Source organism: Chryseobacterium limigenitum, from assembly GCF_900114875.1.
Lineage (GTDB): Bacteria > Bacteroidota > Bacteroidia > Flavobacteriales > Weeksellaceae > Chryseobacterium > Chryseobacterium limigenitum.
In genome coordinates this window covers 57,672-288,357 of sequence record NZ_FPKW01000003.1, presented here as the reverse complement: position 1 = coordinate 288,357, position 230,686 = coordinate 57,672, and the positions used below count along the sequence as shown (strand labels likewise).

The window sequence follows — 230,686 nt, the reverse complement described above, 5'->3', positions numbered from 1 at the left end:
TCGATTGCCGCCAAACCTGACCCGAAAGCCAATCCTCTCGCTCCGTTCTCAATGCTTGCCAAAGAGTCTTCCAACGCCTGTCTTGTAGGGTTTGCAGCTCTTGAATATTCATATCCTGAATGTACTCCAGGACTTTTTTGCGCGAATGTAGATGTCAAAAATACAGGAACATTCACAGAACCTGTAGCAGATTCGTGATGTTGTCCTCCGTGAATAACTTTTGTATTAAAATTCATACTTTTTATAATTTAGCAATGTATCAATTTAACAGTTTACCAATGATTGTTACACTGTTAAATTGATACATTATATTATTTTACATTTTTATTGCAGACTTTACAGCAAATTCTTCTGCGATCTGCTCGATCCATTGTGCTACATCGTCTTCTCCTGTTGCTCTTTGGTACGTACTTCCAAGAGAAACCAAAATCTGGTGCATAAACATTTTCATTTGATCAACAGGCATTTCTTTTGTCCAAAGATCAATTCTCAATGCTTCCATCTTTTTATCATCCCAAACGGAAATCATCGTTGCTTTAGTTTCTTCTTTTTCAATTCCTCCATCCTGTGCATTCCAAGTGATCAGTTCAGGAATGTGGTTTTCGTCTAATTCAACGTCTATCGTAATTTGAGTCTTTCTCATAACTTTCTATATATTTCTAATAATTTTATTTTGCTGTTGCCTTTTTACTCATAACTTTCCGCGCAACTTCTAACTTCCAGCCTTACTTCAATTTCGGCTTATATCCTGACTGATTAAAAATTGTTGTCGCATCCATTTTCAGGAAATCTACCAACTTTGTATCAGGTTTTTCTTTAAAATAGGCTTTACAAACCTGCCATCCTGCAAAAATTCCGACTTGTGGTGAAGATTCATTGTCTATTTCTGTATAAAATTTGGAGAACGGTCCCGGAGCAATAAAACGTTCTACCAGTCTGTGATCATCCCCAAAAATTAAATTATTTTCAACAAAATAATTCCAGATATTGGCTTCATTTGCCACCGTCCAATCATATTGTTTTTGAGTGTAATTCATTTTCAGATAATCCGGAAAATTCGGTAAAAATGCATCCTGAACAATCATTATTTTTCCGTTAAGGATAATCTGATCAATAAATTTTTGGTGATCAGGCGATTCTTTAACCACATTTTCAGCAAAAATCTGTGAAACTTTCGGTACAATATTCTGAGGATTCATTGATTTCTGGAAATACAGTTCCAACCCTTTGTAGTTTGGATTCCCGTCTCCCATAAAACCTGTAACATCTATGAACAGAAGATTCCCTTTCTCATCATAAAAAATAGGATCCTGAATCATCTGTAAAGCCGATGAAAATAAAAATACTTTCGGGCTTTTAAATTGAGGAAAGTAATATTTAATATGAGAAAACAGCTCCTGAAGCTCTTTCTGAAGCTTATTCTGGTCTATTTTACCGATGGCTTCTTTATACAATTTTACCTCTGCAGCATCAGTTCTTCTTTTTCCAAAGTCTGCATCAGATACCGTTCCCTGAAACCAGGGAAATTGAGTTTTAAACTGATCTAAACTTACATTCGAATCATAAAATTGTTTCGAAATATCAGTAATTTCAACTTTTTCGGCAGGGTTTTTGACTTCCACATTCCATTGGTTCTGAGCATCTTTCTTACAAGAATTCAGACTCAAAACTAAGAGTGAAGAAAGTGCAATAGTTCTAAAAATCTTCATTATTTTTACATGAAATTTAAGTTTACAAAAATACGGATTTAAACACAACCAAATGATGAAAAATAAAATATTTATAACAGCAGTTTTAAGCTTAACATCAACCGTTTTATTTAGTCAAAACCTCACTTTTAAAGATAAAAACCTTGAAAAAGCGGTCGTAGAAAATTTTGACATTAATAAAGATAAAGGCATCAGCAAATTTGAAGCTGAAGCAATCACCAACTTATTTTTAGTGAATAAAGGCATCACTTCAACCGATGATCTGGTCTATTTTAAAAATGCAACGATGGTCGTTTTGGATGATAATTCGATTGCAAATGCAGCGATAAAAAACCTCAGCAAATTAGAATTATTCTCATGTACAGGCTGTAAAATCTCTAAATTTGAGGCTGATAATGTGCAAAACTTAACTTCATTATATCTTGACAATAATTCTATTGAAAATATCATGTTCAGAGTAGCACCAAGGATTAATCAGCTAACATTATCTTTAAATAAATTAAAAACGATTGATCTAAGTTCGCTTAAAAATTTAAGAAAATTAAACCTTGAACATAATCAGCTTCAAAAACTGGATATTTCTTTAAATAAAGATTTGCAAGCCCTAAATCTGGGCGGAAATAAAATGAAAGAAACAGATGTAAAAAAAGGGTTGAAAACCGATGTTACTATTTTCCTGGATGAACAAAAAGAACAATAAATCAAACTTTAATTAATAAATACCATGCAACTCGAAACCGAAAGATTGATATTGAGAAAACTCGAAGAAAGCGATTATGAACGTTTATTTCTTTTGGATTCTGATCCGGAAGTCATGAAATATATTGGAATTCCCGTTCTAAAAGATATAAATCAATCGAAAGACGTTATCAGAATGATTCAAAAACAATACGAAGACAATGGTATCGGTAGATTGGCTGTGATTGAAAAAGAAAGTAATTTACTAATTGGCTGGAGCGGGTTAAAATTTTTAACTCAATCGATCAACGGTTACAACAATGTTTATGAGCTAGGTTATCGTTTTTTACCTGAATATTGGGGTAAAGGATTTGCTACGGAATCTGCGAAAGCATCCTTGGATTATGGTTTTAATGATTTAAACATTGATGTAATCTACGCCATGGCTCACTCTGAAAATGATGGTTCTAATCATATTTTACAAAAACTAGGCTTTGAACGAACAGACGAATTTATGGAACCTGACGGAATTTGTTTCTGGTATGAATTACATCGTGAAAAATACATTTCAAAATCATGATTTTAAGTTAAAAATCCTAAGTTTAGATTCAAAAAAACCACTAATTTTGGAGTTTCTTTTTCATTCGACATTTCGGAAGAAAATGGGATTATTTCTAAATTAATAAAGACAAATTAAAAAATATAAACAATGCAGACACAAAAAGTAATAGACCATATTGTAAGCTGGCTGAAAGATTATGCAACGAAAGCGAATGTAAAAGGTTATGTAATCGGAGTTTCGGGAGGTGTAGATTCTGGTGTGGTTTCTACGCTTTGCGCAATGACGGGACTTGAAGTTTTACTTTTGGAAATGCCGATCCGTCAGAAAGAAGATCAGGTAAACAGAGCACAGGATCATATTGCAGATTTAAAGAAAAAATTCCCAAATGTTGAGGGAAAAACGATCAATCTGACTCCTGTTTTCGAAAGTTTTGAAGACGTTGTTCACGATCATGTGGAGGGAAGATGGAGCAATAATCTGGCTTTAGCAAATACAAGATCTAGATTCAGAATGCTGAATTTATATTATTTTGGGCAGCTTCACGGGCTTTTGGTTTGCGGAACAGGCAATAAAGTGGAAGATTTCGGAATCGGATTCTATACAAAATACGGTGACGGCGGGGTTGATGTTTCTCCAATCGCGGATCTTTACAAAACTGAGATTTACAAATTGGCAAAAGCTTTAAACCTCATTGAAAGTATCCAAAACGCCATTCCGACAGACGGACTTTGGGATGCTGAAAGAACCGATGAAGATCAAATCGGGGCAACTTATCCTGAACTGGAAAAAATCCAAAAAGAATATGGAATAAAGGTCGCTGAAGATTATGAAGGCCGCGACAAAGAAGTGTTTTTGATTTTCGACAGAATGCATAAAGCAGCCAAACATAAAATTAATCCTATCCCGGTTTGCGATATTCCTGAGGAATGGAGAGAAGGGTAAAATGTGAATGGTGAATGGTGAATTTTAATAATTGACTGTTCACTTACGAAGTAAAATTGACAATTGACATTAAATCATGAATAGTAAAACAAGGTCATTATTTTTCATCTGTCTCGGACTTCTTTTTGGAATGTCTGCGATGTATATTTACAATAATTTTATTGCTGATAAAAAGGGCAGTTCAAATGTTATAAAAACAGAAACCGTTAATTATGGCAGTGCTGAGAGTCAAAATTCAGCGGGTAATTCTTCGAACCAACAGTCGATTGATCAATTAACCAAAGATAAAACGGTCATTAGCTATATAAAACAAAATCACCGGCTTCCTGATTGTTATATCACAAAAAGTGAAGCCAGAAAACAAGGCTGGGATCCGTCAAAAGGAAACCTTTGTGATGTTTTGCCCGGAAAAGCAATTGGCGGAGATAAATTCAACAACAGAGAAGGAACTCTGCCAAAAGATGAAAAATATTTTGAAGCTGATGTAAATTATAATTGCGGAAACAGAAATGCAGACCGAATTATTTTCACCAAAAACGGAGATGTCTATCTTACCAAAAACCATTATAAGAGTTTTGAAAAGCAGTAGTTTTTATCTACTCACGTTATGTTTAACCTTTATTATTTCATGTTCTGATAAGCAACAGAAAATAGTAAAGGGAAATCAGCCGATGGTAATATTAATTCAGCCTTTTAAAGATTTCAAACCTGAAAATGTAAAATTTGTAACAGAGGAGATAAAAAAGGTTTACCCGAATGTAAAAGTTCTGGACGCTATAGATTTTCCGTCAAATGCTTATTATAAAGAAAGAAACCGCTACAGGGCAGATTCTATTATTAAATTTTTAGATAAAAGAACAAAAGAAGGCTTTGTTACAATAGGTTTAACATCAAAAGATATAAGCGTAACAAAAGGAAAGATTAAAGATTTCGGGATAATGGGATTAGGTTACAGACCCGGAAAAGCCTGCGTTGCATCAAAATTCAGATTAAATAAAGAAAATCAGGACGAGCAGTTTTTCAAAATAGCAATTCATGAGCTTGGACACACACAAGGATTAAAGCACTGTCCTGAAAAAATGTGTTTTATGAGAGATGCGGAAGGTAAAAATCCTACCAACGAAGAAACCGATTTTTGTAATAAATGCAAAACCTTTTTAATCAATAAAAACTGGAAATTCAATTCAATATGAAGACAATATATATAGATTTCACCGACATTGGTGATTATGAAGATTTTTACACCCAATTAAAAGAAAAAATCACGCTTCCTGAGCATTTCGGGGATAATTTGGATGCACTTTCCGATGTTCTTACAGGAGAATTGGAAATGCCTCTTCACATCGAATTTGCGAATATGACCGTAGATCAGCTTGAAAGTTTCGAAGATCTGTTGACAACTTTAGAAGAGATTGAGGAAGAGTTAGAAGGTTTTACTTTTAGTTATTATCTTGAACAATACGAAAGTGACGATGATGACACCGAAGAAGAAGATAATGATGATGAAAGCGATGAACAAAAATAATTAAAATCTTATCATCAAATAAAAAAACAAAACTCGCAGGGATGAGGCTGCGAGTTTTTTGGTCAGTCAAGTTTTTTAAGTGTCTAATCTTACTTTACTCTTTTATGAATTTATAACTCTGCGAAACTTCCCCTTTCACAAATATTTGTAATACATAATTCCCTTTCGATAAGGATGCTACGTCAACCTTATCTTGTACGGAGTTTAATGATATTACTTTTTGACCGACCATATTGTATACTTCTGCTTTTTCAATTTTACCGGCTCCTTTTATGTAAAGAATATCTTTTACCGGATTAGGATAAACTGATGCATTTATTTTATTTTTAACGATCTCATTCGTTGCAAGAATTTCATCCGGAAGCTGAAGATAAAAAGCAACCGTCTGACTTGCAGAATTCATTCCTATTCCTGCAATCTTTTTTCCGTCCTCAGATATTGCCAGCGGAAGAGACATCGTTACCCCTTGTGTATTGACACCTACCGATGTAGCATAATCATTTAAATTAACACGTCCTCCTGCCTGAGTCCATATAAAGCCTTCTCCAGTCATGGGCGGTCCGGGGAAAGGCCTAAAAAGCCAATCACTATTTGTCCGTTAGCTGATATTCCGGTCGCACCACCTCTGAAGAAAGCGGAGGAATTAGGATGTGTTATGTATGTAAGTCCGGACACACTGTTCCAAACATAAGGTTCTGGATAACCTGTTCCGATAATCGTATTTCCGTCTGCCGAAACATCTCCGGCCTCCCCTACATTATCGCCATTATTATCTTTAATAAAACTTTCTACTCCGTTTACCCATTTTGCACCACTTCTGGTTCCGTCAAATTCGTCTTGCCAACCAACGATTACAGTTCCGTCTGTATTTACAGCATTTGCTCTTGAGCTACTTCCTGAGATCATGCTTCCAAGATCTACTACTCCATTCTGAGCATTCCATTTTACGGCATGCGCGCTTGCTGCAGAAATCCAGCCCAAGCCTACAATTGTATTACCGTCTGGTGTCATTCCCCAAGTTGAACTTACACTCCCATCCCACCCGGTAGGAACAAGCCCGCCCTGATTCGTCCAGGTAGAATTTGTTACATTATAGGTTGAGATTTCATTAAAACTTGTCGCTGCATTTGTAGCTGAAGAACCAACCTTTGTTCCGTCGCTGGAAATAAGCGTTCTTCCTGCTGCAGGATAGCCGTTGGCTAATGTCCCGATCTGAACTATCCCGTTTACAGCATCCCATTTAAAAATACCTCCACCGCTCGTGTGCATACTTACGATTCTGTTATCAGAAATACCGCCAACAGTATAATTACCTGTTGCCATCACTGTGAGCTGTGCATCAGCCACCGAAAAGCCAAACAAAGAACAAGCATACAATGCTTTCATTGAAATTTTATAAATATTTTTCATATTTCTTTGGATTTCTTTGGATTTAATATTTTGAATTGGTGGAAACAATATTAATATTATATTTACTCATTGAAAAGAAAATGACTTACATAATTCGTGAAATTTAAAAGAATTAAATATTTAAATCTCTAAAAAACAAACTTATATAAAAATTTTATTTTGAGGACAAATTACAATAAGATTGAAAAAAAGCCTATAAAAAACAAATCATTGATCAAAAAAATGCTAAAAAATAACGTCCTGCTATTGATCCTGCTACTCTTTTCAGTTTTTGTAAACGGACAGTCGAGCCCGGATTTTAATATTTTAGTGGATAAAGCTTTTCAGAAATTATATCAAAATCCTGATGACTGTATCAGTTATTCACAAAGTCTTCTCATCAGCGATCAGAGCATTGAACACAAGATTGTATTGCAAAATATAATCTCCCAAGCATACGCTATGAAAGGAGATTACGTACAGTCTGTGAACATCTTAAGCCAAAAAGAAAGTGGAGAAAATGAAAGCTTTTCTTTCTTTATGCAGATGTTTGGAGATTATAATCTTGCTGATCAGTATCAGAATTTAGATCTTTACAATCAGTCTCAGGAAATCATCTCTAACCTACTGTCTGACAATAAATTATTTAAGAAAAGCGAAAATCCTAAAATAAAAATTACGATTGCAAAATTATATCAGCTTCAGGCTATTAATTTCGGTATTAATAGAAATTACGTTTCAGCATTAGAGAAACTCGATAAAAGTGATCAGTTTATCAATGATAAAAATGAGGAAAACAAAATCATCGGAACTGAAAATAAAATCTTCCGCTCATCATATCTAATGAGGCAAAATAAATTGGAAGATTCAAAAAAACTACTTGAAAAAACGATTTATAACATTAATAATCAAGAAAATAGCACTTTTCGCTACGCACTTGCTTATGAAAATTTGTCACGTTATTTCTTCCTCAAAGAAGACTATAATTCATCAATTCAGAACCTAGAAAAAGGATTATTGAAGATTGAAAACATTCCTTACAACGGATTGAAAATTAAAATTTATGAGTCTTTAGCCAAAAGCTATCTGGCGCTTCACAACGACGAAAAATACCATTATTACAACAAACTTTATATTGATCTGAAAACAAAATTAGATTCTAATACAAAAGAAGGAATTCGATATATTGTAAAATTGGTTGAAAATCATCAAAGCCAAAATCTTGAATTCCAAGAAAAAAATGAATCAAAGAAATTCTGGACATTAACAACAGTTATCTCATTAATTATCATCAGTTTAATTTCCTATTTTTTAATTGCAACCAGAAGAAATAAAGACCTTAAAAAGCAGCTCGATTTCTTTGAAAAACAGAAAAAATGGGAACAAACCATTCATATAACTATTCCAAAACCAGAGAAGCCGGTCATTATTACTGATAAAGTTATTGAAAAAGATTCCAATAAAATTTCAAAAGAAAAAGAACACGAAATTCTGCAAAAACTGGAAGATTGGGAACACACAGATCGATATTTAAACAAAAACATGTCACTTTCGATGCTTTCTGCACAAATGGGAGTTAATACCAAATATCTTTCTGAGGTCATTAATACTACCAAAGGAAAAAACTTCAACGGATACATTAACGAATTAAGAATCAACCACATTGCTCACTTATTAAAAACAGATCCTACTTATCTTAATTATAAAGTAAGTTATCTTGCAGAGTTTTCGGGATTCTCTTCTCACAGTGCGTTTACGACCGTTTTTAAATCCGTGACAGGAATGTCTCCCAATGTTTATATTCAGGAAATCAGTAAAAACCGAGCATCATGAAATTAGTTTTAAAAATACTTGTATTCACTTTTTTGATTTGTCAGATTTCTGTTCACGGACAAAAAATTTCTGATGATTCCCTGATGAAAAAAGCACGTCTGGAAATTTTTGACAACCCTGAAAAAGCAATAACTATCGCAAAAAATCTCCTGAAAAAGGAAAAAGATATTAATAAATCTATTACCATTTATTTACTGCTTTCTACCGCAAATATTGCCAAAAGAAACTTTGACGAATCGCTTCAATATACCTTAAAAGCTAAAGAACTGGCTCAAAAAACAAATGATCCCAAGCTGCAGGTCAACGTTTTGGTTTCTGTAGCGATACAATATCAGCAGATGGAATTGTTCAGTAAAAGCCTTGAAACCCTCAATGAAGTTGATATTCTTCTCGAAAAACTACCCGACAGCGTTTCCGAAAAATTGTTTGAAACAGCCAGAAGTTATGCCATTCGGGGAATGATTTATAAAAGCCAGTCCAATTCTGAAATTGCACTTGAAAAATTCCTGATCTCAATTAAAAATTTCGAAAAAGTAAAGGTTAAAAAAAACTCGTTTGCCAATATGAGTGTGGTATACTACAACATTGGATATTGCTACATCAACCTTAATCAGATAGAAAAAGCCAAGTCTGCCTTCCTGGAATCTATTAATTATGCTCAAAAAAGCAATGCCAAAAGTTTAGAAGCATTTGCATTAAAAGGTCTGGCCGAAATGCATAAACAAAGGAATGAAAATGAAATCGCTTTAAATCTTTTACTAAAAGCAGAAAATCTCTGTGAAAATACAGGCGATCTTGTCCTAAACGAAGGAATTTATAAAGAAATGTCTGAAAACTATCTCGCCATTGGAAGACCAGATCTCTATCAGACTTACAATAAAAAGTATTTTGATATGCGCTTTAAAAGAGAGCAGAATGAGCTGACTTCCATCAATCATTCCATCAACAATCACAACAAGGAAACGGTAAAAAAAAGCACTGAGATCAAAAATCATTACAACTATCTTACCGTCGCAGTTGTTTCTAACAGCATGATTCTGATAGCATTATTTTTATATTTAAGCCTTAAAATAAGAAGACAAAACAAAAATTATCAGAGAGAAATTCAAAAGCTTATTAAATCATAAATACTAATTGAACAGTATTACCAAAGTAGAATATTTTCTGAAACAAGCTTCATACAAATATTCTAAACTCCACAAAAAAAACTCGCAGTAATTGCGAGTTTTTCTTTTATATTTAACCTAAAATTATCTTCCGATAACTTCAGTAATCGGATTTCCGACATTTCCGCTTGGGAACTGAATTTTCAATAAAGAAGAAACGGTAGGCGCAATATCCGTCATAAAATACGGCTTATTACTTTCTCCGTGCTGAATTCCCCAACCCATAAAAATCAATGGAATGTGTGCATCATAAGAATTCCAAACACTGTGTGTAGTTCCTGTTTTTGCATACGGAGGAAGCATAGAATCATGAGAAATTAATTGAATATCTCCACTTCTCTGTCTGTTGATTCCATTAATAATTCTTTGTTTGATAGGCTCCGGAATAGAAGACTGAGCCACCTTCGTCACGGAAACTGCGTATAAAACCGTAGGATCTTTTTCCAGTTCTTTAACGGTAAAATCTATTACGTTATCTAGTTCAAGTTTATTGTCATTCAATAATTTTCTATCGAAATAAACCTGGTAATTATCAACAGCATTAATCAGTTTATCAACTCCGAATTTTGCTTTCAGTTTATCATTAATATCTTTTTCCATTCCTTCACCGAAGAAACCTGTGGTAATCTTATGTTCTTGCAGGAAGCCCACAGAATGCGCTCCACCATGGTCGGCAGAAAGGAAAACGGTGTACTCCCCTTTTCCAACTTTCGAATCCAAATAACTGAAAAACTGAGCCAGATCCTGATCTAATCTTAAATAGACATCTTCAACTTCAATAGAATTTGGCCCGAATTTATGACCCGCATAATCTGTTGAAGCTAAATTGATTGCTAAAAAGTCTGTAATTGCATCACCTCCTAATTTTTCTCCTTCTACAGAAGCTTCTGCCAACTTTAAAGTAAGCGTATTCCCGAAAGGTGTGTAACGGATGTTATCTTTTTTCTCCTGATAATCTTTTGCTAAATTACTGTAAGGAAAAGTAGGTGTTTTTGAACTTCCCAAAAGCCCTTCCCAAGAAGAATTATCCGGTGAACTTTCTGTATATTGATTGATCGGAAGTAAGGTATTCCAACCATTTGCAACCAATTTTCCCGGTAAATCCTGAGCATTGAAAGATTTCACCCATTGCGGTAAATCATTCATATACCAGGTACTCGTGATGAAATCTCCTGTAGAATCGTCAAACCAGAAAGCACCGTTCGGAGTGTGTCCTGCAGGAAGAATTGAGGCACGGTCTTTTAAAGAAACTCCGATCACTTTTCCTTGAAAGTTGGTTGCTAATCTTAACTCGTCCGTCACGGTTGTTGACCAAAGATTTTTCGGAGAATGACTTCCTACTTTTACATTGGTAGTACCAACAGGCTGAACGCTTTCATCCGTTGTACAATATACATTTTTACCTGTCTCTTTATCATTCCAGTCATTTCCTGCAATCCCGTGAATCGCCGGAACAGAGCCTGTATAAATAGAAGTATGTCCCAAAGCCGTAACCGTAGGAACGTAAGGAATATGAACATTATTTAATGAGTAGCCAGTACCCAATAATCTTTTGAAACCGTCGTTGCCAAACTTGTTGTAAAAACGATACAAATAATCCCAACGCATTTGATCTACCACCAGACCAACAACTAATTTCGGTCTTTCTAATTGAGAATTTTTATTCTTCTGAGCATTGATTGTAACTACTGACAGAAAAGTTGCTGCCGCAATTGAAATTTTCCTAAGCATCTAGTAAATTTTTGTTGAGAGCAAATTTACGTGTTTTGAAAGTTTTGGGATGTGAAATTTTGATTAATTTTGAAGCTTAGATTTTATTTATATACATTAAAAAAAATTTGATTATCAACTAAAATCTTATCTGCTTTAATGATAAAGATCAAAAAACTAGAAAAACTCACCTCCAACCCAACATCCAATTGGGGCTTCAACGGATATGAAACCGATAAAATTTTCTCCATTTCAAGCATCGAAATCGGGAATACTTTTGAATTCAGTTTAAGAGAAAAAAATCAACATTATAACAAAACTTGGGAAACAAACGCTGAGGATATTAACGAACTCAATACAATTATTGAGCAAGGACATTCTTTCGGAGCCTTTGAAAATAATGAATTGGTTGGCTGGGTCATCTGCAATTTAAGAGAATGGAACAACAGTCTTTTTATCGAAAATATATTGATTAGTGAAAATTTTCGAGGACAAAATATCGGAAGATTATTGATTAAAAGTGTCAACCGAAAAGCAAGAGAATTGAAATGCCGAATTGTAGAACTGGAAACCCAAAGCACCAATTATCCCGCAATCAAATTTTATCAGAAAGCAGGTTTTCATTTCACAGGAATTAATACAAAACTCTATAATGACTCCTCAGAAACGGCTTTGTTTATGAGTTACGAAGTTCTTATTTAAACTTTATCGACAAAAACTATAAAAGGTATTTGAAATTTAATTTTGTACTAATTGGTACAGTTATATACCTTTGTCTCATCAAAATAAAGAAATGGCAGGCAGACCAAAAATATTCGACGAAAATCAGGCAATTGAAAAAGCGACTGAGGTTTTCAAAAACAAAGGCTACGATACAGCCTCTGCAGAAGAATTATTGAATGCCATGGGAATCGGAAAAGGAAGTTTTTATCTGGCTTTCAAAGGTGGAAAACAGGAATTATATCTTCGCTCCATTAAACAGTTTTCAGATAGTTTTCATCAAAAATTAACTGACGGAATTGCAAATTCTGACAACGAAATAGAATTTATCAAACATTTATTTTTAGGATTAGCCAACGGCTCCGACTGCGATAAAGAACGAGGATGTTATTTAGGAAATGCATTGGTTCAGCTTTCTGAAAAAGACGATGAAATAAAAAAAATATCAGCAGAAATTTTAAAAAATTTACAAAACCTTTTTGCTGAAGTTATCAATAAAGCTCAGAAAAGCGGACAAATGAAAAGCTCTGAAAATCCTGAAATTTTAGCCTGGCATCTTACCAATCTCTGGAACGGAATTCATGTTACAAAACGCATGGAAAATTCAGACAAAATTCTTACATCAATCATTGAACTTAACTTAAAATTACTCGATTAAATATTTTTTATCATATTTTGTACCAAATAGTACAAAATTAAAATTTAATATAAATTAAACAAAAACAAATTATTATGAACATTACAGGCAACACAATCTTAATTACTGGCGGAGGTTCAGGAATCGGTTTAGAAATTGCAAAAGCATTAAGTCCGGCAAATAAAATTATCATTGTCGGAAGAAATAAAGAAAAATTAGACACCGCAGCGAAAGATTTAGAAAATGTATTCACAATTCAGGCTGATATTACGAATGAAAATGATGTCAGCAGATTATTCGAAGAAGTAAAAACAACCTTCGGAGGGTTGAATATTTTGATCAATAATGCAGGAAATGCCTACGTTTACAATATTGCGAACGATGGAAATGCACATGATAAAGCATTGGCAGAATTTACAACCAATTATTTCGCGCCAATCAGACTCTCAGAAAAATTTCTTCCTCTGTTAAAAGAACAAAATGAAGCGGCAATCGTAAATGTTTCATCAATTGTTGGTCTTGTTCCCGGATCTCATCTACCAACGTATTCGGATTCGAAAGCAGCGCTTCACTCTCACACCAGATTGTTGAGATACGAATTGGCAAAAGATACCAATGTAAAAGTTTTTGAATTGATGCCGCCCTTAGTTGCCACAGATTTCTCCGCAGAAATTGGAGGTAAAGAAAACGGGATTCCGGCTTCTGATGTTGCCAGTGACCTTGTAAAAGCACTTCAGGAAAACATTTATGAAGTTCGTGTAGGAGATACAGATTTAGTCTACAACAATTTCTTCGCATCTACAGAAGGGGCTTTTGCTACTTTTAATAATTAACTCGAGTTTGGTTAAAAAAATAAATAAGCTCTATCAAAAATGATGGAGCTGTTTTTTTTGACTACACAAAAAGTAGATTCGGCTACATCTGCTCATCAGAAATTACGGAATTTTGTTTCAATAAAAAACAAGTTAAAATGAAAATTATCGTAACAGGCTCTTTGGGAAATATCAGCAAGCCACTGACTAAAGAATTAGTAAGCAAAGGACATTCGGTTACTGTTGTAAGTACCAATACAGAAAGACAGCCAGAAATTGAAGCTTTGGGTGCTAAAGCTGCAATTGGTTCTATGGAAAATGTAGATTTTTTAACCAAAACATTTACAGGTGCAGATATAGTTTATGCCATGGAAGCATTAAATGCGGGCGTTTTCTTTGATCATAACATCGATTTTATCGAAGCTAATACTCAGATCGGAAAAAATTACAAAGAAGCTTTTGAAAAATCGGGAGTGAAAAACATTGTTCACCTCAGCAGTATTGGAGCCCATCTTCCAAACGGAAACGGCATTCTTGCCTTTCATTACAATATAGAACAGGTTTTGAATGAGCTTCCACAAGATGTTTCCATTAAATTTATGCGTCCGGTTGGCTTTTATTACAATATGTATTCTTTTATTCCGACTATTAAATCACAGAATTTGATTATCCAAAACTATGGTGGAAATGAAAAAGAACCTTGGGTTTCGCCATTGGATATTGCCTCTGTCATTGCAGAAGAGATCGAGAAACCGTTTAACGGAAGAGAAGTTCGTTACATTGCAAGTGAAGAAATTTCACCCAATGAAATTGCAAAAACTCTAGGTGAAGCCATCGGAAATCCCGAACTGAAATGGTTAACAGTTGCTGATGAAGATTTATTAAACGGTATGATCAATGCCGGAATGAATCCCAAAACAGCTGAAGGTTTTGTAGAAATGAACACAGCCAGAGGAAACGGAGTTTTATATGAAGATTATTATAAAAACAGACCTGTTTTAGGAAATGTTAAAGTAAAGGATTTTGCTAAGGATTTTGCCAAATTATATCAAAGTAGCTAATTTTCTTTTGTCTTGAAACAAAAGAAACAAAAATTCAAGACTTGGAAACTTCCGCTAAAAATTAAAACTTAATCCTAAAATTCCCAAAACTTGTGCGAATTCATTATCAGGTCTTCGATTCTAAATTCGTCTTGCACTTCAAACAATGGGAATTTTTTAACCGATTAAATTCTAATTTTCTTAACGCTCCATTTTCCGATGTCGAAATCTCCGAAAATAATTAACTTAGTAGCAATGAAACAGCCTATCAGACTCAAAACCATCAGTGAATTCCACCAATTCCGTGGACTTCCGAAACCTGAGCATCCGCTTATCAGTGTTATAGATTACAGCACGATCAGTCATGATCCTGATATTAAAGAACTGAGCTGGATTTTAGATTTTTATTCAATCTCTATCAAAAGAACTTCGAATGCGAAAATAAAATACGGTCAGCAGGAATATGATTTTGATGAAGGCGTAATGTTTTTTATGGCTCCCGGGCAGGTTTTTGGGATTACTCTTGATCCGGATACAACTTTACAGGCAAAACATACGGGGTGGATCTTACTTATTCATCCCGATTTTTTCTGGAATACTTCTTTAACCAAAACCATTAAGCAATATGAATATTTTAATTATTCCGTGAAAGAAGCTTTATTTCTTTCCGAAAAGGAAGAAGATGTAGTTAAAAATGTTGTCCAGAATATTCAAAACGAATATCATTCGAATATTGATCAATTCAGTCAAAATATTATTATTTCTCAGATTGAAACGTTGTTGAATTACGCTGAACGCTTTTATCAAAGACAATTCATTACAAGAAAAATTTCCAATCATAAAATTCTTGATTCATTAGAAAAATTATTAGCCGATTATTTTAATAATGAAGATCTGATCACAAAAGGCCTTCCTTCGGTACAATTTGTTGCCAATCAATTGAATGTTTCGGCAAGCTATTTAACCGGATTGTTAAAAGTTTTAACCGGACAAAGCACTCAACAGCATATTCACGAAAAACTGATCGAAAAAGCAAAGGAAAAATTATCGACCACTCAATTGTCTGTGAGCGAAATTGCGTATGAATTAGGATTTGAGCATCCACAGTCTTTCAGCAAATTGTTTAAGAATAAGACTAATGTTTCGCCGTTGGAGTTTAGGCAGTCTTTTAATTAAGATTTATGCTATTATCTATTACTACCAATCGTTTGGGATCAAATGGCAGTATTTTGAAAACAGTATAGAGTATTATTAAAACCTTTCATTACATTTGCCATCTTAAAAGCAAAAAAACATGGAAAATAATTTATTTCTATCCAAATTTTGGTCAAGAATCTGGGCATTGTTAATCGACTCTCTAATTCTTGGAGTATTCGGATATATATTAGGTCTGATTTTCAACAACTTCTTTATTTCACTGGGAGAAAATGCAAAATTAATCGGATGGTTCATTTCACTAGCTTACTTTTCAATCCTAAATTCTAATCTTCATAATGGGCAAACTTTTGGTAAGAAAATGATGAGCATTCAGGTTAGTGATATCAGCGGAAACCCTGTCAGTTTAAAAACTTCTTTTATCAGAGCATTGGTTTATACAACACCCTTTTTTCTGAATGGATTTAAAATTCCGGGCTCACATACATTTTCAATTATTTCAATCATTCAGGGAATCATCATTTTTACTGTTGGTCTTGGGATCATAGTATTTTATATCTTTAATAAAGAAACACGACAGTCCTTACACGATATTGTTGTGAAAACATATGTTGTTCAGGAATATAGGAATAATGAAGTTTCTTTCATGCCTACCATAAAAAAACTTTCTTTTTATATTACAGGAGGAATATTTTTGATTGTTATGGCAACTTCAATCTATAGTTTAAATAGTAATACGCAACTTCAAAAATTGGTTCCTGTATATGAAGAGATTTCAAATCAGGATCATATTTCAAATGCAAGCATTACGATGAATTATAATCTATTAGACAATTCAGAAAATAAACGTTTAACTTACACCATATTCAGTAAAGTAAATAAAAATTTGAAATCTGAAGATAATCTAGAAAATAACACCAACAACCCTGAGCTCAGAAAAGCAGTGGAAACATTCATTAACAGCAATGTTTATGATAAAGAGGAGGATATTTTAAGTGTTGTTGTAAGTTCAGGATTCAATATTGGTATTGCCAGCCAAAATTATTCAGTTTCTTTCTCCCAACCTATTCATGAATGGAAAAGAATATATAAAATCACTTCAAAATAAACCTATATATGCTTCAAGTTTTTAAAACCGCTAAAAAACTAGAAGAGCAAAAACTAGAAATTAATTTTTCACTGAATAATACAAATAAAAACCGCGCCCTTCGGGCGCGGTTTCAATATATAAAGTTCGATAATTAAAACTTCAAATCACCATTCACTTCTCTTACTGCATTGGCAGCTTCAGCGAATTTCAATTGCTCGTCAGCAGTCAATGTGATGTTAACGATCTTTTCTACCCCGTTTTTCCCGATGATAGCAGGAACACCAAGACAGATATCGTTTTGACCGTATTCACCTTCAAGCATTAATGAACAAGGGATCATTTTCTTCTGGTCGCATGCAATTGCCTGAACCATTACAGAAACAGCCGCACCTGGCGCATACCAAGCAGAAGTTCCTAATAATTTAGTAAGAGTAGCACCTCCTACTTTAGTTTCTTCGATTACATATTTTTGTTGCTCTTCGTCAAGGAATTCAGTTACAGGAACTCCGTTTCTTGTAGCCTTGCTCAATAGAGGAAGCATTCCTGTATCACTGTGAGCAGCGATTACCATTCCGTTTACGTCAGAAATCGGAGCTTCTAAAGCTTCAGCCAATCTGTACTGGAATCTTGCAGAATCTAAAGCACCACCCATACCGATGATCTTGTGCTTAGGAAGTCCTGAAGTTTTGTGTACCAAATACGCCATAGTATCCATTGGGTTAGAAACCACGATGATGATTACTTCCGGAGAATGTTTTACCAGGTTTGCAGTAACGTCTTTTACGATTCCTACGTTGATACCTATTAATTCTTCTCTTGTCATTCCAGGTTTTCTAGGAATCCCTGAAGTGATAACCGCTACATGAGAACCTGCAGTTTTGCTGTAATCTCCTGTTGTTCCGGTAATTTTGGTATCGAATCCGTTAAGAGATGCTGTCTGCATCAAATCCATTGCTTTACCTTCCGCAAATCCTTCTTTAATGTCTACTAAAACTACTTCTGAACAGAAGTCTTTCATTGCGATGTATTCTGCACAACTCGCTCCTACAGCGCCTGCACCTACTACAGTTACTTTCATAATGTATACTTATTTAAATTTATTTGTTGTTTAGTTTCAATTTTTTGACTCCCAAATTTAACAATTCCTGAAAAATTGAGCAATTTTTCATGAGTTTATATTGTACTTGGTTAAAATTTTTTATTTTAACCGTAAAAAAACAAAAGCTATTATTAAACTGTTTCAAGTTTATCTATTTTGAAAACACAAATCTGCAAAAGAATAAAAATCAAATATTTTTTGAACTTATATGTTCTTATTTGCCTTTCATGATGCGCTTAAACAGGCTTATTATCTACAATGTAACATTTAGATTTTTTGGATGATCTTAATTTACGTTTAGTAAAAACGTATATAATTTTTTAGCACCTGATAACACTTCGTTATAATTTTCCTCCGTAACTTCCGTATCTAAAACTTCTTTGAAACTCTTCCACATCGACCCTGTATTTTCCTGATAACATCCGAAGAAATTAAAGGTTACCTTATCAAAACCTTCCGTTTTAGAAAGCTGTTTTGCAATCACATTTCCACCTAAAGTAGAACCTTCGATCACGTACATTGCTCCTAAAGCCTCATAATCGTTGCTGAATTCAAGATCATGAGACGCATTTTGATTTTCTAATGATAAATTTTGAAGATCTTTCTCGATAAGAGGAAGTTTTTTTCTTTGATCCAACTGAAGTTTCTCAGAAAATTTATCAGAAAGATTGCTGAATATCTTGTCTTCAGAATGAAGCAACATCAAATAATTGGTATTGATAATTTTTTTATAATCTTCTAAAGTGAAAACCTTGTTAAAAATTTTGTCAGAATTAAAAAGTTTCTCGGCAGCATCGTGATATTCTGCGGTGTTTTGTTTAAGATATTCAGAGACCATAATGAGGTTTTAAAAGTTTCCCAAATTTAAGGCTTTTTGAACGTTAAAATAAAACTTGTACCATCTTTATTGCTTTCATAATCAACATTTCCTCCAATTCTGTTCATAATCCTGTGAACAATGGAAAGTCCTACTCCATTTCCTTTAAATTTTTTCGCATTATCCATTCTGTTGAAAATTTTAAACATCTTGTGTTTATCCTCTTCAGGAATCCCGATCCCGTTATCTGAAATTTTGTAAATAATGTTTTCACCCCCTTCAAATCCTGCAATCTCAACCCTTGGAAGATCTTGTTGTGAGGAATATTTCACTGCGTTATTAATGATATTTAAAAATACCTGATGCATCATCGTTTTATCTGCCAATACCTCAGGACAATCTTTAATGATGATCTCAGTTCCCGGACTTTCAAAAGTGATTTTAGCATTATCAGAGATCTTTTTAATAGTATTTGCCGGCTGTACTATTTCAAGTTCGATTTCGCTGTGTTTTGCTCGGCTCAGTTGCAGAACATCGTGCATCATTTCTGCCATTCCGTCAATTTCTTCGATGATGGAAGTCAGTTTATTTTTATTCTTATCTGTTTTTTCAAAATTAGAAAGAAGCATTTGCGCATTAAGCTTCATCACGGTCAAAGGTGTTCCTAGATCATGAGAAATCGTGTACGAAAAACTATCAAGCTCTTCATTCACTTTTCTCAACTGATTATTCAATTCTTTGATCGCGTTGTATTGTTTATGGGAAGTTTCAAGAATCACATCACGAACGGCCTGTACCGCGCTGATGTTCCTTGAACTCCACCTTCTTGAATTTCCTTTAATATTTTCTGTGAAAGCCTGAAAAGAAGTTCTCGGAGAAATAATATGCCTTTCTTCGCCGTTTTGCGAGAAAACACCAATCTGTTTTTCGGGATTTCCGGCCCAGTTGATATGTTCATCAAACTCTTTTCGGAACCAGATCAGCATTTCGTTTTTACTTCTTTCAATAAAATAAATGATGATTCCTGCTGCATTTTCGTTCAAGCCTAATTCCTCACCGTATTCTTTAAGGAAACTACGATTTACGTACAGACTTTCCTGTGTATTTTCATGTGCCCAATGAATGATTTTTCCAATCACAGAACGTTCGGGCGTAATGCCATCCGTAACAATATCTTCATCCGAAACAATGATCAAACCATCAGCTTCAGGCAATTCTCTTATATCCTTTTTATTTTCAACTAAAGAATCAAATAACGTATTATGTCTCAGAAAATCCGATTTCAAATAAGACGATTTTCCTTCCAAACTTATACGGAACTCAAGCTCTTTTTTAGATTTAAATGATGAATAGGCATTGGAAGCCAAAGCCGTAAAAATACCTGCCTGTACCCTGTCTTCAAGATCAATGTGTTTCGCTTCCGAATTTTGACACGTTACCAGTCCCCAAAGTTTATCATCGATAATAATAGAAACGCTAAAACTTGAAGACGCTCCGGAATTCTTGATATACTGCCCATGAATAGGCGACATACCGCGAGATCCGGTAAATGTAAGATCTATATTTTGTTTTGTTTTGCTAAAAATCGGAATGGTTTCAGAATATACATCACTAAAAATCCTCTTCCTTTTTTTCATGTATAATTCCCTCGCCTGTCTCGGAATATCAGATTCGGGATAATGAAGCCCCAAATAGCTTTCTAAATTTTCATTTCTTCTTTCTGCAATTACCTTTCCTGAACCGTCTAGCATGAATTTATACACCATCATCCGGTCATAATTCACAATTTTTGAAAGTGTACTCAATAATTGCTCCCAAATTTCCTGCGCACTATCAATGATGTAAAAATTATCGTATTTATTCGAAATACGTTTGTTCGGGTTTTCTAAAACTTCTTCAAATTCAAGAAAAATATGGTTTTTACTTCTGAAAACAGAAAAATGATACTCCTTTTCGCCAACGAAAATTTTATCAAAATACGTTTCGTTCTCCCTTCTTGTAAACTTATGCAATGAATCATAAATATCAGAATCTATGATACTTTTAAAGCTTTCAGGAAAGTCATTTATTTTTTTACCATAAAGAAATTCAACATTCTCAATACTGAAAATGTTGGAAATATTCTGACTAAAAAAAGTAATGGAATGAGATTCTACATCAATGCCAATCAGATACCCAAAACTTTGTATATACCCAGGAATATGTATGGGCTCTTCATGACAATCTACAAAATTCATATAATTCTTTAATCTATCAAATATAACGAAATTTTTAAAGCGATATTACTATGTGGTATCAAATATTGAAAACGTTAAAACATCGTTAATGCAGAGGATAGCATCCATAAAACACCTTTAAATCAGCATAAAAACATTTTCATTATTCACTTTTTAAAACCCTTTTCACTAATGATATACTAAAAAAATATCTAATAATTATTCTAACTTCATCATAACTGATTATTCACATGAATTTCATATTATACTTTGAAAATTTTATGTTAATTAAACAAAAATCATTAAATTTATATCACCAAATCAAGAATACATTTAGAAATCATTGATTATAAAATTAGAATTCAAGATTAATTTTCACTTAAATCTAAAAAAATATTATATGAAAAACTTCCCCTTTACTTCCTCACAAAAAGAACTCTGATCAGTAAGCTTCAGATTCTTAGCTTAAAAAGATAATATTACTCACAAACACAAATTCTATGACTTTTTTTTCAACAAAAAAAATGAATATCCTGATTTGTCTTATGCTGTTTTATTTTTCAGCAAATGCCCAGACTCAGGACTCTCTTCACTCCAAACAAGAAACGGAAGACAATGTAAAATATCCTCAACTTCAGATCAAAGGTCTTTTTCAGGCAAGATATCTGGTTGGTATGAATAAAGATGTGGATGTAAACGGACTTCATCATAATGACGGCTCGGGAACCAATAATAATTTCATGGTGAAATACATGAGGGTTCAGGTTCGGGCGCAGATCAGCAAGCGTACGGAAGTTGTTGCTTTGGCCAATTTAGCTGATTTCAAAAATGATCCCAAAAGCAGAGTTCTCGAAAATGCTTATTTAAAATACACTTTTAACCCAAAATTAGCTTTTACAGTCGGACAATTCAGACCTTGGTTCGGTATTGAGGAAACCTATCCTATCGACATCATTAAATCGTTGGACTGGTCAAATCAATACACAGAATTCGGAAAACTAGGCTGGACGAGCTTCCAGATCGGAATTTCCGCAACAGGACAGCTTGAATTAGGTAAAATCCCTTTTCAATACGCAGTCTCAGTTGTTAATGGAAACGGGAAAAATCAGGTCAATGATAATGATGACGGAAAACAATACTCTACAAGACTGGTTTTTGGTTTAGCTAAAAAATACAATCTTAATTTAGGCATAAACGGAGGTATTGGTGAGGTTTTCGGCAAAAAAATATATGCTGTAGGAGTTGATTTCAATTCACTGGTCAATTTTGGTTCAAAATGGAGCCTTGACATGCAATTGGAAGGAAAACAGGGAACCAATCACCCTTTGTATTTTGCCGTTGCGCCAGAAATCAGACCCGACAACCCCGATGAATACTTAATTCGAGGAGCTTACTTTCTTCCCAATTTGCGGTATGAAATCAATCACAGAAATTTAAGTGCCTTCGAATTGTCTTGTCGATATGAGTATTTGGATACTAATTTCAGATTAAATTCAAATCCAAGACAGACGATCACTCCAATGTTTGGGCTTGAATTCCTGAAAAATTACGGAGCAAGAATTCAGTTGGGTGTACAATTCGACCGATACAAACACAGCATTGCCAACACCACACAATACAATAATAATCTATTCATTGTTCAGGTACAGAGTAGATTTTAATCATTAAAACTGACTATTATGAAAGAAATTAATATTAAAGCCATAGCAATCACCTTTGCTGTTGCCCTTATCATATGGTTTATTCCTGCACCGGAAGGCGTTGCGGAAAATGCTTGGCATTTATTTGCCATTTTCGCAGCCACCATTTTAGGAATTATCTTAAAAGCAGCTCCAATGGGAACAATGTGTATGATGGCTATTGGTTTTACAGCGCTTACTCAAGTCGTAGCTCCGGGAGATGCAGGAAAATCAATCACAAAAGCACTTTCAGGATTTGGAGACAAAGTAATCTGGCTGATCGGGATTTCATTCTTTATTGCAAGAGGATTTATCAAAACAGGTTTAGGAAACAGAATTGCCTTTTTATTTATCAGAATTTTTGGTAAAAGTTCTTTAGGGCTCGCTTACGGATTAGGTTTGGCAGACGTTTGTTTGGCTCCCGCAATCCCAAGTAACACAGCAAGGGGTGGCGGAATTATTTATCCCATCATGAAATCTATGGCCATCAGTTTTGATTCCGTGCCTGAAAAACCTGAAACCCATAGAAAACTCGGATCGTTTTTAACACTCAATAGTTATTACATGAATCTGATCTCATCTTCCATGTTCTTGACCGGAACAGCAAGTAACCCGATGTGTCAGAAATTCGCTGCCAATTTAGGAATCAACATCACTTGGATGTCTTGGGCTGCTGCCGGTTTTGTACCCGGATTAGTTGCATTTTTCGTTGTTCCTTTGGTTTTATATAAATTGTATCCACCTGAATTGAAAAAAACAGGTGATGCTCCAAAAATGGCTGCCCAAAAGTTAAAAGAAATGGGACCAATTTCTAAAAATGAATGGTTGATGCTCTTGGCTTTCTTCATTTTATTAGCCCTTTGGATCTTTGGTGGAGCCTTATCAATTGATGCTACAACCACTGCTTTTATTGGCTTAACTCTACTTTTATTAACCTCAGTATTGACTTGGGAAGACGTAAAAGCAGAAAAAGGAGCTTGGGATACGATCGTTTGGTTTGCAGTTCTGGTAATGATGGCCAGTTCACTCAACGAACTCGGGTTTATCGGATGGTTCAGTGATCTGATTAAAGCTAAAATCGGTGGATTAATTTGGTACGTGGCCTTTCCGGTGATTATTATTGTTTACTTCTTCAGTCATTATATTTTTGCGAGTGCCACCGCTCACGTTGCAGCAATGTATGCCGCTTTATTAGGAGTTGGAGTTGCCGTAGGAATTCCTCCGATGCTGTTGGCAATGATGCTCGGCTTCTTAGGTTCAATTTATGGCGTTTTGACGCATTATGGTCATGGTCCGGCTCCGGTTTTCTTCGGAAGTGGATATGTTGAATTGAAAGCTTGGTGGCTCCGAGGTTTGGAAATAGGAATTGTCTTACTCATTATTTATATGGGAGTGGGCGGTCTTTGGATGAAAGTGCTAGGATATTATTAAAACGCGGGAAGATGGAAGTAGGAAGCTAGAGGTTTTGTTAACGCATAGTAGTTTCACTTTTTATAAACTCCCAGCCTCCTACTTCCCACATCCAGCCATTAATTAAAATTAAAAATCAAAAAAATATGCTGTCTACCTTATCAAGAAAAATGCTGATGTGTCTTACAGGTTTATTCCTGGCCTTCTTTCTGTTGATCCATTTCTTGGGAAATCTTCAGCTGTTTTTACCGCAGGAGCAGGCACATTTACAATTTAATGCCTACTCACATTTTTTATCGGGAAACATTATCATTAAAATCGTTTCCTATGTTTTGTATGCAAGTATTATTCTTCATGCAGTTGATGGACTTATCATTACGTTAAAAAATAAAAAATCAGGCGGAAATTACCAATCCGACAGAAGAGGAAGAGCCAGCAAATGGGCTTCCCGAAATATGGGAATTCTGGGAACATTATTATTAATTTTTCTGGTGATTCATTTTCAGAATTTCTGGTATATCTACAAATTCGGAAATCCCCCTTTGGATGAAAATGGAAATAAAGATCTCTATATTCTTGTGGTAACTGTTTTTAAAGAATGGTGGTATGTCATCATTTATGTGTTATCAATGGTTGCGTTGTGCTATCACCTGATCCATGGGATTTACAGCGCCATCAGAACTTTGGGATTATTTCATCCGAAGTTTGTGAATTGGTTTAAAACCGTTGGAATAGCGTATTCAATCATCATCAGTGTTGGATTTGCTTTGATGCCAATTTATGTATTCTTCACCGCCAATTAAATTGAGAAACTATGATTTTAGATTCAAAAATACCGGAAGGACCATTAGAACAGAAATGGGATAACTATAAAAAGAAAGCCAAACTCGTAAACCCCGCAAACCGAAAAAAACTTGACGTTATTGTCGTAGGAACAGGGTTAGCCGGAAGTTCAATCGCTGCCTCATTGGGAGAAATGGGCTATAATGTGAAATCATTCTGTTTTCAGGATAGTCCAAGGAGAGCCCATTCTGTTGCGGCACAAGGCGGTGTAAATGCGGCCAAAAATTATAAAAATGATGGCGACAGCGTTTACAGAATGTTTGTTGATACGTTAAAAGGTGGCGACTTCAGAGCACGTGAGGCCAACGTTTACAGAATGGCAGAATGCTCTTTAAACCTCATCGATCAGGCCGTTGCACAAGGCGTTCCGTTTGGAAGAGAATATGGAGGATATCTGAATAACCGTTCTTTCGGAGGTGTTCAGGTAAGCCGGACTTTTTATGCACGAGGACAAACCGGACAACAATTGTTATTGGGATCTTACCAAACTTTGATGCGACAAGTCGGAAAAGGAAGCGTGCAATTATTTTCAAGACATGAAATGCTGGATTTGGTTATGATTGACGGAAAAGCCAGAGGAATTATCGTCAGGAATTTGGACACAGGAGACATTGAAAGTCATGCCGCCCACGCCGTAGTGTTGGCAACGGGCGGTTATGGCAAAATTTACTATTTATCGACATTGGCGATGGGTTGCAACGGTTCTGCGATTTGGCGGGCTCATAAAAAAGGTGCGTTGATGGCTTCTCCAAGCTGGATTCAGGTGCATCCTACTTCACTGCCGCAGTCTGGAGATTATCAGTCAAAATTAACCTTGATGTCTGAATCTTTACGAAATGACGGCAGAATCTGGGTTCCTTTAAAAGAAAATGAAACCAGAAAAGCGAATGATATTCCGGAAAACGAAAGAGATTATTATTTGGAACGAAGATATCCGGCTTTCGGAAATTTAGCTCCTAGAGATATTTCGTCAAGAGCTGCTAAAGAAAGAATTGATGCAGGTTTCGGAATCGGTCCGTTAAAAAATGCGGTCTATCTTGATTTTTCTAAAGCGATCAACGAACAGGGAAAAGAAAAAATTCAGGAGAAATATGGAAATTTGTTTGATATGTATCTTAAAATTACAGGATATGATGCCTATCAGGAACCCATGATGATATCTCCTTCCGCGCACTTTTCGATGGGTGGACTTTGGGTTGATTATGAATTAATGACAACAATTCCCGGATTATTTGCTTTGGGTGAAGCTAATTTTGCGGATCACGGAGCCAATCGATTAGGCGCAAATTCTTTGCTTCAAGCCTCCGTTGATGGTTATTTTATTGCCCCTTACACGATTGCAAATTATTTATCCAACGAAATTCACACCGGAAAAATATCAACTGAAAATACTGAATTTGAAAAAGCTGAAAATGAAGTTAAACAACAGATTAAGAGGTTTATCAATATTAATGGAACAAAAACCGTTGATCATTTTCATAAAACCTTAGGAAAACTGTTATACGACTATTGCGGTTTAGCCCGAAATAAAGAAGGTTTAGAATATGCCATCCAAGAGATCCGAAAACTGAAACAGGAATTTTATAAAGATGTCAAAGTTTCCGGACAAGGTGACACGATGAACACCGAACTGGAAAAAGCAGGTCGAGTTGCCGATTATTTTGAAATTGGTGAACTTATGTGCTATGATGCTTTAACCCGAAATGAGTCCTGCGGAGCGCATTTCCGTGAAGAATACCAAACTGCGGATGGAGAAGCTTTGAGGAATGATTCAGAATTTCAATTTATCTCAGCCTGGGCTTGGAAAGGTGAAAGCAACGAGCCTGAATTGATTAAAGAACCTTTGATTTTTGAAGAAATACAGCCAACCGTAAGAAGTTATAAATAAAATTTTGATAAAAAGTACCTTTTTTAACCACAAAAGATTCAAAAGATTTTAACACATTAGATATTTTAAGTTTAATATGAAACTTCTTAAATCTCATGTGACTTATGTGTTAAAAATCACAATAGTTTAATTACTACCCAAACACAGAAATTATGGATTTACACCTTAAAATATGGAGACAGAAAGATAATCAGAGTGAAGGAAAACTGGTGAATTATGATTTAACAGCATTAAATCCTCACATGTCTTTTCTGGAAATGCTCGACACCTTGAATGAAAAATTGATCATTGAAGGCGACGAACCCGTAGAATTCGATCACGATTGCCGTGAAGGAATCTGCGGACAATGCGGAATGATGATCAGCGGATTGGCTCACGGACCTTTAAAAAATACAACAACCTGTCAGCTTCATTTACGTTCTTTCAAAGACGGAGAAACTGTTTTGATTGAGCCTTTTCGTGCTGAAGCTTTTCCGGTGAAAAAAGATTTAAAAGTAGACCGTTCTGCGTTTGACAGAATTATTTCTTCCGGTGGTTTTGTATCGATTAATACCGGTCAGGCTCCTGATGCAACGGCCATTCCGATCACTCATCAAATTGCAGAAGAAGCTTTTGATTCTGCGGCGTGTATTGGTTGTGGAGCGTGTGTGGCGACCTGTAAAAATGCAAGTGCAGCGTTATTTACTTCTGCAAAGATCACACATATGGTTTTACTTCCACAGGGAAAAGAAGAAAGAGGCAGCCGTGTGTTAAATATGGTGAAACAAATGGATGCTGAACATTTCGGACACTGCTCTAACACCGAAGCCTGTGAAGTGGAATGTCCGCAAGGAATTTCTGTTTTGAATATCGCCAGAATGAATTATGAGTATAACAGAGCTTTGCTTTTTAGAAAAAAATAATCAGATAATCTGATTTAAAATATCATTTTATCAAACCTTATAGGTTTTTGAAACCTATAAGGTTTAGTGAATTTTTATATCGTTTTTTTAAACTTCTTTATCGAAATACAGCATATAATATTTCCCTTTTTCATCTTCTCCGGTAGCCAGTTTCTGACGGTCGCCGTGGATATAGATGTGGAAGTTTTTATCTAGTTTAATGATACTCTTGAAATGTCTCTGCGTCTTTTTAACAGCTGCTTCACTGATCGGAAATTCTTCCGCAATATTGATCTGCATATCCTGTTCGTAATCTGTTTTAAAATTATTAAAACTTTCGATCACGTGTTCGTCTCCTAAAACTTCAGCTGCAAATTCGTCCAACTTAAACTCTTCTTTTTCTTTGAAGAAATTAATTGATTTATTTAAGAAATCTGCCTGATCTGCTTTAGAAACCTCAAATTCCTGAGGAAGTTGTTTGGTGATATAATCTTTGTAAACCATTAAGGCTTCCTGCGTGTGAAAATATTCATCATCACGTTGTTTTACCTTTAAAAAATCCTCAAACCAGTAATACATATCTCCGTTTTTGTTATTATCAACCACAGAAAGTACATATCCGGTTTCTTTATGATTATTGTAGATTAAAGCAGCTTTATCAATTTTTGACAAGCCAATTCCCAAGTCTTTTTCAATATCAAAACTGTCGCCTTGAGGAGCTATTTTTAAGAATGGCTCTCTTTTTTCGGTTTTAAAAATCCCGATCTTATCTACTTTTTCATCACCTTCTCTATCGTCTTCAAAGTAAACGATAAATAATTCTCCTCCCATAACTCTTGGGTTTTCGGCAACTTCAAAAAGATGCTTCGCAATATTTTCGGCTTCCCAAAGAAACTTGGCTTTATCGTCAAAAATTTCAGATACAGAACTGAAAACATGATTATTTACCAAATAGGTATCACTGTAAAAATTAAATGTTTCCTCAGACTTAAAAGACCCTAAAAAGTAATCTTCAAGCGATTCTGCCATCCCTTCTTCCAACTGCAATTCTTCCTGAGAAAGTATTAAAGACTCTCCGTTGATTTTATTTCCGACTCTGTGTACTACTATTTTTGAAAACATCTTTTGATTTTTATGGACTGCAAAGATATTAATAAAATCAAACAATGACCATCATTTCATTCTGATAAAAACCTTATCATTTTGACAGGCTTTTTTGCTTTAAAATTTTAATTAAAAAACACACAAAACGTTGATTTTAAAACACTTAAATAAAATAAATATTAAAAGGAATATAATTTGGCATTTAATCTTCAAAACATACAAAATGGACTTAAAGACATTAAACAGATTGGATACACTAAGAAGATTAAAAAGCAAAGGACCAAAAACACCAAAATGGTTAAAGCCTTATCATCTTATATTGATCGCTTTTTTGGTCGTCTTTATTTTTGGTGTTTTCATTAAATTTTTAGATCAAAATCAATAGTAATATGAATTATTTACAAGCTGCTCAGGAAATTACAGATGTGGTTCCCGACATTCAAAATGAATTGGAAAACAATAAAAGTCAAAATTCTTACAGTGTTATCCAGACTTTTACGGATCGTATTAAAAACATGATCCGCCAAAACGACAGAAATCTTTTATTTAAAAGCTTACAAAAGATGGATGACATCTACAGAAACGGCGATTTAAAGCTAAAAAACGCCGTAGAAAGCACTTTTATTTATTCTCTTGACAATTTTACCACATTTTGTAATGAGGAATACAGAAAAGTTATTTTTAGTCATATTTCTATTGACTTGCAGAAAATTTATTCAAAACAGATTTATAAACATGGAATGTAAAATTTTCATTACATATTTCACCCATTTTATTACAAAAAAGTTAAAGTTATGAAGACAAAAATCAGAAAAGAATTCGACTGGAAACAATGGAAAAAGTCTAATTCCAGACACAATATGGAAATATTGGCAACTCATATTGCCATCATAATAGGTGTATTTGTTTTTGCCGCCTGCTTATAAGTTTGGTACGGTTTTCGCGGCAATAGAAGTATTCGAAAAATATTAATTATGATGAATGTGCAAATGCAAACTATTAACCAAAAAATGGCTGTAGAGTATTTAAAATTTTTCTATCCATCAATCAGAAGTGAGATCACTCAATTATCAAAACAAAATAATTTTGCCGGAGTAATACAGGCGACCATCAATTATCTGAAAGACCTTTTATTAGAATCTAAGATCAATATCATAGGACATCATATTAAACTGATGGAATTCATTTACAAAAAAGGAAATCCTTATGTAAAAGATATGATTGAAAACCTTTTTATAAGGTCTTTTGAAAGCTTTAAAAAGCACACTAAAGTCCAATATTGGAATGATCTTTACAATTATATGCCTGTAAAATTTCAGGAAATATATGTAGAACAACAAAAGAAAGACGAAATATTCTTTGGTAAATAAAAATTAGATTTAAAACTCCCTGAACGTTTTGTTTGGGGAGTTTTTTTATATTTATAGCATGAAAATAAAAATTGTTTTTCTTCTTGTCTTTCAGCTATGTTTCATAAATGCTCAAATCTCTCAAAAAGTAAAAGCATTAGCAAAACCTTTAGATACAATCGACTATGCAGAATCTTCACACATGGGAATTGATGGTGAGTCAAGTATTATTTATGGTTACTTCAAAGAAATATCTAAAACAGCCAAGAATGATGAGCTCTATTTCTTTGCTAAAAATGGAAGCAATTCTTTAAGATTATATTCAAGCCAAGAACTTCTTAAAAGAAATGATAAAAGGTTTTTGGAAATTTATAAATTCTATACTGATAATCCACTTATTATGAAATACCAAATGGGCTGTGTAGGTAATAAAGAAAATATTGCAACTTACTTGAAAAGGGAAATCTATATGGCAACCGAGATCATTTCGATGAGAGATTATTTATTAAAAACGAAAAAGGACAAATTTATTAAAGCTCAATTGGAAAGTATTGAAGAAGAGGGTTACGACAAACTCACTCAAAAAAACTTAAAATTTTATTTGAGAGAAACAGATAAAATTGATAAAAGTAGAAATTAAGATCATCATATTTATAACAAAAACTGCCTCTAAAAATTTACACTCTTAAAGGCATTTTTATTTTTAGAATTTATTATTGCGCTTTTTTCACAAATACATTTAGAATAGTCTCAAGCTCTTTTTTATTTAATTTAGAAGACTTTTCCAATTTAGTTATTTTTCCTTTAATTCCGGATACAAAAAATCCCATCGCTTCCGCTCGGAGATTTTATATTCAATCAGTCTGTGGCCATTGCTTATTTTCTTCTTTGAAAACAAAATAATATGACTATCAGAATATTACATTTCTTCAGATCACTTCGTTCCTCACCTAAAGATACGCTTGAATTTTAAACTAACTCCGTAGAATCCTCGATTTCTTAAACTGTAATCTTTTTCTGATCTTTTTCACACTTTTAAAAGAGAATAAGAATTGTGTCCTAATAAAGACAGTACTTCTCATTTTCACAGTTTTTTTTGTATTGGCTTTTATCAGAGAGATCAACGATTAATTAATTGATTTAATTATTTACATTTAAATTAATAATACATTACGCAATTATAAATTAATTCTATTCTATAATATTTATTTCGGATTTATAATTAATTATTTCTATATTTGAATAATTGATTGGTTAAAAACCAATATTGTCTAAAAATAAATGTAAGTTCTACTTAATCTTAATTTTTGGATTTAACTAAAAACTAATAGAAAACTCGAATGAAATATTTTTTTATAAAAATATTTTTTGGAAAGATTATATTTTTTTTCTATATAATTGTTTTCATTAAGCCAGGCTCCCAAATATACTTGGAAGAGAACATGGTAATTTTTGCCGATAATTCTATTTATAAGCAGAGTCAATTAGCATTTTTATTTTTCTGTATAAATCGTGACATCATTTACAAACCTTGCTATTCAACTTTTCTGATCGCTTCACGATCCTTTCGTGCACCACCTTACATTTCATTATTTGAATTCAATCTTAATAAAAACTCTATCGTAATATAACCTTCATCTTTTGTAAAACCTCAAATAACCTATTAAATTTAATACCATGAGAAAAAAAATCGTTCTTTTAGGCTCAATACTAATTTTTGGACTGGCCTACTCCCAAGTAGGGATTAATACTGAAAATCCTAAAACTACCCTCGATGTTAGTGCACAACGAGATGCAGCTGGAATTATTACCAACAACAATCAAACAATCGGACTTCAGGCTCCACGTCTTAGCAGGGCTGAACTTACATCAAACACGGCAACCTATGGTGTAGATCAGAAGGGAGCACTTATATACATTACAGATATAAGCGGTGGGGACACATCAGGCCAAAGAATCAATATAACCTCCATTGGATACTACTTTTTTGATGGTGCTCTCTGGAATAAAATAGGAGGATCTATTGGTACAGCAGGTGTTGATAATACAAATGATGAATGGATAAATACAACAGGCAGTGTTATTCTTGGGAAAAAATCAGACGGAATCACAGCCCGTGATACAGAAACTGATTTTGTAATTCAGGATAGCGGGAATACCGGAATAGGTACTGTATCACCTAACGGTTCCGCTTTGTTAGATGTACAAGCTACAAATAAAGGATTTTTACCTCCGCGTGTTGTATTGTCCAGCAGTACTTTTCAACTTAATCCCTCAACTGCCAATGCGACAGGACTTTGGGTATATAATACCGGAGGAGCCGGTAATTTGCCAGCAGGATATTATTACTGGGATGGGCTACTTTGGAAAATCGTACAGGCAACTACTTCCATTGCTCCAGTTATAACAAGTTTGCAATGTAACACGGCTTATCTTAATCCAACTTCTTATACCGCAGGGGTACCTTTTAATGGAAACTTAAGAGTAGTTTACACCGAGGGTAATGGAGGAAGATATGATTCAGGAGCTCCTTTTACAATAAACGGGCTTACTTTCCAATTACGCCCTGGTAATTTAGAATACGGAGATGGAGAATTAGTTTTTTCGGTAACAGGAACGCCAATTAATTCAAACGCCATGGTTATTCCAATGTCAAATTCTTTAATTCCATTTCTATCTGTCTCACAAAACTGTACCGTTACATTAGGTAATAACAGTCGTGCAGATATTGCATCAGTAGCTGTTATGGGATATCCAACCTTATATACGGATGCAGCCAATGGAAAACAGTCTCACTGTATCATCTTAGGTAGTCCTGATGGGAAATATGCAATACGTGTCATCATGGATACAACCAACCCCGCAACGACAGCTCGACCTAATGTTCAATTAATTAACCTTACAGGATCTTCAGTTGATTTATACTGGAATTACAATACAGAATATGGAGGTATTCTTATAGATGCCGGAGTAATGACTACCCCCCCTTCTGTATGGGGCGGAGCAATTAGCGGTGGCTCAGCTTGGGTTTCACAAAGTACGGGAGCATTAGGCAATGCATATTGGGGAAATGAAGGCATACTAGATGCCAATAGCAATGGTCCGGAACACAGAAGATATTCCTGGATAGACTCTAATCTAAGTTCTAAAACGGCTTATACTGCCACTATTATGGCCGGTGCTCCTACATCAGGTGCTGCAAGGCCTGATCGAACTAAAGTTTTTATAAAACTGGAACAAGTTAAAGCTCAATAGACAGCTAGCTTATTTAATTTCTAAAATTAGATTCGGATGCCAGGATGCTAACAGGAAAAATGCTTTTGCAATACATATAGATGATAGTATCGATTAGCAAATGTTAAGAAAATTCATATGCATATCCGGATTTGTTGGGAATTTGTTTAAAAATATAATTCGATGTATTCTCTAGACAATTGCCCAACTTTGAAACGTTCCTTATTTTATAATACATCAGCGATTCTAAATACACTATGATAGCAACTACCGTACTTATGCGGTAGTTGCTTAAATTATCATCCAGTTCTATCTTCAACACCCATTAACATTACATTTTTGAAGTACCTGACCTACTCTGCTACCATAACGATACACCGTTATCCCTTTAAGGCCGTATTTATACGCAGTTTGGTAAATATCTGCAATATCTCGTACGGTAGCCTTTTCAGGGAGGTTTATGGTTTTAGAAACCGCATTGTCAGTATATTTTTGAAATGCTTTTTGATGTAGCAAATGATATTGCCACGGAATATCTAAACCTGTCGTAAAAACAGCGCCTATTTTCTTAGGAATATTTTTCAACCCATTTAAACTTCCAGTTTCTATAACAACCCGCTCCATTTCTTTATTCCATAAATCCAAGTCTTTCATTTTTTGAATAAATACATCATTGATTTCAGTTTGGATTTTACCGCCTAAAATACCCATCCGTTTGTAAGCCAACGCAAATAAAGGTTCTATGGAATAAGAGGTATTGGCAATAACCGAAATGGTTCCGGTAGGAGCAATACTGTTGCAGGTTGCATTTCTCATCTTTCTATTGGAAATCCCAAATTTACTGATTTCCCAGCTTGGAAAAGTGCCATGTTCCAGTGCCAGTTTTTCTGAAGCATCATAACTTTCTTTCTGAAAGAACTTCATGAGTTTTTCTGCTAATAACAAGGCTTTTTTGGATGCGTATGGAATATTTAATAGAATGAGCAATTCTGCCCAGCCCATTAATCCTAATCCTATCCTTCTGGACTGTAAAGTTGTGATCTTAATTTCCGGAAGCGGATAGTGGTTGAGTGTAATGACATTATCCAGAAAACGGATTCCAATATGAATAATCCGGGATAATTCATCCCAATTTATTTCATATTTCCCATTATTAAATATTGCTATTTTTGAAAGATTAACTGAACCCAGATTACAGCTTTCGTTATTAAATAAAGGAACTTCTCCGCAAGGATTGGTTGCCTGTATTGTACCAAGATCAGGTGTAGTATTGGCATTGTTAATGGCATCAAGAAAAACCAATCCAGGATCACCCGTTTTCCATGCTTGCTGTACAATCAATTCCCAGAGTGATTTTGCAGATATGACTCGGGCTACCTTTTGAGTATGTGGATTCATAAGCTGCCAATCCGAATCCTCTTCTACTGCTTTCATAAAAGAATTACTGATCCCTACCGAAAGGTTAAAATTTTCTATAGATTTCTTATCCGATTTTGACATGATAAATTCTTCGATATCCGGATGATCAACATTTAAGATTCCCATATTAGCTCCTCTTCTTTTGCCTCCCTGTTTTACATATTCAGTTGCAGCATCGTAAATTTTCATAAAAGAAACCGGACCGCAAGATTCTCCCTTGCTAGAACTTATCAAATCTCCTTTGGGGCGAAGATTTGAAAAATTAAACCCAGTACCCCCTCCACTTTGGTGGATTAAAGCCGCATTTTTAAGGGTCGTAAAAATACTTTCCAAACTATCTTCTATGGGCAATACAAAACAAGCACTTAATTGTGCCTGGTCACAGCCTGCATTCATTAGTGTTGGTGAATTAGGCAGGAATTTTAATTCACTCATTACTTTATAAAAGGCTTTGTTCCATTTGGCTGTATCTTTTTTTTCGCAAGCGGAAACATATTCTGCAACCCGTTTGAAGAGCGCATCTGGAGTTTCTGTTAATACCCCTTTATCATTTTTCAGAAGATAACGGTCTTCTAGAATCTGTATGGCATTTTTGGCAAGAAGTTCCATAAAGTAAATTTTAAATCAATTAAACGACATCATCCCTTACCTCAACAAACTACCTCCTCATCTTTAATTAAAATTTTAACAGGTATCTTCAAATCTGTTTGAATTTTAACTCGCAATGCTTCTTGTGCAGAGGATTCGCCGTGAACCAGCATGATTTGCTGAGGAGGATTCTTATATTTTCTTATCCATTCCATCAGCTCAGATTGATCAGCATGGGCAGATAATCCTGTTAATTCTACTATATTTGCTTTCACCGGATAATATTTCCCGTGAATTTTCAACTCATGAGAATCATTAAGCAATGCTCTTCCGCGAGTACCTTCTGCCTGAAACCCAACAATCAACACTGTATTCCTGCTATTTCCTATATCATGTTTTAAATATTCAAGCACACGCCCTCCTGTCAACATGCCACTTCCTGCAATAATTATTTTACTTTGCTTATCATGAACGATTTCAGCAGTATTCATATATTCTCTATTAATATTGATATGATCAATAATTTCCAGCCATTTTTCTTTATCTACAGTAGTATATTCTGCATATTCAAGCATAATATCTGTTGCAGAAGCAGCCATAGGGCTATCCAATATTATGGGGAGATCATGTGGGATTTTGTTCTGTTCCTTTAGCTGAGAAAGAATATAAATAACTTCCTGTGCTCTGCCAACAGCAAAACTGGGAATAATTATATTTCCGTTGTTTTTGATTGTAAAATTGATCCAATGCTCTAAACTATCGTATAAATTTGTATTGTCATGAAGCCTGTCTCCGTAAGTGGATTCCATCACTAAAAGATCTGCTTTGGTGAAAAAATCAGGTGGAGGTAGAATTGCACTGTGGTTTCGACCTATATCCCCGGAAAAAACAATGGTCTTATCAAAGCATACAATTTCTACAGAACAAGCTCCAATGATGTGACCGCAGGTTTTGAATCTGCATTGTATATGTTCGCTTAATTTGATGCTGACATTTTCCTTAACAGTATAAAATTGTTTAAAAGATTTTTCAGCATTATTTACCGTATACAGAGGTTTTGCCGGATTATGCTTGGTATAATGATGATAATTGGCTTTTTCGGCATCTTCTTCCTGTAATTTTGCGCTATCTAATAAGATTAATTTCGCCAATTCCTTCGTAGGCTCTGTCATATAAATTTTACCTTTAAAACCATTTTTGACAAGAAGAGGAATATATCCACAGTGATCCAGATGGGCATGGGTAAGAATTACAATATCTATTTCTTCGATATCGATGTTTAACGATTTCCAGTTTTGTTCACGAAGAGATTTTAACCCTTGAAATAATCCACAATCTACTAATATGTTAAGCTCACTCGTTTTTAACAGATGTTTGGATCCGGTAACTGTTTCGGCTCCTCCAAGAGATTTTATAATGATTGTATCCATTTTTTTATTTTTATAAACCTGTTGCCCATCCAGCGAATCCTGATTACAGGACATTTAAATAAATCCGTAAAATACACAACAGGTTTTATGAATTAACACTAAAAAAATTAGCGTATTTTAATCTCCTTTACCTCTTTTTTATCCAGATTGGTTTTATTAATCGTAATATTTAATAATCCACCTTTATAATTGGCTTTTATATGCCCCAAAGTAATATTGTCGGGTAAACGGAAGCTGCGGGTAAATGAGGAAGCTGAAAATTCTTTTCTTACATAATTTTCTTTTTCTTCTTTTTTCTCGGCACTGGTTTCAGCACTGATGATGAGTGATCCGTCTTCAACTGCTACTTTGAAATCTTTTTTCTTAAATCCCGGCGCTGAAACTTTTAGCTTATAAATACCATTCTTATCAATGATATTAACGGTAGGTTCCATTTTGGCTGATTCACTTAGGAATCCTTCTTTGTTCCAAAAATCTTCTATTGTAGTTGCAAGTGGAGATTGGGCGATTTGATTGGGGGTTTCTAAAGTTTTCATAATAAAATTATTTTTAGATTTTAATACTTCAAAGGTATAATGGAAATAATTTTAAGATAATGACCTTAGTTTCTTTTGGGTATGATTCTAATCACTTTCTTCCCAGGCATCCAGAATTTCAATTATTTTGAAAACTGCTAATCTTGAGTCAGCAATTTCAATAACAATGCATTTCAATCCAAAATTTCTAATAAATGATAAGTCAGCGGAAAGGTGATCCTGAGATCTGAATATTAGATACTGTACTCCTAAGGAAAGAAGTTTCAGAATCAGGTTCTCTGAAAGTTGACTTCCGTGATCAATGATGATGACAGCACGTTTTGCTTCTGCAAAATCAGCTGTGGTTTCATTCAAGGGATATGTTATAATCGTAATTTTATGTTTTTTACGATTAGCAAGCGCAAGAAGTACCTTATTTTCCTGATCTATATTATAAACTATGACTTTCATACCGTCTTTTCAATAATCAAATGTATTGAACTCTACAGAACTGGCTCATGCATGATGTCATTATAAAAAGTGATAGATATTAGTTTTTTAGCTTTTGAAGTCTTGGAGCATCAAGTATCGTAATCTTACCCGCTCCTCTATCGATTAATTTTTCATCTTTGAAATCGCTGAGAATACGACTTACCGTTTCTATAGCCATCCCCGCCATAGAAGCAAGATTTTCCCTGGAAATTTCGAAACTTTCGGTATGGGGGTGTTTTGTATGTAGTCTAAGGAGTACCTCCGCCATTCTTTTTCGTACAGAAAAATAAGCAAGCTGCAGTAAATGCTCTTCATGATCAATCACATGATGGGCAAGAATCTTGATGAATTTCCCTGCTATATCAGGATATTTATAGAGTAACTGATCTATTACTTCTCCCGGAACTGAACATACTGTAGCATCTTCCAATACCTCAGCAGTCTCTTTGTATTCCTTTCCGGTAAATACTGAGGTAATCCCAAAATAATCTTCCGGGCTATGCACCCCTGTCATAAGCTCTTTCCCTTCTTCTGTCATTTTTGTGGTTTTTACAGCGCCCGAAATAATGAGATAAACCGCGTTTGCTGTATCACCTTCGTAATATATAATTTGCTTCTTTTTAAAAGACTTTATTTTTCGCTCGTCGAAAGCTTTTTTTAATTCATCAAGCCCATTTGAAGCCTGAAACAAATTGCTCATTTGAGTAAGATTCGAGCTATAAAGCCTTTTCTGGCGCTCTTTCTTTTTCAAGCGACTTTCAATCGCACTCAAAAGCTCAATATCGTCAAAAGGCTTAGTGAGATAATCATCAGCGCCCATTTCTATCCCCTTCCGTACCTCAATTCTATCTGCTTTTGCGGTAATAAAGATAAAAGGGATCAATGCGGTATCTTCTCTTTTGCTTAAAAGATACAGGACTCCGTATCCGTCAAGTTCCGGCATCATAATGTCGCAGAGTATGACATCCGGTGTATGTTTAATGGCCAGATCTACACCTTGTTTACCATTAGAAGCCTGAAACACTTCATAATCGGCAAGCTCAAGAATTTCCGAAGTGCTTTCACGGATATCGGCATTATCCTCAATAATCAGTATACTTATTTTTTCCATTTGGTTTGAAGATATTATTAAAGGGCATCATTTTTTTTAAATGATAATGTAAATTTAGTTCCAATTTCAGATGTACTCTCAAAATGAACCTGCCCGTTCATTAGGCTTACATATCGACGTACAATATTGAGTCCCAAGCCGGTTCCCGGAATATTACCTGTATTATGCGCTCTAAAAAAGGGCTGAAAAAGAGCAGAATGATCTTCCTGGGGTATTCCTATCCCATTATCTTTTATGGTGAAAATATATTCTTCTTTATTTATTTCTGAAGAAAATTCAATCAACGTATGCTCTCCCGAATATTTTATAGCATTACTCATCAGGTTTATTAAACAATTCCTTAATAAATTTTGATCCAGATGTATTTCACTTTCTGATCCCGTATGCTGATAAATAATTATTTGGTCTACTTTTGTTATAAGCTGCATCTCTTCCGTAAGCTCTTCAGAAAACTTAATGACATCAAATACATCATAATTGGGCGATATCACACCTGCTTCCAGCTTTTCTAAGGAAAGAAAATCATTGAGAATAGAATTCAGGCTGGCAATTGCATTTTTTATCTTATGAAGATGTTTTAATATTTGGATATTATCGGAAGCTTGAAGATATTTTTCAATAAGTACCGCAGAAAGCTGCATGGAACTTAAGGGGGTACGAAATTCATGTGACGCCATTGATACGAAACGGCTTTTCATCCGATTCAGTTGTTTTTCTTTTTCCAGGGCTATACTAGCTTCTTCTTTTGCTTTTTCCAATTCATGAAGCATTTTTTTTAGGGATTTCGTCCTGCTTTCGACCAATTCTTCCAGCTCACCGGCATAATTTTTAAGGGATTCTTCAGCTTCTTTTTCTTTGGAAAGATCATGGATAAAACCTGTGTAAATTACTCTGTCCTGATATTGTACTTCGCTTACAGCAAGCCTGAAAGGAAATTTTGATCCATCCTTCCTTAATCCCTGTACTTCTCTTCCTTTGCCTATTATTTTTTTTTCGCCGGTATTTTGATAATTAAGCAAATAACCATCATGCTGACTTTTATCGGGTTCCGGCATCAAAACTGAAATATTTTTTCCTATGAGCTCCACTTCTTTATACCCAAATATTTTTAGCGCAGAGGGATTCATACTTTCTATTCTCCCTCTGTTATCAATGGTAACAATACCATCAATTGCTGTTTCTATAATAGCATACAAAAGTTTAGCACTTTCCATAATCCGTATATTAAACCATCATATAAAGTTATGGATTGCAGCACGAATAATACTATATAAATATTAAAAAAATGTTAAAACATCAAATTGTAATTAATTATTCTCAATAAACAAGAATAAAAAAATTGAAATATAAAATAAAATTCCCCAAGACAGAGCCTGAGGAATTCTTTAACTTAAAAAAACAGCTGATCAATTTCCGGAATGATTAATAGTGGAATTTCTAACTCAGCAGCTTGTGTTGCAGCATGGCTGCTCTTGGTAAATTTTTCGAGAAAACTCCTGTGGTCATGCCCCATTACCAATATATCAATATCTTTATTTTTCAGTATATCTAAACCATAATCTATATTTTCGCTGTAAATACAGTTATAGCAGACTTTACCGTCCAGAGCCTTTAAAAACACTTTTTTTTTATGCTCGTATGCCGTATCTTCCATAACATCATTTGTACTCTGAATAATGTGGGTAATTAAAAGTTCAGCATCAAAGTATTTAGCAAATTTCACCAATGCCTGTGCTATTTTTATATCTTTTTTACTCAGATCTGTGGCAAAAGCAATTTTCTCTAATTTTTTATATTTATGATTTTGTGGTACTAAAAGAAGAGGGTGCTGCGTATTGTTAATCATTTTAAGGCTATTGCTTCCAAAGAAAAAACGGGAAAGTTTTCCGGCTCCGGTCATACCCATTACAACAAGCAGCGTTTTATTATTTATTGCTGTATTATTAATTACCTGTACAACATCCCCAGCCTCACACGTATAATATATTGACGGATGAAAAGGAAAAGCATTAACACCCCATATAGTATTTCCTTTTTCTTCTAATGTTTTTACCAGCTTTCTTAATTCTTTACTGTTTTCTTCCTGTAAGGCCGGATAATCATATAAAGCCCATGAAACCTGTCCTAACATCGGGCTTTCGGTGGGTAGGTTAAAAGCATAGCACAAATCAATATTGGCTTTCAGAGCTTGAGCCATATGCAAAGCATAATATGCTGCATTTTTAGATGGCTTTGAAAAATCAGTGGGTACTAGAATTGTTCTCATCGTTTAATTATTTATTTAGGTTAAATTTATTTTCGAGCGAATCATCAAAATGGTAGATATCTTTATATAATACCGGTTTTCCATCTTTTATTAAGCAAGTCAGATACGTAATGACGACAGGAACCGGTTGCTTTAAAACAAAATCTTTTCTCTTATATTCAGCCATTGCATTTTCAAAAACAGGGATATCACTTTCTGCTCCATCATATCTTAATAACAGTGACGCAAGTTCCTTAGGCTTTTCTACGCGGATGCAACCGTGACTTAAGGCTCTCTCGCTTTGATTAAACAATTGTTTTTGAGAGGTGTCATGAAGATATACTCCATAAGAATTTGGAAAACGAAAAACGACAGCTCCTAATGCATTGTCACAGCCCGAAGATTGTCGTACACTGTAATGATAGGGATTTTGACGGATCTCTTTAAGCTTCGACGAGCTTATTTCAACTTCATTGCCATGTCTGTCATAAACTGCATAATGATGGTCTTCCAAATACTGACTGCTTTTTAAGATCTTTGGAAGCATCTCTTTTACGAAAATACTTTGAGGAACTTTCCAGTCAGGAGCTGTTGTAAAATAATTGATCCTGCTTTCCAGAACCGGAGTTCTGGTAGTTGGTTTTCCCACAATCACTTTGAAATCAAATACGGCATCTTTCTGATATAATTCAAGTGTATAAGACGGTATATTGATCAAAATATAAGGTTTACTTTCATTATCAATCCATCTCAAACGTTCCATATTGATCATGATTTTTTCTATTTCAGGATGAGAATCCATACAATCATTTTCTGTATAAAAAACATTTAAATAATCCTGAAAGTCTGTATAAGCTTTAATCTTAGGCTGAACCTCAAGTGCTTTAAGAAAATCTGTCTGTTGTCTTGCATCCAGCAGTATGTCATCTGCACGAAATTCATGAATAGCATTAGTATCAATATTTAATGAATTATACAACGGATTATATTTTCCAAAATGAAGATTATTGATGAAGGTAATCAGGGCATCAGTCATTAAAACATCAAACAGAGCCTTTTCTTTTTGATCTGCTTCAGCAGAAATATTTCTTAATTTTCTTAATTTCTCTAACGAAAGAGTCTCCAAATGATAATCAGATAAAGGCAATCCAAATCGATAAGAATATTCCAGCAGAAGCATCGCTAGTTCTGGCTGATCCAGCTTCTGTACGCCATGTATCCAGGCATATTCAGAATTATTCTTGGCATAAAACCGCATGACCGATTTTGGATAATGCAGTTTCGAAAGAATAACAGTGTCTTTAAGCGAGGAAGCGATCTGATTGGTTATCTTCAAGTCCTGAGCCTGTGCAATAATAACACTGCAAAGAATAATTGTGAAGTTCAAAAGAGTTTTCATAATCTATAAATTATGTAGCAAATTTCTAAATTATAACCTGCTTAGATAATGACTGCCATCACGTAAAAAAATGATATGCAGCTAAATACAGCTTCTATTTCAAAAAGAACAACAGATTTCCAACACTTTAATCTGACTAACATCAATTTTAACCGTGACAGGCATCATTTAATTTCCACTATGGTTTCAAGACCTTTGGATAGCTTAATTTCTATCATGATTAAGCTAACAATCTAATAAAGAAATAATAACATGAAAAAATTACAATATCATAAGCTTATCCTTTTTACTGTATTTTCTTTAACAGTATTTGCAAATTCCTGCAGTTCAACCAGCATAGTCAGCAGCTGGAGAGATCCTGCGAAACAAATTCATGCTTCAGATTGGAAAAAAGTATTAGTAGTAGCCTTATTGAGAAACGAAACCAATCGCCGAAGCGCCGAAGATGAAATGGTAAAATACCTCCATGGAAAGGGTATTACCTCTTACAGTTATCTGGATGAAAATTTTAACAGGAAAGACGAACAGGCTCTCAGGAATAAAATAAAGAAAGACAGCTTTGATGCTGCCGTCACTATGCGTTTGATAGATGTGGATAAAGAAAAGGTGTATACTCCCCAGCAATATTACATGTATCCAATGTATTATGAGGACTTCATTACCTACTATTACAGAAACTGGATGTATTACAATATTCCCGGCAATTATACCATCACCAAAAAATTCATTATTGAAACTATTATCTATTCTATTCAGGATGATAAAATAATATGGTCAGGAATTACAGAAACATATGATCCGAAGGGAGTAAAAAGACTAACGAACGAAATTGCCCGCACTCTCCGTAATAAAATGCAACAGGAGGGATTTATTGAAAAATAATTAATACAAAATAAAGTAACACCCGCCATGATCAATGTAAAAAAAGAAGGTATCATCCCGGGAAAAACCAATCATGGATTTGAAAGCCCAGGAGTTTTGAATCCGGCCGGCCTACGTGAAAATCATGATACGAAAGTACGTAGCTGATTAGAATTTTTTAATTACAAAAAAAAAATAAGAAATGAAAACAAATGAAGAATTACAAAAAGATGTTCAGGACGCCATTCAATGGGAGCCTCTATTGCAATCAGCAGAAATTGGAGTTATTGTAAAAGACGGGATTGTTTCATTAACGGGTACTGTTGACAATTACGCAAAAAAAATACAGGCTGAACATACCGCAAAAAATGTTTTGGGAGTAAGAGTACTGATAGAGAATATCGAAGTAAAATTACCCGATCCACGGGTAAAAACTGATCTTGAAATAGGCAAAGAGATTATTGCCGCATTCAAATCAAACTCCTTTATTCCAGAAGAAAAAGTAACTGCAAAAGTAGAAAGAGGATGGGTGGATCTGGATGGTGAAGTAGCCTGGAACTATTTAAGTGAGATTACAGAAAATGCCGTAAGATATCTTCCGGGAGTTAAGGGTATTTATAATAATATCATCATCAATCCCGAAATCCAAAACACCGTTGAAAAAAGTGATATTAAAAAAGCACTTAAAAGAAGCGCAATTGATGATAGTGATATTAATGTATCAGTATCAGGAACAACAGTGACATTAACCGGGACAGTACACACCTGGCAACAAAGAGAAGAAGCAGAACGTATTGTCTGGAAAACACCGGGCATACAGCGAGTCAAAAATGAATTAAAAGTAGATTATGAGTACAATCTATAATTCTTCTCCAGTTACTAAAAGTTTCAGGCTATAAATTTTCACTTATCAGCTGAGAATATTGCTACAGAAAAAATGGACAATCTGAATATATAAACATCATATCGTGGAAAGCTATTTTAATAAAAAACTTACTCTGGCAGGTAGTATAACTTCATTCTCAATCCGTTTTTTTAAAGAAATTTTTAAACCGGGGTTCGAGTTTAAAGAGTTTATACGACAATGCTTTATTGTTGGCTACCAGTCATTACCGCTGGTAACGATAACAGGCTTTATTATGGGACTTGTACTCACCATTCAATCACGCCCTACGATGGCAAGATTTGGAGCCGAGTCCTTAATACCAAGCATGGTTTCTTTGTCTTTAATAAGAGAAATCGCCCCTGTAATTACAGCATTGATCTGTGCAGGAAGAGTCTCATCAGGTATTGGAGCAGAATTGGGTTCTATGAAAGTCACCGAACAAATTGATGCCATGGAAGTATCTGCTATCAATCCCTATCGCTATCTCGTGGTAAGCAGAACCCTGGCTACAACATTAATGATCCCTCTCTTGGTAATTTACACTGATCTGATCGGAATAATAGGCGGTTTCATTGGACTCAATATGCACAGCGAAAGTAATTTAGAGCATTATCTTTCTCATGTTTTTGAATCTCTGGAATATGTAGACATATTTCCGGCTATTATAAAAACCTTTTTCTTCGGTTTCTTTATCGGGATTATCGGATGCTATGAAGGATTTAATGCTTCAGGCGGGACAAAAAGTGTAGGAACAGCAGCAAATTCAGCCGTTGTTTTAGCCTCACTTATGATATTTATCATTGATTTGATAGCAGTACAGGTAACCGATCTATTTTTTGAACTATAATGAAAATTACTGAAAACTTTACAATCCGAAATGGCCATCCGGCAGCTGTTGCCCCATTAATAGAGTTTAAAAATGTTTATAAATCTTATGGAAGCAACAAGGTTTTGAACGGCATAAGCTTTACCATTGACAAAGGAGAAAATCTTATCATATTAGGAAGATCAGGTTCAGGTAAGTCTGTCGCTGTGAAATGCCTCGTCGGACTCACTAAGGTTGACAAAGGAGAAATAATCATCAAGGGAAAAGATATCACAAAACTTAGTGAAGATGAGCTTAACCGGATACGGATGAAGATTGGCTTTCTATTTCAAAACGGAGCTTTATATGACTCCATGACAGTCAGAGAAAATTTAATTTTTACATTACAGCATAATAAAAAGAATCTCACGGATCAGGAAATGGAATCTGCAGTTATAGAAGCATTGCAAAACGTAGGACTGGAAGAAGCCATTGATCAATTGCCGGCAGAACTTTCCGGCGGAATGAGAAAAAGAATAGGGCTGGCTAGAGCATTAATCATTAAACCGGAAATTATCATTTATGATGAGCCGACAGGAGGATTAGATCCTATTACAGCTCGTGAGATAATTGATCTTATCCGAAATATTAAAATTAAATACAATACAGCCTCTATTATCATAACCCACGATCTGATCTGTGCAAAGTACACCAGTGACAGGATCATAGTCCTGAAAGATGGCATCATTAAAGCTGAAGGCAGTTATAATGACATAGAAAACAACACCGATAATTGGGTAAAATCTTTTTTTAAAAAATAAACAAAACAGCCATGAGTAATGAATCATCAAACAACTGGAAATTGGGAGTTTTTGTCACAGCAGGCATTCTTCTTTTTATAACTGCCATCTATTTTATTGGTGTCAACAGAAACTTATTTGGTTCTAATTTCGTGTTGCGTTCAGAATTTAAAAATGTAAGCGGGCTGAAGCAAGGCAGTACCGTACGTCTATCCGGTATTAATATCGGAACAGTCAGTAAAATAGATTTTGTCTCAGATTCATTGGTTCTGGTCAAGTTATTAATTAAAGAGGATGTTCAGAAATATATAAAAACCGATGCTGTTGCCAGTATAGCCTCGGACGGATTAATGGGTGATAAAGTTCTTATTATCTCTCCGGGTATGGCTTCTACTACCACAGTGAAGGATAATGATATGATTGTCTCTTATAAAACAATCGAAATAGATGACATTTTTTCGAGTGTAAAAAAAAGTGCTGATAATACAAAAGCAATTACCGATCAGCTTGTTGAGTTCAGTGCAAAAATGAATAATAAGAATAGCCTGCTGACAAAAATAATGACCAATAAGGATTTTGCTGCCAGAATAGACAAGACAGTAGAAAATCTGCAAATGAGTTCCAAAGAACTGGCACAATTTACATCGAAAATGAATGATAAAAACGGAACTGCCGCAAAAATATTTACCGATACTAAATGGGCGGATAATATAGAAAAAAGTATTTCTAACCTACAGAAAAGCACCGGTGAGATAACTCTTTTCACTTCAAAACTCAATGATAAGAATAATATACTCTCCCAATTATCTTCCAACGATACGCTGGCAATGTCACTAGATAAAACAGTCCGCAATCTTGAAAAAAGCTCTGATGATTTTATAAAATTTACATCAAAAATAAATAATGACGAGAATGTTTTATCTAAGCTCATTAACAATCCTAAACTTGGAAGATCTGTGGATTCAACAATCATTAATATAGAAAAAGGAGCCGTAGACCTGAAAGAGATAGAAGCCGCCGCTAAGAATAATTTTCTGTTAAGAGGATATTTTAATAAAAAGAAAAAAGAAGCTAAAAAAGAGAAAAAATAATGGTTTGATATCAAATATTAATCATTCCTGAAAATTGAACTTTTTCTTTATTTTAGGTTTGATTTCATTGATACAGATCGATGAAGCTTCTCCATATCCTTATTTTATACTTTCACTCTCCATTTTCTTTTTACCAACTTATAAATTTCAAACCATAAAACAGAAACAGCTGCGATTAGAAGAGCAATTCCTAACTCATTTATAGTAAGAGCTGTTACTTTAAAGAATAAAGAAACAGGCTTTACATATAATATTAAAAACAGCAACCCCAATACCAGAGCAGACATCCCAATCAGTAAAGGATTACGGTTTCTGAAAGTTTCTATTATACTGTAAAAGAATGACCGATTGGTAAAGCTCAGCAATATGTTTGCAAAAATTAAAGTAGTAAACACCATTGTTCTTGTTTTTTCTTCATCACCTCCGTTTTGAACCGTAAATTGATACACAAAAAGAACTCCAAGCGTAATTAGCAATCCCTGAACAACACTGATTCCCAGCTCGTTCAAACTTAAAAAAGTATCTCCCATTGCTCTTGGAGGCCGTTTCATCGTGTTCTTTTCCATTGGCTCATTTTCATATACAATAGAACAGGTCGGCCCCATCACCAATTCAAGAAAAATAACATGAACCGGGGTAAATATCTGAGGAAATACCCAGCCCAGAAACAACGGTAAAGAAACTGTAAGTATAATGGGAATATGAATGGAAATAATATATTGAACTGCTTTCTTAATATTGGTATAAATTCTCCTTCCTGCAGCAATTCCGACAATTAGCTTTTCTAAGTCATCATTAGTAATAACCAATGCGGCAGCAGATTTGGCAATCTCTGTGCCTTTATTTCCCATTGCCACACCAATATGTGCGGCTTTTAGCGCAGGACCGTCGTTTACACCATCTCCAAGCATCGCCACCACCTCGCCTTTCTTTTTTAAAGCATTAACGACGGCAAGCTTTGCATCCGGAAACATCCGGGTGAATAAAGTAGTACGCTCCGAGATCTGCATTAATTCTCCTTCAGAAGTATTTATTATTTCACTGCCATTGATGGCCGGAGTGGTATTAATAATTCCTGCCTGCTTTGCGATGGCATTGGTTGTATCTTCATTATCTCCTGTTATTACCTTTACCTTAATACCTGCATCATAAATATTTTGAAACACTTCATGAATTCCTTTTTTAGGAGGATCATAAAAGACAGTCAGTCCTAAAAATTCAAATTCAAAATCCTGCTGTTTTTCGGGAAAGTTGTTTCCTTCAAAATGAGACTTCGCAACTGCCAAAACGCGGTAGCCTTGCTGTCCAAATGTTTTGATAACATTTCTAATCTTTTCTTTTTCAGCATCTGAAAGTCGCGAAACATTCAGAATAGCTTCCGGAGCTCCTTTGGCAGCAATAATCCTGTCTTTATTGAGATTTTCAAAAAGATGAGTCATCATGGGCGGTTTGCCCTCAAGCGGATATTCGTGAAACATCTTATATTCTTTTCTTACTTCATTTTTTTGAGTTTCCTCATATATTTTGTGCAGGGTGATTTCCATAGGATCAAAAGGTACCGGCTCACTACTCCACATGGCATAATCGATGAGTTCCGTTAGCTCATCCGCTTTAAATTCTTTTTCTTCATAAGTCCTGTTGGACTTGAAATTATACAAATGTTTCAGTTGCATTGAGTTTTCAGTAATGGTACCGGTTTTATCAGTACAGATAACCGTAGTACTTCCTAAAGTTTCTACAATGCTGCTGCGTTTTATGATAATTCCTTCCCGCATAAGTTTCCAGGCTCCTAATGCCATAAAAGTTGTAAATGCTACGGGAATTTCTTCGGGAAGCACCGACATTGCAAGTGTTAATCCGCTAAGCAGACTTGTTACAAGATCCCCGGTTTTGATATAACTGAAGATGCAGACCATAAGAAAAATAACGATCCCGATAACGGCCATCCATTTTACAAACTTCCGAATCTGAATCTGCAATGGCGAAATTTGTTCTTTTATAGTCAGTATTGATTCTCCAATTTTGCCAACCCGCGTTTCTTTGCCTATTTTCTGCACCTTGAAAACCGCTAGCCCCGAAACCGTTACCGTACCACTGTACACAAGATTATCCTCTGATCTGTTATCCTTAAAAACTGAAAAACTTTCCCCGGTAAGAGAAGATTCATTAACGGAAAAATCATTACTGTGAAGAATCTTTCCGTCTGCATTAATAATTCTTCCCTCTTCGGTAATGCATAAATCACCTACAACAATATCATGCGTAGGAATTTCTTCTATTTTAGAGTTTCTGATAACTGTACTTAATGGCTCATTCAACTTTTCAAGCTCCTCTAAAGCTTTTTTACTGCGGTTATCCTGATAAAAAGAAACAGCGGTAACAACTACAAGAGCCACAAACATAAAAGCTGCCTCCCCATAATCTCCTATAATCACATAAATAAATGCAATAATGATAAGCAGAATCAGCATCGGCTCTTTTAAAACATTAATAAGCAAATCAAACCATGTGTTCTTTTGGACAACCTCTAACCGATTATATCCGTACTGTTGTCTGGAAGCTATTACTTCATCGTTGGTAAGACCTGTAAGACCTTCGGGTATATTGTGAGACATATCAAATAAATAGGTTATTAAAAATAAGCATTATTTAGCCGAATGTAGGGCTTATGAAGATAAATTTACATGCCTGATCAGGATCAGGTTTCGCCGTGATGCATATCATAGTATATTCTACAAAGTTTCTGGAATTTTGGATAACAAATAAATGAGTATGAAAACAAATGCCGAACTACAAAAAAATGTTCAGGATGCCATTGCATGGGAACCTCTGTTACACGCTGCAGAAATTGGAGTTACTGCAAAGGATGGTATAGTTTCTCTTACAGGAATCGTTGACAGCTATGCAAAAAAAGTTGAGGCGGAAAACGCTGCAAAAAAAGTAATTGGGGTAAAAGTATTAGTAGAAAATATTAAAGTAAAATTTCCAAACTCCACATCAAAAACCGATATTGAAGTTGCCGATGAAATTGTAAAAGCTTTTAAATCAAATGCATTGATCCCTGAAAATATGATCAAAGTGATTGTTGAGGACGGACAGGTAACCTTAGAGGGAGAAATGCAGTGGGACTATCAGAGAGAAATGACAAAAAATGCCATACATTATCTTCCTGGAGTGAAAGCCATCATCAATAATATTAAAATCAAATCAGAAATCCATGATGCGATTAAGCAAAAAGATGTTGAAAATGCAATGAAAATGAACTGGGTGGTATACGACAGTGATATCCATATCAAAGTATCCGGCACCACAGTGACTTTAACAGGGACAGTAAATTCCTGGCATCAAAAAGAGGAAGCCTGCCGTATCGCTTGGAAAACTCCGGGAATACAACATGTGGAAAATAATTTATTTGTTGATTATGAATATTCTAAATAGCCTATTAACATAAGACTGTGTCATTGAATTCCATCACTCTCCTTCGGAAAAATTACAGTTAAGTATTTTTGAGACCGGAATGCCAAAAAAAAAAAAATAATGCTAAATTTTGAAGGATCAAAATAGTTATCAAAAAATGGAAACAAGCTATATCAGCAAAAAAGAGATCGGACCCGGTGAAGAAATACAAGGTCTGGACATCAGGGATGGTGTTTTTAATTTATTAAAAACAGATTTTCCCGGCTTTTCAAAGGATCATTATATTTCTTTAATTGAGCTTAATAAATACAGACGGCTATATTTAACTTCTTTAATAACCCAAGAAAGAGGTGAACTGGCAATTATAGACCTGGACGTTCTGGATGCTATTAAAAACAACTCCATTCTGTCAGAAAATATACAAAACGAAATTGAAGCAGAATTAACTCTGGGAGAGAAAATTGCAGATAAAGTTGCCTTATTTGGAGGTAGTTGGGCATTCATTATCGTATTCTTTTCATTTATCCTAATATGGATGATGATTAACATTTGGTTTTTAACAAAATCTTTTGATCCATTTCCCTTTATTTTACTCAATCTCATTCTTTCATGTCTGGCTGCTATTCAGGCTCCGATTATTATGATGAGCCAAAACAGACAGGAACAAAAGGATAGACTGAGGGGAGAACACGATTACAAAATCAATTTAAAAGCTGAATTAGAAATAAAATTACTGAGTGAAAAAATAGACCATCTATTGGTAAATCAGAACAAAAAACTGTTGGAAATACAAGACGTACAAACTGATTATCTTGAGGATCTCATGAAAGAAATTAAAAGAAAAAATTAGAGAAACCACAATTAAAATCTAACGAAAACCATGGACTTCCGCCTGATCAGCTAAAAAAAATAGGCAGAGGTTTGTAACATATTGATTAAAATTTCGTTCGCTATCTTGGGGATCTGTGTTTCAGCCAGAATTGGTGTTTGAAATTGCAAAACTAATTAAGCCAAAAAAATATAAAGCCCTGTTTAATTAAATATAATTAAACAAGGCTTTTTAATATAGCTACCCAAGATCAAATCATTATAATAGAGTCTGTATAATCCATATGATATAAATCTATACTCTGTAATGATATTTTAATTGACACTCACTCCAAAGAAATGTCCCACTAAAGCAGTTATTCCCATGGCGACCGTTCCCCAAAAACAAATTCTCAGCATAGCAATTCCAATATGAGAACCTCCTGTTTTTGCAGAAATTGCTCCCAAAATCATTAGAAAAATAATAGAGAATCCATATTGGAAGTATACCATTTCCTTAATAGGTGCTAAAAAAGAAACCATAAAAGGCAGTAAGGCACCCAATGCGAATGATCCAAATGATGCAACAGCTGCAAGTAACGGCTTTGCCTGGGTAATTTCATTAATACCCAGTTCATCATGTGCGTGAGCTGCTAATGCATCGTGTTCCGTAAGCTCGGTTGCGACCTGTAAGGCAGTCTCTTTACTTACGCCTCTCCTCTCATAGATTTTAGCTAATTCCATCAATTCTACTTCAGGCATTTCTTCAAGCTCTCGCTTCTCCCGCAGTAGATCTGCTTTTTCAGTATCTTCTTGTGAACTCACCGAAACATACTCACCGGCAGCCATAGACATTGCTCCGGCAATCATTCCTGCCAAGGCTGCCAGCACAATCGTATTGCGATCCGGCTGTGCTGCTGCAACGCCAATTACAATACTTGTAGTAGACAACAAACCGTCGTTTGCTCCTAAAACGGCTGCACGAAGCCAGCCTATTCTATTTACATAATGTTTTTCTAATTGATGATGCATATTAAAAGTTTAAAACAAGTCCTGCTCCCAAATTTTTAGGTTCAAGGACAGGATATATGAATGTGATATTTTTTGATTCCTTTTTATTAAACAGCTTATTGACAGTGGGAAATAACCAATAAGCCAATTCGGTACTTAAAATACCGAACCCCGCACCAGCCACTACATCTCCTACCCAGTGTTTATCGTTTAATGTTCTGTAAATCCCTGTAAAAACAGCAATCGGATAGCCTGTAAGTGCCAGCCAAAAATTTTCATCTTTATATTCCCTGAATAGAAACTGTGCAGAAGAAAAAGCCGCTGCAGTATGACCGGAAGGGAAAGAAAGATTGTTAGATCCATCAGGGCGTTCTTCTTTTACCAAATGTTTTAAAGGTAAAACGAAAGCAGCGGAAATAAGCTGAGAAGTACTATAAATAATGGTTCTCTCTTTTAGGTTATGCTTTCCTCTGATTCCTGCAAGATTATATCCATACACCATAACTACGGGTAAATATTGCGTGTAATTATCTAATTTAATATGTTTTGGCTGATGTTCTCCAATTTCATATTGGGTAGATCTGTTGAGATTTTTCAGTGCATCAGAACTCAAACTTAAAACCCCATATCCGATAAAAATGGTAGGTATAATGAGTTTCTTATAACTGGGTTGATATACTTTGTCATTATATCTTCCCAAATTTGAATCTTTTAGTGTAACTGAATCATAAGTAACCTGCCCAAAACAAATGTTTGAACAGGTTAAAGTGATTAGGATCATGGTTAACAATCTCATATTCTATCATTTAAATCTTAAATTTAGTGAAATAATATCAGATTTCATCCCGATAGATTTTGTGTAATGACCATATCGAATCTCCAGCATATTAAGACGTTCTATTCCAAATAATCCATTTTTAGGATTGAAACGTATCCCTGCCCCATAAAAGTTGCTGTTAAATGTTGAAAGATCATAGTTGCTTGTATAATAATCATCAAAAGCAGTATGTTCCTGATATGGTGCAAAATATTTAGTCCCCGTCTGCGAATAATATCTATAGAAAGGACTTACAGAAATAAAAGGTGAAATCTTCACCGGGGTTTCAATACTGAGTGTATTTGACTTTAATCCCCAGTCATCTGTATAAAATCTATAATAGGTTCTCAGAATAATTTTATCACCCAAGAAATAATTAGCTCTCACTCCCAATGGAATTTTAAATCTTTTATCCGGTAAAGCTTCCTGATGAACAGAATTATCCGTAAAATAAACTCTATGGAAAGGTAAACTTAAATATCCCGTCTGCTGAACTCCGTCTGCCAACAATTCAATTTGGAAATTCTTATTGATGATCTGAGAATACGATAACGAAAGGGCAAAAGTGTTTCTTCCGCTGGTTCCATAGTTATCATGTTCACCATTTCCTATACTTCCATTGGTTCGCAGTTCAATGGGGGCAATCAGTTTTACCTGATCCAGATAAGCCTGGAACTTTGCCGTAAATTCTCCCATTCTGTTGGCTGTTTTTTGGGAAAAGCCAATGTTTGCGCCATAAGACTGATAATCGAATTCTGTCGAGAATGAAACTCCTGCCATCAAAGTTGTTCCTTTGCTTTCGTTTTCACGGCTCCAGCTTAATGCAGGATAAATTCTATTGTCGGCGTGAGAGGCGGATGAATTGGCTTTCAGGTCGATCATATCGGAAGATGCCGATGTATAATGGTCAATCCCAACACTAAAATTGAATTTATTCTTTCTGTCTTTTTTATCATATTTTACCATCGTTACATCAATGGTATTGGAAATGTCTGTAAGTTTCTCTGTACCGATTCCTCCTGTGACTGCCGAATTGTTCCCATCCTGTTTGTAATAGCTGGAAACCAGATTGGCTTCATCAAAAGTCAGTTTTTTCGGCTCGCTGCTTGTATTTTCCTGCGCTTTTGCATTGAAAATTCCGAAAAGAGCAACGATACTTATTATCAATTTTTTCATTTTAAATCACAATTAAATTTTACAATTACTCTTCTTTTAATTACATCCGCAACCTCCGCCAACTTTTCCGGCATTGGCTCCAGACGATCCTTCACGATAAGATTGAAAACTGAGTTCGGTTTTTTCGACTGTTCTGTTTCCAAGAACCATTTCGGCATCGTTAAGTTTGTTTTTTTCGTATTCTTTTACGGTGGTACAGGATTGCATTGAAACAATTGTGATGAGCAGGCAAATTGCTGCTGTTATTTTTATGAAATTTTTCATTTTGATTTGTTTTTTAGGAAATTATTTTGTCTTTCTGAGGTAAGATCTTAGCTACGAATTGAAATCCTTTACGGCATTATATTTCGTTCAGAACGACATAAATATTTTCATTTTAAATTAATGTTTTGAGATGAATAAATTTTGTCCTGATCATCGATAATGATGCATTCCAGATGATTGATCTGATTCACCATATTGAGGGCAGAATCAATTCCCATAATGCTTACTGGAGTTGCCATTGCATCGGCAATTTCTGCGTTCGGACAAAAAATGGTAACACTTTTTACACCCGAAACCGGCATTCCGGTTTTCGGGTTAATGGTATGAGAATATTTTTTACCGTCTATGACGACAAATTTTTCATAATTTCCGGAAGTTGCGATGGCCATATCTGTGATATTCATATACGAAAATGGCTGTTTTGCATTATCAGGATCGGCAATTCCGACAGTCCAAGGTTTTCCGTCTGCCTGACTGCCCCAAGTCGCCAGATCACCGGACGCATTTACAATTCCCGAAACAACCCCTCTTTTTTGAAGAAGCATTTTTGCCATTTCCGCAGCATACCCTTTTCCTATTCCTCCGAAACCGATCCTCATTCCTTTTTCTTTCAGAAAGACAGTCTGGTTTTCGCGATTCAGCAGAATATTCTGATAATTGACCAGCTTCAAATGTTCTTTAATCAATTCAGGATCAGGAAGCTGTTTCATTTCACGATCAAAATTCCAGAAACTTTTATCAATTCCACCATAAGAAATATCAAAATATCCGTCTGTTATGCTGCTGATTCTAAGACTTCTTTCAATGAGATTAAAAACTTCCCAATCAACTTTCACAGGCTGTATTCCTGCATTTTGATTAATAAGACAGGTGTGGCTTTCTTCACTGAAGGTCGTTAGCAGTTTTTCAATTCTCCGGATTTCATCGATGGCAGCGTCAATATGTTGATGTGCCATCTTTTCATCATGATCAACAACCGTGATTTCAAAAGCATTCCCCATTAATTTCTGAGGTCTCTTGAATTCTCTTAGCATAACTCTCTACTGTTTTTGATTTTCTTTGATACTTCTGATCTCTTTGCTGAAAGCCAAAGCATTTTCAGAAGGAAGGCCTTCCCAGCTTTTCAGCACTTTTCCTTCGGAATTCAATAAAAGGGTGTAAGGAAACAGTCCTTTTGAATTGTAGTGATCCGCAAGTGAAGCATTTTCCTTTTTCAGTTCGGGAGAAAGCTGGTTCTTCTTGTTTCTTGGAAAATCTGCATTGATGTAGACGATCACATTTTCTGTTTCCAACTTTTTGAAATCTTCTGTTTCGATAATATTTTTATGAAGCTTAATGCACGGAATGCACCAGTCTGAACCGGAAAAATTGAGTAAAATAAGTTCTTTATTTTCTGTAGCTGTTTTTTTGGCAGTTTCCAACCTGTTTTGTGCGTGGAAACCTACAGCAAATACAACCATTAATAAGGCTGAAATTATTGTTTTCATTACTTAGAATTTATAATGATTTTGTTTGTAAGAATAGACGATAGGTTTGGCTTACGTTTAAGCCAAATAATTAAAATGAATTATGAAAATACATATCTTGGCGGCTCCCACACGGAGTTTAGAAATCCTTTACAATAAAAGTCTTCGTCGCAACACGGTATTTTATGCGATTTTACCTGTTGAAAGAAATTGCTTCTGTTTTCAAAACTGAATCCCTGATTGACCGTAAAAACCAATGCAAGAGGTGCAGAATGAATAATAAAAGGCAACCTTTGATCCTTGCCGTAATCACCGTCTTTAACAGGATGATCATAATGCGTTTTCAAAAATGCCGTAAGAGACATTTCCGGATTTAAAGCTTTGTGTTCACAATAATGTTCAATAAGTTGCGGGATTTTCAAAAGCTGATACAGTTCGGTTGTAGAAACCAAATACAATGACAACAACAATATGGAAATCAACTTTTTCACTAATCAAAATTATGAAATGTTTCGTTAAGAATGATTTTAAATTATGGACAATCAATTATTTAACGTCCCTCTTAGTTTCATTTACCCATTTTTCTATTTCAGATTGATCAGACATCGAAAGTTTTGCCTTCTGATGAATAGCTGTGTAAGAAGTAAGCGGCATTTCGCCCTCTTTTATCGTTTCAATAATCTCATCGAGTTTCTCAAGCTTTTTATCACGGCTATACGTATTGAATTCATCAAAGTTCAAATGTCTTTTTCCAGAATCCACATGATCAGCCAACCACCATTTTACTGGCTGCACATTACTGTACCAAGGATAAGAAGTATTGTTGGAATGGCAGTCGTAGCAGCTTGTTTTCAAAATGGTTTGAACTTTTACAGGTATTGTATAATAATTTTCGATAGCATTAGCAGATCTGCTCTGGCTGATATTTTTTTTAACATCAATAAACTGAATGCCGATAAACAGTAACAACAGTATAGTTAAAATATTTTTTAGATTAAAAATTGACTTATTCATTATTTTAGGTTTTGAATTTATTTTTTTTATTATTTAATTGGAATTATTCCTCTTCACTCGCTGTATTTTTAAGCTTCATCAAAAGTGTGTATGCATTTTTGACCACAATTTTTCTGTTCTCAAAAACCTCAACATTTTTAATTTGGACAAAACCATTTTCAGATTCTCCCAACGTTACAGGAATCAGTTTATAGGTTTGTTTTTTTTCCTGAACAAAAACATAATCGTTACCTTCAAAATTGACGATACTCTCTTCAGGAAGTGCATTGGAAAATGATGTCTCGGTCTCGATCTCAGCATTCATATACATTCCGGGAGTAAGGTTCTGGTCATATTGTTCAAAATGGCAATGCACATCTGCCGTTCCGTCCGCATTAATATCTTTGCTGATCAAAATAATTTCTCCAACGTATTTTTTCTCTGGATGCGCATTGGTATAGGCTGTAAATCTTTGTCCTATTTTCAGCATTTCGAGATCTTTTTCATATACTTTAAGGTTCAGATGAATATCATTAGGATTAATGAGTTCGAATAAAACATCAGACGGATTTACAAACTTTCCTATATTCACATTTACCTTGCTCACAAAACCATTGATCGAGCTGTAGACCGGAACACTTTTTCTGATATTTCCCGAACTCAGACTTCCCGGATTGATATTAACGAGCAGAAGCTGTTCCGCCAGACTATTCATCATAATTCTCTGGTTGTTCATCTCAGACTGCGCCAGCTGCATTGCTTTATCACTGCTTGCCTTACTCTGGTTCAGCTTTTTCTGTCTGTTATAGTCCAGTTCTGCAAAATGAAGCTTTGATTTTGCCATCAGATAATCCTGCTGAAGCTGGATAAACTGAGGATTTTCGATAACAGCAATCACCTGCCCTTTCTTCACCTGCATTCCCGGCAATAGGTTAGTACTTTTCAGATACCCTCCCAATGGAACACTTACTGAAACCAGATTCTGTGGCGGAACATCTATTTTTCCGTTGATTTTAAGAACCGTAGAAATATTTTTCACAGAAAGTGACATTGTTTGTATAGGTGTGTTTTTAAGCTGAGCATCGGTAAGCGTAACGATACTTTCATCTTTTGGAGGAGCCGGCTTTGTAACAGTTTCTCCTTTTTTATGGCACTGAACCGTAAAAAAGAGGATAAGCATGAATACAATCGAATATTTATTTTGAATTGATTTTAACATAATTTATTGATTTAAAGTAATATATTCCAGTTCAATGATGCTTTCATTAAGACTCCAAACCGCATCTGTATAATTATTTTTGATACTGATTGCCTGATTGGCAAGCATTACGAATTCCAGATAATTGATTTCTCCGTTGATGAACTGTTTTTGGGCAGTTTCAAGAATGGTATTGGCATTTTTCAGTTCATATTTCTCGTACTGAGAAACAATGTCCAGATTTTTCTGCTGAATCTCTGATAGTTTTTTATACTGATTATTTAATGTAAACTGCGCATTTTCCCAATCATTCTGACTGACCGATTCTGCAATTTTTGAAGCTTCAATTCTTGCTTTCTGGCTTCCCGAAAATATCGGAACAGAAACTCCCAGCTGAAAAGAATGAAACTGTGGTGAAGCATTGTACACTTTATCATCTGCACCCATCCCACGGAAACTGTTTAGATTATAGGCGAATTGCAAACCCGGCAGTAATTTGGATTTTTCCCAAGCCGTTTGCTGTGCTGCAATATTTTTTTGCTGTTCCAATATTTTTAACGAAGGATTGCCGGAAACATCAGTTTGTAAACGAGAAAGAGAAAAAATAGGTTCTCCCTCGGGAATTAATTCTGTTTCTGAATTAACAAGCCATTGCAATTGCAGCTGCAAAGTTCTGAGTTCCTGTTTTACCTGCTTAATCTGGATTTCAATAGCTGATTTTTGATTGGCAGCAGTTGCTTTTTCCAGAATATTGCTTTCACCGCTTTTTAATCTTAAAGTCGCCTTATCCAGAAATTGAGAATAAAAATCTAACGATTCATTCAGAATTTTTTCCTTTTCCTGCCAATACAGAATATTGTAGAATGTAAGGGTTACTCCTTTTTTCAGCTGATATTCTTTCAATGAAATATTGAGTTCGCTTTTTTTCCATTCCTCAGTGTACAGATTTTTCTGTCTTTTGTAAACCGTGGGAAATGCAATGTTTTGGGAAATCCCGAATTTCATATCACGATACGCGCTGTTAATCTGTCCGTAATCCGCAGAAACTCCTGTCTGAGGAATGTCTGAAGAAGATTTGATCAGTGCTTTTGCATATTCTGATTTTAATTTTTCACTTTTCAGGCCTCTATTATTTTTCAAAGCTATATCAACAGCTTCATTTAAAGTGACTTTGGTTTGAGATTTCATAACACTTCCTGTCAATACAAAAAAGATGATAAGAACAGGTGTTATTCTATTTTTGCGATTATTTTTCATTTTAAATCCTTTTTCAATAGTTACGTAAAGCAGCGGAAGTACAAAAAGCGTGAGTAATGTGGCAATCAAAAGTCCACCTATCACCACGGTTGCCAATGGTCTTTGGACTTCTGCTCCGGCTCCGTTGCTCACCGCCATCGGGATAAACCCCAATGAAGCAACAAATGCGGTCATCAGAACAGGTCTTAATCTTGCTTCTCCTCCATCGACAACAATTCTCACAATATTTTTAATTCCATTTTTATACAATCTGTTGAATTCTGAAATCAAGACAATTCCATTAAGGACAGCCACTCCAAATAGCGCAATAAATCCTACGCCGGCGCTGATACTGAAAGGCATTCCTCTGGCAGCCAGTAAGAACACTCCTCCAATAATAGAAAGCGGAATCGCCGTATAAATCAAAAGACTTTCTTTAACAGAATTAAAAGCAAGAAACAACAACACGAAAATTAAAACCAAAGCAATCGGCACTGCGATCATCAGCCTATTTTTGGCATTTTTAAGGTTTTCGAAAGAACCTCCATACGTGACGTAATATCCCGGAGGAAGCTTAAGCTGTTTGTCCACCTTAGCCTGAAGTTCTTCTACAATTCCCTGAACATCTCGGTTTTTGATATTGAAACCTACCACAATTCTTCGCTGTCCGTTCTCACGCTGGATTTGGTTAGGACCATCTTTGATGTCGATATTGGCAAGCTGCGAAAGCGGAATCTGATTACCTGAAGGTGTGGGAACCAGTAAATTCTTTACATCCTCCAGATTCTTACGGTCATTGCTATTTAATCTGACCACCAGATCAAAGCGCTTTTCACCTTCAAAAATAAGGCCTGTGCTTTGCCCTGCAAAAGCGGTATTAATAATTCTGTTAATATCTCCAATCGACAAATGATATTGTGCGATCACCGGTCTGTTGTACTGAATTATAACCTGCGGAAGACCTGAAACAGGTTCAATATAAAGATTTTGAGTTCCTTCTACAGTATTGATTATTTTCCCAAGCTGATTGGCATTTTTAACCAAAGTTTCCAGATCTTCTCCGAATATTTTCAAAACAACATCCTGTCTTGCGCCTGTCATCAATTCATTAAAACGCATCTGGACGGGATATTGAAAGCCAACTGTAATTCCCGGAACATCTTCCAGAGCCTTGCTCATTTTCCCGGAAAGCTCGGGAAAGGTTTTGGCGGAAGTCCATTCGCTTTTATCTTTCAGAATAACCATCATATCCGAAGCATCCATCGGCATCGGGTCGGTGGGAACTTCTCCGCTTCCTATTTTGGTGACTACTTTCTGAACTTCAGGAAAGCGGGTTTTCAGGATGTGTGCTGCTTTTTGTGTACTTTCAATCGTGGTTTTGAGGTTACTTCCGGGGAGAACTCTGGTATCAACAGCAAAATCACCCTCTTCCAATGAAGGGATAAATTCACCACCCATTCTGCTCAGAACTACAACGGCAAGAATAAAAAGAACAATAACAATACTGAAAATGGTTTTCGGTATTCTTAAAACTTTTAATAAGGTTTTGCGGTAAATGCTTTCAGCTTTTGCCATCAAACGGTCTGAGAAATTCATTTTATGGCTTATTTTTTTGCTTAAAATAATAGAACTCATCATCGGAATATAAGTAAGTGAAAGTAGAAATGCTCCCAATAAAGCAAAGGCAACGGTTTGTGCCATTGGTTTGAACATTTTTCCTTCGATCCCCTGCAATGTTAAAATAGGCAGATACACAATAAGGATAATAATTTGTCCGAAAACAGCACTGTTCATCATTTTTCCTGCGGAATCTATGACTATGGTATCCATTTCCTGTTTTGAAACTGACAGCGCTTTCCGAAATTTGGCATTATGGGTAAACTGATGCATGACCGATTCTACAATAATCACGGCGCCGTCTATAATCAGTCCGAAATCCAGCGCACCAAGGCTCATCAGATTACCACTGACTCCGAAGAGATTCATCATACAAATGGCAAAAAGCATTGCCAGAGGGATAACGGAAGCTACCAATAAACCTGCACGGAAATTTCCCAGAAACAAAACCAGTACGAAAACCACGATCAGGGCACCTTCCATTAAATTTTTTTCAACGGTACCAATGGCGTTGTTTACCATTTTAGTTCTGTCTAAAAATGGCTCTATCACAACTCCTTCAGGTAAAGTTTTCTGGATCTGCTCGATTTTAGTTTTTACATTTTTGATGACCTCACTACTATTCTCACCTTTCAGCATCATCACAATCGCACCTGAAACTTCGCCGTTATCATTATAAGTCATTGCCCCGAATCTTGTTGCATAACCATACCTCACATCTGCAATGTCTCTTATAAATAAAGGGACATCATTGTTCTTGGTGGAGATAGAAATATTCTTAATATCATCAAGACTTCCAACCAATCCTTCGCTTCGTATGTATAGAACCGTAGGTCCTTTTTCAATATAAGAACCGCCTGTATTCTGATTATTGGTCTTTAATGCATCGAAAACATCAGTAATGGTAATTCCGTACGCATTCAACTTATCAGGATTTACCGAAATTTCATATTGTTTCAGTTTTCCTCCAAAACTGCTGACTTCCGCAACACCTTTTACACCAAGCAGCTGTCTTCTGACAATCCAGTCCTGCAGGGTACGGAGTTCCGTAATATCATATCTACTTTCGTATCCTTTTTGGGGACGGACGACGTACTGATAAATTTCACCAAGCCCTGTCGAAATAGGTCCTAAAGCGGGTGTTCCAACATCCTGGGGGATCTGATTCTGCACCTGCTGCAGTCTTTCTGCGACCTGCTGTCTCGCCCAGTAAATATCAATATCGTCATCAAAAACGATGGTAACCAGTGAAAGGCCAAACCGCGAGAAACTACGGATCTCTTTTAGTCCTGAAATATTACTGTTGGCCTGTTCTATGGGAAAAGTAACGAGTCTTTCGATATCGGTAGCTCCGAATGAGGGAGCGGTTGTTATCACCTGAACCTGATTATTGGTAATATCAGGAACTGCATCTATGGGCAATTGGGTTACCTGATAGGTTCCTACACCGATCAGTCCAAAAACCAATAGTATTATAATGAGTTTATTCTTTACAGAAAACTCAATGATTTTTGTAAGCATAAATAATTCTGTTAATCTTATTTGAAATAAATAATATTTGCTCCTATTCCTGTCAGGAAAGAATGTAACCTTCTATTCTTATTAAAAGAACAGAAAACACAAGGTGATTGAGTCCGGCCAAATCACAGCAGGATAAGAGACCAACACAAAGTGTGTTGAACCGTAAAAATAAACGGAAATAATTAACAGTATTTAGGAGGCTGCCAGATAGAATGTAAAGCACCTTTATCATAAAAAGGTTCATCATAAGAATAAACTTTCTCGTGATGATCTGTTATTATCTGCTTTTTGACCTCAAATGTGATATTAGGACTTATAGTAAAAACAAGAGCAAGGGGAAAAGAATGAGCGATGAAAGGTAGTTTTTGATCGGTCTGATAATCCGCATCTTTTACAGGATGGTCATAATGCATTTTAAGAAAAGACATAAGAGTAATTTCTGCATTTTGTTCCTTGTGCTCTATAAAATGTTCTATAAGTACGGGAATCTTCAGCAACTGATACAACTCAGTTGTTGAAACCAAATAAAAGGAAAGTAATATTATGGAAATGAACTTTCTCACAGAACAAAATTAGTCCTTTTTCTTTTCAGAATGATTTTAAATAACATCTTTATTCATGTTATATGTCAGATTTTCATTAACATTAAAAGATATAATCAATCTCTGTTTTCTAAATTATTATTTTTGTCAATAAATAATTTTTTCCATTTTATAACCGTATTTCTGCTTAATTTGAAATACTTTGCTAATTCTGTATTATTACATCTGTTTTTACTCTGATAATTCAATATTTGTTTAATGGCTGCTTCATTATATGCGCGGTGTCTCTGATTGAACCTCTCCGCATCAAGTTCTGAATTACCAAAAATCTTTTGGTTGAGTTCTAAGATATCCAGCTCCGACAGATTTTCTTTTTGAAGTATCTTTTTACACTGATCCATCTTCTCCGGAAATTTTTTATGTATAATATCCGAGTAAATTTTTATGTAATCCGGTTTTATATTTTGTATTTGTTTATCCAATTTTCAAGTGTTGTTTTAGGAATTCTGTATTCAATGATAATTTGTGATTTGGTTTTTTCACCGGAAGTAATCATTTCAAGAATAAAATGAACCACTTCTTTCGTATAGATGTTCTTCCGAAACACAGGAAGTAATGATTTCTTCTTTTCTTCAACTATATTTTGATTCAAGCTATTGTTTGACGGAGCATAAAGCAATAAATGCTGAGAATAAATTCTAAAGAAATCGTATTCCAACAGTTTGCTCCATCGTAATAAAATTTCTGTACTCAAATCTTTTGACTTGTACATTTGTGTTATTTCACTTTCTGTACAATTAAGAAACTTACCGATTCGTATAGCTTCTATTTCTTTTTCTGAAACTCTTTTTTCGATCAATTCCCCAATATGGATTTCCTTGAAATTCATTTTTAGTATTTTATAAAATTATTTTAATTATAGTATTACCTCATAGAGTAAATTTGTTGTCATTTATCTAGCTAAGGAACTGATATTGATGCAAACTAAATTTTATAAAAACCTTTTCTTTATAAAATGATACATCGCTGAACAGCTAAATTTTTGTTTATAATACTATTCAATTTTGTACTAATTCAACTTAGGAAGAATTACAGAGTGTAGAAGAAATACTTTTTCACTCTGTAATTAAAAAAAGTAGAATAATAAAAATTTTCTCCTATGCTAAAAGACCAAAATTTGTCATTATACAGTTAATTAATGCTTGTCGCTTTCATAGGTCATCCTATCAGCGATATTCATTAATTATGGTAGTTCACTGTACAAAATGCTGAGAAAAGATGACCCCTGATACCATGTAGAGCTCCCAGATGTGGCGGATATATAAATAACATCACCAGGGTTAAGCACTACAGAAAGTATTGTATTCGTTGAAAAATTATTTCCACCGCCACTAGGATATATAATTCCGCTAGCCGTCTGATAAAAATTGGGTGTGGTAATAAAGAGCGCAAGATTACTATTATTTGTAAAGTTGCCGGGAGCATCCATTCCAGTTGTAATATGGTAAATTCCTTTTTTATTCACAGTAAAAACGTTTGTATTAGAATCCCAGGTACCAATATCAGCTGTGGGGCTGGTGTTAATAGTTGGAAAATCAAGAACCCTCCCCTGCATACTGTAAACAGGTGTCGTGGAGGTTGTATTTCTTTGTGCACTGAAAATTTGAATGGTAGGTGCATCTACAATACTTTTCTTCCATACAGGAGGGGTATTAGGCCCCTGTGAAACCAAAATATCGCCGACATTTCCTGCTAAGCTGTTTGGTTTTAATGCCTTACCAATATTTACATTTCCATTGTTCTTTACGTTTAATAATGAATATGAAACGGAGTTTCTTACCTCCAATACTTTATCATTCGCTGTGAATGTTGGTTTTGCCACCACTTCTAACATTGCCTGGGGATTAGCGGTATTAATTCCTATTTGCGAAAAAAAGATCTGGCTGGTAAAAACAAGGAATAGAAGTGTTTTCTTATATGCTTTCTTCATCATAATGTTCTTTCAGAATAATTAATATTAATGGTACTGTTATCAAAGCGCCAGTTGGTATTGGAACTTACTGTTACATATATTTTTTCACCTGCGGTGAGATATCGTGTTGCTTTTGTAGTAAGATGAGAACTTGTTAAACTACCTGCTACATTTTCCCCACGCGATCCTTGCTTGTAGGTGCCAATTTGCAGAAAAAGACTGCTTGTTCTATTGCTGTTATTACTTTGAGTTGATATTTTTGTGTTAACCACCACATCATAAACCCCGGATTTGCTTACTGTGTACTCTTTTGTCGTAGTATTCCATGTACCAACAGTGCTACTCACCAAATTGGTATTTGTAAAATTGATTCTTTCGGAGGTATTGGCATTAATGTAAGAAGAGGTTGTACTGTTGTAAGCATTATACGCCACTAAGACGTACTTACCCAATGCGGTATTGTTAATATCTACCCATTGCGGACTATTGCTATTTCCGTTGGAAGTTAATACCCATTCATCTGTTCCTGAAACATTATTGGCCGACAAAGATCCTTTGAAATAAAAATTGCCATTATCAGAAACCTTCATTATTGCTGATGATGTATTACTATTGATAATCATGGCTTGCGTAGCATTCGTATTATTTTTAGAAACAATATCCAATGTAGCGGATGGTGTTTTTGTATTAATGCCCACTTGTGAGCAAAATAAGGCGGGAGTAAATAAAATTAAAAATGTGTGTTTTTTCATTTGTGTTTATTTTATAATTCAACATATTTAATGTGCATAAAGGCTCTTTCCAAAACCCAGGGAACAGGATTTTGTGCTTCTATCCATATTTTATCTCCTGCATTCAAATTCACCATTATTTCCCCATTTGAATTATCTGTGTAAACGACAACAGAACAGGGAAAGCATTGTATTGTAAGGGCGCCATACTCAAAAAAAGAACTGCCGGAATAAATTCTCATTTTCCCGGAATCGTCTGAAGCTGTTGTGTTGGTAAACATGGCACTCCCCGCCGTAATCATGTACAGCCCATTTTTATTCACTGTAAATTCATTGGCAGTAGCATTCCAGGTACCGATATTTACGTTGCTGGCTAGATTAATCGTGTTTAAGGAAATTCTTCTCCACGTATTGGCAGGGACATTTGTACTATTGCCATTACTTACAATCTCGAAAACCTCCTGAATTTGTTTTGCGCCAACAGGAATGTCCAATGTCTTCCACTGTGGCGCTAATGTTGATCCTTTTGAAATCAGATACTGATTAGAAATTCCCGGGTTATTATCCGGCATCAACGCACCTTTAAATTCAACATCTCCGTTATTGAATACAGCAAAAACTTCTGTTCCGCCGGAATTATTGATTTCCAATGCTTTTGTTGTAGCAGTATTGGTTTTGGACTGGATGTCGAGCATCGCCGTTGGCATTGATTTGCCCACACCTATTTGGCAATAGGAAAATGTATAGGCAATTATTGCTATACTTAAAAAGTTTTTTTTCATTTGTTTATATGTTTTTTTTAGAAGTCAATAAGATATTTTATTTCTCTACCATCAGTTTTTATTTAATTTTTTTTATTGTAATGAACGGATCATATAACTATGTCTTTAAATGAAATAATGTCCTTGCATTTCTCTATTTTCTTTGTCTTTAGAATTTGAATATTAAACTCATCAATAATCGATAATCAATAATTAAATTCAATACACTCTTTATAAATCAATCTCTTTACAGTAGTGCTATTACATATTTCTTATCCAGACATTAAAATCTATATCAACAGAAAGGTTTAATTTTTTTCGCAGCCGGTATTTTTTTGATTCAACAGTCCTTAGTGAAACGTGATCATACTCTGCTATCTCTTTGTTAGAAAAATTTAACTTTATAAAAGCACATAGCTTTATATCATTTAAGGTAAGATTCTCGTATTTCGAAGTAAGGTTATTATAAAATTCAGGATACACTTCCTTAAAGAGGATGATAAATTCAGGACTGTAATTCTTTGCCAGTGTAATTACTTCATTAAATTTTTTATCATTAAGTTTCCCTGTAAGTTCCTCCGTAAGTACTTGTTTTTCTTCAATCGTCTGTTCTTTCTTTTCAAGTAGCCGCTTTTGTCTTTTACTTTTGAAATAAAAAAGTGAAATAATTAAAAAAGAAAATATCAGAATTAGAGTATTCAGATACTTAGAGTCAAGTAAACTGCTTGTGATTTCTTTATTTTTTTTTTCTACAATCTGAGCGAGTACAGCTTCCACTGCCTGCTTGTTGTGAAGATCAATAGAATCACTTATACTCTGATATTTATACAGATATTCGTTAGCTTTTGTTATATCAAATTTATTTTCGGTATAATAATTACCCAAGACTTTATAAAGATGTTTTTCGGCATCTCCATCTCCAATGGCAATAGCATTTTGTAACGCTTTTTCATAATATTCAATCGCTTTCTTTTTATCCCCTTTCTTATCTATAAGTTTCCCCAATACCTCCAAGGCATCATGCTGATATGAAACATGATACTTTTTTAGAAGTCCAAAAGCCTTTTGAAGATATAGTTCTGCTTCTGGCAAATCATTAGCAGTAATATATTCATCAGCTTTTTGGGTATAAGTAGTATACAACATGTGGTACACTTCTTTCTCATTCATTTTTTTTAAAATACTCTCCTGAATTTTTAAGTGCTTCCAAAGTGAGTCTCTTTTATTTTGCATTTCAAAAATCTGACTTAAGTTTTGATGCGCCCAGACAAGGGAAAAGTTTCTTTTAAGAGTGTCCTTTATCTTATAAGAATACTGTATCTGCTTATGAAATTCTTTACCAGCAAGCTTATACATTTTAAGATTTCCATATACTCTTCCCCGCAGGCGGCAGACTTCTGTTTTGAAATTAACTGCCGTATCAGCAAAAGGTTCCTGTTCTGCTTTTTCTAAATAATAAAGACCTTCATTGTAAGCTCCAACTTCAAGTAAAACTTTAGCGATATAAATACAGCTAGCCGCTTTTCCTTTTGAATAATTGCTTTTTTCGGAGATCTTAAGGGCGTGATTTGCTTTTTTCAGTGATTCATTAAACTTTATTTCATTAAAGTTTTTCAAGGAATTTTCAAGTATTAAATCTATTTGTTTCTCATTATTCGCCTGCGCATGGAAAAATGATGTAATCATAAAAACAATACATATATACAACTTCATATTTTCTAAGAATAAAAGTGTTATTGGCTATCTCTCTTCTCAATATTTTTCAATCTGAAAATCTAATCTCAGATTGAAAAAAGAGCCATTAAGGCACAGACAGCTGCTGCATTGAAAAATTCCTGTTTTCTATCAGTGAATTTGGAACTGCAATACGAACACTTGTGGTCGGTACATCTCCCGCGCCGTAGTTCATTGTTAAATAAACACGGTCTCCCGCATTCAAATGGACGATGCAGTTAACATTAATCGGTGTATTGCCTGACTGGGCGATAACATCCATAATGTTTCCTCTGTTTCCACCTATTATATTAGAGATGCCCGTACCATTTCTGGTGATATTGAGGTTAATTCCGGTCCACTGGGAAGTCCCGGATAAGGCTCCCCCGCTACCGAAATAAGCATAGCCTTCTATTTTGTAAACACCTGATTCCAATATCTGCCAGTAGTCCCCTGCGTCATTCCATGTTACTGATCCACCCTGATTGACAATCATATCACCTAATGCAAAAGGCACAATCTGGGGGATACTGTTATTAAAGTTTGTAAAGGCAGTTCCGGTGTAGGTTACCAGGTCAGTAGCTCCAAGTGCAGCAATAGTTGATGTCGTTTTATCAATAAAGGTGGATAATTCCCAGGTCGTTCCAGAAACAGTACCTCTGCTAATCAGCATAGCATACCCCGCTGGATTGAGTTTAAAATTGGCGACTCCAGCACCTGTCTGGTTATCAATAAGCTCTGTACCGTTGGCTGCGACAGTAAGCTGCGCACTGCCGGTATTTTTAATGTAATAGACCCTTCCCTGTATATTTCCGGCAGCCGGCGCAGCAACAGTGGCTGCAGGCAAGGTAAATGTAGCGGCAGTACTACCATTAAATGCCATATAAAAATCGCTGGCTCCTAATGTCGTGGATGCGGAAGACAATTTATACTGTCCGGCAAAAGATCCGTTGACGGTAAGTGTACTTCTGGGTACGGTAGTGTTTATGCCAACTTGCGCATTCAATAATGCAGTAAATACAAATGGACTTAAGTAAAGTAATAACTTTTTCATTTTGTTGAATTTTTGTGTGTTTAGAATATTAAATGCCTGAATTGAGAAATTAATCTTGTGTTGTTTTTTGAAACTCCTGTGTTATACTCTGCTTGGGGAAAAGAGTAACAGAAATTTTTAAATAATACATTTTTTCATTTTGTTTTTAGAATCTTCTTAAAGTACTTGCTTATTTTAAAGTTTGGTCACAATCAGGTAACCATAATTATCACTTCCATTGGGTTGGTTCATGAAGCATGACTGCGTACTGTAGCTGTCTCCTCCTGCATAGTTAACAAATAAAGCTACTTTTTCGTTCGCAGCAGTACTTTGATAAGCTACAACAAGCTTTTGTGGATTTGCATAAGCATAACTACTGGCATGAATTCCTCCCGATGCATTTCTTCGGGCTATTACATAATCCCTGAAAATTATATTAGTAGAATAAACAGAACTTCCACTGCCGGCTGTTGCAAATAATGTATTTATAGCAATCTGCCCGGTATTTGAAGATGTTGTTGATAACCCATTGCAGTATGCAGTTTGATACATCTCAAAAAGATAAACACCCGGTTCAGGGATTGTTAAATAGCTGATATTGCTTACAGACTGTGCATTGACAGTTCCTGAAGTATCTGTTCCGAATCCAAAACCCACAGTATTGCCCTGGACATCTGATCCGGCTGGAAAAGGTATATTGGTATAAACACTTGTATTGTTAAGCGAAAAATTACCGAAGGACGAACTCCGTTTAAAATAAAAATACTGGGTTGATGTAGGCTTAACTTTAGCCGCCCCGGCAGCATCAACGGCCAGCGGACTATAAGGAGATGACAAAACAGGTAAATTTTCGTGCTTTATATCTGTCTTTATATGCAATAAATCAGTAGGTGAAGAAGTTCCTATATTAATACCGGTATTTCCGTTATTGTGAATTTTGAATAATTCCGAATTATCTGAATTATTAACTTCTAAAGCTTTAGTAACCAACGTATTTCCATTTGAAACAATATCTAAAGCTGCTGAAGGATTACCTGTATTAATCCCCATCTGTCCCCACACCTCAGTACAAACCAAAATGAGAGTTATAAAAAAGATCTTTTTCATCATTAGTGAATCATAATTTAGAAATATTCATTGTTATCTTATTGGATAAGCCGGCAGGTGTGGCAAAAGAGCAGACATTTGAAGTAAAAGTATCTCCAAAGCCGTAGTTTACAAAAAGTGCTATTTTTTCGTTGGCAGCCGTTGTTTCAAATACCAAGAAAACAGTATGGGGAAGTGCAAAATTGTAAGGGCCAGCAATGACAGTACCCGTATCATTTCTTCTGGGTAAACCATTATAACGTACTACAGCCTGCCTGCTGTAACTGGTACTTGCAGAACTTGCCTTGAATAAAGCCGTTCCTATTCCCAACATATTATTTGAAGAGTCTGCAGGGCTTCCGGTACAGGATGTATAATAAGTTAGATTTATTTTGTACACACCAGGATCCGGAAATGAGATATACCTTACATTGGAAGATGAAATGGCAGTACTGTTTACATTTAAAGTAGCTGAAGCGTCAGTACCAAATCCGGCAGTAATGGTATTAGTCACAGATTGGGCAGAAGTAAGTGGAATACTGGTATAAACCCCCGTATCTGAAAGTGTAAAATTAGACGTTGTAACAGATGATGCCATCTCCATATAAAGATATTTGGTGGGCTCCGGAACATATGTTCCAACTGTTCCATCACTTTTTATAGCCAGAGGTGATACACTTCCGGAAACTATGGGAAGGTTCTCATACCTTATACTTCCGTTAGTATGCAGCTTTGCTGTGGGATTAGAAACATTGACTCCGACATTTCCGTTGTCAAGAACAGTGAAAATTTCTGTCCCACTGGAGTTGTTTACTTCAAGTGCTTTAGTTGCATTTGTGTTTCCTTTAGATTTAATATCTAAAGTGGCTGTGGGACTAATTTCATTAATACCTACTTGCGCGAATGCGAATATTGATATCAGTACATTTACAAAAAATAGTGTTTTTTTCATTCTATGCTGTTTTTAGGGCTAGTAAAATAAGGGTGGGGACATTGTAGAAAATGAACAGGTACGGTCTAAATTCTGTCGTATAAAATATCTTTCATATACTACAGATATCGAAGACAGGAATCATACCTTCATTTACATGATAAATGACCGGGATACAGTAATTTTTTTTTTCATCGCTTTAAATAATCAGTTAGTGTTTATTAATTTTATAACAAATAGCTGTTCTGAATGAATGTAGAATAGAATGCTGTTTGCTTAAAATTTTCATAACAAATCTATAATAAAGGTTTAAAAAAGTTTACACTGCATTTGCACTGCACTATTTAAGACACTGATAAACAATATTTTAAAATTAGCGTCTCTTTGTTTGTGTTTTTATTATTTTAGCTTAAACAAAAAAAATCATTAATGCTCCATAACCCATTTATTAAAATCTATATCACCAGAAAGATTCAGCTTTTTCCGTAATCGGTATTTTTTCGATTCAACAGTCCTTAATGAAATGTGATCATACTCTGCAATTTCTTTATTAGAAAAATTTAGTTTTATAAACGCACATAGCTTCATGTCATTTAAGGTAAGACTCTCGTATTTTGAAGTAAGATTATCATAAAATTCAGGATATAATTCTTTAAATCTGTTCATGAAAGAAGGATCAGAATGTACAGCAAGATGAATCAATTCTTCATATGTATTATCCAATTTCCGTTTAAGTTCTTCAGACTCCAATACCTTCTGATTTATCAAAGTATCTTTTAGTTTTTGTCGGGTTTTATACCTGTTATAAATAAGGTAAATTACAATACCGCTGATAGAAATAATTGTGAAAATAATATAATAAAGCTTGCGATGAGTTCTTCTTTCATTTTCTTCCTGCTCAGTAAGCATTTTTTCGATAACCGTGTTAACAACTGCTTTAGTTTCTCTTTGTAAACTATCATTCAAGTTGGAATATTTTGATAGATATTCATTTTCCATACCAAGGTTATCAAGTCCTTTATATGCCTTAGCAATTAGTTTATAGGATTCTAAGTCTCTATTTCTTAGCTTGGCTTTCTGAGTAATTTCTAAAGAGCTTAGCAGGTAGTCCAGAGCTTTAGCATAATTCCGCTTCTCTATATTTAACCTGCCAAAAGCCCGCAAAACATTAGCCTTTCCCTCAAGAGGAATCTGCTTGGTGAACAGTAAATTATTTGCCTTATTAACGTAATATTCCGCAGAATCAATATTATGGTCTTTATAATGCCTTTCTGCAATAGTAATATACAGCATAGGCATTGGAGACCTCATGCATTTATGTTCAGTACTGTATACAGAATCCATCATTCCCAGAAATTCAAAGCTCGATCTTTTCCAGTCATAAATAGAATAAATTCTTTTTTCCCGTTCTTTTTTGTTTTTGATTTTTTCCGCAAACTCCAAAGCTATATTAAAAGACTTGATGGAACGCTCATATAACTCCAATGAGTAATAGTTTTTACCATAGACATAATGTAAATAAGCCTGCAGTTCATTATCGTCATCGTCATTTTTAAGTTTTACTGTCGCAATTTCGAGAAATTTCAAGCTTTCCCGGTTTCTCTTCATCGCATTCAGAACATTGGCAATATTGATGCATCCTCTAATTTCACCTTTTTTATAATCTCTTTTTTTACTCTCTTCAATAAATTTTCTTTCCTGTACAATCACTCCATTAAAATCACCTTCTTTTACCAGCTTATTAAAGACCTTGGTTTGCATGGTGTCAATTTCAGTGACACTGGATTGAGCTTTAAATTCAAAACCCCAAAAAAGCAGAATAAAAAGAAGTCTTTTGTCTAAATTTGCTTTTTTAATGATTGAATAATTTATCTTTTTGAGTAGATATTGTTTCATAAACATTACATTTTAAAAAGGAGCAGACATATTATGAATTTTGTAAATTTACCTATTTTACAAGTAAAAATTACAACAATAGCAGTGCTTTAATTAATTATTTACAACAATACACGCTAAACTCGCAACTATTTTCACATTCTTAAAGATAAAAACTATAAAAACCTTGTCCTAAAAAAGGCAGGATCCTAATGAAAGATGTAAAAAAAATTAATCATTGATTGACATTAGAATAATAAAGAGACTCTGCTTTTACGAAAATGAAAAGGACTTCTTGGCTCTACCCTTTATCTACGCAGCGCAAAATAGCAATCCTCCATCAAGTAACTATTTACATGATAATAAAGTTATTCACAAATCAGATAGTCCGGATTTTGTTATCGTTGGATTCGTTGATTACGTACAAGGCTTTACATTCGAGCAAAAGCATTAAAGCTTATTAGTACTGGTGAAAAAAACAAGTATTTAAACAGTATTTTTCATTTTATTCATTTAATAACTGATTGATTTCTTCGTAAAACGAATCTTTACTGTAATCAGCCATTCCTGCGTGATGCATCCTTATTTTTCCTGCTTTATCCAAGACCACCGTTGTCGGAAGCGAACCTCTGAAATATTCATTCGGGATATTGCCATTAGGGACTAAAAACGGAACGCTGAACTGTTCTTTTTCTAGATAAATTTTTCCCGCATCCACTTCTTCATCGAGGTTCACAGTAATGAAAACAAGGCCTTCATTTTCTTTGTATTGTTCATAAAATTTCTGAATCGAAGGAAATTCTGCACGGCAGGGCGGACACCACGAAGCCCAGAAATTGATAAATACCACTTTTCCTTTTAGGTCAGAAGTATTGATGATTTTCCCTTTATCGTTTCTGACACTGAAATTTTGTACAGAAACTGCAGTACTTTTATTGGAAGGTTTTTCTGTCGTCTTTTTTTCAATCTTTGAATTGAGAAGACCTGTTGAAATAATCTGACGCATCAGCCACGCTTTAGCATCCGGACTTACAAGCAACACTATAAATATTATGCCCAAAAGTACCGTACTCCAGTTTCTTCTGAGCCATATTTTAAATATATTCATTTTATTGTAAAATCTGCTTCTTCACTTCCTGTTCGGATACAAAACCAAGGTTATTCCAAACTATTTTATTATTTTTATAAAGTTTCAGAACCGGAAGCGCGGAAACGTTCAGCTCTTTACAAAGTTCTGTGTTTTCATCCGCATTGATTCTTATAATCTTAACTTTATCCGGCATTTCCGATGCTATTTTTTTAAGATAAGGCTCCATTTTTTTGCACGGAGCGCACCATTCTGCATAGAAATCTACCAGAACAGGCGTATCGCTTTTCAGCATTTCGTTGTACTGGACAAGACTCATTCCTGCAGAAGTTGAAGCTTTGATTTCGGGCAAGTTGGCATTTCTCCATTTCATCATTCCGCCCTGCATTTCATAGACGCTTTTAAAACCCATCTCATGAAGTTTTACAGCCGCCGCCGTACTTCTCGGCCCGCTCATACAATACACGAAAACAGGTTTTGCTTTATCGAGAGTTTTTGCTTTTTCACCGAAATCATCTGCATTCCAGTCGATGTTCATTGCATTTTTCAGATGTCCGTTTCGAAATTCTCCGGGCGTTCTTACATCCACCAGCTGTGCATCCCTGGTCTGGTCTAATTTTTTAGAAAATTCTGTGGCAGGAAGGCTGCTTTCGCTTTTGGTATTCTGTGCTTTTCCGCATCCTGTCAGTACGATAAGAAAAAATATAGCGATTAGGTTTTTATACATTTTAGCTGTTTTGTTTAATTAATCTCTCCAGTTCATCCGCCTTAAAAACACCGGACTGTTTCCATTTTACTTCTCCGTTTTTAAAAATCATCAGAGTCGGAACACTTCGGATTCCGAACTGGGCTGCAACGGCCTTATTTTTATCAACATCAATTTTAACGATACTTGCTGCATCGCCTATATTCTTTTTCAAATCCTGAAGAATGGGAGCCTGCATTTTGCACGGGCCGCACCATTCTGCAAAGAAATCGACCAAAACAGGTTTATCCTGATTGATAAGTTCCTGAAATTTACTCATTTTGCATTACTTTTATTTAATTTCCTCATATTCTACCTCATCATTTATATTTTTTGAATGGCGAATCGGTACGGAACAGTTCCCCGCTGAACAACAGCCGATATTCAATAATGGCATAGCTACAAAAACCGCTCCAACAGCGACCAAAATCCACATCCCTGATTTTACCGCCTCCACGACAAGGAAAATCCCCATTGCCAAACGAAGCAGCCGTACAAAATTCCAATTTTTAAATATATTTTGAACCATTTTTTTAATTTTTATTACATTTTAATCTGATTGAGTACACACTGTACTTTCTTTTTTCACTCCCAATTTATTCAGTATCATATACATCAAACACCAGTCTGTGAGCGCGTGAATCCACATATTGACTCCCACAAAACCTGTTAACCAAAACCAGTTTTCACTTACATAAATCCCTAACAGTAAACTAATTAAAATTACTGTTCCTGCTATGGCGTGTACAATTCTTGTCTGCATAATTTTTAAATTAAATAGTTATATTTCAATATTTATTGTTCAGAATCTGCATTTTTCTCCCATTTCTTTTTTTCCGTGGCGTAATAAACCAGCGGCACGACAACCAGGGTAAGCAAGGTTGAAACAATCGCTCCGAACACCAGTGAAATGGCCAGTCCCTGAAAAATAGGATCAAAGAGGATAATGACGGCTCCTATTACTACTGCTCCTGTTGTCAGTAAAATAGGGGTTGTTCTTACCGCTCCCGCTTCAATGATGGCCTGCTTCATAGGAATCCCTTCTTTCAGACGGATTTCTATAAAGTCGATCAAAAGAACAGAATTCCTTACCATTACACCAGCCAGAGCAATCATCCCGATAAAAGATGTTGCCGTAAAGAATGCTCCTAACAACCAGTGTCCCAGAACGATCCCAATCAACGACAGCGGAATCGCAACCATCATCACAATAGGCGTTTTGAAATTCTGAAACCAACCGACAATCAGCATATAAATAATGATGATTACTACAGCGAAAGCAGTTCCCAGATCACGAAATACCTCTAAAGTAATCTGCCATTCCCCATCCCATTTTATGGTATAATTGCTTTCATCTTCCGGCTGATTCATATACAGCTCATTCATCGAATATCCGTTTGGAAGCTGGATTTTTTGAAGCTTTTTGTCCATTCCGAGAATCGCATACGCCGGACTTTCCAGTTTTCCTGCCATATCGGCAAGGACGTACACTACCCTTTTCTGATCTTTTCTGTAAATGGTTTTATCCAGTTCTTTTTCCTCTACTTTTACAAGGTCACTTATCGGCACCATTCCCATCTGTCCTTTGATTTTCAATCCTGTAATATCCTGAATATTGGCTTTATCAGCATTTTTCAGTTTCATCACAATGTCCACCGGATCGTTGGATTTTTCGTCGTACAAGTTTCCAATCGGATATTCTCCCATCAAATAGGTCATATTGCCTACAATCTGCTGTGGTGCAACTCCGTTCAGCATTGCTTTTTCTTTATCCGGAACGAGCTTGAATTCTTTCTGGGGCGCTTCCACCATCCAGTCAATATCAACTACATCATCAGTTTCCTTCAGAATATCTTCAACCTGTTTGGCTACTTTTACCTGCCCTTCATAATCAGGTCCGTAAATTTCCGCTACAATTGTTGAAAGAACAGGCGGTCCCGGCGGAACTTCCACTACTTTTACATTGGCTCCGTATCTGGCAGCTATTTTTTGAATCTCAGGACGCATTTTTTTAGCAATATCGTGACTCTGTACATCACGATCTTCCTTATGCAGAAGGTTTACCTGAATGTCTGCTGTATTACTGTTTCCACGCATATCATAATGACGAACCAATCCGTTGAACGTAATCGGAGCCGAAGAGCCCACATAATTCTGATAATTTACCACTTCCGGAACGGTTTTAAGGTACTGTGCAATATCCTGTGTAACGGCTGAAGTTCTTTCCAAGGTTGTTCCTTCCGGCATATCAATCACCACCTGAATTTCATTTTTGTTATCAAACGGAAGCATTTTTACCGCTACCCATTTGGTGAAAAATGCCGCTACGGAAATCAACAGTAAAACAACCGTAATCGCCATCATCGTCCATCTTTTTGATTTTGAATCCAAAAGAGGCTGTTCAATTTTCTTATAGATTTTATAAATCCTGCCTGTTTCCAGCCCCTGATCTTCGTTATGATGTTGCTCATCTTTTACCTTTAATAAATGATAGCCTAAATATGGTGTAACCGTTAATGCGACAAAAAGTGAAAGCAGCATCGCAATAGAAGCCCCGATCGGCATTGGAGACATATAAGGCCCCATCATACCTGACACGAAAGCCATTGGCAGAATCGCTGCAATTACCGTAAATGTCGCCAAAATAGTAGGATTCCCCACTTCATTAATGGCATAAATCGCCGCCTGTTTGAACGGCAGTTTCTTCATGTGGAAGTGCCGGTGCATATTTTCAGCGATGATGATGCTGTCATCCACCACAATTCCAACTACGAAAACCAGTGCAAAAAGAGTAATTCTGTTCAGCGTATATCCTAAAATATAGTAGCTGAATAAGGTCAAAGCAAACGTCAGCGGAACGGAAAAGAAAACAACCAGACCACCTCTCCAGCCCATTGCCAGCATTACCAGAACCGTTACTGCCAAAATTGCAACGCCAAGGTGCATCAATAATTCAGAAACTTTGTGGGAAGCTGTTTCCCCGTAATTTCTGGTCACTTCTACGTGTACATCATTCGGAACCAGATTCTTCTTAAGTTCTTCCACTTTCGTAAGAATCTGCTCAGAGATTTTCATCGCATCTGCCCCTTTTACTTTGGAAACTGAAACGGTAACCGCAGGATATTCTGATTTGAATTTTTTGCCGCTTTCTACTGCATTTCCATATCCGAAACTTACATAATTGGCAGGATCAGAAGCTCCGTCTTTTATCGTTGCTACCTGTTTCAGATACACAGGCATATTCTGTGAAGTTCCGATAACCAGATTTTCCACATCTTCGGCAGAGTTCAGAAATTGTCCTGTTGTCAGAAGGTATTCCGAATCACCTGAATCAAATTTTCCGGATTGTGAGCTTCCGTTATTGGCCTGAATCATCTGCATTACAGAAAGTGCATCTACATTCAGTTCAGCCATTTTATCTTTGTCTAAAATCACCTGCAGCTGGCGATTTCTGCCTCCGATTGTTCTGGTAAGAGAAACGTCTTTTATTTTTTTGATTTCGGAAGACAATTCCTCACCGATCTGACGAAGCTGAAAATCATTGTAATTGGCATTATCACTCCACAAAGTCAGTCCGAGCATCGGGACATCATCAATGGAACGGGTTTTCACCATTGGTTCCATCACGCCTTTCGGAAATATATTTTTGTTCTTCATCAGCTCATCGTAAAGCTTTACATAAGAACGTTCTGTATCTTCTCCCACATAAAACTGAACGATAATCATAGCCTGTCCGTTCATTGCCATCGAGTGAATGTGCTCTACCCCTTTGATATTGGAAATAATCTTTTCCAAGGGTTTTACGACACGGCTTTCCACCTCTTTTGGATTAGCTCCGGGATAACCCACCATTACATCCGCCATCGGAATGATGATCTGTGGCTCTTCTTCTCTTGGTATTAGTGTTGAACTGTACACCCCGATAATCATCAAAGCTATCATTAACAGAATGGTTAATTTTGAATTGATGAAAAATTCGGCGATACGTCCTGCGAATCCTTTTTCCATAAAAAATATTTTTAAATGTAACAGTTTAACAATTTATCAATGTGACAATCAACCCCATTAATAAATCATTGTTACACTGTTAGATTGATATATTATTACATTATTTAATTTGAACTTTCACTCCGTTATACAATTTTCCTTTTGAAGAAACGATGTAGGTTTCCTGCGGGTTTAAGCCTGACAGGATTTCAACCTGATCTCCGATTATTTTACCCGTTTTCAGCCATCTTAAGACTGCCGTATTTTGTGAACTGACCACATAAACGCCCGTAAGCTGACCGTTTTCTACCAAAGCTGTTTTAGGAATCATCATACTTTCCTGAAAATTCTGATTGATTTTTCCTGATGTCTTGAAAGGAAACTGAACGTTGACAAACATTCCCGGAAGTAAATTTGCAGAATCATGAATATTTATTTTAACCATAAATTGCCCACCCGTGTTTGCAGCAGATTTACTGATTTCTGACACCGTTCCTGAAACGGTTCTGTTCATCGATTTTAAAGTGACATCAACCGGCATTCCGTTGGAAATCATAGTGATATTCTGCTCGGAAACCAGAACCTGCGCCTGCAAAGATGATGGTGATTCTATGGTAAGCAAAGGCATTCCAGGACTTGCCATATCGCCCTGCTCTGCAAATTTTGCCGTAATGGTTCCGGAAATAGGTGCTGTAATGTTGGTATAACGATATTGTGCACTGACTTCGTTTTTCATCTGCTGTGCCGCCTGCAATCCTGCCTGTGCCATTTCGTAACGGGCTCTCATATCATCCAGCTCTTTCTGGGAAGCACTTTGAGATTTATACAAATTCTGGAATCTTTCGTAATCTTTTTTGGCAATATTATAATTAGCCTGAGCTTGGGAAATTTGGGCAGAAGCCTGACCTCCTTTTGCCTGAATATCTGTAGCATTGATGCTTACCAGAAGCTGCCCGGCTTGAACATTTTGTCCGACTTCGGCTTTCATTGAAGTGATATACCCCATCATTCGGGTAGAAACACTGACTGAATTTTTGGCCACCAATTTTCCGCTTGCTGTGGCTGATGATCCTTCTGAACCTACGGTCGTCCGGCTTACTGTAACTGCAATTGACGCATCGGAATTCTGTGCGGATTTTTTTTCGTCTGAGGAACAGCTTCCCATCAGAAGTGCGCTGAGAATCAGGGTTGAATAAAGGTATGTTTTCATTATTAAATTTTTTCTTTTTATTGGTTTCCAAAGATTTTGCCTGCGATTACTGCTTATAAACTCTTTGGATTATTTTTTTCAAATGGCGGAATATGATCATTAGCCCCGATGGGAACGGCATCCTTTTTTGTTATTGCGACTGACTGAAAGTTCAAGGGATTGCTTCACTTTGTTCGCAATGACAAAAAAGATACAGTGGACAGCGGGAAAAAGCTCCTGAAAATTATTTTTTCAAAAACTGCTGATATTCCCAGGCTACGCTGTATTCAAAAACTGCCTGCTGATATTCCAGTTCTTTTTGAGACATCAGCGTTTCTGCGGAAAGAAGGTCTGCAGATTTTTCAAGTCCCTGATCGTAACGGTTTTTCCGGATCCTGTAGGCTTCCTTACTTTGTTCCCAGGCTTGTTTGGTGAAATTTACTCTGGATAGGGCATCTTCAATCTGTCGGGTGGCTTTGTTGAGTTCCAGTTGGCTTTGTTTGGAATACTGCTCGATTTCGGCCTGTGCTTTGGAACGTTCTGCTTTGTATTTTTCCTGTTCGCTTTTTGATTTGAGTCCGTCAAAGACATTCCAGGAAAGCTGGATTCCTGCTAAATATCCATTGGCATTGAACTGTGCCACTTTATTGTCATACATTTCAAAACTACCGAATGCGTTGAGTCTGGGAAGAAATTTTGCTTTTGAAGATTTAATCATCCAGTCATAGGCTTCCAGAGATTTTTGATAAGCCTGTAAATCTTTTCGGCTGTCGTTCAGTTTTACATCAGAATCGATGATACTTTCTGTGTATTCCAGATTTTCTGATGGTTTCAGGATTTTGTTGTCTGAGTTTTCATCCAAAAGAAAATACAGATAATCGGAAGCGTTTCTGATGTTGGATTTTGCAGTCCGGATCTGGCTTTCTATCTCACTGATGCGGACATCCATATATAAAACTTCAGATTTCTGGATCATTCCGTTTTTGTAATAATTGTCAATAACTTTTTTGTTGGCAAGGGTTGTTTGCTTTGCATTTTCAAGGGTTTCGAGCATTTTATACGCCAGCTGAAGCATCATATACGATTTTTTAAGCTCAAACTGAACGTATTCTTTGGTTCTTTCCGTTTTGATATTCAGAACTTCTGCTTTTACCTCGCCTGCTTTTTTCTGATACACCGCATCCATATTGATGATAGGCTGCTGCACTTCTATTTTTGTGGCAAAATTGGAAATGCTTTTAGGGTTATTCAGATTATCGGGATTGAAGTCCATCATTGTTATTCTTTCCTGATTGAGCTTGGAGCCGAATGCATATAATGGATTATTGGTGTTGGAAAAAGTATATGACACATTCACATTCGGAAGATACATTGCTCTGGTTCCGAGAAGTTCGGCTTTGGCTAGCTCTGCTTCTTTTTTTGCCATTTTTACCTGAAGATTATTGTCTATAAGCTTATTTTCCAGATCTGTTTTTGAAATAGGAATAATCTCCTGTGAAAAAGCTTCTGAACAGGCTGTCAGAAATATAATAAGTATGGCTATTTTTCTCATTTCTCTAATTTTAAAGCAAAATTAGATGGATGAACTGTATTGCACAGTAACCTTTATCACACAAGTTTTTTTTTCTAAGATATTCATAAAAAAAACCGCCTGTAAAGACGGTAATAATATAAACTATGGAAATACTACATCACTTTCACTTGTGGAATCATCGTTATCTTTGATTTCACTGAATTGGAGATCAAACAGCTGGCTTCGGATTTCTGAAGAACTCTTTCTGCCTTTTCTCTTTCGGATTCGTTTTTAACGGTAACAACGGGTTCCAGAATCACTTCGGTCATCAGGAATTTGCCTTCCACCTGTTCTAGCTTTCCTTTGGATCTGCATTGAAAATCTGAAAATTCAAGTTTTGAGTTTTCTGCTATGGCCAGAAATGTGGTCATCAGGCAACTGTTTACGGCTGCTGTAAATAAATGTTCCGGAGACCAGATATTTTCCATTCCTTTGGGAAATTGCGGAGGTGTTGCCACTTCTATATTTTGTGAAAATTCGGGAGAAGACATTTCGCCTTTACGGTCATTTTTCCACTCAACATCTACGGTGTAATAATGTGCTTCCATCGTTTTAGATTTTGTTGTTTAAACTCATCCATCCTCCGCCATTGTGCACATTCTTATACCCATTATTCTGAAGAATATTTTTAGCCGAAGCACTTCTCATCCCGGAAGCACAACAGGTGATAATGCTTTTATCTTTACTTAGTTTTGAAAGGTTTTTCTCCAGCTGGTCCACAGGAATATTAAGGGAATCCTTAATGTGTCCGCCTGAATATTCACTTTTGCTTCTTACATCTACAATCACAGCACCTTGCTTTACAAGATCCGCATAATCGGTTTTATCCATCCCGAAAAGATTTTTTATTGCATCTAACATTTTTATTGTTTTTTAAGTTGATGATGCAAATGTATGCTTAGAAAATAAGCCTGTCAGTGATGAAGGTTACAATAGGGTAATTTTATTTCGGAAAAGTTGTATTTTGCCATCGGTTTCAATCTGTTTGAGAACACGGCTAACAGCTTCTCTTGTAATCCCAAGCTCATCTGCTAACTGCTGATGGGTTACATTGAGCTCTTTGGATTTGTACAATTGTGACTTCTGATTCAGCAAATGTAAAATTCTCGTATCAACTTTCTGAAAGGCAACGGCATTCACGACCTCCAGCAGATCTTCAAATCTTCTCTGATAAAGTCCGAATATAAAATCTGTCCATTCCGGATATTTTTTCAGCCAGTCTTTTGCCTGCTGAAGCGAAATCATCAGAATCTCAGCATCTTCCTCTACTACAACTTTTACTTTTGAGGTGTCTTGTGTAAGCCCGGAAAGTATTGATGAGATACAGCTTTCTCCCGGAGTAAGATAATACAGCAGGATTTCCCGCCCGTCTTCTTCTGTACGAATAACTTTTATGCTTCCTGATACAACAAGCGGAATATAATTGATATAGGAATTGATATCTAAAATTACAGTACCTGCAGAAAACAATTTTAAATCACGGCTTCCCTCAATTTCTTTCTTGAATTCAGGATCTAATATTTTGTAAATATTCATTCTCAAATATAAATATAATTCACCATATACTCTTTTTCTTCAACCATTAAGTATTCTCTTCTAAAATAGATTAGAGAAAATGCTTAGCTTTCAATATAAAGATCCCCCTCACTCTGATGTTCAGCTTTGCGAAGTCTTACTGTAGTCTTTGTTTTCGTTAGCTGTTTTATTTTTGTAAAATTTCATCTATTAAAAATTTTGGAACATACACGTAAAAAGCTACTAAAATTCAAACACTTATCAGAATCTAAAACAAAAAATACCGCCTTAAACTAACGTTTAAAGCGGTTTTTTAACTATTTTTTATTATTGCTAATCAATAATTATTTTACTTCTTCGAAGTCTGCATCCTGTACATCTTCTGCACCGTTTGCATTACCTCCAGGGTTTTGAGTCCCTGCTCCGTCTGCCTGCTGTCCTGCTGCATACATTTCTTCTGAAGCTGCCATCCACGCTGCATCTAAAGCTTCTGTTTTAGCTTTAACCTCATCTCCGTTTTTAGCTTCGAAAGCTGTTTTCAATTCTGCATGAGCAGTTTCGATTGCTGCTTTTTTGTCAGCTGATAATTTATCACCAAACTCTTTCAATTGCTTTTCAGTTTGGAAGATCAATCCGTCAGCCTTGTTGAAGATCTCAACTTCTTCTTTTCTCTTCGCATCAGATGCAGAGTTTTCCTGAGCTTCTTTTTTCATTCTTTCGATTTCTTCGTCAGAAAGACCAGAAGAAGCCTGAATTTTGATAGACTGCTCTTTACCAGTACCTTTATCTTTAGCAGAAACGCTCAAGATACCATTCGCATCAATATCGAAAGTTACTTCAATCTGAGGAACTCCTCTTTGTGCCGGTGGAATGTCAGTAAGGTCAAATCTACCGATCTCTTTATTGTCGTTGAACATTGGTCTTTCACCTTGTCCTACTCTGATGCTTACAGCCGGCTGATTGTCAGAAGCTGTAGAGAATACTTCAGATTTTTTAGTTGGGATCGTTGTGTTTGATTCAATTAATTTAGTGAATACAGAACCCATTGTTTCGATACCTAAAGAAAGCGGAGTAACGTCAAGAAGCAATACATCTGTTACGTCTCCTGTAAGAACTCCTCCCTGGATTGCAGCACCAATCGCTACTACTTCGTCAGGGTTTACTCCTTTAGATGGTTTTTTACCGAAGAATTTTTCAACTTCTTCCTGAATGATAGGGATTCTTGTAGAACCTCCAACCAAAATCACCTCATCGATATCAGAGATAGAAAGACCTGCATCAGAAAGCGCTTTTTTACAAGGCTCCATAGATCTTCTTACTAAGTCTGCAGATAATTGTTCGAATTTAGCTTTAGTTAAAGTCTTCACTAAGTGTTTAGGACCTGTAGCTGTAGCGGTGATATATGGTAAGTTGATTTCAGTTTGTGGAGAAGAAGACAATTCGATTTTAGCTTTTTCAGCTGCTTCTTTCAATCTCTGTAATGCAATTGCATCAGATTTTAAATCTACCCCTTCTTCAGCTTTAAACTCGTCTGCCATCCAGTTGATAATTACATCATCAAAGTCATCACCTCCTAAATGTGTATCACCATTTGTAGATAATACTTCGAAAACTCCGTCTCCTAGATCCAGTATAGAAACGTCGAAAGTACCCCCTCCAAGGTCATAAACAGCAATCTTCTGATCTTTGTGAGCCTTATCCATACCGTAAGCCAATGCAGCTGCAGTTGGTTCGTTGATAATTCTTTCTACGGTAAGACCAGCGATTTCTCCTGCTTCTTTAGTAGCCTGTCTTTGTGCATCGTTGAAGTAAGCCGGAACAGTAATTACCGCTCTTGTTACTTCTTGTCCAAGATAATCTTCAGCAGTTTTCTTCATTTTCTGAAGCGTCATTGCAGAAATTTCCTGTGGAGTATATTCTCTATCGTCAATTTTAACTTTTACAGTGTCATTCGGACCTTTTACAACTTCGTAAGGTACTCTTGAAATTTCACTTGCATCATCTTTAAAATGAGTTCCAATAAATCTTTTGATAGAATATACTGTCTTTTTTGGATTCGTTACAGCCTGTCTTTTTGCAGGATCTCCTACTTTTCTTTCACCATCTTCTGTAAATGCTACAATAGAAGGTGTTGTTCTTTTACCTTCTGCATTAGGAATTACAACAGCATCTTTACCCTCCATTACAGCAACGCAAGAGTTGGTTGTTCCTAAGTCAATTCCAATTATTTTACTCATAATATTTATATTTTTTCTAATTTTTAATTATTAATTACAATCTCTATTTCTCAATATCTGTACCATCCGGATTTTTGTGACAAATTGACACATTAAAAATAAAACCCCGATATGATCGAGGTTTAAAAGTAAATAGTAGGAAATATTTTCACTTATTACTTAATAAATTTTATAGATTTAATGAGTTGCCTGTCATTATAAGTTTTTATATACTCGTTTTTACTATGATAAAAATTAATCAAAGTTTAACCTAGAAAAATAGTTGAAAAGCGTACGAATTATTATTTTTGATAAATTATAAACTAGAGAATGTCATTACACTTTAATCCGAGAGATATCACATGGCTTGCCTTCAACGAGAGAGTTTTACAGGAAGCGATGGACGAAAATGTACCTTTACATCTGAGAATCCGTTTTTTGGGGATTTTTTCCAACAATTTAGATGAATTTTTCAGAGTGCGGGTTGCCGGATTAAAGCGTGCTATGGATTTTAAGGAAAAAGTAATCGCTGAATCTTTCTATCAGCCACCTTCCAAGATCCTTCAAAATATCAATGAAATTGTTATTAAACATCAGCAGAATTTCGATAAAACCTGGAAAAAAATTCAGGCCGAAATGGCTGACCAAAAGGTTTTCATTAAAAATTCTAAAAACTTAACAGCAAAACAGAAAGAGTTTGTAAGAAACTATTTCGATGAAGTTGTGGAAGCGAATGTCATCCCAATTCTTCTTCACGAAAACACGCCAATGCCTTATATGAGGGATAAAAGCCTTTATCTGGGCGTTGCGATGAGGAAAAAAGACTGGCAATATTCCAGCAATTATGCGATCATTGAAATTCCGTCGCGTTTTGTGGGAAGATTTGTATTGCTTCCGACAGAAGATCCGGAAGAAAAAAATGTAATGTTATTGGAAGATGTCATTACATTCAATTTACCTCATATTTTTTCTTATTTCGGATATGACGAATTTGCCGCCAACGCTTTCAAAGTGACAAAAGATGCCGAAATGGATCTTGATAACGACATCAGAACCAATTTCGCAGAAAAAATAGAAAAAGGAATTAAAAACAGAAGAAAAGGAAAGCCTACAAGGTTCGTTTTTGATAAAGATATGGATAAAGCATTGTTGGAATTGCTTATCCGTAAACTGAATTTAACCAAGAAAGACAGCATCATTCCGGGAGGAAAAATTCATAATTTCAAGCATTTTATGGACTTTCCTGATGTTTTTGAATCGTATGCAAAACCTGTAGAAAGAACTTCTTTTTCACATCCCGCTTTTGAACATGGCGAAAGAGTGACAGATGTTATTCTTGCAAAAGATGTACTGCTGACTTTCCCTTATCATAAATACAGTCCGGTAATCGATCTTTTGCGCGAGGCAGCAATGGATCCTGATGTAAAATCAATTCAAATTACAGCATACCGTCTGGCAAGCAGTTCGAAAATCATCAATGCTTTGATTTATGCCGCAAGAAATGGTAAAGAAGTTACGGTAATGCTTGAACTTCAGGCAAGATTTGATGAAGAATCCAACTTAAAATGGAAAGAAATGCTGGAGCCGGAAGGAATTACTGTTTTAGTGGGAATTCCGGACAAAAAAGTTCACGCCAAGCTCTGTATCATTAAGAAAAGAGCGCAAAATAAAACCCTTCAATACGGTTTCGTAAGCACAGGAAATTTTAACGAAAAAACTGCAAAAATCTACGGTGATCATTTATTAATGACATCAGACCGTCATGTAATGGCTGATATTAATAAAATTTTCAATGTATTAAAGAAGCACAAAGAAGATTATTTACCTGTTTTGAAAACCTGTAAAAATTTGTTGGTCTGTCCACAATTTATGCGTGAAAAGATTGTTCATCACATCGACAAAGAAATTGAAGAAGCCAAAGCAGGACGAAGAGCAGAAATGATTATTAAAGCCAATTCGGTGAGTGACCGTGCTTTAATTACAAAATTATACGAGGCTTCTATTGCCGGTGTTGTCATAAAAATCATTGTAAGAGGTATTTACTGCGCTGTGAATCAGAAAGATTTCAAAGAAAAGATAAAAGCTATCAGTATTGTGGATGAGTATCTTGAACACGCCAGAGTAATGTATTTCTACAATAAAGGCGCGGAAGATATGTATATTTCCTCAGCAGACTGGATGACCAGAAACCTTGACTACAGAATTGAAGCCGCAGCCAAAATCACCGATAAAGATCTGAAGAAAGAATTAAAAGAAATTCTGGACATTCAGTTGAGAGATAACGTAAAAGCTCGTATTTTAGACAAAAAATTGAGCAACGAATACATCAGCAATGAAAAAGAAGAATGCCGTTCTCAGATAGAAACTTATAAATATTTAAAAGCTAAAACAAGCAAAAAATGAAGATCGCAGCTATAGACATTGGTAGTAACGCAGCCCGACTTTTAATTAATGAAGTAAAAATTAACAACAATAAGCCTGAATTCATTAAGCTTAATCTTCTGAGAATCCCTCTGAGATTGGGTATGGATGTTTTTACATTAGGAAAGATCGGTGAAGAAAGAGAAAAAATGGTGATCGATTCCATGAAAATTTTCAGTGACTTAATGAAAATCTACAAGGTTGAACATTACAGAGCTTGTGCTACGAGCGCGATGCGTGATGCCACCAACGGTCAGGAAATCATTAAACAGGTAAAAAAAGCTTCGGGAATTAATATCGAAATCATTTCAGGAGACGAAGAAGCAACTCTGATTTATGAAAACCATGTTGCAGAAGGCTTAGACAAAGAATTTGCTTATCTTTATATTGACGTTGGCGGAGGTTCTACCGAGCTTACATTCTATGAAAACGGCAAAATGGTCTATGAAAAATCGTTCAACATCGGAACGATCCGTTTGCTGAATAATCTTGTTACTTTTGAGAACTGGAAAGAGATGAAAGAGGAGATCAACAACAATATTTCAAGCAAAAAACCTATTGTTGCCATTGGTTCGGGCGGAAATATCAACAAAGTTTTCTCCATGAGCAAAACGAAAGACGGAAAAGCCATGACGCTTTCTCATCTTAAAAAGGTGTATAAAGAGTTTAATGAACTTTCTGTGGAAGAACGAATGACAAAACACAACCTCAGAGAAGACAGAGCCGATGTTGTGGCACACGCTTTAAAGATTTTCAATAATGTCATGACATGGTCTGATATCAATAGAATTTTTGTTCCGAAAATCTCTGTTGCGGATGGACTTATTCACAATATTTACAGTCAGTTGCATGATAAAAAGTAATTGTCAGCTTACAATATAATAGTAAAACCGGTCATTTTTGGCCGGTTTTTTTTGAGTATGCGAGAATTATTATTATTTATATTTTTCAGGAGCCATTTCCCGCTCTCCGCACTCGCTATTTCTTTGGTTTCGGCGGCGGCTTTGCCGCCGCCGAAACCAAAGAAATGAGCTCAAACAAATGCTGCGATCGGGGCTAGGATTTCAGTCATCACTAGAAATATTCACCAAAAAACTAGAGCCTCTCGATTGGTGGCTGAGGCTCTCGAAGCCACCACCACAATAAAAAAAATCTCAATAATTATTTAATTTTTGTAATTTCCTTAAAGTAAAAACAAATCAGGAAACGTCATTACTTTATAACATTAAAAAATGAGCTCAATCAAAATAATTCTTACGGGTGCTACAGGAATGGTAGGCGAAGGCGTTTTACTGGAATGTCTCGAAAACCCCAACATTTCTGAGATCCTAAGTGTAAGCAGAAAACCATCAGGAAAAACACATGCGAAACTAAAAGAATATTTAGTTCCCGATTTTCTTGCAATTGATGTAGACGATGAAAATTTGAAAGGTTATGATGCCTGTTTTTTCTGCGCCGGAATCAGCAGTGTTGGGATGAGCGAAGAAGATTACACCAAAATTACATACGACACAACTTTACATTTTGCCAAAGTTCTTCTACATCTGAATCAGGAAATGGTTTTCAACTATGTTTCAGGGGCTCACACCGATAAAACAGAAAGCGGAAAGCTCATGTGGGCAAGAGTAAAAGGAAAAACAGAAAACGATTTGAAAAAACTCGGTTTCAAAGATGTGTACAATTTCCGTCCCGGATTTATGAAACCTGTTGACGGACAAGTAAATGTAAAATGGTTTTTCAAACCAGTGATATGGCTCTTCCCAATTCTTCTCCCTTCAAAATCTTTAACCTTGCACGAAGTGGGAAAAGCAATGATCAATGCTGTGCAGAAAGGATATTCTACATCAATATTAGAAATTCAGGACATTAAAAATTTAGCAAAATGAGAGCAATGATAAAAAGGATCATTTTAGTTATTTTCATACTACTGATCATTACGGCAATTTCAGGATTTTTGTATACGCAAAAGCATTCTTTAGAAAAAGTATCATCTATAAAAAAGGTAGATCATACCGAAAAAATTGCGAAATAAACTTCAAACTTAGTTTCCACCATTATTAATCACATCCTTAATCTTTTTAAATTTTTATTTAATTTTTATTACGAATTATTAATCATTTCTTAAGATTCTATTAAAACCATTACAGACTAGAAAGTTCATTTTTGCATAAATCTAATTAAGTAAAAATGGTTAACAATTACCTTTTAAAAGGGTCTGTAATTGCCGCATTCTTTCTTCAGGGCGGACTTTTCGGGCAGACACTTATTCATTACTGGAATTTCAACAATAACGCTTCAGCAGCTGCGATTACCGCTCCCACTTCCACGTTGGTGAACGGTTCTCTTACCGCAGTAACGAACGGAACGACAGACGTAGATTTCGCAGGAGGAACCGGACAAAACTTTAATACAGAAAATCTGAATGCCAGAAATGGTGATGTTCCCGGAACTCATTTAAGATATAATTTCCCGATTAACGGAAACTTACAATTCAATCTGCCGACTACCGGATATAATAATGTGGTTGTGAAATTCACGACCAGAAGATCGGGCTCGGGAGCAGGAACTCAGACTTGGTCTTATTCCACAAACGGAACAACTTTCCTGCCTTATCAGACGGTTTCTCCTCAAGATGCCAATCCACAATTAATTACTTTCGACTTTTCTGCAATTTCAGGCGTTGCAAATAATCCGAATTTTAAATTAAAAGTGGAATTCTCAGCAGGTACAGGAGGAACTGTTGGAAACAACCGTTTTGATAACTTCACGGTAGATGCAGCTGCAACAGGCGGTGCAGACACCACTCCACCCACGGTAGTTTATCTTCCGACAAACAGCACAAATAATGCTTCCACGACTGTAAATCCTACGATCTCTTTCAATGAAAATGTAAGATTAACAGACAATTCCGCGATCAACGATTCTAATGCACAAAATCTTGTAGATTTCCGTCTTGGAAGTTCTACGGGCACACAAGTTCCCTTTACAACAACATTCAGCAACAACAAAATCACAGTAATCCCGACTGCAGTTTTAGTTCCCAATCAGACTTACTATTTGGCTTTAAAACCAAATATGGTAGAAGATACCAGCGATAACGCAGTTACTACAACTACGGCTACTACTTTCACAACAGCCGGAACCTCTATTTCCTTAGATAAAAATTTCATTAAAGTCAATGAAAATGCGGGAAGTTTGGCATTTAAGATTAATGTTAACAATCCATCTGCCTCAACAGTGAATTTGGTTGTAAAACCTGCGCCTTTCAGTACGGCAGACAGTGGTGATTTCACTTTAACGAATCAAACGATTAATATTACTCCATCAACAACAAGTTATACCGTAAATATTCCGATTATTGATGATACATCGGAAGAACAAAGTGCTGAATATTTTGTTGTAAGCCTTGAAAATCCTGTTGGAGCAACCATTTCAGGAGATAATTCTTCAACAGTTTATATTATTGATAATGATAAACAGGCTCCGGTTCCGTCAAATCAGATTCAATTAAATTATATCGGAAGTTTTGATCCTTCAGGAAACAGCACAAGTTCTACGGAAATTGTCGTTCATGATCCTACGTCTCAAAAATTATTCACAATCAGCTCTCTGACTGATGTTTTTGATATTATTGATTTCAGCAATCCTACTACTCCGGTTGTTACTAAAACCGTGAACATGGCCTCTTTCGGAGGAATCACCAGCATCGCCGTGAAAAACGGAATTATTGCAGTTTCTTCACCTAATGCCAATCCGCAACTTAACGGTTCTGTTGTTTTCTTTGATATTAATGGAAACTTCATGAAACAGCTTACCGTTGGCGCTTTACCAGACATGATCACTTTCACTCCGGACGGAACAAAAGTTATTACAGCCAACGAAGGTGAACCAAACGATGCTTACACCGTAGATCCTGAAGGAACAATCAGTATCATTGATATTTCCGGAGGTGTTGGAAATCTTACGCAAAGTAATGTTTCAACCCTAAATTTTAATGCTTTTGATTCTCAACTTTCAGCTTTAACCGCGACAGGATTAAGAAAAGTAAGAACCAACAATACCCTTTCTCAAGACCTGGAACCTGAATATGTTACCGTAAGTGCTGACAGTCAAAAAGCTTGGGTTACGCTTCAGGAAAATAATGCTGTTGCAGAAGTTAATTTAGCCACAAAAACCATCACAAGTATTTGGGGATTAGGCAAAAAAGATATGAGCCTACCCGGAAATGGTTTTGATGCTTCTGATAATAATGGAGAAGTTTTAATCGCCAACTGGCCGGTGAAAACCTATTACACTCCTGATGCCGTTCAAAACTTTAAAATTGGAAGTACCAATTATATCGTAACCGCAAACGAAGGTGACGAAAAAGATCTTTCCGGCTTCAGTGAAAGAACGACTGTTGGAGCTAATACTTATACTTTAGATCCAGCCATTTTCCCAAATGCCGATATTCTAAAAGCGTCTCATAATTTAGGTAGATTCAGAGTTTCAAATGCGACAGGAAATACGGACGGAGATGCCGAATTTGAAGAAATTTCTGCGTTGGGAGCACGTTCATTCTCTATTTTCAATGCAGATACAAAACAGATCGTTTATGATAGTGGTGATAAATTTGAAAGATATATTGCAGCTAATCATCCATTAATTTTTAATGCTGATAATGAAGCAAACGGTGCAAAAAACAGAAGCCGTGCAAAAGGCCCTGAACCGGAAGGTGTAGCGTTGGGAACAATCAACGGTCAAACTTACGCTTTCATTACTTTGGAAAGAACAGGTGGCGTGATGGTTTACAATATTACAGATCCTAATAATCCAACGTTTACAGATTACAAACATTCCCGTTCTACTTCGGCTTACGGAGGCGACAATGGCCCGGAAGGAATCACTTATATTGCTCCTCAAAATACGACTACAGGAAAAGGTTATGTGATTATCGCCAATGAGATCAGTGGAACTTTGTCGATGTATGAAGTTGCCAATTCTGCAACGTTAGGAACAGGAGAAATAAAAACTGAAAATTCTACCTTCAACATATTCCCAAATCCTGTTGCAAAAGGAAATACGCTGTACTTCAACAGATCGCAGGGGTATGAACTGTACAATATGTCCGGAAAGTTAATCGGAAAAGAGAAAAATGTTTTAACAATAGATACATCAAAACTTTCTACAGGAGTTTATTTGATAAAAACTTCAGAAGGTCAGGTGAAAAGAGTCATTGTAAAATAGAATATATTATTTAGTTGATTGCAAAAGGCTTCGGAATTGTTTTCCGGAGCTTTTTTGTTATCGGGAAATTGATTAGTTTTAATCTTTATTATTTTAAATGAAAACAGATTTTGAGAGCTTAATACAAAAAGCCCATAAAGCAAAGACGGAAACTAATTATTGGAATCAAATCACTCCGCTCAGACAATTTGTGAATGAAGAAATGATTTCGAGGTGTTTCCAATTAATTGATTCTGATGATTTGAAGTTTAAACAAATAGGTATTGATGTTTTGTGTCAATTAGGACGAAATCGAAAAATTTTCATTAAAAAATTATTTGAAAAACTGTTTTATATTTTTGAAACACCAATTGACGAAAATTTGATTTGTACCAGTCTTTTTGCTATTGGTCACAACAATGAATATTTGAAAACTAAACACATAAGAACGTTAAAAAAATTTCAGAATTCAAAATCAAAAGATATCAGGTATTCCCTTACTTTTTGTTTAATGGGAATTAAAAATGAAATAGCAGTTAAAATGTTGATTAAACTAGCCCAGGATAAAAGTCCAAAAGTCCGGGATTGGGCAACTTTTGGTTTAGGAAGCCAAATGAAAACTGATAATGATGAAATAAGGAATATTCTTTATAAAAATTCTTTTTCTAAAGATAATCAAACCAGACAAGAAGCTATAAAGGGTCTTGCAAACAGAAAAGATGAAAGAGTAAAAGACATTATTTTAAAAGAACTTAATTCCCAAAACTTTAGTTCACTTATATTTGATACTCTTATGAATTTAGAAAATGGAGATTTCTTTTTGCCACAGCTTGAAAATATTTATAATAGTTGCAGAGGCAAAGAAGATATTAGTGAAGATTGGCTTGAAGATCTTAAAAACTGTATAGAAGTATTAAAAACTAATTGATAATTCATGTTTGCATTCTCGCTAGACACATTAGAAGAACCAGAACTCATTGCCTATTTTGAAGATGTTAAAAATCTTGAAAATAACAAAACCAATTTTGGATACAGAAAATTACGATTGATCAATGTTCATAACATCCCAAAATTAAAATCTGAAATAGAAAGAGCAACCAAGATTTATGATAATCAAGGTCACATACATTTACTTGATGAGAATAAATCGATTATAGCGGGAACTTTCCTAAGTAATATCAGAATTATTAAATCTAAAAATAACAATGTTACATTAAGTAGCTATGTATGGCATCATCCAAAAGGTTTTCATAAGGCTTATAAAATGATGGTTAATAAAGAAATTACAAACAAAAATTTATGGAAAGCCTTTAAGAAAGATGAGTTACAAGGCTGGCTAGTATTTGCTTTACATTACAATAAATCTAAAATTGACAAAGAGAATATTAAAATCCAAATTGACGGAAAGGGATTTCATAATTTGGACGAATTTTTCTGCCTTTTGGGAGAAGAAATTAATGGAATTGGCGGATATTTCGGACGAAACTTATATGCTTTATATGATTGTTTAAAAGGTGATTTTGGTGTAAAATCAATTTCAGAACTAACCTGGAATAATCATGAGAAAAGTAAAAAACTCTTAAAAACTAAATTTAATGAAATTATTGAAACCTTTGAAGAGTTTGACGTAAAAATTATTTTGAAATAATCCTAAAAACAGTTTCGGGCGGAAAGCTTTGCTTTCCGCCCGAAACATACAAAATTAAATATCATTAAGCCTGTGGAACATCCCCTTTCGGAGCCTCATTTCCAGAGGTCATATCATCAAAATTTGTCTTCTCTTTTTTCTCAACAACTGTTATGATTTCCTTCTGAACTTCTTCGGGTTTTCCTTTAAGATAATCGGGTAAATTCAATCCAGCCATATTAAACAAATCATTTAAAGGAGGTACAGATTTCATCATTCCTGAAACAAAATTAGAGGTAGAAGTTCCGCCATCCTGACCGTTTCCGCTATCCCAAACTGTAATTTTATCGATCTTAATATTTTTAACTGCTTCAACCTGAGTTTTAACCAATTCCGGAAGTTTTTCAATCAACAATAACTGGAATGCACTGTTCGTATCACCTCCTGCTGCTTGTATTATTTTGTCGTAACCTTCAGCCTGCTTTGTCAGAATCTCGTAAAGACCTTTTGCTTCGGCTTCCATCTTAGCGAAGATAGCGTCTGCTTCTCCTTTTGCCTGCACTCTTATTTTTTCTGCTTCCGCCTGTGCATCGATGATTGCTTTTTGTTTTGCAATTTCTGCATGAACTACAATATTCGCCTGCTGCGTAGAACGTTCTCTTTCAGCTCTGGCTGTTTCCGCTTTTTGTTCGGCAAGATAAGATTCTTCCAATGATCTTGCAGCCTGAACTTTTTCGGCAGCCGTCGCAATTCTCAACGCTTCCGCTTCTTTCTCTCTTCTTTCTGCATCTGAATTGGCGATGGTAATTTTAGCCTCGTTCTCCCCTTTTACAGCAATTGAATTGGCTAGTGAAGTCGCAATTCTGGCTTCTTTTGCCGCTTCCGCTTTACCGATGGATTCATCTTTCATCGCAGAAGCAATACTGATCTCTTTATCTTTTTGAGTGATCGCAATTTTTACATCTCTGTCTCTTTGCGTCTCGGCGATCTGAGTGTCTTTTTCTCTGTCTGCAATTGCTTTTCCGGTTTCCCCGATCTTTGTTTGTTCAGCAACACTGATGATCGCTTCATTGATCGCTTTTGCAGCAGCTTCTTTACCTAAAGCCTCGATATATCCAGATTCGTCCCTGATATCTGTAACGTTTACGTTGATTAGTTTTAAACCAATTTTCTTTAATTCAGTATCAACATTTTTAGAAATATTATCCAAAAATTTATCTCTGTCTGAGTTAATTTCTTCAATTGTCATCGTTGCAATCACCAAACGAAGCTGTCCGAAAAGGATATCTTTAGAAAGCTCCTGAATCTGCTCCTGAGCCAATCCTAATAATCTTTCAGCTGCATTTCCCATAGAATCCGGTTCTGTAGAGATCGCGATGGTGAATCGACAAGGTACATCCACACGGATATTCTGTCTGGATAGCGCATTGGTAAGGTTAGCTTCAATAGAGATCGGTTTCAGATCCAAATAAGCATAATCCTGAATAACAGGCCAAACAAAAGCACCACCACCGTGAATACATTTTGCAGAGCTGCCTCCTGTTTTACCATAAATAACTAATATTTTGTCTGAAGGACATCTTTTGTACCTTGAAATAAGGGCTAAAAACGTGACGAATAGTACAAATACAATTACTACTATCAGAATAAGTGTTCCGGGTATTGCCATAAATGAAGAATATATAGGTTATTATAATTTAAATTTTTGCGACCACAAGTGTTTCATCATAAATATAAATCACTCTCACAGAATGACTGGACGGAATATTCTCCTCAGCTTCGGTCATCGCCTGAAGCTCGTGGTTTGTTCCGTTCAAAGAAATCTGAATTTTCCCTTTTCCGCCCATTTTGGCTGGGATGGTAAGATAAACTTCTCCTACTTTTCCGATCAGATTTTCCGCCTTAAAAGTATTATCTTCCGTAAGCTTTAATATTTGAATAATTAAAAAGAAAAATAAAACCACAAAACCAATTCCTATCAATATAGAAATGATAATTAAAAGCGTTTTACTTCCTATAGAATCGTAAAATGCAACACCGCCCCAACCAAAGCCCAGCAGGAAATTGATTAGATTTCTCAAAGAAAATAACTGAAAAGGGGTATCGTGATGAAGATTTCCATCAAAATCTGTACTGAAATCACCACCATGATGACCGCCAATAAAAGTAAAAACAGTTTGAAATAAAAAGAATAAACTGGCTCCTAAGGCGATATACCAAAATCCTTGGTGAAGAGAATCCAGATGTTGAAGAAATTCAAACATAATTTGTGTGTTTTCTCAAATATAATTAAAAAAAACGAGATTTTCAAATCAGCAGAACAAAAAAAGACAGGCCTAAAAGCCTGTCTTTAAAAATATTTTAATTTTATTTTCTTACTCTACGTTAATTACTTTTTCAATTTCCGGAGCATGCTGTTTAATAGTAGTTTCAACACCCAATTTAAGGGTTGAAAAGTTTAGAGAACAACCGGAACAATTTCCTAAAAGCTTTACATAAACAGAGTTATCTTTCACATCAATAAGCTCAATGTCTCCTCCATCTTTATTTAAAAACGGACGAATACTTTCTAAAGCCTCCATTACTCTTGTTACAGTATCTTCGTGTGCTATCTTTGTTTCCATATTTTTTTCTTCAGTTCAATTCGGTTTTTCAAATGTATTGAAAATAATTATTATTTTGCTTTCGGAGAACATCCTGCCATTGTGGAGATCTTCACCGCTTCAGTCGGAGGAAGGTGTTTGTTTCTTTCAACAAGACTTTCTACCATTTTACGCGCAGTTTCTGTGTAGATTTCTGCAATTTTAGAATTTTCCTGCAAAGCAGCCGGTCTTCCAACATCACCTGCTTCTCTGATGCTCTGGATCAAAGGAATCTCTCCCAATACAGGAATTCCAAGATCATCAGCCAAATATTGCGCTCCCTGGTTTCCAAAGATATAATATTTATTGTCAGGCAATTCTTCCGGTGTAAAATACGCCATATTTTCCACTAATCCAAGAACCGGAATATTAATACTTTCCATCTGGAACATCGCAATCCCTTTTCTAACGTCTGCCAAAGCCACATGCTGAGGAGTACTTACGATCACCGCACCCGTCACAGGAACTTCCTGAATGATTGATAAGTGAATATCACCCGTTCCCGGAGGAAGATCGATCAATAAAAAGTCTAATTCTCCCCAAGCTGCATCTCTTATCATTTGGTTTAAAGCTTTTGAAGCCATTGGACCTCTCCAGACCACCGCCTGATTTGCTCCTGAGAAATATCCTATCGAAAGCATTTTCACACCATAATTTTCGATAGGTTTCATTAAGCTTTTTCCGTTAACATCTATAGAAACCGGCTTTTGACCTTCCGTATCAAACATGGTAGGAACAGATGGCCCATAAATATCGGCATCTAAGATTCCAACTTTAAAACCCATTTTTGCTAAAGTAACCGCAAGGTTTGCAGCCACTGTAGACTTACCAACACCTCCTTTTCCGGAAGCAATGGCGATAATATTTTGAATTCCAGGAATTTGTTTTCCTTTGATCTGACTTTGCTGAATTTCGCTAGGCTCCGGAGAAGTGATCTTTAATTTTAAATTAATCTCTTCTCCAAACTCACTCGCAAAAGCCTGCTTCATAGCGGCTTCCAATTTCTTTTTTTCGTGCATTGCAGGTGAATGAGCCGTCATGTCGATATAGACATCATTACCCATAACCTGAAAATTAGTCACTAAGTCATCTACTTCTATCTCTTTAAGGAAATCCTGAACCTTTTCTTTCGTCAACATATACATATAAATTGTTTACAAATTTACGGATTTTTTAGCTATTTAGAATAAGTAAACGTAATCATAGATAAATTCTTTTGTGAAACCAAATTTTATAGTAATTTAGGACGATTTTAATTTTTACATGATGAAAAAAATATTAATTATTCTTTTAGGAATTATTTCTCATAATTTGTTTTCTCAAAATTATTCTCAATACGTAAATCCCTTTATTGGAACAGGTGGTCACGGACACACATTTCCGGGTGCCATTGTTCCATTCGGAATGGTACAGCTTTCACCCGATACAAGAGTGGACGGAAGCTGGGACGGTTGCAGTGGATACCACTATTCAGACTCTGTAATTTATGGTTTTTCTCACACGCATCTTAACGGAACCGGTGTTTCTGATTACGGAGACATCATGTTGATGCCTACAATGGGAAATCCAAGTTTGGATAACAAGGAATATTCTTCAAAATTTTCGCATAAAAACGAAAAAGCTTCGGCAGGATTTTATTCCGTTAAATTAGATAAAAATAATATTGATGTTCGACTGACAACGACAAAAAGAGTCGGTTATCACGAATATACTTTCAACAGCGCAGGAAATGCAAACATTATTTTAGACTTAAATCATAGAGACAAGTTGCTTGAAGGCGAGGTTAAAATAATTGATGACAAAACAATTGAAGTTTTCCGCAGAAGTGAAGCATGGGCAACCAACCAATACATTTACGCCAGAATTGAGTTTTCAAAACCAATGAAAATTTCAAAGAAATTAGTGAATGGAAAAGACGAAAATAATCTTTTCACAGGAACAAAACTGGCTTTGGCATTTTCCACCAACGTTAAAAAAGGAGAAAAAATAAGCGTAAAAGTGGCGATTTCTCCAACAGGTTATGAAGGTGCAGGAAAAAATATGTTAGCTGAAGGTAAGTCTAATGATTTTGAAACCATCAAAAAACAAGCTGTTGCCGATTGGGACAAAGAATTATCTAAAATTGAAGTTAAATCTTCTGATAAAGATAAATTAGCGATTTTCTACACGGCAATGTACCATGTTTTCACGCAACCGAACATTAATATGGATGTTGACGGAAAATACAGAGGTCGCGACAACAAATTCTACACAGCGAAAGACTTCAATTATTACTCGGTTTTCTCGCTTTGGGATACTTTCAGGGGAGCGCATCCTTTGATGTCTTTAATTGACAAAAAAAGAACTGCAGATTTCATCAATACTTTCATCAAACAATACGAACAGGGTGGGAAACTGCCCGTTTGGGAACTCGCTTCCAATGAAACGGAATGTATGATCGGTTACCACTCGGTTTCTGTAATTGCAGACGCAATGGCAAAAGGAATTACAGGTTTTGATTATGAAAAAGCATTTGAAGCTTCTAAACATTCTGCAATGTTGGATATTTTCGGTTTAAATGCTTACAAACAAAACAATTATATTGCTATTGATGATGAGCATGAAAGTGTTTCTAAAACAGTAGAATATGCTTACGACGACTGGTGTATTGCTCAAATGGCTAAAATTTTAGGTAAAAAAGAAGATTATCAATATTTCATGAAACGTTCTCAAAACTGGAAAAATTTGTACAATCCAAAGAACGGATTCATGCAGCCTAGAAAAAACGGAAACTGGAACGAGCCTTTTGAACCAAGAGAAGTGAATAACAACTATACAGAAGGAAATTCTTGGCATTACTCTTATTCTGTTCAGCAAGATATTCCCGGATTGATCGCCGCTCATGGCGGAAAAGAAAAATTTGAACAATTTATTGATGCTATTTTCTCTGCTCCGGATACAACCACTGGTAGAGAACAGGTGGATATCACAGGGTTGATGGGACAATATGCCCAAGGAAATGAGCCGAGCCACCATATTGCTTATTTATACAATTATGTTGGTAAGCCGGAAAAAACGGATGCAAAAATCAAATATATCCTTGATAATTTTTATAAAAATACACCGGATGGCTTAATCGGAAATGAGGATTGCGGACAAATGAGTGTATGGTATATTTTGAGTACCATGGGAATTTATTCTGTAACACCGGGATTACCTGAATGGCAGACTACCACTCCTTATTTTGATGAGGTTAAAATTCATCTGGAAGACGGAACAACAAGAACAATTACAAAAAACACAGGAAGAGACGAACTTAAAAAACTTGGTTTTGAGAACGCAAAATCATTCAAAGATTATAAATATGATGAGCTGACAGCTTCGCCGGTAATTAAAGCTGACAGAATTTTCGATTTTTCCACGAAAGTTGAAATCACTGCTTTAAACCCGAATGATAAATTGTATTTCATGACAATGGATGAAGGTGACGCAAATGTGAGAAAGACTTTTAAAGCTTATAAAGAACCTTTTACCATCAGTAAAACCACCCAGGTTTCTGCTTATGCCGAAAGAAATGGTGAGAAAAGTTCAATTGTAACAGCTAATTTCAACAGAAGGCCAAATAATTGGGACATCACTGTAAATTCTAAACCAACTCCACAATATACAGCGAGCGGAAAATTATCATTAATTGATGGGATCAACGGCGATGTAAACTGGAGAAAAGGCGAATGGCTGGGGTATCAAGGTCAGACTTTTGAAGCGATTATTGATATGAAATCTCCTCAACAGATCACAAAATTGTCTTCAACTTATCTTCAGGACAGCCGAGCATGGATCTTGATGCCTAAAAAAGTAGAATATTATGCTTCTATGAACGGAAAAGATTTTATTCTTCTAAAAACGGTTGATAACACGGTTGATCCGAAAGATGAAACCATTCAGACTAAAGATTTTGAGACAGATATTCTTCCGACCGAAGCTCGCTATGTAAAAGTAAAAGCTTATTTCTTCGGAAAACTTCCGGAGTGGCATCAGGGTGCTGGCGGTGATGCTTACATCTTTATTGATGAGATTTCTGTGAAATAATTATTAAATTTTAATCTAAATAATAAACCTCTTTCAGCTTGAAAGAGGTTTTTATTTTTTATAGTTAAGGCTAGTGATCCTTCGACTCCGCTCAGGATGACACTGGTAAATCATTCTGCATATTTTACATTAGAATTAAAACATTTAGTATTAGCGATGTCATCCCGAGCGGAGTCGAAGGATCTTTAATCGTAATAAAAGAGATTCTTCATTTCGCTGCGCTGCATTCAGGATGACAAACTTTACGCTAAAATTTAATTCATCCTCTCAGACCAATTTAATTCTTCAGGAAGTTCTTTATCAGAAAATTCGATATGAATAACTCTTCTTTTCTTACCGTTTGTTGTACGGTTTGAACCATGGAGGATTAAAGGTTTCATGATCATAATTCCACCTTTCTCTACACTGCAGATCTCTTCTGTTTCTACGTCCCAGTTTATGGTTTCCGGTCTGTAAATTCCTTTTGCGTGGGATTTTGGAACAACTTTTAAAGCTCCATTATTTTCATCTGTATCATCTAAATGGATTCTGATCGTGTAAATATTTTCAAGAATATCTAACGGTGGCTGAACTGCAAACTGATTCTGTTTGGTCGTCCAGGGTTCGAAATTTTCCAAATCAACTTTTTTATCCACAGAAATTGTTAAATCCTGATGATAGGCAACATACCAGTTTGATTTTTCAGGCTTATCGAAATAAATACTTTTCACAGTAAAATATTTTTCTCCGAAGATTTGATTGATGATCGTTTTAATATTTTCATTAAAAATCAGCTCTTTAACCTCAGGAATTTCTTTCAAAAATTGTCTTATTGCAAAAAGATCTTCCGATTTTCTGAAGGTTTCTTTTGAGGTATCTATATTTTCGAGAACGTAAATTATCTTATCCATGTCTTCGTTTGAAAAAATATTTTCGATTACCGTGAAACCATTTTCTGTAATTAAATTTTTATGATTTTGTAAATTCATCTAATAATTTGATTTTTTATTGAATCTATTTTAAACACAAAGATCGCAAAGATTTTCTTTAAAAATCAATTTTGGTGTCATTGCGAGGAGCGAAGCGACGAAGCAATCTTTTTTATTACCAAATTTTTATGAGATTGCTTCACCCTCGGTTCGCAATGACAAACTTTGAAAGAAGGACAACTACTTAGCCCCGATTGTAGCATTTGTTTGAGCTCATTTTTTTGATTTCGGTTTCGGCGAGCCAAAGGCTCGCCGAAACCGAAATCAAAAAAATAGCGAGTGCGGAAAGCGGGAAATTGCTCCTTAAAAATAAATGGTCAATAATGAAAAATAAAAATTCACTATTGACCATTCACTCAGCATAAGCTAAATTGACGTTTTACATATCACCGCCGTGATTTTCCAGCTGACCTTCCCATTTTGATACCGCAGAAGTAGCTAACGCATTTCCTAAAACGTTGGTCATACTTCTTCCCATATCGCAGAAATGGTCGATTGGTAAGATTAACGCAATACCTTCCGGCGGAATTCCAAACATGGAACAAGTAGCCACAATAATCACCAAAGAAGCTCTCGGAACTCCTGCAATACCTTTTGAAGTAAGCATTAATACTAAAAGCATGGTAATTTGTTGTCCGATTGTCATCTCAATTCCGTAGATCTGAGCAATGAAAATTGATGCAAATGTCATGTACATCATACTTCCGTCCAGATTGAAAGAATATCCTAAAGGTAAAATGAAAGATACGACTCTATTGTTACACCCAAATCTTTCCAATTCTTCAACCAATTTCGGGAAAACAGCCTCCGAACTTGTTGTTGAAAAGGCAATCAATAAAGGCGCCTTGATTCTTTTTAATAATTCGAAAAGACGGTTTCCTAGAATTAAATATCCGACCAGTAATAAAACCAGCCAAAGAATTGCTAATGCAAAGAAAAAGTCTCTTAAATAAATGGCATACACTTTAAAAATTTCGAAACCATTGGTTGCGACGACAGCCGCTATCGCTCCTAAAACTCCAAACGGGGCAAACCACATGATGTAGCCTACCATTTTCAGGATTCCGTGAGCAACGATGTCGAATAATTTAATAACGGGCTGAGAATATTCTTCACCCATATTTGCCAATGCAACCCCGAACATGATCGAGAATACGACAATCTGTAATACTTCATTCGTTGCAAAAGCTTCAAATATACTTTTAGGAATTACGTGTTTTACAAAATCTTCCATTGAAAAACCTTTACTGCTTTTCAATAATTCTTCGGCAGATGCCGCATCCTGAATGGGAAGTTTGGTCACATGCCCCGGTTCAAGCCAGTTGACCAATATCAAACCAATAAAAAGAGAGATCAGGGATGCCGAAATAAACCATAACATTGCTTTTGTTCCTACCCTTCCGATCATTTTGATGTCGCTCATTTTAGCAATGCCGACCACCAAAGTTGTAAAAACCAACGGAGCAATGATCATCTGTACCAATCTGATGAAAACTGTCCCAAGAAGTTTTATGTTTTTAGAAAAAGGTTCTGCGCTTTCCGGATACTGCAAATGCACAAATCCACCAATACCCACACCAATAATAAGCGCAACGATAATTGCTATAAAAAGTTTATTTTGTCCTTTCATAAAATAGTTCAAGTTTCGCAAATATAATAGTTTTTAAGTTGGCATAGGATTTTTATTAAAGCTGTAATAATTTTATGTTAAATTAATAATACATGAAAATTAATAACCTGATTTATAAAATATTGTAAAAAAAGCAAGAAATATTTATTTAATTTTTATCCGTTTGGTATAAATTTTATTATTACATTTGATTGTATTAACAACATTAATAAATATACAACTATGAAAAAAACTATCGCAATGGCTGCGTTGGCTATGGCAGTATCTTTCGGGGCTATTTCTTGTAAAAAGAAAGTTTCTGATGCAGACCTTCAGACTCAAGCAACAACAATTGTAACATCTAATCCTAACGCTTCTGTTGAAGTAAAAGACGGTGTTGCTCACTTAAGCGGAACTTTCGCAGATCAGGCTTCTAAAGACGCAATGATCGCTCAGTTAAAAGCTGTAAAAGGTGTAAAAGAAGTAATGGATATGTCTACTATTGCAGCTGCAATGCCGGCTACTCCTGCAGTTGAAACTACTTCAGCGGTAGATCCTGCTGTTCAAAAGAAAGTTCAGGACGCTGTTAAAGATTTCCCTTCTGTAAAAGTTGAAGTTGTAAACGGTGAATTAACTCTTACAGGAAATGTTTCTTCTCTACAGGCTAGAAAAATCAAAGAATCTGTAGATGCTTTGAAAGTTGGAAAATATAACAATAATTTAGTAGTAAAATAATTAGAAATGAGCACATTACAAGATAAATATTCAAGCGTAGTTTCTGCAGCTCAGTCAGCAGGAATTTCAGGTCTTCAGGTTCAGGAGCAGGATGGTATTCTTTATGTTTCAGGAAGCGCTACAAGCACAGCTGCAAAAGATGCTGTTTGGAATGCTTTAGGAGCAATTGATTCTACTTATTCTGCATCAGATATCAACATCGATGTACAGGTTTCAGGTCTTGCTGCAGGTGCGGCTCTTACTGTGGCAACAGAAGATTCTAACCTAAACATCAGACAAGAGCCTTCTACGGAAGCTGCTGTTGTTGGTAAAGCGGCAAAAGGTTCTAACGTAACGTTGATCGAGCAGACTTCTGATGATTGGTGGAAAGTGAAAAATGCTGATGGACAGGAAGGTTATGCTTATTCAAGATATTTGAAAGCTTAATCAAAGCCAAATAAAATAATAGAATCCCTGAAAGAAATTTCGGGGATTTTTTATGTAGAAGAGGTAATACATCTGTTAATGAACATTTATTTTTAAATTAGCAACAAATTAAATTCATGAAGATCCCTATTTCAATTTTATTTATTTTCTTTTTCATTTTTGGAAATTCACAAAATACACAGCCGGCTGATCCGTTTGTTAAGGATAATTTCATAAAAAAGGAAATGTACATTCCGATGCGTGACGGCACGAAGCTTTTTACAGCAGTTTACATTCCGAAAGATATTTCAAATAAGAATAAATATCCTTTTCTAATGCAGAGAACCTGCTACAGCATTGCTCCTTACGGTGAAAATGAATATAAAACCAAGATTGGCCCGAATCAATATTTAATGAATGACAAATACATTTTTGTGTATCAGGACGTTCGTGGAAGATATATGAGCGAAGGGACTTTCACCAATATGACTCCTCAGGTAGATCATAAAACAAAAAAAGATGTCGATGAAAGTACTGATACTTATGACACTATCGATTGGTTAATAAAAAATATTAAAGACAACAACGGAAAAGTCGGACAATTTGGAACTTCTTATCCCGGATTTTACACTGCTGTTGGAATTTTAGCTGAACATCCGGCATTGGTAGCATCTTCTCCACAAGCTCCGATTTCAGATTTCTGGAATGATGATTTTCTTCATAACGGAAGATTTATGTTAGGATATTTCAGGACGTTCCCTGTCTTTGGAGTTCAGAAAACTAAGGCAGAAAACAAAGCTTGGTATTCAGATTCAATGATCAAATCAACTTCTGAAGATGGTTTGAAATTTTACAGAGAAATGGGAACATTGAAAGACGGTTATGAGAAATATTACAAAGACAATTTCTTCATGACCGAAATAATGAATCATCCCAACTATGATGAATTCTGGCAAAAAAGAAGTCTTCTTCCTCATCTTAAAAATGTAAATCATGCTGTGATGACCGTTGGAGGCTGGTTTGATGCTGAAGATCTTTCAGGGCCTTTAAATATTTACAAAACCATTGAAAAATCAAGTCCGAAAGCAAAAAACACCATCGTAATGGGACCTTTCTCTCATGGTGGATGGGGACGTGAAGAAGGAAAACACTTCCACAACCAAATTTATTTTGGAGACAGCATTGCTACCTATTATCAAAAAAATATTGAAACGAAATTTTTCAACCATTATTTAAAAGGAAATACAAAACAGGATGCAGGACTTCCTGAAGCTTTGATGTACGATACAGGAGCAAAACAATGGAAAGAATTTACAACATATCCTCCTAAAGAAGGGCAAAAAGTGAATTTCTATTTATCAAAAGGAACATTGAAAAACGTAGCAGGGCAAGGTTCATCAGAATATTACAGTGACCCGAATAATCCGGTCTTAAGTTCAGATAATCTGAAAGATTTTAATGGTTTTACACCTAGAAATTACATGTCTGAAGATCAAAGATTCGCAGAAGGAAGACCTGATGTTTTGACTTTCACAACAGATGTTTTAACGGATGACATGACTTTCGCCGGAGAAATTATGGCTAAATTAAATATCGCCTCCACTTCTACAGATGCAGATTTTGCAGTGAAATTAATTGATATTTACCCTGAAGATTTCAAACCTGCAGAAAAGAAAGATGGCGTTATTTACGGAAATTATCATCAAATGGTAAGAAGTGAAATTATGCCTGCAAGATTCAGAAATTCTAGAGAAAAAGCTGAAGCTTTGGTTCCAAATCAGAAAACGGCTGTGAATTTCAGATTACAAGATGTTGTTCATACTTTTAAGAAAGGACACAAAATACAGATACAAATCAGTTCAACTTGGTTCCCATTATTCGCGATTAATCCACAGAAATTCATGGATAATTCTAATTTTGCAACGAAAGAAGATTATACAAAAGCGTTTATCAAGGTTTTTGATGATAGCGCGATTGAAGTTGAAGTATTGAAATAAAATTTAAAAGGCTGTTCAGGATTTGAATAGCCTTTTTTTCTTTAAACGCAAAGTTTTTAAAATTTAAAATTTATTATTTAAAGGTGCAAAGAATTGTGACAAGTCACTAATTAAGCTTTCTAATAAAGCATATGCTTCTTCAAATCAACAAAGTTGATTACTTCTTTGCTCACTAAAGTTTACAGAATAATAAATAAATCTTTGCGTTAAAAATTAATCTTCAATACTTCTAAACGTCAAATTCACTCTTGGAGTCTTCACTTTTGTCTTCGGTGGAAGTCGGTGAAGCCAATTGTCCTGAGTTTCTCCTTTCATTATTAATAAACTTCCGTTTTCAAGAAATATCTCTACTTTTTCTTTAGTGGTCTTATGTTTAAACAAAAACTTCCTTTCCGCTCCGAAAGTTAGAGATGCAATAGCTCCATGTTTTTTCAAATCCTTTTCTCCATCGCTGTGATAGGCCATTCCTTCACTTCCGTCGTGATATAAATTCAACAAACAAGAGTTATAGGTTTCTCCCGAGATTTCTTCACATTTTTTCTTTAATTCCAATAACTCCGGAGTCCAGGGTTTTGCTAATTTTGTTCGTTTTGAATAGGTATATTCAAATGGTTTTTCTCCAAACCAGCCTACTTTTCTTTTGGTTAAAATCAATTTTCCAAAAATCACGGCTTCATCATTTTCCCAAGGAATTTGACTGAACAAATAATCATAATAAAAATCGGATTTCTCCTTAGAAAAAACTTTTCCATAATAGTGAACAGTTCCATCGTTGGGGAGGATATTTAATGGATAATCTGATATATCTTCGAATAAACTCATCATTTTTAATAATTTTAAAGCTGAATATTTTTAAGTACCAATAACACAAATGTATTCACAAATAAACACAAACATTTACATCAATAGGAACGGACTTTAGTCCGTTTTCAAATACACAAAACATGAATTGGCTTTAGCCAAAACCTAAAATAAGATACAAAAAATCTGTAAAATCTGTGTGAGAAAAAATTTAAAGTAAAATAGAGTTTTCAGTATAAACTCTTGAGCTTTCCCAACCAATAATCATTTGCTTTCTTCCACTTCCCCACATATAGCCACCAATATTTCCCGAAGATTGAATTACACGATGACAAGGAATTAAAAATGCAACAGGATTACTGCCAATTGCTGTTCCGACCGCTCGTGATGCATTTGGATTTCCAATTTTTTCGGCTAAATTTCCGTATGTCGACAATTTTCCCATCGGAATAGTGAGCAGACTTTCCCAGACTTTTAATTGAAAATCTGTTCCTTTTAAATGTAGCTTGATTGTATTGAGTTTCGTCCAGTCTTGATTAAAAATAGACAATGCATTTTTCTGAAAGCCGTCCTGTTTTTCAAAAAAAGAAGCATTAGGAAATTTATGAATCAAATTCCCTAATGCTGTTTCTTTATCGTTTTCAAAAGCCATGTAACAGATTCCTTTTTCTGTGGAAGCTGTAATTATTTCTCCAAAAGGACTTTCGGAAAAACTATAATTGATCGTAAGGCTTTTTCCGCCGTTTTTATATTCTGCCGGAGACATTCCCTCAATGTTCACAAACAAATCGTGTAATCTGCTCGTGCTTGAGAGTCCTGTCTCGTACGCTGTATCAAACAAACTCGCTTTTTCTTTCTTCAATAAATTTTTAGCATGTTCAAGACTGATGAACTGTAAAAATTTCTTCGGACTTGTTCCTGCCCAATCCGTAAATATTTTCTGGAAATGAGCCGGACTAAGGTTAATCTTCTCTGCCACTTCATCCAAATTCGGCTGAAGTTTAAAGTTGCTTTGGATATACGCTATCGCTTTGGCAATTCTTTCGTAATCTATTTGATTTTGTGTGGACATATCATTTTATTTTACCTCACAAATTTCCAAAGAATTCTCTGCAGAAAAAATCCGATTCTTGCGAAGTTTTAGTCTTGGTTGATGTGATAATAAGCAAGCATTTTGTAATATAACTTAGCCGCCAGGAATGCACTTGGTTTTGCATAAGGAGAATCCATTAATTCTACAATATCGAATGCTACAACGTTACATTTTTCAAAAACTTTTCTTAATAATTCTAATGTTGGATACCATTGTAAACCGCCTGGCTCAGGAGTTCCTGTTGACGGAGCGATTGAAGGATCAAAAGCATCCAAATCAATTGTGATATAAACGTTTCCGGAAACTTTTTCTAATACGTCATTTACCCAATTTTCATTGTTAGCAATTTCGTGAGCGAAGAACACTCTTCCTTCAGGTAAATATTCAGCTTCTTCGATATCCATGGAACGGATTCCCACTTGCACCAAATTATGTTTCTGATTAGCTTCAAAAACCGCACAGGCATGATTAGAAGTAGAACCGTGGAATTCTGGACGCAGATCGGTATGAGCATCTAACTGAAGTACAGTCAGGTTTTCATATTTTTCACCAACCGCACGGATCGAACCAATAGAAACAGAATGTTCTCCACCAAAAAGAGTAAATAATTTTCCATCATTCTGTAAAAGCTCTTTTGTTTTTTGATAAACCGCTTCTGTCATTGCTTCAGGTGAAGATTTTTCTGTAATTTCTCCAGCCAAATAAACACCTTCCAAATAAGGTTCAGTTCCTGTTTCAATGTCGTAAAGCTCCATATTCTCAGAAGCATCAAGGAACAATTCCGGGCCTTTATCTGCTCCTTTCCCCCAAGTTGAGGTTCCGTCATAAGGAACCGTTACCAATACTACTTTTGAAGCCTCCAATGAAGCATTTTCTTCAGGAATTCCTGCGTATGTTTTCATATATAATGATTAATTAAAAAATTAAATGATTGAAAAATTAAAGACTGCCGCAAAGATACAAAGAAGTTAGAAAATGGGAAGTAGGAGTTATAGCAGAAGTCATGAGTTATGATTTTTTAACTTTCATTTTAATTTTTTAATCTTTAAATCATTTAATCTTTGAATTTTAAAAGTTAATTTTGTTCAAAATTCAAAAATATGCCTTTAAAAGCTGTTCTTTTCGATATGGATGGGGTGATTGTAGATACAGAACCATTGCACAGAAAAGCTTATTTCAAAACATTTAGCGACCTTGGAATTGATGTTTCAGAAGATCTATACACTTCTTTTACCGGAGCTTCAACGAAAAGAGTTTGTGAGACATTAATCAATCAATTTAATTTAACGCAGACTTACGAAGAAATTGCAAAGACGAAAAGAGATTATTTCAAAGATTATTTTTATAATGATGAAGAATTTAATTTGATTCCGGGAGTAAAGCAATTGATCGAACATTACTATGAAAATGGAATTACCTTAATTCTGGCTTCGTCTGCAACGATGAACACTATTAACATGGTTTTTGAAAAATTCGGACTGGATAAATATTTCAGCGGAAAAATAAGCGGTGCCGATTTAAAAGAATCAAAACCTCATCCTGAAGTTTTTCTTTTAGCGGCAGAACTGGCAAATCAATCTATTGAAAACTGTATGGTCATTGAAGACTCAACGAATGGAATTTTAGCATCTTACAGGGCAAATATTTTCTGTGCAGCATACAGAAGTCCGCATTCAAAAAATCAGGATTATACCTTAGCAAATATTGTAGTTGCAGATTATATTGATTTGGAACTGGATAAAATATCAAAATATTTTTAAAGAAAATAGCCATCGATTTGATGGCTATTTTTATTTATCTTAATAAGTTTTGGCTAAAACAATTGATTATTTTTCATTTATAAACGGGTTAAAACCCGTTCCTATTGATAAGATTGCTTTACTTCGACAGGCTCAGCATAAACTTGCTTTACTCCTCGCAATGACTTTATTAGTACCCTAACAATTTCAAAATATCTTCCGGTTCCTGTTTTTCACGGAAAATCTCATATTGGAACTCGCCGTTTTCATCTTTTTGGATCAAAATATGTCTCGGCTGAGGCATCAAACAGTGGTGAACACCACCATAACCACCAATTGTTTCCTGATACGCTCCTGTATGAAAGAAACCAATGTACAAAGGCTTCGTATCACTGAAAACCGGTAAATAAATTGCGTTGGTATGTTGCTCAGAATTATAATAATCATCTGAATCACACGTTAATCCACCTAAGAAAACTCTTTCATACGTATCATCCCAACGATTTAATGGAAGCATGATAAAGTGTCTTGAGATTGCCCAAGTATCAGGAAGAGTAGTCATGAAAGATGAATCGATCATATTCCATTTTTCTCTGTCATTCTGACGTTTTTGAGAAATAATTTTATAGATATTCGCTCCACTTTCTCCAACGGTAAAACTTCCGAATTCAGTATAGATATTAGGTTCTTCTACTCCTTCCTCTTCACAGAATTTTTTGATCTGAGAAACGATTTCTTCAACCATATATTGATAATCGTAATCAAACTGCAAAGAAGTTTTGATAGGGAAACCTCCCCCGATATTCAATGAATTTACTTCCGGAGCAATTTTCTTCAAACGTGCGTAAACACGAAGACATTTATATAATTCGTTCCAATAATACGCCGTGTCTTTGATCCCTGTATTAATGAAGAAGTGAAGCATTTTCAATCTTGCATTTGGGTGTTCAGCGATTTTTTGGCTGTAATAAGGAATAATATCTTTATATCCGATTCCTAATCTTGAGGTATAAAATTCGAACTTCGGTTCTTCCTCAGAAGCAATTCTGATTCCGATATCGAAAGTTGTGTCGATGCTTTCTGTAAGCTTATCCAACTCACGGTAATTATCTAAAATCGGCGTGATATTTTCAAACCCGCTATTTATCATATCTGAAATTTTCGCCAGATAATCATCCGTTTTGAAACCGTTACAAATCACTTCGATATCTTTTGTTACTTTTCCTTCCTTGTAAAGAGATTTTACGATATCCATGTCGTATGCAGAAGAAGTTTCTATAGAAATATCGTTCTTTAGTGCTTCTTCAATGACAAACTTAAAATGGCTGGATTTTGTGCAGTAACAATATCTGTAATTTTTCTTATATTCGGTTTTCTCAAAGGCTTCTTTAAACCAGCTTTTCGCTTTCTGAATATTTTGAGAAATCTTCGGGAGGTAACTTACCTTTAAAGGCGTTCCAAACTTTTCAACAACTTCCATTAAAGGAATATCGTGAAACAACAAATTGTTCTCAGAAACATTAAATTCTTCCGTAGGAAAATATAATGTCTGATCAATAAGTTCCGAGTATTTTATTTTCATTTTTTAACAAGTGAATTAAGAATGCAAAATTGCTAAAAAAGTTTGATTTTTGGGTGTTAAAGTTATTATAAATTTCAAGCAATTTTCGGTGAAATTTTAAACCAAATTATTAATATGTAAACTTCCTGATATATTCTTTTCTCTTATCTTCAGAAATCTGCAATACATTTTGAATATAAAAATCTATTGATCCATATTTCTTATCAATTTCATCAAAAGCGGCATCAAGATAATTACTTTCAATCCAACTTAGTTTTTCTAAGACCTTTAAATCCATTTTAGGATAGATGAAATGTAAATTATCTGCTAAATGGAGTCTTTTTAGAATTAATTTTTCCCTGTAATTATTAGACAACAGATAATCATTGTAAATGGTCTCTTTGTCAAATTTTAAAATACTCAAAATTAGAGCAGTAATAATTCCTGTACGATCCTTTCCTGCGGTGCAATGATATAAAATAGGCTGATCAGATTCTAAAATTTCATTAATAATTTTTTTGATTATTTCTGGATTTTCTGTGACATATTCTCGGTAAAAATCAAGCATTCTTTTGTCTGCATCTGAAGCGTTTACTTTTCCTTTTAGGACTAATTTTTTCGCTTGTGAAAGTTGATCACCCTGATCTTCAAAAGCAGAATATTTTTTGTAAACAATATTTTCGGGAAGATTGTCCGGTTTGTCGCCAATTTCTTTTGCATTTCTTAGATCAATAATTTCCTTTATCCCTAATTTTTCCAATTCATTAAATGAGCTGTTTTTAAGTTTATAAAGATTTCCGCTTCGGTAAAATTTCCCTTCTTTTAAGATTTTTCCTTCAGAATTTTTGATATTTTTTACAGTTCGGAAATTGTTTACCTTTTTAATCTTAATTGGATTTTCTGTTTCTTTTTTACCGTATTCGGGTGTGGAAAATTGCTGTACTTTGCAGGAGAAAATACAGGATAATGAGATGAAAAGGAATGATATTTTAATTATTTTATTTCCCACGGATTTCACAGATTTACACAGATGTTTGTGTATAATTTATTTAGATTTTGGCTAAAGCCAATTGCATTTTATTTATTGTATAAACGGGCTAAAGCCCGTTCCTATTGATGATAATGATTGTGTCTATTTGTGAAAAATATTTGTGTAATTTGTTTTAAAATTTAAAAACTACAGATAATTCCTACCAATAAAAATCAACAAATCTCCTTTTTCATATTCAACAGAAACTTCATCTTCAACAGCAAAATTTCTGGTTCCGATTCTTGAAGTTATGCTTAAATCTCCGTTTGTTAAACACCAATTCAAACCTTTTGTCGTAAGATTTTCAACTGTCGGGAATGGATACAATGAAATCATTTTATCCTTTACACCTTTTACAGTAAAACTTTTCGGAACAAAATAATATTCCGAAAATTCATCATAAAACTTAATATTTAATTGATCTTTAAAACCAAAAGCAACGGTAAGATTTCCTAAAAAATGATCCTGTTCACCTCCACTTCCGCCTAAAACATCAACATTTTTAAAATCTTTTTCAACAATAATTTCCAATGCCTTATGAAAATCCGTTTTATCCTGATCCGGAGTGTAAATGAATTTTTCATCATACACATTTTCGTCAGAACCAGAATGTGAATCGAAATCACCGGAAATAAAATCTAATTTATCCAAAGGGAAATTCAGATGCTTAAGATAATGAAAGGCGCCATCTGTACAGGCAATCAAGCCATAGTTTTCTATGTTCGGAAAAGATTTTGGAGGATCTCCGTTGATGAAAAGCAATACTTTATCTTTCATTCGGGTTCCAGTATTCTTCCGTTTCGTTGTTGATTTTGGAGATATATCTTGCCAAAACAAAAAGATAATCCGACAGTCTGTTCAGATATTTAATCAATTCAGGACGCACTTCTTCCGATTCATTTAAAAAAACCAAAGAACGCTCTGCTCTTCTGCAAATTGTTCTCGCTGCGTGTAAAAATGTAGCCGATTTCCCTCCACCGGGAAGAATAAAATATTGTAGCGGTTCCAATTTATCTTCAAAAGCATCCATCCAGTTTTCTAATTCTTCAATTTCAGTGTCAGAAATAATTATCGGAAGACGCGATTTTCCGTTCGCCAGCATCAATTTATCAACCGGAGTCGCAGCTTCTGAACCTACCGTAAACAAATCAAACTGAATTTTTTTCAATTGCTTCAGTACATCTTCATCTTCGATATGACTTTTCGCAATACCAATGAATGAATTCAGCTCATCTATATTTCCATAACTGTCCACTCTTGCGCTGGCTTTTGAAACTCTCGTTCCGCCATACAAAGCAGTTTGACCTTTATCTCCTGTTTTCGTGTAAATTTTCATAGGACTAAAATACTTCATTTTGTAGAATGTAAAAAGTAAAATATCCTGAAATACATAAATTTTGAAAGTTTTCAGAAGCTGTTTGACTACGTCGAATTGCAGTTTTATTTATTTTTGAAGCAATTTCCAGCTTTCCGTTACAATCTTTTTTTTTCAAAAAAGGATTTTCTCTGCAATCTGGGCTAGGGTATTTGTCGAAGTTTAAATACTTGTCATCAAAATTCAATTCTCACTTTAAATAAAATTCTCCATTTTCGCTCAAAACAAAAAAATGACCGATTAAAAAAATCGGCCATCTTCAAATTATTTATCTACCTCTACATATGTTACATTGTCTGATCTTGTGATGTATCGGATATACATTGAACGAAAAATACTGAATGATATTTTGCAACAAAGAAAATAATTTTCAAACCCGAATTCCCTACTGACAAACTGTTGTCATAACCCGGTCATATCTTTGTATCAACAATAACAAACAAAATAAAAAATTATGACTACTACAGCAACAATCACAAAACAATTTATCTCATCAGAACAATTATTAGAGCATTGGCAAGGCCACAGAAACCTCACAAGAAGAGTAATTGAAGCTTTTCCCGAAAAAGAATTATTCGAGTTTTCAATTGGCGGAATGAGACCGTTTGCAAAATTGGCCGTTGAGCTGATCAGCATCGGAGGTCCTGCTTTAAAAGGGATCGTTAACAAACATGAAGAAGCTTTTAATGAAGAAGCATTCAACCCAAAAACAAAAGAAGAAATCCTGAAAAAATGGGACGAAGAAACCCAAGTGATCAACCAATATTTTAATGAAATTTCGGAAGAACGTTTCCAGGAAACTTTTAATTTATTCGGACAATATGAATTCCCGGTTTATCAGAATATTTTATATTTCGTTGATAATGAAGTTCATCACAGAGGTCAGGGATATACTTATTTAAGAGCTTTAGGAATTGAACCGCCTTTTTTTTGGGAGAGATTTTAGGATCATTAATGCCTTTACTGAAACTAAAATCGCTGATTCAGCACAACATAAAAAGATCAATCATTTCCAAACAAAAAAGCTTTCAGGATTTCTGAAAGCTTTTCGTTTTTTCAACCAATTTGATAAAATATTTTCTTATACTTTTTTTGAAATTTTAATGACTAATTCTTTAAGACTTTCTTTTAAAGATTCAGGCTCCAGAACTTCTGCATAATCGGCAAAAGTAATCAGCCAGCGTGGAAATCCATCTTTGATCCAATCGGTTTCGAAGATTAATTCTACTCCATTTTCTCTTTCAACCTCATCAATTAAGCCATAATATTTTTTTGAATTACTGAGATGTCCGATAATTTTTTTATCAACCAAAAGTCTGACTTTGGTTTTATTTCCGTTCGGATTTTGTCTGTAATCATTAATCTGACCATATTCCTGCAGGAAAGGATTTTGAGTTTTAATGATCTGTAAAATTCTGTCAACTCTAAATTGTCTGAAATCATTTCGCAACGTACAAAATGCCATGATATACCAATAATTAAACTCAAAAAAGACACCAACAACCTCAATCGTTCGCATAGAAACTTTGGAATCCACGGTTGCATATTCCAACGTTATCTGCTTCTTTTCTGCAATACTTTCCAGAATAATCGGAATGATATTTTGAATATTATCTTCTGTTTTTGGATGGTAATTATAAACATCAATCTGTTTTTCAATATTCTGAATTAAATTCCTGTCTGAATATTTTAATACGGAACGTACTTTTTCCATTGCCGACTGATAGTGATTTCCTAAACTTTGATGTAAAAATTTCTGCATCAGTTTTTCAGCCGTAATAAAACTCAAAACTTCTTCTTTTGTAAACATCACGGGCGGAAGTTTGTAACCGTCCATCAAAGAATACCCGCTTCCCGCTTCACCAATAATCGGAATTCCGGCATTTTCGAGTGTCTTTACATCACGGTAAATCGTTCTGACGCTGACATCAAATTTCAACGCAAGATCTTGTGCACGAACCAAAGGTTTTGACTGAAGTTGGGTGAGAATAGCTGTAACCCGATCGAGTTTTTTTAGGTAATGGTCGTTCATTGAGTTGTTGAGCGTTTTAGCGTTTTAGCGTTTTAGCGTTTTAGCGTTTTAGCGTTTTAGCGTTTTAGCGTTTTAGCGTTTTAGCGTTTTAGCGAAAATAATTCCTAATTCCTAATTCCTAATTCCTAATTCCTTAAATTAATTATCCTTAAAAGTATTCATCAGTTTATCAAGATTTAAACTTCTTGCGGAGGCATCAAAAATCTCGCGGTACGTTCCGTTGGTTTGTACCAATTCATTGTGAGTCCCGCTTTCGACGACCCTGCCCTTTTTCATCACATAAATTTTATCTGAATCTAAAATTTGAGACAAAGAATGTGAAATAATAATCACAGTTCTGCCCTCTTTTATAGCATCCAAGGAGTTTTTGATCTGTTCTGTGGCGATGGCATCCAGACTTGCAGTAGGTTCATCAAGAAAAATAATCGGCGGGTTTTTCAAAAATAATCTTGCGATGGCAATTCTCTGTTGCTGGCCTCCTGAAAGTTGAGTTGCATCGTGCTGATATTGCTGTGGTAAATCTAAAATCTGTTCATGCAAATACGCTTTTTTTGCAGCTTCCTGAATTTCTTCAAAACTCGCATTCATGTCTCCATAACGGATATTATCTTCAATACTTCCCTGAAAAATGTGGTTTTTTTGAAGAACCAAGCCTAAATCGTCCCTCAGAAAAGTATTATCAAATTCATTTAAATTAACGTTATCCAATAAAATCTCCCCAGAATTTGGAAGATAAAATTTACATAAAAGGTTGATGATTGTTGATTTTCCGGCTCCACTTAAACCTACCAAAGCAGTTGTTTTGCCGTTTTCGATTTTCATGGAAACATCATGCAAAGCCCGTGTTCCGTTTGGATAGGAAAAGTTGACATTTTTTAATTCAAAATTTCCGATGATTTTCTTTTCTACAAAAGTTCCGTTTTGTTCTTTTTCGTCATCAGCATTTAAAATATCAAAATATCCTTCTGCATAAATCATCGCATCATTCATATCATCATAAATTCTGTGCAACTGACGAATCGGAGCTGAAACATTGTTGAAAAGCATGATATGAAGTATGATTGCGCCGATTGTCATCTGCTGATCCAACACCAAATAAACCGTCAAAAGAATAATTAAAACCACTCCAAACTGCTCGATAAAAGTTTTTAAACCATCATAAATAAAGTTCGTTTTTCGGGTAAACATCTGGCTTTCCATCAGCTGCATCTGCAAGTCGGATTGTTTTTTGCCTTCAAATTTTTCACGGACAAAACTTTTGATCACCATGATAGAATTGATCAAATTCAACAATCCCGAAGTTTTCTGTTCGCGCTGATTTCTTAATTGTCGACGAACTCCACCCAATTTTTTCGCCTGTAATGAGCTGATATAAAAATAAATAGGAACAATGATAGTAGAAACCAATCCAACATAAACATTTTGCATATACATGATAATCAATGCAATAAACGCGTTGGAAAATAACGGTAACATGTCGATAAAAAAGTTTTGAACTAATTTTGTCAGACTTTCAATTCCTCTGTCTATTCTGATCTGTAATTTTCCTGACTCGTGGTTTTCATCGTTAAAATAAGCTACACGATACGTCAAAATCTTATCAATTGCGGATTGCGCCAGAACTGAACTTACATTAATTCTAATCTTTTCACCATAAAATTTCTGTCCGAAATTGATGAAAATATTCAGTAATTCTTTTCCAAGTAAAATAATCGAAATGATGACCAAAACATGAATTCCCTCAGACATTGGGTTCGGCAAATGCGTCAGTTTTGTAACCTCATCTACCGTATATTTCAAAACAAGTGGATTCACCTGCGCTGCAAGAGCTCCTAAAAAAGTAAGAAGTAAAGTTCCATAAATCATTAAGCGATAAGGCTTAATAAATGGAACCAACTGTTGATAAATTCCAAATAAAGTAACTGTTCTGTTAAAAGGTTTTGCCATAGGAATTATTTTAACTAAAAAACGTACCGTTTCAAAGAGAAAAGGTACGTTTTATTATATTTTTCAGCAAATGATTGCTTTAATTTTTATAGTTCAAAAGGCTCAGTTGTTAAATAATGCAATTCTGATTTGCTTGCCGACTGTGATTCTGCTTTTGCCTGCTCTAAAGAATATTGAGAATTAATTTCTTTTCTCTGGAAAACAAAAGAATTATTCGCATTCTTATCTACAACGTCACTGAAAATATGCTGAATTTCAGAATTTCCCAACGATGCAAAACTGATATCTTCAAAACCGTACATTAATCTCAAATCATCAAACTGCGAAAAATTTTCATCCACAAAAGCTTGAAATTGAGATTTGGAGTCGAAATTACCTGCCCAAATATTATAGGCATAAGTTTTCCTTTTTGGTTTGTCTAAGATACTCTGATAAACGAAGTTTTCACCAAGATAAGCTTCTCTTACCTGCGGATCATTCGCTAATTCTTCGGGAAGTCCTTCTTTCAGGATCTTTCCTTCGAACATAATGTATGTTTTATTGGTAATTGCTAAAGTTTGCTGAACGTTGTGATCGGTAATCAAAATTCCGATGTTCTTGTCAACTAAACTTCTTACAATCTTCTGAATATCTTCAACTGCAATCGGGTCAACCCCTGCAAAAGGCTCATCTAAAAGGATAAAATTCGGGCTTGTTGCCAGACAACGTGCGATCTCTGTTCTACGCCTTTCTCCTCCCGAAAGAAGATCTCCTCTGTTTTTACGGACGTGCTGTAACGAGAATTCTTCAACCAGTTCATCACATTTCATCTGCTGTTCGCGTTTTGAAAGATTGGTCAACTGTAAAACTCCCATGATATTTTCTTCCACCGAAAGTTTTCTGAAAACCGACGCTTCCTGAGCCAGATAACCGATTCCTTTTTGGGCTCTGCGGTACATGGCATCGGTTGTAATTTCCTGCTTATCCAAGAAAATCTTTCCTGAAGTGGGCTTAACCAAACCAACAATCATATAAAACGATGTGGTTTTTCCGGCTCCGTTCGGGCCAAGCAAACCTACAATTTCTCCTTGCTGAACTTGTACAGAAACGCCTTTAACAACTTTTTTTGGACCGTATTCTTTGATTAAGTTTTCTCCTCGTAAAATCATAGGGACAAAGATAAAGTTTTTTTGAATTCAAATTTTAGATTAAAGATTGTGTTCAAAAGTTTTATGATTTTTTTAATAAGTGCTTCGACAGATCAGCATAATAATGCTACAAATAAACTGTTATATATTATCTTAAAAAAGTATTTTGATTTAAAATATTAATTAAATCTAACTAATTTTATATTTCATTTTACAAAAAGAAAAATATATCAATATTATGTGATAAATATTTATTAATTTAGATTTTCACTAATCAAATAAATATTTTTATTATGAAAAAATTAACAAAAAAAGATCTAATGAAAATTAACGGAGGTAATATACGCCCACCAGATGCCAATGGTAATTGCCAACCGGGATGGTACTTATGTCCATCAAATATATGCGTATATGATAAGGGCGGACAAAATCCTATTGTTCTAGGATCTCCTCACTACAACGCATGTTTTAATTAGAATAAAAAGCAAATAACACCTCAAATTGAGGTGTTATTTTATAAAGAAAATATTATTTATTTAAAAGAATCGCTGCTTCTTTAGCAAAATAAGTAAAGATCATATCCGCTCCTGCTCTTTTGAAGCAAGTTAAGCTTTCAATAATCGTTTTATCATTATCCACCCAGCCGTTTTGAGCCGCTGCTTTTACCATTGCATATTCACCACTTACGTTGTAAACCGCGATTGGAAGATCGATAGCTTCACGAACTTTAGAAACAATATCCAAATACGGAAGTCCCGGTTTGATCATAATAATATCTGCGCCCTCTTCAATATCTTTAAAGACCTCGTTTAATGCTTCACGAGAATTATGAAAATCCATCTGATATGTTTTTTTATCTTTCGGAATTTCCATATTATCTTTCGGAGCGCTGTCTAAAGCACTTCTGAACGGTCCATAAAAAGAACTCGCATATTTTGCAGAATAACTTAAAATTCCAACATCTGTAAATCCGCTGTCTTCTAAAGCCTCACGAATGCTCAATACTCTTCCATCCATCATATCACTTGGTGCCACAATGTCAGCTCCGGCCTCCGCATGTGACACAGACATTCTTGCCAATGCATCGTTGGTAGCATCATTTACGACTTTCCCGTTTTCAATAATTCCGTCGTGACCGTAAATTGAATATGGATCTAGGGCAACATCAGGCATCACGATCATTGCAGGAACAGCATCCTTAATCGCTTTGATCGTGCTTTGCATTAAGCCGTCTTTGTTCCAAGCTTCTTTTCCGGTGTTGTCTTTTAAATGATCAGACACCTTCATGTACAGATTGACCGCTTTTACGCCTAAAGAAAATAATTCCTTACATTCCTTCACCGTTAAATCTATACTTCGCCTGAAAATACCCGGCATCGACGGGATCGCCTCTTCCTTGTTTTCGCCCTCCATTACGAAGATCGGCATTACAAAATCATCAGTTGTAAGGATACTTTCTCTTACCAAGCTTCTCATAGATTCATTAACTCTAAGTCTTCTATTTCTTGAATGTATCATTTTTGGAATACTTTTTGAATAAGTTTCTGCAAATTTACTACAACTTCTGTAAAAAACTATTGCAGGAGATTGTAGAATTATTTACATTTGTTACAATACATTCGAGAAATTATAATTTGATGAAAAAACTTTTACTTTTATTTCTATTTACAGGCACTTTTGTTGGATTTTCCAACAATTTTAAAGCTCAACTGAGAGAGCCTGGCTCCATCTCGCAAAAGGCAGATGATGGTGTGCTTGTTGCCTATCCAAATCCTGCAAAGGATTTCCTTATCATTAAGGCAAAAGACTCTTCTTTAAGAGTTAAAAGCGTGACTTTTTATTCAATTTTGGGTACACAAGTTGCTAACTACACCGTAAATATGAACTCGGGAGAGATCAATATTGAAAAATTGAAGCCCGGAAAATATTTGATACGCTACACTTTAAGCGATAATACCCAAAAGGTTACTCAAATCGTAAAACAATAAAATTTAAATCCTGATAATCATCAGGATTTTTTCTTTTAGGTTAATTCTGTTTTAATTATTCCGTAACTTTCGGGATATTTTTATACTAACTATAGAAAAACAAATTAATGCTAAAAGCTGAACATATTACGAAGACCTACAATGCAGGTAAGAAAACAGCGTTGGATGACTTCAGTATACATGTCCCGAAAGGGAGTATTTATGGTCTTTTAGGGCCAAACGGAGCCGGAAAAACTTCCTTTATCCGTATCATCAATCAAATTACTCAGGCTGATTCCGGAGATGTCTTTATTAATGGAGAAAGGCTTAATCAAAATCATATCAGAGATATCGGTTATATGCCCGAAGAAAGAGGTTTATATAAAAATATGACCGTTGGTGATCAGATCCTTTATTTCGGAGAATTAAAAGGAATGACCAAAAATGACGCTTTAAATGAAGCAAAAAAATGGTTTGAAAAACTGAATATCGATCAATGGTGGAAGAAAAAACTGTCTGAACTTTCAAAAGGAATGGCTCAGAAAATTCAGTTTGTGGTAACTGTTCTTCACAGGCCGCATCTTTTAATTCTGGATGAACCTTTCTCTGGTTTTGATCCTGTGAATGCCAATTTGATTAAAGACCAAATCATCGAACTTAAAAATAACGGAACAACCATTATTCTTTCTACTCACCGAATGGAAAGTGTTGAGGAAATGTGTGATTATGTAGCATTAATCAATAATTCTAAAAAAATAATTGACGGAAGAGTTTTTGATGTAAGAGAAAAATTCAAGAAAAATATTTTTGGGATTACCCTTTCTGAGGTAAATGATTCTCAATTTGATACTTTCAAAAACAAATACGAGATCTTTAATTATACCAATGAAAATAATCTGGTTTCTTTTGATCTGAAGAATGAAAATGATCAGAACAACATCATTTTAGATCTTGTAAATGTTGGAAAAGTAAGGTCATTTGATGAAAAAATTCCAAGTATGAATGAAGTATTTATTAATGCGGTAAGCAACAACTCTTAATTATGAATAATATTTTTTTAATTACAAAAAGGGAATTTCTTACGCAGGTTAAGAAAAAATCCTTCATTATATTAACTTTATTGGCTCCCATTATGATCATTGCTTTTGGGGCAGTTATCGGATTAATGTTTAAAGCTAATGAGTCGCACAGCATTATTGAAGTTGTTGATAAAAGCGGATTATTTAAAGATCAGTTAAAATCAAACGATAAACTTAATTATGTTTTTGTTTCTGCGGCTGATGAAAAATCAAAGATCAATAACTTAAAAGGAAATGAATCTTTAGACGGAATTTTGATCTTACCGGAATTGCATGATAAAAATTATGATGATCTTGAGAAAAATTCAAGATTAGTTATTAATTCTAAAATTGGATTTGATACAAAACAGAGAATCATTTCTGATATCACGAACGTCATCAAAAAAGAAAAGATCAAACAATTAGGAATTGCAGAAACTCAATTGGATAATCTTGATAAAGGTTTTACTTTAAAAACAATTAATGTTTCTGAAAATAATAAGGAAGATTCTGATCTTAGCTTTGGCGTGAAAACGGGATTGAGCATGGTTTTAATGTACGTTACCTTCATGTTTATCCTGATTTATGGTGTGAGAGTAATGAGAAGTGTTTTGGAGGAGAAAAACAACCGTGTTGTAGAAATTATTATCTCTTCTGTGAAGCCTTTTGAACTGATGATGGGTAAAATTTTGGGCGTAACAATGGTTGCTTTGACTCAGTTTATTATCTGGATCACGATGTCGGTTATTGGCGCGTTGGTTTTAAATACAGGTTTTAATTCAATACAAAAAAATATTCCCGGCGGAAATGAAGAAATGATGAGCAAACTGGATGTTGCTCAGATTGCAACTCAGGTTTCTCACAGTCTATTGGAACTTAATTTTCCTTTAATTATCGGTGTATTTATTATTTATTTTCTTTTGGGATATATCTTTTACAGCTCGATTTATGCTGCCATTGGTTCAGCGGTTGATAATGAAACGGAGACTCAACAATTTACCTTATTCGCAATTTTACCATTAACCTTGGGAATGTACGGAAGTTTTTCATTGATGAATAATCCTGATGGTCCCTTAGGCTTTTGGTTATCCATAATTCCTTTCACATCACCTGTTGCAATGATTGCGCGAATTCCTTTTGGAGTTCCTATATGGCAATTGGCATTGTCGATTGTATTATTGCTGGGAACAACGATTTTCATGATATTCCTTGCAGGAAAAATATACAGAGTAGGAATTTTAATGTATGGAAATAAGGCTACTTTGAAAGAGCTTTGGAAATGGGTAAGAGGATAAAATCATCATCTGAACATTAAAAATTATAAAACAAAAATCCCGAGAATTAAAATTCCCGGGATTTTTTTATGTTTCTTATGAAATCTTTTTATTCAAAGATATAGGTTATTTTAGCACTAAGAACTTGTTCAGATTTACCTTTTGTACTGCCGAATGGCTCGTTCTTAAGACCTGGATAGGTATTAGAAATACCAAAGTCATAATTTAAAGCAAATTCTAACTGTCTTTTGTAGCTATATCCTACACCAATTCCTACACCAAAGTTAAAGCTAGCTGCTTTACCGTTTACTCCAGGAAGACTAGGAACAGTAACATCCGGATCATAGTAAGGTCTTGATACCGGAGCGTTTTTAACTTTCTGACTAATTAAAAAATTAAATCTAGGTCCTGCCATAGCAAAGAATTCTGATTCAGCTTCTGAAAAATACCCTTTGAAATAAATAGGAACACTGATATAATTATTTGCATAAACAGCGTCATAACCATCCCTTCCCTTACCATCCTTATCTTTTCCGGTTTCTCCAGCTCCGTAGTATAAAACCTCAGGCTGTAAGAAAAACTGGTTTTCTTTTCCCATAGGAATTAAAGCTACAACACCTGCTTGCATCGTAAATCTTTTTCCTGAAGGATTATGGGCATTCTTCACTCCCGAGTAGTTACCTCCTGCAGTAATACCAAATCTTGTACTACTGAAATCAATCTGGGCGAAAGATAAAGTAGAAAGTACCAAAGCCGAGGCTAATAAAAGTTTTTTCATATGTTGGGTTTTATAATTAAGCTAAAATTTTCGCTACAGTTGCACCGATATCAGCAGGAGAATCTACAACGTTGATCCCGTTTTCTCTCATGATCTGCATTTTTGCCTGAGCAGTGTCTTCATCACCACCTACGATAGCACCAGCGTGCCCCATAGTTCTTCCTTTAGGAGCAGTTTGCCCAGCGATAAATCCTACAACCGGCTTTGTAGATCCACTAGCTTTGTACCATCTTGCAGCTTCAGCCTCAAGACCACCACCGATCTCACCGATCATAACAACAGCTTCAGTTTCAGGATCGTTGATGAACAATTCTAATGCTTCTCTAGTAGTAGTTCCAATGATTGGGTCACCACCAATACCGATAGCAGTAGAAACACCGAAACCAGCTTTTACAACTTGGTCAGCAGCTTCATAAGTAAGAGTTCCTGATTTAGAAACGATACCTACTTTTCCTTTTTTGAAAACGAAACCTGGCATAATACCAATTTTAGCTTCTTCAGAAGTAATGATTCCCGGACAGTTTGGCCCGATCAATCTGCAATCTCTGTCTGCGATGTAAGATTTCACTTTTACCATGTCTGCTACAGGAATACCTTCAGTAATACATACGATCACTTTAATTCCAGCTTCAGCAGCTTCCATGATAGCATCTGCAGCAAATGCAGGCGGTACAAAAATGATACTCACGTTTGCTCCAGCTTTTTCAACAGCATCAGCAACAGTGTTGAATACAGGCTTTCCTAAGTGCTCGCTACCTCCTTTTCCTGGAGTAACACCACCTACTACGTTTGTTCCGTATTCAATCATCTGACCTGCGTGGAAAGTACCTTCGTTACCTGTAAATCCTTGTACAATTACTTTAGAATCTTTGTTTACTAAAATTGACATTTTATTGTTGTTTTAATTTATTTTTATTTTCTTATTAATGCTCACAAATTTACTTAATTTTCTTTGATTTTAGATAAAACCTTAAGAATTGTTTATTTGAGATTTCTCAGTTTTACTTCTTTTTTCAAATATGTTTTAAAATCTTCTGCAAACATCCCGATATAAGTGCCTTTTTCAAGATCTCTGTTGACTCCGGTTTTTCCGAGAATTACAGATCCGTTGGCAATTTTATTACCGGAAGCAATACCAACTTGCCCCCATAATGTTACCTCATCTCCTATTACACAACATCCTGCGATTCCGACTTGTGAAGCAATTAAGCATTTTTTTCCGATCACGGTATCATGACCGATCTGGATTTGATTATCCAACACAGAACCTTCTCCAATAACCGTAGAATCTGTAACACCACGGTCGATTGTACAGCCGTTTCCGATTTCTACATTGTTTTCGATGACAACATTTCCTACAGAAATCAGACGGTCAAAATTTCCGTTTAATTTTCTGTAATAAAAAGCATCACCTCCTAAAACGGTGTTTGATTGAATAATTACATTGTCACCAATCACAGTTCTGTCACCAATGACAACATTAGGAAAAATAAGTGTATTTTTTCCAATAATCACATTATTGCCGATCACTGCTGAAGAATGGATTTTTGTACCCTCGCCTATTTCAACATCATGAAGTTCTTCTGTGAAATTATATATTCTCGTAAAATGAGTGTTAATCTTATTAAAATCTCCGAAAGGATCTTCGGAAACCAACAGTGCTTTACCTTCCGGACATTCAACTTCTTTATCAATTAAAATGATTGTTGCCGCTGAATTCAAAGCTTTATCGTAGTATTTTGGATGGTTAACAAAAACGATCTCGCCTTGTTTTACCATGTGAATTTCATTAGTTCCCAACACTTGAAAGTCTTCAGAACCGATGAATTTTGCCCCGATTAAATCAGCTATTGTTTTAAGCTTTTGTGGTTGATGAAACGTCATATTTTTAAATGATGTTTAAATTTTATAACCTTGTCGACGTTTGAACCCCTGACAAGGTTTGTTTTCAAGTTTAGATTGCAGCCCGACTTGAGCGGAAATCCTTTTTTAGCATGGAAAAAGCAATGGCCAAAAAAGATTGGGAGCGGAAGGCGGAAATAGCTGCCATAAAAAATGAAAGCTGAAAGTTGTTATACTTCCAGCTTCCTGTTATTTTGAATAATTATTCTTTTACTCTTTCTAAGTAAGAACCATCTTCTGTACTCACTTTGATTTTGTCTCCTGCTTCAATGAACAGAGGAACCATTACTCTTGCTCCTGTTTCAACGATAGCGTTTTTAAGAGCGTTGGTAGCTGTATTTCCTTTTACTCCCGGATCAGCTTCGATTACTTCCAGGTAAACAGACTGGGGAAGTTCTGCCGACAAAGGCGTCTCATCAGCTTCCTTTAAAATGATGGTAACTTCTTCACCTGCTTTCATCAGATTAGAGTTCTCGATCATTTCTTTATCAAGATAAAGCTGAGAGAAATCATCATTATTCATGAAGTGGAAACCATTCTCATCATCGTAAAGATATTGGAATTTTCTTGTAATTACTTTCACCTCATCAATTTTGTGACCTGCAGAAAACGTATTATCCAATACTTTTCCGTTAGTTACTGATTTCAGTTTTGTTCTAACGAAAGCTGGTCCTTTTCCCGGCTTTACGTGCATAAATTCAACTACTTTAAAAATATCATTGCTAAATTCGATGCAAAGTCCTTTTCTTATATCGTTACTTGTTGCCATTAATTTTTATATCTATTTATTTTCTTTTATTTAATTGTATTCCCTGCCCTTCAGGCATCATTCTACTAAATGTATTATTATTAAATGTATTCACACTATTTTGCAGTCTTTTTACATTCGTCTGAACCTCAGAATTATATTGATTTGCAGTTCCAAAAATTGAAGTACTGCTTGTATTCTGTTTCAGAACATCATTTAAATTCTTTTTAGCAATACTATCATTAGACTTCTCTGGAAGTTTCCTCTCCAGGATTGAAGTTTTAGTTGGTTTTTGCGTTACATATCCTTCCGTTTCCTGTCCGTAAAGCATAGATATTGAAGAAACTATCATAAATAAAATTAAATTTTTCATCTGTGTATTTCTTTTGTGTTTAATGATCTAGCTTTCTTTTCCCGTTCCGTATCCTTTAACGATACCTCGAGGAGAGTTTTGGATAAACTGAAGGATCTCATCTCTTTCAGCTGTTGGAAGCATTTCTTTTTCGATGTAAGTTACAGCCTGAGAAACGTTCATTTTCATTTGGAAAATAGTTCTGTAGATCTTTTGAATTTCGAAAATTTTCTCGTTGGTAAATCCTCTTCTTCTCAAACCTACTGAGTTGATTCCAGCGTAAGACATCGGCTCCCTCGCAACCTTTACATAAGGCGGAATATCTTTTCTTACCAATGTTCCACCGGAAATCATCACATGTTTACCGATTTTACCAAATTGATGCACAGCACTAAGACCTCCCATTACGGTATAGTCTCCGATTTCTACGTGCCCTGCAATACCGCAACCGTTCACAATGATAACGTGATCTCCGATAACGCAGTCGTGCGCAATATGGGAAGTTGCCATGATAAGGCAGTTTTTACCAATTTTGGTAAATCCAAGGGCTTTTGTGCCTCTGTTTACCGTTACACACTCTCTGATTGTAGTTTCGTCTCCGATAATTACCTGAGTATCTTCACCATCAAATTTTAAATCCTGAGGGATCGCAGAAATTACCGTTCCGGGAAATATTCTACAGTTTTTACCTATTCTTGCCCCATCCATGATGGTAACATTAGGGCCAATCCAAGTTCCTTCTCCGATTTCTACATCCCCTGCTATTGTAGTAAATGGTTCTACAATAACATTTTTGCTGATTTTTGCGCGTTTATCAACGGCTGCTAATTGATGAATCATTTAATCAACTTTATTTTTTGCAACTTGAGCCATTAATTCTGCTTCTACTGCTACAGTATCTCCCACATATCCGTATCCCTGCATATGAACAATACCTCTTCTGATAGGCTCTATCAATTCAATTTTGAAAATCATAGTATCACCCGGAACTACTTTTCTCTTGAATTTTACTTTATCAATTTTAATGAAATAGGTAGAGTAATTTTCAGGATCCGGAACGCTTGCCAATACCAAGATACCACCTGTCTGCGCCAACGCTTCAACTTGTAAAACTCCCGGCATTACAGGCTCTTTAGGGAAATGTCCAACGAAGAAAGGTTCGTTCATTGTAACATTTTTCAATCCTACTACGTGAGAATCTGACAATTCTAAGATCTTATCAATCAATAAGAATGGTGGTCTGTGGGGCATCAACTTCATAATTCCGTTGATGTCGAACACAGGTTCTTTCGTTAAATCAAAATCAGGAACATTTTTTTTCTTCTGTAATTTCCACTGACGGTTCAATTTTTTAGCAAATTGAGTATTTACAAAATGTCCTGGTTTGTTAGCAATAACTTTTCCTTTAATTTTTACTCCAGCCAAAGCCAAATCACCAATTACATCAAGTAACTTGTGTCTTGCAGCTTCGTTAGGATAATTTAAAGTAAGATTATCAAGAATACCATTTGGTCTGATAGACACTTTGTCTTTACCAAAAGCTTTCTTTAGTTTTTCTGTAGTTTCAGGAGTAAGATCTTTGTCTACATAAACGATCGCGTTAGAAATATCTCCACCTTTGATCAAACCATGATCTAAAAGCATTTCTAATTCATGTAAAAAGCTGAACGTTCTAGCAGATGAAATCTCTTCTTTAAACTCAGAAATATTTTTAAGAGTAGCGTTTTGAGTACCTAAAACTTTAGTCCCAAAATCTACCATTGTAGTAATTTCGTAATTATCTGAAGGAATAATTGTAATTTCTGAACCCGTTGCAGGATCGCTATAGCTAAGAACTTCTTTTACTACCAAATACTCTCTGGCAATACCTTGTTCTACGATTCCTACACTTTCGATTGCTTCTACAAAAAACTTTGAAGAACCGTCTAAGATTGGAGGTTCAGAAGCATCCATTTCCAGCATTGCGTTATCTATATCACAACCAACTAAGGCTGCTAAAAGATGTTCACAAGTGTTAATTTTAACTCCTAATTTTTCTAATGTCGTTCCTCTTTCTGTCGCTACAACATAGTTTACATCAGCTTCGACCTGAGGATGACCCTCTAAATCTGTTCTCACAAAAACGAAACCTGTATTTTCTTTAGCAGGTTTTATGGTCAATTTTACTTCTTTACCAGTATGAAGGCCAATTCCGGAAAGTGTTACCTCTTCCTGAAGTGTTTTTTGCATATCACTCATTAGTATGATCTTTTGAGGTATTCTCAAGATTATTTATTCGTTTTACAATTTCAGGTAAATTCCTGAAATGTACATAGCTTCTAAGGTAATCATTATAACTTATCGCAGGTGATCCGTATACAGTTTCTCTATTATTCACACTAGAATTCACGCCACTCTGAGCCTGAATTTTCACCTGATCTCCTATTTTAATATGTCCTACGATCCCCACCTGACCTCCAATCTGGTTCCAGTTGCCAATAGTGGTAGAACCTGCAATTCCTGCTTGTGCCGCAATTACATTGTTTTGTCCAATTTTTACATTGTGAGCTATCTGGATAAGGTTATCTATCTTGGTTCCTTTTCCGATAACGGTAGATCCGATGGTAGCTCTGTCGATACTACAGTTAGAACCGATTTCAACATCATCTTCGATAATTACATTACCTAATTGAGGGATTTTTTTGAATCCATCAGGAGTAGGCTGAAAACCAAATCCATCTCCGCCAATCACCGTATTGGAATGAATCACACAATTATCTCCAACGATACAGTAATCGTAAATTCTGGCACCACTGTCTATTTTACAGTTTTTACCAATTTTTACACCTTTACCAATGTAAACATGAGGATAAATTTGTGAACCTTCACCAATTTTTGCTTTATCTGAGATGTAGGTAAACGCACCGATATAGGCTTTTTCGCCAATAACAGCTGTTTCATGAATAGAAGAGCCATCTTCGACTCCTTCTTTCCTCCCCTGCATTTCCTGATAAAGGTTCATTAAAACCTGAAAGGCAAGATAAGCATCTTTTACGGCAATGATGGTAGGATTATAATTATCTTTAGTTATAATATTTTCAGAAACGATAAGAACGGAGCATCGTGAAGTGTCCAAATAGTGGGAAAATCTCTCTTGTGCTACAAAAGAAAGATGTCCTGATTCCCCATTCTCAATTGGTGAAACTCCAGTAATACGTGCGTGTTCGTCACCTATTATTTTTCCGTCAATAAAACTTGCAATTTGCGAAGCTGTAAATTCCATATTCTGCAAAGATAAGAAATTCTATAATTCGCAAACATTTTTTAGTTTTAGGATAGTGAATTTTAATATTATTTAAGAAATCAGTTAGAAATATCTCGCGGAAAAGTAAGGATATATCTTGTGGTCTTATTTACGATTAACCCCGATAAAAGCTGGTCTTCCGACTCGTCGAGTCTTAATTTCACTCCACTTTTCTGCAATAAATAAATTGGCTGCTTTTCTGTGTCATAAGGCAACAATTTTCTCTTGATCTCGTGTACTAGATCTTCACCGTTATGAATTCCGAAAAATTCGTTGGTGTTTTTTATTTTTTCTTCAATAAATTTCGGATCAAACGGATGAGAAGAGATAATTGTTTTAGGCAGGTTTCTCTGTATCACACATTTACACCAATAAGAAAGAATAATATCATCAGAATTCTGCCAGGATTTCATCGCCTGAATAACGTCATTATCATCCATTTGAGTGAATCTTTCAACGTCTTCATCGGTTGCTGAGCTTTTTCCGCGGTATAAAAAATATTTCAAATTTTCTGTCGCAGGCAAATTAATTCCTTGAGAAACCAAATATTTTGCTCTTTCTAAGATTTTAACCAAAAGAAACTCAGCCAAAGCCGAAGTTTTATGATAATATACCTGCCAATACATGAACATTCTTGCTGTCAAAAAATTTTCAATAGAATAAATTCCTTTCGCATCAATCACCAATTCGCCTTCTTCGCAAACGTTCATCATCGAAATAATCCTTTGTGTATTGATATTTCCCTCTGAAACTCCTGTGAAAAAGCTATCTCTCTTCAAATAATCCAATCTGTCAACATCCAACTGAGAAGAAATAAGCTGATTGAAAAATTTTCTATGATATTTCCCCTGAAACATTTCAATAGCAACATTAAGTTGGCCATTAAACTCAACATTTAATCGATTCATCAATAATAATGAAAGATTTTCGTGATGCCAGTCGTCCATCAGCATACTTTCTAACGCGTGAGAAAACGGTCCGTGACCAATATCATGCATTAAAATTGCCAACATTGCTCCTTTTTCTTCTTCATCAGAAATTTTAACTCCTTTTTGTTTTAAAGTCTCCAAAGCCGTAAACATCAAATGCATTGCACCCAAAGCATGATGAAATCTTGTATGGGTAGCACCCGGAAAAATTAAAGTTAAAAGCCCGGTCTGGGAAATCCTTCTCAGCCTTTGAAAATAGGGATGTTCGATGATGTCGAATAAAATTTCGTGAGGAATTTTGATGAATCCGTGAACAGGATCATTGATGATTTTAAGCTTATTCTGCATTGAAATGTCAGTATTTGTACACAAATTTAGGGATTTTAAATTTTAGGGTTGATTAAATTAGTATTAAAAACTTCCGGCTTAAACACAAATAGCACAAACTTTTTCACGAATAACACTAATTAAAAAAGTTAAGTTTTGGCTAAAGTCAATAGATTGGGACTATTTTTACTAAGCGGGCTAAAGCCCGCTCCTATTGATACAAAGCTCTATATCATTTGTGAAAAAACTTGTGCCATTTGTGTTTAAAAATTATCTTTGATATAAATTCGAACACCCTTTCATGAGAAAGTTCTCACTTTTTATCATCATCTTTTTAAGTATCAATTTTTCGGCACAAAAATTATCTGAGACTCAAAAATTGGAATCCCTTTGTAAAGTCTGGGGATTCTTAAAATATTATCATCCAAATGTTGCAAAAGGAAATCTCGATTGGGATAATCAGCTTTTCCAGAAATTAAATGAAATTGAAAAAATCAACGATAAAAGTCAATTGAATGAATTTTATTCTAACTGGATAGACAGTCTTGGGAAAGTTGAAACTTGTGAGCAATGTAAAAAAGAGGATAATAAAATCTATTTCTTGAAAAACTTTGATCTCAACTGGATCAATAATCAGAATATCTTTTCAGAAAATACAACCCAGAAACTCAATTATATTCAGGATAATAGAAACATTGGCGACAATTATTATTTCGGGCTCGGTGGAAGAAAAGTATTTTTCAGAAACGAAAATTCTTATGGATCAAAATTTACCTCTAAAGAAATCAGCCTTTTAGAATTATTCAGATATTGGAATTATGTAGAATATTTTTTCCCTTACAAATATAAAACAGATCAAAACTGGAATGATGTTTTAACAGAGATGATTCCGAAATTTATCAAGATTAATAATGATGAAACTTATCATTTAACATTAGCCGAACTGGTTACCAAAACAGATGATTCTCATGCTTTTCTGTTTTCACCATTCATTAGTTTACATCAATATGGGAGAAGAAAAATTCCTGTTGAATATAGTTATGCAGAAGGAAAATTGATTGTTACTAAAATTAATTCCAACAAATTTAGTGAAGAAAATCCGTTGAAAATCGATGATGTAATTTATGATGTTAACGGAAAAACGATTCCACAAATGGTCAATAGTTTTGGAAAATATATTCCGGCTTCGAATTCTTGGGGGAAAATTAAAAAGGTAAAAAATCTTTTTCTCTTTACCAATAATGATTCAATTGCTCTTAGACTTGAACGAAACGGACAGAATTTAGCTATTAAAGCAAAAGCATATCTGCTCAAAGATATTATCAATGAAAAACTGCGACACCGGAAAAATGGGAGTTTGTTGATGATGAAAGAAAAATCGGCTATGTAAACATGGGAATTATTGAAAGGAAAGACCTGGATGAGATGTATAAAAATCTGAAGGAAACAGAATCCATTATTTTTGATCTCAGAAATTATCCAAAACAGACGATCTTACCTTTAAGCAAATTATTACTTCCAGAAAATACTATTTATTATCAGTTCAATTTTCCTGAAACCCATTATTTGAGCAAATTTTACAGCCGAAAAAATAGCATTGGCCGAAAAAACGATGCTTATTATAAAGGAAATGTGGTGGTTTTGGTTGATGAAAATACCCAAAGCCAAGCCGAAACCACGACTATGATGTTTAAACAACATCCCAAGGCAAAAATTATTGGAAGTAACACTTCCGGAGCCAATGGAGATATCATAAGATTCAACATTGCGGATCTGGAGACGAGTTTTACCGGATTGGGCGCCTATTATCCTGACGGAAGAGAAACCCAGCGAATAGGAATTATCCCTGATATTATTATAAAACCTACCGTAAAAGGCATTAAAGAAGGAAAAGACGAAGTTTTGGAAAGAGCTTTGGAATATATAAAAACTCAAGCAAAATGATGATAAAAGCATCTATTGATTTTTCATTAAAAAGCATACTATTTATCACGCAAATGCGTTATCTTCATAGTCGATTATTACAATGAAAACGCATCAAAATTTTTAACTAAGATTTAACTTTTAAAGTCTTTATTTTCGTAGATTTTACGAGCTTTTGGTCGCAATTTTGATATACTAACCCTGAAAAATTAAATTATTATGTCGGAAAAGATATTATGGATAGATGATGAAATAGATTTACTTAGACCTCATATCGTTTTTTTAGAGAAAAAAGGTTACCACGTAACCCCTGTAAATAATGTAAATGAGGCATTAGAATTAATAGATTCGGAAAAATTTGCACTTACTTTAATAGATGAAAATATGCCTGGAATTTCCGGGCTTGAGGCTATTCCTATGATCAAACAAAGAGATAGTTCTCTGAAAATAGTGATGGTTACAAAAAGCGAAGAGGAACATATTATGGAAGAAGCCATTGGTTCACAAATCGCAGATTATATTCTGAAGCCTGTAAATCCTAATCAGATCTTATTGTCATTAAAGAAAAATCTTCAGGAAGACAATCTTGTTGAGCAAAAGACAATTTTACAATATCAGCAGGAATTCAGAAACCTTTCTATGGAACTTTCTTATTTAAGAACGTATCAGGATTGGGCTGAATATTACAAAAAAATCCTTAGTTGGGAAATTAAGTTTGATAAAGTTGCAGATAATGAGTTTGCAGATCTTTTACAGTCTCAAAAAGAAGAAGCCAATATTCAGTTTGCTAAATTTATTGAGAATAACTACGAAGATTGGCTGAATGGAAATGAAAAACCATTAATGAGCCACACCCTTTTCAAAGAAAAAATAAAACCGGAAGTAGAAAAAGAAAAAGTTCTTTTACTGATGGTTGATAACCTTCGTTATGATCAGTGGAAAGTAATTGAACCTTTATTCACTAAATATTACAATAAAGTTTCAGAAGATTATTATTACAGTATTCTTCCGACAGCTACACAGTATGCCAGAAATTCTTTCTTCGCAGGTTTAATGCCTTCTGAGATCGAAAAACGTTTCCCTGAAAAATGGTTCAATGATAATGAAGACGGAAACAAGAACGAATTTGAGCGTGATTTCTTAGAAGATCAAATGAAGAGAATTGGTTTAGGCTCTAAATCAATGAAATATTTAAAAGTTTTGAATGCCGATTTTGAAAGAAAAATTTACGATGATTTCAATCAGCACAAAAACAATGATCTTTTGGTGATCGTTTATAACTTTATTGATATTCTTTCCCACGCAAAAACAGACAATCATATTGTTGACCAATTGATTCGTGATGATAAAACTTTCCGTTCTTTAACATCGAACTGGTTTGAAAATTCATCTTTAATAAAAATCATCAAACTGGCTGCTGAAAGCGGTTACAAATTGGTCATCACAACCGATCACGGAACAGTTTACGTTAAAAAACCCAGTAAAGTTGTGGGTGACAGAGAAACATCTACTAATATCCGTTATAAAACAGGTAAAAGTTTAACCTACGACGACAGGGACGTGTGGGCGATTACAAATCCTGAGAAGTTATTTTTACCAAAAGGAAATTTAAGCTCTAAATATATTTTCGCTAAGAATAATATTTTCCTGGCTTATCCTAAAAATTATAATCACTTTGTGAATTATTATAAAGAAACCTACCAACACGGCGGAATATCATTGGAAGAATGTATTATTCCGATAAGTATTTTAGAACCCAAATAGTTTTTTTCATAGTTTATTTAAGTTTGGGTAATATGGGAAGCGGAAAAAATCAATAGATTTTTTCCGCTTCTTTTTTATATTTTTGAAACATGAGATTAATTACTTACAACGTAAACGGAATCAGAGCTGCTTTTACCAAAGATTTTCTTGGCTGGCTGAAAACTGCTGACCCGGATATCATCTGCATCCAGGAGAGTAAAGCAGGAAACGATCAAATAGACATCGAAAGCCTTGAAAAATTAGGCTATCATAGTTATTGGCATTCTGCCGTGAGAAAAGGTTACAGTGGCGTCGGAATCGCTTCAAAAATAAAACCCAATCATATAGAATATGGCTGCGGTATTGAAAGCTATGATAATGAAGGAAGAATTATCCGCGCAGACTTTGATGGCTTCTCTGCAATTTCTGTATATGTACCATCTGCTTCGAATATTGAAAGGCTTGAATTTAAAATGCAGTTTTGTCATGATTTTTTAGCTTACATTAAAGAATTAAAAAAAACTATTCCTAATCTTATTATTTCGGGAGACTTTAATATCTGTCATGAAGCCATTGATATTCACAATCCTGTTGGCCTAAAAAACACTTCCGGCTTTTTACCAATGGAAAAAGAATGGATGACCAGTTTTATCGAGGAATGTGAATTGATAGACAGTTTCAGGTTTTTTAATAATGAGCCCGACAATTACACTTGGTGGAGTTACAGACAGAATTCCAGAGCCAATAATAAAGGCTGGAGACTGGATTATAACTTTGCATCTTATTCATTAAAAGAAAAGCTTTCCAGAGCCGTTATTTTAAAAGAAGCGGTGCATTCGGATCACTGCCCTGCTTTAGTAGAAATTAATATATAAAAAAATAAAAGCCAGCTTATTCAGCTGGCTTTGCAATTTAATCATAAATGTTAATCGACAATTTCATATTCCACCGGAATCGTACCGCGACCGGCATCTCCGATTTCTTCGAACGCGGCTTTAGACATATCTAAAGCTCTTGATGAATGGAAAGGTCCTCTATCATTAATCTTCACTATTACCTCTTTTCCATTGTTCAGATTGGTTACTTTAATAGTTGTACCAAAAGGAAGCGTTCTATTAGCTGCAGTAAGCTTTGAATTATCAAAGATTTCTCCGCTGGCCGTTTTTCTACCGTTAAATTTATCGTGGTAGTACGATGCATAACTTGTTTTCTTCGCATCTGTGGCATTATTCTTGAAAGAATAAACACCAAAGGTTGAAATCATCATTATGATTACGAGAATGAATCTTTTCATCATCTTGAAATTTTATTGGTTTTGACTCAGCAAATGTATCATGAATATGGTAAAGTCCACAGTCGAAATGTTAAAAAACGTTAACGAAAACCCAATTCTATCCCAACGACCTCTGTAACTCCCTATTAACAGGCTTATTAGAGCACATTGTTAAAAAGTGTTAAAAATAGAGTTAAAAAGTTAACAAAATTAACTAATCAAGGCATAATTTAAAAAAGAAAAAATTAAAAGTCACTGAAAATCAATATTTTAAAATTTTTAGCAAGTTTTAATAAATCTATTAAAAAAATCAATAAAAATATCTTCTCATTTTTCATTTAGAATGCAGAAATCTTTTCATTAAAATATTCTACATAATAACGAAAAGTTTTTCTATAAAGAAAAAACTTAACATATTATCTACATTTAACTTTATGTAATAATATAAAGCTTTAAATAATTAATTGAAAACAAAAAAACCAATGAGATAACTCATTGGTTTTATATTTAGAATATAGATATACCTTATTTAGTATATTCTACAACATAATCATATGTTCCGGCAGGATAAACTACAGACATACTAGGAGAACCTGTAATAAGGTTACCGTTAGTAATATCATAAGAATAAACTCCGTTAGCAAAAACACTTCCTGTACCAGCTTTGAAAACTGTTACTCTGTAAATACCAGCCGTTCCACTAGCAGGAACTGTAATAGCTCCATCAAGATAAGATGTAGGTGCAGTAGAAGTACCACTTGCTACAAATCTTCCTTTTTTAGCGTAAACAGGATTGTTATTTACTAATGTATTAGTAGCAACTTCTGTAGTGCTTACATTGAACTTTGGACTAGATCCAACTGGTACCCATCTACCCGCAGTAACAGATCCGTTAACAGCGCCATTTGGATTAGAGAAGTAATAGAACCCAGCCGTCAAACCAGTAGTTTGAGTGGTCAATAAAGGATCTGCAGTAGATCCTGAAGTAGCAGTATTATAGACTAACATTCCATCAAAATAAGAAGGGAATGTAATACCATCAGCAGCTGTTGTATCAAATCTGAAAAGTGTCAAATCTGTATCAGGATAAACTAAACCTTTTCCTATACTGTTTGATGAAGATGCAGATGTATTAAAGTTTGTACTGGCATCTAAAAATGCATTTGAATCAGCAACATTATTTTGAATAACTTGATTTGAGTTTACTTGAGCTGAAATCTTTGTTAATGATAAAGATGTTAGCAGAACTATATAAATACTAAATTTTTTCATTTTTTATGTTTTTATTAATTAAACGAAATAGCCACCCACGCAGTACCATCACTGATAAAAGCCTTAGATCTGTTTTGAGCTAAACTACCTGATAGAAGAGTATTGCCTCCTTCAGATTGAACAACTACAGTTCCTGCTGCAGTATTATTATTAGCCACATAAATCATTCTACCAACGTTACCTGCCGCATTCGGTAGATTGATATTGAAACCACCACCAGCTTTTGTAATGATAAAGAAATCACTTGCAAGTGCAGTATAAGCAGCAGTTGTTGACAAAATCGTAACATTACCTCTAGTACCTTCATACCTTTGAGCAGGTGCGGCAGCTCCACCACCTACAGCAACCCAAACAGAATTTGGTGCATCATAATAATAGAATCCAGTCGCAGTTACATTCACTGTTTTTCCAGTTCCTGCACCATCTATAGCATTAACAAATACAAGAGCACCATTTTGGTTGGTTGCTAAAGTTCCATTGCCATAAGCAGCATTTTTAGCTTCCAATTCAGCTCTTGACATACGAGGGACTAAAAGCGCATCAGGTCTAGCGGGATCTGTGCTAGCTGTAACATCTAAAGTAGCGGCAGGTGTAGTTGTGTTGATACCTACACGCCCCTGTTGAGCTTTAGTAAGCGCTGTCATGCATGCAAGTACAGTCGCTGTTAATAAAATTTTTTTCATAAGTTTTTAAAGATTTTAAATTACATTTTTCATCAATGATATTTATTCAAAATGGGACAACTCAGCCCAGTTTGTGCCTTAACAAATAGAAACCGAAACAAATTATAAGGATTATATCCTCAAAAACTGTTTCATTTTCGACTTAGTTTTAAATATCTAACGTTCAGTAAATAGCATTATAAAAATCTATTCATACCGCAAAGTTAATACTTTATTATTTAACTGCAATACTCTGATATAAAAAGTTTTGAAAATTCATTTCAACAAAACTCAAATAACACTGAAAATCAACTGGTTACCTAAAGTACTAAAATATGATAAAATATGTTAATTTTTATTAATACTTAATATAAATTTATATATACTGTATTATTAATGAAATATATATTTAGAATTCACTAATAAATGAGATATTTTAAACTAACTCTCCATACAAATCGAATTCCTCAGCAGAAGTAATCTTAACTTCAGCAAATTCGCCAATTGAGATATAAGTACTGTCTGCAGAAACCAACACAGTATTGTCTACATCAGGAGAATCATATTCTGTTCTTCCAATAAAATAGTTGCCTTCTTTTCTATCAAATACACATTTGAAAATTTTTCCAATTTTTTCCTGATTCTTTTCCCAAGAAATTTGCGACTGCAATTCCATGATCTCTTCTACCCTCGCTTCTTTTACCTCCTGAGGAATATCATCCTCCAAAACATAAGCTGTAGTATTTTCTTCATGAGAATAAGTAAAACAACCCAATCTGTCAAATTTTTGTTCTCTTACCCACTCCTTCATTTCCTGAAATCTTTCTTCGGTTTCTCCGGGATATCCAACGATTAAAGTTGTTCTAATTGCCATATCAGGAACTTTCTCTCTGAATTTTGCAAGAAGTGCATCCGTTTTTTCGTGAGTAGTACCTCTCTTCATCGATTTCAATAAATCTGAATTGATGTGTTGAAGCGGAATGTCTATATAATTACAAACCTTAGGTTCTTCTCTGATAATATCTAAAACATCTTCAGGAAAACCACTTGGGAAAGCATAATGAAGACGAATCCATTCTACTCCTTCTACTTTTACAAGTTCTTTTAATAAATCTCCAAGTGCACGCTTTTTATAGATATCTAAACCGTAATAGGTAAGATCCTGGGCTATTAGAATTAATTCTTTAGTTCCTTTTTTTGCCAGTTTCTGAGTCTCGGAAACTAATTTCTCAATCGGCGTAGAAGTGTGGCCACCACGCATTAAAGGAATTGCGCAAAAAGAACATGGTCTGTCGCAACCTTCAGATATTTTTAAATAAGCATAATGTCTTGGAGTAGTTGTTAATCGCTCTCCAACAAGCTCATGCTTATAATCTGCGCCTAAATGTTTCAATAAAACAGGAAGATCTCTGGTTCCAAAGTACTGGTCTACATCAGGGATTTCCTTGATCAAATCCGGCTTATATCTTTCAGAAAGACAACCTGTTACAAAAACTTTTTCAACTTCACCTCTGTTTTTAGCCTCTACATACTCCAGAATCGTATTAATAGATTCTTCCTTGGCATTATCAATAAATCCGCAGGTATTGATAACAACGATATCACCCTTATCCTCATGCACCACTTCTTTTCCATTGGCTTTCAGCTGGCTCATCAACACTTCAGAGTCATACACATTCTTTGAGCAACCGAGTGTGACGATGTTAATTTTCTTTTTACCTATGGATTTTGTACGCATCTTTTTGATTTTGAGTTTGCAAAGATACGAAATATTGAAGAGTATGAATTAAAAAAAAGAAAACCACTTTAATAAAATGGTTTTCAATATACTATTTAAAAGTTTCTATCTTTAAAGGTTGGAGAATTTTGATCTTTCTCTGAAAGAATCATATCATTTGGACCAACTTTCCAATCGATATTCAGCTCAGGATCATTAAATTTCACGCTTCCCTCCGATTCTTTATTGTAAAAATTATCACATTTATAAGCAAAAACAGCTGTTTCACTTATCACAGAAAACCCGTGTCCGAAGCCTCTTGGTATATATAACTGAAGCTTATTTTCTTCGGTAAGCTCTATTCCGAACCATTTACCAAATGTTGGAGAATCTTCTCTAAGATCAACAGCAACATCCCAAACCTTCCCCTGCAAACATGAAACAAGTTTAGCCTGAGCATGCTCTCCTTTCTGTAGGTGCAATCCTCTTAAAACTCCATAAGAAGACTTTGAAATATTATCCTGAACGAAATGGCCGTTCATAGAAGTAAGTTCTTCAAATTTTTTTTCATTAAATTTCTCAAAGAAATAGCCTCTGTCGTCTTCAAAAATATTAGGCTCTATTATATAACAGTCTTTGAGTGGTGTTTCTTTTATTTTCATAGTGTCAGTATAGTTTAAAAGCTAGCTACAAATTTACTTTATTATTTTGAAAATTGTTTTCAACAAAACTCTTAAATCTTCAGTAAAGGACATCTTTTCTAAATAATTTAAATTCATCTTTACTTTATCTGGAAATATGACTTCAATATTATATAATATTGGATCTTTTTGAGCCCTTAATAAAAATTCTTCGTTACTATATTTTATACTAGCCTCAGAAGTTAATCCTGGTTTTAGTTGTAAGACTTCCCTATTATTTCCTTGAAGTTTATCGTAATACCCTTCAATATCTGGGCGTGGACCTACAAAACTCATTTCTCCTTTAATAATATTAAATAATTGGGGAAGTTCATCAAGCTTAGTTTTTCTCAATAATAAACCTAAATAAGAGCTTTTGTTAGTTTTTCCATTAATTGTTTTAAATTTATAAATTGTAAAAATTTTACCGTACTGGCCTACTCTTTTTTGACAAAAAATACCATTTGACTTTGTATCAATACTAATTACAATAAACAAAATAATGAATAAAGGTACCATCAGAATAATCAAAATGATTGAAAAAATGAAATCAAAAATGATCTTCCAATGTTTATAATGATTCATTGATAATAGAACTAAAGCTTAAAAAAACTTAACGATAACATTAGCAATTCTTTCTCTTTCTTCATCAGAAAGATTAGACCCTGAAGGTAAACATAGCCCATCTTCAAATAATTTTTCGGAAACATTAGTTCCGTAATAAGGTACATCAGCAAAAATTGGTTGCATATGCATAGGTTTCCATAATGGTCTAGATTCTATATTGTCTTCTAAAAATGCTAATCTTAAATCTTCTCTTGTTTTACCGACAATAGTAGGATTAACAATGATCGAAGAAAGCCAATGGTTTGAATAAAAATCAGAATTCGGTTCAGAAAAAACTTCTACTCCTTCAATTTTTTCAAAGATACTCACATAAAAATCATGCATTGCTCTTCTTGCATCTACACGATCTTGTAACACTTCCATTTGTCCTCTACCAATACCTGCTACAATATTACTCATTCTGTAATTGAAACCAATATGTGAGTGTTGATAATGAGGAGCATTGTCTCTGGCTTGAGTAGACAAAAATACCGTTTTATCTTTATCTTCTTTTGTATGACAAACTAATGCACCTCCACCAGAGGTTGTGATAATCTTATTTCCGTTAAAACTTAAAATCCCAAAACGCCCAAAAGTACCACAAGACTGACCTTTATATTTTGAACCTAAAGCTTCTGCAGCATCTTCAATGAGATCAATTTCATATTCATTAGCAATAGAAACTATTTCGTTCATTTTTGCAGGCATTCCATACAGATGAACTACAATAATAGCTTTTGGTTTTTTACCATTTTTAATTCTATCTTCAATAGCTTCTTTTAAAGCTTTCGGACACATATTCCATGTATCTGATTCACTATCAATAAACACAGGAGTTGCTCCGCAATATGAAATCGGATTTGCAGAAGCAGAGAACGTCATTGACTGGCATATAACCTCATCACCATGCTCAACTCCACATTCTATTAAAGCTAAATGAATAGCCGCTGTCCCCGCAGATAAAACCGCAACATTTACATCTTTACTTAAAAAAAGTTCTAAATCTTTTTCGAACCCATCTACATTAGGCCCCAATGGAGCTACCCAATTTTCTTTGAAAGCTTCATTTATATATTTTAATTCGTTGCCTCCCATGTGAGGAGAGGATAACCATATTTTCTCAGACATTATAGTGATTTTTACTTAGTTATATATTGTTGATTATTAACTTATAAAATTGATTAATTCTTTAAGATTATCTATTATAAAATGAGGTTTGTGTTCTAAAGATTCATCAAAATTTTGCTGATGAATATTTCTTCCTTTATCTTTTAGCGCTATCGTTTGCCACCCCAAATAATTTGGGGTGATAAAATCTTTCTTTGGATTGTCACCTATATAAAAATAGTCTACATTAGTATCCATCATAAATACTTTATAATTATTTTCATTCGGCTTGGTGCTTCCAAATTCTTCAGAAATAATAATTTCATCAAAAAGAGATTCTATATTTAAAGCTTTAAGCTTATTTCGCTGTGTTATTGATCTACCATCTGTTATCAATCCTAACTTATAATCTCGTTTTTTTATATACTCTAAAACATAATTAACATCCTCATTTACTTCAAGAAGCGGATAATGATTTCTGTAGATATCTAAAAGTTCATGCTTACTAACCGCATATTCGGACTCTAAAAAACTAAAAGTATCTTGTTTGTCTTTATAAGAGGTAATCATTTTTTCAAATAACTGCCCCGAATTATTTTCATCCAATATACTAGCAATTCTTAAGTAAGCAGATTCCAGATAGTCTATTTCATACATTAAAGTGTCGTCAAGATCAAAAATAATATATTTATTCTTCATAATTATGAACTAAAACTTCATCGTCATATCTTAACATTAATAAATTATCTTCCCAATCTTCAAAATAAGGAATTTCTTCATTAAATAAATATTCTTTTATGATCCACTCAGGATAGTTTGCTCCTGCTAAATAACTTAGCGGATATCCACCTCCGAATCTTGAATTTATCTCAATAGCAATAATTCTTTTTTCTATTGGATGAAAGAAAAACTGCATTGTAAGACATCCTACAGCTCCTTCTATTTTGGATAAATTACTTTTAACATAATTTACTATTTCGTTTTTGGAAGTTACTCCTTTATTAACTTCACCGGCTCTTATAAATATACGTTTTCGAGGAACTATACATTTTAATTCACCATTTTTATCATAATAGGTATCTACTGTATATTCGTCATAAACATCATGATCAATATACTCCATAAACATAAGTTTAGGATTCTGAAAATGATATTCTGTTAATTCTGAAAAATCTCTTATTAGGAATGTATCTTTACTTAATGACCCGTCATAAGGTTTAATGAACAAAGGAAAAGTAACATTTTTTTTATCAACTTCTTGAGGAATATCTATGTTGTTTTCTTTAAAAAACTCATTAATGATTCTCTTATCTCTACATTTTTTAATAAAATCCTCCGAAGAGATAATTGGGGTTATACCATTTTGCAAAAGAAGTTCTCTGTTTTCAGCTAAAACAATAAGTTCGGTATCAATTGTTGGAATAATAATCTTTATTTCCCAGTTTTTACAAATTTCTAATAATTTGGAAATATAATCTGCATCTGTAACTCTGCAAATTTCTTTAGATCCATCTGAAACATGACAAGCAGGCGCCAGCATTGGATTTAAATCTACTGTAAAAACCTTTCCTGTTTTATCTACTTTTCTAATTTCTTTCTGAAAAGCACGAACTAAAGAAACTCTCTGCCCTGCAGATGTTATAAGTATATTATTCATTTCCTTCTTTTGTAAACATTTCCATTGTTGCTTGCCCTTCCTGTGCTATGCCTTCTCTTATAAAAACTTTTTTTATCGTAAGGAAAAAGATTTTCACATCTAATAAAAAAGAGAGGTTATCCACATACCAAACATCAAATTCAAACTTTTTTTTCCATGAAATAGCATTTCTTCCATTTACCTGTGCCCAACCGGTTATGCCAGGTTTCACTTCATGTCTTCTTCCTTGAAAAGCATTATATATTGGCAAATATTGAACCAAAAGAGGTCTTGGTCCTATAAATGACATATTTCCTTTTAGTACATTAATAAGTTGTGGAATTTCATCCAAAGATGTTTTTCTAACGAATGAACCAACAGATGTAAGTCTTTCAGCATCTGATAAAAGATTTCCGTCTGTCCCTTTTTTATCATTCATTGTCTTGAATTTTATTATTTCGAAGATTTTACCATTTTTTCCAGGTCTTTTCTGAAAGAAAAAAGGTTTACCATCGTTCGCAAAAAATAGGCAGATTGTAATGACCAAAAAGATTGGGCTTAAGACAATTAATCCTACTGCAGCGAAAATAACATCCAAAATCGGTTTAAAAATAGATTGATACATTTTCATTTATCCTATTTTATATTAATAATCTTTTGGTAAGAATCTTCCACTTTAAAATCATTTACTAGGAAATCCCAACTTTTCTGTCTCATTTCTTCAAACTTTTCAGGAGCCATTTCTATCAATGAATTAATAGCTTCTGTCATTTGATGTATGTCATCAGAATAAACGGCAATTCCGCAACCATTGTTTACAATATCTGTACCTATATCCGTATTATTATCTGTAGCTGCAATTATAGGCATTTTAAATTCAAGATATGAAAGTAATCTGGATGGATAATTCGGAATTGTAAAATCTTTATGCAAAAATATGAGTCCGACATCACAAACTCTTATCAGTAAATCAAAATCACTTTTCGGCAAAGCAGATAGTAAAATAGTATTCTGAGGATTATTGATGCTAACCCAACTTTCAATTTTATTATATTCTGTACCTGAACCTACGATGATAAAAAATAATCTTTCATCATTTTTCTTTGCATCCAAAGTTTGCAAAAGAAAATCAATTCCTTGAGGTTTTCCAAGACTTCCTCCGTAAATAAATATTTTTCTATTGTCAGGAATTTTATATTTAGTCTTAATTTTCACCTTATCTTCATTTGAAACATCATTAAATAGCTGTATTTCAATTGAATTAGGATTAATTTCAACTTTATTATTTGGAATGTATGGATTATGATTTAAAACGTAATCAGCGTTTGCTTTAGACATACATCCTATCTTGTCGGAAATATTATATAAATCTTTTTCTTTATTTCTAAAATAGCGATATATGATACCTTTTTTAGAAATAAACTTCATATCTACAGCATTTTGAGGGAAAATATCCTTCAATAGTAAATACGTTTTAACATTATCTCTTTCCTTAAAATATTTTATAAGATTGGTAAATGTAATAGGAGGTGTAGAATAAAGTATTAAATCAAACTTCACATCAAAAAATCTCTTTTTAATAGCTCTTAGAAACAGTTTTTCTATGGATATTGTTGATAATCCTTTTTCTATAAAATTAGTTTTCTGAATATTAAGTGTTCTTACATTTAAAAACTTTGTATTGCCTTCTGTTTTTATTGTACTTTTTTGTTTTTCACGCCTTTCTGTAGGAGAAACGATATATAGATGATGCTCGTGATTAGAAAATTCACGCATCAAATCATGATAAATACTGCGTTGCTGCAGTGTTTCAATTTTAACTAAGGTAAGGAATAATACATTCATATTTATTTCTTACTCCAAACTACTCTATTAATATAATCTGTGTAACTTAAAATGATTCTTACCACTTTTTCAGAAACATTTGGCATAGAATAATCGGCTACAGGTCTGTAGTTTCTTTCTTTTCCTACTTTTTGCTGTTGAAGTTGCGTCAATCCCTGTAAAATTCTTTCCGGTGACAGTCCTACCATCATTACAGATGCTTCTTCCATTGCTTCAGGTCTTTCATGAGCATCTCTGATATTAAGAGCTCTGAAATTCAAAATAGATGATTCTTCAGAAATCGTTCCAGAATCAGATAAAACAGCATAGCTTCTCATTTGAAGAGCGTTATAATCATGGAAACCAAGTGGTTTTAAAAACTGAATTTCCGGTCTCATTTCTATCTGTTTCATATCAATCATATTTCTTGTTCTAGGATGAGTAGAAACAATAATAGGATATCCAAATTTTTCAGCAATAGCATTAAGGCTTTCCATTAAGCCATTAAAATTCTTTTCAGAATTAATATTTTCTTCTCTATGTGAAGAAACTACAAAATATTTTCCTTCTTCCAAGTTCAATCTGCTTAAAACATCAGAACTCTCAATTTGAGGTAAGTAATGATTTAAAACCTCAAACATAGGAGAACCCGTTTTAATAATCCTGTCTGCAGGAAGTCCTTCTCGCAATAGATATTCACGGGCAATATCAGAATATGTTAAATTAACATCTGACGTATGATCTACAATTTTACGGTTTGTTTCTTCAGGAACGCGCTGGTCAAAACATCTGTTTCCTGCTTCCATGTGGAAAATAGGAATTTGTCTTTTCTTAGCTGGAATTGCACAAAGACAAGAATTTGTATCACCTAAAACCAAAAAAGCATCAGGTTTCAGGTCTTCAAGAAGCGGATCTATTTTAATTAAAATATTTCCTACGGTTTCTGTTGCCGTTTTTCCTGCTGCATCTAAAAAATAATCAGGTTTACGAAGTCCCAAATCTTCAAAGAAAATTTGGTTAAGTTCATAATCGTAATTCTGACCTGTATGTACTATAATATGTTCAACAGCATCAGAGGCATCTAAAGCCGATAATACCCTTGATAATCTAATGATTTCCGGTCGTGTTCCCACAACTGTTACTACTTTTAATTTTTTCATATTTGATATAATAGATGCAAAAATAATGTTTTTTTATAAGATTAAAATATTTAATATTGTTGTAAATATTAATCATTATGAGATTACTTTTTTGTTTATTACTTTTTACAAGTTTTACTTTTGCACAGAAATATAATATAAAAGATTATGGCGCCAATGGAAATGGAAGTTTTGACAATTCTACTGCAATACAGAAAGCAATTGCAGATATTAAAACTAAAAATGGTAAAAAATCTTCCATTCTTTATATTCCTGCAGGTAATTATCTTATATCTCAGCCAATTATTCTAAATAAATATGTTTCCATAGAAGGCGAAGGTACCGGCATATCTGTTATTAAAGTTTCTACAAATAATAGTGAAGGAATTATTTTAGAGGATAATAAAAATGAAAAAGATATATATCAAGGTTATAATACGATTAATAATTTGTCCATTTTAGGACCCGATTTTGATAAAAATCCTTATAGCTGGAAAGATATAAAACAAAATAATCCTAAAAGTGTTGGAATAAAAGTTTTAGGATTAAGAAATAGAATCTCAAATTGTATTATTGACGGTTTTCTATGGAGTGGTATACAAATCGAGGGTAGCTATTACAATTATATCACTCAAAATTTTATTAAAAATAATAGAATTGGAATTACTATTGATAAAAACTCAACCAGCGCTTACATTAATAATAACGAGCTAAGAATTAATTCAATAGGATTACTCATACAAGATAATTCATATGCCAATTTTATTAATAACAACATGATAGAGTCTAATTTGGCTCATTTTCTTGATCCTGATAAAAGCGAAAAAGATCCTGAAATTTTAACAGCAGGAAAAGGAATTGTTATAATTAATTCTTTTAATAATTATGTTGAAAATAATTATTTTGAGCAGCATTTTACCAATATTGTATTAAAAAATGCAAAAGACAATATTTTTAATTCGAATTTTATTGCATTGGGAAATCTAATGCCCGAGTATTCTAAAAACCAAAATATACTAAGATTTGAAGGTAAAATAACCAACAATGTATTTAGTAATAATACAGTTATGGGATCAAATGAAAACATTAATACCAATAAGATGATTTTATCTAATACTGAGGATTATTCAACTAATAAATTAGATTTCGGTAAGGCTAAAAATGATCGAATTAAAATCGAATTAAAAAAGAGTCTTAATAATAAACTACCTCAAATCCCATAAAATTTTATACTTCTACAAAATAGGTATCCGAATCTTCAGGATTAAAGGGCTCATTGATCCAAAAAATAGTATACAGTTCTTCTTCTCCAATATTTTTAATATTATGGGTATACCAAATCGGCATATCTACATAAGTCGGCTCATTACCATCCAGATAGAAGTCTAGAACCTCATCAGAATCAATTTTTCTTAATTGTATTAAAGCTTTACCTTTTATCACAGCAAATCTTTCGATTTTTCTTGTGTGAAAATGATTTCCCCGGGTAATACCTGGAACTGTTGTTGAAAAAGAGCACTGCCCTCCAATACCAAGACGAATAACCTCAACGAAAGCTCCTCTTGGATCTGTATGCTGTGCAAATTTTACAGGATAATGATCTTTAATTTCGAAATAACAACGGAATGTATTGAAGAGATCTAAATCAAATTTTGTTTTTAATTCGGGAATTTCCCCGTTATCAAAATAAAGTTTTTTATAGTATTCGAGCTTGGAAAGGACTTCAGAAACTTTATTCACCGAAGTAAATGGAACTTCATATAAATCTTTTGTTTCCGCTGTTTCTATTTGATTAATAATTTCCTGAACCAATTCTCCGATATAAATAAGCTTCACTTCGCCATCATTATCAATCGTTGGATTTTCTCCATGAGTAAGTTTATGACAAAATGTAGCAATAAATGAATTATAGTTAGGCTTTCCGAAGGCTCCAAAGACATTTGGAATTATCATTCCTGTGAATTTTCCACCTACTTTTTTAGCCCATTCAGCGAAAAGTTCTCTCCCTTCTTTCTTTGATTTCCCATATAGATTATCTTTTTCTTCCTGAGAAGATGAAGAAAACAAAATATGAGCTTTTGATTGTGTCTTTTCTAGAGAAGCAATTAATTTTTCGGCTAAATTTATATTGGTATTATAAATTACTTCAGCATCAGAATGGCGATTCATTGCAGCCAAATGTACAATTACATCACATTTTTTTACAAACTCATCAAGTTTTTCTGAATTTTCAAAAAACTCTTTCTCAAAATAAATTCGTACAAATTTCTCAGGATTTAATCCTAATGTATTATATAAATGCGAACCAACAAAACCGTTTTGCCCTGTAATTCCTATTCTTTTCATTAATTATAATTTTTTAAAATAATCTATTGGAAATCGATAATCATCATCTATTTTTCCAAAAGAGTAATTAACCATTACTAATAGTTTTGATTTACTTTCCATAGCCTGAATGGCTGAAACATAGCCTTTTGGCATATGAAGTACATCTAATTTTTCCGAATAAAGTTGAAACTTTAAAATTTCTGAATCTTCATTCGGATTATCCCAATCATCAATTTTTATAAGCCAGATTATAAAACTTCCAGAAAGTACTGTAAACCAGCGTTTTTCTATTTTATGCCCCGTCCAGCCTCTTATAAATTTCGTGTCATTATTTTCAATGAAGTAAATTCTTTTTATTTCTGAAGCATCAAAAGTATTATTAAAAAAAATAATACCTCTATCATCAGAAAATTTTCCACCATCAATAATTTTAGGACAATCCATATTCTTAATCCGGATATTGCATTATATCTTCTCCTAATACTTCTTTTCTTATTAATGGAAGTTTTAATAACAATTTTTTCATTCCTTCAACACCTTGTTGTTCAGTATTATGAGAATGATAATCTTCTATTTTTGAAACATCTTCTGTACCTTCAGAAAAGTATTGAGCATAATTAAGATCTCTATTGTCAGCAGGAATTCTATAGAAATCTCCCATATCTTCTGCTTTCAACATTTCTTCACGTGTACATAGCGTTTCATATAATTTTTCACCATGTCTTGTGCCAATAACTTTTATAGGATTATCGGCTTTAAACATATCTTTTAATGCCTGTGCAAGATCTCCAATCGTTCCAGCAGGAGCCTTATTCACAAATAAATCTCCAGGATTACCATGTTCAAATGCAAATAGTACTAAATCTACAGCTTCTTCAAGAGACATCAAAAATCTCGTCATGTTAGGATCTGTGATTGTGATTGGATCACCGTTTTTAATTTGCTTTATAAATAATGGGATTACGGATCCTCTTGAAGCCATTACATTTCCATATCTGGTAAGACATACAACTGTTTCTTCAAGGTTTCGAGATGCAGCGACAGCTACTTTTTCCATCATTGCTTTAGAAATTCCCATTGCGTTGATTGGATATGCTGCTTTATCAGTACTTAGACAGATTACTTTTTTAACGTTATTTTTTCCGGCAGCATCAATTACATTCTGTGTTCCTTCAACATTTGTTTTCACGGCTTGCATTGGAAAGAATTCACATGAAGGCACTTGTTTCAATGCGGCTGCATGAAAAACATAGTCTACACCTCTCATTGCCGGCTCAATGCTTTTATAGTCCCTTACATCTCCAATATAAAATTTCAGCTTATCACTCTTAAACTGATTTCTCATATCGTCCTGTTTTTTTTCATCACGGGAAAAAATTCTGATCTCTTTGAAATGATTAGTATTTATAAATTTTCTTAAAACAGCAGTTCCAAATGACCCGGTTCCCCCGGTAATTAAAAGTATTTTATCTTGTATTTGCATAGAGTGTTTTTTTTATTGTTTTTTCAGGATAATTGATCAAAACCGCTTGGTATTTACCCTTAAATACAAAGAGACTTCCTGCAGCTGCACCAATTATTTCAAAATTATTAAAAAGTTTTTTAATGTCTTCCAATGAACCGGCACCCCCAAGTATTGTGAGCGGAATAGATAAGTTTTCACTTACTTTTTCCACCAACTTAATATCATATCCTTTGCCGGTACCATCTAAATCTATATTATTAATTATAATTTCTCCTACACCTCTTTTTTCAAGGTTTTTGAGAAGAGAAAATAAGTCTTGTTCTATGTATTTTTTTCCATTATTTATATATATGTTATAGTTTCCAAATATGTTCTTTTTTACATCTAAAACAGCCACCACACTTTGACTTCCTATATTTCCGGCTATAGATTGAATAATATTTGGTTCACTAAATATTGCACTGCTTATTGCTACTTTTTCAACGCCTAAGTTTAATATTTTTTGTGCCTGATCTGCATTTTTAATCCCTCCTCCATAACAAATCGGCATTCTTGACTGTGAAGCAATACTGTTAATAAGTTTATAATTAGGCTCATAATTTTTTGTACTCGCACTAATGTCAAAAATACATAATTCATCCACTTCTTTTTCATTAAAGATCTTCACTGCGTTAATTGGATCACCTATATAACGTGCATCTTTAAATTTTTTTGTTTTTACAAGGCCTTGCCCGTCCAATAATAAACTGACTATAATTCTGGGTTTTAGCATACTTATTTTAATTCAGCAAAGTTTTTCAAAAAAGTTTCACCGACTTTATGACTTTTTTCTGGATGACATTGAATTCCGAAAACATTTCCGTTTCTTATGATACTTGTAAATTTTTTGCCGTAATCAGTTACTCCATAACAATTTTCTAAATTTTCAGAGTGAAAATAATAAGAATGCAAAAAGTAGAAAAATTCTTTTTTATTCATATTATTAAAAATTGGATGATCAGCAACAGATTCAACTTCGTTCCAGCCCATATGTGGTAATTTGGATCTATGATGAATATTCTCAATATCAATCTTCTTTACCGTTCCATTAATCCAGCCTAATCCCTCAGCTATACCTTCTTCACTAGATTTTGCCATTAATTGCATTCCGACACAAACTCCCAATATATGTTTTTTTTCCTTTAACACCAACTCATCCAGTCTTTCTCTCATTCCTGAATTGTTTAGTTTTTGCATAACGTAATCAAAAGATCCAACGCCCGGAAGAATAATCTTATCAACATCTTCTAAATCATCCACTTGAGATGCAATTTTAACCTGAATGTCAAATTTTTTATAAATGTTTATAAATGCATTTATATTTCCGACACCATAATTAATAATTGTAATCATCTAAAAAGTCTTTTTTCTATTCCTAATAACTGACTAACCTTTATACCAATTCCGATAAGATTTCTTTTTGATTTAAAATCTTTATATGCCCTATTTGGTTGATTAAATATATGTAATAATTCTTTTGCTCCTAATCCTAATTTCTGTGCTACAAAATCAAATTCATTTTTTAGTGTAAGCTCGTCTAGTTCTGGCTTAGAAATTCTCTCTAAAGCTTCTTCACGAGTCATTTGTCCTGTTAATATTAAACTAGAAAAATGAGCTCTTCTTTTATGAAAACCAAATTTTCTAGGCAACCAATAATCTTCAAAAAAACGAGTAAACCTTGATTCATGATGCTTATGTTGAAAAGGTTCCCAATCAAATTTTTCTTTCAGCAACATTTCAGCATCTTTCTTAATATATGGTACATAATTTAATGGATGAAAAACCTTCATTCCTAAAAAGTATTTATAATAAATCTTGTACTTTAAAATATCAATTATTGGAAAACTCTTAAGCTTATTATTTCCAAATTTTTTATAAATATCTTTAATTAAGATGGTATCTATGCCTGGATAAGCACCCCATTCTTCTGGCTCTCTGCAACATTCTGTTGAGTAATTTCCTCCTGTAAGAACATACTTTATATTATTTTTTCTGGCAAATTTATATAAGGCCGAAAAAAAAGCGGTGTCTTGTGGTAAATCCTGATCCGGAATCTGAGCTTTAAGAAAAGCCAATTGCAAATCTATCATTTCCTCCCAGTTGATTACTTCTGTATATAAATCTAATTCTAACTTATTGATCAATTTTTCAATATTACCAACTGCTTTATCCGTATTCCAACCTGCATCAACATGAAAAACGAGAGGCTTTAATTCCATTATTTCTTTCGCAATATATACTGCATAAGAACTATCCAGCCCTCCGCTTATACCAATAATACAATCAAAGTCTTTATTAGATCTATTTTTTTTTATTTTCTTAGCAATTTTTAATAATTGTTCTTCCCCAACACCATAATTCCAATTTGGTAAAATATTATTTACAAAATTTGTATAATAATCACTTTCACCTTTTTCATTGAAAACAATATTTGGATCTGATGTATCCATAATTGTTTTAGAACAAATTCTATATGGTATGTCTATTTTCATCAATATATTTTATGTTATCTTTTTTACAAAAAATTTAAATTTGTTTATTTTAATAAAACCTGAAGTATCTTTTCCTGATAAATACTTCGTCTATATTTCTTCAAAGCCTCATCTTTGTTATGTATTGCCACTTGGCTCAAATTATCTTTATTTGAAATAATTTGTTTCACAGCATTTTTCAAAGATAAAATTGATTTTTTTTCTACCAAAAAACCATTCTCAATATTTTTAAAAATAAATGGTATTCCGCTATGATCTGTTGTTACAACTACACATCCTGAAGCATAACTTTCTAAAATACTTATAGGTTGCCCTTCAAAAGGATAGTATGTGGGTAAACAAAATACATGACTCATGGCGTATATTTTTTTCTTTTCTTCTCCATCCACAAATTCTCCTAAATAATTAAGATTATGATTATCCTTAATCTTTTCAAAAAAATCATTTTTGTTTTCTTTATTATCAAACCCTCCCACAAAATTTATATTTATCTCTTTTTGATCTACTTTCGATAAAGATAAATATGCATCTACTAGCTCGTCATATCCTTTTCCAAAAATCAGGTTGCTTAAATAAAGAATATTTATTGGTTTTATATTATTAAATTTTCTTTTTATTTCATCATCCTCTACAAACAAAAAGTCTTCAGCAAAATTAGGGACTATATGTATTTTTTCTTCTGCTATTGCCTGCATAAATACATTATAATTCATTGAGCCTTCTACAAATACTCCTGCCAATTTTGTCATAAATTTTACATTAAAATGCTTTTGCCAGCCATCTTTAGAGAGTATATTTTTCATACCTTCTCCTCCCAGCATATGAATGTATGTTTTATTAAGATATTTTCTGCATAAAATATAAATTGCAATATCTCTCATATTCCCTAAAAAAGATTCTGCCAGGGATAGATAAATAATATCTTTATCTTTTCTTTCTTTCCAAACAGATAATAAAATTCTAAAAATTTCAAAAAATCTAAATAGACTTGTATTTTTCTGTAGTCGGGATTTACTTAAATTTATTACACTTACCTCATGATCATGTATAAGAGCTTCCAGTAAAACTTTTGAAGCTTTACTTTGTCCGTCCATGGGTGGAGGTATGGGTGCGATAAATAAAATTTTCATAGAGTACTATCCAACATAATTCAGTTACAGCCTTTAACAAGTCTATTTTCTAATTTTGCATCCTTTTTCCAACTATTTGTTCTATTTATACTTATGGTATCTAAATCTCTTACTGTACCGATGTAAAATTTCAGTTGATCATTCTTAAACTGATTTCTTATATCATCTTGTTTGTTCTCATCACGAGAAAAGATACGAATTTCTTTAAAATGATATTTATTTATAAATTTTCTTAAAACGCCGGTTCCAAAAGACCGTATACCTTTAGTAATAAGTAATATTTTATTTTTAATTCGCATAACTTTTTGATTTTTCTGAAAGATATTTAAATGTATTATTATAACAATCTTTCCAAGTATATCTTATTGCTTTATTAAATGTATTTTCTGAATTAATTGTTCTTTTTTCAGGGTTAAGTAAATAATCTTTTAAAGAATTATAAATACTATCTACACTAACAGAATTAAAATAAAATGCGGAATTTTCTAATACTTCTCCCATTGGTTCTTTATCAGAGCTTGCTATCGGTAATCCTGCCGTCATAGCTTCAATTAATATAATTGGCATATTTTCGCAAGTTGAAGCGAATATAAACCCATCAGCATTTATATATACATCGCTTAGCTCATCATAAGGAATTAAACCCCTATAGTTTATTACATTTTCTTTATCTTTTAGTAAAACTTTTTTTAGTTTCTCGAGAGCCTCTACAGTATATCCTCCTACTAGATCCAAAGTTACCGGGTATCCTTCTTGTCTCAATTTTAATATGGCCTCTGCCACATTCCATTGATGCTTATATTCCGTGATAATAGAAACGTATAAAAATTTAAATGGATTATTTTCATTATAAAATTCTATATGCTTTTGTATTTTCGGCTTATTAATAAATGATGCTCTTATTCCATGTGGAATCACAATATTTGCACTAGGATTCAAATTTGCAAAATTTATTATATAATTTTTCGCATAATTAGTAAGGAAAATTATTCCTTTCGATTTTCTAAATGTATAAGACTGTGTAATTTGTAATAATTTAAATTTCAATCTGGAACTCCATTTAGGAAATCTCATATATTCTTCTTTTTCAAACGGAAGCATATTTTGACTCATAGAGACAATATTACTAAAACTTCCTAAAAATGTTCCACCCGGCACAAATAACAAATCACATTTATGATTTTTAATGTCGGAGGACATCAATAATGATTGGTAAAGAAAAGAAATAATAAAAGATTTATTTAACCATTTATTATTAATTTTCAACAGCCAATTATAGTTTGGCAATATATCTAATGTCTTTTGGTTGCTCCATATCACCACTTTGCTAAACCCGTATTGTTGAGGGTTTGCATTAATTAATATTTCTTTTAAGTGAGTAACACCTCCACCTTCCCGTATGTTTGTTGCATCTATGCCTAATATCATTTTTGTATTTTTTATAATATTGAACTTGCTTAAAGTAAAAAAGAAATTTATAGAAAATTTGTATACTTCTTTATACTACTTTTTTAGATTGAAAACCTTCATACACTTTATTTTATATCAAAGTAGCTCTTAACAAGTTCTAATTCATTATTAAATTTTGCAACTCGAGCATTATCTCCCATAGCTTTTGCAATTTTTATTTTTAGAGAAAATTCGGCAGAGAGATTTTTAAGATATTTTTCTTTTTTTATATTATTCTTTTTTATATAGTACAGTAAAGCTTCTGTTTCTTTCTTAAAAGAATTTTCATTGAAATCATTTCTTTCGCCTACAAGATGATAATAGATGAAATTTTTGTCATAAATTATCTCATAATTCTTATTTTGTAACCTATTGGCGATATCCGGTTCCTCATAATACATGAATATATTTTCATCAAAAAGGCCTATCTCTTCAAATTTACTTTTATCTAAAAAGAAAAAAGCGCCTGAAAGATAATATGTTTTAGAATTAAATAAATTCATTTTATTTAGGAATTTTGTTTTCCAACCGGTTATAGAAGATTTATATTCCGGTTTTTCATAGAAAGAATAATTACTTCCCCCTATTTGCTTATATGCTAATAATCCTAAAGCAGTATTTTGAAACTGTTGTATAACGTTTTTCAATATCTTACTTCCGAATCTAACATCAGGATTCATAATACAAACAATTTCTCCCGAACTATTTTTGATTCCTACATTATTTCCCTGTCCGTATCCAAGATTAGCAGAGTTATGAATATACTTTGTAGTTATATTTTTATTTATGGAATGGCTTCCTATAATTTCTTTTATCTCTTCTGCATTTTTACCGGCACTATTATCCACAATGATAACCTCTAGTTCTTCACTTGGTATATCCAAATGATCAATAATAGACTGTAAACAATCTGCCAAAAGATTCTGCGAATTATATGTAACTATAATGATCGATATTTTTACCAGCTCAGACATTTTAGGTGTGTTTAATGTATTTTATTATTTTCAAAAATTCAACTTCATAAAAAGATTCTTTGAATAAATATTTAGGAAGGATATAAAAAATTAAAAAGGCTAATATATGAATACACAAAAATTCTAACATTTTAAACGTCTTACGCTTAATCGGCAACGTTCTTATTGTATATAAAAAGAATATTACCCATACTATTATAAATGGGAATACATATCTGTGACCTAAAATTTGTATGAATAATGATGCAGGAATAAATATTATGGTGAAAAATGTAAGCTTACTTAAAAAAGTATATATAATATCGTCCTCATAATTTTCTGTTCTCTGTGTGTATTCTTTGTTTATTTTTAATATATAAATAATGTAAACAAAATATGGTAATGCATTAAAAATTCCTCCTAATGTACTACTCGTTGAACTTTTATCAAAATATGCACCAAAATGCTCAAGTGTTTCCGTTAATCCCATTTTAAATAAAACAAACATCAACACAAATCCTACTAATGAAGAAGTGACCATTGTTTTTAAATACTTCTTTGTAGATAAGAAATAAAAGCATGGAATAAAAGTGTACAAAATAACAATAGCACTGTGACAGAAAAAGGCTAATAGAGCAAATAATATAAAAGGTAAATATTTTTTTCTAATTAATAAAAAATAAATAGATAGCAGAAACATTGGAAAACCTAAATAGTAGCGAATTTGGTTTACATATGGAACATAATACAAAACCAAAAAAATAACAAGTACATAAAAAACATTCTTCGTAAATCGTGATATAAAGTAGCTGTATGCTAACAATGAAGTAACAATATGAAATATGTACAGATCATGAAAAGATAATTTATACTCTTTAAACAAACCTGTTAAGTATATAAATGCGGCATCCATTTTTTCACTGTCTTGATCAAAATAATATTCATACATTTCATAATCTGCAGTATAAGTAATCCCTATCGTATAATACAGGATAACAGACATCATAAATATCCATAAAACGAATGCCAGTTTTCTGGAATTGAAAATCTCAATCAATTGACCTAAGAAAAAATGAAGGAGTAAAATAAAAAATAGTGCAGCCAATCTAAAAATTTTAATTTTTTTTAATCATATCTTTTTGAAGGAGTCAAATATATAAAATATAATTTTACAGTATTCTTCATATAAAAAGAGATTCCTTATCTAAATTGAATTTCATTTTATTCCCTATTTAGGAATTCAAATTCATTTTATTCAACAACGTTTTCCAGAAAAATTTATCTTTTACATTTTTAACAGATTCTTTCGCTATTAAAATATCTTCTTTTGTTGTTGTCTTTAAAAAAGTACTCCAATTTACAATCTTTTCAAAGAATGCAATTTGTGGATACTGATTAAATACCCTCATTGTTTCTTGTAGTGGTGTACAGAGAATTGGTAAACCCGCAGCAACATAAAATGAGTTTTTGGTTGGATAACAAATATTATAGTACAGTTTTTCTTCATTGTATGGAATAATTCCAACATCACATTTTGAAGCAATAATCAATGCTTCTTTTTCAGGAAACCCGCCTAGATAATGAATATTATCGTATTTAAGATCACTTATCCATTCTCCTTCTGTTCCAATTAATATAAGTGTTGTGTTTTTATTTTCAACGAATATTTCAATAAATTGTTTTATTTCTCTACCGGCATTCAAAGTACCGGCATAGATGTACTTTACTTTATTATCATCAATGATTTCTATGGGACATTGGGTTGATAGATCAATTTCCGGAGCACCATTAATTATTGTTTGAAATGAGTCTGCTTTTAAACCATATTTTTCCACAGCATATTCGCCCATAAGTTGCGACGCAAATATAAAATGTAGATTAGGCTGATTAAAAATAAATTCCTGGTAAATTATCGCAAGCGGGCTTACATCAATCCCAAGATCGACAGATTGCTCATAGATCAAATCATTTACTTCTATATAGAGCATGTTGCGCTTGCTAATAAAGCTTAAAACCGTTTTAACAAAATTTCGATACCATATAAATCTAAATAGTGCAAAAGGGAAAATATATTTTAGTAATACAATTTGTAGTATAACAATTTTTTTATTTCGAAAACCAAGCAAAATAAAAAGACTGGTAATTGATGAAAGAATTCTGTAAAAAGAATTTAAAGAGGTATAATTATATATTCTTGCACCTCTTTTCTTCATTTCAAGAAAAAAAGCATAATTCCGAGCCATCCCTCCTTCCTGAGGAGAAGAATCTGTATTTGAGAAGTATATTATGTCTTTATCAGTCATTTTATAATAATTTCATTTCATTATTTTGTGTATAATAAACATAGCTTGCAGTTACATACAACTCAATAACCAATACGCAGACAGCTGCACCTATATGATGAAACATTGGTATAAAAATAAATGATAATACGATATTAATTAAGCCTGCTGAAATAATAATCCTACTATATTCTCTATTTTTATTAAATACAATCATGGTAAAAAGTGCAAAAACTGTAGCTAAAAATATTAAGAAAGGAATAATTGAAAAAATTCTTAGTATTTTGACAGCTTCCATGCTTTCTTTTTTCAAAATTAAATATAAGATTTCTGGTGCAAAGATGTAGATTCCAATACAAAGAGGTAAAAAGATAAAACTACCATATCTTAAAATCTTACGATTAATATTTAAGACTTTATTTTTATCATTATGAGCTTCTTTGGCAAGAAATGGAAACAATGCTTGTGACAATGGTGCGATAAGACCTCTTAAAATTTGAATTATTTTATCTGCAACGCTATAATAACCAACCAAAGTATTGTTGGTGAAAAATCCTAAAATTGTAATTACTGCTGTGGTATAAAGTGTTACAGAAATATTAGAGATAAAAAGATGCCAACTGTCTTTTAAGTAAGAAATTATCACATCAGTTTTCAACTTTTTAAAGCGAATTTTATATTTTCTGATTAACACAAAAACAGAAACAATACCAATTGTAATGTATCCTAATGAATTAAAAATGGGAACCAAAAAAAAATCTGATTCTGTTTTCACAAATGCAAAAATACATACTGTAAAAATAACTTTGGCAACAATGTTTAGAGTAGAAATAAATCCCATTTTTTCTATTCCCTGAAAAAACCAAATGGGAAATAAACTCTGCCCTATGACAGTTCCAAATGTGAATAAGTAAATAGGATAATATTCGTGAAATTTTGGGACTACACCAACCAAAATACCCAATATGACAACAGAAACTAGAACCAATAATAATTTTATGACATAAATTGCACTTACAATTTCATTTAGTTTATCTTTATCTTCTCTATGAATAGAAATTTGTCGTGTTGCTGTAAGATTAAAGCCATAATCTGTAAAAATCAAAAAATAACTGATAATTGATGTTGCAAAAGCCAGTAAACCAAATTTTTCTATTCCCAACTTGGAAACCAAATATGGGAATGTTATTAAAGGTAGTAAGAAATTTGAAATATTAAGAATAAACAGATAAAAAAAATTAATGGAAACTTTCTTAATGTCTTTATTTTTCGTTAAATCTTTAAAATTCCCGATTAATTTCATCATTTTAATATTGCTAATAATTTATTAAAAAAACTATGATAATTAAATATCGATATTTATTATAAAATAAATATTATAATCTTGCATCTACCAACCTTCTGTCAATACACGCTTTAGCATCAAAAATTACTGTGTTTTCTTTTTTTAATTTAGCGAAATCCATTGTAAGGAACTCGTTATGAGAAACAGCAATAATAATAGAATCATATTTTTCTCCTTCTGCCAGTTCATTCAAAATATCAACTCCATATTCATTTTTGACTTCTTTTTTACTAGCCCAAGGATCAAAGATGTCTACATCAATCCCATAATCAATCAGTTCATTAAATATATCTAAAACTTTAGTATTTCTAACATCAGGACAATTTTCCTTAAAGGTAACTCCTAAAATCAATGATTTAGAACCTTTAATAATCCCTCCTTTAGCTATAAGAAGTTTTACGACCTTAGATGCAATAAATTTTGCAATAGAATCATTTACCCTGCGTCCTGATAAGATAACATCCGGATGGTATCCCAACTGTTCAGCTTTATGAGCCAAATAATAAGGATCTACAGAAATACAATGCCCCCCAACCAGTCCTGGTTTATATTTAAGAAAATTATATTTTGTTCCTGCAGCTTCCAAAACATCATGGGTGTCAATCCCAATCCTGTCAAAAATAAGAGCTAATTCATTTACAAAAGAAATATTGACATCTCTTTGAGCATTTTCAATAGCTTTAGAGGCCTCAGCAACTTTAATACTTGGCGCTTTATGTGTTCCTGCCGTTATAATTTTTTTGTATAAGTTATCTACTTCTTCAGCAATATCCTCTGTAGAACCGGAAGTTACTTTTTTAACACTGGTAAGGGTATTAATTTTATCTCCGGGATTAATTCTTTCCGGCGAATATCCCACATAAAAATCTTCATTAAATTTTAGATTAGAATACTTTTCTAATACCGGCACACAGTCTTCCTCTGTGCATCCAGGGAAAACCGTAGATTCATATATGATAATATCTCCTTTTTTTATTACCCCACCAAGCATTTGTGATGCGGAAAGAAGGGGCTTTAAATCGGGAGCATTATACTTATCAATCGGAGTGGGCACAGTTACTATATATATATTAGACTGAGCAATGTCAGACAGTTTATTTGTAGCCTTGAAGCCAATACTACCATTCGATTTTTTGTAGTTTTCTAACCCTTGATGAAGCTTTTTTATATCTGCCTCCAGTGTTATATCTTCTCCTCCATTAAGTTCGTTAACTCTTTGAAAATTTATATCAAATCCTAAAACAGAATAATGATTAGCAAATTCTAATGACAAAGGTAAACCAACGTAACCTTGCCCTATAACAGCTATCTTATATGTATTCATCATTTGCTAAATTTATCTTTAATTTTCTCTAACCATGTTTTTTCCTTATGATTATTGTAGCCGTAACCATACTTGTTACTGTAACCTAAGTTTTCTCTACTTACATCATTTAAGACAAACCCAACATTTTTAATTTTATTATTATCAACATTGTTATTAGCAAATTCTGCCAATGCCTTTTCTGTGTATTTAGATCTTGAAACATAGATTGTAACATCTGCCAGCTCAGAAACAAGGAAGGTATCTGTTACTAAAAGTAAGGGAGCTGTATCCAAGATTACATATTCATATCTTTGTTTTAATTCAGCAATAAGGATTTCATATCTTCCATTTGATAATAATTCTGTAGGGTTTGGTGGAATCATTCCTGAATAAATTACATCCAAATGAGGATTAAAAGAAGAAACATGAATAATTTCATCTAATTTCGTCTGATCCGAATAAAGATATTCTGTAAGTCCAGTCAACCCCTTTCTAGCAGGATTATATCTTTGTAATTGAGGGTTTCTAATATCAGATCCTATAATAATTGTTTTCTTTTTAGGATTAGCCAAGGTTAAAGCTAAATTAACAGATGTGAATGTTTTACCTTCTCCTTTTACAGTTGATGTTACAAAAACAACCTTCCCCTTTTTATCTTTTGGAAGCATAAAATTCATATTGGTGATAAGAATTCTGAATGCTTCAGCCATTGGCGTGATATCATTCATTTGAACAATATCAGAATCTCCTTTCTCTAAACTCGGTAGTTCTGCGATAACTGGTGCATGTACCAGTTTCTCCAAATCATGTTTGGTAACAATTTTATCGTTTAATAACTCTCTCAAATAGATAATTATAAAAGGTACAATCAATCCAATACAAAGAGCCACCAACAGTATCATCATTTTTTTTGGTGCAACAGGAACACTAGAAGCATACGCTTGATCTATCACTCTGCCTTTAGGTGCCGTAATAGATTGAGATATTGCTGTTTCTTCTCTTTTTTGAAGTAAAAGCAAATATAGATTCTCTTTTATTTGCTGTTGTCTTTCTATACCTCTAAATATTTTTTCAATGGTAGGAAGTTTAGATATTTTTCCGGATATCTTATTTTGTTCCCCTAGATATTCATTTCTGGCTAACTCAAGACCCGTTTTATTTCTTTGTAAGCTTTGTGTTATGGCAGAACGCATTGTAGTTATCTGCTTAGTAATATCAATAACAGTAGGGTTTTCAGGTGTAGCAGATTCTAATAATCTGTTTCTCTGTAAAACTAATTGATTATAGGCTGTAATTCCTGCAATAGCATCGGGGTTATTTAATCCCACATTGGAAGGTAAAACTTGATACTGTCCTTGATTTGAAACAAATCCTATTAAAGCATTTGTTAACTCTAACTGAGCATCAAGATCTAATTGCTTTACTCTCGCTCCGGCAGAACTTTCTAAATCTATTTTAGCCTCAGTCCCAATATCCGTTAAATTATTTTTTGATTTAAAATTCTCTTTCTGATCCTCTACCTGCCCTAGCTCTAGTGAAAGCTTTTTTACTCTTTCTTCAATAAAATCCAATGTCTTTTTGGATTCCATATTTTTATCGGTTATAGCATCATTGTTATAGGCAACAACTAAAGCATTAAGAATGTCTATTGCTTTGTTTTGTTGAGGATAGTTTAGCCCTAATGCAACAACTGTTGTATTTTTATTTGCCAAATCAATATTAGATATGCTTTGAAAATAAGTTACTTTGTCTTCAAGTGTTGAGATACTTAATTCTAACTCGTTAACATTTAACCCTTTATTAATATCAGAATTAAATTTATTATTTTTTGAAATAATAATATTTGCATAAGGTAAACTTATTGTCTTATTAAAACTAGAGTTGATACTTTTACCAAGCTCATCCGAAGAAATAACTAAATCGTTTCCTTTAATATGCAGTTTAAGCTTTTCGCTAGGAAATTTACCTAATGGTTTTTCATTAATAACCCTAACAATTACTGGTGATGAAGCCTTATATAATTCTGTTTCTTTTAATTTGTTTTTTACAAAAATATCCGTTTGAAGATTTTCGGTAATAACAACATCACGCATTAGTTTTTTTGACCTTAGGATTTCTATTTCATTGTCTACACTATTGGTCTTCATCCCTCCGAGACCAGATAAATCCTGCAATACATTTATATCGCCTCCTGAAGGGGTATTTTTAGAGTCTTTAATTAAAATAGTTGACTGTATTCTGTAAACAGGTGTTGCAAATTTTAAAGCAATATAGGCTAATGCTATAAATATAATTGCCGAAATAATAAACCATGGCCATTTTCTTACATATGGTTTTATAATTTCATTAATATCAATACTATTGGAGGTATTTTGCACTTCTGAAGTTTGTGAAGGTTGGTCGTTCATTAGTTTTTTATTTCTTAAATAAACTTACTACTACTGCTACTGCTGTTATAGCTATGGAAGCCGCAGTTAAATAAAGTCCAGTATTAGGGTTCTGTTTAGCTGCAACATCTCTGGTATTATTAGAAGAGACAATAATGGCGTCACCTTGTTTTAAATTATAATAAGGAGAATTAATAAGGTTAGCATCCTGCAGATTAACTTTTCCGTGTGTAATAACTCCGTTTTCGGTTCTTATTACAAGAACATCACTTCTTTTTCCGTACATCGTTAAATCACCAGCAAGACCTAATGCATTTAGAATTGTACCCTGCCCATTAGCAAGTGTGTAATCTCCCTGTTTATTTACTTCTCCTAATACAGTAATTTTGAAATTTGTAATTCTTACGCTTATCGTAGGATTGATGATATATTTTGTCATCCTATTGCGAAGCTCCTCCTTAAAATCAACTAAGGATTTATCTTTTGTATTAATTCTACCTAAAACAGGAAAATCAATATTACCCTCTGTATCCACTATATATGTTGGACCAAAAACAGTGGTTACGCCCTGATTAGGGGTATTTCCTCCTGCTAATGCATTTGATTGAACCAGTTCAGATGAAGAATAATTTTGATTAAATGGTTTTACAACATCCATATCTTTAGCCGTGATTAGGATAATCAATTGATCTCCTACCTGTATTGTGGAATTTGAATTTTTCGCTGATGCTTCTGTTGCTATCTGCTCTATATTTTGCATATAGTTCAGATCATTATTTTTTTTCGGATTAGTTTTACATCCAACTAATAAAACCAAAAAAAATATGGCCAATATTTTACCCTTCATATTTTAAAATTGTACAAATATACATTTATATTTTTCTATTTATCTAAAACTTCGTAGACAGAATTATTACTTCTAAATTCTGGAACAATTATTTTCAAAATCCTTACTACATCTACCTTATCTCGTCTTATTGAAGCTCTCGTTATCGTATTTACCAAAGTTTCAATATCAGAGAAATCCATTGTTGGATCTTTAGAAATCATAATCTTTTCATTATGAGTAGGAAGCGTTTTTGCATTATCACTTAATAGCTCTTCATATAATTTTTCACCAGGCCTTAAACCTGTATAAATTATTTTAATATCAATATTTGGTTCAAAACCAGACAGTTTTATCATTCTTTTGGCTAGATCCAATATTTTTACAGGCTCTCCCATATCAAATACAAAAATCTCTCCTCCTTGTCCCATCGTTCCTGCCTGTAAAACCAATTCACAAGCTTCAGGAATGGTCATGAAATATCTTACAATATCCGGATGGGTAATGGTAACAGGTCCCCCAGCTTCAATCTGTCTCTTAAAATGTGGAATAACAGAGCCATTAGATCCTAAAACATTTCCAAACCGTGTTGTAATAAATTTAGTAACATTACCCTCAACATTCTGTAAAGACTGCACAAAAAGCTCCGAAGCCCTTTTAGAAGCTCCCATAACATTGGTAGGATTAACAGCCTTATCTGTAGAAACCATTACAAATCTGTTCACTTTATATTTACTTGATAAAGTGGAGACATTTTTTGAACCTAAAATATTGACTAAAATTGCTTCATGCGGATTTTCTTCAACCAAAGGAACGTGTTTATAAGCTGCAGCATGATAAACCATTGAAAAGTTATACATCTGGAATAATGGCTCAATTCTATGTTTGTTTGAAACATCTGCTAAAACAAATTTGAATCTAATATGAGGAAATTTTTCCTTCATCTCCAATTCTATATCATATAATGGAGTCTCTGCTTGATCCAATACAACAATCAGAGAAGGATTAAATTGCGCTACCTGTCTTACAATTTCACTGCCGATAGAGCCGGCACCTCCTGTTACTAAAACGTTTTTATTGTAATGTCTGCTCTTAACCTCTTCATTTTCAATTTTTATAGGTTTTCTGTTCAGCAGATCTTCAATTTGAAGATTTTTGATCGAAACTCCTAAGTCATTATCTCTCAGCTTTTGTACGGATGGCGCTTTGAAAATATTTAAATCTTTTTCTAAAAATAAATTCACCCACGAATTCATCTCATCTTTAGACATCATTTCTTTAACGATAATTACACCATCTATGATAAGATCTTCTTTAGAATTTTCTTCAATTCTTTTCTTTTCAAAAATAGGTTTTCCTAACAATGAAGCTCTTTTAGAATCAGTTCTTTGAGTAAGAAATCCTACAACTTGGTACGGCAGGCTAGGATTATCTAAAATAGCTCTTGCAATAGCAATAGATTGCTCATCAATACCCAAGACTAAGATTCTTTTCTTTAATGCACTTCTTCGGTATTCTCTTACGATATGGAAAAATTCTTTTACATACAATCTAAAAAGAAACAACCCCATAAAGGAGATGATGAAATAAAGAATGAGATAAGGAGTAAGGATGAATTTCTCCCCGGTAGTCCAGAAATAGACCATATTGATCGTTCCTACAATGAACATTGTACAGAAGCATGAGATCAATAATTTAAATAAATCTATAAATGTTGAATGCCTAATAATCCCGGCATAAGTTTTAAAAAAATACATTAATATGACATTTACCAGGATGATAGAAACAAAAACAATGTTTTCATTATCATGATAAATGAATTCTTTTATACTGATTTTTTCAATGATGTAGGTTGAAAGAAATAAGGATACTACCAGAATAATAATGTCTATTACAAGTATTATCCATCTGGGAAGGTATCTTACATCTGAGAGATTGACAACATTATCCCCTCCAAACATTTTATTTCTAAGAGAATTATACATTGTCGTTATTTGTGTTCATATTTAATAAGGTATAAAACCTGATATTCATTATTAATAGTTATATCAATCTTGCAAAATTAAAATAAAATTTCATCTATGCTTACTATTTAAAAAATAAATTTAAATTTTAGTATTTCTGAAAATCTCAATAATCCTTTTTTCTACAAGTATCAATAAGGTTAGTTCATGATGGCAAGCACAAACCATTGGCAAAAATTATACCAGAAAAAACATCCTGAATAATTTATATTTCTGATAAAGTAGATGTAAATGTATCCAACTCTATAAATAGCTGACTTCTATATTATTCTGTAAAAAATCTCTTATATTTTCTTTTAATAAAAAAATATTATCTATATAATTGCATTTAGCTAATAGTTGGAATAAAAAAATATTGAGTTCGAAAACAGATTTAATTTATTCAATCATTATCTTTAAGAATTTCTTGATAAAAATCATAGTTTTTAGCTTTTGATATATTCTAATATCTAGAATTTTCAATTAATATCATATACTTTTTATTGTTTAATCAAAAATATCATTTATTTTTTCATATTCAAAACCTTTGCCCATCAAATATTTAATAGTCTTTGATTTTCTCTGATATTCCTTCAAATCTGTTTGCTTAGAATAGTAATCTTCAAAGATTTTTTTTAACGTTTTTTCATAATCTGATTCATCAATTTCATCAAAACATTTATTTATTAGTTTTTCTGAAATCTGTTTCTGTTTCAAATTAATTTTAATCTTATTTTTTCCCCAATGCTTTATATAAAACTTTCCACGGATGTAACTTCGGGTAAATCTTTCTTCATTAAGATAATTTTCCTTTAAAAGATAAAGTATGATTTCATCTTTAGCTTCATCAATCAACATAAATTCCCGCATTTTCTGCTCTACTTCTGCGTGACAACGATCCTGATAAACACAATAGTTCACCAGTTTCAGCTTGATTTCATCAAAAGTGAAAGATTTCTTTTCCATAGCTATAAAAAAAGAATGAGCATAAGCCCATTCTTTATATTTTAAATTCGGTAAATATTAATAATTAAATAACGCTTTACCTTCCATTAATTCATTAACTTTTTTTCTTACAGAAGTAAGAACCTCTTCATTTTTAATATTATCAACCACCTCAGAGATTAATTCTGAAATCGTTTCCATATCATTTTCTTTCAATCCTCTTGTTGTGATCGCTGCAGTTCCCAATCTGATTCCAGAAGTTGTGAATGGTGACTTATCATCAAACGGAACCATATTTTTATTACAAGTAATATCAGCTTTTACAAGCGCTTTTTCAGTTTCTTTACCGTTTACGCCCTTATTTCTAAGATCTACCAACATCAAGTGATTGTCTGTTCCGCCACTTACAATATCAAAACCTCTGCTTACCATTGCTTTTGCTAAAGCCTGAGCATTAGATTTAACTTGTTTAGCATACGTTTCAAACTGAACATCCAACGCTTCACCGAAAGCAATTGCTTTACCAGCAATAACGTGCTCTAACGGACCACCCTGAATTCCCGGGAAAACAGCTCCGTCAAGAACCTGGCTCATCATTTTAGTTTCTCCTTTTGGAGTTTTGTGACCGTAGGTATTTTCAAAATCTTTACCCATCATGATCATTCCCCCTCTTGGACCTCTTAATGTCTTGTGAGTAGTTGTTGTTACCACATGGCAATGTGCAAATGGAGAATTTAATAATCCTTTTGCAACCAAACCTGCAGGGTGAGCAATATCCGCCCAAAGTGTAGCTCCGATCTCATCTGCAACCTCTCTGAATTTAGCATAATCCAAATCTCTTGAATACGCAGAGAAACCAGCGATCAACATTTTTGGTCTTTCTCTTAAAGCAACTTCTCTCATTTGATCATAATCAATCAAACCTGTTTCCTGCTGAACCCCGTAAGAAACTACATTATATTGAATTCCTGAGAAATTAACTGCAGAACCGTGAGTAAGGTGACCTCCCATTGAAAGATCCATACCCATGATTTTGTCTCCAGGTTTCAAAACTGCCAGGTAAATTGCTGCATTAGCCTGAGAACCAGAATGCGGCTGAACGTTTACATAATCAACTCCGAAAAGCTCTTTCGCTCTGTCGATCGCCAATGTTTCAACCTCATCTACTACTTCACATCCTCCGTAATATCTTTTACCCGGATATCCTTCTGCATATTTATTAGTCAATACGCTTCCCATTGCTTTCATTACATTTTCAGAAACAAAGTTTTCTGATGCAATCAACTCTAATCCATGGGATTGTCTTTGTCTTTCTTTTTCAATAAGGTCGAAAATAATGTCCATTTACTTTTAGATTTTGAATTTTTTCACCCCAAATATACGGATTTTTAAGCTAGATTTCGGTATCCTGAATGATGATTTTTGGACTAAAAATTTAAATATTATTCATTGATTTACTCATAATTAGTTCCTAATTTCCTATTAATTTATACCTTTTTTTAAGATATAGACTTGCTTTTACCAATAAAATTAAGACAGGAACTTCTACCAAAGGCCCGATTACTCCTACAAATGCCTGAGCCGAATGTATTCCAAAAACTGCAATACTAACCGCAATAGCCAATTCAAAATTATTTCCTGTCGCTGTAAAAGCTATTGAAACATTTTTATCGTAAGGAACTTTCAAAGATTTGTTGATAAAAAAGCTAATGAAAAAAATGAATACAAAATAGATCATCAATGGGATGGCAACTTTTACAACATCCATTGGTAGTTCTATTATTTTATCCCCTTTTAAACTAAACATCAATACAATGGTAAACAATAACGCATATAAAGTAACTGGTGAAATTGCGGGAATAAATTTACGGTTATACCACTCTTTTCCTTTTGATCTTGTAAGAAAATAACGCGTTAAAAAACCAGCTAAGAAAGGAATTCCCAAATAAATTAACACACTTCCCGTTACATCCCGAATCGAAACAGAAACATTAAAATTGCCCAATCCTAATTTTTGTGGAAGTATATTGATGAACAGCCAAACCAGAAAACTGTAGGATATAATTTGAAAAATACTATTCAAAGCAATTAACAAAGCTGCATATTCTCGGTTTCCTTTTGCCAAATCATTCCAAACAATAACCATCGCAATGCACCTTGCCAAGCCGATCAGGATCAATCCTATCATAAAATCAGGTTCATTTTTAAGGAAAATAACTGCGAGGACAAACATTAAAACAGGACCAACAATCCAGTTTAATATCAGCGAAATAGATATCACTTTTTTATCCTTAAAAACTTGTGGTAATAATGAATAATCTACTTTTGCCAATGGCGGATACATCATTAATATCAACCCAATGGCTAAAGGTATATTGGTTGTACCCGCAGAAAGTGAGTTGTTAATCTCAGAAATCGCAGGAAAAAAATACCCCAATCCTACTCCGATGAGCATTGCCAGAAAAATCCAAAGCGTTAAATATCTGTCCAGAAATTTTAATTCAGTTTTCATTTTTAGTTCTTTATTTTAGAGAACACATAAAACATTTCGACCGCTATTTGTAAGCTTCTCTCTTGGTATATTTTAGTTTGCTCCATTGTGTTATCTGCTATTTTTGGATCATCAAATGTAATAGGAATACGTTTTTCGGCTCCCGGAATAAAAGGACAACCGCCATCTGCTTGTGAACACGTCATAATCGCGGCAAAATCACTGACCGGATTAAAAATATCATCATATTTTTTAGAAAATCCAATAATTGGTAAAGCGTTTTCATCATATTTTATGGCATATATCGGATTTTCGCTTTCACTTAATTTCCAAATAGTAAAGCCTACACCTACTAATGTTTCTATAATTTTAGGAAACACAGCCGTTGTTTCTGTCCCTCCGGAATAGCAGTTTACACAAGGAATATTAAAATGTTCCGACGCTATTTGTGCCCAAATCTGCGCCAAATGACTTCTCCGTGAATTGTGAGTACAAATAAAGTTGATGTTAATTGGTTTCTGATCTTTGACTTTTTGCTGGATAAAATCTACTAATGGCTGTAAAGTGATTTTCCTTTCTTGACTAATTTCTGTAGCAAGAATTTCTTCTATGTATTCTGATAACTTAGCATTCATATCATTTATTTAAAAAATTAACAACAGCCTGAATTGGGTGTACAGCAAGAATCCTGATTATTTTTTAGTTCGCTCAGATTTATTTTTTGCTTTTCCTGAGGAATTCCGCAAGCCTCCTGAGCCAGACAAGCTGTTACTTTATTTTTAAGTATAAAATTCTTTCCATTAAAATCAAGATCATATTTTCCAATGGTTGTGTCTTGATATTCTACTTCGATTTCAAAATTTCCGATTCCTAATTTTTCTTCTGAAAGATTGATAATATGCAAAAGTTTTCCAGGTTTTAAGCGATGTTCAAAATCATCAGCATTCCAAAGTTGAAAATTCACTCTTTCTTCTTTTCTCATGGTTCCTCCACAATCTATAAAATTTTTGGTAACCATTCCGATTTCTGTGACATGGAAATGTTCAGGGACAAACTTTCCATTTTCTAATTGAAATTCTACGTTTTCTAGTGATGGTAGAATATTTTTAATCTGTTCTAGAGTCATTTTTTATGTATTTTAAATTGTTAAATTGCAATATTACGATAATACTGTTCAAATTTTTTTTAACAGCAGTTTTGCTTTTTTACCGTAGAAATAATATTCGAAAAATAAGTATTTAAAACTTCGAAAGCTTTATCATCAATACAATAGCAAATGGTGTTTCCTTCAATATTTCCTTTGATTAAACCCGCATTTTTAAGTTCTTTCAAATGTTGGGAAACTGTTGGCTGAGCAAGCGGCAACTCATTAACGATATCTCCGCAAATACATTCATTTACTTTCAATAGATATTCTATAATGGCAATTCTGGCAGGATGTCCCAAAGCTTTTGCGATGGTAGCGATCTGATTTTGCTTTTCCGTGAAAAAATCTGTTTTGGTAGCACCCATTTTATGAATAATTTTATATCGCAATATTACGATAATAAATATAAATTCCAAATATTTTTTAAAATTTAAACAAAAAAAATCCCGAAAAATTTCGGGACTTCAGATAAAATGTATCTAGTTAGTTTATTATTTCTTGTCTTTCTTTTCTTTAAGCTCTTCTTTGTCTTTGTCAGACGGGTTCCAAACCTTAACATCAGAATTTTTATCGATTCCTGAAAGAACCTGAACGTTGATACCATCACTAGCTCCTAACTTCACGTATACTTTTTTGAATGTTCCGTTAGCTTGTTTTACCTCAACAAAAGGAACATCTTTACCATTTTTCTTTTCATACTGAACCAATGATTCGTCCAATAGCAAAGCATTTTTCTGAGAACTTAGAACGATTTCTCCGTTGGCAGAGAATCCCGCTCTGATGTAGTCATTATTAGGATTCTGAACATCACCTTCAACAGGGAATTTTATCGTTCCGTTGGTGTCTTTTCCTTTTGGAGCGATCATCGTCAGCGTCCCAGGGAACGTTTTGTTCTGCAAAGCTCCGATTACTATTTTCATATCCATTCCTTGCTTTAGCTTTCCGGCCTGAGCTTCATCAATTTCACCCTGGAAGATCAAAGCACTAAGGTCTGCAATAGAACAAATCGTAGTTCCGGCGTTAAATGAGTTGGCTTCAATTACCTGACTTCCCACTTTCACAGGAACTTCAAGAACTGTTCCTGCCGCTTTAGAACGAATCTGCGTGGTTGCAAAACCTTGTAATTCCGGAGTAGCACCTGTTTTTACAATTTGCAATCTTTTCTGAGCAGTTACCAACTGTTGGTTAGCATTTTTAAGATTCTGCTGCTGCGTATATAATTGCTGTTGAGAATTAAGATATTCCTGCTTAGAAATAACGCCTTGTTTAAACAACCTCTCTTGCATCGCAAACTGCTTCTGCATATTCTCAACATTCATTTTAGAATTACTGATCTGAAGCTGAGAATTTTGAACCTCCTGCTGTGCATTATTCACATCACTCACACTCGGAATAATTCTTACCGTTGCAATTAACTGTCCTGCAGTTACTTTATCTCCTTCATCTACTAAAATTTTGTCGATGATCCCTGCAATATTCGGCTTGATCTCAATTTCTTCTTTTGGAACAATTTTTCCTGTTGCCATTACTTTATCATCCATATTCTGAATGGTTGGTCTTCGGGTAAGGAAAGCTTCACTTTCTTTAGAATTCGACTTTACAAGGTAGCCAATCCCTGAGAATAATGCCACTGCAAATAAAAGCCCCAAAAATATATAAATGGCTTTTTTCCAAGTGAATTTCTTTTTCATATATCTAGTTTATTTTTTAAAATTGAATAGTTTTTATTTATTATAAATATTAAATGATTTAAAAATTAAAAGATTACGCTCTGTAAAAACTTGTAATTAATAACTCAAAAAACTTTTACTCTGATCTTAATGCTTCAATCGGTCTGATTTTCACTGCTCTTTGTGCCGGAATCATCCCGATAATCAATCCCAAAATTACCATTACTGCCATCGCTCCAAATACGTTTCCATAGTTTACCGTTGGATTATAGAATGGAAATTCATCCTGCCCCTGAGTCGCCATATTCAAAATAATTAAAACAAAAATTCCGAATATAAAACCGAGTATTCCTGAAGATAGCGTAATCACAACACTTTCAAGCAAAATCTGGTTTCTTACCTCCGAAGGTTTTGCCCCTAACGCTCTTCTGATCCCAATTTCTTTTGTTCTTTCTTTTACTGTAATTAATAGAATATTTGAAATCGCAATTACCCCCGCAAGAATGGTTAAAGCACCTACAATTATGGTTAACAACTGCATTCCGGTTAAGAAACCCGTTAGTTTTTTAAATTCTTTTCCAAGGTTAAAGCTTCCAAAAGCGTTTGTATCTTCAGGTGAAACTTTATTTTTAGCCTTTAAAGCCAGTTTTACCTGTTCTTCCACTTCATTTACGTTCGCGTTGGGCTTACTAACAATCGCGAACATATCGATATTGTCTCCTGCATTGTACATTTTCGTGTAGGTAGAAAGAGGAATAAAAACGGTTTGGTCATTCTCAAATCCGCCTCCTTTTTTCACTCGGAAAACACCTATAACATTGAAGAAAATACCTTTAACATTAATAGATTTCCCAATCGGGTTTTCATTCTTTTTAGAATCGAAAAAGTTTTTGTAAACTTCTTCTCCAATTACTACTACATTTTTATTTCCTGAAACGTCTGCGTCATTAATATATCTTCCAAAAATCAGTTTTTTCTCAGAGATTTTATTTCCTATCGGATAATCTCCGGTAAGAGAATAGGTTGCATTTTTTCCGTTTCTGGACATTGATTCTCCCGGTGTTCCCGTAAAACTTCCTCTTGCATTTTGTGGAGAGATATAATCAATTTCCGAGATTTTATTTTTAAGCATCTGGATATCCGGAAGATTAAGATGTACTTGTCTTCCTTTCGGGAAACCTTCATAAGGAATATTCGTGTTTTGCGCCCAAAGAAAAATAGAATTTGTTGCAAATCCTGAGAATACTTTATCAAAACCGTTCTCCATTCCTTTTGCTGCTCCCAGCAGACTCACGTATAGAAACATCCCCCATCCCACTCCAATCATGGTAAGGAATGTTCGAAGCTTATTATTCTTCAATGAATAATAAATTTCCTGCCAGGTATCCTTTTTAAATAAGATGTTCATTTTTTACTATCAATATTTTACTTTGTAAAAGTGAATTCACTTTGTTTGTCAACTGTGAAGATAAAATTCACCATTGACCATTTACAATTAACTATTCTGTTCTTAATGCTTCAATAGGTCGGATTCTCGAAGCTCTATATGCAGGAACAAATCCCGCAATTAATCCTGAAAAAACAAGCGCAATAAATGCCATTACGATTGTCCCCCAACCCACACTCGGGCTTTTTATGAAGTATTCTTCAAGGCTGTCACCAATTAAATGTAAAGCCAATACGCCGACACCTACTCCTACAAATCCTGAAACTACGGTAATCACCACACTTTCCTGAACGATCAAAGCAACAATACTTCTTGGTTTTGCACCAATCGCTTTTCTTACCCCGATTTCTTTGGTTCTTTCTTTTACGATATAGACCATGATGTTACTGATCCCGATAATTCCTGCCAGCAAAGTTCCCAATCCGATAAATGTTACAATAGCGGTAATTACTGCCATGAAAGTGAATGTATCATTCATATTCTTCGCATTATTCCGTACACGAACTCCGTTTTCGTCATCTGGAGATACATTTTTTCTAGCTTTTAGTCTATCTTGTAGTTCATCACCATATTTTATAGCTTCCTGAGGAGATAATTTGTCATTATAGGCAATAAATACTGTACTTACGGTATCTGAGCCCTTTTTCATTTGCTGCAGCGTAGTAATAGGAACCGAAATATGCCTTTCATCCCAGTCTCCTCCATCATCAGAAAATACACCGACCACTTTGAACATAGTTCCATTAATATTCAGGTCTTTTCCTACCGGACTTCCATTTTTAATTAAATCTCTTTGAACCATTCTACCAATTACCGCTACGTTTTGTTTTCTGGCTAAATCTGCAGAATTAAGATAACGGCCTTCAAGCATTTTACGGTTTTCGATATATTTTTCTTCGGCATCTGTTCCGTTAACTTGGTAAGTTCCACTCTCTTTACCATACTTCACCAATAAACTTGATTGATATCTTGGAGTAGCCTCTCCTACCTTTTCTTTATCAGAATTAACAAGAAAATCATAGTCATCATTATTCATTGTGACCGTTCTATCCGACTGCAGACCTTTATAAGCAATAGTTGTTTTCCCTGTAAAAATAGTAATCAGGTTTTGGGCATCTCTCGCAAAACCTTCTGTAAAAGCATTTTGCAATCCTGTACCAATTCCGAAAAGAACAATGAAGATAAATAATCCCAAAGCCACCGTAAATCCCGAAAGTACCGTCCGCAATACATTACTGCGAATAGAACTGAATATTTCCTGCCAACGATCTAAGTCAAACATATATATATTTTTACTTTGTAAAAAAGTGAATTAGCTACGCTTTGAATTTTCTTTGAAGTCAATTAACTTCGTTGTCAATTTTTTCAACTTAACATCAAATTCATTTGCAAAGCAAAATTGATTATTCACAATTCACTTTTTTAACATTCCACTTAATAAAATAAATGTGGTCTTAATTAAATTTCCTATTTTTTGTAAATCCTCACTTTTGACGTAATCACACTCTATAATTATATCAAAACAAGAATCTAATTCTATAACCGAGCCTCTTGAAATTTCAAAATATCTTTTTCTTTCTATTTCAGATTTCCTGGAACAACCTTCTGTAATATTTAACACTACTGAAGTTGAAGCTCTTCTTATTTGATCTATTAAATTAAATCTTTCACTATCTGGAATTTTCGGTAAGATTTTATGACATTCAAACCTTAATTCTCTCGCTGATTTATAAACATCAAGTTTATAGTGGTTCAGGTTTAAAAACATTTTTCTCTTTTTTCATATTCATTTGTGTGTTTTTTTTATGTCACTATCAGTTTCTTTGAGTCAATTGCCCAATTTTATCCTTTCACAAAATTCACTTGCGAAGCAAAATTGACTATTCACAATTCACCTTTATAGAACAATCTGCTTTATAAACTCATCACTTTCAATGATGCCATCTTTTAGAATGACGTTTCTCTTTGTCTGTGCTGCAACATCTGGTTCGTGGGTTACTACAATGATTGTTTTTCCTTCATTATTAATGTCCTGAAGAAGTTTCATAATATCATGTGTTGTTTTGGAATCTAATGCTCCTGTTGGCTCATCGGCCAAAACAATTTTAGGATTGGTGATCAACGCTCTTGCGATGGCCACTCTTTGTTTCTGTCCTCCGGAAAGTTCGTTAGGAAGGTGATTCGCCCATTGAGCAAGACCTACTTTTTCCAAATATTCCATTGCTTTTTGGTTACGTTCTTTTCTTGGAACATTTTGATAATATAAAGGAAGGGCAACGTTATCCAAAGCTGTTTTATATCCTATCAAGTTAAAAGACTGGAAAATAAAACCCAAAAATTTACTTCTGTACTCCGCAGCTTTTATTTCAGATAAATGCTCGATCGGCACACTATCCAGCTCATAAGTCCCTGAATCTTTTTCATCCAGAATACCAATAATATTAAGGAGTGTAGATTTTCCGGAACCGGAACTTCCCATAATAGAAACAAACTCGCCTTCGGAAATATTAAGATTAATACCCTTGAGAACGTGCAACTTGCTTTTCCCTGTATCGTATGATTTATGTAGATCCTGAATTACTAACATTAAGTGATGTATGTTTTATATCCTAATAAGTAGAAGTAAATTTCAATTTGTTACAAGAATAAAAATTTATTCAAATAATTTAGTGTTTAACTATTTTCTATTTTGTTTATAGGTATTTACAATAAAGTGTTTAACTGTAACTCGACAATTTTATTTATTTTTGCTGAATAATAGTGTGTAAGCCAATATCAGAGCAAGTTTCATGTAAATGTGGAAAACTTTTAAGGTTAAAAGTCAGCCAATTAGTATTTGCCTCTTTTAAAATCAGTTCTTTTTTTCGACCTTTGTGCTTCGCACGTAACAAGAAATAAGCGCACCGTTTGGGTGAATAACTTTTAATTATAAGTTTCAAACAATCAGAACGTTAAATATTTCTTGAATCTTATCCACAGTGATCTAATTATTTTAATTTTAAAGACATTTTAATATGGGAATTTTTGATAAAAGAGTAAGCTATAAACCATTTGAATACCCTGAGGTTCTTCAATTTGTAGAGGCGATCAACAAATCGTTCTGGGTACATTCGGAAGTGGATTTTACCGCAGATGTTCAGGATTTTCATTCGCAACTTGAACCGCACGAAAAATATGCTGTAAAAAATGCACTTTTAGCCATTGCACAGATCGAGGTGTCTGTAAAGACATTCTGGGGAAACCTATACAACCACATGCCAAAACCTGAATTAAACGGTCTTGGAGCTACTTTTGCAGAATGCGAATTCCGTCATTCTGAAGCCTATTCCCGTTTGGTAGAAGTGTTAGGATATAGCGAAGAATTCTCTAATGTCATAGAAATTCCTGCTGTAAAAAAGAGAATCGATTTCTTATCAAACGTTCTTAAGCACGCAAATTCTACAACACCGAAAGAATATGTTTCTTCTCTTTTATTATTCAGTATCCTGATTGAAAATGTTTCGCTTTTCTCACAGTTTGCGATCATTCTTTCTTTCACAAGATTTAAAGGATACATGAAAAATGTTTCTAATATTATCGCTTGGACTTCTATTGATGAGCAAATTCACGCGAATGCTGGAATTTATTTAATCAACAAAATCCGTGAAGAGCAACCCGATCTATTAACTGATTCTGATATTGAAGATATCTATACTTTAGTTGATCAGTCTGTAGAATTAGAAGGCGAAATCATTGACTGGATTTTTGAATTAGGAGAATTAAGTTTCTTCTCAAAAGAAGATCTTTTAAACTTCATGAAATACCGTGTTGACGACAGTTTAAAGAAAATCAATATGGACACGCGTTACAATATTACTCCGGAGCAATACCGTCCAATGAAATGGTTTGAGGAGGAAGTTTTCGCTAATTCTATGGATGATTTCTTTGCAAAAAGACCTGTAGATTATACAAAACACGATAAGAGTATTACGGCGAACGATCTTTTCTAAATTTTAGATTTTAAATTCTGAATTTTAGATGAAGAGCGCGAGCGAAGCGAGCGTCAAAACAGTTAGTATTAGCAATGTCATGCTGAGCCTGTCGAAGCATCTTAAATATTAATAATTAAAATTTTAAACCATTAAGAAGTTATTAAGAGGTTAAAATTATTAAGAGATTGCTTCGTTCCTCGCAATGACAAGCAGATTTAAATATCAAAACAAAAAATAATGATCAACGTAATCGTATCTTACACCGTAAACCCCGATTTTGTTTCAGAAAACAAGGTGAATATTCAGAAGTTTTTAAATGATTTTAAAAATTTAGATCAATCAACATTTGAGTATAAAGTTTATGTAAAAGAAGACGGCGTTACCTTTGTTCATTATTCAAATTATATCAATGAAGCGGTTCAGCATGAGGTTTTGAATGTTCCATCTTTTAAAGAATTTCAAAGGTTAAGAGATGAAAGCGGACTGAACGGTTCTCATAAAGTAGAAATTTTACAATCAATATAAACAACACAAAATTTCCGGGTAATAAAACAAACCCAGAAGTTTGAAAACATACAAACATCTATGGAAGAGCAAAATTCAAATATATGGTGGCTCAATGAAGAGTCTGAGCAAATGCTTAACAGAGGATATCTGTTGAAAGGAGAAACTGTAGACGGAGCTATTGACAGAATCACCACCGCAGCTGCAAAAAAATTATACAAGCCTGAATTACAGCCGGCTTTCAAGGAAATGATCGTGAAAGGATGGATCAGTTTCTCATCTCCTGTTTGGGCAAACATGGGAACACAGAGAGGTCTTCCAATCTCTTGTTTCAACGTTCACATTCCGGACAGTATTGAAGGAATTACCCACAAAATGGGTGAAGTCATCATGCAGACAAAAATTGGAGGCGGAACTTCAGGTTATTTCGGAGAACTTCGTAACAGAGGTACTGCCGTAACAGATAACGGAAAATCTTCAGGAGCTGTTTCTTTCATGAAATTGTTTGATACTGCAATGGATGTAGTTTCTCAAGGCGGTGTAAGAAGAGGTGCTTTTGCTGCTTATCTGGATATTGACCACGGAGATATTGAAGAATTTTTATCAATTAAAGACATCGGAAGTCCGATCCAGAACTTGTTTACAGGAATTTGTGTTCCGGATTACTGGATGCAGGATATGATCGACGGAGATATGGATAAACGTAAAATCTGGGCAAGAGTATTGGAAAGCCGTCAGCAAAAAGGTCTTCCTTATATTTTCTTTACCGATAACGTTAACAGAAACAAACCTCAGGTTTACAAAGACTTAGGAATGCCTGTGAATGCAAGTAACCTTTGCTCTGAGATCATGCTTCCTTCTACAAGAGAAGAATCTTTCATCTGCTGTCTATCTTCTATGAACTTGGAATTGTATGACGAATGGAAAGATACAGATGCTGTAAAATTGGCTGTTTATTTCTTGGACGCAGTTTTAACTGAATTTATCGAAAAAACAGAAGGAAACTATTACCTACAAGGAGCCAGAAACTTCGCATTGCGTCACAGAGCGCTTGGTTTGGGAGTTTTAGGATATCATTCTTATTTACAGAAAAACATGATTCCGTTTGAAAGTTTTGAGGCGACTCAATTCAATGCGAGAGCTTTCAGACATATCAAAGAACAGGCAGAAACAGCTTCAAGAGAGCTTGCAAATATCTACGGAGAACCTGAATTATTGAAAGGTTACGGGTTGAGAAACACCACTACAATGGCTATCGCTCCTACTACTTCCAGTTCAGCTATTTTAGGACAAACTTCTCCTGGAATTGAACCTTTTGCCTCTAACTATTATAAAGCTGGTTTGGCTAAAGGAAACTTCATGCGTAAGAACAAGTATTTAGCTAAATTATTAGAAGAAAAAGGATTAGACAACGAGGAAACCTGGAGAACGATTATGCTAAACCACGGTTCTGTTCAGCATTTATCTGAATTAACGGACGAAGAAAAAGCAGTATTCAAAACATTTAAGGAAATTTCTCCGATGGAGATCATTTCTCAGGCTGCACAGAGACAACAGTATATTGACCAAGCTCAATCATTGAACTTACAGATTCCTTCTACAATGCCGGTAAAAGATGTAAATTACCTTTACATCGAAGCTTGGAAAAAAGGAGTCAAGACTTTATATTATCAAAGAAGTTCATCAGTTTCAAAAGAAATGATGGTAAATTTTGTTTCTTGTTCAGCTTGCGAAGCATAGAGATAAAAAGTAATAAACTTCAGCATATTATTCATAAAAGCACGTTTTTTAGCGTGCTTTTTTTGTGTTCTTAAGTTTTTAATAAAAATTTAATTTAGCAATCATAAATGTTTATTTTTCATTTATCCATGATTAATACTGCAAATTTCATAATCACACTCTCCAAACAGTGATATTTAGGCGATATATTATTGGTTTTCAAGTAATAATATTTTATTTTTTTTTCATACTTTTGCGCCCACAACACAACAAAATTATTTCAAACCAACCATTATGACAAATATTATTAACACTAATAAGATCATTATGTTGATTTTATTAACAATTCTCTTTGAAATTAAGGCTCAGGTAAAAATTTCAAATTCCTCAGGCGTAATTAACACAGAAAGTGTTTTACACCTTGAAAGCACCCCCAACAACAAAGGCCTTTTATTAACCAGAATTTCATTACAGGCTACGAATTTAGCAGCTCCTCTTGCTTCGCATTCTGCAGGAATGGTTGTTTATAACACAGCAACAGCAGGAACTTCGCCTAACAATGTCACTCCAGGCCTTTACTACAACAATGGTACAGCTTGGGTAAAATTGTCCACAAAAAAACCTCAGATTGGAGATATTAAAAACAGTTTCCAAAGTGCTGATCACAATGGATGGTATCTTTTGAACGGAAGAACAGTTTCCACTTTAGCTGTAAATCCAAGAGCGAGAGCTTCTGCTTTAGGCTTCGCTGTAATTTTACCTGATGCAACCGACAGATATCTAAAAAATACAAGTGGAAGTGATAATATGGGAACAGCTTCCGGAAGCGATACATTTACTTTGACACAAGCTAATTTACCCAATGTAACATTCACAGGAACAACCAATACTACAGGAAGCCATACGCATACTTACACAGATAATCCGGCAAACTCAACAACAAATGGTGTTGCGGCAGGAACTAACAATCCTGTTTCTAATGCAGCAAGTGTAAACGACACAACTGCTAGTTCAGGAGCGCACACCCATTCTCTGAGCTTTTCATTAGGGAGCAGCCAAGCTGTAAGTTTAAAACCGGACAACATCATCACTAACGTATTTATCTATTTAGGAAACTAATTATGAAAACAAGATTATTTTGCACATCGATAGGAATTCTTTTTTTTGCAGTATTAAAATCACAAGTTGGTATCGGTACCTCAAACCCTTCCAGCTCTGCCGTTTTAGAATTAAACAGTTCCAATAAAGGACTTCTTATGAATACTGTTTCTCTTACTTCTTTAAACTCCGCTTCTCCTATGGGGAGCCATGTTGAAGGAATGTGGGTTTACAATACAGCAATAGCAGGAACTTCACCCAACAATGTAATTCCGGGACTCTACTACAATGACGGAGCGAAATGGGTTTTAATGTCCATCACCAATAATCTTCCAAGAATTGGAGATATCAAATCTAGCCTTGTAACAACAGATCATGACGGTTGGTATTTACTGAACGGAAGAAATATTACTACTTTACCGGCTATCAGTCAGACAAGTGCCTCTTCACTTGGATTCACTACTACGCTGCCCAATTCAAGCGACAGAATGCTGAAAGGTAAAAATACTTCAGAAACTCTGGCTGCTGTGGGAGGAAATAATTCTTATTCTATCACTCAGGCTAATTTACCCAATTTAAGCATTACAGGAACTACGGCTCAAAGTGGAGCCCACACCCACACCTATACCAACAGAGGTGTTAATTACTGGAATTACAATGCCGGAGGACAAAACACAACAAGAACGATTGACACCGAAGTAAGAACTACAGGAGCATCAGGAGATCATCAGCACACATTTTCCGTACCAAGCGGAGGAACCAATGTTGCGATCAATCAGTATCCTAAACATATGGTTGTACAAAACTTCATTTATTTAGGAAAATAGACAAAAAAACACTTCACTCAATGAAAAAATTAAATTACATATTCTTAATTATAGCTTGCACATTTACTCAAGCTCAGGTTATGATCACGGCAGGTGTTACAGCAACACCTTCACCTAATACAGACGCTGCTTTAGAATTATATTCACAAAACAGAAATAAAGGTTTATTAATGCCAAAAGTATCCTTGACGGCAACCAATAACCCAAGTCCGTTACCGAGTCATATTGCAGGAATTACAGTTTATAACACAAATACCGCTACAGCAACAGCTCTTACAAGTGTAACACCCGGATTTTATTACAATGACGGAACATCATGGAACAAATTGGAAGTACAGACACCAACTGTAGGAGACATAAAACACAGCAGTACAGCAGCTGATCATGAAGGATGGTATCTTTTAAACGGAAGAGCAGTATCAACTTTACCTGCTGTTGCACAAACAAATGCAACTTCTCTAGGATTCTCAACGGTTTTACCTGATAGTTCAGATAAATTTTTAAAAGCAAAATCAGCAACTGAAACATTAGGAACCAATACAGGAAGCACTTCTGTTACCCTTGCCAGGGTCAATTTACCAAATACAACTTATAACGCCACAACTACAAGTGACGGAGCTCATACTCACACGTATAATGACAGAGCTAGCGGTGTTACAAACAGTATAGAAGGCGGAAGTAACCAAACCGTAGTTGATAACGATGCTGAAACATCAACCACATCCAGCGCCGGGGCTCACACGCATACTTATAATCTTTCTACCGGAGGATCAAGTACTCCGTTGAATTTAACACCTAAATATCTTTCAACGTATATTTTTGTTTATTTGGGTCAATAAAATTAAGATTATAAAAATTAGAATTAATTACTATTAAACTCAATAGGAAGATCCCGATTGGGGGGCTTTTTTATTTCAGTTAAAAATTTAATAAAATAAATCATAAAATATTAAAATTATACATTTAATATTAATAATACGATTATGTAAATGATTAACATTTCAATTACATATTAAAATATTAATTTAAATTAAAAAATAACCAAAAATAAAACAACGAATTCTACCATCACAAAACCTTTTAAAACAGAATAAAAAACACTTCCTGGTGACATCTTATCTTTATCATGAAAAACACATTTTAAATTATTAATAATCATAACATGCAATATTTAAAGACAAAAAATTAACCTAATTTTCGCTTCATATTATTAATATTCTATTGGCAAGAAATTTGCTAAAGATTTATAACACATAACACAACAAAAAAAATTATTTCGAAATGAACAAGATTATTTTCTTGCTTTCAGTAGTGGCTTGGGGCGCCGTTACTGCGCAGGTGGGTATAAATACAACCACTCCAAATACAAGCTCAGCTCTAGACATTAATAGCACCACAAAAGGAGTTTTACTCCCAAGAATCAGCAACTTAGCATCAGTTACCACTCCCGCAACAGGATTAGTAATTTTTGACACCAACAAAAAATGCATCAGCCAGAACGTAGGAACACCTGCATCACCTGATTGGGTTTGTCTGTCTCCGTATGTAGCCAAGTTTTTCTACATGCCAAGTGTAGTTTTTGACACATCGGTTATCAGTGCAGGACAAACAAAAGACCTTTATACTTTATACAAAAATCAGTTTTCGAGTATTCCTGCTAATGCCAGAAGTACCTCTGCTCCGTCGGCTATTCCGTTTTTTCCTAATGCTTCAGATATTTATTATTATGTGACGGCTTATGACAGTACGGTATTTAAGATCAACAGCATAAGTGATTCCGGTGTATTAAATTACGATGTCTTATCAAACGCAACTCCAGCTTCTTTCATCAACATCGTTTTTGTAGTAAAATAAGGTAAGTAGCTATGAAAAAGAATCTTAGAGGGCTCTCATTGATGAGCCTTATCTTTACGTTGCTTACAAACTTTATGTATGCACAGACAGACAGCACCGAAGTGGCCAGCATTTATGGGTTTTATTCCTATTCAAGTTCATTGATGAATGCTTCATCAGCACCGGAACTTGCCATACAGGGAAGCGCCTCACATACTTCAACAGGAGTACAGTTAACTCCAGCAAGCGCAAGTCAGTTCGGAGGATTGCTTATTAACGGCAGAACTTTCACATCGGTGAATGGTTTACACGTAGAATTTGAATACGACATGAAAGCCGGAGCTTTATTCAGCGGTTCGTATGGTGACGGTTTATCTTTTTTCTTGTATGACGGCTCTGTAACCAGCCCAACACTCGGATCTGCCGGCGCAGGTTTGGGATACGCTTATAATAGGGCAAAAAATGATTATTCATCATTTAGAAAAGCTGGTTTATCGGGCGCTTATCTTGGTATTGCTTTGGATGAGTTTGGAAATTTTAAATCAAAACGATTTCAGGGAGAATCCAGGGTAAACGGTATTTCAGGGGTGACCTGGAGCCAGGGAGGAAGCCATGTAACTTTAAGAGGAGCAAAAGGAGCTGTAATTAATGCAAACGGATTAGGAGACGGCTACACAGGATACCCTGTTTTGGCAACACGTACGACGTTAAGCAATTCAGGAACTGTCGGAAGAATATTACAGACAGACAGATCATATTTAGCAACAACAAATACGCTAACTTCTGTATTTGACCTTAGAAACGGAAATGGCGAGTTCAGGAAAGTATATCTGGATCTCATTCCTCACTTTGTAACAGCCACTACAACGGATGGTTTTGATATAAAGGTTGATGTTCAGACTACACAAAACGGAACACCTATCAATGTAATTAACTATTATCATTACAAAACCTCTGTACCTTACAGTGAAAATGCAAATCCTTCACCAACCGACTTTAACAGTTCAGATACGGAAGGATCGCCTACCAATCAAACTTTAGATGCTACAGTTCCTTCGGTTTTAAAATTGGGTTTTGCAGCATCAACAGGAGCGGCATACGAACAGCATATTATCCGAAACGTAAAACTTACACTTCCTTATTCTGCCGTAGCGAATGACGATGTAGTTTCTACCTGTAAAAATCAGGCAGTTGTAATCCCTGTTTTTAATAATGATATTGCTTACAAAGGAGCGATAAGTATTGTAACTCCACCAACAGGAAGTAAGGATAATATTGATTACAATACTTTCAGTTTTACAAAAAGTAGTGATACAGATCTTACCTTATACCGTAAAAAAGTAACCCCGCAAGGAACATGGTCTTACAACAAAACGACAGGTATTGTTACGTTTACCCCTTCAAGTGGTTTTACAGGAACGACATCAATAACTTATACCATCAAAGGAAGAACGCTTAAAGATTCAAACGGTAAAATAATTGAACCTTATGGAGATACTGCCTACAGATCGGTTCCGGCAACCATTACTGTTAACCTGAAAAGCACAGGCTGTATGTATTCAGTAATTTCCAATAAAATGGTTACTCAAATTATAAAATAATATTTTCAAAAGAAACCGTAAGTAATGAAAAAAGCTTGCGGTTTTTATTTTTACTGATATTTTAACATCACAATCCATGGAAATTTCTGTGGTTTTGTTTTATATTTGTTAGACAGTTTAAGTTTAATTCCAAAAAGATCAAATATGAAATTCGGGCAAGTAGAAGATCCTTCAAAAATAGATTTTACGTTACCAAAAGATCATTCCAGAACAAAGGAAATTTTAAATCAGAACAAAAAGGGCTTAGAAAATATTTCTATCGGATGCGCAAAATGGAACAAAACAGATCTTAAAGGATTTTATCCTAAAGGAACAAAAGACGAATTAACATATTACGCGACACAGTTCAATTCCATTGAATTAAATGCTACATTTTACGGAATGCCAACTCCTGAACAAGTTCTTACCTGGAAAGAAAAAACGCCGGAAAACTTTAAATTTTTCCCGAAGATTACAAATACCGTTTCTCATTTCAGAAGATTAATTGACGTTACAGACCCTGTTACTAATTTTGCGACTTCTGTGATGAACTTCAACGAAAAATTAGGAATGGTTTTTCTGCAGCTTCATGATAATTTTAAACCAAAAGACTACGACAGGTTAGAAAAATTCGTGAAAGAATGGCCAAAAGAGGTTCCTCTCGCCATCGAATTAAGAAACACTGAATGGTTTACCGACGAAGATATTTTTAATACTACCTGCGAACTTTTTGAGGCTAATAATATCACAAACATCATTGTAGACACTGCAGGAAGAAGAGATATGCTTCATATGCGCCTCACGACTCCAAACGCGTTCATAAGATACGTTGGTGCTAATGCCGAAAGCGATTACGAAAGACTGGATGACTGGATGAAACATTTAACAAAATGGAAGAAAGAAGGTCTTCAAAATCTATACTTTTTTGTGCATCAGAATATTGAAAAAGCATCTCCCTTATTATCTGCTTATTTCATCAATAAAATGAACGAAGAATGGAAAACTGATCTCCCGATCCCTAAAATGGCAACAGAAAACACAGCAACTTTATTTTAATCATTATTGATTATACACTGTATAGAATTAATATCATAAAATAATTCACACATATTTGATTTTTACGCAATAGATTTCTCCATAAACCCGTTTTATAAAAACATTAATAAAACCCTCTATTTATAATAAAATTTGAGTAAATTAGAGATGAAAGCATATTGAATATTTAATGTTCAAAAATTAATGTTATGGAAAAAGAAATTTGTACAATCAGTATATCTACAACTTGGCTTGGAGATACCTACACTTTTTATAATGATAATAAGATAAAAAGAGTTTATGACCATAACAGTCTGAGGTCTGATGTGAGTGAATGGCTGGAAGCACAGCAGATCAGCAAACATAACAAGGATAAACTGATCAAAAATTGTCCTGAAGAATTCAAAGAAAGAGTGATGCAGATTTTAGATTATCCTTAATTTTAAAAAAAATTAATTGAAAATAACTATTTAATGAAACAAATCTCAACTTACGTTATTCCTTTTTTATTTTTTCTTTCTCAATAATAAAACCATATTCAGAAATAATAAAAGAAAATCTAAAGACACCCATATTCCAAGTTTAATATTCTCATGATTATAAGCTTCAACCTGTTTCTTTGCAATTTCGGAAAGTTTTACACTTTGATTGATATAATTCTGAACCTCAATAATCTGATCAATATTTTTATTAGGAACAGAATGCTGAGAAAAATAGACAAGATTCTTTTTCCCTAAATATCCGACGATCCAATATTCATTGGATTTATCCATTTTAAGATGTTCTATTCTGTAATACTCCGGGCGGATTTTTCCGATATGTTTGGCTTCTAAAATCCCATCCTTATCCGGATCATTATTGTTGATCACATAAAAATCCAACGTCTGAGGAAGTTTATTGATCACCTGCAAAGCCAAAGAATCCTTCACAATCCCCACCGCACTTTTTTTCACAAACCAATACGTGAAAATAGAAATTGAAAAAACAACGGTAGCAATTCGGAAAATCTTCGCCCATTGAGCACCTTTCCCTTTTTTTATTTTTGATAAAATCAGAGAAATAATAGAAGCCAGAAAGATAACAAAAATGATTAAGCCCATGTTGCAAAGATACTGATTTCGAAAGGTCTTTAAAAGAAGACTACTCTACATTCCACTCTTTATAAAACTGATCCAGAAATTTTAACATAAAATCATGTCTTTCCTGAGCAATTTCTTTTCCTTTTTCCGTGTTCATCAAATCTTTCAGAAGCAACAGTTTTTCATAAAAATGGTTGATGGTTGTTCCGTTAGATTTTTTGTATTCATCTTTAGACATATTCAGTTGAGGCTTAATATCAGGATGATACATCGGATTATTTTTAAATCCTCCAAAATTAAACGTTCTCCCAACCCCGATCGCTCCTATCGCATCAATACGGTCTGCATCCTGAACGATTTTAAGCTCAACAGGGAGATCTTTTGGAGCTTCACCTCTATTTTTGAATGAAATATTTTTGATAACGAATAAAACCTGCTCAATAATATCTTCAGGTGTGTTTTCACCTTCCAGAAACTCGCGGGAAACCATTAAAGCTAAGGTTTCATCACCATTATGAAATTTGGGATCTGCAATATCATGCAACAATGCAGAAAGCTCCACAACATCCTGATTACAATCCTCATCCTGAGCTATTTTCTTTGAAAGTTTCCACACTCTTTCGATATGAAACCAGTCGTGACCAGCTTCTGCACCTTCCAATTTTTGTTTTACAAATTCTACCGTGTTATCTATTATATCTTTCATTTCTCAATTAATTCATTTAAAATAATGTCCCAAAGTTTTTTATTAAAGCTTCTAAAAAAATTAATATGCCCAATTTCTCCCTTCTCAGATTCAGAGACCTTTACTAATCTGTAAGTTGGCTTTAGGTTGGGATAAGTATCATTCAAAAGGCTTTTTACTCCTTTTTCCGTTAACCAAGCATCATCTTCAGCCCGAATAACGAATACTTTCTGTGTTAAATTTTTAGAAAAATCATCAATTTTCTCTAATAAACCATTGGTTGATTTCTTATTCAAAATTAAGATTCTCCAGTCATAAGCGCAATTTTTTGGAAGACTTTCTCCCAAACCAAACCAATTTGCGGGGAAATAACCTAATAAAGTGGTCGTTACAGGCTGAATAATTCCGAAACCGACGTAAGCTTCAATTTTTGTTTTGAATTTTAAATGTCCGACAAACGCATTTTGAGTTCCAACAAAAATAAATTCCTTAAATATTTCAGAATCCTGATTCATTCCTAAAATCAGGGCACCAACAGAATGTCCCAGACAATATTTTTCGTAATCAGAAAATCGGTTCTTGATGTATTCCGTCAATGTTTTATAATCTTCAGAGCCCCAAATTCTCATGGAAGCTTTAAAACCTTTCATATTTTCAGGTTTTGAAAGTCCGATTCCGCGATAATCATACGTAATCACTGTAAATCCTTTTTCAGCAAAAAACTGGGCAAAAGAGAAATAAATCTGCTGTTTGACTCCCGTTGCCGAATTGATGAGCAGGAATTTATTATTGCTCTTTTCAGGCAAAAAAAGATGTGCCGTGAGAGCTGTATTGTCGTGAGTCCTAAGAATTAACTTCTCCATATTTTAAAACAAAAAATCCACTATAAAAGTGGAGATTTTATTGATATTTTTTATGTTAACTTATCTGTTTTCGATATGTAGTAAATAGCTTTAAGAAAAGAAGTCTGAAACTCTTGGCAATGCACTCTGCGAACCTTTTGTTCCTGAAACTCTTGAAGAAACTTCATTCCCGAATTTCACGCATTCTTCAATAGAGTTACCATGGCACAGGGCAATTGCAAATCCTGATGTAAAGGCATCTCCCATTCCCATTTTATATACCGTTTCATCTTTGTCGTTTCTGAAATATTTCATTTCTGTTCCATCAAAATAAACGGTAGAATTGGTATCATCTCTTACAAAAACTTTGTTGGAATATTTTTTAAGAATATCTTCTCTCTGATCTTCGCCAAAGACAATGTGTAATTCGCTGCTTTTAGAAACGATAAAATCTACATTTTCCAGAAGTTCATCACTTAATCTCATAGCTGGAGAAGCGTATAAACCAACTTTTTTACCGTATTTTTTAGCTTTTCTGATCGTATACTCTACCACTTCAAGAGAAACCTCAAGCTGAACAAGGATCAAATCAACAGTGTTAAAATACTTATCTGCTGCCTCAATATGTTCTATACTTAAGCATTTATTGGCTGCGGGAACCACAACGATAGCCGCATCTCCACCGGAAGTCGTTACATAAGCTGTTCCCGTAGATTCTCTGTCTGTTTCATAAACAAATCCTACGTTTACGCCCTCGCCTACAAGATTTCTCATAATTTGCTGACCAAGAGGATCCATACCGACACAGCCTACAAAATAAACACTTGCCCCCAGCCTTGCAGCTCCAACTGCCTGATTTGCCCCTTTACCTCCAAAATAACTGTCTGAATTAGTGGCTAAAACAGTTTCGTTTGGAATGGGAATTTTTTCGGTCTCTAAAATCAGATCTATGGAAGAACTGCCGACCACTATTATTTTGGGTTGTTCTGAGGAAAAATTCATTGTGTTTTTATTATTTAGTTTAGTTTGAACAAATTTAAAAAAGGGAAATATTGTTTCAAAAACAATTAACTTTAATTAACTAATTTCTATAAATTCTGTAATTATCTTTACAGGATTATTATTTTTATCATAACCAATATAGCTTGCATAAAAACCTTCGCCATACCCCGTTTCAAAACCAAAAATAGTTCCGGGATGGTCTTCTGACGGCTTTAAAAATGCATACTGATCGATCGCACCATTTTCATCAAAGAAATAATCATGGAAGAATTCTTCGTAAATTCCCATGAAATCTGCTCCTTTGCTATGGTATAATTTTTTTTCCAGCTTATCCAGACTTTCCTGAGTATCAACATCCATAAAACAGCCCATGCCGCTTTCAGCAGGATACCCAAAAACCTCGCCTTCTGCCAGATCTTTTACATTTTGATCCGCTGTAGTGGCCAAATTCCACTCGGTGACTTCAGCATTAGCGAAAATAATCTCGGCATACGCCACACAATTACTCTCTCTTTCTTTATGCAATAAAACAGAAAAATCTCCTTTTGGAAATTCTATAGAAAAAGGCTGCATATCATTAGTAATCAAAGGATCACAGGCAACCAATTTCCCGCTGGAAAGATAAATTTTTCCAACTTCAAAGCTCTCTAATAGCGGACTTTCTACAAAATCCTTTGAAAATAGCTTTTTTATGTTTTCTATGTGTGTCATTTCAATCTTGAAATATATTTAAAAATTGCCAGACTTAGATATAACTCAGCCTGACAATTTTCATACTTTACTTATATTTTAATTATAAACTTTTCAGTTTCTCTTCCAGAATTGCAATTTTATCCTGCGCATCTTTTTGTTTCTTACGCTCACTTTCTACAACTTCAGGTTTTGCATTGGCAACGAATTTCTCATTAGAAAGCTTTTTATCAACAGAAATTAAGAATCCTTTCAAATATTTTAATTCTTCTTCTGTCTTGATTTTTTCTTCTCCTAAATCTAAGCTTTCACTTAAAGGAATTGAAACTTCCGTTGATCCGATCAAGAATGTAAAGCTTGGTTTATCTGTTTTTTCACCAAAATGAATATCAGAAACGTTTGCTAATTTTCTAATAACAGCTTCATTCTCAAATTCGCTCGCACTTGTATAAACCTCAACCGCTTCTTTTGGCGAAATACCTTTTGTCTGACGGTAATTTCTTACCCCGGAGATAATTTCTTCTGCAGTTTCAAAGTTTTTAATAATATCTTCATTAAATGCTTCTGCTTTCTTTTGTTGAGAAATTATTAATGCTTCATCAATATTTCTGTCCGAGATCAATTGCCAGATTTCTTCTGACTGGAAAGGCATAAACGGATGAACCAATTTCATTAATTCCTCAAAAAGTGCAACTGTTTTATTGTAAACTTCTTTAGAAATACCTTCACCATAATTTGGTTTGATCGCTTCCAGATACCATCCGCAAAAATCATCTTTAACTAATTTTTGAAGCAAATGTAATGCATCAGAAATTCTGAATTTTTCGAATTGATCATTAATTTCAACTATTGATTTATTCAACTGATTTTCAAACCATTCAATTGTCTGAATTTCTGTTGAATTCGCAGGTTTATCTTCATGATTCCACATATTAATTAATCGGAAAGCATTCCAGATTTTTGTTCCAAAATTTCTTCCTAAATCGCAAAGCGGAGAAGTATAAATAGCATCTTTACCTTCTTCCATTCTATGTTTTATCTGTTTTTCAGTTAAAACATTTCCTTCCTCATCAATCTGCTCAGAATCGAATTTTAAATCGTTTCCAGCTGCAGAGCTCATCATGATTCCCACTCTTACTGCATCAGCTCCATAACGTTCTATCAAATCTAATGGGTCCGGTGAATTTCCAAGAGATTTAGACATCTTTCTACCAATTTTATCTCTTACAATCCCTGTGAAATAAACATTTTTGAACGGAACTTCTTTTCTGTATTCCAATCCGGCCATGATCATTCTTGCTACCCAGAAGAAAATGATATCCGGACCTGTTACCAAGTCTGAAGTCGGATAATAATAATTAATATCCTTATTTTCAGGATCGTTCAGACCATCAAAAACAGACATTGGCCACAACCATGATGAGAACCATGTATCAAGAGCGTCTTCGTCTTGTTTTAGGTTGTCGGTTGTTAGTTGATCGTTGCTAGTTTTTTGCTTCGCCAATTCTACCGCTTCTTCGATATTTTCTGCAACTACAAAATCATTTTCTCCGTCACCATAATAGAACGCAGGAATTTGTTGTCCCCACCATAATTGACGGGAAATATTCCAGTCGCGGATGTTTTCCATCCAGTGTTTGTAGGTATTTTTAAACTTTTCAGGATAAAATTTAACCTCATCATCCATTACTACATCCAAAGCCGGTTTAGCAATATCAGACATTTTTAAAAACCACTGAACAGAAACTTTAGGCTCAATAACTGCGCCTGTTCTTTCTGAAGTTCCTACTTTATTTACATAATCTTCTGCTTTCAACAAAAGATCTTTTTCTTCTAATTCTTTTGCGATCTGCTTTCTTACGTCAAATCTGTTTTTTCCAGCGTAATGTAAACCGTGATCGTTTAAGTTTCCGTCATCATCCAAAGAATCAATCATCTGAAGATTGTGTTTCTTTCCAATCTCGTAGTCATTGATGTCGTGAGCAGGCGTAATTTTCAAAGCACCTGTTCCGAATTCAATATCAACATAATCGTCTTCAATGATCGGAACAACCCTGTTTACGATCGGTACGATTACATTTTTACCTTTTAAATGAGCATATCTCTCATCATTAGGATTGATACAAACCGCAGTATCACCGAAAATAGTTTCAGGACGTGTTGTAGCAACCGAAAGGAATTCTTCTGTACCTTCGATTTTATATTTTAGGAAATATAATTTTCCGTTTTGCTCTTTAAAAATAACTTCTTCGTCAGAAATATTGGTTTTCGCTTCCGGATCCCAGTTTACCATTCTGTATCCTCTATAAATAAGTCCTTTATTATATAGATCAACAAAACTTTTGATCACCTGCTGAGAAAGTGATTCTTCCATTGTGAAACGGGTTCTGTCCCAATCGCATGAACAACCTAGTTTTTTCAACTGCTCAAGAATAGTTCCTCCGTATTTATCTGTCCATTCCCAAGCGTGCTTTAAAAACTCTTCGCGGGTAATATCTGATTTATTAATTCCTTCCGATTTCAGTTTGGCAACAACCTTCGCTTCCGTAGCAATTGAAGCGTGATCTGTTCCCGGAACCCAGCAAGCATTAAAGCCCTGCATCCTTGCACGGCGGACCAGAACATCCTGAATGGTATTATTCAACATATGACCCATGTGTAAGATCCCCGTAACGTTTGGCGGAGGAATTACAATAGTATATGGTGGTTTTTCATTAGGCTCTGAGTGGAAATATTTGTTTTCCAACCAATAGCTATACCATTTCTGTTCTGTTTCCTGTGGATTATACTTTTCTGAAATCTGCATAAATTCTGTTTCTTTAGCTTACAATTTGCAAAAATAGGTTAAAGAAAAAAAATTTTGAGTATGAATTAAAATAATTTTTAACTTTGTTTCTCAAAATTTATCTAACAAACATATTAACATTCAAGAATATGAAAAAATTAATTGCAGGAATTGCACTATTTGGAACATTTGCTCTTGCATCTGCACAGACTATCACTTTTGATAAAACTACTTTTGACTACGGTACTGTAAAGCCTAGTTCTGACGGTATTAGATTCTTTACTGTAACGAATACTGGTGATAAGCCTCTTGTTCTTTCTAATGTAAAAGCTTCTTGCGGATGTACAACTCCTGAATTCAGCACTGATCCTATTATGCCAGGAAAATCTGCTAAAATCAAAGTTGGATACAACACAGCAATCAATGGAGGATTCAACAAAATGATTGAAGTTTTCTCTAACGACCCAGCAAACAGCAGAAGCGTAATTTACATCAAAGGAACTGTTGATGCTAATGCACCTGATGTTGTAGTAGCTCCGGCTAAAATGGAAACTCCGGCTGAAGCTAAAGCTGCTAAAAAAGAAGCTAAGAAAGCTGCTAAAGCTGCAAAAAAAGTAGCTGCTGCAAAGTAAGCTCTACTCAAAAAATAAGAAACCGTCTCCATAGAGGCGGTTTTTTTGTTATATTTATATTTATAGCCCTATATTTTTAGGCTTTAGGCTTTAGGCTTTAGGCTTTAGGCTTTAGGCTTTAGGCTTTAGGCTTTAGGCTTTAGGCTTTAGGCTTTAGGCTTTAGGCAAAATTAATCTTTTAATAACTATAAAAAATATGGACACCAATTTCTCAGACGATTTCCTTGTACAAGGAAAATTTTCAATAAAAAAAACTTCAACAGAATATAAAGGAAAACTGACCAAAGAAGAGGGAGTACAATTATTAATTGAGGAAAAAGAAAAACTCCGTGAGCTTCAGGAAAAATTATATGCAGACGGAAGCAAATCTCTTTTAGTTGTTCTTCAGGCAATGGATGCAGCCGGAAAAGACAGCTTAATTGAACATGTTTTCGGAGGAGTGAATCCGCAAGGCTGTAATGTAACAAGCTTTAAAACGCCAAGTTCAAAAGAATATTCACATGATTTTTTGTGGAGACATTATTTGGCGCTTCCTCAAAAAGGGATGATCGGGATCTTCAACCGTTCGCATTACGAAAGTGTTTTGGTGTGTAAAGTTCATCCGGAATATAATTTAAGTGAAAAAACATGGGATTCTGTGAAAGATTTTGATGATAAATTCTGGGAAAACAGATATGAAAGCATCAGAAACTTTGAAAAACATCTTGCCCAAAACGGAACAACAATCGTTAAAATATTTTTAAACGTTTCCAAAGAAGAGCAGAAGAAAAGACTTTTAGATAGAATAAAAGAAACCGAAAAAAACTGGAAATTCTCAACTGCCGACCTTCCGGAAAGAGCTTTATTCGATCAATACATGGAAAATTATGAAACTGCTATTAATGAAACAAACAAAAAAGATGCTCCATGGTATGTACTTCCCGCAGATGATAAATGGTTTGCCAGAGTAGCAGCCATCCAGATTATTATTGATACTTTAGAAAAAATGGATTTGAAATTCCCTGAACTTTCCGAAAAAGATAGAGAAGGACTACAGGAAGCACAAAAAGCATTGGAAAATGAATAATTTCTGAGGAAGATAGGAGCTGGAAAATCGAAGTTAAAATCATTGCATTAAAAACTTTCACCCTCCAGCTTTTAACTTTTTTTAAAATCACGAGAAAATCTATAAGCCGGATTTTGTACTTCCAAAGAAGTGCCTGTTATTTATCTACGTCGTACATTACTGCAAAACTTGAGCTGATTACCCCTCGGCTTTCAGAGCGAGCCGCTCCTATTTTCATTGCTGAAAAGAACCGATATACTTACCATTGCACCGCAAAGAGTTTACCTGGTTTCACTACAGCCGAACTGTACATACTTTCTGTTGCACTTGTCCTACCCTCGCGGGTGACGGATGTTATCCGCTTTGCTGCTCTATGGTGTCCGGACTTTCCTACCCTTGCCGAAACAAGAATCAACAAGCCGACTTTCTCGTGACTGCAAAGATAGGGAATTTTAGTATAGATAATTTGTGAATTGTTTGTAGTAATTAAAAACAATACCGAACGATAACTATTGTCGCAAATTTATTAAAATCTGAAGTACAAAAAGATTTATAAATAAAATTATGAGCCAAAAACTAAATCTTGCAAGTAGGAGTCAATACCTTTTTCATCATTAAAGATCACTAAATTATTATCCAGAATATTATTATAAGTTAAACGAGCAAGCTTATCAATCTGATTACTAAATGATTGTAAATTTATTAATTCCTTATGCTTATTCTCTAGCTTATCTCCATGAATATATTTTGATCTTATTGCATAACAAGATTTTATTATCTTATATATTTCAATTTTTTTAATGTTTTGATCGTATCTATTCAAAAAAAATGAAATTCTTTCACTTACTTGATGAGAAATCTCCACACTTGTCGTTGAAAAAAGACATTCAAAAAATGATATATAGTTAGTTATTTTTAAAGGTAATGTACTTTGTTTACGAGCTTCATTTAGAAACATATTTGATCTAGCGAAACGACTTAAATCATTGTGATTATTTAATTTTTGACCAACATATACATCTATACCTTCAATATTTTCCTTTGGGTAATCTTTCTTAACAATATCTTTGCTTAAAAAATTGGATCTCTGGGTGAACAGTGAATCAATGGAAATAAAATCATTTTCATTAAAATGAATATCTTCAATATTACCAGAAGATGTATATAGATTAAAATTCAATTTACCTCTAAAATAAACAAAAGGTTCTGCTACAGGAAAATAATAAAATTGATTTATGTAAATATTATTATCTTTTATTCTCCATAATGTATTTAATATATCAATTAAAAAATTTTGAATGTAATTATGATTTTCATTGGCTTCAATATTAGCAATTAATAATGTTCTTTTTTTTAACACGTTATAATCAAGTGCTCCAAAAATTGAGGTGAAAAGCTCTTCAGATATTTTAAAATTATCGTTAAGATATGAAAGGTTATTTGTAATAGTTAATTCGTTAAAGCTAAAGGTAGTTTGTGCAGGAAATGACACTCCAATGATCTCAGCAATACAAATCTGTGTAAAATTATTACTTTCCATTGTTTTTTATCAAATATATAAAAATGATTTCGATAAAATTTATTAATGAAAAAAATTAATCAAAACCCAAAAATTGACAATTCATCATTAACTATTGACGATTCACAATCAACAAATTATTATTATCTTCGTGCAATTATTATACATTCATTTTGATCTCGAGAGAAAAAGAATTTGCGCAATTGATAAAAGATAATCAGGGCTTGATTATCAAGGTTTCGCGTCTTTATACAAACTCTCTGGAAGATGAGGAAGACCTTTTTCAGGAGATTGTTTTACAGCTCTGGAGAAGTTATGATTCTTTTAAAGGAAATTCTAAAATTTCTACCTGGATGTATCGTGTAGCCCTGAATACAGCTATTACCCTTTTCAGAAAAAAAAGCAAGAGCCTGCCTACTAACGAATTAGACATCAATCACAGAGATTTTATCGAAGATGATGACGAAAAACACCAACAGGTATCACTTTTGTATACGGTAATAAAGACGCTTCCCAATGTGGAAAGAGCTATTGTTACCATGTATCTGGATGATTTGCCTTACAAGGATATTGCAGAAAACCTCGGGATCACCGAAGTAAATGCGCGCGTGAAAATGAACAGATTAAAGAAAACCCTTAAAGAACAGATGGAAAAATATGCCTGAATTTGATTTAGACAGCTTTAAGAAAACATGGCAAGAGCAGCCTGTTCAGCAGAAATACGATAATAACGAGATCCTCAAGATGTTGAACAGAAAATCACGCAATTATGTGAAGTATATTTTCTGGATCAGTGTTGTAGAATTTTTGTTTTTTACAGTATTGGGATTATTTTACATTATTCAGGATAAAGAGTCAAACAGTTTTCTTAACATTCTGGAAAGACTTGGTGCAAAAAAAACTACCGAGCTAGAAGGTTTTCTCGACAGCATATATGTAGTATTGAAGGTTTTAAGTCTTTCTATAACTGCCTATTTTGTCTTCAAATTCTATCAAAACTATAAGAAAATAAAAGTTGAGGAAAACTTAAAGAAATTTATACTTAAAATTATTCAGTTTAAGAAAACGGTTAATGCCTTTATTTTAATTAATATCCTTTTATTAATAGCATTTACCTCTGTTTTCACTGTTTTTGTATTTTATATTTTAAATACTCAACATATTGAAGTTAATAATTCTAGCCTTATCGTCTTCATAATTGGAACCATTGTAAGTACGGCATTGGCAGTGCTTTTGATCTGGCTTTATTACAAAATTGTGTATGGAATCATCATGAGAAAATTAGACAGAAACTTAACCCAACTTAGAGACATCGATTCTCAGGAAAATTAACATTTCACAGCCCTTTATCTTAAGATTTATTTGCTAATTTTATATAAGCAAATCACTTACTATGCCTTTATCTTATGTTCATGGAGCTTCGGATATTCCATTGTTGGGACAGACAATCGGAGCCAATTTAAAAAATACTGTTGAAAAATTCCCAAACCAAGAAGCATTAATTTCTGTTCACCAAAATTATCGTGCAACCTATCAAGAATTTTATGATCAAACGACAGCCGTTGCTAAAGCGCTGATACATTTAGGTGCAAAATCCGGTGACAGAATCGGGATTTGGGCTTCCAACCGATATGAATGGACTTTACTACAATTTGCCACAGCGAGAATCGGGACAATTTTGGTGAATATCAATCCGGCTTACAGAACCCATGAGTTTACGTATGTGATTAATCAATCTGAAATTCGTTTTATCTTTTCTTCATTAAGCTTCAAAACAAGCAATTATAAAGAAATGGTAGAATATGCAAAAGAGGTCTGCCCCACGCTTGAAAATGAAATTTTCTTCGATGATAATTGGAATGAATTCATAAAAAACGGAGAGCTTATTTCTGATGAAACTGTAAATGATTTTGAAGAAAAAGTACAGTTTGATGATCCTGTCAACATTCAATATACTTCGGGAACTACAGGTTTTCCAAAAGGTGTTACGCTTTCTCATCATAACATTTTAAACAATGGATATTTTATCGGAATCAGATTAAAATATTCTGAAAGAGACCGCGTCTGCATTCCCGTTCCGTTTTATCATTGTTTCGGAATGGTGATCGGAAACATGTGTTGTGTTGCTCACGGTGCCTGTATGGTGATTCCGAATGATAGTTTTGATCCTGATATTACGTTAAAAACTGTGTCTGATGAAAAATGTACTTCTCTGTATGGAGTTCCGACCATGTTCATTGCAGAATTAGCTGCTAAAGATTTTGATCAATATGATTTTTCAAGCTTAAGAACCGGCGTGATGGCAGGCTCAGTTTGTCCACCCGAGATTATGAAAAAGGTGGAAAACCTTATGAATATTAAAGAAATGAGTATCTGTTATGGAATGACGGAAACTTCACCTGTTTCTACTCAAACGTTAATTGGAACTTCACTGGAAAAACAAGTCAGTACCGTTGGAACTGTACAAGATCATCTTGAAATAAAAATCATCGATGAAAATGGAAAAGTTTTACAACGTGGCGAACATGGTGAATTGTGCACCAGAGGATATTCCGTGATGTTAAAATATTGGAACGATCCTGAAAACACAAGAAAAGTTTTGGATGATTCCCGCTGGATGCACACGGGTGACATGGCCGTGATGGATGATGAAGGTTATATTACAATTTCAGGAAGAATTAAAGATCTGATTATAAGAGGCGGTGAAAATATTTCGCCCAAAGAAATTGAAGACTTCTTATACACCTATCCCAATATTCTGGATGTTCAGATCATTGGTATTCCGAGTGAAAAATTCGGGGAAGAAGTGATGGCCTGGGTAAAAGTAAGAACAGGTTTTGATGTTACCGAACAAGAGCTTCTCGATTACTGCAAAGGAAGAATTGCTCATTATAAAGTTCCGAAATACTGGAAGTTTGTAGATGAATTCCCAATGACTATCTCAGGAAAAATACGGAAAGTAGAAATGCGTGAAATTTCCGTGAAAGAGCTTGGTTTGGAAAAAACGAAAAACTAACACAAACTTCACTACTCTATTTCAAAATAAAAAAGAGACTTTTCAAATTGAAATGTCTCTTTTTATATTATAGATAGTTTGAACTTAAAAAAAAATAGTGAAAAAAATTAATTTTTACTTTTTATTATGTTAAATTTAATAATTTTACGTACCACATTTTCCAATTTTATTATTTAAAAGTAATTAGTTTTCAATTAATTAATATGCCTCAGTACAATTGCAGTATTTTACTTTTTAATAAATGGTTTTAACTTTAATGCCACGATGTGGAAAATTAGAGTTATTTGTTTTTTTAACTAAAAAAGATATTAATTACACTAACGTTAAAGAGATATTAAATAATACAAACATTAAAATTGATTACAATGAGAAAAAAATTCATTCTTTTATGTCTTTTGGCAACTGCGTCAATGGCATATTCCCAAGTAGGGATTAATACCCAAAATCCTCAGGGTATGCTACATGTTGACGGAGGAGAAGACAATCCTTCAACAGGAATTCCTAACACCGCACAACAAGCTAATGATTTTACAGTAACCTCAGCAGGAAGAGTCGGAATCGGGAGCATCGCTCCTACATCAAACCTTCATATCGTAAATAATGGATCGGCTACAAATATTGGCGGCGGCGAGGCAACAAATACCGGACTTTTGATAGAAAATCCTATTGTTAACAATTCCATACTATCAATTTTAAGGACAACCGGGACTACAGGAATCAAACAAGCTGTGATGGGAATAAATCCAAATTTCAATGGAAATAATGGAGCTTTTATTATTTCCCGTACTCCGGGTGGATCTGATTTTGCAATGGATCTGACTACCGGCAACATAGGAATCGCAACAAATATTCCTACAAATACTTTAGATGTAGCTGGCAGCACAAGAGTAAGAACTTTAGATGTGGCAACAGGCCCAACCATTGTTACTCCCGTGTATGCTGATACAAATGGAGTTTTAAACAAGGCGGTCAGCAGCGTATACGGAACCGTAATTAACAACACTGTTAATATAGCATCAGGAGCTACAAGTACTCTTATTACAGGAATTATTGATAATGCTGTATATAAAGCAGTAGTTTATGTTGGTAATAATTGTGGCCGTGGAGGTATTGCAGACTATTATGTAAGTAATGTCACCCTCAATAATTCTTTCGCTATTAAAGGGACAGATGGTTTATTGAATTCCGACACCGCAGACAAAGCTCCTACTTTTACTGAAGTAAATAGGACTACCACATCAGTTGCCTGGACAGGCGTACCAAATTGTGCCGGGGGTGGAAATAATACACAATTTAATTACACATTAACAATGCCTTCAGCAGGAACAATCAATCTCACTAATAACGGGAACGTGAGTTTAGATTACAGAATAGTCCTTACAAGAATTTTTTAAAGCTAGAAATATTTAACAATCTAAAACTTTACATTTAAACAAAAAATGCTCAGACTATTCTGAGCATTTTTATATTTTATTGAATTGAATTATTACAATTCTTTTCTTAATCTGGCAACAGGAATATTCAACTGTTCTCTGTATTTTGCAATGGTTCGCCTTGCAATATTATAGCCTTGTTCTTTTAAAATAACTACTAAGGCATCATCGGTAAGAGGCTTTCTTTTATTCTCTTTACTGATCACTTCCTGAAGATGATTTTTAATTTCTTTAGTAGAAACTTCTTCTCCATCATCATTTGTTAAACTATCCGAGAACAGATCTTTAAGATACAGAATACCGTTCGAAGTATCGGCATATTTACTTTTCACCACCCTTGAAATGGTAGAAATATCAAAACCAGTGATATCGGCAATATCCTTTAAAATCATTGGTCTCAAAGACTTTTCGTCTCCGGTAATGAAATAATCTTTCTGGAATTTAACGATAGCCGTAATCGTCTGTAATAAAGTATTCTGACGCTGATTAATTGCATCAATATACCATTTTGCAGCATCCAGTTTTTGTTTGATGAATAAAGCTGCCTGTTTGTGTTCAGAAGAGTTTTTATCGTGAGAATACGTTGTTAAAATATCTTTATATTCTTCCGAAACTCTTAAAGTTGGTGCATTTTTACTGTTCAACATTGGAATAACCATTCCATCTTTTACCTGAATGACAAAATCCGGAATAATTTCCTGATTGATCGTAATCGTCTGAGTATCAAAATTTCCTCCTACCTTTGGAGATAACTTGGAAATCTCTTCCAATGCATCCTTTAAATCCTCTTCATCAATATCATATTTCTGAATAATCTTGTTATAATGCTTATTGGTTAAAGCATCAAACTGATGTCTCAAAATATTGGCAGCCAAAGAAACCGCTTTATCAGAGCTTACTTTTTTCTCGATCTGTAGTAATAAACATTCCTGCAAACCTCTTGCTCCAACACCGGGCGGATCTAATTTCTGAACATAATTCTCAAGAACATCATCCACTTTCTCTTTGGTTGTATAAATTCCCTGAGAAAAGGCAAGATCATCCACAATTGCTTTGATCTCTCTTCTTAAATATCCGTCCGTATCTAGATTTCCGATAATATATTCGGCAATTTTTACATCTTCTTCATTAATATTGGCAAGGTGAATCTGCTCCAATAAATAATCATATAAAGACTGCCCTTCCGTTAAAAGGCTTTCGTTATCGAATTCTTCATCATCTGCAGAATAGTTGCTGGAAGCAGTTTTATAGGTAGGCTCGTCATCGTACAGATAATCATTAACATCAAAATCAGTTTCAATGCTTTCTGTACCTTCATTTTCATAAGCATCCTCCAAAGAAGCATAATCATCTTCCTTAGACTCTTCTTTCGCGATTTCCAAAGCAGGGTTCTCCTCTAGCTCTCTCTCCAATTCCTCTTCAAACTCCAATGTATGAAGCTGGATAAGCTTCATCAACTGAATTTGCTGAGGCGCTAACTTCTGTCCTAATTTGAGTTGTAAGTGTTGTCTAAGCATATTAATCTTTGTGTTTTAACATAACATATTCTACGAATTTAGATAAATTTATTCGACAAAAAAAGCATTTAGCACGATTTTTGCAGTACATATGGTACCTAATAAGCTATTAAAAAATAAAAAAAGCCTTAAATTTTACTTTAAGGCTTTTTTATTTATCTAAAATTCAGCATTTTTCGGTGTTCTCGGGAAAGGAATCACATCTCTGATGTTGGTCATTCCTGTTACGAAAAGAACCAGTCTTTCCAATCCTAATCCAAACCCTGCATGTGGAACAGAACCGAATTTTCTGGTATCCAAATACCACCAAAGTTCATGCTCATCTACATGCATTTCTGCCATTTTTTGTTTTAATACATCTAATCTCGCTTCTCTTTCTGAACCTCCGATGATTTCTCCGATTCCCGGGAAAAGAACATCCATTGCAGCAACGGTTTTGTTATCATCATTCAATTTCATGTAGAATGCTTTGATCTCTTTTGGATAATCAAACAAAACTACAGGACATTCGAAGTGTTTTTCAACCAAGAACCTTTCGTGCTCAGACTGAAGATCGGTTCCCCAGTTTTCAACCGGATACTGGAATTTCCCTTTTTTATTTTCTTTTGAGTTCATTAAGATCTCAATAGCTTCTGTATAACTTACACGTTTGAAACGCTTAGCAATAACATTTTGAAGTTTTTCGATCAAACCTTCTTTTGCTCTGTCTTTTTCAGCTTTCCCTTTTTGCTCTTCAGCAAAACGTTTGTCTAAGAAATCCAGATCATCTTTACAGTTATCTAAAACATATTGAATAACATATTTTAAGAAATCTTCTGCCAGGTCGATGTTATCTTCAAGGTTGTTGAATGCAACTTCCGGCTCAACCATCCAGAATTCTGCAAGGTGACGCGTTGTGTTTGAGTTCTCCGCACGGAAAGTAGGCCCGAAAGTATAAATTCTTCCCAATCCCATTGCTGCAGTTTCACCTTCAAGCTGTCCGGAAACCGTTAAGTTTGTCTTTTTACCAAAGAAATCCTGAGCAAAATCAATATCTCCCTGCTCGTCTCTTGGAATATTGTTCAGATCAAAGTTGGTTACCCCAAACATTTCTCCGGCCCCTTCGGCATCAGCTCCTGTAATTACAGGCGTGTTGATGTAAAAAAATTGGTTTTTGTTAAAGAAAGAATGCACCGCAAAACTCACTGCGTGACGTACTCTGAAAACAGCCCCAAATAAATTCGTTCTGAATCTTAAATGCGCCTGATCTCTTAACGTTTCCAAAGAGTGTTTTTTAGGCTGAAGAATAGTTTTGTCTCTTTCTTCTGTGAAGTTATCTCCTAAAATGATAATCTTTTTAGCTACAATTTCCACCGCTTGCCCTGCTCCCTGGCTTTCTACAACTTCACCAACAATTTTTAAAGAAGATGCTGTACTGATCTTACTGATAATTTCTTCATCAAAATTTTCAAAATCAACAACTATCTGCAAATTATTAATTGTAGAACCATCATTAAGCGCAATAAAGCGATTTGCACGGAAAGTTCTTACCCAACCGTAAACTGTAATGTCATGATGTAATACCTTTTTGTAATCCTGTAGGATTTCTTTAATTGTTTGCTTTTTCATTTGTTGACTATAAATTTTTATATAAAAATTAACGTCGGCAAAGTTACAAAAAAACAGCGCAACTTGAATATTACGCTGTCTTTTATAAAAAATCATTTATCAATTATTTAACTAAAAACTATGCTTTGAATATTATTTAATTAAAGAATATCGTCTTTTTCCTCTGTTTCCCGTTCCTGATTTTCCACGCATGATAAGAACTAGGAACATCATATTGCCATTTTGGAAGTATTAAAACAATTAAAATAACATCAATATGAGAAACAAGTCCCAGTACAATTGTGAGATAAAACGCCCAGCCCGCTTCCTGAAATCCTATTAAATACGTAAAAGCAATTAATAAACTCAGCCCCCACATTTTCGATAAAAATGCATGAGTACAGGTTTCTTTTCCGAATTTCCAAATGCTTATGATGTAGCAAAGTGCTTCCATTATGAAAATTAAAAGAATGCTTAACCATTCAGTTTTGATTAATTCAGGATTGAGAAAGTACGAAGCGAAACCTAATGACAACCAGAAAACCAAATCAGTCTGACTGTCTAATCTTCTTAACTTTTCGGATGAAACGCCAACTTTTCTTGCGATAATTCCATCGAAAATATCTGTTAATAATCCAAAGTACATTAATATTAGAATTAAAAACTTTGAATCTTCTCCTTTGAAATAGGCCAAAGAAATAATAATCGGTGCTAGAATGAATCTGATAGCGATTAATATATAAGGTAATGTTTTCATAATTATTTTTGTTTTTAAAATCCTATTCTAAGTTTTCCGTAGACATCATCTTTGCGGGTCAGTCTAAAAGTAATTCCTGCTGTGAATCCCTGTATTTTCACATCACTATTATTATAAGATGTAGAATATCCAATTCCAATATCACAAGTATTAAGCAATGAAATCCCGACTAAAGAATATGCGTAAGAAAAAGAGGAGCCTGCCTTAACAAATAAAATTGTTCCTACATTATAGCTTAAATGCAGGTCAGGAATTCCGTGTATTTTGCCGTCATAATTCACTATTCCATATCCTGTTCCTAAGAAAAGTTTGTTTTGGCTATCACTTTCGTTAATCAGCATAAACTCTATACCTCCACGTAACAAATGTCTGTTGGCAAAAGAATAATCTACATAATAAATCGGCTGGATCTTTTGTTGAGCTGTCATTTTTAACGATATAAAAATGAATAGTGCCGCGAAAATTATTTTACGTTTCATTTGTTAAATATTTATTCAAATTTGAAAAGAATATTTACTTCCTTAAATGTGATAAACCATTAACATTTTACTTACATTTGTGAAAATCACAAAAACAATGCATCAGGAACGTTTGCTTAAAGAAATACGTAAGAAAATTGGAGATAAATCTTTGAATGACGAGATCGCCAACATTCTTAATATAAGCTACGATGCAGCGCACAGAAGAACTTCATTGAAGGCAAAATTCAGTTTTGAAGAGGCTTTGGAACTGGCAAAACATTATCAGATTTCGCTTAATCAATTTATAACTTCGGATCATCAAATCGTAGTACAAAAAACTTCGGGAGTAAGTGAAACGGAGGATTTACAATCTTTTTTTCAAAATAATCTCAGTGTTTTTGAAAGTCTTCCACTTTCTGATGGGATAACGATTTATTATTCGGCTAAGGATATTCCATTTTTTTACACGCTTTCTGATACCCTGCTTTCCCGTTTTAAAATTTACGTGTGGATGAATTTATTGAATGCAAAACAGGTTTTCATTCCTTTTCTACAGTTTTCACCGCCTTATTTTGAAACGAATACCAAAGAGTTAAAAAAGAAATATGAGGAACAAAATGTTGTAGAATTATGGAATGATATGACAATTTCCAGTATTTTACAACAGATTTCTTTCTATTACGATACCGGACTTTTACAAAAAAATGAAGCCCAAATTATTTTAAAAGAACTGAAAGAATTAATACAATATATCGAACAAAAAACAGAAAATAATCCTAAATTTCACTTATATGAAAATGAATTGATGCATCTTTCGAACGACATTTTTTTTCATCATCCAAAACAGTCACTTTTTGCATTGCCGACCAATATGTTTGGATATATTTTGATTAATGATGCTAAAACCTGTAGTGAAACACTGAATTATTTTGAACATCAGATTAAAAATTCAAAATCGATGAGCACATCCGGAAACCGCGACAGAAAAATATTTTTCAATAAAATGTATCAACAGATTGAAAATTTAAACCTTAAATTATAATGAATACCCTCCGTAACGGACAATTTTTCGGACAAACAAATAAGACCCTCGACTTTGGTGGGTTGATTATTACGGATACGGAATACACTCATCCTTACGTTGACTGGCATTATCATGAAAATGCTTATTTCACCTTTCTTTTGCAGGGAAATGTGATCGAAGGAAACAAAAAAGAAATCTATGAATGCTCAGCAGGAACTTTGCTTTATCACCATTGGGAAGATCCGCATTACAACATAAAACCAGACGGCTTTACAAGAGGCTTTCATATTGAAATCCCAAGAGAATGGTTTGAAAATATCAACATTTCAAGAGATAATATTGAAGGAAGTTTTAATATTAAAAATCCTGAGTTAAAATTGTTGATGTACAAAATATTTAAAGAAAGTAAGATCAGTGACAATGCTTCGGAAACCTCAACTCATGAGCTTTTATTAAGTATTTTCAGTGGATTATCTCCTCAAAAAAACATTTCCGAAAAGAAACCAATTTGGGTAAAGCAAATCAATGAATTGCTTCACGAAACTTGTACCGACAAACTGAATTTGACAGAAATTGCCCAAAATTTAAACATTCATCCGAGTCATCTGAGTAGAGATTTTCACAAATATTTTCATTGCAATCTTGGAGATTATGTCCGAAAATTAAAGATCAATAAATCTTTATCAATTCTTACTACCAATGAAAGATCTTTGACTGAAATTGCTCTAGAATGTGGTTTTTCAGATCAAAGTCACTTTATCCGCTGTTTTAAAGAAAATATGGGAATAACACCTTTGAAATATCGAAAGATTTTGGAATAGTTTTTCGCCCACAGGTCTCATAGATTTTCACAGATGATTGCGCATAGTCTTGACGTTAATAATTATACATAAACAACTGTGAAAATCTGTGAGAAAATCATAAACGTTAATTTTATTCTATTTTTTCTAAACAAAGCTTTATATTTTTGTTTAGATTTAAAATTGAAATGAAACCAATCTCTATATTTATTCTGTCACTGATATTTAATTTATCTTTTGGACAAGCTCAAAACACTATTACTCCTGAAAAAATTGAAAATCCTGTTCAGAAAGGTCATTTGAATACAGTTCTTTTTTTAGACAAAGTAATCGCCTTAGAAAATCTTAAGGAAAGTGACCTTTTAAAAAGCATGACCTTTCAGGAAGATAAAGATCTGGATATCAGAGTTTTTATGGATAATTCTTTGGTTAATTATTTACATGAACTTGATCCTGCTCTAACCGCTGATGAATTGCTCAAAAAGGGAAATTATCAGTTCTCTTTTTATGTTGATGGAAAATTAATTTATGTAGAAAATTTAAATACAGGCGCCGGAACAGCAGAAAACAAAAAGATAAAAACAAACTTTAGAATTCCTTTAACGAGCTCCAGCAATGAAGATTCTTGGGGCAAATATCTATGGTCCCGCTTTTATCTGGTTCATGGTGGAATTGATGCCCTGACAACAGGAAATCATATTTTAAAAATAGAAATCCGGCCTTATTTAAAATCAACATCGGTAAAAACAGGCCGCCTTATAGCAAAAGGAGAAATTAATCTAACTGTTCCTAAAAAAGATATCAGTGAAAAACAAATCGCTCTTCAGCCTATCAAGACTAACAGCGGATGGGAAGTTTCCGCAGAAAAATTTAACCCAGAAAAAATAAGAGATCTAAATCAGAAAATTGCAGAAAACAGATTCAGAGATATTACCAGCATTGTTGTTATTAAAAATGGAAAACTGCTTATTGAAGAATATTTTAATAATTCAGGAAGAGACAGTTTACAGGATACCCGTTCGGTTGGAAAATCTTTTGCTTCAGCTTTAACGGGAATCGCTATAAAAGACGGTTATCTTAAAAATGAAGATCAAAAACTTAGTGAATTTTATGACTTAAAAGCATTCAAAAACTATTCTCCTGAAAAAAATAATGTCACTATAAAAAGTTTACTGACAATGAGTTCAGCCTTTGAAGGCAACGATGAAGATGAAGATTCTCCCGGAAATGAAGAAAACATGTACCCTACCGATAATTGGGTGAAATTTACGCTTGATGTTCCAATGACGGATAATAAAATTGGTAAGAAATGGAGCTATTTCACAGCAGGAGTTGTTGTTACAGGTGATATTTTAGATCAAAATGTTCCAAGCGGGCTGGAAAATTATGCCAAAGAAAAACTTTTTAATCCATTAGAAATCAAAAATTACAAATGGCAATACACTCCACAGCATAAAATATCACTAGCAGGAGGGCTGAAAATGAATAGTTTAGACTTTGCCAAATTCGGACAATTGTATAAAAATAACGGAGTTTGGAATGGGAAAAAAGTAATCGATAAAGCGTGGATCAAAAAATCATTCACCAATTATTTCCCTGAAAATAAAGACTTTGAAGGTTACGGATACTTATTTTGGAGAAAAGTATATAAGGTTGATGGCAAAAGTTTTGAGGCCTATCAATGCAGTGGAAATGGTGGTAATAAAATCATTATGTTCACAGAAATTCCTTTAGTGATCGTCGTTACAGCAAAAGCCTATAATAAAGCATATGCTCATCCACAATCTGAAAAAATAGTTGAGGAATATCTATTACCCGCAGTTTATGAGCAATAAATAATTGGTAATGAGAATATATTGTGAATAAGTGAATGGTCAAAAGTTAATTGAACCTTTGAAAAAAAAAAAGAAATTATTCGTCTTTTTTAGAAGGAACTAAAAAGACATCGATAAGACCTTCGGGAAGTTGCATTTTGATGATTCTTTCTTCTCTATCTACTTCCAGAATCCAGTCTTTGATCATAGGGACCACAACCTCTTTTCCGTCTAAGTTTGTAACGAAGTAAACCTGAGCGGTCTGATCATTTACAGATCTGATAACCCCACAGTCGTTATCATTTTCATCAAGAATATTATATCCGATGATTTCGTGATAATAAAACTGCTTCCCTGAGAGTTTCGGCAATGTAGTAAGGGGTAAATAAACATTTTTACCTAAAGATTGGTCTACCAAAGCCTCAGAAGAATTTTTAAAGGCAAGATTAAGAGCATCTAATTTACTCCAAGATGATTTTGCAATAAAAAAAGGAACCAATAATCCGTTGATTTCAACGAATATTGATTCCAGTTTATTGTAAAGCTCGGGCTGGTCTGTGTCCAATTTAAGGATCACATTACCCGCAAGGCCGTGTCTGCGTGTGATTTTTCCTAGTAAATAGCAATCTTCTTTACGCATACAGGGATTTTTAAGCTTCAGTGTTTTCTTCAGTAGTTTCAGCAGCAGGAGCTTCTCCTTCTCTAGTAGCTTCAGCAACAACTTCTTCAGCAGGTGCGTTAGCAGCTTCTTCAGCAGCTTTAGCATCAGCAATAACTTGTGCAGCAGCAGCAACTCTAGCTTCGTTTACTTTAACTTCAGCTTCTAAAGCAGCTTTCTTAGCGTCAACTTGAGCTTTAGATAAACCTTCTACTTTACCTTGTACTTTTTGTTCTTTAGCATCTACCCAAGCAGCAAATCTTTTTTCAGCTTCAGCCTCGTCAAAAGATCCTTTAGCAACACCACCTTGTAAGTGTTTTTTGTAAAGTGCTCCTTTGTAAGAAAGAATAGCTCTTGCAGTATCAGTTGGCTGAGCACCGTTGTTTAACCACTTTACAGCAGCATCAACGTTCAAATCGATAGTCGCAGGGTTAGTAATTGGGTTGTAAGTACCTAGTTTCTCGATGAATCTACCATCTCTTCTAGCTCTAGCATCTGCAACCACGATGTGGAAAAAAGGTCTCCCTTTTGATCCGTGTCTTTGTAATCTGATTTTTACTGACATAATGTTTGAATTTTATGGGAACTCGTCCCAGTTAAATATTTAAGAGTGCAAAGATAAATAAAATTTTCAATTCTACGATTAATAAATGTAACAATTTATCAATGTAGTAATGCAACAACTCTTTAAGAGGCTTTCATTGTTAGATTAATCAACTTTTCCCATGTAGAAAAGCCCAAGACATTTCTGATTCTCTTCGATCGTCAGAGATTCTTTCAATAGATCTACGATTTTAGGGGAACTCCAATAACAGCCGATCTTATTTGCCGTGCAAGTAAGATACATATTTTGAACCGCCATTGAAACAGCAGCGATCTCTTCCCATTCAGGAACCATTCCGCTGAAATTCACAATGATTGAAGCAACAGCATCAGCTTTATTAATTTTAAAGCCAATATCATTATATTTTTTCTCTAAAAATAATTGCTCAGGCTGAGAAGCTTTATAAATAGCCTGCATTTCGGAAGCTAATTTTGCTTTTTCTTCCCCTTTGAAAACTTTAAATCGCCAAGGTTTTGTACGTTTGTGATTGGGAGCAAATGTCGCTGAATTCAGGATTTCTTCGATAATTTCCTGAGACATTTCGGTTTCAGTGTAATCTTTTGGAAAGATGCTTTTTCTTTGCTCTATGATTTCTTTTAAAACTTCTGCTTTATTCATAGATGCAAAATTACGAAAAAGTTGATCGTTGACGGTTGCGAGTTGCTGGTTTTGTGTTCCGAGTTAATAAAAATTGATTGACAGCACGGAAAAATAACTCATAATTTATAACTAATGACTCTTATAATACTTCCAAAATTTCCTGATGAATTTTATTGAGGGTAAAATCGTCTCCTGGCTTCATGCCCATCATTTTTTTAGCCATCGGGCTTTCCGAGGAAATAGCGTAAAAGCGATCTCCCTCAAAAAAGAACTCTCCCAAGGACACTGATATATAAAAGCGAGCTTTATTGGTAATTACAATCGAACCCAACTGCACTCTTTCTGTGGCATTATTCAGAACTTTTGACATATTTCGCTGAAGATCATTTAGAGCTCCCAATTGTCTTTGCATCTGGTAAATTTCCTCCTGCATTTCCTCCCTCATACTGTCATATTTCGGAGTTTTTTTAATATCACGGGTTGCATCCAACGTAAACTCGATAAAATTTTTAAGCTTTTCGATTTTTTCGGCAATAATGGTCTTTACAAAGTTTCTTATGGCATTTTTCTCAAATACGGTCTTCTCCATACATCTAATCTTTACATAAAGATAATATTTTTTTGAATAATATTTTATTTTTGAATTTCTAAAAACTTCAAATAGACAAAATATTTACATATAACTTTTAATAAAGAGCCCCCATTGAAAAAGCCCTGTAGAATCTACAAGGCTAATTTTTATTTTTCTGCCAACGCTTTCAAATTATTCAAACCCTCTTCGTAGGATTTCCCCATCTGGTAATCCATCATTGGTCTCATTATTTTCATCATAGGATCTTGCTCGGTGTCCATCGTCCAGAGTACTTTTGTAGCATTTCCTTCAGGAGATAAAACGATCTCGGAGGTTGCCTGCCCTTCAAAAGGTTTTATAAAGGTCATTTCTGTTTTTTGCTTTTCATTTAAGACCAGCTCTTTAATTTCCTGACAACCCGCTCCTGCATCATCATTTTTGCTGTCCCAGCAGTATTTGTCTCCCACTTCTCCAGAATTTCCGGTATACGTTACTTTCATGCTTTTATCTAATTTCATCCAAGGATTCCATTCATTAAAAGCCTTCATAGAGCTTATCTGCTGCCACACTTTTTCTTTCGGAGCATTTATGACCATGGATTTTTCATAATGATAATTCTTACCAAAAGCCAGCATCGCAATTATGGCATATCCGATGATTAAAAGAACAATTACGCCAATAATTTTTAAGATTGTTTTCATAGTTTAAAATATTTAGGGTTAAATTTTTAACATCATTAAGTTATAACTCTGTTGTCAAAATTAATCATTCCGCCTTTATCTCAACTTTTCATATGACAAGATTAATTAAAGATAAAGCATTTTTGTCATACCTTTTCATTGAGGCATTATTTTTGAGAATTCCACCATCAAATCAATACGAATTATTACATTTACACTTATTAAAAAATAGAAAAATGAATATTTTAACAGAAAAATTTAACACACCATATCATTCAGCTCCATTCAATTCTATTAAAAATGAAGATTATCTTCCCGCTTTTAAAGAATTAATTCAAACATCAGAAGAAGAAATCAACGCGATTGTGAATAACTCAGAAGAACCAACTTTTGAAAATGTGATTGAAGTATTGGCGTATTCCGGAGAGCAATTGGATGCCGTTTCCAATATATTTTTTAATTTAAATTCTGCAGAAACAAGTGATGAACTTCAACAGATCGCACAGGATGTTTCGCCAATTTTAACAGAATATTCATCAAAAGTTTCTCAAAACGAAGCTCTTTTCAGTAAAATTAAAAAAGTTTACGACGAAAAAGAGAAATACAATCTTAATGAAGAACAGCAAATGCTTTTAAATGAAACATATAAAGGTTTTGTGAGAAGCGGTGCTTTATTAAATGAAGAAGACAAAGAAAAATTGAAGAAAATCAGCATGGATTTGTCTTTAAAGTCCCTTCAATTCGGACAAAATGTGTTGGCTTCAACCAATAATTATTTCAAGCATATTATTAACAAAAATGATTTAGCGGGAATTCCTGAAGCGATCATTGAACAATACGCTGAAGAAGCTAAAGAAAGAGAACTTGAAGGTTGGGTGATTACGTTACAATATCCAAGTTATCTTCCGTTGATGACCTATGCTGAAAACCGTGAGTTGAGAAAAGAAATCGCATTGGCAAACGGCAAAAAATCTTTTGACGGCGGTGAATTTGACAATCAAAATTTAATAAAAGAACTTCTTCAGTTAAAACAGCAAAAAGCAGAATTATTAGGCTATTCAACGTATGCAGATTATGTTTTGGAAGAAAGAATGGCAAAATCTCCGACAAAAGTATTAGACTTTTTAAATGAATTATTGACGAAAGCTAAACCTTACGCGGAAAAAGAAATTGAAGAGTTAAAATCATTAGCAAAAGCCGATGGAATTGACGAAATACAAGGCTACGATCACGCTTATTATGCCGAAAAACTTCGTAAAGCAAAATATGATTTAAACGATGAGGAATTAAAACCTTATTTCCCTTTAGATCAGGTTCAGGAAGCTGTTTTTGGATTGGCAAAACGACTCTTCGGATTAACTTTTGAGGAGAGAAATGACATCCCTAAATACCATGAAGACGTAAAAGTTTACGAAGTAAAAGAAATTCAGGCTGGCAACCAACAACCAGCAACCAATAACAAAGCTTTGCTTTACGTAGACTATTTCCCAAGAAAAGGCAAAAGAGCCGGAGCTTGGATGACGAGCTATAAAAATCAGTACAAAAAAGACGGTGAAAATTCCCGTCCGCATATTTCTATTGTTTGTAATTTCAGCAAACCGACAAAAGATACACCAAGTTTGTTGACGTTCCAGGAAGTGACGACTTTATTCCATGAATTTGGTCATGCTCTTCACGGAATGTTGGCTAATACGCAATATCCTACTCTTTCCGGAACTTCTGTAAAATGGGATTTTGTAGAATTACCGTCTCAATTCCTAGAGAATTTCTGTTACGAACCTGAGTTCTTAAAAACTTTCGCCAAGCATTATAAAACAGGTGAAATTCTTCCAGACGAAAAAATCGAGAAAATTGCTCTTTCTAAAAACTTTATGGAAGGCTATCAGACAATGAGACAACTAGGTTTCGGAATTTTGGATATGAACTTTCATACGAAAGTTGGAGAGTTGGAGGGTAAAAGCGTGAAAGAGTTTGAGGATGGTTACACAAAAGCTACCCAGCTTTATCCGGCGAATCCGGAAACAGCGATGAGCCCAAGTTTTTCACATATTTTCCAAGGGGGATATTCTGCGGGATATTATTCTTACAAATGGGCAGAAGTTTTGGATGCAGATGCGTTCCAATATTTTAAAGAAAACGGAATTTTCAATCCCGAAATTGCCGCAAAATATAAAGTTCTCCTTTCTTCCGGCGGAACAAAAGATCCAATGGAATTGTATAAGAATTTCAGAGGAAGTGAGCCGAAAGTGGAAAGTTTGTTGAAGAGGGCGTTTGGGTAGAATAAATATAATTAATATATGAAAATTACAAAAGTTAAATGGGATAATCATCCTATATTAGGAGATTTAGAACTTGATCTGACAAATACTGGAAATAATAAAACCTTTGATAACGTCCTTTTTGTTGGGGAAAATGGATGTGGCAAAACAACAATATTAAAGTCAATTAGCACTTTCCTTAATATTGGATCTTTCAAAGATTTTGAATATATAGAATACTCAATTAATAATAAAGTTTATCAAGCTGTCCAAACTAACGAACCAACAAATAGAAATTATGAAGGGTATCACTCTAGGATAGATGTAGAACAAGGCAGCGTATCATATGTTTATTCAAATAAGAGTAATCGTCCTCATGAAATACAGGAAAATAATCTTGACATTAGACATTATGGTTGTGTGTTTTCAAAAGCTAGAGCTGATTATCATACAGGTAAAATTCAGTCAACTACCTTTCAAGATTTGGACACCCAGAAGTACGACAATGATAAGGACGAAAATTTCACATCATTAAAACAACTAATCGTAGATATTGAACATCAGGATAACCATGATTTTACAGAAAGAAACAAAATTGCTAATTTGAGTTGGGCTGATTTTTATCCATTATCAAAAATATATAGATTTAAAAATGCATTTAATAGTTTTTTTGAAAATCTTAAGTATAAAAATACTAGAATCTTAGATCAAGAAATGCATGTCTTTTTCGAAAAGAATGGGACAGACATCAGTATTGATAATTTAAGTACAGGAGAAAAACAAATAGTTTTTAGGGGAAGTTTTCTTTTAAAAAACTTGAAAAAACTTGAAAATTCAATAGTTATGATCGATGAGCCAGAAATCAGTATGCACCCAAAATGGCAAAAAAAGATTTTGGACTTTTACAAAAATCTATTCATTGATAACACCGTACAAAAAACTCAACTATTTTTTGCCACGCACTCAGAACTAGTTTTAAGAAATGCTTTAGGCAATAAAAACAATCATTTAGTTATAATTTTAAAATGTGAAAACGGAGTTATAACTTCTAAACGAGTTGATACACCTACTATTTTACCCAGTATTACAGATGCCGAAACAAATTACATCGCATTCGATATGCCTTCAAATGATTTTCATATAGAATTGTATGGATATTTACAACAAAAAAATGCTCTAACGTCTGTTAAAGCAACAGATGATTACATTAAACAACACCCAAAATATGTAGCTACTGATCATAATAAACAGTCATCTAATCCTCACGGAACAACTTATGACACATTAAGTACATATATTAGAAATGCCATTGATCATCCTAATCCAGCTCAAACATTTACAGAAATAGAATTACGAAAATCTATAGAATTGCTTGTAGAATTGTGTATATAGTAAAATGTCAAATAATCATATACCTTATTTTAAGTAGAAAAAGAATCACTTTTCCGATAATTTAAAAACCATAAATAATACAATCCAAAGATTAGAAACATAAAATTTTCCAGACGAAAGGACAGGAAAATAAATGATGAACTATGCAGATCGATGTCGATATCCATTGAAAAATAACAAATACTTCCATCTCTAATAAACACCATGCATAAAACAAAAATTCAACAAACTTTAATACTCCTTTTATTAAGTTTCACCATCAATCAAGCATTTGCGCAAAAGAAAGAATTTCGGGATACAAAAGTTGATACGCTTACCTTTTTAAACAATAGAAAAATATTAAACAGCTTAAATACCGATCAATTTCAAAAGAAAATATTTGTAGAAAATGACATTAAAATTCCATACAGATTTTTAACGCCTAAAAACAATCGCACAAACGAGAAATTTCCATTGGTTATTACCTTTCATAATTCTACAAGGATTGGAAATGATAATGAAAATCAACTTGAACCTTTTGCTAAAATATGGTTACGGGATGAGATTTATGAGAAATTTCCATGTTATGTTGTAGCGCCACAGTTTAACAAACGTTCTACAAATTATGAGATCAATGGAGAAGGAATTCAAGTTTCAAAGCCATCCAACGAGGTTTTTGCTTTATTGAAACTGATTAAAGATCTCGAAAAAGAATATCCAAATATTGATAAAAACAGAATCTATCTGATTGGTTATTCGATGGGAGGTTCAACTGCTCAAAATCTTATGAATTTGAGTCCAAATACATTTGCAGCGGTTGTTTCTGTCGCTTCTGTTCCGGATCTGTCGAATCTTAATAAAATTAAAGAAAAAAATATCTGGCTAATTCATGGAGAAAAGGACGATGAGAACCCATATATTGGCAGTGTTGAACTATATAATAAAATATCTTCTGACAAAAATTTAATCTTTACAACGTTCACCAACCTTCATCATAACAATATTGTGATCCCATTTTTGGCAACAGATGAAATCCCGAAATGGTTATTTGAAAAACATAAATAAAAGAAAAATAAATAGCTGTAATTCCGTAATTTTACGCCATGAATAACATCACCCAAAGATTAGAAAACGTAAAAAAACTCCAGGCAAAAAGATGGGAAAATGAAGATCACTGGGATGACATTAATGACCTTTTAGTTAAAGAACTGGATGAAATTTTACTCATCGAGCCTGAAAATACGGCAGCTTTAATCAATATCGGAGCAGTTTATTCTGATATGGGAGAAAATGAAAAGGCAATTGAATATTTAAAAACTGCAATGAACTTAGGTTCAGTAGATAAAAACTTGTATATAAATCTGGCAATTGTGATGGTTTACATGGAAATGCACCAGGAAGAATATCATGAATATCTGGAAACTGCTGAAGACAAAATTGAGGATCCGTTGACTTTTAAAGCCTATTTCGATCCTAATTCTCAGTAAGAAAATATTAAATCAATAGAACAATAACTTAAAATTCTTAAACCATGTTACTCGCTATTTTATTACCCTTTTTATCTTTTATCGTTCGTGGAAAAGTTTTAACAGGAATCATCTGTTTAGTTTTACAAATTACTTTAATTGGCTGGATTCCTGCTGCAATTTGGGCTGTTTTATCCTTAAATAATGAAAGAGCAGAAAAGCGCACCGATAAATTGATTAAAGCCATGAGAGACAATCAAAAGTAATTACATATTTGGGGTGGGGGGACCACTTACAGCCACAAAAAAAAGAAAACACGGGACTTGTTTCGTATAGAGATTAGAAAATAAAGAAAAACCTTTTATGCATTTAGGGATTTTATTTTTATAACATGATAGTCAGTTGATTACAGGAATATAAAAAAAAGCGGATTCTAGTAAAAGGAGGTGAATTATTTGAAATTTTCATTTTATGGGTGCTTGTTTTAAATGCACAACAGGTAAAGAAAATTATCACGTTACGAAATAAATAAAAATACTCGGCACAATTTTAGCTTCCTGTGAGTAGTTTTAAGAATCTCATTAATAGATAATATTTCTATTTGGAAAGAGACTTTTTATAAAGCTGATTCAATATTTTATCCCACAAAAACAGCTATATGTATCTAAAAAAAATCCTCCCCTCAAAAACAATCACAGTGCGAATTACTGCCTTTTTAATTTCATGTACACTACTGAGCCTTTATAGATGTAAGGAAACAGAAAAAACAGCTTCAACAGATATTAAGAACTTAATAGACAGTCTTGCCAAACCTCTTATGAGTGAAAATAAAATTCCGGGAATCAGTATCGCCATAACGGTAAACGGCAAGCATTCTTTTTTCAATTACGGAACAATTTCTAAAGAAAGTAATAAGCCTGTTACCAACCAATCTTTATTTGAATTGGGCTCGATAAGTAAAACTTTTACAGTAACCTTAGCCAGTCTTTCCCAACTTAATGGAAACCTTGACATGTCATCTCCTGTAAGTAAATATTTACCGAATCTAAAGAATACGGTTTTTGATTCTGTAAAACTTTATCATTTAGGAACGCATGCAGCAGGCGGTCTCCCTCTACAGTTACCAGACAATATCACCAATAATGACCAGCTGATGAACTATTATAAAACATGGACTCCGCTTTATGCACCCGGTACAAAAAGAGTTTATTCTAACCCCAGCATCGGTTTATTGGGAGTCATTGCTGGAAAAACAATGAATGAGCCTTTCACAAAAGCCATGGAAGACAATGTTTTTGCAAAAATAGGAATGAACAATACCTTCTATACTGTTCCTCAAAATAAAATGTCAGATTATGCACAGGGCTATAATAAAGAAGATAAGCCAGTAAGGCTAAATCCAGGTGTACTTGCAAATGAAGCCTATGGAATAAAATCATCTACGCAAGACATGCTGAAATTCGTAGACAGTAATATGGGAGTTGGTAATCTAGACCCTAAGCTTACAAAAGCTTTACAAGCAACACATACAGGTTATTTTAAAACCGGGCAGATGACTCAGGACCTGATTTGGGAGCAGTACAGTTATCCGACCTCATTATCCCAATTATTGGAAGGAAATGCGGATGATATGGCTTACAAGGCAAATGATATCAAAGCATTATCACCTCTTCTGGAGCCACAATCAAATGTAGTAATCAATAAGACTGGCTCTACAAACGGTTTTGCGTCGTATGTTATTTATATTCCTTCAAAAAAGATTGGTGTTGTAATGTTAGCCAATAAAAATTATCCAATAAAAGCAAGAGTAGAAAACGCATATAAGATCCTCTCCTATCTTGAAAATCATAAAAACTAACAGGAGTAAGATCTGTAAAATTTTAAAAATGACAGCTATAAATTAAGCTGTCATTTTCTTTTACGAGATATTCTTTATGCATACATTTTACCACATTTACATTTTATAGATACAGCATATTATTTTTTATTTTAACTTAATACATATTTTGTATCTTTAATAGCCGTTATAACAGTTTTAATAAAAATAATTTGGCAGAAATTCATGGCAGAAGAACTTTATTTCATAAAAACCAATCCAACTATTGCCAAAATTAATTTGTACAATAAGCTTTGCCGTGAAGAAAAAAATGTGCTGAATTTCTTGAGCGAAGATAAAAAAACAAGCTTTGAACTGATTAAAACTAAAATAAAAGATTCTGTAGAAAACCTTACTAAAGAGGAGTTATTACAAATTTTCTCTTGGTTTGATAATGAATATAAAAAAGATCGTGAAGAGGTAAAAACCCAACTTTTCATTAATGGAATCGATCTTTTTTATGAAATTCCGTCAACAGTTGATGTTGTAAATTTTCAGCAGATTCTTTCGGATTATGAAAATTATTCAAAACAAAAATTAAATCATTTGGTTGATGTTCAGCATTTCAATCAATTTCTGATCTATGGAATTTTTTACACCGGAATTAAGAATCAGGATAAAGATATTTCAGTAGACATGTTGAAACAGGATTATAAAAATCTTTATTCTTTTGCTGAAAATCAATTCAGTTCCAACGGAAAAATATTTGAAAATGAAAATTTTGTTCTGAATATTTATAATTATTTCACTGATTTATATGATCTTACGAAATATTACAAGGGTTCTATTATCAAGCTTCATGGCTAGTAAATATTTAAGTAAAAAAATATTAGCTTATTAGATATGTCAAAAACAGTGAGTCAACCAATACAAACGGATAATTTTGATATCTTACTAAATCTGAGATCGTATGGCTGGAGTGATTTTTATCTTTTTGTAAATGAAAAATCTTTTGAATTCACAATATCTCATGTTTTTACTGATCCCTGTTTTGATCTAATTAAGGCTTTATCAGATTTAATTCATGGAAATCCTGAAACCTGCTTTGTTTTGCAGGGAGAACCTGACGGAGTCTTTTTTGATATAAAAAAAATGGTTACTCAACAACATAAAATCATGATTTCAATACATGATTTTGACGGATTTTATAACTCAGACTCAAAATTGAATTCCATAATAAAAATGGAAGTAAAAACGAAACAGTTTATATGTATCCTATATCTTCAATTAAAGAAAATTTTCATGCTTCTTCATGATAAAAAATTTGCAGAACAACGGGAAGGAGGATCGCTCTTACAAAATTTCTATAGTTTTGAAAAAGAAGTAATTAGTTTTCTGAAAAAATAATATCATACCCAAACATTTAAGAATATGAGCTACATTATGGTAGATATAGAATCCGACGGCCCGATTCCCGGAGATTTTTCGATGGTATGTTTCGGAGCGGTGCTTGTGGATGAAGATCTGGAGACAACTTTTTATGGAAAATTAAAACCAATCTCTAACCAATTTAATGCTGATGCATTAGCCGTTTCCGGATTTAACAGAGAAGAAACAATGGATTTTGATGATCCGAAAGAAGTGATGCTCCAATTTGAAGAATGGATCAAAAAAAATTCTAAAGGAAGACCTATTTTCATCAGTGATAATAATGGTTTCGACTGGATGTTTATTTGCTGGTATTTTCATCATTTTATTCAAAGAAATCCTTTTGGATACTCTTCAAGAAGATTATCCGACCTATATTGCGGACTCGAAAAAGATACTTTTGCCCAATGGAAACATCTTCGTAAAACCGAACATACGCATCATCCCGTTGACGATGCCAAAGGTAATGCCGAAGTTTTATTACACATGAAAAAAGAAATGGGTTTGAAGATTGGCTTAAAATAGAGAATATGAATTTACAATACAAAAAAGCCTCAGCAAAAGACATCGATTTCTTACTTAATCTGAGAATGAAAACCATGACCGAGCATTATGCCAGCTCAGGGCTTCCGACGACAGAAGAATCAGCACTTCAAAGGGTTTTGTATCAATTTGAAAAAGCCAATATTATATTTTTAAATAATGAACCTATCGGATTATTAAAAATCGATAAAAACAAAGATAAAATTGAAGTGCTTCAACTTCAGATTGATCCCAACCAGCAAGGAAAAGGATTGGGAAAAGCTGTTTTAACAGATATTATTGAGGAAGCTAAAACTGTAAAAAAACCTATTACATTAAGTGTTTTAAAAACCAATAAAGCACAAAACTTATATTCCAGTTTAAGTTTTAAGATCATCGATGAAAATGAACATTCTTACATCATGGAATTTTCAAACTAAAAAAGTATGCCCAAAAGCATACTTTTTCTTTATGATAGGTAAATATTCTACTTGATAATTTGTCCCTTATAATACTTTTCTAAAAAGAAAGAAAGATCTGCTCTGTAACCTATTCCTGAAGCTTCAAATTTCCAGCTTCCGCCACGTTTGTATAATCTTCCGAATTCTACGCCTGTTTCAATGGAGAAATCTTCATCAAGTTCATATTTCGCAATTTCCTGATTGCTGGTGCTGTCGATAATTCTGATGTATGAATTTCTCACTTGTCCGAAGTTTTGCTTTCTTCTTTCAAAATCTTCAATGGTGACTACGAAAAGAATTTCCTCAACGCTTGGATTTACTTTTTCAAGATCAATGATAATGGATTCATCGTCGTCTCCATCGCTGTTTTTCCCGCTCGGATCATCGCCTGTATGCGTCAAAGCTCCATCCGGAGAATGCAAATTATTGTAAAAAACAAAATATTCTTCACTTACTAATTTTCTGTCTGCATCAATCATGATTGCAGATGCATCAAGGTCAAAATCATATCCTTTTCCTTCATTCGGATCCCAGCCAAGACCGATGGTCATTTTTGTAAATCCTAGATCTATTCTTTGTCCTTTCTGTAAGTTAATTGCCATAATAATATGTCTGTTGTTTTACTCGAAGTTATGGCTGTTTTAGTAATTTTCCAACATATTTTGTGAGAAAGTTTTATGTAAATTGCAGAATATTAAAAATTAACTTCTTAAGAATAATTACCATAAAAAAGTCCGGCCAAAACGACCGAACTATTATATTTAAAAAAAAATTGATTAAAAAATAAATTCTTAATCTTTAATTCCAGTATGTAAAACTGCATTATTTCTTGCTTTTGCCAACATCGGAATTGAGATTAATCCCATTACAAGCATAATCGTAATTTGCAACGGCAGTGAGATGAATGAATAGGTAAGTCCCATTTCTGCACCAAGATCGGCACTTTTTCCCATCGAAATAAATAAGGCCATAAAGCCGAATTTCATTGCTAAATTAAATGCTCCAATTCCTCCACTTGCCGGGATAATCATTCCCAAAGTTCCGACTACGATGATGAAAAATCCGTCAGCAATCGTAAAATTTGATGTTTCAGGAAGTGCAAAACATACTAAGTATGCGGCTAAGTAATAACAAATCCAGATTCCTAATGTATAAATGATGAATTTCCCTTTTTGCTTTAATTTAAATATTGATGTTAAACCTTGAAAAATCCCATCAATGAAATTAATGATCTTTCCTAAAAAAGGAACGGTAGCCAACCTCTTTTTAAACACAAAAAACAAAACTGTTCCTAAAATTAATATCAAAAAACCAATCAAAATTTTATTGGGGTTAATATTTAGCCCTGAATTTCTGTAAAAAGATAAAATCGCTTCATATTTAAAGGCCAGAGTTAATCCTAAAAATCCCATCATACAGACAAGATCTACCACTCTTTCCAGAATAATGGTTCCAAAAGATTTATCAACAGGAACTTTTTCCACACCATATAAAGCCGTAGCTCTTGCCACCTCTCCACTTCTCGGAATCGTAAGGTTCATTAAATACCCAAAAGAGATAGACCAAAGCGCATTGGAATTTGAAATACGGTGCCCCATCGGCTCCAACATCAGATTCCAGCGAATTGCCCTGAACCAATAGGCTAAAAGTCCAAATACAGAAGCAAATGCAACCCAAAAGTAATTGGCTTTGGCAAGAGATTTCTGGATAACTTTAAAATCAAGCCCTTTAAGAGCGAGCCACAAAAAAAAACCTGCAAAGGCAAGTGAAACTACGATTGTAATTACTGATTTTAATGGATTTGATGATTTTTTCTCCATGAATTAAGTAAGAAGGTTAGTTTTTTCGTCCGGGAAAACAATCTTCGGCTGAAAATCCTTCGCTTCTTCGGGAGACATCTGAGCATACGCTATAATAATGATGATATCATCTCTCTGAACTTTTCTGGCAGCAGGGCCATTCAGACAAACTTCTCCTGACTTTCTTTTACCTTTGATAACGTAGGTATCGAAACGCTCACCGTTATTCACATTTACGATATAAACCCTCTCTCCTACTACCAAACCGGCAGCTTCGATAAGGTCTTCATCGATCGTAATACTCCCTATATAATTAAGGTCTGAAGCCGTAACTCGTACCCTGTGAATCTTAGACTTAAAAACTTCTATTAACATGCTGCAAATTTATTAATAAAAATTAATAAAACAGGCTTTTTAATGATTTTCAAACACGCAGATACACAGCCATTTAATTTTATTAAAAACATTTTTTTTGAAATTTACTTACAGAATCTACAAACATATCGCCAAAACCATTAATACTTTATACGAAATTCAGGATTTAATAAATACGGAAAATAATATTAAATTTTTGCTAAAGTCAATACACATAAGCATTTGGCATGATTTTAGTAACGGCTAACGTAGATTTTGCGTGAAAAGTCAAATTATCATATTTCAACTGTTTTCACCCAAAATCAAAAAAATTGTACAACTTTTCATAAAAAAATTGCACAATTAGAAAATAGTATTATATTTGCTATAATTACGAACTAACTTTAATATTAAAAATTATGAACAAGTCTGAATTAATCGACGCAATCGCAAAAGACGCAGGAATTACTAAAGTTGCAGCAAAAGCTGCTTTAGAATCATTCATCAGTAATGTAACTACTACTTTAAAGAAAAAAGACGGAAAAGTTTCTTTAGTAGGATTTGGTACTTTCTCAGTAGCTGAGAGAGCGGCTAGACAAGGTATTAACCCTGCAACTAAAAAGCCGATCAATATCGAAGCTAAAACAGTTGCTAAATTCAAAGCTGGAGCTGATCTATCGACTGCTGTAGCTACTGCTAATGCACCTGTTGCTGCTGCTAAGAAGAAAAAATAATCATTCAGATTATAAAAAATTCAAACCTCACCGTTGGATGAGGTTTTTTTGTGCTTTATACTTTAATACATATTTAAAGATATTTCATTATTGTTTAAAGATGCTGAGCGGAGTCGAAGCATCTTTAATATATTCAAATTATGGTGCTAAACGGGAGATCTTCCAGTCCAGATCATCTAAAGTGTAAATAATTCTGTCATGAAGTCTGTTGGGTCTTCCCTGCCAGAATTCAATTTCGTAAGGCTTTGCAATGTAGCCACCCCAATTTTCAGGTCTTGGAACTTCTGTGTTCTCAAACTCCTTCTCTAGGCTTTTCAATTTCTCTTCCAAAAACTCTCTGTTAGGGATAATCTGACTTTGCGGTGAAACTGCTGCTCCAAGCTGACTTCCTTTTGGCCTGGAATGAAAATAGCCGTCACTTAAATTCTCCGCAATCTTTTCCAGATCTGCTTTTATAATAATCTGTCTTTCAAGATTTGGCCAGAAAAAATGAAGACAGGCTTTATGATTCTTTTCTATCGCTTTTCCTTTTCGGCTGTCGTAGTTTGTATAAAAAATAAAACCTTCAAATGTGTAAGCTTTAAGCAAAACCATTCTTGTACGCGGGCAACCATCAGCTTCTACCGTAGAAACAGCCATTGCATTGGCTTCAGAGATATTAGGGTTCTCGCTCGCTTCCAAAAACCAGTCTCTGAATTGCTCTATCGGATTTTGTTTTATCTCACTTTCAATAAGTTGGGATTTCTCGTACACTTTTCTTTGGTCGTGCAGGTTTTCCATAAATATTTTTTATTAAATTTGAGTATGAATTACTCATACAAAGGTAAAATATTAATTTCCACACCAGACATTTCCGGCGATATTTTTTCCAGATCTGTAGTGCTTGTTATTGAACATAACGAAAGCGGTGCATTTGGTTTGATATTAAACAAGAAAAATGGCCAGATGAGTAGTAAGTTCAAAAACTTTTTTGACTTCAAAATTGAGGTCTACGATGGCGGTCCCGTGGAAAATGACAAAGTTTTCTTTATTGTAAAAGGCAAAAAGGTTACTGAAATGTATTCTGATATCTCTGATGAGTTTTATTTAACTGAAGATATTGAGAATATTATCAGCTCTGTACTTAGCGGTGAACTGAATATTGATGATGTAAAGATCTTTTCAGGATATTCTGGTTGGTCTGCCAGCCAGCTGGATAAAGAGGTTCAAAAGAAAATGTGGACGGTGGTTGATGTGTATAATTTAGATTATACTCTACCTAATGATCAAACGCTTTGGAAATCCATCATGCAAAACCTGGGCGGCGAGTATCTTCTCTGGGCAAATTCTCCTGAAGATATTTCGTTGAATTAAACCATAATATTATTCTAATAAACGAGATTTAAAACATTAACAAACTTTAAGATTCTATTAACCAATTTTTAGGAAAATATTCCCGTTATTTGATAAACCAAAAACAAGAAAATGAAAGTACTTACAAACCTTATTTTATTTTTCTTTCCAAGAGTAAATGTAGCTCTGATTCCTATTAAAACAAGACGAAGATTTAAATAAGCAAAAAAAAATTGCTGATAATTGATGGATACATTCCGTCGAATTATTAAACAATACAAATTCTGATCTATTCAGAATAAAACCCGGTAAAGGACTTTGGAACTTTTGTTGTTTACCGGGTTTGTCAATTTAAAAACTTTTCTTCCAGCTTTCCACTAATTCTAAAAAGCGAGAATTTTCAAAAGTCTTATTTCTTATTTTACCTACAGAAAATATGCCTTTCTCGTCAGAAATCATTAAAATTTCTTCGGCCTTCTGAGATTCAAATGCAATTATCTCGTGTTCCTGCGTATCGGCAAGGTTATTTTTATGTAAAAAAGTAACAAAATTTTCCAATAAAGGAGAAATGTAAGCCCCTTCAGACTGTTTCGGAACTTTAATCACATTTCCTTCCAAGAATAATAAATTTCCTGATGTTGAACGTGCAATTCTTTTGTTAGGATTAAGCAGAATCACATCATCCAGATCGTTTTCCTGAGCATAAATTCCACCATAGATATTTTCCGGGCTGTGAACTCTGATATTGCTCAGTAAATTATTATTAACATTGATCTCTTTGATGATATCCAATTCCAAAGGTCTTTGATAAACCGAAAGAATATCATCCATTTCATCAACTTCATAGAAATAAGAAACTGATGATTTGGATAATGTGACTCCGTCTGAATTTCTGAAAACCTGGAAATTAATAATTCCGTTAAGGATTTCTTTTCCTTCAATAATATCTTTCTGAAAAAGCGACTGAAAAAATTCCAACGTATACGTCAACGGAATATTCATCCTCATCTTTCTCATGGAAGCCATCAAATAAAAATAACATTCTTCATCCATGATGAGTTTTCCCTCTCTCACAAAAAAAGAAACTTTTACGGCGTCGCCCATAAGAAACGCTCTATTCTTTACATTTAATTCGTCTGATGTAAAATATTGATTTTCCAATGTCTGATCTGATTTATTTATAAAAAAATAATGAACGATAAATCGTTCATCAGTTTTATCATTTAATGCAACTTAAATTAAGCTGCACCCAATTTAATTCTAAGGTTTTCAATAAGATTTTCCCAATACATTGCATTTTCCTCTTCGTCACCTTCTTCACAGAAATCTGTAATATTTAAGGCCAAATCTTCGGTAATATCATCAATGGTAATGGTCATTTCAAAGAAATGCTTAGTTCCTTCATCTTCTTCCCATCTGAAACGAACGAAGCCTTCAGGCTTGTATCTGATCAAAGTGGCCTTTTCTTCAGGACCCCCACCCCAACTGAAAAAGAAATCGTCACCTTTCTCTACTACATCATCCGCAAACCATTCAGACAACCCCTCTGCAGTCGCCAGATATTCATATAAAATCTCTGAAAGACAGTGCATTGGAAATTCGTAATGGACTTTATGTTTAGCCATATAATCTTTGTTTTAATCGTCCCGCAATATATAAATTAATTTTTTTATTACACAAAAATGTATTTACTTTTTTGTATAATCTTCATGATATTTATCACAGAAATTAAATAGATGTTTAACATAGTTTTTAAAGTGATACTTTGAGCCTTTAAAACACAAAAACTCTTCACATCTGAAGAGTTTTTTATATTGATTCTCGTTACACTCCGAAAATAATTTATCTGTATTGTATGATTTTAGAAATTAAAGTTAAGTTCTATAAATCCTATTTTTCCTAATCCGGTTTCGCTCCATCCCGTTTTATTATCTTTCTGAAAAGTAGAACGGTCTACAATATAAATGTACTTGTAATAGAACATAGGCTCCGTAGAAATAGAAAAATGTGGAGAAATAAAATACTGAACGCCAAAAAAGGCTCCAATACCATTATCATACTGAGGTTTATTAATATTTTTATAATTAGAATATCTTGTAAAAAGATCTGCTCCGTAATAAAAATTCCAATTTCTGTATCTCTTTAGATTTCTGTCTACCCCTAATTTGAAAGCAAATTGCGTAAAACCACCCTCGCTGTCGTCTTTTTTAAAATCAAAACCTGTTCTGTAAGACCATTTCTTTTTTCCTGTGTATCTATAATTAATGATCATAGCATTGTCATCGGAAGCGAAAACAGACTTAATAAATTTATTGAGACCGATACCGACCTGATGGCTGGGAATAGGAAATAAACTGTCTTTTTCTGCCTGTGCAAATGAAAAAGAAAAAATGAAAAGAACAAAAAATAATGTAATAATACGTTTCATAATAAAAAACATCTCAAAGATTGATAAACCTTTGAGATGCGTGTGTTTTTTGTTAATATTTTAATCTAAATAGTTGGCAAAAATATCTTTGATTTTCTGCTCGAAATCACCTACATAAACGTCTGTGTTTTCCATAGTTCCATCAAAGTAAACAACAAAGAACTCTCCTTTTCCGTTTACTGTTTTATAAATGATGTCACCTATTTTTTGACCGTTATAGAATAATTCTGCTTTCGAATTATTATTAACCTGAGCATCTGTAGGATCTGTAATAGGAGCAAGAGCTTCTACATTCATCGTAGCAGCGATTTTAAGATTGCCTTCAGTTATTTGAGCTGAGATTGTTTTAAAATCATCTTTAGAAGAAATGTTAGCATAATCAGAATGCTTTAACGTTACCTGAGCAATAATTTCACTGTTCGCTCCCTGAGGTGTACTAGCATTATAAGTAAA

The 230,686-nt window shown here is 34.1% G+C and carries 224 protein-coding genes, 1 other RNA gene and 1 pseudogene (2 of these 226 only partly in view); 83 read left to right on the top strand and 143 right to left on the bottom strand.

Annotation, left to right across the window (positions count from 1 at the left end; translation table 11 throughout):
* From BT156_RS06305 to gldB, 3 genes are all read right to left on the bottom strand, one after another.
* Positions 1-236, bottom strand: the beginning of a protein-coding gene (locus BT156_RS06305; RefSeq protein WP_072408265.1) for a cystathionine gamma-synthase. The gene continues 904 nt to the left of window position 1, outside the view; the window shows 236 of its 1,140 coding nt (coding positions 1-236); its start codon is at positions 234-236; its stop codon lies beyond the left edge, outside the window.
* Between the two features lie 80 nt (positions 237-316).
* Complete coding sequence (gldC, locus tag BT156_RS06300) at positions 317-643, bottom strand: gliding motility protein GldC (RefSeq protein ID WP_072408263.1); 327 nt, start codon at positions 641-643, stop codon at positions 317-319.
* An 82-nt stretch (positions 644-725) separates the two neighbouring features.
* A complete protein-coding gene (gldB, locus tag BT156_RS06295) occupies positions 726-1,709 on the bottom strand; it encodes a gliding motility lipoprotein GldB (protein WP_083582303.1) in 984 nt (327 codons plus the stop codon).
* A 52-nt stretch (positions 1,710-1,761) separates the two neighbouring features.
* Between gldB and BT156_RS06290 the strand changes: the two genes are divergently transcribed.
* The 6 genes from BT156_RS06290 to BT156_RS06265 all read left to right on the top strand — a co-directional run bounded on the left by BT156_RS06290 (position 1,762) and on the right by BT156_RS06265 (position 5,416).
* On the top strand, positions 1,762-2,409 hold the full coding sequence (locus BT156_RS06290; protein ID WP_072408261.1) for a leucine-rich repeat domain-containing protein: 648 nt from the start codon (positions 1,762-1,764) through the stop codon (positions 2,407-2,409).
* Between the two features lie 24 nt (positions 2,410-2,433).
* Positions 2,434-2,967 (top strand): GNAT family N-acetyltransferase, encoded by a 534-nt coding sequence (locus BT156_RS06285; protein ID WP_170857275.1) that lies wholly within the window; start codon positions 2,434-2,436, stop codon positions 2,965-2,967.
* A 129-nt stretch (positions 2,968-3,096) separates the two neighbouring features.
* Complete coding sequence (nadE, locus tag BT156_RS06280; RefSeq protein ID WP_072408259.1) at positions 3,097-3,891, top strand: NAD(+) synthase; 795 nt, start codon at positions 3,097-3,099, stop codon at positions 3,889-3,891.
* A gap of 76 nt (positions 3,892-3,967) precedes the next feature.
* A complete protein-coding gene (locus BT156_RS06275; RefSeq protein ID WP_083582302.1) occupies positions 3,968-4,480 on the top strand; it encodes a ribonuclease domain-containing protein in 513 nt (170 codons plus the stop codon).
* Positions 4,401-5,084: a matrixin family metalloprotease gene (locus BT156_RS06270; RefSeq protein ID WP_228430014.1), complete on the top strand. Its 684-nt coding sequence runs from the start codon at positions 4,401-4,403 to the stop codon at positions 5,082-5,084. Before BT156_RS06275 ends, BT156_RS06270 begins: the two co-directional genes overlap by 80 nt.
* Entirely contained in the window at positions 5,081-5,416 is a 336-nt protein-coding gene (locus tag BT156_RS06265; RefSeq protein ID WP_072408255.1) for a barstar family protein, read from the top strand. Before BT156_RS06270 ends, BT156_RS06265 begins: the two co-directional genes overlap by 4 nt.
* 94 nt (positions 5,417-5,510) lie before the next feature.
* Here the strand turns inward: BT156_RS06265 and BT156_RS22345 are convergent, their stop codons facing one another.
* Positions 5,511-5,969 (bottom strand): T9SS type A sorting domain-containing protein, encoded by a 459-nt coding sequence (locus BT156_RS22345; protein WP_228430011.1) that lies wholly within the window; start codon positions 5,967-5,969, stop codon positions 5,511-5,513.
* Entirely contained in the window at positions 5,966-6,826 is an 861-nt protein-coding gene (locus tag BT156_RS06260; protein WP_228430008.1) for a hypothetical protein, read from the bottom strand. Before BT156_RS06260 ends, BT156_RS22345 begins: the two co-directional genes overlap by 4 nt.
* Before the next feature lie 222 nt (positions 6,827-7,048).
* Between BT156_RS06260 and BT156_RS06255 the strand changes: the two genes are divergently transcribed.
* Complete coding sequence (locus BT156_RS06255) at positions 7,049-8,638, top strand: helix-turn-helix transcriptional regulator (protein WP_228430006.1); 1,590 nt, start codon at positions 7,049-7,051, stop codon at positions 8,636-8,638.
* Entirely contained in the window at positions 8,635-9,765 is a 1,131-nt protein-coding gene (locus tag BT156_RS06250) for a hypothetical protein (protein ID WP_072408251.1), read from the top strand. Before BT156_RS06255 ends, BT156_RS06250 begins: the two co-directional genes overlap by 4 nt.
* Before the next feature lie 123 nt (positions 9,766-9,888).
* Here BT156_RS06250 and pafA read toward each other — a convergent pair whose 3' ends face one another.
* Complete coding sequence (gene pafA / locus BT156_RS06245) at positions 9,889-11,535, bottom strand: alkaline phosphatase PafA (protein WP_072408249.1); 1,647 nt, start codon at positions 11,533-11,535, stop codon at positions 9,889-9,891.
* Between the two features lie 138 nt (positions 11,536-11,673).
* On the opposite strand from pafA, the gene BT156_RS06240 reads away from it, so the two are divergent.
* The 6 genes from BT156_RS06240 (at position 11,674) to BT156_RS06215 (ending at position 16,986) form a co-directional block, all read left to right on the top strand.
* A complete protein-coding gene (locus tag BT156_RS06240; protein WP_072408247.1) occupies positions 11,674-12,216 on the top strand; it encodes a GNAT family N-acetyltransferase in 543 nt (180 codons plus the stop codon).
* Positions 12,217-12,307: 91 nt separating this feature from the next.
* Positions 12,308-12,892, top strand: a complete 585-nt coding sequence (locus BT156_RS06235; RefSeq protein ID WP_072408245.1) for a TetR/AcrR family transcriptional regulator — start codon at positions 12,308-12,310, stop codon at positions 12,890-12,892.
* A 74-nt stretch (positions 12,893-12,966) separates the two neighbouring features.
* On the top strand, positions 12,967-13,704 hold the full coding sequence (locus BT156_RS06230) for an SDR family oxidoreductase (RefSeq protein ID WP_072408243.1): 738 nt from the start codon (positions 12,967-12,969) through the stop codon (positions 13,702-13,704).
* Positions 13,705-13,841: 137 nt separating this feature from the next.
* Positions 13,842-14,744, top strand: a complete 903-nt coding sequence (locus tag BT156_RS06225; protein WP_072408241.1) for an NmrA family NAD(P)-binding protein — start codon at positions 13,842-13,844, stop codon at positions 14,742-14,744.
* A gap of 234 nt (positions 14,745-14,978) precedes the next feature.
* The gene (locus BT156_RS06220; protein ID WP_072408415.1) at positions 14,979-15,899 is read left to right on the top strand and encodes a helix-turn-helix domain-containing protein; all 921 of its coding nucleotides are present in this window, start codon (positions 14,979-14,981) and stop codon (positions 15,897-15,899) included.
* Between the two features lie 118 nt (positions 15,900-16,017).
* A complete protein-coding gene (locus tag BT156_RS06215) occupies positions 16,018-16,986 on the top strand; it encodes an RDD family protein (protein WP_072408239.1) in 969 nt (322 codons plus the stop codon).
* 133 nt (positions 16,987-17,119) lie between these two features.
* Here the strand turns inward: BT156_RS06215 and BT156_RS06210 are convergent, their stop codons facing one another.
* The 3 genes from BT156_RS06210 to BT156_RS06200 form a co-directional block, all read right to left on the bottom strand.
* A complete protein-coding gene (locus tag BT156_RS06210) occupies positions 17,120-18,046 on the bottom strand; it encodes a malate dehydrogenase (protein ID WP_072408237.1) in 927 nt (308 codons plus the stop codon).
* A gap of 307 nt (positions 18,047-18,353) precedes the next feature.
* Positions 18,354-18,905 (bottom strand): biliverdin-producing heme oxygenase, encoded by a 552-nt coding sequence (locus tag BT156_RS06205; protein ID WP_072408235.1) that lies wholly within the window; start codon positions 18,903-18,905, stop codon positions 18,354-18,356.
* A gap of 26 nt (positions 18,906-18,931) precedes the next feature.
* Positions 18,932-21,121 (bottom strand): ATP-binding protein, encoded by a 2,190-nt coding sequence (locus tag BT156_RS06200; RefSeq protein ID WP_072408233.1) that lies wholly within the window; start codon positions 21,119-21,121, stop codon positions 18,932-18,934.
* A gap of 479 nt (positions 21,122-21,600) precedes the next feature.
* Here BT156_RS06200 and BT156_RS06195 point away from each other — a divergent pair, with 479 nt between their 5' ends.
* The 5 genes from BT156_RS06195 (at position 21,601) to BT156_RS06175 (ending at position 27,822) form a co-directional block, all read left to right on the top strand.
* The gene (locus tag BT156_RS06195) at positions 21,601-22,761 is read left to right on the top strand and encodes a porin (protein ID WP_072408231.1); all 1,161 of its coding nucleotides are present in this window, start codon (positions 21,601-21,603) and stop codon (positions 22,759-22,761) included.
* Between the two features lie 18 nt (positions 22,762-22,779).
* Entirely contained in the window at positions 22,780-24,210 is a 1,431-nt protein-coding gene (locus tag BT156_RS06190; RefSeq protein ID WP_072408229.1) for an anion permease, read from the top strand.
* Positions 24,211-24,335: 125 nt separating this feature from the next.
* A complete protein-coding gene (locus tag BT156_RS06185; RefSeq protein WP_072408227.1) occupies positions 24,336-24,992 on the top strand; it encodes a succinate dehydrogenase cytochrome b subunit in 657 nt (218 codons plus the stop codon).
* An 11-nt stretch (positions 24,993-25,003) separates the two neighbouring features.
* Positions 25,004-26,920, top strand: a complete 1,917-nt coding sequence (locus BT156_RS06180) for a fumarate reductase/succinate dehydrogenase flavoprotein subunit (RefSeq protein ID WP_072408225.1) — start codon at positions 25,004-25,006, stop codon at positions 26,918-26,920.
* Positions 26,921-27,072: 152 nt separating this feature from the next.
* Positions 27,073-27,822 carry a succinate dehydrogenase/fumarate reductase iron-sulfur subunit gene (locus BT156_RS06175; RefSeq protein WP_072408223.1) on the top strand — a complete coding sequence of 250 codons (750 nt, stop codon included), beginning with the start codon at positions 27,073-27,075 and terminating at the stop codon, positions 27,820-27,822.
* 87 nt (positions 27,823-27,909) lie between these two features.
* On the opposite strand, the gene BT156_RS06170 is transcribed toward BT156_RS06175, so the two are convergent.
* On the bottom strand, positions 27,910-28,923 hold the full coding sequence (locus BT156_RS06170; protein WP_072408221.1) for a nucleoid-associated protein: 1,014 nt from the start codon (positions 28,921-28,923) through the stop codon (positions 27,910-27,912).
* A gap of 371 nt (positions 28,924-29,294) precedes the next feature.
* On the opposite strand from BT156_RS06170, the gene BT156_RS06160 reads away from it, so the two are divergent.
* The 5 genes from BT156_RS06160 (at position 29,295) to BT156_RS06145 (ending at position 33,509) form a co-directional block, all read left to right on the top strand.
* On the top strand, positions 29,295-29,651 hold the full coding sequence (locus BT156_RS06160) for a DUF7674 family protein (RefSeq protein ID WP_072408217.1): 357 nt from the start codon (positions 29,295-29,297) through the stop codon (positions 29,649-29,651).
* Positions 29,652-29,699: 48 nt separating this feature from the next.
* Entirely contained in the window at positions 29,700-29,831 is a 132-nt protein-coding gene (locus BT156_RS22470) for a hypothetical protein (protein ID WP_262484299.1), read from the top strand.
* Positions 29,832-29,879: 48 nt separating this feature from the next.
* Positions 29,880-30,275 carry a DUF7674 family protein gene (locus tag BT156_RS06155; RefSeq protein WP_072408215.1) on the top strand — a complete coding sequence of 132 codons (396 nt, stop codon included), beginning with the start codon at positions 29,880-29,882 and terminating at the stop codon, positions 30,273-30,275.
* A 58-nt stretch (positions 30,276-30,333) separates the two neighbouring features.
* A complete protein-coding gene (locus BT156_RS06150) occupies positions 30,334-30,894 on the top strand; it encodes a hypothetical protein (RefSeq protein ID WP_072408213.1) in 561 nt (186 codons plus the stop codon).
* Positions 30,895-31,931: 1,037 nt separating this feature from the next.
* Entirely contained in the window at positions 31,932-33,509 is a 1,578-nt protein-coding gene (locus tag BT156_RS06145; RefSeq protein ID WP_072408211.1) for a hypothetical protein, read from the top strand.
* A 294-nt stretch (positions 33,510-33,803) separates the two neighbouring features.
* Here the strand turns inward: BT156_RS06145 and BT156_RS06140 are convergent, their stop codons facing one another.
* From BT156_RS06140 to BT156_RS06105, 8 genes are all read right to left on the bottom strand, one after another.
* Positions 33,804-35,516: an adenosylcobalamin-dependent ribonucleoside-diphosphate reductase gene (locus BT156_RS06140; protein ID WP_072408209.1), complete on the bottom strand. Its 1,713-nt coding sequence runs from the start codon at positions 35,514-35,516 to the stop codon at positions 33,804-33,806.
* Positions 35,517-35,557: 41 nt separating this feature from the next.
* A complete protein-coding gene (locus tag BT156_RS06135) occupies positions 35,558-36,925 on the bottom strand; it encodes an MBL fold metallo-hydrolase RNA specificity domain-containing protein (RefSeq protein WP_072408413.1) in 1,368 nt (455 codons plus the stop codon).
* Positions 36,926-37,032: 107 nt separating this feature from the next.
* A complete protein-coding gene (locus BT156_RS06130; protein ID WP_072408207.1) occupies positions 37,033-37,461 on the bottom strand; it encodes an Hsp20/alpha crystallin family protein in 429 nt (142 codons plus the stop codon).
* A gap of 87 nt (positions 37,462-37,548) precedes the next feature.
* Entirely contained in the window at positions 37,549-37,911 is a 363-nt protein-coding gene (locus tag BT156_RS06125; RefSeq protein WP_072408205.1) for a Rossmann-fold NAD(P)-binding domain-containing protein, read from the bottom strand.
* A gap of 79 nt (positions 37,912-37,990) precedes the next feature.
* Entirely contained in the window at positions 37,991-39,043 is a 1,053-nt protein-coding gene (locus BT156_RS06120; RefSeq protein WP_072408203.1) for a response regulator, read from the bottom strand.
* A 17-nt stretch (positions 39,044-39,060) separates the two neighbouring features.
* Entirely contained in the window at positions 39,061-40,257 is a 1,197-nt protein-coding gene (locus tag BT156_RS06115; RefSeq protein ID WP_072408201.1) for a PAS domain-containing sensor histidine kinase, read from the bottom strand.
* A 176-nt stretch (positions 40,258-40,433) separates the two neighbouring features.
* Positions 40,434-41,309 carry a universal stress protein gene (locus BT156_RS06110; RefSeq protein ID WP_072408199.1) on the bottom strand — a complete coding sequence of 292 codons (876 nt, stop codon included), beginning with the start codon at positions 41,307-41,309 and terminating at the stop codon, positions 40,434-40,436.
* A gap of 7 nt (positions 41,310-41,316) precedes the next feature.
* Positions 41,317-42,687 (bottom strand): L,D-transpeptidase family protein, encoded by a 1,371-nt coding sequence (locus BT156_RS06105; RefSeq protein ID WP_072408197.1) that lies wholly within the window; start codon positions 42,685-42,687, stop codon positions 41,317-41,319.
* A gap of 252 nt (positions 42,688-42,939) precedes the next feature.
* Between BT156_RS06105 and BT156_RS06100 the strand changes: the two genes are divergently transcribed.
* From BT156_RS06100 to BT156_RS06080, 5 genes are all read left to right on the top strand, one after another.
* Positions 42,940-43,569 (top strand): hypothetical protein, encoded by a 630-nt coding sequence (locus tag BT156_RS06100; RefSeq protein ID WP_072408195.1) that lies wholly within the window; start codon positions 42,940-42,942, stop codon positions 43,567-43,569.
* Between the two features lie 181 nt (positions 43,570-43,750).
* The gene (locus BT156_RS06095) at positions 43,751-44,413 is read left to right on the top strand and encodes a BON domain-containing protein (RefSeq protein ID WP_072408193.1); all 663 of its coding nucleotides are present in this window, start codon (positions 43,751-43,753) and stop codon (positions 44,411-44,413) included.
* Between the two features lie 103 nt (positions 44,414-44,516).
* Entirely contained in the window at positions 44,517-45,281 is a 765-nt protein-coding gene (locus tag BT156_RS06090) for an MlaE family ABC transporter permease (RefSeq protein ID WP_072408191.1), read from the top strand.
* The gene (locus BT156_RS06085) at positions 45,281-46,060 is read left to right on the top strand and encodes an ABC transporter ATP-binding protein (RefSeq protein WP_072408189.1); all 780 of its coding nucleotides are present in this window, start codon (positions 45,281-45,283) and stop codon (positions 46,058-46,060) included. Before BT156_RS06090 ends, BT156_RS06085 begins: the two co-directional genes overlap by 1 nt.
* 11 nt (positions 46,061-46,071) lie before the next feature.
* The gene (locus BT156_RS06080) at positions 46,072-47,130 is read left to right on the top strand and encodes an MlaD family protein (protein WP_072408187.1); all 1,059 of its coding nucleotides are present in this window, start codon (positions 46,072-46,074) and stop codon (positions 47,128-47,130) included.
* Between the two features lie 104 nt (positions 47,131-47,234).
* On the opposite strand, the gene BT156_RS06075 is transcribed toward BT156_RS06080, so the two are convergent.
* Positions 47,235-49,745 carry a cation-translocating P-type ATPase gene (locus tag BT156_RS06075; protein ID WP_072408185.1) on the bottom strand — a complete coding sequence of 837 codons (2,511 nt, stop codon included), beginning with the start codon at positions 49,743-49,745 and terminating at the stop codon, positions 47,235-47,237.
* 157 nt (positions 49,746-49,902) lie between these two features.
* Here BT156_RS06075 and BT156_RS06070 point away from each other — a divergent pair, with 157 nt between their 5' ends.
* Both BT156_RS06070 and BT156_RS06065 read left to right on the top strand, forming a co-directional pair.
* The gene (locus tag BT156_RS06070) at positions 49,903-50,568 is read left to right on the top strand and encodes a BON domain-containing protein (protein WP_072408183.1); all 666 of its coding nucleotides are present in this window, start codon (positions 49,903-49,905) and stop codon (positions 50,566-50,568) included.
* Positions 50,569-50,704: 136 nt separating this feature from the next.
* Positions 50,705-51,397: a DUF1003 domain-containing protein gene (locus tag BT156_RS06065; RefSeq protein ID WP_072408181.1), complete on the top strand. Its 693-nt coding sequence runs from the start codon at positions 50,705-50,707 to the stop codon at positions 51,395-51,397.
* Between the two features lie 293 nt (positions 51,398-51,690).
* Here BT156_RS06065 and BT156_RS06060 read toward each other — a convergent pair whose 3' ends face one another.
* The 33 genes from BT156_RS06060 to dnaK all read right to left on the bottom strand — a co-directional run bounded on the left by BT156_RS06060 (position 51,691) and on the right by dnaK (position 85,630).
* Positions 51,691-52,386, bottom strand: coding sequence for a VIT1/CCC1 transporter family protein (locus BT156_RS06060; RefSeq protein WP_072408179.1), 696 nt, complete (start codon positions 52,384-52,386; stop codon positions 51,691-51,693).
* A gap of 1 nt (position 52,387) precedes the next feature.
* Complete coding sequence (locus BT156_RS06055; protein WP_072408177.1) at positions 52,388-53,161, bottom strand: phosphatase PAP2 family protein; 774 nt, start codon at positions 53,159-53,161, stop codon at positions 52,388-52,390.
* Between the two features lie 6 nt (positions 53,162-53,167).
* Positions 53,168-54,358, bottom strand: coding sequence for a DUF3570 domain-containing protein (locus BT156_RS06050; protein WP_072408174.1), 1,191 nt, complete (start codon positions 54,356-54,358; stop codon positions 53,168-53,170).
* Between the two features lie 36 nt (positions 54,359-54,394).
* Entirely contained in the window at positions 54,395-54,565 is a 171-nt protein-coding gene (locus tag BT156_RS06045; RefSeq protein WP_394332859.1) for a DUF4266 domain-containing protein, read from the bottom strand.
* 164 nt (positions 54,566-54,729) lie between these two features.
* The gene (locus BT156_RS06040) at positions 54,730-55,656 is read right to left on the bottom strand and encodes an FAD:protein FMN transferase (protein WP_072408171.1); all 927 of its coding nucleotides are present in this window, start codon (positions 55,654-55,656) and stop codon (positions 54,730-54,732) included.
* A 6-nt stretch (positions 55,657-55,662) separates the two neighbouring features.
* Entirely contained in the window at positions 55,663-56,109 is a 447-nt protein-coding gene (locus tag BT156_RS06035) for a thioredoxin family protein (protein ID WP_072408169.1), read from the bottom strand.
* 80 nt (positions 56,110-56,189) lie between these two features.
* Complete coding sequence (locus BT156_RS06030) at positions 56,190-56,579, bottom strand: hypothetical protein (RefSeq protein ID WP_072408167.1); 390 nt, start codon at positions 56,577-56,579, stop codon at positions 56,190-56,192.
* Between the two features lie 55 nt (positions 56,580-56,634).
* The gene (locus BT156_RS06025) at positions 56,635-57,102 is read right to left on the bottom strand and encodes a heme-binding domain-containing protein (protein ID WP_072408165.1); all 468 of its coding nucleotides are present in this window, start codon (positions 57,100-57,102) and stop codon (positions 56,635-56,637) included.
* A gap of 43 nt (positions 57,103-57,145) precedes the next feature.
* Complete coding sequence (locus BT156_RS06020; protein WP_083582301.1) at positions 57,146-58,300, bottom strand: efflux RND transporter periplasmic adaptor subunit; 1,155 nt, start codon at positions 58,298-58,300, stop codon at positions 57,146-57,148.
* A 3-nt stretch (positions 58,301-58,303) separates the two neighbouring features.
* Positions 58,304-62,653, bottom strand: coding sequence for a CusA/CzcA family heavy metal efflux RND transporter (locus BT156_RS06015; protein ID WP_072408161.1), 4,350 nt, complete (start codon positions 62,651-62,653; stop codon positions 58,304-58,306).
* 182 nt (positions 62,654-62,835) lie between these two features.
* The gene (locus BT156_RS06010) at positions 62,836-63,216 is read right to left on the bottom strand and encodes a hypothetical protein (RefSeq protein ID WP_072408159.1); all 381 of its coding nucleotides are present in this window, start codon (positions 63,214-63,216) and stop codon (positions 62,836-62,838) included.
* Positions 63,217-63,311: 95 nt separating this feature from the next.
* Entirely contained in the window at positions 63,312-63,596 is a 285-nt protein-coding gene (locus tag BT156_RS06005; protein ID WP_228430000.1) for a helix-turn-helix domain-containing protein, read from the bottom strand.
* A gap of 56 nt (positions 63,597-63,652) precedes the next feature.
* The gene (locus BT156_RS06000; protein ID WP_072408158.1) at positions 63,653-64,084 is read right to left on the bottom strand and encodes a transposase; all 432 of its coding nucleotides are present in this window, start codon (positions 64,082-64,084) and stop codon (positions 63,653-63,655) included.
* A 354-nt stretch (positions 64,085-64,438) separates the two neighbouring features.
* A complete protein-coding gene (locus BT156_RS05995) occupies positions 64,439-65,188 on the bottom strand; it encodes a hypothetical protein (RefSeq protein WP_139255424.1) in 750 nt (249 codons plus the stop codon).
* The gene (locus tag BT156_RS05990) at positions 65,185-65,919 is read right to left on the bottom strand and encodes a hypothetical protein (RefSeq protein WP_139255423.1); all 735 of its coding nucleotides are present in this window, start codon (positions 65,917-65,919) and stop codon (positions 65,185-65,187) included. Before BT156_RS05990 ends, BT156_RS05995 begins: the two co-directional genes overlap by 4 nt.
* 11 nt (positions 65,920-65,930) lie before the next feature.
* Positions 65,931-66,680: a hypothetical protein gene (locus BT156_RS05985; RefSeq protein WP_139255422.1), complete on the bottom strand. Its 750-nt coding sequence runs from the start codon at positions 66,678-66,680 to the stop codon at positions 65,931-65,933.
* A 240-nt stretch (positions 66,681-66,920) separates the two neighbouring features.
* Positions 66,921-68,372 carry a tetratricopeptide repeat protein gene (locus tag BT156_RS05980; RefSeq protein WP_072408150.1) on the bottom strand — a complete coding sequence of 484 codons (1,452 nt, stop codon included), beginning with the start codon at positions 68,370-68,372 and terminating at the stop codon, positions 66,921-66,923.
* Positions 68,373-68,460: 88 nt separating this feature from the next.
* A complete protein-coding gene (locus tag BT156_RS05975) occupies positions 68,461-69,426 on the bottom strand; it encodes a hypothetical protein (protein WP_072408148.1) in 966 nt (321 codons plus the stop codon).
* Positions 69,427-69,600: 174 nt separating this feature from the next.
* Positions 69,601-70,515, bottom strand: coding sequence for a hypothetical protein (locus tag BT156_RS05970; RefSeq protein ID WP_139255421.1), 915 nt, complete (start codon positions 70,513-70,515; stop codon positions 69,601-69,603).
* A gap of 7 nt (positions 70,516-70,522) precedes the next feature.
* A complete protein-coding gene (locus tag BT156_RS05965) occupies positions 70,523-71,443 on the bottom strand; it encodes a hypothetical protein (protein WP_072408144.1) in 921 nt (306 codons plus the stop codon).
* 405 nt (positions 71,444-71,848) lie between these two features.
* Positions 71,849-73,318, bottom strand: a complete 1,470-nt coding sequence (locus BT156_RS05960) for a helix-turn-helix transcriptional regulator (RefSeq protein WP_072408141.1) — start codon at positions 73,316-73,318, stop codon at positions 71,849-71,851.
* A 484-nt stretch (positions 73,319-73,802) separates the two neighbouring features.
* A complete protein-coding gene (locus BT156_RS05955; RefSeq protein WP_072408139.1) occupies positions 73,803-74,405 on the bottom strand; it encodes a TlpA family protein disulfide reductase in 603 nt (200 codons plus the stop codon).
* A gap of 1 nt (position 74,406) precedes the next feature.
* On the bottom strand, positions 74,407-75,111 hold the full coding sequence (locus tag BT156_RS05950) for a thioredoxin domain-containing protein (protein ID WP_072408137.1): 705 nt from the start codon (positions 75,109-75,111) through the stop codon (positions 74,407-74,409).
* 1 nt (position 75,112) lies between these two features.
* A complete protein-coding gene (trxA, locus tag BT156_RS05945) occupies positions 75,113-75,409 on the bottom strand; it encodes a thioredoxin (protein ID WP_072408135.1) in 297 nt (98 codons plus the stop codon).
* A 12-nt stretch (positions 75,410-75,421) separates the two neighbouring features.
* The gene (locus BT156_RS05940; RefSeq protein ID WP_072408133.1) at positions 75,422-75,658 is read right to left on the bottom strand and encodes a hypothetical protein; all 237 of its coding nucleotides are present in this window, start codon (positions 75,656-75,658) and stop codon (positions 75,422-75,424) included.
* A 21-nt stretch (positions 75,659-75,679) separates the two neighbouring features.
* Positions 75,680-75,892, bottom strand: a complete 213-nt coding sequence (locus BT156_RS05935) for a YgaP family membrane protein (protein ID WP_072408131.1) — start codon at positions 75,890-75,892, stop codon at positions 75,680-75,682.
* 32 nt (positions 75,893-75,924) lie between these two features.
* A complete protein-coding gene (locus BT156_RS05930; protein WP_072408130.1) occupies positions 75,925-79,137 on the bottom strand; it encodes an efflux RND transporter permease subunit in 3,213 nt (1,070 codons plus the stop codon).
* 100 nt (positions 79,138-79,237) lie between these two features.
* Positions 79,238-80,326 (bottom strand): efflux RND transporter periplasmic adaptor subunit, encoded by a 1,089-nt coding sequence (locus BT156_RS05925; protein WP_072408129.1) that lies wholly within the window; start codon positions 80,324-80,326, stop codon positions 79,238-79,240.
* A gap of 223 nt (positions 80,327-80,549) precedes the next feature.
* Positions 80,550-81,857: a TolC family protein gene (locus BT156_RS05920; RefSeq protein WP_072408128.1), complete on the bottom strand. Its 1,308-nt coding sequence runs from the start codon at positions 81,855-81,857 to the stop codon at positions 80,550-80,552.
* A 134-nt stretch (positions 81,858-81,991) separates the two neighbouring features.
* A complete protein-coding gene (locus BT156_RS05915; protein ID WP_072408127.1) occupies positions 81,992-82,426 on the bottom strand; it encodes an OsmC family protein in 435 nt (144 codons plus the stop codon).
* A 4-nt stretch (positions 82,427-82,430) separates the two neighbouring features.
* A complete protein-coding gene (locus BT156_RS05910) occupies positions 82,431-82,739 on the bottom strand; it encodes a rhodanese-like domain-containing protein (protein WP_072408126.1) in 309 nt (102 codons plus the stop codon).
* A gap of 66 nt (positions 82,740-82,805) precedes the next feature.
* Positions 82,806-83,414 (bottom strand): Crp/Fnr family transcriptional regulator, encoded by a 609-nt coding sequence (locus BT156_RS05905; RefSeq protein WP_072408125.1) that lies wholly within the window; start codon positions 83,412-83,414, stop codon positions 82,806-82,808.
* A 323-nt stretch (positions 83,415-83,737) separates the two neighbouring features.
* Positions 83,738-85,630 (bottom strand): molecular chaperone DnaK, encoded by a 1,893-nt coding sequence (gene dnaK, locus BT156_RS05900; protein WP_072408123.1) that lies wholly within the window; start codon positions 85,628-85,630, stop codon positions 83,738-83,740.
* A gap of 309 nt (positions 85,631-85,939) precedes the next feature.
* On the opposite strand from dnaK, the gene ppk1 reads away from it, so the two are divergent.
* From ppk1 to BT156_RS05870, 7 genes are all read left to right on the top strand, one after another.
* Positions 85,940-88,012 (top strand): polyphosphate kinase 1, encoded by a 2,073-nt coding sequence (ppk1, locus tag BT156_RS05895; RefSeq protein WP_072408121.1) that lies wholly within the window; start codon positions 85,940-85,942, stop codon positions 88,010-88,012.
* Entirely contained in the window at positions 88,009-88,893 is an 885-nt protein-coding gene (locus BT156_RS05890) for a Ppx/GppA phosphatase family protein (protein ID WP_072408119.1), read from the top strand. Before ppk1 ends, BT156_RS05890 begins: the two co-directional genes overlap by 4 nt.
* Positions 88,894-89,262: 369 nt before the next feature.
* Positions 89,263-89,916: an NAD-dependent epimerase/dehydratase family protein gene (locus BT156_RS05885; protein WP_072408117.1), complete on the top strand. Its 654-nt coding sequence runs from the start codon at positions 89,263-89,265 to the stop codon at positions 89,914-89,916.
* Positions 89,917-89,921: 5 nt separating this feature from the next.
* Positions 89,922-90,062: a hypothetical protein gene (locus BT156_RS22025; protein ID WP_170857274.1), complete on the top strand. Its 141-nt coding sequence runs from the start codon at positions 89,922-89,924 to the stop codon at positions 90,060-90,062.
* A gap of 155 nt (positions 90,063-90,217) precedes the next feature.
* Positions 90,218-93,256, top strand: coding sequence for a choice-of-anchor I family protein (locus BT156_RS05880; protein WP_072408115.1), 3,039 nt, complete (start codon positions 90,218-90,220; stop codon positions 93,254-93,256).
* 97 nt (positions 93,257-93,353) lie between these two features.
* Positions 93,354-94,163: a HEAT repeat domain-containing protein gene (locus tag BT156_RS05875; protein WP_072408113.1), complete on the top strand. Its 810-nt coding sequence runs from the start codon at positions 93,354-93,356 to the stop codon at positions 94,161-94,163.
* 6 nt (positions 94,164-94,169) lie between these two features.
* Entirely contained in the window at positions 94,170-94,883 is a 714-nt protein-coding gene (locus BT156_RS05870; protein WP_072408111.1) for a barstar family protein, read from the top strand.
* 64 nt (positions 94,884-94,947) lie between these two features.
* On the opposite strand, the gene BT156_RS05865 is transcribed toward BT156_RS05870, so the two are convergent.
* The 4 genes from BT156_RS05865 to BT156_RS05850 form a co-directional block, all read right to left on the bottom strand.
* Positions 94,948-96,531, bottom strand: a complete 1,584-nt coding sequence (locus tag BT156_RS05865) for a flotillin family protein (protein ID WP_072408109.1) — start codon at positions 96,529-96,531, stop codon at positions 94,948-94,950.
* 28 nt (positions 96,532-96,559) lie between these two features.
* Entirely contained in the window at positions 96,560-97,126 is a 567-nt protein-coding gene (locus tag BT156_RS05860) for an NfeD family protein (RefSeq protein ID WP_072408107.1), read from the bottom strand.
* Positions 97,127-97,237: 111 nt separating this feature from the next.
* On the bottom strand, positions 97,238-97,486 hold the full coding sequence (locus tag BT156_RS05855) for a NifU family protein (RefSeq protein ID WP_066755730.1): 249 nt from the start codon (positions 97,484-97,486) through the stop codon (positions 97,238-97,240).
* A 50-nt stretch (positions 97,487-97,536) separates the two neighbouring features.
* Complete coding sequence (locus tag BT156_RS05850) at positions 97,537-98,643, bottom strand: Mrp/NBP35 family ATP-binding protein (protein WP_072408105.1); 1,107 nt, start codon at positions 98,641-98,643, stop codon at positions 97,537-97,539.
* A gap of 127 nt (positions 98,644-98,770) precedes the next feature.
* On the opposite strand from BT156_RS05850, the gene BT156_RS05845 reads away from it, so the two are divergent.
* Positions 98,771-101,572, top strand: a complete 2,802-nt coding sequence (locus BT156_RS05845; protein WP_072408103.1) for a GH92 family glycosyl hydrolase — start codon at positions 98,771-98,773, stop codon at positions 101,570-101,572.
* Between the two features lie 254 nt (positions 101,573-101,826).
* Here BT156_RS05845 and BT156_RS05840 read toward each other — a convergent pair whose 3' ends face one another.
* Positions 101,827-102,540 carry a phytanoyl-CoA dioxygenase family protein gene (locus BT156_RS05840; RefSeq protein ID WP_072408101.1) on the bottom strand — a complete coding sequence of 238 codons (714 nt, stop codon included), beginning with the start codon at positions 102,538-102,540 and terminating at the stop codon, positions 101,827-101,829.
* Positions 102,541-102,919: 379 nt separating this feature from the next.
* Positions 102,920-104,170 (bottom strand): dicarboxylate/amino acid:cation symporter, encoded by a 1,251-nt coding sequence (locus BT156_RS05835; RefSeq protein WP_072408099.1) that lies wholly within the window; start codon positions 104,168-104,170, stop codon positions 102,920-102,922.
* A gap of 222 nt (positions 104,171-104,392) precedes the next feature.
* On the opposite strand from BT156_RS05835, the gene BT156_RS05830 reads away from it, so the two are divergent.
* The 3 genes from BT156_RS05830 to BT156_RS05820 all read left to right on the top strand — a co-directional run bounded on the left by BT156_RS05830 (position 104,393) and on the right by BT156_RS05820 (position 107,286).
* On the top strand, positions 104,393-104,884 hold the full coding sequence (locus tag BT156_RS05830) for a BON domain-containing protein (RefSeq protein ID WP_072408097.1): 492 nt from the start codon (positions 104,393-104,395) through the stop codon (positions 104,882-104,884).
* Positions 104,885-104,890: 6 nt separating this feature from the next.
* A complete protein-coding gene (locus BT156_RS05825; RefSeq protein ID WP_072408095.1) occupies positions 104,891-105,310 on the top strand; it encodes an SH3 domain-containing protein in 420 nt (139 codons plus the stop codon).
* A 116-nt stretch (positions 105,311-105,426) separates the two neighbouring features.
* Complete coding sequence (locus BT156_RS05820; protein WP_072408093.1) at positions 105,427-107,286, top strand: CocE/NonD family hydrolase; 1,860 nt, start codon at positions 105,427-105,429, stop codon at positions 107,284-107,286.
* Positions 107,287-107,499: 213 nt separating this feature from the next.
* Here the strand turns inward: BT156_RS05820 and BT156_RS05815 are convergent, their stop codons facing one another.
* The 3 genes from BT156_RS05815 to speB form a co-directional block, all read right to left on the bottom strand.
* On the bottom strand, positions 107,500-108,108 hold the full coding sequence (locus tag BT156_RS05815; protein WP_072408410.1) for an alpha-ketoglutarate-dependent dioxygenase AlkB family protein: 609 nt from the start codon (positions 108,106-108,108) through the stop codon (positions 107,500-107,502).
* A gap of 190 nt (positions 108,109-108,298) precedes the next feature.
* Positions 108,299-109,159, bottom strand: coding sequence for a bifunctional helix-turn-helix domain-containing protein/methylated-DNA--[protein]-cysteine S-methyltransferase (locus tag BT156_RS05810; protein ID WP_072408091.1), 861 nt, complete (start codon positions 109,157-109,159; stop codon positions 108,299-108,301).
* A gap of 68 nt (positions 109,160-109,227) precedes the next feature.
* The gene (gene speB, locus BT156_RS05805; protein ID WP_072408089.1) at positions 109,228-110,082 is read right to left on the bottom strand and encodes an agmatinase; all 855 of its coding nucleotides are present in this window, start codon (positions 110,080-110,082) and stop codon (positions 109,228-109,230) included.
* Positions 110,083-110,280: 198 nt separating this feature from the next.
* Here speB and BT156_RS05800 point away from each other — a divergent pair, with 198 nt between their 5' ends.
* A complete protein-coding gene (locus BT156_RS05800; RefSeq protein WP_072408087.1) occupies positions 110,281-110,940 on the top strand; it encodes an HAD family hydrolase in 660 nt (219 codons plus the stop codon).
* Positions 110,941-111,109: 169 nt separating this feature from the next.
* Here the strand turns inward: BT156_RS05800 and BT156_RS05795 are convergent, their stop codons facing one another.
* From BT156_RS05795 to BT156_RS05780, 4 genes are all read right to left on the bottom strand, one after another.
* Positions 111,110-112,501 (bottom strand): type III PLP-dependent enzyme domain-containing protein, encoded by a 1,392-nt coding sequence (locus BT156_RS05795; protein WP_072408085.1) that lies wholly within the window; start codon positions 112,499-112,501, stop codon positions 111,110-111,112.
* 109 nt (positions 112,502-112,610) lie between these two features.
* Positions 112,611-113,489 carry a tyrosine-protein phosphatase gene (locus BT156_RS05790; protein WP_072408083.1) on the bottom strand — a complete coding sequence of 293 codons (879 nt, stop codon included), beginning with the start codon at positions 113,487-113,489 and terminating at the stop codon, positions 112,611-112,613.
* A 168-nt stretch (positions 113,490-113,657) separates the two neighbouring features.
* Positions 113,658-114,287, bottom strand: a complete 630-nt coding sequence (locus tag BT156_RS05785) for a thiamine diphosphokinase (RefSeq protein ID WP_072408081.1) — start codon at positions 114,285-114,287, stop codon at positions 113,658-113,660.
* Positions 114,277-114,846, bottom strand: a complete 570-nt coding sequence (locus tag BT156_RS05780) for a cob(I)yrinic acid a,c-diamide adenosyltransferase (protein WP_072408408.1) — start codon at positions 114,844-114,846, stop codon at positions 114,277-114,279. Before BT156_RS05780 ends, BT156_RS05785 begins: the two co-directional genes overlap by 11 nt.
* A 493-nt stretch (positions 114,847-115,339) precedes the next feature.
* Here BT156_RS05780 and BT156_RS05770 point away from each other — a divergent pair, with 493 nt between their 5' ends.
* The gene (locus BT156_RS05770) at positions 115,340-115,831 is read left to right on the top strand and encodes a DinB family protein (protein WP_072408077.1); all 492 of its coding nucleotides are present in this window, start codon (positions 115,340-115,342) and stop codon (positions 115,829-115,831) included.
* A 135-nt stretch (positions 115,832-115,966) separates the two neighbouring features.
* Here the strand turns inward: BT156_RS05770 and BT156_RS05765 are convergent, their stop codons facing one another.
* From BT156_RS05765 to hemB, 4 genes and pseudogenes are all read right to left on the bottom strand, one after another.
* Positions 115,967-116,917, bottom strand: a complete 951-nt coding sequence (locus BT156_RS05765; RefSeq protein ID WP_072408075.1) for a helix-turn-helix transcriptional regulator — start codon at positions 116,915-116,917, stop codon at positions 115,967-115,969.
* Positions 116,918-117,055: 138 nt separating this feature from the next.
* Complete coding sequence (locus BT156_RS05760) at positions 117,056-118,783, bottom strand: ABC transporter ATP-binding protein (protein ID WP_072408406.1); 1,728 nt, start codon at positions 118,781-118,783, stop codon at positions 117,056-117,058.
* A gap of 503 nt (positions 118,784-119,286) precedes the next feature.
* Positions 119,287-120,012, bottom strand: a pseudogene (lptB, locus tag BT156_RS05755) (LPS export ABC transporter ATP-binding protein); the annotation flags it as partial.
* A 507-nt stretch (positions 120,013-120,519) separates the two neighbouring features.
* The gene (gene hemB, locus BT156_RS05745) at positions 120,520-121,509 is read right to left on the bottom strand and encodes a porphobilinogen synthase (RefSeq protein WP_072408069.1); all 990 of its coding nucleotides are present in this window, start codon (positions 121,507-121,509) and stop codon (positions 120,520-120,522) included.
* A 119-nt stretch (positions 121,510-121,628) separates the two neighbouring features.
* On the opposite strand from hemB, the gene BT156_RS05740 reads away from it, so the two are divergent.
* The 3 genes from BT156_RS05740 (at position 121,629) to BT156_RS05730 (ending at position 124,311) form a co-directional block, all read left to right on the top strand.
* Positions 121,629-121,979: a T9SS type A sorting domain-containing protein gene (locus tag BT156_RS05740; RefSeq protein WP_072408067.1), complete on the top strand. Its 351-nt coding sequence runs from the start codon at positions 121,629-121,631 to the stop codon at positions 121,977-121,979.
* A gap of 107 nt (positions 121,980-122,086) precedes the next feature.
* Entirely contained in the window at positions 122,087-122,998 is a 912-nt protein-coding gene (locus BT156_RS05735; RefSeq protein WP_072408066.1) for an ABC transporter ATP-binding protein, read from the top strand.
* A gap of 2 nt (positions 122,999-123,000) precedes the next feature.
* Positions 123,001-124,311, top strand: coding sequence for an ABC transporter permease (locus BT156_RS05730; RefSeq protein WP_072408064.1), 1,311 nt, complete (start codon positions 123,001-123,003; stop codon positions 124,309-124,311).
* Positions 124,312-124,399: 88 nt separating this feature from the next.
* Here the strand turns inward: BT156_RS05730 and BT156_RS05725 are convergent, their stop codons facing one another.
* From BT156_RS05725 to BT156_RS05685, 9 genes are all read right to left on the bottom strand, one after another.
* Positions 124,400-125,068 (bottom strand): porin family protein, encoded by a 669-nt coding sequence (locus BT156_RS05725; protein ID WP_072408062.1) that lies wholly within the window; start codon positions 125,066-125,068, stop codon positions 124,400-124,402.
* A 16-nt stretch (positions 125,069-125,084) separates the two neighbouring features.
* Positions 125,085-125,957: a succinate--CoA ligase subunit alpha gene (gene sucD, locus BT156_RS05720; protein WP_034710058.1), complete on the bottom strand. Its 873-nt coding sequence runs from the start codon at positions 125,955-125,957 to the stop codon at positions 125,085-125,087.
* A 92-nt stretch (positions 125,958-126,049) separates the two neighbouring features.
* Positions 126,050-126,952, bottom strand: coding sequence for a UDP-3-O-(3-hydroxymyristoyl)glucosamine N-acyltransferase (locus BT156_RS05715; protein ID WP_072408060.1), 903 nt, complete (start codon positions 126,950-126,952; stop codon positions 126,050-126,052).
* A 220-nt stretch (positions 126,953-127,172) separates the two neighbouring features.
* Entirely contained in the window at positions 127,173-127,739 is a 567-nt protein-coding gene (efp, locus tag BT156_RS05710) for an elongation factor P (protein ID WP_072408058.1), read from the bottom strand.
* Between the two features lie 16 nt (positions 127,740-127,755).
* Complete coding sequence (locus tag BT156_RS05705) at positions 127,756-128,091, bottom strand: hypothetical protein (protein ID WP_228429994.1); 336 nt, start codon at positions 128,089-128,091, stop codon at positions 127,756-127,758.
* Positions 128,092-128,118: 27 nt separating this feature from the next.
* On the bottom strand, positions 128,119-128,910 hold the full coding sequence (gene lpxA, locus BT156_RS05700) for an acyl-ACP--UDP-N-acetylglucosamine O-acyltransferase (RefSeq protein ID WP_072408056.1): 792 nt from the start codon (positions 128,908-128,910) through the stop codon (positions 128,119-128,121).
* Positions 128,911-130,308: a bifunctional UDP-3-O-[3-hydroxymyristoyl] N-acetylglucosamine deacetylase/3-hydroxyacyl-ACP dehydratase gene (locus tag BT156_RS05695; protein ID WP_072408054.1), complete on the bottom strand. Its 1,398-nt coding sequence runs from the start codon at positions 130,306-130,308 to the stop codon at positions 128,911-128,913.
* Positions 130,301-131,332, bottom strand: coding sequence for a UDP-3-O-(3-hydroxymyristoyl)glucosamine N-acyltransferase (gene lpxD / locus BT156_RS05690; RefSeq protein ID WP_072408052.1), 1,032 nt, complete (start codon positions 131,330-131,332; stop codon positions 130,301-130,303). The genes BT156_RS05695 and lpxD overlap by 8 nt, the downstream gene beginning before the upstream one ends.
* Positions 131,333-131,412: 80 nt before the next feature.
* Positions 131,413-132,630: an HD domain-containing protein gene (locus BT156_RS05685; protein WP_072408050.1), complete on the bottom strand. Its 1,218-nt coding sequence runs from the start codon at positions 132,628-132,630 to the stop codon at positions 131,413-131,415.
* Between the two features lie 280 nt (positions 132,631-132,910).
* On the opposite strand from BT156_RS05685, the gene BT156_RS05680 reads away from it, so the two are divergent.
* From BT156_RS05680 to BT156_RS05665, 4 genes are all read left to right on the top strand, one after another.
* A complete protein-coding gene (locus tag BT156_RS05680; RefSeq protein ID WP_072408048.1) occupies positions 132,911-133,999 on the top strand; it encodes a S41 family peptidase in 1,089 nt (362 codons plus the stop codon).
* A gap of 2 nt (positions 134,000-134,001) precedes the next feature.
* Positions 134,002-134,553, top strand: a complete 552-nt coding sequence (locus BT156_RS05675) for a S41 family peptidase (RefSeq protein ID WP_072408046.1) — start codon at positions 134,002-134,004, stop codon at positions 134,551-134,553.
* A 198-nt stretch (positions 134,554-134,751) separates the two neighbouring features.
* Complete coding sequence (gene porX, locus BT156_RS05670) at positions 134,752-136,296, top strand: T9SS response regulator signal transducer PorX (RefSeq protein WP_072408044.1); 1,545 nt, start codon at positions 134,752-134,754, stop codon at positions 136,294-136,296.
* An 89-nt stretch (positions 136,297-136,385) separates the two neighbouring features.
* The gene (locus tag BT156_RS05665; protein ID WP_072408042.1) at positions 136,386-137,150 is read left to right on the top strand and encodes an exodeoxyribonuclease III; all 765 of its coding nucleotides are present in this window, start codon (positions 136,386-136,388) and stop codon (positions 137,148-137,150) included.
* 50 nt (positions 137,151-137,200) lie between these two features.
* Here the strand turns inward: BT156_RS05665 and BT156_RS05660 are convergent, their stop codons facing one another.
* The 12 genes from BT156_RS05660 to wecB form a co-directional block, all read right to left on the bottom strand.
* Positions 137,201-137,572 carry a septal ring lytic transglycosylase RlpA family protein gene (locus BT156_RS05660; protein ID WP_072408040.1) on the bottom strand — a complete coding sequence of 124 codons (372 nt, stop codon included), beginning with the start codon at positions 137,570-137,572 and terminating at the stop codon, positions 137,201-137,203.
* Positions 137,573-138,073: 501 nt separating this feature from the next.
* Positions 138,074-138,820, bottom strand: coding sequence for a hypothetical protein (locus BT156_RS05655; RefSeq protein ID WP_072408038.1), 747 nt, complete (start codon positions 138,818-138,820; stop codon positions 138,074-138,076).
* A 14-nt stretch (positions 138,821-138,834) separates the two neighbouring features.
* Positions 138,835-139,464 carry a hypothetical protein gene (locus BT156_RS05650; protein WP_139255419.1) on the bottom strand — a complete coding sequence of 210 codons (630 nt, stop codon included), beginning with the start codon at positions 139,462-139,464 and terminating at the stop codon, positions 138,835-138,837.
* A gap of 454 nt (positions 139,465-139,918) precedes the next feature.
* Positions 139,919-141,220, bottom strand: coding sequence for a 30S ribosomal protein S12 methylthiotransferase RimO (gene rimO / locus BT156_RS05645; RefSeq protein WP_072408036.1), 1,302 nt, complete (start codon positions 141,218-141,220; stop codon positions 139,919-139,921).
* A 95-nt stretch (positions 141,221-141,315) separates the two neighbouring features.
* On the bottom strand, positions 141,316-141,861 hold the full coding sequence (rfbC, locus tag BT156_RS05640) for a dTDP-4-dehydrorhamnose 3,5-epimerase (protein ID WP_072408034.1): 546 nt from the start codon (positions 141,859-141,861) through the stop codon (positions 141,316-141,318).
* Positions 141,862-141,894: 33 nt separating this feature from the next.
* Positions 141,895-142,464, bottom strand: a complete 570-nt coding sequence (locus BT156_RS05635; RefSeq protein WP_072408032.1) for a sugar transferase — start codon at positions 142,462-142,464, stop codon at positions 141,895-141,897.
* 18 nt (positions 142,465-142,482) lie between these two features.
* Positions 142,483-143,613 (bottom strand): aminotransferase class I/II-fold pyridoxal phosphate-dependent enzyme, encoded by a 1,131-nt coding sequence (locus tag BT156_RS05630; protein WP_072408030.1) that lies wholly within the window; start codon positions 143,611-143,613, stop codon positions 142,483-142,485.
* 36 nt (positions 143,614-143,649) lie between these two features.
* Entirely contained in the window at positions 143,650-144,291 is a 642-nt protein-coding gene (locus BT156_RS05625; protein ID WP_072408028.1) for an HAD family hydrolase, read from the bottom strand.
* Entirely contained in the window at positions 144,281-145,249 is a 969-nt protein-coding gene (locus tag BT156_RS05620) for an ATP-grasp domain-containing protein (protein ID WP_072408026.1), read from the bottom strand. Before BT156_RS05620 ends, BT156_RS05625 begins: the two co-directional genes overlap by 11 nt.
* Entirely contained in the window at positions 145,242-145,853 is a 612-nt protein-coding gene (locus BT156_RS05615; protein ID WP_072408402.1) for a sugar transferase, read from the bottom strand. Before BT156_RS05615 ends, BT156_RS05620 begins: the two co-directional genes overlap by 8 nt.
* A gap of 11 nt (positions 145,854-145,864) precedes the next feature.
* On the bottom strand, positions 145,865-147,073 hold the full coding sequence (locus tag BT156_RS05610; protein WP_072408024.1) for a glycosyltransferase family 4 protein: 1,209 nt from the start codon (positions 147,071-147,073) through the stop codon (positions 145,865-145,867).
* A gap of 2 nt (positions 147,074-147,075) precedes the next feature.
* Positions 147,076-148,212 carry a non-hydrolyzing UDP-N-acetylglucosamine 2-epimerase gene (gene wecB, locus BT156_RS05605; RefSeq protein WP_072408022.1) on the bottom strand — a complete coding sequence of 379 codons (1,137 nt, stop codon included), beginning with the start codon at positions 148,210-148,212 and terminating at the stop codon, positions 147,076-147,078.
* A 77-nt stretch (positions 148,213-148,289) separates the two neighbouring features.
* Between wecB and BT156_RS05600 the strand changes: the two genes are divergently transcribed.
* Positions 148,290-149,414, top strand: a complete 1,125-nt coding sequence (locus tag BT156_RS05600) for a glycosyl hydrolase family 28-related protein (RefSeq protein ID WP_072408020.1) — start codon at positions 148,290-148,292, stop codon at positions 149,412-149,414.
* Between the two features lie 4 nt (positions 149,415-149,418).
* Here BT156_RS05600 and BT156_RS05595 read toward each other — a convergent pair whose 3' ends face one another.
* The 28 genes from BT156_RS05595 to BT156_RS05460 form a co-directional block, all read right to left on the bottom strand.
* Positions 149,419-150,537 (bottom strand): polysaccharide biosynthesis C-terminal domain-containing protein, encoded by a 1,119-nt coding sequence (locus BT156_RS05595; protein ID WP_072408018.1) that lies wholly within the window; start codon positions 150,535-150,537, stop codon positions 149,419-149,421.
* Between the two features lie 3 nt (positions 150,538-150,540).
* Positions 150,541-150,963, bottom strand: coding sequence for a WxcM-like domain-containing protein (locus BT156_RS05590; protein WP_072408016.1), 423 nt, complete (start codon positions 150,961-150,963; stop codon positions 150,541-150,543).
* Positions 150,964-150,967: 4 nt separating this feature from the next.
* Positions 150,968-152,002 (bottom strand): polysaccharide biosynthesis protein, encoded by a 1,035-nt coding sequence (locus tag BT156_RS05585; protein ID WP_072408014.1) that lies wholly within the window; start codon positions 152,000-152,002, stop codon positions 150,968-150,970.
* A complete protein-coding gene (locus tag BT156_RS05580; RefSeq protein WP_072408012.1) occupies positions 151,986-152,756 on the bottom strand; it encodes an AglZ/HisF2 family acetamidino modification protein in 771 nt (256 codons plus the stop codon). The genes BT156_RS05585 and BT156_RS05580 overlap by 17 nt, the downstream gene beginning before the upstream one ends.
* Before the next feature lie 2 nt (positions 152,757-152,758).
* Positions 152,759-153,376 carry an imidazole glycerol phosphate synthase subunit HisH gene (gene hisH / locus BT156_RS05575; protein WP_072408010.1) on the bottom strand — a complete coding sequence of 206 codons (618 nt, stop codon included), beginning with the start codon at positions 153,374-153,376 and terminating at the stop codon, positions 152,759-152,761.
* The gene (locus BT156_RS05570) at positions 153,373-154,515 is read right to left on the bottom strand and encodes an N-acetyl sugar amidotransferase (protein WP_072408008.1); all 1,143 of its coding nucleotides are present in this window, start codon (positions 154,513-154,515) and stop codon (positions 153,373-153,375) included. The genes hisH and BT156_RS05570 overlap by 4 nt, the downstream gene beginning before the upstream one ends.
* 44 nt (positions 154,516-154,559) lie before the next feature.
* Positions 154,560-155,609 (bottom strand): glycosyltransferase family 4 protein, encoded by a 1,050-nt coding sequence (locus BT156_RS05565; protein ID WP_072408006.1) that lies wholly within the window; start codon positions 155,607-155,609, stop codon positions 154,560-154,562.
* Between the two features lie 56 nt (positions 155,610-155,665).
* Positions 155,666-155,944, bottom strand: coding sequence for a polysaccharide biosynthesis protein (locus BT156_RS05560; protein ID WP_072408004.1), 279 nt, complete (start codon positions 155,942-155,944; stop codon positions 155,666-155,668).
* The gene (locus tag BT156_RS05555) at positions 155,934-157,073 is read right to left on the bottom strand and encodes a glycosyltransferase family 4 protein (RefSeq protein ID WP_072408002.1); all 1,140 of its coding nucleotides are present in this window, start codon (positions 157,071-157,073) and stop codon (positions 155,934-155,936) included. The genes BT156_RS05560 and BT156_RS05555 overlap by 11 nt, the downstream gene beginning before the upstream one ends.
* Positions 157,074-157,180: 107 nt before the next feature.
* Positions 157,181-158,068, bottom strand: a complete 888-nt coding sequence (locus BT156_RS05550; RefSeq protein ID WP_072408000.1) for a glycosyltransferase — start codon at positions 158,066-158,068, stop codon at positions 157,181-157,183.
* A gap of 1 nt (position 158,069) precedes the next feature.
* On the bottom strand, positions 158,070-159,152 hold the full coding sequence (locus tag BT156_RS05545; protein WP_072407998.1) for an EpsG family protein: 1,083 nt from the start codon (positions 159,150-159,152) through the stop codon (positions 158,070-158,072).
* 127 nt (positions 159,153-159,279) lie between these two features.
* Positions 159,280-160,035 carry a glycosyltransferase family protein gene (locus BT156_RS05540; protein ID WP_170857272.1) on the bottom strand — a complete coding sequence of 252 codons (756 nt, stop codon included), beginning with the start codon at positions 160,033-160,035 and terminating at the stop codon, positions 159,280-159,282.
* A 316-nt stretch (positions 160,036-160,351) separates the two neighbouring features.
* A complete protein-coding gene (locus BT156_RS05535) occupies positions 160,352-161,635 on the bottom strand; it encodes a flippase (protein WP_072407994.1) in 1,284 nt (427 codons plus the stop codon).
* 70 nt (positions 161,636-161,705) lie between these two features.
* The gene (locus tag BT156_RS05530) at positions 161,706-163,001 is read right to left on the bottom strand and encodes a nucleotide sugar dehydrogenase (protein WP_072407992.1); all 1,296 of its coding nucleotides are present in this window, start codon (positions 162,999-163,001) and stop codon (positions 161,706-161,708) included.
* Positions 162,998-165,388, bottom strand: coding sequence for a GumC family protein (locus tag BT156_RS05525; protein WP_072407990.1), 2,391 nt, complete (start codon positions 165,386-165,388; stop codon positions 162,998-163,000). The genes BT156_RS05530 and BT156_RS05525 overlap by 4 nt, the downstream gene beginning before the upstream one ends.
* A 7-nt stretch (positions 165,389-165,395) precedes the next feature.
* Entirely contained in the window at positions 165,396-166,214 is an 819-nt protein-coding gene (locus tag BT156_RS05520; RefSeq protein ID WP_072407988.1) for a polysaccharide biosynthesis/export family protein, read from the bottom strand.
* A gap of 35 nt (positions 166,215-166,249) precedes the next feature.
* Positions 166,250-168,178 carry a polysaccharide biosynthesis protein gene (locus BT156_RS05515; RefSeq protein WP_072407986.1) on the bottom strand — a complete coding sequence of 643 codons (1,929 nt, stop codon included), beginning with the start codon at positions 168,176-168,178 and terminating at the stop codon, positions 166,250-166,252.
* Positions 168,179-168,703: 525 nt separating this feature from the next.
* A complete protein-coding gene (locus tag BT156_RS05510; protein ID WP_083582298.1) occupies positions 168,704-169,162 on the bottom strand; it encodes a regulatory protein RecX in 459 nt (152 codons plus the stop codon).
* A gap of 57 nt (positions 169,163-169,219) precedes the next feature.
* Positions 169,220-170,485 (bottom strand): serine hydroxymethyltransferase, encoded by a 1,266-nt coding sequence (gene glyA, locus BT156_RS05505; RefSeq protein ID WP_054510318.1) that lies wholly within the window; start codon positions 170,483-170,485, stop codon positions 169,220-169,222.
* Between the two features lie 127 nt (positions 170,486-170,612).
* A complete protein-coding gene (gene arsB, locus BT156_RS05500; RefSeq protein WP_072407984.1) occupies positions 170,613-171,653 on the bottom strand; it encodes an ACR3 family arsenite efflux transporter in 1,041 nt (346 codons plus the stop codon).
* A gap of 2 nt (positions 171,654-171,655) precedes the next feature.
* On the bottom strand, positions 171,656-172,267 hold the full coding sequence (locus tag BT156_RS05495) for an arsenate-mycothiol transferase ArsC (RefSeq protein WP_072407982.1): 612 nt from the start codon (positions 172,265-172,267) through the stop codon (positions 171,656-171,658).
* Between the two features lie 17 nt (positions 172,268-172,284).
* Positions 172,285-172,758 (bottom strand): DUF6428 family protein, encoded by a 474-nt coding sequence (locus BT156_RS05490; protein ID WP_072407980.1) that lies wholly within the window; start codon positions 172,756-172,758, stop codon positions 172,285-172,287.
* A 59-nt stretch (positions 172,759-172,817) separates the two neighbouring features.
* The gene (locus BT156_RS05485; protein WP_072407978.1) at positions 172,818-173,144 is read right to left on the bottom strand and encodes an ArsR/SmtB family transcription factor; all 327 of its coding nucleotides are present in this window, start codon (positions 173,142-173,144) and stop codon (positions 172,818-172,820) included.
* Between the two features lie 126 nt (positions 173,145-173,270).
* The gene (locus tag BT156_RS05480; RefSeq protein WP_072407976.1) at positions 173,271-174,470 is read right to left on the bottom strand and encodes an efflux RND transporter periplasmic adaptor subunit; all 1,200 of its coding nucleotides are present in this window, start codon (positions 174,468-174,470) and stop codon (positions 173,271-173,273) included.
* Between the two features lie 115 nt (positions 174,471-174,585).
* Complete coding sequence (locus BT156_RS05475) at positions 174,586-175,857, bottom strand: ABC transporter permease (protein ID WP_072407974.1); 1,272 nt, start codon at positions 175,855-175,857, stop codon at positions 174,586-174,588.
* Positions 175,858-175,948: 91 nt separating this feature from the next.
* Entirely contained in the window at positions 175,949-177,178 is a 1,230-nt protein-coding gene (locus tag BT156_RS05470; RefSeq protein ID WP_072407971.1) for an ABC transporter permease, read from the bottom strand.
* 132 nt (positions 177,179-177,310) lie between these two features.
* Entirely contained in the window at positions 177,311-177,664 is a 354-nt protein-coding gene (locus BT156_RS05465; RefSeq protein WP_072407969.1) for a four helix bundle protein, read from the bottom strand.
* 129 nt (positions 177,665-177,793) lie between these two features.
* The gene (locus tag BT156_RS05460; RefSeq protein ID WP_072407967.1) at positions 177,794-178,483 is read right to left on the bottom strand and encodes an ABC transporter ATP-binding protein; all 690 of its coding nucleotides are present in this window, start codon (positions 178,481-178,483) and stop codon (positions 177,794-177,796) included.
* Between the two features lie 427 nt (positions 178,484-178,910).
* Between BT156_RS05460 and BT156_RS05455 the strand changes: the two genes are divergently transcribed.
* The 10 genes from BT156_RS05455 to BT156_RS05410 all read left to right on the top strand — a co-directional run bounded on the left by BT156_RS05455 (position 178,911) and on the right by BT156_RS05410 (position 188,903).
* Positions 178,911-179,885 carry a ribonucleotide-diphosphate reductase subunit beta gene (locus BT156_RS05455; protein ID WP_072407966.1) on the top strand — a complete coding sequence of 325 codons (975 nt, stop codon included), beginning with the start codon at positions 178,911-178,913 and terminating at the stop codon, positions 179,883-179,885.
* Positions 179,886-180,104: 219 nt separating this feature from the next.
* Positions 180,105-180,392: a hypothetical protein gene (locus BT156_RS05450; protein WP_072407964.1), complete on the top strand. Its 288-nt coding sequence runs from the start codon at positions 180,105-180,107 to the stop codon at positions 180,390-180,392.
* Positions 180,393-180,413: 21 nt separating this feature from the next.
* Entirely contained in the window at positions 180,414-182,111 is a 1,698-nt protein-coding gene (locus tag BT156_RS05445) for a ribonucleoside-diphosphate reductase subunit alpha (protein WP_072407962.1), read from the top strand.
* A 273-nt stretch (positions 182,112-182,384) separates the two neighbouring features.
* A complete protein-coding gene (locus BT156_RS05440; RefSeq protein ID WP_139255416.1) occupies positions 182,385-183,209 on the top strand; it encodes a hypothetical protein in 825 nt (274 codons plus the stop codon).
* A 2-nt stretch (positions 183,210-183,211) separates the two neighbouring features.
* The gene (locus BT156_RS05435) at positions 183,212-184,015 is read left to right on the top strand and encodes a hypothetical protein (RefSeq protein ID WP_072407958.1); all 804 of its coding nucleotides are present in this window, start codon (positions 183,212-183,214) and stop codon (positions 184,013-184,015) included.
* Positions 184,016-184,035: 20 nt separating this feature from the next.
* Positions 184,036-184,854 carry a hypothetical protein gene (locus BT156_RS05430; RefSeq protein ID WP_072407956.1) on the top strand — a complete coding sequence of 273 codons (819 nt, stop codon included), beginning with the start codon at positions 184,036-184,038 and terminating at the stop codon, positions 184,852-184,854.
* A 442-nt stretch (positions 184,855-185,296) separates the two neighbouring features.
* Positions 185,297-185,869: a hypothetical protein gene (locus BT156_RS05425; protein WP_072407954.1), complete on the top strand. Its 573-nt coding sequence runs from the start codon at positions 185,297-185,299 to the stop codon at positions 185,867-185,869.
* Between the two features lie 11 nt (positions 185,870-185,880).
* The gene (locus BT156_RS05420; protein WP_139255415.1) at positions 185,881-187,449 is read left to right on the top strand and encodes a hypothetical protein; all 1,569 of its coding nucleotides are present in this window, start codon (positions 185,881-185,883) and stop codon (positions 187,447-187,449) included.
* A gap of 144 nt (positions 187,450-187,593) precedes the next feature.
* Entirely contained in the window at positions 187,594-188,484 is an 891-nt protein-coding gene (locus tag BT156_RS05415) for a DUF72 domain-containing protein (RefSeq protein ID WP_072408398.1), read from the top strand.
* Positions 188,485-188,672: 188 nt separating this feature from the next.
* On the top strand, positions 188,673-188,903 hold the full coding sequence (locus BT156_RS05410) for a hypothetical protein (protein ID WP_072407950.1): 231 nt from the start codon (positions 188,673-188,675) through the stop codon (positions 188,901-188,903).
* 66 nt (positions 188,904-188,969) lie between these two features.
* On the opposite strand, the gene BT156_RS05405 is transcribed toward BT156_RS05410, so the two are convergent.
* The 6 genes from BT156_RS05405 to BT156_RS05380 all read right to left on the bottom strand — a co-directional run bounded on the left by BT156_RS05405 (position 188,970) and on the right by BT156_RS05380 (position 195,567).
* Positions 188,970-189,563, bottom strand: a complete 594-nt coding sequence (locus BT156_RS05405; protein ID WP_083582297.1) for a hypothetical protein — start codon at positions 189,561-189,563, stop codon at positions 188,970-188,972.
* Between the two features lie 40 nt (positions 189,564-189,603).
* A complete protein-coding gene (locus tag BT156_RS05400) occupies positions 189,604-190,248 on the bottom strand; it encodes an HD domain-containing protein (protein WP_072407948.1) in 645 nt (214 codons plus the stop codon).
* On the bottom strand, positions 190,245-191,090 hold the full coding sequence (locus tag BT156_RS05395) for an alpha/beta hydrolase family protein (protein WP_072407946.1): 846 nt from the start codon (positions 191,088-191,090) through the stop codon (positions 190,245-190,247). The genes BT156_RS05400 and BT156_RS05395 overlap by 4 nt, the downstream gene beginning before the upstream one ends.
* 90 nt (positions 191,091-191,180) lie before the next feature.
* The gene (locus tag BT156_RS05390; RefSeq protein ID WP_072407944.1) at positions 191,181-192,071 is read right to left on the bottom strand and encodes a ribokinase; all 891 of its coding nucleotides are present in this window, start codon (positions 192,069-192,071) and stop codon (positions 191,181-191,183) included.
* Positions 192,072-192,146: 75 nt separating this feature from the next.
* Positions 192,147-192,782 carry a DUF4241 domain-containing protein gene (locus BT156_RS05385; RefSeq protein WP_072407942.1) on the bottom strand — a complete coding sequence of 212 codons (636 nt, stop codon included), beginning with the start codon at positions 192,780-192,782 and terminating at the stop codon, positions 192,147-192,149.
* Positions 192,783-192,864: 82 nt separating this feature from the next.
* Complete coding sequence (locus tag BT156_RS05380) at positions 192,865-195,567, bottom strand: valine--tRNA ligase (protein WP_072407940.1); 2,703 nt, start codon at positions 195,565-195,567, stop codon at positions 192,865-192,867.
* A gap of 128 nt (positions 195,568-195,695) precedes the next feature.
* On the opposite strand from BT156_RS05380, the gene BT156_RS05375 reads away from it, so the two are divergent.
* Both BT156_RS05375 and BT156_RS05370 read left to right on the top strand, forming a co-directional pair.
* The gene (locus BT156_RS05375) at positions 195,696-196,178 is read left to right on the top strand and encodes a DUF1573 domain-containing protein (RefSeq protein WP_072407938.1); all 483 of its coding nucleotides are present in this window, start codon (positions 195,696-195,698) and stop codon (positions 196,176-196,178) included.
* 196 nt (positions 196,179-196,374) lie between these two features.
* The gene (locus tag BT156_RS05370; protein ID WP_072407936.1) at positions 196,375-197,244 is read left to right on the top strand and encodes a polyphosphate kinase 2 family protein; all 870 of its coding nucleotides are present in this window, start codon (positions 196,375-196,377) and stop codon (positions 197,242-197,244) included.
* Between the two features lie 86 nt (positions 197,245-197,330).
* On the opposite strand, the gene rnpB is transcribed toward BT156_RS05370, so the two are convergent.
* Both rnpB and BT156_RS05360 read right to left on the bottom strand, forming a co-directional pair.
* An RNA gene (rnpB, locus tag BT156_RS05365) (RNase P RNA component class A) lies at positions 197,331-197,654 on the bottom strand.
* A 131-nt stretch (positions 197,655-197,785) separates the two neighbouring features.
* On the bottom strand, positions 197,786-198,763 hold the full coding sequence (locus BT156_RS05360; protein WP_072407934.1) for a HEPN domain-containing protein: 978 nt from the start codon (positions 198,761-198,763) through the stop codon (positions 197,786-197,788).
* Positions 198,764-198,915: 152 nt separating this feature from the next.
* Here BT156_RS05360 and BT156_RS05355 point away from each other — a divergent pair, with 152 nt between their 5' ends.
* The 4 genes from BT156_RS05355 to BT156_RS05340 all read left to right on the top strand — a co-directional run bounded on the left by BT156_RS05355 (position 198,916) and on the right by BT156_RS05340 (position 203,152).
* A complete protein-coding gene (locus BT156_RS05355; RefSeq protein ID WP_066759721.1) occupies positions 198,916-199,407 on the top strand; it encodes an RNA polymerase sigma factor in 492 nt (163 codons plus the stop codon).
* Positions 199,400-200,074: a beta-carotene 15,15'-monooxygenase gene (locus BT156_RS05350; protein WP_072407932.1), complete on the top strand. Its 675-nt coding sequence runs from the start codon at positions 199,400-199,402 to the stop codon at positions 200,072-200,074. The genes BT156_RS05355 and BT156_RS05350 overlap by 8 nt, the downstream gene beginning before the upstream one ends.
* A 61-nt stretch (positions 200,075-200,135) precedes the next feature.
* Entirely contained in the window at positions 200,136-201,758 is a 1,623-nt protein-coding gene (locus BT156_RS05345; RefSeq protein ID WP_072407930.1) for an AMP-binding protein, read from the top strand.
* Positions 201,759-202,123: 365 nt separating this feature from the next.
* Positions 202,124-203,152: an autotransporter outer membrane beta-barrel domain-containing protein gene (locus BT156_RS05340; protein WP_072407928.1), complete on the top strand. Its 1,029-nt coding sequence runs from the start codon at positions 202,124-202,126 to the stop codon at positions 203,150-203,152.
* 92 nt (positions 203,153-203,244) lie between these two features.
* On the opposite strand, the gene rpoN is transcribed toward BT156_RS05340, so the two are convergent.
* The 4 genes from rpoN to BT156_RS05320 all read right to left on the bottom strand — a co-directional run bounded on the left by rpoN (position 203,245) and on the right by BT156_RS05320 (position 207,531).
* On the bottom strand, positions 203,245-204,708 hold the full coding sequence (rpoN, locus tag BT156_RS05335; RefSeq protein WP_072407926.1) for an RNA polymerase factor sigma-54: 1,464 nt from the start codon (positions 204,706-204,708) through the stop codon (positions 203,245-203,247).
* Between the two features lie 159 nt (positions 204,709-204,867).
* Positions 204,868-206,316 (bottom strand): asparagine--tRNA ligase, encoded by a 1,449-nt coding sequence (gene asnS, locus BT156_RS05330; RefSeq protein ID WP_072408394.1) that lies wholly within the window; start codon positions 206,314-206,316, stop codon positions 204,868-204,870.
* Positions 206,317-206,452: 136 nt separating this feature from the next.
* Positions 206,453-207,052 carry a CDP-alcohol phosphatidyltransferase family protein gene (locus tag BT156_RS05325; protein ID WP_072407924.1) on the bottom strand — a complete coding sequence of 200 codons (600 nt, stop codon included), beginning with the start codon at positions 207,050-207,052 and terminating at the stop codon, positions 206,453-206,455.
* Positions 207,053-207,066: 14 nt separating this feature from the next.
* A complete protein-coding gene (locus BT156_RS05320) occupies positions 207,067-207,531 on the bottom strand; it encodes a hypothetical protein (RefSeq protein WP_170857271.1) in 465 nt (154 codons plus the stop codon).
* 79 nt (positions 207,532-207,610) lie between these two features.
* On the opposite strand from BT156_RS05320, the gene BT156_RS05315 reads away from it, so the two are divergent.
* The 3 genes from BT156_RS05315 (at position 207,611) to BT156_RS05305 (ending at position 211,172) form a co-directional block, all read left to right on the top strand.
* Positions 207,611-208,555 (top strand): XRE family transcriptional regulator, encoded by a 945-nt coding sequence (locus BT156_RS05315; protein WP_228429991.1) that lies wholly within the window; start codon positions 207,611-207,613, stop codon positions 208,553-208,555.
* Complete coding sequence (locus tag BT156_RS05310) at positions 208,555-209,358, top strand: AraC family transcriptional regulator (protein ID WP_072407919.1); 804 nt, start codon at positions 208,555-208,557, stop codon at positions 209,356-209,358. The genes BT156_RS05315 and BT156_RS05310 overlap by 1 nt, the downstream gene beginning before the upstream one ends.
* A gap of 167 nt (positions 209,359-209,525) precedes the next feature.
* Positions 209,526-211,172, top strand: coding sequence for a serine hydrolase domain-containing protein (locus tag BT156_RS05305; RefSeq protein ID WP_072407917.1), 1,647 nt, complete (start codon positions 209,526-209,528; stop codon positions 211,170-211,172).
* 76 nt (positions 211,173-211,248) lie between these two features.
* Here the strand turns inward: BT156_RS05305 and rimM are convergent, their stop codons facing one another.
* The 5 genes from rimM to BT156_RS05280 form a co-directional block, all read right to left on the bottom strand.
* Positions 211,249-211,791 (bottom strand): ribosome maturation factor RimM, encoded by a 543-nt coding sequence (rimM, locus tag BT156_RS05300; RefSeq protein WP_072407915.1) that lies wholly within the window; start codon positions 211,789-211,791, stop codon positions 211,249-211,251.
* Between the two features lie 10 nt (positions 211,792-211,801).
* Positions 211,802-212,374, bottom strand: a complete 573-nt coding sequence (locus BT156_RS05295) for a 30S ribosomal protein S16 (RefSeq protein WP_072407913.1) — start codon at positions 212,372-212,374, stop codon at positions 211,802-211,804.
* A gap of 144 nt (positions 212,375-212,518) precedes the next feature.
* Complete coding sequence (locus BT156_RS05290) at positions 212,519-213,031, bottom strand: nitroreductase family protein (protein ID WP_072407911.1); 513 nt, start codon at positions 213,029-213,031, stop codon at positions 212,519-212,521.
* A gap of 121 nt (positions 213,032-213,152) precedes the next feature.
* Positions 213,153-213,602, bottom strand: a complete 450-nt coding sequence (locus BT156_RS05285) for a hypothetical protein (protein ID WP_072407909.1) — start codon at positions 213,600-213,602, stop codon at positions 213,153-213,155.
* A 149-nt stretch (positions 213,603-213,751) separates the two neighbouring features.
* Positions 213,752-214,285, bottom strand: a complete 534-nt coding sequence (locus tag BT156_RS05280; RefSeq protein WP_072407907.1) for an SRPBCC family protein — start codon at positions 214,283-214,285, stop codon at positions 213,752-213,754.
* Positions 214,286-214,500: 215 nt separating this feature from the next.
* On the opposite strand from BT156_RS05280, the gene BT156_RS05275 reads away from it, so the two are divergent.
* The 10 genes from BT156_RS05275 (at position 214,501) to BT156_RS05230 (ending at position 223,565) form a co-directional block, all read left to right on the top strand.
* Entirely contained in the window at positions 214,501-216,543 is a 2,043-nt protein-coding gene (locus BT156_RS05275) for a M3 family metallopeptidase (protein ID WP_072408392.1), read from the top strand.
* Positions 216,544-216,561: 18 nt separating this feature from the next.
* Complete coding sequence (locus BT156_RS05270; RefSeq protein ID WP_072407905.1) at positions 216,562-217,914, top strand: AAA family ATPase; 1,353 nt, start codon at positions 216,562-216,564, stop codon at positions 217,912-217,914.
* 204 nt (positions 217,915-218,118) lie between these two features.
* Entirely contained in the window at positions 218,119-218,958 is an 840-nt protein-coding gene (locus BT156_RS05265; protein ID WP_072407903.1) for a carboxylesterase family protein, read from the top strand.
* 38 nt (positions 218,959-218,996) lie between these two features.
* Entirely contained in the window at positions 218,997-219,380 is a 384-nt protein-coding gene (locus tag BT156_RS05260; RefSeq protein WP_072407901.1) for a hypothetical protein, read from the top strand.
* 44 nt (positions 219,381-219,424) lie between these two features.
* Positions 219,425-219,625 carry a YqaE/Pmp3 family membrane protein gene (locus BT156_RS05255; RefSeq protein WP_072407899.1) on the top strand — a complete coding sequence of 67 codons (201 nt, stop codon included), beginning with the start codon at positions 219,425-219,427 and terminating at the stop codon, positions 219,623-219,625.
* Between the two features lie 392 nt (positions 219,626-220,017).
* Positions 220,018-221,217 carry a class C beta-lactamase gene (gene ampC / locus BT156_RS05250; protein WP_072407897.1) on the top strand — a complete coding sequence of 400 codons (1,200 nt, stop codon included), beginning with the start codon at positions 220,018-220,020 and terminating at the stop codon, positions 221,215-221,217.
* Positions 221,218-221,421: 204 nt separating this feature from the next.
* Positions 221,422-222,042, top strand: coding sequence for a hypothetical protein (locus BT156_RS05245; protein WP_072407895.1), 621 nt, complete (start codon positions 221,422-221,424; stop codon positions 222,040-222,042).
* A gap of 36 nt (positions 222,043-222,078) precedes the next feature.
* A complete protein-coding gene (locus BT156_RS05240) occupies positions 222,079-222,582 on the top strand; it encodes a hypothetical protein (protein ID WP_072407893.1) in 504 nt (167 codons plus the stop codon).
* 24 nt (positions 222,583-222,606) lie between these two features.
* Positions 222,607-223,128 (top strand): 3'-5' exoribonuclease domain-containing protein, encoded by a 522-nt coding sequence (locus tag BT156_RS05235; protein WP_072407891.1) that lies wholly within the window; start codon positions 222,607-222,609, stop codon positions 223,126-223,128.
* Positions 223,129-223,133: 5 nt separating this feature from the next.
* Positions 223,134-223,565, top strand: a complete 432-nt coding sequence (locus BT156_RS05230) for a GNAT family N-acetyltransferase (protein ID WP_072407889.1) — start codon at positions 223,134-223,136, stop codon at positions 223,563-223,565.
* Between the two features lie 47 nt (positions 223,566-223,612).
* Here the strand turns inward: BT156_RS05230 and BT156_RS05225 are convergent, their stop codons facing one another.
* The 3 genes from BT156_RS05225 to panD all read right to left on the bottom strand — a co-directional run bounded on the left by BT156_RS05225 (position 223,613) and on the right by panD (position 225,760).
* On the bottom strand, positions 223,613-224,188 hold the full coding sequence (locus BT156_RS05225; protein ID WP_072407887.1) for a TerD family protein: 576 nt from the start codon (positions 224,186-224,188) through the stop codon (positions 223,613-223,615).
* Between the two features lie 189 nt (positions 224,189-224,377).
* Positions 224,378-225,406: a lysylphosphatidylglycerol synthase transmembrane domain-containing protein gene (locus tag BT156_RS05220; protein ID WP_072407886.1), complete on the bottom strand. Its 1,029-nt coding sequence runs from the start codon at positions 225,404-225,406 to the stop codon at positions 224,378-224,380.
* Between the two features lie 3 nt (positions 225,407-225,409).
* A complete protein-coding gene (gene panD, locus BT156_RS05215; protein WP_072407884.1) occupies positions 225,410-225,760 on the bottom strand; it encodes an aspartate 1-decarboxylase in 351 nt (116 codons plus the stop codon).
* Positions 225,761-226,158: 398 nt separating this feature from the next.
* Between panD and BT156_RS05210 the strand changes: the two genes are divergently transcribed.
* A complete protein-coding gene (locus BT156_RS05210; RefSeq protein WP_072407882.1) occupies positions 226,159-226,473 on the top strand; it encodes an HU family DNA-binding protein in 315 nt (104 codons plus the stop codon).
* Positions 226,474-226,611: 138 nt separating this feature from the next.
* Here BT156_RS05210 and pdxH read toward each other — a convergent pair whose 3' ends face one another.
* A complete protein-coding gene (gene pdxH, locus BT156_RS05205) occupies positions 226,612-227,253 on the bottom strand; it encodes a pyridoxamine 5'-phosphate oxidase (RefSeq protein WP_072407880.1) in 642 nt (213 codons plus the stop codon).
* A gap of 24 nt (positions 227,254-227,277) precedes the next feature.
* Between pdxH and BT156_RS05200 the strand changes: the two genes are divergently transcribed.
* On the top strand, positions 227,278-227,826 hold the full coding sequence (locus BT156_RS05200) for a YqgE/AlgH family protein (protein ID WP_072407878.1): 549 nt from the start codon (positions 227,278-227,280) through the stop codon (positions 227,824-227,826).
* Between the two features lie 330 nt (positions 227,827-228,156).
* On the opposite strand, the gene BT156_RS05195 is transcribed toward BT156_RS05200, so the two are convergent.
* The 4 genes from BT156_RS05195 to BT156_RS05180 form a co-directional block, all read right to left on the bottom strand.
* Positions 228,157-228,909, bottom strand: coding sequence for an aminotransferase class IV (locus tag BT156_RS05195; protein WP_139255427.1), 753 nt, complete (start codon positions 228,907-228,909; stop codon positions 228,157-228,159).
* 134 nt (positions 228,910-229,043) lie between these two features.
* Complete coding sequence (locus tag BT156_RS05190; RefSeq protein WP_066755352.1) at positions 229,044-229,430, bottom strand: START-like domain-containing protein; 387 nt, start codon at positions 229,428-229,430, stop codon at positions 229,044-229,046.
* Between the two features lie 236 nt (positions 229,431-229,666).
* Positions 229,667-230,233, bottom strand: a complete 567-nt coding sequence (locus BT156_RS05185; protein ID WP_072407873.1) for a hypothetical protein — start codon at positions 230,231-230,233, stop codon at positions 229,667-229,669.
* A gap of 60 nt (positions 230,234-230,293) precedes the next feature.
* Positions 230,294-230,686, bottom strand: partial view of a hypothetical protein gene (locus tag BT156_RS05180; RefSeq protein ID WP_139255413.1) — the final stretch only. 675 nt of this gene lie beyond the right edge of the window; only the last 393 of its 1,068 coding nucleotides appear in the window; its start codon lies off the right edge, out of view; its stop codon occupies positions 230,294-230,296.

Excerpts from the sequence above, each read along its gene's own strand:
- BT156_RS05565 (WP_072408006.1), bottom strand. The coding sequence starts at position 155,609 with ATGGACGGACAAAGTAAAGCTTCAAAAGTTTTACTGGAAGCTCTTATA.
- arsB (WP_072407984.1), bottom strand. The coding sequence starts at position 171,653 with ATGAAAACTGAATTAAAATTTCTGGACAGATATTTAACGCTTTGGATT.
- BT156_RS05800 (WP_072408087.1), top strand. The coding sequence starts at position 110,281 with ATGCCTTTAAAAGCTGTTCTTTTCGATATGGATGGGGTGATTGTAGAT.
- BT156_RS05385 (WP_072407942.1), bottom strand. The coding sequence starts at position 192,782 with ATGACACACATAGAAAACATAAAAAAGCTATTTTCAAAGGATTTTGTA.
- BT156_RS06275 (WP_083582302.1), top strand. The coding sequence starts at position 3,968 with ATGAATAGTAAAACAAGGTCATTATTTTTCATCTGTCTCGGACTTCTT.
- BT156_RS05360 (WP_072407934.1), bottom strand. The coding sequence starts at position 198,763 with ATGGAAAGTAATAATTTTACACAGATTTGTATTGCTGAGATCATTGGA.
- BT156_RS05915 (WP_072408127.1), bottom strand. The coding sequence starts at position 82,426 with ATGGAAGCACATTATTACACCGTAGATGTTGAGTGGAAAAATGACCGT.
- BT156_RS05265 (WP_072407903.1), top strand. The coding sequence starts at position 218,119 with ATGCATAAAACAAAAATTCAACAAACTTTAATACTCCTTTTATTAAGT.
- BT156_RS05660 (WP_072408040.1), bottom strand. The coding sequence starts at position 137,572 with ATGATGAAAAGATTCATTCTCGTAATCATAATGATGATTTCAACCTTT.
- BT156_RS05405 (WP_083582297.1), bottom strand. The coding sequence starts at position 189,563 with ATGGGCTTAATCATTTTTGTTATCTTTCTGGCTTCTATTATTTCTCTG.
- BT156_RS05595 (WP_072408018.1), bottom strand. The coding sequence starts at position 150,537 with ATGAAAAGAATAGGAATTACAGGGCAAAACGGTTTTGTTGGTTCGCAT.
- BT156_RS06055 (WP_072408177.1), bottom strand. The coding sequence starts at position 53,161 with ATGAGATTGTTAACCATGATCCTAATCACTTTAACCTGTTCAAACATT.
- BT156_RS05420 (WP_139255415.1), top strand. The coding sequence starts at position 185,881 with ATGAAAAAGAATCTTAGAGGGCTCTCATTGATGAGCCTTATCTTTACG.
- BT156_RS05325 (WP_072407924.1), bottom strand. The coding sequence starts at position 207,052 with ATGAAAACATTACCTTATATATTAATCGCTATCAGATTCATTCTAGCA.
- BT156_RS05600 (WP_072408020.1), top strand. The coding sequence starts at position 148,290 with ATGAGATTACTTTTTTGTTTATTACTTTTTACAAGTTTTACTTTTGCA.
- BT156_RS05870 (WP_072408111.1), top strand. The coding sequence starts at position 94,170 with ATGTTTGCATTCTCGCTAGACACATTAGAAGAACCAGAACTCATTGCC.
- BT156_RS05635 (WP_072408032.1), bottom strand. The coding sequence starts at position 142,464 with ATGAATCATTATAAACATTGGAAGATCATTTTTGATTTCATTTTTTCA.
- BT156_RS05625 (WP_072408028.1), bottom strand. The coding sequence starts at position 144,291 with ATGAAGAATAAATATATTATTTTTGATCTTGACGACACTTTAATGTAT.
- BT156_RS05610 (WP_072408024.1), bottom strand. The coding sequence starts at position 147,073 with ATGAATGTATTATTCCTTACCTTAGTTAAAATTGAAACACTGCAGCAA.
- BT156_RS05620 (WP_072408026.1), bottom strand. The coding sequence starts at position 145,249 with ATGAATAATATACTTATAACATCTGCAGGGCAGAGAGTTTCTTTAGTT.
- BT156_RS05735 (WP_072408066.1), top strand. The coding sequence starts at position 122,087 with ATGCTAAAAGCTGAACATATTACGAAGACCTACAATGCAGGTAAGAAA.
- BT156_RS05475 (WP_072407974.1), bottom strand. The coding sequence starts at position 175,857 with ATGAACATCTTATTTAAAAAGGATACCTGGCAGGAAATTTATTATTCA.
- BT156_RS05350 (WP_072407932.1), top strand. The coding sequence starts at position 199,400 with ATGCCTGAATTTGATTTAGACAGCTTTAAGAAAACATGGCAAGAGCAG.
- BT156_RS05560 (WP_072408004.1), bottom strand. The coding sequence starts at position 155,944 with ATGCGAATTAAAAATAAAATATTACTTATTACTAAAGGTATACGGTCT.
- BT156_RS05740 (WP_072408067.1), top strand. The coding sequence starts at position 121,629 with ATGAAAAAACTTTTACTTTTATTTCTATTTACAGGCACTTTTGTTGGA.
- BT156_RS05955 (WP_072408139.1), bottom strand. The coding sequence starts at position 74,405 with ATGAATATATTTAAAATATGGCTCAGAAGAAACTGGAGTACGGTACTT.
- BT156_RS05825 (WP_072408095.1), top strand. The coding sequence starts at position 104,891 with ATGAGCACATTACAAGATAAATATTCAAGCGTAGTTTCTGCAGCTCAG.
- panD (WP_072407884.1), bottom strand. The coding sequence starts at position 225,760 with ATGTTAATAGAAGTTTTTAAGTCTAAGATTCACAGGGTACGAGTTACG.
- BT156_RS05290 (WP_072407911.1), bottom strand. The coding sequence starts at position 213,031 with ATGAATAAAGCAGAAGTTTTAAAAGAAATCATAGAGCAAAGAAAAAGC.
- BT156_RS06080 (WP_072408187.1), top strand. The coding sequence starts at position 46,072 with ATGAGTAATGAATCATCAAACAACTGGAAATTGGGAGTTTTTGTCACA.
- BT156_RS22470 (WP_262484299.1), top strand. The coding sequence starts at position 29,700 with ATGAAGACAAAAATCAGAAAAGAATTCGACTGGAAACAATGGAAAAAG.
- BT156_RS05795 (WP_072408085.1), bottom strand. The coding sequence starts at position 112,501 with ATGAAAATAAAATACTCGGAACTTATTGATCAGACATTATATTTTCCT.
- gldC (WP_072408263.1), bottom strand. The coding sequence starts at position 643 with ATGAGAAAGACTCAAATTACGATAGACGTTGAATTAGACGAAAACCAC.
- BT156_RS05650 (WP_139255419.1), bottom strand. The coding sequence starts at position 139,464 with ATGACAGCGCTTACTAAAGCTCAACAGGGGCGTGTAGGTATCAACACA.
- BT156_RS06005 (WP_228430000.1), bottom strand. The coding sequence starts at position 63,596 with ATGGATCAGTGTAAAAAGATACTTCAAAAAGAAAATCTGTCGGAGCTG.
- BT156_RS06270 (WP_228430014.1), top strand. The coding sequence starts at position 4,401 with ATGCAGACCGAATTATTTTCACCAAAAACGGAGATGTCTATCTTACCA.
- BT156_RS05480 (WP_072407976.1), bottom strand. The coding sequence starts at position 174,470 with ATGAAAAAGAAATTCACTTGGAAAAAAGCCATTTATATATTTTTGGGG.
- BT156_RS06180 (WP_072408225.1), top strand. The coding sequence starts at position 25,004 with ATGATTTTAGATTCAAAAATACCGGAAGGACCATTAGAACAGAAATGG.
- BT156_RS06040 (WP_072408171.1), bottom strand. The coding sequence starts at position 55,656 with ATGCTAAGAGAATTCAAGAGACCTCAGAAATTAATGGGGAATGCTTTT.
- BT156_RS05225 (WP_072407887.1), bottom strand. The coding sequence starts at position 224,188 with ATGGCAATTAACTTACAGAAAGGACAAAGAATAGATCTAGGATTTACA.
- BT156_RS05590 (WP_072408016.1), bottom strand. The coding sequence starts at position 150,963 with ATGGATTGTCCTAAAATTATTGATGGTGGAAAATTTTCTGATGATAGA.
- BT156_RS05220 (WP_072407886.1), bottom strand. The coding sequence starts at position 225,406 with ATGGAGAAAAAATCATCAAATCCATTAAAATCAGTAATTACAATCGTA.
- BT156_RS06230 (WP_072408243.1), top strand. The coding sequence starts at position 12,967 with ATGAACATTACAGGCAACACAATCTTAATTACTGGCGGAGGTTCAGGA.
- BT156_RS05910 (WP_072408126.1), bottom strand. The coding sequence starts at position 82,739 with ATGTTAGATGCAATAAAAAATCTTTTCGGGATGGATAAAACCGATTAT.
- BT156_RS06140 (WP_072408209.1), bottom strand. The coding sequence starts at position 35,516 with ATGGAACTTCTTGCCAAAAATGCCATACAGATTCTAGAAGACCGTTAT.
- BT156_RS05190 (WP_066755352.1), bottom strand. The coding sequence starts at position 229,430 with ATGGCTAAACATAAAGTCCATTACGAATTTCCAATGCACTGTCTTTCA.
- BT156_RS05425 (WP_072407954.1), top strand. The coding sequence starts at position 185,297 with ATGAACAAGATTATTTTCTTGCTTTCAGTAGTGGCTTGGGGCGCCGTT.
- BT156_RS06285 (WP_170857275.1), top strand. The coding sequence starts at position 2,434 with ATGCAACTCGAAACCGAAAGATTGATATTGAGAAAACTCGAAGAAAGC.
- BT156_RS05305 (WP_072407917.1), top strand. The coding sequence starts at position 209,526 with ATGAAACCAATCTCTATATTTATTCTGTCACTGATATTTAATTTATCT.
- BT156_RS05840 (WP_072408101.1), bottom strand. The coding sequence starts at position 102,540 with ATGAATTTACAAAATCATAAAAATTTAATTACAGAAAATGGTTTCACG.
- BT156_RS05515 (WP_072407986.1), bottom strand. The coding sequence starts at position 168,178 with ATGTATAATTCTCTTAGAAATAAAATGTTTGGAGGGGATAATGTTGTC.
- BT156_RS05715 (WP_072408060.1), bottom strand. The coding sequence starts at position 126,952 with ATGACGTTTCATCAACCACAAAAGCTTAAAACAATAGCTGATTTAATC.
- BT156_RS05485 (WP_072407978.1), bottom strand. The coding sequence starts at position 173,144 with ATGGGTGCTACCAAAACAGATTTTTTCACGGAAAAGCAAAATCAGATC.
- BT156_RS05340 (WP_072407928.1), top strand. The coding sequence starts at position 202,124 with ATGAGAAAAAAATTCATTCTTTTATGTCTTTTGGCAACTGCGTCAATG.
- BT156_RS22025 (WP_170857274.1), top strand. The coding sequence starts at position 89,922 with ATGATAAAAAGGATCATTTTAGTTATTTTCATACTACTGATCATTACG.
- BT156_RS06195 (WP_072408231.1), top strand. The coding sequence starts at position 21,601 with ATGACTTTTTTTTCAACAAAAAAAATGAATATCCTGATTTGTCTTATG.
- BT156_RS05675 (WP_072408046.1), top strand. The coding sequence starts at position 134,002 with ATGGGAATTATTGAAAGGAAAGACCTGGATGAGATGTATAAAAATCTG.
- BT156_RS05875 (WP_072408113.1), top strand. The coding sequence starts at position 93,354 with ATGAAAACAGATTTTGAGAGCTTAATACAAAAAGCCCATAAAGCAAAG.
- BT156_RS06210 (WP_072408237.1), bottom strand. The coding sequence starts at position 18,046 with ATGAAAGTAACTGTAGTAGGTGCAGGCGCTGTAGGAGCGAGTTGTGCA.
- BT156_RS05550 (WP_072408000.1), bottom strand. The coding sequence starts at position 158,068 with ATGTCTGAGCTGGTAAAAATATCGATCATTATAGTTACATATAATTCG.
- BT156_RS05185 (WP_072407873.1), bottom strand. The coding sequence starts at position 230,233 with ATGAAACGTATTATTACATTATTTTTTGTTCTTTTCATTTTTTCTTTT.
- BT156_RS05680 (WP_072408048.1), top strand. The coding sequence starts at position 132,911 with ATGAGAAAGTTCTCACTTTTTATCATCATCTTTTTAAGTATCAATTTT.
- BT156_RS05975 (WP_072408148.1), bottom strand. The coding sequence starts at position 69,426 with ATGAAAAAGTTATTACTTTACTTAAGTCCATTTGTATTTACTGCATTA.
- BT156_RS05195 (WP_139255427.1), bottom strand. The coding sequence starts at position 228,909 with ATGGGCGACGCCGTAAAAGTTTCTTTTTTTGTGAGAGAGGGAAAACTC.
- BT156_RS05580 (WP_072408012.1), bottom strand. The coding sequence starts at position 152,756 with ATGCTAAAACCCAGAATTATAGTCAGTTTATTATTGGACGGGCAAGGC.
- BT156_RS05455 (WP_072407966.1), top strand. The coding sequence starts at position 178,911 with ATGGGAATTTTTGATAAAAGAGTAAGCTATAAACCATTTGAATACCCT.
- speB (WP_072408089.1), bottom strand. The coding sequence starts at position 110,082 with ATGAAAACATACGCAGGAATTCCTGAAGAAAATGCTTCATTGGAGGCT.
- BT156_RS05535 (WP_072407994.1), bottom strand. The coding sequence starts at position 161,635 with ATGATGAAATTAATCGGGAATTTTAAAGATTTAACGAAAAATAAAGAC.
- BT156_RS05245 (WP_072407895.1), top strand. The coding sequence starts at position 221,422 with ATGGCAGAAGAACTTTATTTCATAAAAACCAATCCAACTATTGCCAAA.
- BT156_RS05960 (WP_072408141.1), bottom strand. The coding sequence starts at position 73,318 with ATGAAACAATATCTACTCAAAAAGATAAATTATTCAATCATTAAAAAA.
- BT156_RS06200 (WP_072408233.1), bottom strand. The coding sequence starts at position 21,121 with ATGAATTTTGTAGATTGTCATGAAGAGCCCATACATATTCCTGGGTAT.
- BT156_RS05725 (WP_072408062.1), bottom strand. The coding sequence starts at position 125,068 with ATGAAAAAACTTTTATTAGCCTCGGCTTTGGTACTTTCTACTTTATCT.
- BT156_RS05435 (WP_072407958.1), top strand. The coding sequence starts at position 183,212 with ATGAAAACAAGATTATTTTGCACATCGATAGGAATTCTTTTTTTTGCA.
- BT156_RS05280 (WP_072407907.1), bottom strand. The coding sequence starts at position 214,285 with ATGAAAACAATCTTAAAAATTATTGGCGTAATTGTTCTTTTAATCATC.
- BT156_RS05370 (WP_072407936.1), top strand. The coding sequence starts at position 196,375 with ATGGACACCAATTTCTCAGACGATTTCCTTGTACAAGGAAAATTTTCA.
- BT156_RS05935 (WP_072408131.1), bottom strand. The coding sequence starts at position 75,892 with ATGCAGACAAGAATTGTACACGCCATAGCAGGAACAGTAATTTTAATT.
- BT156_RS06255 (WP_228430006.1), top strand. The coding sequence starts at position 7,049 with ATGCTAAAAAATAACGTCCTGCTATTGATCCTGCTACTCTTTTCAGTT.
- BT156_RS05980 (WP_072408150.1), bottom strand. The coding sequence starts at position 68,372 with ATGAAGTTGTATATATGTATTGTTTTTATGATTACATCATTTTTCCAT.
- BT156_RS05785 (WP_072408081.1), bottom strand. The coding sequence starts at position 114,287 with ATGAAAGATAAAGTATTGCTTTTCATCAACGGAGATCCTCCAAAATCT.
- BT156_RS05995 (WP_139255424.1), bottom strand. The coding sequence starts at position 65,188 with ATGATGAAGAAAGCATATAAGAAAACACTTCTATTCCTTGTTTTTACC.
- BT156_RS06175 (WP_072408223.1), top strand. The coding sequence starts at position 27,073 with ATGGATTTACACCTTAAAATATGGAGACAGAAAGATAATCAGAGTGAA.
- BT156_RS05415 (WP_072408398.1), top strand. The coding sequence starts at position 187,594 with ATGAAATTCGGGCAAGTAGAAGATCCTTCAAAAATAGATTTTACGTTA.
- BT156_RS05465 (WP_072407969.1), bottom strand. The coding sequence starts at position 177,664 with ATGTTTTTAAACCTGAACCACTATAAACTTGATGTTTATAAATCAGCG.
- pdxH (WP_072407880.1), bottom strand. The coding sequence starts at position 227,253 with ATGGAAAACCTGCACGACCAAAGAAAAGTGTACGAGAAATCCCAACTT.
- BT156_RS05630 (WP_072408030.1), bottom strand. The coding sequence starts at position 143,613 with ATGTCTGAGAAAATATGGTTATCCTCTCCTCACATGGGAGGCAACGAA.
- BT156_RS05920 (WP_072408128.1), bottom strand. The coding sequence starts at position 81,857 with ATGAGAAAAATAGCCATACTTATTATATTTCTGACAGCCTGTTCAGAA.
- ppk1 (WP_072408121.1), top strand. The coding sequence starts at position 85,940 with ATGTCATTACACTTTAATCCGAGAGATATCACATGGCTTGCCTTCAAC.
- porX (WP_072408044.1), top strand. The coding sequence starts at position 134,752 with ATGTCGGAAAAGATATTATGGATAGATGATGAAATAGATTTACTTAGA.
- BT156_RS05770 (WP_072408077.1), top strand. The coding sequence starts at position 115,340 with ATGACTACTACAGCAACAATCACAAAACAATTTATCTCATCAGAACAA.
- BT156_RS05665 (WP_072408042.1), top strand. The coding sequence starts at position 136,386 with ATGAGATTAATTACTTACAACGTAAACGGAATCAGAGCTGCTTTTACC.
- BT156_RS05270 (WP_072407905.1), top strand. The coding sequence starts at position 216,562 with ATGAAAATTACAAAAGTTAAATGGGATAATCATCCTATATTAGGAGAT.
- BT156_RS06045 (WP_394332859.1), bottom strand. The coding sequence starts at position 54,565 with ATGCAATCCTGTACCACCGTAAAAGAATACGAAAAAAACAAACTTAAC.
- BT156_RS05780 (WP_072408408.1), bottom strand. The coding sequence starts at position 114,846 with ATGAAAATTTACACGAAAACAGGAGATAAAGGTCAAACTGCTTTGTAT.
- BT156_RS06000 (WP_072408158.1), bottom strand. The coding sequence starts at position 64,084 with ATGAATTTCAAGGAAATCCATATTGGGGAATTGATCGAAAAAAGAGTT.
- BT156_RS05685 (WP_072408050.1), bottom strand. The coding sequence starts at position 132,630 with ATGCAGAATAAGCTTAAAATCATCAATGATCCTGTTCACGGATTCATC.
- ampC (WP_072407897.1), top strand. The coding sequence starts at position 220,018 with ATGTATCTAAAAAAAATCCTCCCCTCAAAAACAATCACAGTGCGAATT.
- BT156_RS05380 (WP_072407940.1), bottom strand. The coding sequence starts at position 195,567 with ATGCAGATTTCAGAAAAGTATAATCCACAGGAAACAGAACAGAAATGG.
- BT156_RS06015 (WP_072408161.1), bottom strand. The coding sequence starts at position 62,653 with ATGCTTACAAAAATCATTGAGTTTTCTGTAAAGAATAAACTCATTATA.
- BT156_RS05890 (WP_072408119.1), top strand. The coding sequence starts at position 88,009 with ATGAAGATCGCAGCTATAGACATTGGTAGTAACGCAGCCCGACTTTTA.
- BT156_RS05460 (WP_072407967.1), bottom strand. The coding sequence starts at position 178,483 with ATGTTAGTAATTCAGGATCTACATAAATCATACGATACAGGGAAAAGC.
- BT156_RS05855 (WP_066755730.1), bottom strand. The coding sequence starts at position 97,486 with ATGGAAACAAAGATAGCACACGAAGATACTGTAACAAGAGTAATGGAG.
- BT156_RS05845 (WP_072408103.1), top strand. The coding sequence starts at position 98,771 with ATGAAAAAAATATTAATTATTCTTTTAGGAATTATTTCTCATAATTTG.
- BT156_RS06025 (WP_072408165.1), bottom strand. The coding sequence starts at position 57,102 with ATGAATAAGTCAATTTTTAATCTAAAAAATATTTTAACTATACTGTTG.
- BT156_RS05525 (WP_072407990.1), bottom strand. The coding sequence starts at position 165,388 with ATGAACGACCAACCTTCACAAACTTCAGAAGTGCAAAATACCTCCAAT.
- BT156_RS05925 (WP_072408129.1), bottom strand. The coding sequence starts at position 80,326 with ATGAAAACATACCTTTATTCAACCCTGATTCTCAGCGCACTTCTGATG.
- BT156_RS05555 (WP_072408002.1), bottom strand. The coding sequence starts at position 157,073 with ATGATATTAGGCATAGATGCAACAAACATACGGGAAGGTGGAGGTGTT.
- BT156_RS05985 (WP_139255422.1), bottom strand. The coding sequence starts at position 66,680 with ATGAAAAAAAACTTTTTAAGTATAGCAATAATTGCCTATACATTTTCC.
- BT156_RS06135 (WP_072408413.1), bottom strand. The coding sequence starts at position 36,925 with ATGGATACAATCATTATAAAATCTCTTGGAGGAGCCGAAACAGTTACC.
- BT156_RS06205 (WP_072408235.1), bottom strand. The coding sequence starts at position 18,905 with ATGGTCTCTGAATATCTTAAACAAAACACCGCAGAATATCACGATGCT.
- BT156_RS05275 (WP_072408392.1), top strand. The coding sequence starts at position 214,501 with ATGAATATTTTAACAGAAAAATTTAACACACCATATCATTCAGCTCCA.
- BT156_RS05430 (WP_072407956.1), top strand. The coding sequence starts at position 184,036 with ATGAAAAAATTAAATTACATATTCTTAATTATAGCTTGCACATTTACT.
- lpxA (WP_072408056.1), bottom strand. The coding sequence starts at position 128,910 with ATGATTCATCAATTAGCAGCCGTTGATAAACGCGCAAAAATCAGCAAA.
- rimM (WP_072407915.1), bottom strand. The coding sequence starts at position 211,791 with ATGCGTAAAGAAGATTGCTATTTACTAGGAAAAATCACACGCAGACAC.
- BT156_RS05765 (WP_072408075.1), bottom strand. The coding sequence starts at position 116,917 with ATGAACGACCATTACCTAAAAAAACTCGATCGGGTTACAGCTATTCTC.
- BT156_RS05530 (WP_072407992.1), bottom strand. The coding sequence starts at position 163,001 with ATGATGAATACATATAAGATAGCTGTTATAGGGCAAGGTTACGTTGGT.
- BT156_RS06265 (WP_072408255.1), top strand. The coding sequence starts at position 5,081 with ATGAAGACAATATATATAGATTTCACCGACATTGGTGATTATGAAGAT.
- BT156_RS05410 (WP_072407950.1), top strand. The coding sequence starts at position 188,673 with ATGGAAAAAGAAATTTGTACAATCAGTATATCTACAACTTGGCTTGGA.
- BT156_RS06065 (WP_072408181.1), top strand. The coding sequence starts at position 50,705 with ATGGAAACAAGCTATATCAGCAAAAAAGAGATCGGACCCGGTGAAGAA.
- BT156_RS05695 (WP_072408054.1), bottom strand. The coding sequence starts at position 130,308 with ATGAGTGATATGCAAAAAACACTTCAGGAAGAGGTAACACTTTCCGGA.
- BT156_RS06155 (WP_072408215.1), top strand. The coding sequence starts at position 29,880 with ATGATGAATGTGCAAATGCAAACTATTAACCAAAAAATGGCTGTAGAG.
- BT156_RS05570 (WP_072408008.1), bottom strand. The coding sequence starts at position 154,515 with ATGAAAATAGACATACCATATAGAATTTGTTCTAAAACAATTATGGAT.
- BT156_RS05885 (WP_072408117.1), top strand. The coding sequence starts at position 89,263 with ATGAGCTCAATCAAAATAATTCTTACGGGTGCTACAGGAATGGTAGGC.
- BT156_RS05860 (WP_072408107.1), bottom strand. The coding sequence starts at position 97,126 with ATGTTTGAATTTCTTCAACATCTGGATTCTCTTCACCAAGGATTTTGG.
- lpxD (WP_072408052.1), bottom strand. The coding sequence starts at position 131,332 with ATGGAATTTACAGCTTCGCAAATTGCAAGTTTTATTGACGGAAAAATA.
- BT156_RS05820 (WP_072408093.1), top strand. The coding sequence starts at position 105,427 with ATGAAGATCCCTATTTCAATTTTATTTATTTTCTTTTTCATTTTTGGA.
- BT156_RS05255 (WP_072407899.1), top strand. The coding sequence starts at position 219,425 with ATGTTACTCGCTATTTTATTACCCTTTTTATCTTTTATCGTTCGTGGA.
- BT156_RS06125 (WP_072408205.1), bottom strand. The coding sequence starts at position 37,911 with ATGAAAGTCATAGTTTATAATATAGATCAGGAAAATAAGGTACTTCTT.
- BT156_RS05495 (WP_072407982.1), bottom strand. The coding sequence starts at position 172,267 with ATGAATGCTAAGTTATCAGAATACATAGAAGAAATTCTTGCTACAGAA.
- BT156_RS05470 (WP_072407971.1), bottom strand. The coding sequence starts at position 177,178 with ATGTTTGACTTAGATCGTTGGCAGGAAATATTCAGTTCTATTCGCAGT.
- BT156_RS05320 (WP_170857271.1), bottom strand. The coding sequence starts at position 207,531 with ATGAAACGTAAAATAATTTTCGCGGCACTATTCATTTTTATATCGTTA.
- BT156_RS06110 (WP_072408199.1), bottom strand. The coding sequence starts at position 41,309 with ATGAGAACAATTCTAGTACCCACTGATTTTTCAAAGCCATCTAAAAAT.
- BT156_RS05440 (WP_139255416.1), top strand. The coding sequence starts at position 182,385 with ATGACAAATATTATTAACACTAATAAGATCATTATGTTGATTTTATTA.
- BT156_RS06035 (WP_072408169.1), bottom strand. The coding sequence starts at position 56,109 with ATGAAAACAATAATTTCAGCCTTATTAATGGTTGTATTTGCTGTAGGT.
- BT156_RS06190 (WP_072408229.1), top strand. The coding sequence starts at position 22,780 with ATGAAAGAAATTAATATTAAAGCCATAGCAATCACCTTTGCTGTTGCC.
- BT156_RS05390 (WP_072407944.1), bottom strand. The coding sequence starts at position 192,071 with ATGAATTTTTCCTCAGAACAACCCAAAATAATAGTGGTCGGCAGTTCT.
- BT156_RS05345 (WP_072407930.1), top strand. The coding sequence starts at position 200,136 with ATGCCTTTATCTTATGTTCATGGAGCTTCGGATATTCCATTGTTGGGA.
- BT156_RS06150 (WP_072408213.1), top strand. The coding sequence starts at position 30,334 with ATGAAAATAAAAATTGTTTTTCTTCTTGTCTTTCAGCTATGTTTCATA.
- BT156_RS05950 (WP_072408137.1), bottom strand. The coding sequence starts at position 75,111 with ATGTATAAAAACCTAATCGCTATATTTTTTCTTATCGTACTGACAGGA.
- BT156_RS05830 (WP_072408097.1), top strand. The coding sequence starts at position 104,393 with ATGAAAAAAACTATCGCAATGGCTGCGTTGGCTATGGCAGTATCTTTC.
- gldB (WP_083582303.1), bottom strand. The coding sequence starts at position 1,709 with ATGAAGATTTTTAGAACTATTGCACTTTCTTCACTCTTAGTTTTGAGT.
- BT156_RS05730 (WP_072408064.1), top strand. The coding sequence starts at position 123,001 with ATGAATAATATTTTTTTAATTACAAAAAGGGAATTTCTTACGCAGGTT.
- BT156_RS06050 (WP_072408174.1), bottom strand. The coding sequence starts at position 54,358 with ATGAAAAAATTGATAATAAGTATCGTTGCTCTTTTCGGAATTTTCAAT.
- BT156_RS05655 (WP_072408038.1), bottom strand. The coding sequence starts at position 138,820 with ATGAAAAAATTTAGTATTTATATAGTTCTGCTAACATCTTTATCATTA.
- BT156_RS06075 (WP_072408185.1), bottom strand. The coding sequence starts at position 49,745 with ATGTCTCACAATATACCCGAAGGTCTTACAGGTCTTACCAACGATGAA.
- BT156_RS05990 (WP_139255423.1), bottom strand. The coding sequence starts at position 65,919 with ATGAAAAAACACACATTTTTAATTTTATTTACTCCCGCCTTATTTTGC.
- BT156_RS05705 (WP_228429994.1), bottom strand. The coding sequence starts at position 128,091 with ATGAAAAATTTAATTTTATTTATGATAGTTTCTTCAATATCTATGCTT.
- glyA (WP_054510318.1), bottom strand. The coding sequence starts at position 170,485 with ATGGACATTATTTTCGACCTTATTGAAAAAGAAAGACAAAGACAATCC.
- BT156_RS06215 (WP_072408239.1), top strand. The coding sequence starts at position 16,018 with ATGGAAAATAATTTATTTCTATCCAAATTTTGGTCAAGAATCTGGGCA.
- BT156_RS06260 (WP_228430008.1), bottom strand. The coding sequence starts at position 6,826 with ATGAAAAATATTTATAAAATTTCAATGAAAGCATTGTATGCTTGTTCT.
- hemB (WP_072408069.1), bottom strand. The coding sequence starts at position 121,509 with ATGATACATTCAAGAAATAGAAGACTTAGAGTTAATGAATCTATGAGA.
- BT156_RS06120 (WP_072408203.1), bottom strand. The coding sequence starts at position 39,043 with ATGGAAAAAATAAGTATACTGATTATTGAGGATAATGCCGATATCCGT.
- BT156_RS06100 (WP_072408195.1), top strand. The coding sequence starts at position 42,940 with ATGAAAAAATTACAATATCATAAGCTTATCCTTTTTACTGTATTTTCT.
- BT156_RS06060 (WP_072408179.1), bottom strand. The coding sequence starts at position 52,386 with ATGCATCATCAATTAGAAAAACATTATGTAAATAGAATAGGCTGGCTT.
- BT156_RS06105 (WP_072408197.1), bottom strand. The coding sequence starts at position 42,687 with ATGAAAACTCTTTTGAACTTCACAATTATTCTTTGCAGTGTTATTATT.
- BT156_RS05260 (WP_072407901.1), top strand. The coding sequence starts at position 218,997 with ATGAATAACATCACCCAAAGATTAGAAAACGTAAAAAAACTCCAGGCA.
- BT156_RS06170 (WP_072408221.1), bottom strand. The coding sequence starts at position 28,923 with ATGTTTTCAAAAATAGTAGTACACAGAGTCGGAAATAAAATCAACGGA.
- hisH (WP_072408010.1), bottom strand. The coding sequence starts at position 153,376 with ATGATTACAATTATTAATTATGGTGTCGGAAATATAAATGCATTTATA.
- BT156_RS06185 (WP_072408227.1), top strand. The coding sequence starts at position 24,336 with ATGCTGTCTACCTTATCAAGAAAAATGCTGATGTGTCTTACAGGTTTA.
- BT156_RS06250 (WP_072408251.1), top strand. The coding sequence starts at position 8,635 with ATGAAATTAGTTTTAAAAATACTTGTATTCACTTTTTTGATTTGTCAG.
- BT156_RS05450 (WP_072407964.1), top strand. The coding sequence starts at position 180,105 with ATGATCAACGTAATCGTATCTTACACCGTAAACCCCGATTTTGTTTCA.
- BT156_RS05510 (WP_083582298.1), bottom strand. The coding sequence starts at position 169,162 with ATGGAAAAGAAATCTTTCACTTTTGATGAAATCAAGCTGAAACTGGTG.
- BT156_RS05285 (WP_072407909.1), bottom strand. The coding sequence starts at position 213,602 with ATGGAGAAGACCGTATTTGAGAAAAATGCCATAAGAAACTTTGTAAAG.
- BT156_RS05965 (WP_072408144.1), bottom strand. The coding sequence starts at position 71,443 with ATGAAAAAAACACTATTTTTTGTAAATGTACTGATATCAATATTCGCA.
- BT156_RS05540 (WP_170857272.1), bottom strand. The coding sequence starts at position 160,035 with ATGCTCTATATAGAAGTAAATGATTTGATCTATGAGCAATCTGTCGAT.
- BT156_RS05930 (WP_072408130.1), bottom strand. The coding sequence starts at position 79,137 with ATGGAAAAAGGATTCGCAGGACGTATCGCCGAATTTTTCATCAATTCA.
- pafA (WP_072408249.1), bottom strand. The coding sequence starts at position 11,535 with ATGCTTAGGAAAATTTCAATTGCGGCAGCAACTTTTCTGTCAGTAGTT.
- BT156_RS06115 (WP_072408201.1), bottom strand. The coding sequence starts at position 40,257 with ATGGAAAGTGCTAAACTTTTGTATGCTATTATAGAAACAGCAATTGAT.
- BT156_RS22345 (WP_228430011.1), bottom strand. The coding sequence starts at position 5,969 with ATGACTGGAGAAGGCTTTATATGGACTCAGGCAGGAGGACGTGTTAAT.
- BT156_RS05815 (WP_072408410.1), bottom strand. The coding sequence starts at position 108,108 with ATGAGTTTATTCGAAGATATATCAGATTATCCATTAAATATCCTCCCC.
- wecB (WP_072408022.1), bottom strand. The coding sequence starts at position 148,212 with ATGAAAAAATTAAAAGTAGTAACAGTTGTGGGAACACGACCGGAAATC.
- BT156_RS05235 (WP_072407891.1), top strand. The coding sequence starts at position 222,607 with ATGAGCTACATTATGGTAGATATAGAATCCGACGGCCCGATTCCCGGA.
- BT156_RS05310 (WP_072407919.1), top strand. The coding sequence starts at position 208,555 with ATGAATACCCTCCGTAACGGACAATTTTTCGGACAAACAAATAAGACC.
- BT156_RS05940 (WP_072408133.1), bottom strand. The coding sequence starts at position 75,658 with ATGGTTCAAAATATATTTAAAAATTGGAATTTTGTACGGCTGCTTCGT.
- BT156_RS06235 (WP_072408245.1), top strand. The coding sequence starts at position 12,308 with ATGGCAGGCAGACCAAAAATATTCGACGAAAATCAGGCAATTGAAAAA.
- BT156_RS05850 (WP_072408105.1), bottom strand. The coding sequence starts at position 98,643 with ATGTTGACGAAAGAAAAGGTTCAGGATTTCCTTAAAGAGATAGAAGTA.
- BT156_RS05230 (WP_072407889.1), top strand. The coding sequence starts at position 223,134 with ATGAATTTACAATACAAAAAAGCCTCAGCAAAAGACATCGATTTCTTA.
- BT156_RS06145 (WP_072408211.1), top strand. The coding sequence starts at position 31,932 with ATGAGAAAAAAAATCGTTCTTTTAGGCTCAATACTAATTTTTGGACTG.
- BT156_RS05760 (WP_072408406.1), bottom strand. The coding sequence starts at position 118,783 with ATGATTTATGGAACTTTACTTCTTACTTTTTTAGGAGCTCTTGCAGCG.
- rimO (WP_072408036.1), bottom strand. The coding sequence starts at position 141,220 with ATGCGTACAAAATCCATAGGTAAAAAGAAAATTAACATCGTCACACTC.
- BT156_RS06240 (WP_072408247.1), top strand. The coding sequence starts at position 11,674 with ATGATAAAGATCAAAAAACTAGAAAAACTCACCTCCAACCCAACATCC.
- BT156_RS05810 (WP_072408091.1), bottom strand. The coding sequence starts at position 109,159 with ATGTCCACACAAAATCAAATAGATTACGAAAGAATTGCCAAAGCGATA.
- BT156_RS05880 (WP_072408115.1), top strand. The coding sequence starts at position 90,218 with ATGGTTAACAATTACCTTTTAAAAGGGTCTGTAATTGCCGCATTCTTT.
- sucD (WP_034710058.1), bottom strand. The coding sequence starts at position 125,957 with ATGTCAATTTTAGTAAACAAAGATTCTAAAGTAATTGTACAAGGATTT.
- BT156_RS05865 (WP_072408109.1), bottom strand. The coding sequence starts at position 96,531 with ATGGCAATACCCGGAACACTTATTCTGATAGTAGTAATTGTATTTGTA.
- BT156_RS05520 (WP_072407988.1), bottom strand. The coding sequence starts at position 166,214 with ATGAAGGGTAAAATATTGGCCATATTTTTTTTGGTTTTATTAGTTGGA.
- BT156_RS05210 (WP_072407882.1), top strand. The coding sequence starts at position 226,159 with ATGAACAAGTCTGAATTAATCGACGCAATCGCAAAAGACGCAGGAATT.
- BT156_RS05490 (WP_072407980.1), bottom strand. The coding sequence starts at position 172,758 with ATGACTCTAGAACAGATTAAAAATATTCTACCATCACTAGAAAACGTA.
- BT156_RS05295 (WP_072407913.1), bottom strand. The coding sequence starts at position 212,374 with ATGTCAGTAAAAATCAGATTACAAAGACACGGATCAAAAGGGAGACCT.
- BT156_RS05400 (WP_072407948.1), bottom strand. The coding sequence starts at position 190,248 with ATGAAAGATATAATAGATAACACGGTAGAATTTGTAAAACAAAAATTG.
- BT156_RS06225 (WP_072408241.1), top strand. The coding sequence starts at position 13,842 with ATGAAAATTATCGTAACAGGCTCTTTGGGAAATATCAGCAAGCCACTG.
- BT156_RS06085 (WP_072408189.1), top strand. The coding sequence starts at position 45,281 with ATGAAAATTACTGAAAACTTTACAATCCGAAATGGCCATCCGGCAGCT.
- rpoN (WP_072407926.1), bottom strand. The coding sequence starts at position 204,708 with ATGCTTAGACAACACTTACAACTCAAATTAGGACAGAAGTTAGCGCCT.
- BT156_RS06220 (WP_072408415.1), top strand. The coding sequence starts at position 14,979 with ATGAAACAGCCTATCAGACTCAAAACCATCAGTGAATTCCACCAATTC.
- rfbC (WP_072408034.1), bottom strand. The coding sequence starts at position 141,861 with ATGAAAATAAAAGAAACACCACTCAAAGACTGTTATATAATAGAGCCT.
- asnS (WP_072408394.1), bottom strand. The coding sequence starts at position 206,316 with ATGAAAAAGCAAACAATTAAAGAAATCCTACAGGATTACAAAAAGGTA.
- efp (WP_072408058.1), bottom strand. The coding sequence starts at position 127,739 with ATGGCAACAAGTAACGATATAAGAAAAGGACTTTGCATCGAATTTAGC.
- BT156_RS05375 (WP_072407938.1), top strand. The coding sequence starts at position 195,696 with ATGAAAAAATTAATTGCAGGAATTGCACTATTTGGAACATTTGCTCTT.
- BT156_RS05200 (WP_072407878.1), top strand. The coding sequence starts at position 227,278 with ATGAATTACTCATACAAAGGTAAAATATTAATTTCCACACCAGACATT.
- BT156_RS05835 (WP_072408099.1), bottom strand. The coding sequence starts at position 104,170 with ATGAAAGGACAAAATAAACTTTTTATAGCAATTATCGTTGCGCTTATT.
- BT156_RS06130 (WP_072408207.1), bottom strand. The coding sequence starts at position 37,461 with ATGAAAACTTTAGAAACCCCCAATCAAATCGCCCAATCTCCACTTGCA.
- nadE (WP_072408259.1), top strand. The coding sequence starts at position 3,097 with ATGCAGACACAAAAAGTAATAGACCATATTGTAAGCTGGCTGAAAGAT.
- dnaK (WP_072408123.1), bottom strand. The coding sequence starts at position 85,630 with ATGAGTAAAATAATTGGAATTGACTTAGGAACAACCAACTCTTGCGTT.
- BT156_RS05905 (WP_072408125.1), bottom strand. The coding sequence starts at position 83,414 with ATGAATATTTACAAAATATTAGATCCTGAATTCAAGAAAGAAATTGAG.
- BT156_RS06160 (WP_072408217.1), top strand. The coding sequence starts at position 29,295 with ATGAATTATTTACAAGCTGCTCAGGAAATTACAGATGTGGTTCCCGAC.
- BT156_RS05240 (WP_072407893.1), top strand. The coding sequence starts at position 222,079 with ATGTCAAAAACAGTGAGTCAACCAATACAAACGGATAATTTTGATATC.
- BT156_RS06020 (WP_083582301.1), bottom strand. The coding sequence starts at position 58,300 with ATGTTAAAATCAATTCAAAATAAATATTCGATTGTATTCATGCTTATC.
- BT156_RS06095 (WP_072408193.1), top strand. The coding sequence starts at position 43,751 with ATGAAAACAAATGAAGAATTACAAAAAGATGTTCAGGACGCCATTCAA.
- BT156_RS06070 (WP_072408183.1), top strand. The coding sequence starts at position 49,903 with ATGAAAACAAATGCCGAACTACAAAAAAATGTTCAGGATGCCATTGCA.
- BT156_RS05585 (WP_072408014.1), bottom strand. The coding sequence starts at position 152,002 with ATGCAAATACAAGATAAAATACTTTTAATTACCGGGGGAACCGGGTCA.
- BT156_RS05615 (WP_072408402.1), bottom strand. The coding sequence starts at position 145,853 with ATGTATCAATCTATTTTTAAACCGATTTTGGATGTTATTTTCGCTGCA.
- trxA (WP_072408135.1), bottom strand. The coding sequence starts at position 75,409 with ATGAGTAAATTTCAGGAACTTATCAATCAGGATAAACCTGTTTTGGTC.
- BT156_RS05970 (WP_139255421.1), bottom strand. The coding sequence starts at position 70,515 with ATGATGAAAAAGATCTTTTTTATAACTCTCATTTTGGTTTGTACTGAG.
- BT156_RS06290 (WP_072408261.1), top strand. The coding sequence starts at position 1,762 with ATGATGAAAAATAAAATATTTATAACAGCAGTTTTAAGCTTAACATCA.
- BT156_RS05395 (WP_072407946.1), bottom strand. The coding sequence starts at position 191,090 with ATGGAGAAGTTAATTCTTAGGACTCACGACAATACAGCTCTCACGGCA.